Raw genomic sequence first — 230,686 nt, forward strand, 5'->3', positions numbered from 1 at the left:
CCCGCCAGATCGAGTACTGCTCCTCGTCGTTGCGCACCACGACGTAGGTGTGCTCGTCGTTCTCTTCGTCCGTCATGTCGTCTCCTTTCCTGGGCGAGGGTTCCGGGCGAGGGGTGAGCCGTGGGCCGGTGGGCCGGTCAGGAGCCCGGCGCCGGGAAGAAGTCGTCGACGGGCACGCACAGGCCCAGGTCCTGCGCGATCCTGGCGACGTAGGAGGCGAGCGCGATGTCCAGCGAGCCCAGCCCGAACGGTGAGAAGACGACGCGCCGTCCGGAATGGCGCGGCAGGGTGACGCGGCCGCGCAGGAGCGCCCCGATCGAGGCGTGGATGAAATCCCGCCCGCCGCTCTCACGCTCGGCCAGGTGGACAGAGGTGTTCTCCCGGGACACGTGGTCGGCGTCGTCCACGACGTTGATGCTCTCCAGCATGGCCGGTACGACGAGGTCCCGCAGGGACACGTGCAGGACCACCGCGCCCGGCCGGCAGGCGTCGAGCCCCATGTGCGGGGTCGTGGCGGTGGTCGCGACGGAGACCAGGCCGTGCGCGGCCAGCGCGTCGTCCCGAGTGGCGGCGATCTCGACCTGGGCGCGGGGCAGGAGCTCACGGCAGCGGCCCGCGAAGGCCGTCGCGCGGCCCGGGTCGGTGTCGTACAGCATCACCCGGCCGAGGCCGGGCCAGATCGTCACCAGGAACCGCAGCACCTCGGCGTTGATCACGCCGCAGCCGACAAACGTGACGCCGTCCGGTGCGGTGGCGGTCAGTTCGCGGGCCGCCAGCGCGGCACTGGCCGCTGTCCGCCAGGCGGAGATCATGGATCCTTCGAGCAGCACCTCCGGCCGGCCGGTACGCAGCGAGTTCAGCACGATGACCGCGTGGGCCCGCGGCATCCCGGCGGTGAGGTTGCCAGGGAAGGAGGCGACCCACTTCATCCCGGCCGCGGCGCCCGCACCGCCGATGTACGCGGGAAGGCCGATGATGCGGTTGCTGGTGTCGCCGGGGAAACGCAGGAACACCGAGTGCGGCACGGCGGCGGCGCCCGCGTCGAACCGCGCGTACGCGTCGGCCACGACGTCGATCACGGAGCCTTCCCTGCCGGACAGCACCTTCTCGACATCGGTGTGTCGGATGACGAACAAGATTCAGATCCTTCCGTCGGAGGACGACTTCCACAGGTGGGTGACCTCGCCGAAGTGGGCGAGGATCCAGGCGTCGGAGAAGATCGTGTCGAGGTATCGCTCCCCGCCGTCGGGGAAGATGGCCACGCACGTGGCTCCGTCCGGGATCCTGGGGCCTGTGCGGGTCAACGCGCTGATCGTGGCGCCGGACGAGCCCCCCACCAGGATCGATTCGCGCTCCATGAGCTGCCGGCACGCCACGATGCACTCCAGGTCGGTGACGTGGACCACCTCGGTCGCCGCGCCGGGATCCATCAACGGCGGGCGGACCGACGACCCGTGCCCGGGGATGATGCGGGGAGCGGGGCACTGCCCGTCGAAGATAGCGCTGCCGACGGCGTCCACAGCGATCACCTTGGTCGGCAGGCCACGTGCCCTGATGTGGTCGGCGCAGCCGCGCAGCGTGCCGAACGAGCTGGTCGCGCAGAAGAGGTAGTCGACCCGCCCGTCCAGGGCATCGATGATCTCTTTCACGGTGCGCTCGTGGGCCCGCGCGTTGAGCAGGTTGGCGTACTGGTTGGGCCAGTAGCCGTGCGGTGTCTGCTCGACCAGCTCGCGCACCCGCCGGATGCGGACGGGCAGGTACTCGCCGGTCTCGGGGTCCCGATCGGTCACCTGCTCGATCGTGGCTCCGTACGCGCGCAGGAGCGCGATGTTCTGGCCGGTGGTCTTGGCGTCCACGACGCAGATGAAACGCAGCCCGTAGTACTTGCAGATCTGCGCGATCCCGATGGCCAGGTTGCCCGAACTGGACTCGATCACCACGGAGCGGCCCGGTTGCAGCTCGCCGCTGACGATCTTGTGGTGCAGCATGGTCAGCGCGGGCCGGTCCTTGATGCTGCCTCCGGGGTTGAACTTCTCCAGCTTGGCGAAGATCCGGCCGGGGAAGCCCGGGATGATCTTCTCCAGCTCGACCAGCGGTGTGTTGCCGATGGCGGCCAGGATCCCCCGGGGTTCTGGGTTCATGCCGGCTCCCCGGTCAGCTCGCCGAGTGCCTTCACGAGCGCATGCACGTCCTTCTCGGTCGAGTAGCAGGTGATGCCGGCCCGTACGGCCTGCGGATCCTCCGGCGCCACCGCACGCAGCGTGCCGGAGGCGTAGAAGGAGCCGTGCCAGACCGCGACGCCGGAATCGGCCAGGTGCCGGGCCACGTCCGCCGGAGCTCGGCCGCGGAGCTGGAAGGACACCACGGGCACCCGCTCTGTGGACGTCGTGGGGCCCAGGATGCGGCAGCCGGGCAGCTCCTCCAGCCGCGTGATGAGCAGGTCGGTGAGCTTCCGCTCACGTTCGAAGATCTCCTTGCGGTCCCAGCCCAGAAGTGCCTCGGCGGCCGCGCCGGTGCCCAGCACGGCCTCGAAGTCGGTCGTACCGAGCTGCAGGCGGCCGGGGAGGTCGTCGTCCGCCGACGGCACCTGCTCGGCCAGGCGCAGCGCGCTCGCCGTCGCACCGGTCGTCCACAACACGCCGCAGTGCGGGCCGTACCACTTGTAGGCGGAGGTGACGAAGGCATCACATCCCCAGGCCGGCAGATCCACCCGTGTGTGCGCCACCGCCTGGACGCCGTCGGCGAAGACCTGGGCGCCCGCGGCGTGCGCGGTCGCACAGATCTGCGGCAGATTGGGCATCGAGCCGAGCGCGTTGGACGCCGCGGTGACCGCGACCCACCGCGTTCGCGGCCCGATGAGCTCCGTCACCGCCGAGGCGGGCAGGGTGCCGTCCGCACCGATCCGGGCCGTGCGGATCCGCGCCCCGGTCCGGGCGGCCAAAGCGTGCCAGGGGGCGACGTTGGCCTCATGGTCCAGCTCTGTGCACACGATCTCGTCGCCTGGTCGGATCCCCGGCTCGAGAGCACGCACGAACATGGTGGTCAGCGTCGTCATGTTCGAGGCGAACAGCACGTGCCCAGCCGGAGCGCCGAGCAGGGCGCGTACGCGGTCGGCGGCCCAGGCGACCAGTTCGTCGGAGAAGGCGCTCGCGCGAAAGGCCCCATGGTCGTTGGCCACGTGCTCGCTGCCGAGGTAGGCGGCGACGGCCCGGCCGACGACCGTGTGTACGAGTGTCCCGCCCGGCCCGTCGAAGCGATGCGCATCGGGCCGCAGGCCGGGGAACTGCTCGGCCATCGGCAGGCTCAGCAGTTTCGTGGGGGACATACCGAGCAGCGTGTCGAGCGGGCTCGTCATGGGGCCTCCGAAGGCCAGGGCTCCACCACTGTCTGGCCGAAGTCCTCCTCCGCTGCCTCCTCGCGGGGCCGCGGCCGGTCAAGGCGCACCAGGATGCGTTTGAGCCACCGGTCCGTGCCGTCGAAGCGCGGCCGGTACGCGGCGCGCCCGTGAACCGCCACGTCGTTGTCGAGCAGCAGGATGTCGCCTTCGTGCGCCACCACGTCCTCGGCGCAGGAATCCAGCGCCTCGGCCAGCGCCGCGTAAGCGGCCATGAACTCGGGGCTCGCGCCGGTGAAGTCGCTGTAGAAAGGGTCGTAGCGCAGGCACGGCCCGTCCTCGGCAAGCCAGATCGTACGGATGCCGCGCCGGGGCCCGGCGTGCGCACGCCAGTCGTCCGGATAGGACGCGTCCGGGAAGATCATCACTTCGGGCTGGCCGAGTACGTCGATCTGCCCGTCGGACAGGCCGGCCCGCCGGATGCTCGCCACCCGGCTGCCGACCAGGTCATGGTTGCGCACGCACGCCAGGAGGAGCAGCTCGGCGCGCCGCGGGTGGAAAGAGTCCTCGGTGTGCCATTCGAGCGGCGTGCTGCTGCTCGCCCCCACCTGCATGTCCTCCTGGCCCTTGCTCGGCACGATGTTGTGCAGGAGCCGGCCGTCCTGCTGCCCTGTCCAGCCGAAGACCTGGCCCAGCACGGAGCCGACCAGGATCACCGCGAGGTCGATCGCGCGGGTCCGTTCCGACTGGGCTTCTTTCCAGTGTGCGGGGGTGGGGCCGGGGTCGCCGAACGCGGACAGCAGGTCGGGGATGACCCGTCGGCCGCTGGTGCGGTCGGGCAGCCGCACCACGGGCGCCAGGGCTTCGGAGAGGTGGGGCGGAACCTCGGACAAGTGCTCGGTGAACAGATCGTCTGCGGTCGCTCCCGCGGATACGAGGGCGTATGCCGTGTCGGCGAGCAACTCGGCAGGTCGGGAATCGATGGTGTTGCCGGGCATGTGTGATCTCCTCGCCAGCCGTTGGACGTCGCGAACGGATACGAAAGCGAGCTTGACCTAGATCGCTTGCTCCCCGAATGTCGGGACTTCCCCTGACTGAGCCTGAGCCGTGCCGGTGTCGGAGCCGCTGGAGCGGCCTACCATCGCGGCGACCTGGGCCCGCGAGTAGACGCTGAGCTTCTTGAACATGCGGGCCAGGTAGGTCTCCACCGTCTTGTGACTGAGGCCGAGCGACCGTGCGATCTGCCGGTTGGTCGAGCCGCCGCTCACCAGCAGCGCGATCTGCATCTCCCGGGTGCTCAGCTGATCCAGCTCGGCCTGGTCCTCACTCTCGGGTGGCCGATTCTCCGGGGCGGCGGCGTGGCCGAGGTCGTCGTCGCCGCCCGCGGACGCGAGACGGCGGTCGTGACGGGCGATCTGCTGGCGCAGGCGGGTGACGGCGGCGGGCTGGGAGGCGCCCGTGCTGTGCCGGGCGGCGTACTCGGCGTGCGACGCGCGATACGCGGCCTGCGCGAGGTCGCCCGAACCGAGCAGCAGCTCGCCGAGCTCGACAGCCAGGCGGGGTTCCAGCGCGTGCAGCCGTCGCTGCTCGGCCATGGTCAAGGCCCGTTCGAGCTGGGCCAGAGCGCATTTGTCCCGGTCGAGCAGGCTGAGGGCCTTCCCGAGCCAGTACAGCGACTCCAACCGGCCGGCGGCCGCGTCGTCGGGCAGCTCGCTCGCCAGCTGCTGCGCCTCGTCGACCAGCTTCCCGGCCGCCTCGGGGTCGCCTCGCGCGGCCTCGTCGAGTCCGAGGAGCGCGAGCAGGTGGGTCACCACGGCCTGCCCTGCCCAGGCCCTGCCCTCTCGCAGGATCTCCTTGTCGGTGGGGTCCACCGGGCCGCCGATCTCCAGCGTGGCCGTGGCCCGGGCGATGGCGAGTTCGAGGTGCTCTTCCACCGCCGAGTCCGGCACGGTCGCGGAGAACCGCCGCAGGTCGTCCAGCGCCTCGTCGTGGCGGCCCAGCAGGTGCAGGATCCTGGCCCGCCACAGGGCGGCCGCGCACCGGCCCTTCAGCGTGGCAGGCCGATGCGCGGCCAGCAGGGTGAGGCCCTCGAACAGTCGGCCGGTGAGCGCGGTGGCGGCGGCCCGGAGCAGCTCCGGCTCCGGGGCCTCGTCGCCGTTCACGCCCGCCGGGCCCTTGTCTTCCTGCGCCACCTGTTTCTTGATGCTCAGCGCGGTTTCGGCCCACTGCAGTGCCTGGTCCGGCCGCTGCCACAGGCGTGTCCACGCCGCGTCGAGCAGCAGTCGCACACCGCTGGCTTCCCCGGCGCGGATGCTTTTGACCAGGTGCGGGGCGATCGCCCAGACCGGGCTCTTACGGCGGTTCAGGGCGTCGGCCGTGTGCGCGTGCATGCCGAGCCGCCATCCCGCGCCGGCCGACTGGTAGGCCGCCAGGCGTACGACCGGGTTGCGGAACCGCAGGGTGCGCGTGCTCTCGTCCAATTCTACGACGTCGAGGTTGAGCAGCTCGTCGATGCCGGTCCACGTCTCGATCATGCCGAGCCGGGTGACCTCGACCAGCAAGCCGGTGTCGACGGGCTCCGGCAGCAACGCGGCCGACTTCAGCGTGACCCGGCCGACCGCTGACAGGCCCCGGAACTCGCGGAGCAGGTTGATCGGGGCGTTCGCCAGCAGCGCCGCCGCCTTCTCGTGATGCGGCTCGGGCGCGGGGTCGTCGAGGGCGGCCAGCGCGCGGAGCAGCCCCGGGTTGCCGCCGGAGGCATGGTAGAGCACGTCGAAGCGGTATTCGTTGATGTCTCCGGGTAACAGGGCTGCGGCCTCGCGCTCGCTGAGCGCGGTCAGGTCCAGATGGTGCACGTGGCCGGTCGACCACGGCTCGCCGAAGTCCTTGCGCAGGCGGGCGTTGAGCTGCCGCGGCCGGTGGACGACCGCGATGACCGTGTTCGCCGCCATGGAGTGTCTCAGCAGGTGGCGGAGAAGGTAGAGCGAGGCGTCGTCGGCCCAGTGGACGTCGTCGAGGATGAGCAGCAGCGGGCCGGTCGCGTCCAGGGCCTGCAGCAGGGTCTGGACGGCCCGGCAGGCGTGATGGACATCCGAGGCGTCGGCCGGGACGGCCGCCTCGGGGACGCCGGCCGCGAGGGAGGGGAAGATGCCGGCCAGCCACCGCGCATGGCTGGGGGCGATGCGTTCCATTACGCTGGCGCCCCGCACGGCGAGCAGGTCGTCGAGTGCGTCGGTGAAGACGCTGAACGGAAGGTCGGGGGGTAAGGAATCGGCTGCGCCCGAGGCCACGGTCCAGCCTCGTCCGCTCACGCGTTCCTTGAGTTCCGAGAGCAGCCGGGTCTTCCCCATCCACGGCTCGCCGCTGATCTCGACAATGCGTGCCCCGTCAGACTTGTTCTCGCAGATTCCTTCAAGCCAGGCCAGTTCGGCCGCGCGGCCGACCAGCGGAAATGGTCCAATCACTCGCCGTACCCCTACCCCCGGTGGAGAACGATTTCGTTTTGTTGTACGCGCCCGTCGGTTTATTCACACCAACCAGGCGCGAAGCGGTGATGCCAACGGTTCAAATTTTCTTGATCTTTGTCCGTATTCGCTTTTGGCGTACAGTCGGCGGCAATGAGCTTTTCCCGTCAGGCGGGATTGTGTTGTCACGGGATCGCGGAGCGTGGTCTTCGTCTGGTCGCTCTTTGTCGTGGTCGCCGGGTAGGCGGGCTGATCGTCCCACCGCGACCCGCGCACAGGGTGTGTTCGACGAGCGACACACGCATGCGCCAGGGAGCGTCGCGACACTGGTGGTTGTGTGCGCCACCGGCGCGAGCAGGATCGGCTCCCGGGGTCACGTGGGTGAGCGTGGGGGACCTGCCCCCGATGCCGCATCTTTACGACCCAGCGGCACTGGCCGGGGCGGCAAGGCCGATGAGCAGGCCGCCTGTGATCAGTACGCTCCCCACAACGGCCGCCAGTTTGCTGATCAACTACTCATCCTTCCGCTTATGTCGCCGTCCCCGACGTGGTGTGGCGAAGTAGAACGCCGTGATCATCACGAGCCGGAGCGGCGACCGCAGAGGTGTGCGAAACGCTAGGGATTCCTGACTCCCGGCTCAGCGGGACGTGGTCAACCATACACTGTTTTAGAGCGCATGCTCTGCTACTGGGTCGTTGGTCATCCAGGCGACGCTACCAGCAAGATCGCCATCTAAACGGCATTGTTGACGAGAATCCCACAAAATTACTGAAACCCTGTCATTGTGGCCCTAACTCAACAGTTGATCGTGCGGTAAACGTCTTCAGTTACCACATATCCGCCACTTGGCAAGTCAGGGATAACCCGGCCACGAGGGCCGGCGGGGAAGAGCCGCACATCGCGGTCAGTCAGGGAGAACCCCGCATTGAATCGGGTGACTCAGCTCGCCTACAAAGGACCGAAGTCGTGGCCTTCATCAGGAGGCCGCCAACCGTGGGCGACGTCGGGGGAGCCGGGCGATGGGTGATCCTTTCTCTGAGGCCGGTGACGTCCTGCCTGGGTGGGAGCGGTCGGACGCCGGCATCGAGGAACGGCTGGCGGGGCTCTCCCCGTCCAAGCAGGCGCTGTTCGCGGCGCTACGCCGGCAGCGGGACGCGCGCGCGACACCGGCGGACGCGAGTGCTTTCCCGCCGGGCACCGCCGCGGTGCCGGGCGTCGAGCTGCTCAGGCCGGGAACAGGCGCCCCGCTCGTCCTCGTCCACCCTGTCGGTGGCGAGCTGTTCTGTTATGGCGAGCTCGTCCGGCGGCTGCGTCCTGGCTATCCCGTGTGGGGGCTGGCGGCCGACGACCTGCTCCGCGAGACCCCTCCCGTGTTGACCGAGTTGGCCCTCCACTACCTCGACCGCCTCGCCCGCGCCGGGATCCGCCCCGCCATGCTGGCCGGCTGGTCCTTCGGCGGCATGGTGGCCTACGAGATGGCCAGGATGCGCGAGACGGGCGGGGAACCATGTCCCGTGCTGGTGATCGACGCCATGCCGCAGGCCACCGGCGCGGGCGTCGACGACGAGGCGGAGCTGATGCGCGATTTCGCCGCGGATCTGATCCGCTCGGCGGGCCGCCGCCCCGAGGAGGCCGGTTCGCCGGAATGGGACCCGCGCGTCCCCTCCGCGCTCGATCGGCTGCGCCAGGAGTTCCGGGAACGCGACATACCCCTGGACATGACCGGTGACGAACTGGCCGCGCGCCTGCGCGTCTACGTCAACGCCGCCCAGGCGCTGCGGCGGCACCACCCCGCGCCGGACGGGCCACCGCTGCGCCTGGTGTGGGCCACGGGGACGGCGGCCGACCTGACGCCATGGTGGCGTGGCGTGACCGGCCGCCTGGTGTCCGGGACCGGCCTGCCGGCCGACCACTACAGCTTGCTGCGACCGCCCGTCGTCGACGAGCTCGCCGGGCTCGTGCACGACGCGATGACCGCCAAGGAAGGACGGAATGTCTGCTGAGCGAGCGGCCACGGACATGTGGGCCCGAGAAGGAGCGAGTGACCGGCTGCCCGAGCCGGTGCCGGAGGACGCGCCGGTGGAAGCCGCGACCATGCTGGAGGACGAGGCCGAGACCGGGCGGCCGCCGGAGACCGAGGCGGAGAAGATCATCGCCGACATCTGGTCGGAACTTCTCGGCGTGGAGGATCCTCCCGCCGACGTGACGTTCTTCAACCTCGGGGGATACTCGCTCGGTCTGATGCGGGTCGCCGCCCAACTGCAGGAGGCGTTCCGGCTTACGGTCCCGGTCGCCGACCTGTTCGAGCGCACCACCATCGCCGCCCAGGCGGAGCTGGTGGAACAGCTCTACGCAGAGCAACTGGCCGAGCTGGCCGACTAGATGTCCGCCTCACCACGCATCCTGGCCCTGTGGAGCGCGCCCCGCTCCCGGTCCACGGCGTTTCTGCGGATGATGAAGGAACGCGGCGACTTCGAGATCTTGCATGAGCCGTTCTCCCAGGTGACCGACTTCGGGCGGTACGTCGTGGACGGCGCGGAGGTGACCGGCGAGCGGGAGCTGATCTCGGCGATCCGCCGACTCGCCGAGCGCACTCCGGTCTTCTTCAAGGACACCACCGACTTCCGGTACCCGCACCTGCTGGCCGACTCCGCGTTCCTGCGCGAGGGGGTGCACACCTTCATCGTGCGCGAGCCCGCGGCGGCCATCGCGTCGCACTTCGCCCTGAACGCCAACCTGAGCTGCGAAGAGGTCGGCTTCGAGCGGTTGAGCGAGATCTATGACGCGGTGGTTGAATCGACGGGCGGGAAGCCCTCCGTCGTCATCGACTCCGACGAGCTGGCCGGCGCACCGGGCCCCGCCGTAAAGGCGTACTGCGCGGCGGTCGGCATCCCGTTCGTCGAGCACGCGCTGTCATGGCAGGCGGAGCTGCTGCCCGACTGGCGGCAGACGCGCCGATGGCACGAGCTGACCAGCCGCACCACCGGCTTCACACGGGACGGTGGCACCGACTACCGGGACACGGTCGACAACAACTCCGTGCTGGCCGGCTACCTGCGCCATCACCTGCCCTACTATCGCAAGCTGTACGACAACCGCCTGGCCATCGGGCCTGGCCGGTGCCCAGATTGAGGGCACCGGCCAGGCCCGCTTCTAGCCGCTCACTTCCACGAGTGCCGCGCAAAGGTCACCGACCACCGGGGTGGCGAGGACCGTGGCCACCGTCAGGTCGGCTCCGAGCTCCGCGTTCACTCTGACCGCCAGCTCCACAGCGCCCAGGGAGTCGCCGCCGAGCAGGAAGAAGTCGTCCTGCATCCCCACCCGCTGTGCGCCGAGCACCTCGGCGCACAGCTCGCACACCCTCCTGTCCAGGGCCGACGCGGGCGGCACGAAACCACAGCCCGGGCCGCCGCCCGGCTGGGCGCCCGACGGGCCGGCCGCCAGCGCCAGCCGGTCGATCTTCCCGTTCCCCGTCAGCGGCAGCCGGTCGAGCAGGACGATCCGCGACGGCACCATGGCCGTCGGCAGCCTCTCCGCCACGAACGTGCGTAGCTGCTCCGGCGACGGCGCTGCGTCGTCGCACACCACGTACCCGTGCAGCGTCGGCAGGTCGCGCACCTTCCTGGAGGCCACGACCACAGCGGCGCGCACCTGGGGATGCTGCGCCAGCACCGCCTCGATCTCCCCGAGCTCGATCCGGATGCCCTGGATCTTCACCTGGAAGTCCGCACGACCGAGGATCTCGATGTCACCGCTCGGCAGGTAGCGTCCGATGTCGCCGGAGGCGTAGGCCCGTTCGCCGGTCTCCGGCAGGGTGACGAACTGCCGGGCCGTGCGCTCCGGGTCCCGCCAGTACCCTCTGGCCAGGCCGACCTCGCTGCTGATGTGGATCTCGCCCGGCACCCATACCGGGCGCGGCCGCCGCCGTCCGTCCAGCACGTGGTAGCGCTGATTGGTCATCGGCCGACCGTACGGGATGCTGGTCCAGGACGGGTCCACCTCGCCCACGGGATAGATGACCGACCACACGCAGGTCTCGGCCGGCCCGCCGCTCGCGATCACTTGGGTGCCGGGGCTGAGCGCGCGTACGCGGTCGGGCAGCGTGACCGGGATCCAGTCGCCGGCCAGGATCATCAGCTGCATCGAGGCCGCGGTCTCCGGGCGGCGGGCCAGCTCGACCCAGGTCACCATCATCTCCGCCAGCGCGGGGACCGAGTTCCAGAACGTGACCCCGTGGGACTCCATGAGTTTGGCCCAGTGCGCCGGGTCGGGCGCGGCCGAGGCGTCGGGCACGACGACCGCGCCTCCCGCGGCCGGTATGCCGAACACGTCGTAGACCGACAGGTCGAAGTGCAGGCCCGAGACGGCCAGGCACCGATCGCCCGGGCCGACCGCGAAGCGCCGGTTGACGTCCTCGATGGTGTTCAGCGCACCCCTGTGGTCGACCATGACCCCCTTGGGCGTCCCGGTGGAGCCGGAGGTGAAGATGACGTACGCCAGGTCGGACGGGCGCTGGACGGCCTCCAGCGCCGCGCCGGACACCTCGCCGAAGTCAGCGTCCGCGTCGACCCGCAGCCGCCGCACGTCGCCGGGCCAGCCGAGGGAGGCGTCCAGCCGGTCCTGGGTCAGCACCAGCTCCACCTCACCGTATTCCAGCAGGTGGCGCAGCCGCGCGGACGGAACCGCCGGGTCGATGGGGAGGTACGCCGCGCCCGAGGCCAGGACGCCGTGGGCGGCGACGATCTGCTCCCAGCCCTTCTCCATGATCACGGCGACCAGCCGGTTCGGCCGGGCACCGAGTTCGCGCAGCCGCCTGCCCACTTGGTTGACCCGAGTGGAGAACTCCCGGTACGTCAGTGTGCGATCAGAGGTGATCACCGCGGGGGCGTCCGGACGCAGCCGCGCGTGCCCGGCGACCGGCGTGTGCAGCAGCCCGCCGGGGTGCGGCGCCGCCGTCTCGTTGATCTGGGCGCGCCGGGCGAGCTGGGCGGCGGGCACAAGCACGAACCGCTCCGCTGACCACGCCTCGTCCCGGTCGGCCAGCTCGCCGAGCAGCTCGGCGTACGCGTCGCGCATGTCGTCGGGCACGCCCGGCGGGAACAGGTCCTCACGCGCGTCCCAGTGGTGGTCGAGCCCCTGAGCATCCGCCCAGACCTGCACCTCCAGGAGGGCGCAGGGGTCGCTGGACAGGGCGTGAGCCGGGCGGCCGAACCCGACCGGCCACGGCCGGTTGGTGAGGTCGGCGAACACCACGGGGAAGGCGGTCCGCTCGTCCAGCGGGCGGCCGCGGTACAGCTCGCGCGCTACCCGCACCGCGTCGAAGTCCGCGTGTCGCTCGTCCTCGGACATCCGGTCCATCAGCTCGCGGGCGCGCTCGGCGAACGTGCCGCCGCCGTCCTCCACACTCAGCAGCGAGGACACGGTGAAGTCGCCGAGCACGAGGGCATCCCCCGGCGATGGGGCCAGCGGACGGCGCACGGTGAACCGGCCGGACTTGGCCCAGGTGCGCAGGACCTCGGCGAACGCGGCGAGCAGCGCGGCGGACGGCGTGAGGTCGTGCCGTGCCGCCGCGGCCGTGAATCGAGACCACCGCCGCGCGTCGAGGCGGCCCGACCTGCGGCCGAACCGTGGGCGGCCGGACTGCGCGCGCGGCAGATCCGGAGCGGGCGGCAGGTCGGCCAGGCGGCCGAGCCAGTAATTCCGCGCCGCCGGATAGCCCGTCGACTCGGTCCCGGCGGGCGTCGCCAGTACGGCCTCGTGATACGCCTGCGGCGGTGCCGCCCCGAGGGCGGAGCCGCCGTTCGGGTCGGTGTGGAGGGCAGCCGGGTCGCCGTCCGGGTCGGCGTAGAGCGCGGCCAGGTCGCCCACCAGGATGTGCGCGAACCGCCACCAGTCCGCCAGGTGCCGGTCGACGGCCAGGTGAAGCAGAGCCGCTCCACCCGGCATCAGCGTCACCCGCACCTCCACCGGCGGGCCGGGCGTCGAGGGTGGCTCAGCCGCAGACATCCGCGCCCGCACGGCCGCCGCTTCCTGTGCCGCCTCCTCGGGGGCCGCACCACGCAGGTCCAGGAGGGAGACCCGTAACTCGGTGGGCCGCTCGGGCACCCGCTGCCGTCCCTCCGGGAGGACGACGGCGCGCAGGGCGCCGTGCCGCTCGGCCAACCGTGCGCACGCGCGCTCCAGCCGGGCGGCGTCCAGCTCGGCCAGCCGCCACTCGGCGTAGTGGCGGCCGCCTGCCGCACTGGGCAGCGAGCGCGCGACCCATCCGGCGAGCTGGGCGTCGGTGAGCGGGAACACGTCGGCGGCAGGGCGGCCGCGCGCGTCGCCGCCGAGGGCCGTCACGAAGGGGCCTTCGCCGTCGCGCGGCGCTCCGCGGCGCTGCGCAGGACGCAGAACTCGTTGCCCTCCGGATCGCCCAGCACCGCCCACCCGGTTCCGTCCGGCCGGCGCCGGTCGCTGACCATCGTCGCCCCGATGCCGAGCAGCCGCTCGACCTCCTGGTCGCGCGGGCCGTCCGGCTGGAGGCACACGTGCAGCCTGTTCTTGATCGTCTTCGGCTCCGGCACCTGGTGGAAGAACAAGGTGGGACCGTCGGGCAGCATCACAGTGGCCTCCGGATCCCCGGGCTTGTCGTCGTCGCTGATCGGTCGGCCGGTCACCTGGCTCCACCACGTGGCCAGCCGATAGGGATCGGCGCAGTCAACCGCGATGTGACGGACTGTCGAACTCATCTGTCTCCCTGGACGAAAACGTGGGTGGGTCGCCGGAATCGGCCGCGGCGTCAGTTCAGCAACTGCGTCGCGACCTCGGCATCCGGCATGCGTCGTACTTCAAGGATGACGTCGGCGATGCGATCGGCGTCGATCCCCTGTTCGGCCGCCCGCGTGCGCACGAGCTCGGCCAGCCGCGCCACCGTCGTGGCGTCCAGGAACAAGTGCAGCGGGAGATCCACCCCGAACAGGTCTCGCAGCTGTGCCACGATGAGGGTGGCCATGATCGAATGGCCGCCCAGTTCGAAGAAGTCGTCCTGAACGCCGAGGTCGCCGCCGTCCAGCTGACCGGCCCACATGCCGAGCAGCACCTCCTGCAGGGCGTCCTGCGGCGGCACCGGAGGGCGGTTCCGTAGCGCCGCGCCCTCGTTGCCGGCCAGCAGGCGGGCGGCGTCGACCTTGCCGTTCGCCGTGAGCGGGAAAGCGGCCAGGCACGTGAACGAGGCGGGGATCATCGCCGGGGACAGGACCCGGCCGAGGAAGCGGCGCAGCTCCTCGGCGGCGGGCGGCGGCGTGCCGGCGGCCAGGACGAGGAAGGCCGCCAGCTCCAGATCACCCCTGACGCCCGGCCTGGCCAGCACCACGGCCTCGCGCACATCCGGATGGCCGCGCAGGGCGGACTCCACCTCGGCGGGCTCGATCCTGGTGCCGCGGATCTTCACCTGGGCGTCGAGCCGGCCGAGGTACTCCAGGCTCCCGTCGGCGCGGAACCGCGCGCGGTCACCGGTGCGATAGAGCCGCTGTCCGGCCCGGAACGGGTGCGGGACGAACCGGTCGGCGGTCTGGCCGGGACGCCCGAGATAGCCGCGGGCGAGCTGCACCCCGCCGACGTGGAGCTCGCCCGGCACCCCGACGGGTTGGGGTTCGAGCCGCTCGTCCAGGACGTACAGCTCAGTCCCCGCGATGGGCGTCCCGATGGGCACTGGCGCCGTCACAGGCGCGGTCACGCGGTATGTGCTGACGTCGATGGCGGCCTCGGTCGGTCCGTAGAAGTTGTACAGCGCGGCCTGCGGGATCGCCTCGTGGAAGCGGCGCGCCAACTCCGGGGTCAGCTCCTCGCCGCCGGAGACCACGGCTCGCAGCGTGGCCATTCGCTCGGTGACACCGGGCTCGTCGAGGACCGGCCGCATCAGCGACGGCACGAAGTCACAGGCCGTGACACGGTGGCGGCCGACCACGTCGAGCAGGTAGCGGGGGTCACCGTGGCGCCCGGGCTCGGCTAGCACGAGGCGCCCGCCGGTCATGAGCGGCACGCACAACTCCCAGAGGGACGCGTCGAAACCGATCGTGGTCCGGTGCAGGACGACGTCGTCCGGGCCGAAGCCGAACGTGTCACACATCCACCGCAGTCGGTTGTGCAGTCCACGATGCGTGATCACCACACCCTTGGGCGTGCCCGTCGAGCCGGAGGTGTAGAGCACGTAGGCCGCGCCGTCGAGAGCGGCGGGGGCCGCGGGCTCCTCGGAGGGCAGGTCGGTCAACCTGTCCACGGCCACCGTCTCCGGGCCGCCTCCGGGAAGGCGGTCGATCATGTCCGAACTGGACAGGACCAGCCGGGGCAGGGAGTCACGCAGGACGTGCTCGATCCGTCCGGCCGGCTGGCCCGGGTCCAACGGCACGTACGTCCCGCCGGCCTTGAGCACCGCGAGGAACGCGACCAGCAGGTCCGGGCCGCGCTCAAGGTGCACCCCGATCCGGTCCTCGGCCGCGACGCCACGGCGGCGCAGCCACCCGGCTAGCGCGGTCGAACGCCGCTCCAGCTCGCCATAGGTCAGCTCCGGGCCGGTCCCGCCGTCGCGGTCGGCCATCACCGCGACGGTGTGCGGGTGCTCCGCGGCCTGCTTGGAGAAGCGCTCCTGGAAGCTCCCCGCCGGGTACGCGGGCGCGGCCGCACCGCTGAACCGCTCGACCAGCAGGTCGCGCTCGGCCGGGGCCATCAGGGGCAGCGCCGCCACGGTCCCCTCCGGGTGGGCCGCTGCCCCGGCGTACACCGAGAGCAGACCGGCCACGAAGCGCTCCGCGGTGGCACGGTCGAAGACGTCCGCGGCGAACACCGCCACGCCTGTGAGCGATCCATCCGCGGCCGGCATCAGCTCGAGACTGAGGTCCAGGTCGGTGGTGGCCCGCGGCGGTTCGAGCCGCTCGATCTCCAGGCCCGGCAACTCCAGCGGCCGCAGCGGGATGTCACCCAGCGCGAGGACGGTGCGGAGCGGGGACCGGCCCGCGCGCCGGCCGCTGCCCGCGTCCTGGACGATCCGCTCGAACGGCACGTCCTGGTGCGCGTAGGCGTCCAGGCAGGTCGCGCGCACTCGCCGGAGGAGCCGCGTGCAGGTCTCCGCTCCGTCGACCTCGACGAGCAGGGGCAGCGTGTTGACGAAGCAGCCGACCACCCGCTCCAGCTCCGGTAGCGGGCGCCCGGCCACCGGAGTGCCGATCAGCGCGCCGCTCTCACCGGCCCACCGGCACAGCGTCGCCGCGAGTCCCGCCGCCAGCACCATGAACGGTGTCGCCTCCGCGGCCTCGCCGACCTGCCGCAGCGCGGCGACCAGGTCCGCCGGCAGCTCCACCGGCACCGACCTCGCCGGTGACGACGTGCCGGGCGGGCGGGGCCGGTCCGCCGGGATCGCGGCGGCGTCGGCCGCGAACGGCCGCGCCCGCCAGTAGGCCTCGTGCTCTTCGAACTCCGGGGTCGCCAGCCGCTCGCGCTGCCAGGCCGCGAAGTCGGCGTACTGCGGCGAGACGGCAGGCAGGCCGGGATCCCGCCCGGCAATGTCGGCCCCGTACGCGGCCGACAGCTCGTCCACCAGCACGCCCAGCGACCATCCGTCCACCACGATGTGGTGCACGCACAAGGCGAGGATCCACTCCTCGCCGGGGGCGTCGGCCACTCGCCACAGGCCGGCGCGCAGCAGCGGCGGCTTCGACAGGTCGAACGGCGCGATCATGAACTCGTCCAGCCGCGACGGCACCTCGGCCGCCGTCACGTCCCCGCCCGCCACGTCGACAGGCACCTCTCCCGCCGGGCACACCACCTGCTCCAGGCCGCGGACGGGATCGACGGCGAAACCGGTACGCAACGCCTCGTGCCGGTCGACCAGCACGGCCACCGACCGGCTCAGCGCTCCGGCGTCGAGGTGGCCGCGCAGCCGCATGGCGATCGGCACGTGGTAGGTCACCGCGTCCGCGTCCAGCTCCTGAAGGAAGAACATCCGCTCCTGGGCAGGGGAGGCCGCCAGCCGGGTTTCGCCCGCCGCGCGCGGCAGCGCTGGGATCGATGGGCGCCGGGCCGCGTGCCTGCGCGCCAGCTCCATGACGACCAGGGCCCGCTTCTCGGGGGACAACTCCACGCCCGCCCGGCGGGGGGCGTCCGGTTCACCGGGGGCGGCTGGGGACCCGGTCATGGGCACGCACCGTCGGCGACCGGCGGTCGCCGGGTGGGACTGATAGCAAACACCTCAGCTGTAGCCTCTCGTCCGTCCGAGTCGGAAGGGCCGGCGCGGGTGCGGACACCGCGGGGCCTGGCGGCCGATTCTCCGGCCGGCGACCGGGCCTTCACGAGTCAGGAAAAGTTCTGACTCGCCGCCCTGCGGGGCGGTGTCAGGGGAGTTCCCGACTACCGCCCGTGCCACGGAGAACGAGGATGAGACGAGGCCGGAGCGGGCCGGCGCACCTGGCGTGGCTCGGCTCGGCCGGACTGCGGGGCACGCCCCACCATGGAAGGCGGCACAGTGACACAGCGCGTTGTGGTGGTCAAGTGCGGCGGGGCCGCCGGGATCGACGAGGCGAGGGTGTGCCGTGACGTCGCCGCGCTGGTCGCGGCCGGTGACCGGGTGGTCCTCGTACATGGTGGGTCCGCCGCCATCGGCGATCTCGCCGGACGCCTCGGCGTGCCGCTGCGGGAGCTCGTCTCGCCCGGCGAGGTCACCGCCAGGCACACCGACCCGGCCACGATGGAGATCGTGCTGCTGGCGCTGCTCGGCAAGGTGAAGGGAGAGATCCTGGCGGAACTGGGCCGGGTGGGGGTGCGGGCCGTCGGGCTGTCCGGCCTGGACGCCGGGCTGATCAGGGCCCGGCGCAAGAAGGCCCTGCGCGCGGTAATCGACGGGCGCACCGTGGTGGTGCGCGACGACCACAGCGGGCGGATCGCCTCGTTGGACGGTGGCCTGCTGACCACCCTGCTCGACGCCGGCCTCGTGCCGGTGATCTCGCCTCCGGCGGTCGCCGAGGACGGCCGGCCGGTGAACGTCAACGCCGACCGCGTCGCCGCGCGAGCCGCGGCCGAGCTGCGCGCGGACGTCCTGATCATGCTCACCGCGGCTCCCGGCGTACTCGCCGACCCGGCGGACGAGGGCAGCCTGCTGACCGATTTCCGGCTTCCCGGGGAAGGCGGCACCCCCGGCCACGTCAAGGGCGGCATGGCGGCGAAGCTGATCGCCGCGGGCGAGGCGCTCGCGGCGGGCGTGGAACTCGTCGTGATCGCCGACGGCCGGGCCGAGCGTCCGGCGCTGTCCGCGCTCGCCGGGGCCGGCACGCGCGTTCATCCGCCCGTCGACCTGCCTGCCGACCGGCCCGCTCCCGCCGCGCCGCGCCGGCGGACCGTACCGCCCACGCAAGAGTTGTCACCGCGTAACCGCTAGGGAAGGTGCCGATGTCTCGAACCGGGTTCACCGACTTCGTGGAGCTGCTCCGCGCGCGGGCGCAGGAGCGCCCCGAGGCCGTCGCGTTCGTCTTCGCCGACGGTGACGATGGGACTCCGGTGAGCCGTGGCGAGCTGGACACCAGGGCACGGGCCGTCGCCGCACACCTGCGTGCCTCCGGGGTCGCGCCCGGCGACCGCGCGCTCCTGCTCTACACGCCGAGCCTGGAGTACATCGCCGGCTTCCTCGGCTGCCTGTACGCCGGCGTCGTCGCCGTCCCCATGTTCCCGCCCAGGCAGAGCCGTCACTTCGAACGCATCCAGGCCATCGCCGCCGACGCCGACGCCTCCGTCGCGCTGACCGACGCCGCTGTCCTGGCCGACGTACGAGCCAGGTTCGCCACCCTCGACCAGGTGCGCTCCCTGCGGTGGGAGGCCACGGAGGGGCTGGACCAGGCCCTGGCCGGCGAGTGGCGGCCTCCGGCAGCCACCGGGGACTCGGTGGCGTTCCTCCAGTACACCTCGGGCTCCACGGCCGCTCCGAAGGGAGTGATGGTGGGGCACGGCAACCTGCTGCACAACTCCGCCGTCATCGCCGGGGTTCTGAGGGCCGGCGAGCACACCCGTGGCGTGAGCTGGCTGCCGCCCTACCACGACATGGGGTTGATCGGCGGCATCCTGCAGCCGCTCTACAGTGGTTTTCCCTGCCTGCTGATGTCTCCGCTCACCTTCCTCCACCGCCCGTTCCGCTGGCTGGAGGCGCTCAGCCGGTTCGGCGGCACGGTGAGCGCGGCACCCGACTTCGCCTACGCGGAGTGCGTCAAGAGGGTGACGGACGACGAACTGGCGACCCTGGACCTGAGCGCGTGGCAGGCCGCCCTCGTGGGCGCCGAGCCGGTGCGCCCGAGCACGCTGGCCGCCTTCAGCGAGCGGTTCGGCCCGGCGGGCTTCCGCCGGGAGTCTCTCCTGCCGTGTTACGGGCTCGCGGAGGCCACGCTGATGGTCACCGGCTCGCCGTCGGGGGCGGGCGCGGCGACCCGGACGCTGGCCAGGGATGCGTTGGCCGGCGGCATCGTACGGGACGGCGACGGGGACGGCGTGGAACTCGTCGGCTGCGGGCACGACCACGAGCCGGGCCGGGTCGCGGTGGTCGACCCGCTCACCAGGCGCCCCTGCGCCCCCGGCACGGTCGGCGAGATCTGGGTCACCGGCCCCACTGTGGCGGCCGGCTACTGGTCCGACGAGCAGGCGACCAAGGACACCTTCGAGGCGCGCGTCCCCGGCGACGAGCGCGCCTGGCTACGCACCGGCGACCTCGGCTTCCTGGACCGCGGCGAGCTGTACGTGGCCGGACGCGTCAAGGACCTCATCGTCGTCCGGGGGGCCAACCATTACCCGCAGGACATCGAGACGACGGCGGAGCAGGCTCGCCCGTCGCTGCCGCGCGGGCGCGGCGCGGCGTTCGCCCTCGACGACGGCCGGCGCGAGGGAGTGGTGCTCGTGCAGGAGGCCGCACCCGGCGAGGACCTCGCCGCCGCTGGGGACGCCATCCGGGCGGCAGTGTCGCACGTGCATGGTCTGGCCCTGGCAGAGGTCGTCTTCGTCCGGCCCGGAGGCATCCCCCGTACGTCCAGCGGCAAGATCCGCCGCAGGGAGTGCCGCGACCGCTACCTGCGCGGCGTTCTCCCCTTCGCCTCGGCCCCGGGCCACCCCGGCACGGCCCCGCAGGTGCCCGTGCCGGACGACCCGCAGGGCTCGACCGGCCGGATGCGTGACATCGTCGCCGCCGTCCTGGAGCGCGAACCGTCCGCCGTCGATCCGGCGCGGCCACTCGTCGCGCAAGGCCTGGACTCCCTCGGCGCCGCTCGGCTGCGGGCGGCGCTGCAGACCGAGCTGGACCTGGCCGTCGACCTGACTTCCCTGCTGGACGGGGCGAGCGTGGCCACCCTGGCCGCGACGATGGCCGCCGGCCCGCTCGCCTCAGCCGCGGAACGGCCCGGCGATCACGGTACGGCCGCTCGGGGGAGCGGGGCGGCCGCGATCGTGCCGCGGGCGGGGCGTGCCGGGCCGGTGCCGGCCACGCCGGAGCAGCGACGGCTGTGGTTGCTGCACGAGCTGGGCGCGGGCGCGGCCTATCACGTCACCGGCCTGGTACAGCTCGCCGCGCAGCCGCACCGGGACCTGGTCGAGGCCTGCGTCCGGTTGCTGGTGGAGCGGCATGAGAGCCTGCGCACCGCCGTGACCCCCGGGGCGGACGGCCTGGTGCTGGACGTGCCGGACGGTGTCTGGAGCGACATCCGGATCGAGGTTCCACTCTTGACGGCCGCCGATCGCGCGGAGCGCGACGAGATGGTCCGGGAGTGGGCGGCGTGTCCGTTCGATCTGTCCCGGCCGCCGCTGGTGCGCGCCATGCTCGTCCAGACCGGCGACGAGCGGCCGGAGTGGGCACTGGCGCTGTGCGCGCACCACATCGCCGTCGACGGCTGGTCCTTCACAGTGCTGGCGCGGGACTTCGCCGAGGCGTACGCGGCACTCGCCGCCGGCCGGGCACCCGCCGCACCCGCTCCCGCCATCACCTACCGTGACTACGCCGCCTGGCTGGACGACGGCGACGATGATCCCGGCGAGACGGACGGTACGTCGTACTGGCTCGACGTGCTGGAAGGCGCCGCCCCGCCCGAGATCGGCGTCGGCGTCGCCCGGGCGGGCGGCGCCGGGCCGGGCGACACGGCGTTCGCCGGGGCGGCGTTGTCGCTGCGGCTGTCCGAGGAGACGGTGGCCGGGCTGCGGCGGGTCGCGGCGGACGAGGGCGCCACCCTCTTCATGGCCCTGGCCACCGGGTTCGCCGCCGTGCTGGCCCGCTGGTCGGGACGGTCCGACGTGCTCTTCGGCACCGCGTTGGCCGGCCGCGACCTGCCGGAGCTGGCAGACCTGGTGGGCCTGTTCGCCGGGACGCTGCCGCTGCGCGTCGACTGCGGCGGCGAGCCGACGTTCCGCGAGCTGCTGCGCCGCGCCCGGACAGTCTGCCTGGATGCCTACGACCACGGCGCCGCCCCGCTGGAGCTGCTGAACCAGCGCGCATCCCATGCCGCGGCCGGACATCGGCCTCTCGTCCGGCACCTGCTCGTGCTGCAGGAGGCGCGGCCGGCGATCGACCTCGGGGTCGGCCCGGCGGAGGTGACAGTCCTGCCCGGCGGCGCCAAGACCGACCTGGAGCTCGAACTCGTCCCCACCGCGGACGGGGGCCTGGACGGCACGCTGGTGTACGCCACCGAGCCGGTCGGCGAGGACACCGCCCGCCGCATCGCCGACGGCCTGGGCCTGGTGCTCCAGGCGGCGGCGGCCGAGCCGGATCGGACCGTCGCCGACCTGCCGGTGCTGAGCCCGGCCGCCGTGGACCGGATCGTGCGCGGATACGGCGGCTTCGCCGGCGGCCCGACGCTCGAACCGGCGGTGCCGGCCTGGTTCGAGGCCCAGGTGGACCGCTCGCCACACGCTCCCGCCGTCCTCGCCCCAGACGGCCTCGTCCTCACCTACGCCGAGCTGGACCTCCGGGCCAACCGGCTGGCCAACCACCTGCGCGGACTCGGCGTCGGGACGGAGGACCGCGTCGCCGTACACCTGCATCGCGGGGTGGACCTGATCGTCGCGATCCTCGCCGTGCTCAAGGCTGGCGCGGCCTACCTGCCTCTCGACCCCGGCGACGCGCCCGCGCGGCTGCGGCACATGCTCGCCGACGGCGCCGCCTCGCTCACCCTCACCCGCGCCGACCTGGCCGATGGCCTCGGCGGCGACCCTGACGGGGTGCTGCTGCTGGATGATGTCGCCGCTGGCCCGGTGGCGGACGGCGGCCGCCCCGGTGTGGCGGTGCCGCCGGGCAACGCCGCGTACGTCCTCTACACGTCCGGGTCGACGGGTGTGCCGAAGGGCGCGGTGAACACCCACGGAGCGCTGGCCAACCGGCTGCGCTGGGCTCAGGCGGCCTACCCGCTGACCGCCGGGGACCGGGTCCTGCAGAAGACCCCGATCGGCTTCGACGTGTCGGTCTGGGAGCTGCTGCTCCCGCTGGTCACCGGCGCGACGCTGGTGTTCGCCCGGCCCGGCGGGCATCAGGACGCGGCCTATCTCGGCGAGGTCATCGCCGGCCATCGGGTGACCACGTGCCACTTTGTGCCCTCGATGCTGCAGGCGTTCCTCGACGATCCGGACGCGAGCCTCGCTGGTGTCAGGCGGGTCCTGTGCAGCGGCGAGGAGTTGCCGGCCGTGCTGGCCAAGGAGTTCCTCGACCGCTTCCCCGGCGTGGCGCTGCTCAATCTGTACGGGCCGACGGAGGCCGCGATCGACGTGACCGTCCACCCGGTGACCGCGCCCGTGCCGTCGCGCGTGCCCATCGGCGTCCCAGTCCCGGGCAGCACCCTGTACGTGCTGGACGACGGGTACCGGCCGCAGCCGATCGGCGTGCCAGGACAGCTGTTCATCGGCGGAGCGCAGCTCGCCCGCGGCTACCACGGCAGGCCGGCGTTGACCGCCGAACGTTTCGTTCCGGATCCCTTCGCGCCCGGGCAGCGCATGTACGCCACCGGCGACGTGGCCAGGTGGCGGCCGGACGGCACGCTGCAGTACCTCGGCCGGCTGGACCACCAGCTCAAGATCCGTGGAAACCGGGTCGAACCCGGAGAGATCGAAGCGACGCTCCTCACACACGACGGTGTCGCCGCCGCGGTCGTCGTGCCCCGCCCGGACCGTCACGGCGGGCCATTCCTGGTGGCTTACCTCGTCCCAGCGGGGCAGGGGCCAGCCGACACGGAGATCCGCGCCTTCCTCGGCGCCCGGCTGCCCGGGCACATGGTCCCGGTGGTCTACCGCCGGATGGAGACGCTGCCCCGGCTGCCCAACGGCAAGATAGACCGGTCCGCGCTGCCGCCGGTGGACCCGCCGGACGGCGCCGTCACCACGTTCGTGGCGCCGCGAACCCCGGTCGAGCGGGTGCTCAGCGAGATCTGGTCGGAGGTGCTCGGCCTCGACTCGGTGGGGGTGCGGCACGACTTCTTCGAACTGGGTGGGCACTCCCTGATGGCGATCCGGGTGGCGGGCCGCGTGGGCGCCGAGTTCGGCGTGCGGCTCCCCGTCGCCCAGCTGCTCGGCGGCCGGTCCACGATCGAGCGCCTCGCCGAGCTCGTGGAGTCCCTGCAGTTCGAACAGGCCGCGCCCAACGAACTGGAGGCCGTCCTCGCCATGGTGGCCGGGATGTCGGACGAGGAGACGCGCCGGTACCTCGCCGACCTGGACAGGGCCGACCTGGACAGGAAGGACTGAGCGCGCCGTGAGCAGGCCGTCCGGTGAAGCGACGACAGCGGAGACCCCGGGTGACAAGGCCCGCCACCGCCGGGGGTTCTGGCTGCTCTGGCTCGCCACGCTGATCTCCGGCCTCGGCGACGGCGTGCGCTTCGTCGCGCTGCCGCTGCTGGCCGCCACCGTGACCCGCGACCCCGTGCTGATCGCGTCGGTGACCGTCGCGGGCCAGCTGCCATGGGTCGTCGTCGGACCGGTGACGGGTGTGCTGACCGACCGGCTCAACCGGCGAAGGCTGGTCTGGCAGGTCGCGGTGTTCCAAGCCGTGCTGATGGGCGTCTTCGCCGTCTCAGTGGCCGGCGGAGCGGCCGGTGTCGCGGTCATCGCCGTGGCGGCGTTCCTGCTGGCCTCCTCGGAGACGCTCAGCCTCAACCTGTCCGCGGCCTTGATCCCCGAGCTGGTGGACGAGCGGCGGCTGTCGTCCGCCAACAGCTGGGTGCAGGGCGGGCAGTTCGTCATGAGCGATTTCGTCGGGTTGTCGATCGGCGCGGTCCTGTTCGGTTTCGCGCCGCTGCTTCCGTTCGCCGTGGACTCGGTGACCTTCGCGGTGGCGGCGCTCCTGCTGCTGGCCATGGGGCGGTCCGGCAAGCCCACGGAGGCGGTGCCGAAGGTCACGCTCGCCGTCGTGCGCGCCGACCTCGCGGAGGGCATGCGGTGGCTGCTGCGGCACCGGCTGCTGCGGACACTGTGCGGGCTCATCGCGGTGAGCAACTTCGCCGTCGTCGGCGTCACGGCCATCGCGGTGCTGTACGCGCTGGAGGTGCTGCGCGTCGACCGCACGACGTACGGCCTGCTGATGGTCATCGTCGCGGTCGGGGGACTGGCCGGTCTGGTCACCGCTCCGTGGTTGTCGAAGCGGCTCGGCTACGGAGGCGTCCTGCGGGTCACGTTCGCGCTCATGCCGGTGCCGTTCTTCGCCACCGGGCTCACCGCGACGCCGCTGGTGGCCGCGTTCTCGTTCTTCTTCGTCGGCGCGAGCATCTCGCTGGGCAACGTCGTCAGCATCTCGCTGCGGCAGGAACTCGTCCCGGCGGAGATGTTCGGGCGGGTCAACAGCTTCTACCGGCTGCTCGCCCTCGGTCTTGGCCCGCTCGGCGGGGCCTGCGCCGGGGTTCTGGCCGACCGGTTCGGGTTGCACGCGCCGTTCCTGCTCGGCGGCGCTCTGCTGACCGTCACCGTCCTCGCGGCGGTGCCGCTGCTCTCCGAGCGGGCGGTCACCGCCGCCAAGGAAGCCAAGGCCAAGAAGACCAAGGACCAGGAAGCCAAGGACCAGGTCACCGGCGGCTAGGGGCGGCGGCGGGTGCCGCCTCCCCGCACGGGGGCCGTTCAGACCCGGAAGACGCGAGTGGTGAAGCTCTGTCCGGACACCGACGGCCAGGCGGAGAAGGCAGCGCCGGCGGGCGGCCGGAAGCCCGGCACGCCCGCGTGTTGCGCCACCACCCGCACCGGGAGCGGCCCGGCGCCGCGCACCCGCAGCACCAGCTCCGTGCCTTGCGCGGGCAGCCCCACGTACGCCAGTCCCCACTTCCACACGCCGGTCGCGAAGACGCGGTTGCGCCCGCCGGTGAGCGCGGCGCCGTCCACGGTCGCGGAGATCACCTCGTGGGCGGTCGTGTCGGCGTAGACCGACAGGGTGTGCAGGTCCGCGCCGCCGCGCAGCCGCAGCCGGACCTCCCGCTCGGCTCCGCGCGTCGTGGAGCCGAGGACCTCCAGGGTCGGCGCCGGAGGCGCTCCCGCGGAGGGCGCGGCGCCGGAAAGGTACTGGCCCGTGGGCAGGTTGGGGAACAGGTTCGCCGGGTTCACGGGCGTCCCTGAGAGCATCGCCGCGACCGCGGGATCGGCGTGCCGGGCGGCGCTGAGCCAGTATGCGCGGCCGGCGTCGGCGTCGAACGCGTAGCCGATGCTCAACGGGCGGGGGTGCGCGGCGTCGTAGCGGTCCACGGACAACCCGGTACCGATCAGCACGGTGCCGAGCAGCACGGCGGCGGCCGTTCCTGCGGACAGGACGGCCCGCCGTCCCCGCGCCGGCTCCAGCAACGGCAGGGCGGTGCCGAGTACGAAGACGCCGAGCACCAGCGGGACGGCGGCCATCGCGACGCCGAGGGCTGGGAACAGCAGCAGGACCAGCGGCAGCAGCAGCGCGGTCACCGGGATCGCGGCGACCGCGGCCGCCGCCGTGCGCCAGGGTGAGGTGTCCGCGGCCCACCTCCGGGCCGCGGCCAGCGCCGCGCATCCGGCCAGGCACGGCAACGCGAACGGGTAGGAGCCGCCGGGCACGGCGATCGCGGTGATCAGGCCGAGCACCGCGAGCCAGCCGAGCACTCCCAGCCAAATCTCCAGCGGCGAGCAGAACCGCCGCAGCAGCCCGTACCAGCACACGAGCACCGCAGCGAGCAGCGCGGCCAGGCCCCAGCCGTACAGCGCGGAACGGTAGGTGTCGCCCACGTCGAAGCTCGCGTACTCGGGGCGCAGCGCGGTCAGGGCCTCCCAGACGCCGAGGCCGAGCCCGATCGCCGCCAACGGCGGCAGGGTGAACGCGGCGGCCGCCATCGGGACGCGACGTAGCCGGAGGTCGCGGCGGCAAAACCACAGCAGCACCCCGTAGGCCACCACGGCGGCGGCGCCGAGCGGGAGCACCAGCCAGTCCGGGTAGTGCACCAGAAGCCCGAAGAGCGTGAAGTACGTGGCGTCCGCCGCGTTGCTCCGGGACAGGTCCACCGACGCCAGCGAGCGCAGCGCGCCGAGCGCGGCCGTACCCATGCCCTGCACGCTCGCGGGATCCGTGTGGGCGATGTCGTCGTGCGCGGTGTGATAATGCGCGGATCCGCCGAAGAAGGCGAAGTTCAGGCCGCGGAACCCCGCCTCGGCGAAGACGCTGAGGTCGGTGTCGTTCGGCAGCAGCCGGTAGACGGTGTCCGACACCGAGCTGGCGGCCGCTCCTGCGGCGCGCACGGCCGCCATCAGATCGCCGTTCCCGCCCACTGTCTGGAACATGACCGCCGGCCCCGTCGTGCCGCGCGCCTCCAGGTTGAGCACCACGGTGCGGGCGGGCTCGCCGGGGGTGGGGGAGCCGGTGAACGCCTGGGCACCGAGCGAGCCCGGCTCCTCCGCGTCGGTGATGAGCACGTGCACGTCGTTGGCCGGCGCGGGCCCGGTCTTGAGCGCGCGGATCACCTCCAGCACGGTGGCGACGTTGACGCCGTCGTCCGAGGCGCCCGGGCCGATCGGCACGGAGTCGTAGTGCGCCACGAGCAGGACGCGTCCCGTGGGGGCGCGTCCCGGGATGACGGCGTGGATGTTGGACACCACGCCGGCCACGTGCGTGCGGTCAGGGAAGGCACGGGCGACCCGCGTCGTCGTGGCCGTGGGCGACAGGCCGAGCCCACGCAGCCGCTCCACGAGGTATTCGCGCACCCGCACCTGGGCGGCCGACCCCGCCGGGTGCGGCGCCGCGGCGATGCCGGGAAGGTGGGCCAGCGCGCGGGCGGCCGAGAAGTCGCCGGCCGGGGCCCCAGCTCCAGCGGGTTTCGGGGACAGCGGCACGGCCGCCGCAGCCGCGCATCCGATGCCCAGGACGATCAGCAGGAACAAGATCCACGATCGTCTCGCGATGGTCGGTGACATGGCATCATCCGCTCGTTGCGATGGAGGTGCACAGGCCACCGTACGGTGGCGCGGAACTTCGCGCGTGTAGGGGAAAACCCCTGCTCCCGCCCGTCTTCTGCGGCACCGGGCCGCTGGATATCCTCGACGCGGATCGTCCGCGCGCCGAACACCTCCTTCGACCGAGAGCGAGCCTCCAGAATGGCCGAAGACCTGTACGTCCTGCCCGCGTCACATGGGCAGGAATGGATGTGGCTGGTCCATCACGTGCAGCGCGGGCAGAGGCCGTACCACGTCGGCGCTGCGCTGCGCATACGCGGGCCGGTCGACGCCGCCGCGCTGCGCACGGGCGCGAACCTGCTGGTGGAGCGGCACGAGTCGCTGCGGACCACCTTCCGCCTGGAGCCGAGCGGCGTGCTGAACCAGATCGTGTGCTCGGCCGAGGCCGTGGATCTGCCGATCGTCGAACTCCCCGGCGAGCCGGCCGCCGACGGCCGGGCGAGCGGCGCCGCCGTGTCCGCCTGGGTGACGGAGTTCTCCGACCGGCCCTTCGACCTGGCACGGGGTCCGCTGATCAGGGCCGCGCTGGCCCGGCTCGGGCCCGACGACCACGTGCTGACGCTGGTGGCGCACCATGTCGCGGCCGATGGGTGGTCGATGTCCATCCTGCTGGACGAACTCGGCGCGATATACCGGGAGCTGGTCGGCGGTGGCGTGCCCGACCTGCCGGAGCCGGACCTCCAGTACGCGGACTTCGCGGCCTGGCAGCGCGAGTGGCTCGGCTCCGGGGTCATGGAGCGGCAACTGGACTACTGGCGCGACAGGCTGGCCGGCGCCCCCGTCCTGCGGCTGCCGCCCGACCCGCCGGAGAGCTGCGGGGCATCCGCCGCCCATCCGATCAGGCTGACGCCGGATCGGACCGCGGCGCTGGGCCGCCTGGCCAGGGAGGAGCGGGCCACGCTGTTCGTCGTGGTGCTCAGCGCGCTGGCAGCCGCGCTCGTCCGGTGGACGGGCCAGGACGACATCGTCGTCTGCACGCCAGTGGCTGGCCGGCCCCGGCCCGAACTGGACGCGACCGTGGGCCTGTTCGCCGGCACCCTGCCCTTGCGGGTGGACGCCTCGGGCGATCCGGACTTCCGCGCCCTCGTCCGGCGGGCCAGGGACGGCTGCTTTGAGGCGTACGACCACCAGGACGTGCCGTTCGACAAGATCGTCGCGGCCGTGGAGCCGGACCGCAGCCGGCGCGGTGTGCCACTGTCACCGGTCATGATCTCGCTGCGTACCCAGTGGACGCCGTCCTTCGACCAGATCCCGGGCGCCGCAGTAGAGCTCGTCGAGGAGCCGCCGATCACCGGGGGGTTCGACATCTTCGCCGAGCTGGCCGAGGATCCCGGCGGCGGGCTGTACGGCTACCTGGTGGGTGACCCCGCCAAGTATCGCCCCGAGACGGTTGCGGCGCTGGGCGGCGCGTTCTGCGACGTGCTGGCGCACGTGGGGCGGGATCGCGGCGTCCCGCTCAGCCGGCTGCCACTGCCCTCCCTGACCTCGCCGGCCGCGGCCTCCGGCTCCTGAAGCGTTTCGCATCGAACGGAGGGACACGTGACCGACGGCTACCCGGTGACGCCGACCCAGCGCGACCTGTTCCTGCACCACCTGCGCTTTCCCCGCGACACCAACTACAGCCTGGGGATGACGGGCCGGCTGCCGCCGGACGTCGACACCGGCCGGTGGGCGGACGCGGTCGCACACGTGTGGGCCGCCGAACCGCTCGCCGCGACCTCTTTCCGCGTCTCGGGCGCGGAGGTGCGACACACGACGACGGCCGCGGCCGGCTCGCCGCCGTTCGAGGTCGTGGAGCTCACGGGGAGCCCCGAGACCGCCTTCACCCGGTTCGTCGCCGAACGTGTGCTGCGGTCGTACGACCTGGCGGAGCCGCCGCTGGTGAGCACGTTCCTGTGCCGAGGCGGCGACGGGGTCACCGCGGTCCTGGCCGCGCCCCACCTGCTGCTCGACGGCTCCTCAGGGCGGGTGTTCCTGGACCGGGTGTGCGCCGCCTACCGCGGCGCTCCGGCGAATGACCCGGCCTCTCCCGGCTTCCTCGACCTGGCCGCCGGGATCGCCGCACGGTTCGACGAGCCGGACACGCTCGCCCACTGGAAGTCCGTCGGCGCCGGCCTGGTCGCCGTGCGGGCGGAGGAGGGAGAAGGCGGCGCCGAGACGGAGGACCTGGTCCTGCCGGCGGGCCGCCTCGGCGCGATGGCCGTCCGGTGCGCCGAACTCGGTGTCTCGGTGCCGTCGGCGCTGCTGGCCGCCTACGCCGCCGCGATCGCGTGCGTGTGCGCGCCCGCCGGGCCGTTCCCGGTGTACACCCTGCTGGGCGGGCGCGACGCCCGCTCGCGGCACCTGATGGGCTGCTTCTTCCACGTGCTGCCGTACGTCTTCGACCCCGACACGGCGGAGCCGGCAGGGTTGCTCGGCCGTGTCAGAGGCTACCGCCGCGCGCTCGGCCGCCGCGCCTACCTGTCGGTGCAGCGGCAACGCATGCTGCTGCCGTCGGGCGGAGTGCGCTTCACCTTCAACTATTACGACTTCACCCCCGCCGAACTGCTCGGCCGGCGTGGCCGCGTGTCCATGCTGGAGTCGTACCCGCCGGACGAGGTGCATCTCATCGCGGGAGTGGAACCGGGCGGAAGCCTGCGGCTGCGGCTGGCGTACGACCGCGGCCACCTGCCCGGCCCCGCCGTGCTCAAACGGCTGCCCGAGATCCTGGACCACCTCCTGGCCGCCGGGGAGACGGTCCACGACGGCTGAAGGCGGGTGACGGCCCTCAGCCCGTCGGGGGGCGGCGCTCGATCTTCGGGATCGGCGCCGGCGCGGGGCCGGCCGGGCCGGCCGCGTCCAGGTACGCCGCGACCGCGGCCACCGTCGGCTCGCGCAGCAGTACGTTCAGCGGCAGACCGGCGCCGAACTCCGCGCGCATCCGGGCCGCCAGCCGCGCGGCCAGCAGGGAGTGCCCGCCGAAGGCGAAGAAGTCGTCGTGCACCCCGACGGCGTCGGACTGCAGGATCTCCCGCCAGATGGACAGCACCTTGCGCTCGGTCTCCGTGCGCGGCGCCCCGCCCGCGGTGGCGGTCGCCTGCGGCGCGGGCAGCGCGGCCCGATCGAGCTTGCCGCTCGGGCCGACCGGCCATTCGTCCACGATCACGATGGTCGACGGCACCATGTGCGCGGGCAACCGCTTCTCCAGCATGGCCGTGATCTCCTTGGCGAGCCCGGCCTCCGGCTCCCCCGTTCGCGGCGCGAGGCTGACGTAGCCGACGAGCAGCGCGCCGTCGTCCGCCCCCGCGTAGGTCGTGACCACGGCTCGCGCCACCCGCGGGTGCTCCCGCAGCGCGGCCTCGATCTCGCCCGGCTCGATCCGCTGCCCGCGCAGCTTCACCTGGTGGTCCAGCCGCCCGAGGAACTCCAGCACGTCGCCGTCGCGCCAGCGCACCCGGTCGCCGGTGCGGTACAGTCGGCCGCCCGCGCTGAAGGGGTCGGGCACGAAACGTGCCGCGGTGAGCGCCGGCCGGTCGTGGTAGCCACGTGCCACCGGCAGGCCGCCGATGTACAACTCGCCGGGCACGCCCACGGGCGTCGGTTCGAGGTTCGCGTCCAGCACGTACAACCGGGCCCCCGAGACCGGCCGACCGATGGGCACCTTCGCGCCGTCCGGTCCGGTGTCCGCGACCGGCCAGGTGGTCGCGTCGATGGCCGCCTCGGTGGGGCCGTACAGGTTGAACAGGTCCACCGCCGGGAGCGTCCGGTGGCAGCGGGCCGCCAGCTCGCGGGGCAGCTCCTCGCCTCCGGACAGCACCCGGCGCAGTGTCGTGGCGCAGTCGGCCACGTCCCGCTCGTCCAGCAACGCGCCGAGCAGCGATGGCACGACGTTGATCGTCGTGCAGCCCTCCTTCCGCACCAGCCGCAGCAGGTAGGCGGGGTCGAGGTGCCCGTCCTGGGCGGACGCCATGACGACCCGGGCGCCGTTCACCAGGGGCAGCGTCCACTCCCCGATGGATACGTCGAAGCCGAGGGGCGTCTTGCAGAGCGCGACGTCGTCCGCGCCGAACCCGTATCCGTCCCGCATCTCGCGTAGCCGGTTCACCAGCGCGCGATGCTCGACGACCACGCCCTTGGGAGTGCCGGTGGAGCCGGAGGTGTAGATCACGTACATGGCCTGCCGCGGGTCCGCGAGCAGGCGTGGGCGGTCGGTACGGGACGCGGCCACCCCGTCGGCGACCTCGTCGAGCAGGACTACCTGCGGGCCGTCGCCGGCACCCGCGCCCTCGACCGGCAACAGGCCCGACCGGGTGAGCACGACCCGCGCCCCGCAGTCGGCGATCATGAAATCGAGCCGGGCCTTCGGGTAGGCCGGGTCCAGAGGCACGATCGCGGCGCCGGCCTTCAACACGCCGAGCGACGCGGCCACCAGCTCGGCCGAGCGGTTCAGGCACACCGCCACGCGGTTCTCGGCCCGCACGCCCATGTCACGCAGCAGCCAGGCCACCGCGTTGGCTCGATGGTCCAACTGGCGGTAGGTCAGCCGTTCCTCCTCGTCCACCACGGCGACCACGTCCGGCGTGGCGTCGGCGGCGCGCTCGACCAGCTCGTGCAGGCAGGCGGCGTCCTGCGCGGCGCGGCCGTGGCCGGCACGCAGCAGCCGGTCCCGTTCGGCCACGCCGAACAGACGCAGGCTGTCGATCGGCCGGTCGGGGTCGGCGGCGGCATCCTCCAGCAGCGTGTGCAGGGACTCCACCAGGCGCGCCACAGTGGGCGGGTCGAACAGCGCCACCGCGTACTCGGCGGTGCCGACCATCCCGCCCGCCCCGTCGGGCGCGAGCTCCAGCTTCAAGTCGAATTTCGCGGTGTCGGTGAACACCGGCATGACCTCGATCGACAATCCCGGCAGCTCGACGCTGAGACTCGGCGCGTCGTGCACCACGAGCGAGTGCCGCACCAGGGGCGTGCGGGTCGCCTTCCTGTCCGGCTGAAGTTCCTCGACGACCTGCTCGAACGGCGCGTCCTGGTGGGCATACCCGTCCAGGCAGGTCTGCCGCACCCGGCGCAGCAGCCGGCGGAAGGTCGGGCGGTCGGCGGCGTCCACCCGCAGCGGCAGCATGTTGACCAGGCAGCCGACGAGGTCGGCCACCTCCGGACGGTTCCGGCAGGCGACCGACGCGCCGACCACGAGGTCGTCTTGACCGCTCCAGCGGTGCAGCAAAGTGGCGAATCCCGCCAGCAGCACCATGTACGGTGTCGCTCGCTCCGCGCCGCCGAGCGCGCGCAGCGCGGAGACCAGGCCGGCCGGCAGCTCGAAGTCCAGGGTCGCCCCGTCGAAGGAGTCCTGCGCCGCCGTCCGGTCGGTGGGCAGCTCGACCAGCGGCGCGTCCGCCAGCTTCGCCACCCAGTGGTCAACGTGCTCCCGTAGCACCGGCCCGGCCAGGTGGCGCTGCTGCCAGTCGGTGAGGTCGGCGTACTGCAGGGCGGGCTCGGGCAAGGGCGAGGCGGCACCGGCGCTGTAGGCGCGGTACAGCTCGGCGAGCTCTCCGAACAGGATGCCCAGCGACCAGCCGTCGGCTGCGATGTGGTGCAGGCCGACCAGGAGAAGGTGCTCGTCGGCCGCGACACGCAGCAGGAGCGCGTGCAGCAGCACGTCACGGTCGAGGCCGAAGGGCCGGTTGGCTTCCGCGCGTCGGTACTCGGCCACCGCCGCCGCACGGTCGGCCGGCGGCATCCCTGACAGGTCTATGACGGGCAGCTCTACCTCGGCCTCCTCCCTGACACTCGCCCAGGGCACGCCGTCGTCCTGGTGGAAGGACGTGCGGAGGATCTCGTGCCGCCGGACCACCTCGGAAAGGGAGCGCCGCAGCACCTCGACGTCCACCGCTCCGCGCAACCGGGCGCCGCCCGCCATGTTGTACAGCGGCGAGCCGGGCTCCAGCTGATCGAAGAACCAGATGCGCTGCTGGGCGAACGAGAGAGGCAGGCGATCGCGGGAGGCTCCGGAGGGCGTGATGGGAGGCAGCCCGGCGGCCGCCGGACGCTCTCCCAGCAGCCGGTCCAGAAGCTTGCGCTGGTCGGTGGAAAGGTGCTCGCTGCGCATGTCGAGGTATCCGTTCCCATGGGGCGAAAAGCAGCACTAGGCCTGCCAGAGTTTGATCGCAGGCTGGCACCGGACCGGCGGATCAGGGCAGTCGGGGAGATTCCCGACGCCTCAGGCGGCGGGGCCTCGCCTAGGCTCACGGCCACCGAAGTCAGAACCTCAGTCCCAATGCTCGTGAAGGCCGACCCTCCCTGCCGACTTTGAGGATGAAGCCGTGGAAAGTGTTGCTCGGCATCTGCTCTCGCTCGACGATCTGCCTGACGCCGCCCTGCACGCGATCGTCCAGCGCGGCACCCACCTGGCCGTGTCGGGACTGGGCGCGGAGCGTCCACTCCGCGACAAGGTCGTCGGAACGTACTTCCGCAAAACCTCCACCCGCACGCGGGTGGCCTTCTCCGGCGCCGCGCTGCGCCTGGGGGCACAGGTGATCACCCTCGGACCCGGCGACCTGCAGACCAACACCGGCGAGTCCTGGCAGGACACCGGTGACGTGCTGTCCAGGATGCTGGACGCGATCGTGGTCCGCACCGCCGCCGACCCGGCCGAACTGCGTGAGTGGACCGGCCAGCGGACCATGTCCGTGATCAACGCCATGACCTCGGACGAACACCCGACGCAGGCGCTCGCCGATCTGGCCACCTTGCGTCAGCACTTCGCGCGGATCTCGGGGCTGCGGCTGCTGTACGTGGGGGAGGGCAACAACACCGCGGCCGCGTTGGCGCTCGCGCTCGCGAGATACCCGGATGTCATGCTGGAATTCCGTACGCCTCCCGGATACGGGGTGGACCCCGGCGTGTGGGAACGCGCTCTGACGCACGCCAAGCGCTGCGGCGCGACGCTGGCCGAGCGGCACGACCTGGACGACCTGCCGCCGGGGTGCGACGTCATCTACACCACCCGGTGGCAGACGACGGGGTCGGTCAAGCCCGACGCCAACTGGCGGCGCACGTTCGCCCCGTTCCAGGTCACCGGCGCAATGTGGGAGCGGAGCCCGGACTCCGTGTTCATGCACGACCTTCCCGCGCACCGGGGGGAGGAGGTCACGGCGGAGGTGCTCGACGGCCCGCGCAGCATCGCCCTCCGCCAGGCCGAGAACAAGATGCACAGTGCGATGGCGGTCCTCGAGTGGTGCTTCGGTGCCCTCGGCGAAGAGCCGCTCGCCAAATGAAGGACGGACGAAGGGGGACGTCGACCATGGTCGCGAGCCTGCCCGATGAACGGGCTCTGCCACACGTCATGGAGGCCGGGGCCGAGGGAGAGCCACTCGCGGAGCTGGTCGCCGCGCGCCGCCCGGAACTGCGCCGCCGGCTCCACCGGGACGGGGCATTGTTGTTTCGGGGGTTCGCCGTGGGCGCGGGCGGCGGAGACGTCGGAGGCTTCAACGAGGTGGTGTGCGCGCTGTCCGGCGAGCCGCTGGCCTACTCCGAGCGCTCCTCGCCGCGCAGCGTCATCGAGGACCGCGTCTACACCTCCACGGACTACCCGCCCGATCAGGAGATCTTCCTGCACAACGAGAACTCCTACCAGGACTCCTGGCCGCGCACCCTCTACTTCTTCTGCCGGCGGCCCCCGGAGACCCTCGGCGCCACGCCGCTCGCGGACGTTCGCCGCGTGCTGGCCGCCGTCGATCCGCAAGTGCGGGAGGAGCTCGACCGGCGCGGCTGGTCGGTCGTGCGCAACTTCCACGACGGGTTCGGCGTGGACTGGAGGTACGTCTTCGGCACCGAGGACCGCGCAGAGGTCGAGCGGCACTGCCGGAACCACGGCCTGACCTGCGAATGGTCGGAGGGCCGGCTGCGCACTACCGCCGTCCGGCGGGCCGTGCACACCCACCACGAGACCGGTGAGAGCGTCTGGTTCAACCACATCACCTTCTTCCACCACACCACGCTGCCCGCAGATGTGCGCGAGGGGCTGCTCGCGCTGGTGGACGAGGAGGATCTGCCGGCCAACACCTACTACGGCGACGGCGGCCGGATCGACGACGACGTGGTGGCGCACCTGCGCGAGTGCTATCGGGCCGCCTCCGTGCGTTTCGACTGGTGCCAGGACGACGTGCTGGTGGTGGACAACATGCTGGCCGCACACGGTCGTGAGCCGTTCACCGGGCCGCGGCAGATCGCCGTGGCCATGGCCGAGGCCCACCGGCCGGGCGTGTCCGCTGCGGTGAAGGGAGCGGCGAGATGACCGACCTGAAGAGCCGCCTGGCGCGCGTGCCACTCGACCGTCGGATGCGATTCCTGGACCTGCTGCGCACCAGCGGCGATGGCACCGTGCCCGACCGCCCGGTCCGGCGGCGGCGCGGACTCACGGCCCCTCTGTCGTACTCGCAGAACCTGCTGTGGTTCTTGGACCGGCTGACCCCCGGCGTGCCTGCGTACAACCTCGTCTTCGGCATGTGGCTGAGCGGCCCGCTCGACGCTGCGGCGCTGGAGGCGGCGCTGGCCGAGGTTGTGGCCCGCCACGAGACGCTGCGCACGTCCCTGCGGGACTCGGCGGAGGGCCCGGTGCAGGTGATCGCCTCCGAGGTGCCCGTGCGGCTGCCGGTCGTCCCGGTCACCGGCGTCGACGGGCGCGAGGTGCATGAGCGGGCCCGCGAGCTGGCCGAGCGGGCGGCTCAGCGGCCGTTCGATCTCGGCGACGGGCCGCTGTGGCGGGCCGAGCTGTTGCGGGTCGCTCCGGAGGAGCACCTGTTCGTCTTCGTCGTCCATCACGTCGTCTTCGACGCGGTGTCGGCCCAGGTGTTCCTGGCCGAGATCGTCGAGCTGTATGCCGCGCACCGGCAGGGCCGCGCGCCCGATCTGCCCGATCTGCCCGTGCAGTTCGCTGACTTCGCCATCTGGCAGCGCGAATGGCTCTCCGGGGCTCGCCTGGACGACCTGCTGCGCTTCTGGCGCGAGCGGCTGCGCGACGCGCCGGTGCTCGAACTGCCCACGGACCGACCGCGGCCGACCGAGTTCAGCTACCGCGGCGCGAACGCGCTGAATCCAGTGGAAGGCCGGTTGATCGAGGGCGCGCACCGGCTGGCGCGCGAGATGGGGGTGACGCTCTATCCCGTCTACGTCGCCGCCTTCGCCGAACTGCTGCGCCGTTACGCCCGCCAGGACGACCTGCTCATCGGGTGCTCGACGAGCGTACGTGGCCGGCTGGAGCTGCAGCCCCTCATCGGATTCTTCGTGAACATGCTGGCGTTGCGCGTCGACGCCGGTGGCGCGCCGACCTTCCGTGAGCTGGTGCGCCGCACCGACGCCGTCCTGCGGGACTCCTTCGCCCGCGTGGACCTGCCGTTCGAGCGGGTCGTGCAGGAGGTCGCCCCGATCCGCGACCCTTCGCGTTCCCCGCTGGTGCAGGTCGCCTTCCTGATGCCCGACCAGGCCCGGACGATGGAGCTGGAAGGGCTGCGGGTCGAGTTCGAGGAGCCCGACACCAACACCACCAAGTTCGACATGACCTGGCAGCTCACGGAGGCTGGTGACGAGTCCTCGCTGAACGTGGAGTACAGCACCGACCTGTTCGACCAGGCCACCGTGGACTCCATGGTCGGCCACTACTGCGAGCTGCTCGCCGCGCTGGTTGCGGACCCCGACCGGCGGGCTGCCGAGGTCGACATCCCCGCAGGCCAGGAGCAGGTGGAGCTGCTTGAACGGTGGAACGGGCCCGTCCGCTCGGTCGAGGACGCCACCGTCCATGAGGTCTTCGCCGCGCGCGCGGCGAAGACGCCCGGTGCGGTGGCCGTCGTCGCCGGCGATGACCGGCTGACCTATGGCGAGCTGAACGCCGCCGCCGACCGCCTGGCCGCGCTGCTCCGCGAGCACGGTGCGGGCCCTGGCCGGCTGGTCGCCCTGTGCCTGCCGCGCGGTCTGGACTACCCGGTCGCCGCCTTGGCCGTGCTCAAGTCGGGCGCCGCCTTCGTCCCGATCGACCCCGAGGCGCCCGCCGACCGCATCGCCAAGCTGCTGGCCGACGCGGAGCCGTGCGCGGTCGTCACCCGGTCGGCTCATCCCGGCCTGCCGTTCGGCGGCCCGGTCGAACTCGTCTTGGACGACCTCGCCGACGATCTGGCCGCCCGTGCGGACGGCGACTCGCCGCCGCTGTCCGGCCCGCAAGATCTCGCGTACGTCCTGTACACCTCCGGCAGCGCGGGCACGCCGAAGGGCGTGCGGATCCGGCACCGTAGCGTCGTCAACTTCGTCGCCTCGGTCCGCGAGCTGTTCGATCTGACCCCCGACGACAGCGTCCTCGGCTACGCCGCCCACACCTTCGACGTGTCGGTCTTCGAGATGTTCGCCGCCCTGCTCGCCGGGGCGCGGCTGCACGTGGCGCTGGAGGCCGAACGCCTGGACCTCGACCGCCTACAGGACCTGCTGGAGGAGGCGGGGATCACGGTCATCGACCTGCCGCCCGCCGTGATGGCGCTCCTGGACCCCGCGCGACTGGACCGGTTGCGCATCTCCTTCGCGGGCGGCGAGGCGTTCCCCGGCGACCTGGTCAACCGGTGGAACAAGGTCTCGCGCTTCTTCAACGGCTACGGCCCCACCGAATGCACCGTGACCATGATCGTGCAGGAGTGCGAGGGCGAGTGGGACGGCTCGCCCCCGATCGGGCTGCCGATGGCCAACCACGTGGCTCACGTGCTGGACGACGATCTGCGGCTGGTGCCGTACGGGGTGCCGGGCGAGCTGGTCATCGGCGGCGAGGGACTCGCCGACGGATACCTGAACCGGCCGGAGCTCACCCGGGAGAAGTTCGTGCCCGACCCGTTCGGCACGGCTCCCGGCGGGCGGCTCTACCGCACCGGTGACCTGGTCAAGCGGCGCAGGGACGGCGCGATCGTCTTCCTCGGCCGGGTGGACCGGCAGATCAAGATCCGCGGCGTGCGCATCGAGCCCGGCGAGATCGAGGCGGTGCTCGCCGCCCATTCCGAGGTGCGGCAGGCCCAGGTGATCCCGTGGAGCGACGCGCACGGTCAGCGCCATCTGGTGGCGTACGTGGCGTGCGTGTCTGGCGCCCCGGGAATCGAGGCGGCGCTGCGGGCCGCGGTGGCCGAGAAGCTCCCCGCCGCGATGGTGCCGCAGTACGTCGTCGTCCTGACCGAGCTGCCGCTGACGAGCAGCGGCAAGGTGGACACCTCGGCGCTGCCCCCGCCGGACACCGGCCTGCGGGAAGGCGGTGCCGGGGCGGAGCCGCCGGCCACCGAGACGGAGCGGATCCTCGCCGAGGAACTGGTGGGCCCCGTTCTGCGCGCGGACGTGGTGGACGCCACCGCGAACTTCTTCGAGTCCGGCGGCAGCAGCCTGCAGGCGGCGCAGCTCATCTCGGGGATCCGCCGGCGGTTCGGCGTGCAGATCACGGTGGCGGACTTCTTCCACGACCCGACGATCCGGGGCTTGGCCACCGTGGTGGACGCCCAGCGGGCCCCGTCCGCCGACGACGATCTTCTGGCCGTGATCGAGGCGATGTCCGAGGAAGAGGTGGAGCGGATCATGGACGACCGTACCGGGGAGGGGATCGGCTGATGGACTTCGGTCGTACGAGTCGCGAGCAGGAGTTGCGCGGCGAGGTGCGCGCCGCGCTGGGCGAGCCCGAGGTGCGCGCGGCGCTGGACGCGTTGCGCGGCGAGCGGGAACCCGACGTCCGCCCGCTGTACTGGGCCCTGGGCCGCCGCGGCCTGCTGGCGGTCAGCTGGCCCGAGGAGTACGGCGGGCGTGGCGCCAGCCATGCCGAGGCCGCGGCCGTGATCGAGGAACTGGTCCACGGCGGTGTGCCTGACATGCTGCACGTGCTCAGCATCCAGATCGTCGGCCTGTTCCTGCTCCAGGCGGGCTCCCCCGAGCAGAAGGCTCGGCTCCTGCCCGCGATGGCCCGCGGCGAGCGGTTCGCCACGGTGCTCTACACCGAGCCCGAGGTGGGGTCCGATCTGGCCGGGTTGATCACCGCCGCGACACGCGACGGCAAGGGATATCTACTGTCCGGCGTGAAGGTGTACGGGCTGAAGAGCGCCATGAGCGACATCGGCCTGTGCGCCGCCCGTACCGGCCGGGGCCCCAGCAAGTACGACGGGATCAGCCTGTTCCTCGTCGACCTGGACGCGCAGGGCGTGCGCCGCTCGCACATCGGGAGCATCGCCGACGAGCAGTTCGACCACGTGGAATTCGACCGGGTGCGGCTCGGCCCCGAGTCCGTGCTCGGCACCGAAGGGGAGGGCTGGTCCCTGCTCACCCGGTGCCTGGCGATCGAGCGGACCGGGCTCGACTACTCGCTCAAGGCCGAGCGGTGGTACCGGGCCGCGCTGGCCGGCATCGAGCCGGACGCCGCCGATGACCGGTTTCTGGAGCAGGTCGGCCGGTACGGCGCGGCCGTGGACGCGGGCCGGTTGATGGCCTGGCAGATCGTCGACCGCCTGGACCACGGAGAGGTCGATCCGGCCGCGGCGGCGGCGGCGAAGTACCACACCAGTGAGACGGCGCAGGAAGTGGCGCTGTGGGCCGCGGAGGTGCACGGGCTTGGCTACACGCTCCGCGCCCTGGCCGACGAGCAGGCCACCGTGCTGGAGGCGGCCTACCGGGAGGCCCCCGGGCTGACGCTGTCGGCCGGAACTTCCCAGATCATGCTCGAACTGGTGGCGAGCACGGCATTCGCAGCGGTCGAAGGGAACTGAGGCGCGACGATGGACCTGACCCCCGATCCTCTGCTGGAGCGGCTCGGCCGCACGCTGCGTTCCCGGCTGGCCCAGGTGCCGCCGTCCCGCGACGCCGACGCGCTGGACGGCGCGCTCGCGGTGTGGCGCGAGAGCGAGGCTCCCGCGTTTGAGTCTCCCGTCGCCAGCGGTGGCCTTGATCTGGGCCTGGCCACGGGCACGGCGGTCTGCGCCGAACTCGGCCGCTGCGCGCTGCCGGACGTGTACGCCGGCGGGGCGCTGGTCGCCGATGCCCTCCGCGCCGGCGACGCCGGGCCGGAGCCGGCGGCGATGCTCGCCCGCGGCGAGCTGACGGTCACCGTCGCCGGCCTGGATCGGGTGCCGGCGAGGAGCGGCCGGCACGGCGCGCCGGTGGCTCGCCGGGTCACCGTGGGCTGGGAGCTGGCGGGACGGGTCACGATCGACGCGGTCCGCGACGAGAAGGCGCACCTCTGCGTGCCGGTCGTCGACGGAGACGAGACGCTCCTCGCCCTGCTGGCCTCGGATGTCGTGGCCGATCGGGCGCGGCCGGCCCCCGGCGGCTCGCCGGTCGCCGACCTGACCGGGGTGGTGGTGACCCCGGCCGACCTGGTCGGCAGCCTCGGCTCGGGGTGGCCACTATCCGACCCCGGTCTCGTGCTCGCCAGAGCGCGGGTGCGCCAGGCCGCCTACCTGCTGGGCCTCGCGCAGGGCGGGTACGAGCTGGCGGTCGCACACGCCCGGTCCCGACGGCAGTTCGACCGGCCGATCACGGAATTCCAGGCCGTTTCCTTCCCGCTGGCGCAGGCGTCGATCGCCTTGTCGGCCGTCCGCCTGTCCGTGCTGCGCGCCGCCTGGTCGGCCGACCACGGCATGGAGTTCGCCAGGCAGGCGGCCCAGTGCCTGGCCATGGCGGCGGAGACGGCGACACGCACGATCCGGCACGCCGTGCAGGTGCACGGGGCGCGCGGCATGTCCCGCCAGGCGGCGGTGCACGTCTTCTACGAGGCGCTGCGGTCCGAGACGGCCCGGTTCGGCCAGCCCGGGGCGCTCTGGTGCGAGGCCGGCGCCCGCCGGCTGGCGGAAAGGCTTCCCGAATGCGAATGATCAGCAGTGCGGAGCAGGCGGTCGTGCTGGAGGAGGTGGACCTCTACCCGGCCGAGTTCTACCGGACCGGTGATCCGCACGCCGTCTGGCGCGTGTTGCGGGAGAAGGCGCCTGTATGGCGGCAGCAGGCACCCGACGGCATGGAGTTCTGGTCGCTCACGCGCTACCGCGACGTCGTGGCCGTCCTGGGCGACACCGGCAGGTTCAGCTCGGAGTACACCACGATGCTGAGCGAGCTGTCCGGGGACAGCGCCCGGGGCAGGGCGATCCACGTGACCGATCCGCCCCGGCACACATCCCTGCGCAGCTCGACGGTCGCGACCATGTCGACCAAGGTGATGCGCGGACACGAGTCGCGCATCCGCGGGCGGATCGCGGCGCTGGTGGAGGCCGCGCTCGCCGAGGGCGTCACCGACTTCGCCGCCCTGGCCACGGCCGTGCCCATGGCCGCCAGCGGCGCGGTGATCGGCATCCCCGAGGAGTACTGGAACGACGTGGCCCGCTGGACGATCACCAGCATGGCCCCCGGGGATCCGGTGTACGGCGGGTCCGCGCCCCAGGAGGCCCTGCTGGAGGCGCACGTCTCGCTGTTCGCGATGTTCGGTGACCTGATCGCCGAACGCAGGAAGCGCCCCGCCGACGACCTCGTCTCGGCACTCCTCGCGCTGCGGATCGACGGCCGGGAGCCGACCGACGACGACGTGCTGGTCAACTGTTACGCCTTCATCATGGGTGCCAACCCGACGGTCCCGCAGGTCGCCTCGCACCTGGTGCTGGCGGCGCTGGAGGACGAGGCGCTGTGGCGGCGGCTTGTGAGCGAGCCGGAGATCCAGCCGACCGCGATCGAGGAGGCCCTGCGCTGGGCGAGCCCGGTCAACCACCTGGTCCGCCTCGCCACGGAGGAGGTGCGGCTGGGCGACGAGGTGATTCCCGAGGGCGGGTTGGTGGCCGCGTGGGTGGCCTCGGCCAACCGGGACGAGGACGTCTTCGCCGATCCGTACGTCTTCGATCCGGTCCGCCGGCCGAATCCGCACATCGCCTTCGGCGGCGGGCCACATCGCTGCATCGGCAACCCGCCGGCCAGGACGGGGCTGTCGGTCCTGCTGGGGGAGCTCGCCTCCCGGGTGGCGGGGTTCGAGCCCGCCGGCGAGGTCAAGCACCTGGAGTCCAACTTCCTCAACGGCATCACCAGCCTCCCCGTGGTGATGCGTCCGGCGAGAAAGAGCCGAGCATGACGACCGATGCCACGGCACCCCTGGCCCGCCAGCGGCAGGACCGGCGGCTCGCCGCGTTCGGCGGCCCGCCCGCGGTTCCGGAGGACATGCGTAGATTTCCCTGGCCGGTGGTTACAGAGGCCGACCACGAGGCGGTGCGGCGGGCGCTGGACTCCGGCCTCCTGGTCTCCGACATGGACCGCGCCACGCCGGTCAGCGAGCTGGAGGAGCGATGGGGGCGACGGTGCGGCACACCGTACTGCGTCGCCACCTCCAACGGTACGACCGCCCTCGCCCTCGCCCTGGCCGCGCTCGGCGTCGGGCCCGGGGACGAGGTCATCGTCCCCGCGCTCAGCTTCATCGCGACCGGCCTGGCGCCGTTGCACCAGATGGCTGTGCCGGTGTTCGCGGACGTCGACCCCGTCACGTTCACGCTGGACCCGGCCTCGGTCGAGCGCCTCGTCACCGCCCGGACCGCGGCGATCATGCCGGTGCACCTGCACGGGCAGCCCGCCGACATGGACGTGCTGGGAGAGATCGCCCGCCGCCGGGGGCTGGCTCTGATCGAGGACGCGGCCCAGGCCCACGGCGCGATCTGGCGCGGGCGGCCCGTCGGCGGGCTCGGCGACGCTGCGGCGTTCAGCCTGCAGGTCACCAAGAACCTGCCCACCTGCGGCGAGGGCGGCCTGCTCACCCTGGCCGGCGAGGGGGTAGCGGAACGGGCCCGGTTGATACGGGAGTTCGGCGAGGTAATCAGGCCCGGGCGGGACCGCGACTACGTCTCCTACACCCTCGGCTGGAACCACAAGATGAGCGCCGTCCAGGCGGCGTTCACGCTGTCCCAGCTCGACCGGTTCGACGAGTACGAGGTCGCCCGCCACCGCAACGTCAGCGCCCTGCTCGACCGGCTGGCCATGCTTCCCGGGGTCGTCGTGCCGCGGGCCGTGCCCGGAAGTACCCACGTCATGCACATCATCCGCCTGCGCTTCGACCCCGGGCGGGCCGGCCTGCCGGATGTCACGCCCGGCGCCTTCCGCCGGGCGCTGCACCGGCTGCTGCGCGCCGAAGGTGTTCCCGTCTCCCGGTACCAGGTGATGACGTTGCCCCAGCAGAAGGTGTTCACCGACCGTGAGGGGTTCGGCCGCGGCTACCCATGGGTCGTGTCGGCCGGCCCGCCGCCCGAGCCCGAGGACGCGGTGGCTCGCGCCGTGATCGAGGACTCGCTGACCCTGCAGAAACGGCATCTGCATCCCGAAGCCGGCCCCGCGCTGCAGCGCTACGCCGACGGCTTCGAGAAGGTCTGGGAGAACCTCGACCTGGTCGCGCACATGGCGAGGGCACGCTGATGACCCTGCTCACCGCTCCCGTCACCGACTCCGAGGCGCTGGCCCGCGTCGCGCTGCGCGTACGCCACCACATCGTCGAGATGTGCGCCGGGCCGGAGGGCGGCCACCTCGGCGGCTCCCTGTCCTGCGTCGACATCCTCACGGTGCTCTACTTCGCCGTCCTGCGTCTGGATCCCGTCGTCCCGCGCGACCCGGATCGCGACGTCTTCCTGCTCAGCAAGGGGCACGCGGCCATCGCGCTGTACGCCACGCTGGCCGAACGCGGCTTCTTCCCCACCGGCGAGCTGCGCGGCTACGGCACGTCGGCCGGGAGGCTGATGGGGCACCCGGTCACTGCCGTGCCGGGCGTGGAGATGCCCTCCGGCTCGCTCGGCCACGGCTTGGCCGCCGGATCCGGGTTCGCCCTGGCGGCGCGGCTGACCGGGCGTCCGCGCCGGGTCTTCGTCCTCCTCGGCGACGGCGAGCTGCAGGAAGGGTCGTGCTGGGAGGCGGCGGCGGGCGCCGCGGCCGCCGGCACGGACAACCTGGTGGCCGTCGTCGACCGCAACGGCCTGCAGTTGACCGGCGAGACCGAGCGGATCACGCCGCTGGAACCGCTCGCCGAGCGCTGGCGCGCCTTCGGCTGGGAGGCGCGCGAGGTGGACGGCCACGGCCACGCCTCGCTGCTGGACGCCTTCACCGCCCCGCCCCGGGAGCCCGGCCGCCCCGTGGTGGTGATCGCCCGCACGGTCAAGGCCCACGGCCTGCCGTTCGCGGCGGGCAAACCCGGAAGCCACTACGCCCGGCTGACCGAGCGCACGCTCGCCAGGGCACGCCACACCCTGGACCGCTCGTTCCGGGACGGCGCGTCATGAGCGATCAGCGGGAGACCCGCCAGGCGTACCGGGATCACCTGGTCGAATTGATGGCCGCCGATCCCAGGGTCGTGTGCCTGGACTCCGACACCGGGCTGTTCGCCGGGGTCGACTTCGGGGCCGCCCGCGAGCGCTACGTCAACGTCGGCATCGCCGAGCAGAATCTCATGGGCGTCGCCGCCGGCCTGGCCGCCTCCGGCATGGTGCCGTACGTCAACACCATGGCCACCTTCGCCACCACGCGCGCCGCCGAGTCCATCAAGATCGACATCGCGTACGCGGCGCTCGGCGTCCGCATCGTCGCCACGCACGCCGGCCTGTCCGCCGGCCACCTCGGCCCCACTCACCACGCGCTGGAGGACCTGTCGGTCATCCGGGCCATGCCCAACATGACCGTGGTGGTGCCCGGCGACTCCGAGGCGACGGTGTCGCTGCTCACACAACTCGCCGACCGGCCGGGGCCGGCGTACGTACGACTGGGCCGCAAGGCCACCCCGCCCCTGCCGGCCGGGACCCCGCCGGCCGCGCTCGGACGGCTCCAGACGGTGCGCGGCGGCGAGCCGGCGCGGGTGACGATCGTCGCCACCGGGCCGCTGCCCACCCTGCGGGCCTGCCACGCGGCCGGCGCGCTGGAGGCGGACGGCATTCCGGCGCTCGTGCTGCAGGCGCACACGCTCAAGCCGTTCGACGTCGCGGGACTTCTGCGGTACGTCTCCGGCGCGGAGTTGGTGGTCACGGTGGAGGAGCACTGGCGGACCGGCGGGCTCGGCTCCGCGATCGCCGAGGCGCTGGCCGAGAGCGAGCCCAGGCGGATCCTGCGCATCGGGGTGCCGGACGTATTCGCGCCGGTGGTCGGCACGCAGGAGGAGCTGCTCGACGGCGCTGGCCTGTCGGTGGAGGGCATCGTCGATCGCGTCCGCCTGGCGTTGCGCGACTGGACATCCGTACGCGCGGTTTCAGCCTCGGCATGGCCGGGGCTCGTCAGAAAGGGAGACTGAGCTGAGAATCGCCGACTGCCCCGAATGCGAGAGTGGACTTCGCGCCGAAGGGTCGCTGCGCGTCCACGAGATCATCGAGTGCGCCGAGTGCCGCGCCGAACTGGAGGTCGTGAGCCTGAATCCGCTGCTCGTCGCGCTGGCACCGGAGATCGAGGAGGACTGGGGAGAGTGAGCGGCCGGAGGCACGGCGCCCCGGTCGCGGTCCTCGCCTCCCGCGTCCGCCGGGAGGAAAAGTGGATCATGGAGGCACTGGAGCGCCGCGCCGCACCCTACGAACACCTGGACACCAGGACGCTCTGGCGGTTCGCCGACGACGATGCGATCCCTCCGTGGTCTGTGGTGCTCAATCGGGAGATCGCGCACACCCGTGCCCTGTATGCGGCCGTGACGTTGGAGTCGCGGGGGGTACGGGTCGTCAACACCGCCGCCGCCACTGACGTCTGCGGCGACAAATGGCGCACCACGCTGGCGCTGCGCGAGGCCGGGCTGCCGGTGCCGCGTACGGCGCTTGCGCTCTCCCCGGAGGCCGCGCTCGGCGTCATCGAGGCCGTCGGCTACCCGGCGGTGGTCAAGCCGCTGAATGGATCATGGGGGCGCAGAGTCGCCCGCGTCCGCGACCCCGAGATGGCCGAGACCCTGATGGAGTACGTGGCGGCGCTGCCAGACCCGCGCTCCAACCTGGTGTACGTCCAGGAACTGGTCGCGGACGGCGGCAGGGACATCCGCGTCGTCGTCGTGGGGGGCCAGGTGGCAGGTGCGACCTACCGCAGCCGCGGGGCCTGGCGGGCCAACGTGGCGCTCGGCGGAAGCAGCGAGTTCTGCCCGGTCACGCCGGAGATCACCAAGCTGGCCGTGACCGCGGCGGAGGCCGTGGGCGCCGAGATCGCCGGCGTCGACCTCATACAGGACGTTTCCGACGCCATGTTCGTCCTGGAGGTTAACGACCGCGTGGAGTTCGCCGGGTTCCAGGAGGCCATGGGGCCGCGCGCCGACATGGCCAGGCTCGTCGTCGAGCACCTGCTGGGCGTGGGAGAAGAGGGCGTGATCTCGTGCTGAGCGTCGCGGTCGTGGGCGGGTCGGGATACATCGGGGGAGAACTGCTGCGGCTCCTGCTGTGCCATCCGAAGGTCCGGGTGGCGGCGGTGACCTCCGACCGGCTGGCGGGCCGCCGCGTCGACGGCGTCCACCCGAATCTGCGGGGCCTGACCGACCTCTGCTTCTCTCCCTTGGACGCCCTGGAGGCGTGCGACGTGGCGTTCGTGGCCAGGCCTCACACCCAGACCATGGAGCTCATGCCAAGGCTGCTGGAGATCGGCAAGCAGGTAATCGACCTGTCCGGGGACTTCCGCCTGCGCGATCCCGCCGTCTACGAGCGCTACTACGGCGTCCCGCACGCCGACCCCGGCCTCATCCCCACCTTCGCCATGGGCCTGCCCGAGCTGAACCGGGAGCGACTGACGACCGCCGATCGCGTGAGCGTGCCCGGCTGCATGGCGGTCGCGGCGATCCTCGCCCTCCATCCCCTCACCGAGGCGGGACTGGTGACAGGTGATCTGACAGTGGACGCGCGTACCGGGTCGAGCGGCGCCGGGGCGGCGGCCGGGGAGGTGAACTTGCACGCCGAGCGCAGCGGGGTGCTGCGGGTGTTCGCCCCGCTGCACCATCGCCATGAGGCGGAGATCTCGCAGGCCACCGGGCGGGACGTGCGTATGACCGCCACCGGCGTGGAAGCGGTGCGCGGCGTGCAGGTGCTGTGCCGGGCCACGCTGACCGGCGGGGCCGGCGAGCGGGACGTGCGCCGGGCCTATCGCGAACGGTACCGCGACGAGCCGTTCGTCCGGGTGGTCGCGCACCGGCGAGGGCCGTACCGGCTGCCCGAGCACAAGATCCTGTCGGGCTCGAACCTGTGCGACGTCGGCTTCGCCGTGGACGAGGAGTCCCGCACGGTCCTCGCCGTCGCCGCGCTGGACAACCTGATGAAGGGAGGCGCCGGCAGTGCCGTGCAGTGCCTCAACGTACGCCTGGGCTGGCCCGAGCGGCTCGGCCTGGAGTTCCCCGGCCTTCACCCGATCTGACGAGCGGTCATGACCTCCTCACTCCCCGACGGCTACGCCGAGCGGCTGCTGAGCACGATGCTCGCCATCCCGTCCCCCTCGCGGGAGGAGGCGGCGCTCGCCCGCTACCTGCTCGGCGAGATGCGCGAGCTCGGCTTCGCCGCCGGCCTCGACGCGGCAGGCAACGTGGTCGGGACGATCGACCGCGGCCCCGGCCCGACCGTCATGCTGCTCGGGCACCTCGACACCGTGCCCGGCGCGCTCGACGTCCGGTGCGCGGGCGACGTCCAGTACGGCCGCGGTGCCGTCGACGCAAAGGGCCCGCTCGCGGCCATGATCTGCGCCGCCGCGGCCGCCACCGGCTTCCGCGGCACGGTGGCCGTCATCGGCGTGGTCGAGGAGGAGACGCCGAGCTCGCGCGGAGCGATGGAGATCCGCGCCGCTCACGACCGGCCGGACGCCCTCGTCGTCGGTGAGCCCAGCGGCTGGTCCGGCGTGGTGCTGGGCTACCGCGGCAAGGCGGACATCGAGTACTCCGTGGAGGTTCCCGCCACTCATTCGAGCAACCCGGTGCCCAAGGCGGCGGAGTTGTGCGCGGGCGCCTGGTCAGCCCTGGTCGAGCTGCTCGGACCCGACGCCACGCACGCCTCCTTCGACCTGCCGGGCGCGACGCTCATCTCCTTCACCGGGGACATGATCTCGGCGCGGGCCCGCTTCGACGTCCGTACGCCGCCTGGCTTCGACACCGCGGCCCTCATGGCCGGGTTGCGCGCCAGGCTGACGGGTGGAGAGCTGAGGCTGCTCAACTCCGTGCCGGCCTGCCGCTCACGCCGGACCGACCCGGTGGTACGCGCCCTGTACCGCGCGATCGAGGAGCGCGGCGGGCGGCCCTGCGCCAAGCTGAAGACGGCGACCTCCGACATGAACACCCTGGCCGAAGTCTGGAGCGTGCCGATGGCGACCTACGGCCCGGGGGACAGCAGACTCGACCACGCCGACGACGAGCACATCTCCCTGACGGAGTTCCGCTCCGGTATCGCCGTGCTGTGCAGCGCGCTCACCGCGCTCCCCGCGCTGCTCGGCTCCTCCTGAGGGGGCGCCGGCCTGCTCCGACTCAGGCCGGGATCTGGTGCGCCCCCACCACGAGCGCGGCGGTGACCTTCGCCTCCGGCTCGGCGCAGAAGGCGAGCAGCAGCTGGCGCAGCCCCTCGTTGAGGGTCCTCGCCCGCTCCTCGTCCACCAGACCCGGCCGGTGTCCCAGGCGCAGCTCCAGCCGGGGACCAGGGATGACCATCAAGCTGATGGGATAGTGCGTGTGGTCGGTCGCCTCGACGCCGGTCACGACGACCCCGGGGGCCGGCCCGACCAGCCTGCCCGGACGCAGTGCCTGGTTCTCAAAGACGACGAGCGAGTCGAAGGACGTGCTCCACCCGGCGTGCCGCTGGATCTCGCCCAGCCCGAGGTGCTGGTGGGGGAGGAGCCGCGCCTGCTCCGCCTGGAACCGCCGCAGCGCCCCCACCAGGGGTTCGTCCGCACGGAACCGGAAGCGCACCGGCACGGTGTTGATCAGCATCCCGACCGTGTCGTCCACGCCCGGGATCTCCGCCGGGCGTCCGGAGACAGTGGTGCCGAAGACCACGTCGCCCGTGCCGGTCACGCCGCCGAGCACCGCGCCCCACGCGCCGAGCACCACCGAGCCGAGTGTCAGGTCGTGGCGGCGCGCCATCCGTTCCAGCAGCGCGGTCTGCTCCTCGGTCAGCGCCGCCATGCACTGCCGGGGCGGCCCGCCGTCCGGGTCCGGCTCGTCCCGATGTCGCGCGATCACGGTCGGCCCGGACGTCCCGGCCAGCGTTCGCCGCCACGCCTCGGCCGCCGCCGTGCCGTCGCGGGCCGCGAGCCAGCGCAGGTGCGTCGCCATCGGCGGCACCGCCGGCAGCCCGGGTTCGCCGGGCGAGCGGTACAGGGCGAGCAGGTCCCGCATGATCAGACCCGTCGACCAGCCGTCGAACAGGATGTGATGGTAGGTCAGGACGAGCCGCCAGTCGGCGGCGCCCAGCCGAACCAGCAGGAAACGCAGCAGCGGCGGCCGGTCCGCCGTGAACCCGCGTTCGCGCTCCTGCCGGACGAGCTGGGCGAACCCCTCTTCGTCCAGCTCGCCGAGGTCGTGCACCCGCCAGGCCGCCTCGGCGGCCTCCGGAACGAACTGCACGGGACGGGCCTGGCCTTCGACCAGGAAACCCGCGCGCAGACTCGGGTGGCGGACCAGCAGCAGCCGTGTCGCGGCCTGGACGGCGTCGGCGTCGAGCTGGCCCCGCATCCGCACCACCACCTGCTCGATGTACGGGTCGCGGGCACCGCTCTCGCCCTGTCCCTTCTGCATGGCGTGGAAGAGCAGACCCTGCTGGAGGGGCGTCACGGGCAAGATCGCCTCCAGTGCGGGCTCGGCCGCCTGAACCGCGGCGAGCTGCGCCTCGCTCAGCACGAGCAGCGGTCCGCCGGAAGAGGGGGCGGCGGAAGAGGGGGCGGCGGCCTCGCCGTGGACGGCCGCGGCGGCCAGCGCCCGCACCGTCGGGTGCTCGAAGACGTCGCCGACCGACAACGCCAGTCCGGCCCGCCGGACCCGGCCGACCAGCCGCGCCGCGGCGATGCTGTCGCCGCCGAGTTCGAAGAAGCCGTCGTGCGGCCCGGCCGACAGCAGTCCCAGTGCCTCGGCGAAGGCCGCGCACAGGATCTCCTCCACCGGCGTGCGCGGCGCGCCCGAGCCGGAGGCAGGCCGCGGCGCGGGCAGCGCACCACGGTCGACCTTCCCGCTCGGGGTCACCGGCAGCCGGTCGAGCACGATGACCACGCCCGGCACCATGTACTCCGGAAGAACCTTGCCCAGCCGCGCGCGTACCTCTGTCGGATCGAGGGCCGTCCCGCCCATCGGCACCACGTACCCGACCAGTTGCCGGCCGCCGTCCGGGACCGCGCGAACCTCGACCACCGCGTGCGCCACCCTCGGGTGGGCCAGCAGCGCCGCTTCCACCTCGCCCACCTCGACCCGGTACCCCCGGATCTTGACCTGCCGGTCGGCCCGGCCCATGAGCTCCAGCAGTCCGTCGGCGCCCCACCGGGCCAGGTCTCTGGTGCGGTACATCCGCTCCCCTGGCCGGCCGTGAGGGTCGGGCAGGAATCGCTCGGCGGTGAGGCCGGGCCGGTCCAGATAGCCGCGGGCGAGTCCGGCGCCGGCGACGTACAACTCACCCGTCGCTCCGTCGGGCGTCGGCCGCAGGTCCTCGTCCAGGACGTAGACGCGGGTGTTCCACAGCGGCCGTCCGACGGGTGCGAAGGCAGGCGGCTCCCCGGACGACGGGTGCGCGGGCGGCGTCTCCGAAGGCGGCGGTTCCACCTGGTGGCTCGTGACGTCCTGCATCTCCGCCGAGCCGTACTGGTTGAGGATTCGCAGACGGGGACGCGCCCGATGGAAGGCCGCGATCGGGCCGCGGAGCGCGAGCGGCTCGCCGGACTGCAGGATGTGGCGCAACTCGCCGAGGCGCGAACCGTCGTCGCCCACCGTGGTGGCAATCGACTCCAGCACCACGTTGGGCAGGAACAGCTGGTGCACCCGGTACCGCTCCAGCCAGTCCACCAGTGCGGCCGGGTCGCGCCGGATCTCCTCCGTCGGGATGACCAGGCACTTGCCCAGCACCAGCGTGGACAGGATCTCGTGCAGCGAGACGTCGAAGCCCAGCGCGGAGAACTGCGCCGTGCGCACGCCGCTTCCCGTAGGCAGGTGGGCAGCGTGCCAGGCGAACAGGTTGGTCAGCGTCGCGCCGGGCATGAGCACGCCCTTGGGGGTGCCGGTCGACCCCGACGTGTAGATCACGTACGCCGGGTGCGCGGGCGACAGCGGGTGATCGCGGTCCTCGTCCCGCGGCTCCCGCGCCGGTTGCGCGGCCAACGTCCCGTCCTCAGCCACCTCGTCCAGCAGGATGGTGCGGACGCCCGGCGTCCCGGCCACGCGGGCCGCGTGGCCACGGTCGGTGACCAGCACGGGCGGGCGGCAGTCGGCGAGCATGAACGCGACCCGATCGGCCGGGTAAGCCGGGTCCAGCGGCAGGTACGCCGCTCCGGCCTTCAGGATGGCCAGGACGGCGACGATCAGTTCGGGGGAGCGCTGCAGCGCGACGGCCACGACGCGCTCGGGGCCCGCGCCATGTCCGAGCAGCAGGTGCGCCAGCCGGTTGGCGCGTTCGTTCAGCGTCGCGTAGTCGAGCACGGTGTCCTCGAAGACCACCGCCTCGGCGGCCGGGGCCCGTGCGACCTGCTCCGCGAACACCCCGGCGAGCGTGCGGGCGGGTATGTCCCGCGCGGGGCCGTACGAGACGGCCGCCGGGCGGGGGAGGTGACCCCCGATGGACCTCTGGCCAGCGCTTTCCCCCATCATGGCGTGGATAGTAGGCACTCCCGCAAAAGGCAGACAATGTCGTGGAAATCCTGACACGCAAGCCCAGGACCGCGCCCGCGTCGCGCGCCTACGCTGCCCTCTGTGTCACCCATCGCGGTAACGAGGCTGCCCTTCTGGACCCCGCATCCCCAACCCGGCGTCGCCGGCCACGTCCACGACCTGCGTGAGCCGGCCGCCGCCGTGGCCGGGCGCCTCGGGGTGCCGCTCGGCACGCTCCTGCTGGCCGTGCACGCCAAGGTGCTCTCCGCCCTGACCGGGGAGGGAGAGCTGACCGTCGGATTCGTGCCCACGTCAGGCGGACCCCCGCGAGCGTGCCGGGTGACCGTCCGTGAGGGCTCCTGGTCCGACCTCCTCCATGCCGCAGGCACAGCCCGGACCCGCGCATCGGCTGCCGACGGCGAGGCCGGCTCGGCTTTCGCGAGCGTGCTCGACCTGGCGGGCTGGGAGGACCACGCGGGATGGGATGACCACGGAGCCGAGCCCGGGGACTCGGGTGCGGGGGACGGCCGGGGCGCTTGGGCCGGGCCTGGCGCCGGCGACGACCACGACGCCGCGGAGCCGGTGCTGCGGATTGGCCTCGACGGGTGTGGCGGCGGCGCGCAGATCACCGTGCGCTACCGCAGGGACGCGTTCGACGCGCCGCACGCCGCCAGAATCGCCGGCTACCACGCCGTCGCCCTGGAACGGCTCGCCGCTGACCCGGCCGCCGACCACGACGAAGCCGAGTTGCCGTCCGCCGAAGAACTGAGCCTCCAGGTGCACGGCATGGCCGGCCCGGCCAGAGAGCTGCCGGACCGCCGCTTCCATGAGCTGTTCGAGGAACGGTCGCGCGCGTACCCCGACCGAATCGCCGCCGTGTGCGGCGACGAGCGCCTGACCTACGCCGAGCTCAACCGCCGGGCCAACCTCGTCGCCAGGGCGCTGGTGGCCCATGGCGTCGGCCGCGAGGACGTCGTCGGCGTGGTGACCGGACGGGACCTCGGCTGGATGGCCGCGGTCATCGGCGTCTTCAAGGCGGGCGGCGTCTACCTGCCCGTCGAGCCGGGATTCCCCGCGTCCCGGATCGAGGACATGCTGGTGCGCTCGGCCTGCCGCGTGGTGCTGACCGACGGCGCCGGCGCGCTGACCGGCGGCGCGGCGGCCGGCGTGCCGCGCATCCACCTGGCGGACGCACTTTCCGGCGGGCTCCCGGACTCCGACCTCGGCCTTCGCGTCGACGCCGGTCAGCTGGCCTACATCTACTTCACCTCCGGGTCCACTGGGCTGCCCAAGGGCGCCATGTGCGAGCACGCCGGCATGCTGAACCACCTCCTCGCCAAGATCGAGGACCTCGGCGTCGAGGAGGGCCACGTCGTCGCGCAGATCGCGCCGCAGTGCTTCGACATCTCCCTGTGGCAACTGCTCGCCGCGCTGCTGGTCGGCGGGCGTACGTACATCGTGGAGCAGGAGGCGCTGCTGGACCCGCGGCGGTTCGCCGACCGGGTGGAGGCCGGCGAGGTCGACGTGCTGCAGGTCGTGCCGTCCCACCTGGACGCGCTGCTCGGGCACCTCGCCGGACGAGCCGAAGGGCTGTCGCGGCTGCGGTGCGTCTCCGTCACGGGCGAGGCGCTCCGCAAGGACCTCGCCGAGCGCTGGTTCGCGGCCTTTCCGCAGGTGCGGCTGGTCAACGCGTACGGGCTCACCGAGACCTCGGACGACACCAACCACGAGGTCATGACCGCACCGCCCGCCGGCGACCGGGTGCCGCTCGGCCGGCCGATCCGCAACGTTCACGTGTACGTCGTCGACGACCGGCTCCGCCCCGTTCCCCTGGGCGCACCGGGGGAGATCGTCTTCTCCGGAGTGTGCGTGGGCCGCGGCTACGTCAACGACGAGGGGCAGACCCGGCGGGCGTTCCTCGCTGACCCGCACCGGCCAGGACAGCGGCTCTATCGGTCGGGCGACTTCGGGCGGTGGCAGCCGGACGGCAAGCTGGAGTTCCTCGGCCGCCGGGATGCCCAAGTCAAGATCAACGGGTATCGGATCGAGATCGGGGAGATCGAGAGCAGGCTGCTCCGGGCGCCCGGGGTTCACGAGGGTGCCGTCGTGGTCCGCGAGCGGCCTGCCAGCGCGCGCCTGCTCGCCTTCTACGCGGCGCCGCCAGGCACGCGCGTCCAGGCGATCCGCGACTCGCTCGCCGCCGTGCTCCCGCCGTACATGGTGCCTGCGGGCTTCTACTGGCTCGATCGCCTGCCGCTCACCGGGAACGGCAAGATCGACCGCAAGCGGCTGGAGCGCCTGGCCGGCGAGTTCGAGCCCGCGCGGCCCAGCGGGGACCCACCGCGCGGCCCGGCCGAGCTACGGCTGGCGGCCTCGTGGGAGGACGTGCTGGGGCTCGCGCCCGGCCAGGCCGGGCGCGGCGACCACTTCTTCGAGCAGGGCGGGACGTCGCTGGCCGCAGTACGGCTCGCCGCCGCCCTCGATTGGGCCGTGACCTTCGAGGACCTGGTCCAGCAGCCCACGCTCGCCGGGCTGGCGGAGCGGCTCGACGCCGCCGTCGGCGGGGACCGGGTCCACCTGCACCGGCTGGCCGGGGCGGAGGACGCGCGCGCCGCGGTCGTCTGCTTTCCCTACGCCGGCGGCAGCGCCGTCAACTACCGCCTCATGGCGGCGGCCCTGCCCGGCGACGACTGGGCGCTGTACGCCGTCGAGCCGCCCGGCCAGGGCCCGTTCCGCGACGGCACCCCGTACGCCGAGGTGCCCGCGCTCGCGACCTGCGTCGCGGCCGAGATCGACCGGCTCGACGCCACCGACCTCGTCCTGTGGGGACATTCCTCCGGCACGGCGCCGGCCATCGAGACCACCCGACTGCTGGAGGCGCGCGGCCGGAAGGTGCGGCGCCTCTTCCTGGCCGCCCAGTTGCTCGGCGACCTCGACACCCGGCAGCGCTTCGTCGACGAGCTCGCCGCGCAGAGCGACGAGGACATCGCCGAGATGCTGGTCAGGGAGAACGCCGAAGCGGGGGTGGCCAGGCTCGACCTCGGGCACGCCCTGCTCGTCGCCCCAGCGTACCGGCACGATGCTACGGCCGCGGGCACGTACTTCGCGGGCATGCTGCGCCGCCCTCCAGTAAGCCGGCTTGCCACCCCGGTGAGCGCGCTGATCGCCGCCGACGACCCCACGACGGCTGGCTACCGGTACGGCCACCGGGCCTGGGAACTGCTCGCCGAGCGGGTCACCCTGCACGAGCTGGCCGACGGCGGCCACTACTTCCTGCACACCCGGACGGTGCAGATCGCCGCCCTCCTCAACAGAACGGATGACCCCGCATGACCACGACGCGGAGCGACCACGTCCCTTCGGCGACCCCACGCGAGCGGGTGGCCGAGATCATCGAGCGCATCCGCAGGCACTGGACGGGCCGGACCGTCGTCCTGCTGGTCAACCGGTACGGCGGCGCCACGAGAGCCCTCGCCGAGGAACTGGAGGCGAGCGGCGCGCGCATCGGCGCCGTCGTCGCCGGGTCTCGTCTGGACCCGCGGGCCACCCTCGCGTCGCCGGTGTGGAACTGCGCCGACCACGGCATCAGGCTTTCTATGCGCGACTTCGACACCTGGCTGCGCGACCCGGCACCCGAGCTGGCCTCCTGGCTCGACGCCCTCGACCCCGGCCGGAGCTGGCCGGTCATCGGCACCAGCTACACCGACGTCCCGCAGGTCTGCGGGCGGTCCGTCAACGGCTGGTGGCGCCGCGAGTGGGCGCAGTGGGAGGACAAGACGCGGGTCGACGAGCTCTGGCGGCAGGCCGCCGTGCCCGCCCCCGACCACGAGGTGCTGCCCGCCAGCGACGCGAACGCCGTCCGCGCGGCCGTCGGCAGGCTGGACCTGGGCTGCGGCACCGTGATCGCCGCGGACGCCAGCCGTGCCTTCCTGGGCAGCTCCAAGGGGCTGCGCTGGGTCCGCGATGCGGAGGAGACGGAGGAGGCGGTGCGTCACTTCGGCGGGACCACCGACCGGGTGCGCGTCGCGACGTTCGTGCCGGGAACGCCGTGCAGCATCCTCGGCATGGTCCTGCCGTCCGGGGTGGCCGTGTTCGAGCCGTTCGAGATCGTCACGCTGGGCGACCCCCGCACCGGCCGGCTCCTCTACGCCGGATCGTCCACCTGGTGGCGCACCAGCCCTGAAGCCAGGGAGGCCATGCGGGAGAGCACCCGGCGGGCCGGGTGGGAGCTCGCGGAGACCTGCGGGTACCGGGGCATCTACAGCGTTGACGGTATCCTCGGTCCGGAAGGCTTCTTCGCGACCGAGCTCAACCCTCGGCACGTCTCCGGCCTGTCGCTCTGGGCAGGATGGCCGGAGTTCCCGGTCCGGCTGTTCAACCGCGCTGTGCAGGAGCAGGTGCCGGAATTCCTGGACGTGGATCCCGTGGCCGTGGAGACGGCCTTCAACGACGTGATCCGCCGTAATCCGGCGTACACGGTGCGAGTGCCAGTGTCCGCCGTGCTGGGCGACCAGGCCAGCGCGGTGCGGGAGTCCTCCCTCACTACTGTGACGGACCCGCGGCCGGTGACCCAGCGCGTCCGCTTCGAGGTGCTCCCCGACGCTCTGCGCCTGCTGAACCTCACCCCCGTCCTCCCCGACGGTACGGCGGCTCCCGCCGCAGCCGCCCTGGCCAACGCCTTCGGCATGCCCGGCCTGACCTACTTCCCCGACGGCGCGCGCCATCCCGCTTGAACCACCTACCGGCCACGGGTGCTCGCGCCCCAGGCTCACAGCGGCAGCTCCAGCGTGACGGTCGTCCAGCCGCCGGCGCCCTGTCCGCCGCGACCGGCGTGGTCGGGCATGTGCTCGCCAAACGGCCAAAGGGCATGAAGCTGGACGGCAAGTCCGTCGTCCTCGCCGCCGAAGCAGCCGTCCGGACCCACCAGGGCGAGCCCCGCCCCGCCGTGGCCGAGATGATCCGCAAGTCACTGGGGCTCAGGTGGAGGAGCGTTGGATGACTCGTGGGTTGGTCGAGACGTCGGTGTGGTGGGTGGTCTGGCCGGCCAGGCTGGTTTCCGCATTTCTCGGATCTCATCGACGCGATGTGCCGCTGAGTACGACTCGCTTGGCCTTGGTTCGGAGAAGGGACCAGGGCCGGTGGACACTAGCCGAGGGTGTCCGGTTGTCGGACCCTCTGTGGACGATGCCGGATTCAGTGCGGGTTCAAGCGTCCGTTGGTTTGGTCGTGAGCCGGTGGATGCCGAACAGGACGTAGCCCAGTAGCACGAAGGCGGCCAGTGCGGCGGCTGCCAGTGACGCGACTGTCGGCCAGCCCAGTCGTTCAACGTTCAGGAACGGGTAGACGTAGCGGCGGGGCAGGTTGGGGGCGGTGAGCAGGACGAAGGTGCCGTACAGGAGCGGGTAGCTCAGCCAGGCGAACGGGGCGGCCCAGTGCACCCGGCGCGACCGGTCGAAGGTGGCCCAGTCGATCAGCGCCATGACGGGGGTCACATAGTGCAGCAGGAAGTTGCCCAGTCCGCGCACGCTGCCGCCGTCAAGCAGTGCCAGAGGGTTCGCGAGGTCGCGTGAGATGTAGTTCACCAGGCATGTGACCAGCAGGTATAAGGTCACCGCGCCTTTGACATCGAGGGAGGCCGACCTGGTGCGGTAGGTGACCAGCCGCCGGCTGTAGTAGAGCGCGAGCATGACGTTGCTCTGCACCGTGAAGTAAGCCCAGGGGCGGCCGATTGACGTCGCCAGGCATGCCAGGCCCGCCACGGTTGCCGTGACCAGCAGGATCCGCCACGCTGTCATCCCGTCTTCGTCCTCCGTAGCCAGAGCGTGTGCGCGGTCCGGGTTGTTGCGGAGTTCACCGTGTACCGGAAGGGGTTGGGCGGGTTGAACGTGCTGCGCAGCAGTGGTCGCAGCGTGGCCGGGATGTCGCCGAGCTGGGTGAACTCGATCATCCAGCCAGTGCCGGCCGCCACCCAGGGTTTCGCTTTGCGGAGGAGCGGTGGCGTCGCCAGCGTGTAGATCAGCGCAGTATGGAGGGCGTTGCCCGCGTACTTTGATGCGATGAGAGCGGGCAGGTGGGGCATCAGATCACGTTAGCGCTCAGAGCGATAGCGGGATACCTCCGCTCGCCTGCTCAGAAGGCTGTCGCTGCTGGCAGCGAACGGCAGGCCCGCCGCCGTGGTGCTGACCGGGCACCAAGACCTCGCCCCGTCGACCGGCTGGTGCGGGCCATGATGGACCTGGCCCGGTGGTGCGGCTGGTGGAATGGGGAGTGGGGATTGTGCCGCTGGGATGAGCGGTGAGCGGCTGGCGCGGGCCGGGCGTCGGCTGTTCGTGGCGACGGTGCTGGCGGGCTAATCGGTTGAGGGGATGCGGGACATCATGCGTTCCATGCCGTTGACCCAGTTGTCGCGCAGGGCCTGTGCGGCCTTGGGGAGGTCTCCGGCGATGAGGAACTCGGCCACCAGGCGGTGCTCGGTCGCCTCCCGTTCCAGTGGAGTGTCGTCGCCCGCCAGAAGATGGGCGTAGCGGCGCATTCCCGCCTTGACGCTGGTGATGAGATCGAGCAGGCGCTCGTTGCGGCAGCCGCTCAGCAGCAGGTCGTGCCACTCGTCGTCGTGACGCTCTATCTCCTGCTGCTCCGCGATCCGGTCGGGGAACTCCTGGGCCATCGTCAGCAGCTCGGGCGCGATGCGGCGCAGATGGTCGGGGTCGGAGCAGTCGAGTGCGAGTGACTCCAGCGCCGCGACGATCTCGCAGAGCTCCCGGAACTCCTTACGGCTCACCGGCGCGAACCTGAAGCCGCGGCCCTGGTTGCTCTCCAGCACGCCCTCGCCCGCGAGGGTGATGAGGGCCTCGCGCAGGGGAGTGCGGCTGACGCCCAGCTCCGCGGCCAGCGCGGCCTCGTTGACGTCGGTGCCCGCGACGAAGTCGCCCCGGTCGAGCCTGGTCAGCAGCTCTTCCCTGATCTGCTCGCGAAGCGGTCGCCGCTCGATGGGCATGAGGCTCCTTCGGGTTTCGGCCGGGCCAAGCTTACCGCTTGACGCGATACAAAATACTGCACTATGAATTCTGAATACAAAATATCACGAGGAAGGAGCGGGAGTGAGCCTGACGCGCGTGCCGGGGCTGCTGTTCGGTGGCGACTACAACCCCGAGCAGTGGCCCGAGGAGGTCTGGGCCGAGGATGTGCGGCTCATGGCCGAGGCCGGGGTGACCATGGTCACCGTCGCGGTCTTCTCGTGGTCGCGGCTGGAGCCGCGGCCCGGCGCGTACGACTTCGGCTGGCTTGACCGCGTTCTGGAGCTGCTGCACGAGCACGGCATCGCGGCCGACCTCGCCACCGCCACCGCGACCCCGCCGCCGTGGCTGGTCCGTGAGCACCCGGAGGTCATGCCGGTCGACGCGCAGGGGGTGCGGCTGGAGTTCGGCTCGCGCCAGGGTTACTGCCCGAGCTCGCCGGTCTTCCGCGAGCACGCCGTGCGGCTGGCCACCGCCATGGCCGAGCGGTACGGCGGCCATCCAGCCCTGGCCATGTGGCACGTCGGCAACGAGTACGCCGACCATACGCTGGAGTGCTTCTGCCCGGAGTCGGCCCGGCACTTCCGCGCCTGGCTGGAGGCCCGCCACGGCACGATCGAGTCGCTGAACGCCGCCTGGGGCACGCCCTGCTGGGGACAGCACTACACCGCGTTCGGCCAGGTCGAGCCGCCGCGCAAGGCGCCAGGGCCGATCAACCCGGCCCAGCTCCTCGACTGGCGCCGGTTCTGCAGCGACGCGCTCCTGGAGCTGTTCTGCGCCGAGCGTGACGTGCTGCGCGTGGTGACCCCGGACGTTCCCGTCACCACGAACTTCATGAGCATCCTGCACGGCCTCGACTACTGGGCATGGGCCGCGGCCGAGGACCTGGTGAGCGACGACGCCTACCCCGACCCGGCCGACCCGGAGTCGCACGTGGCGGTCGCGCTCAGCTACGACCTGATGCGCTCGCTCAAACGGCGCCCCTGGCTGCTGCTGGAGTCGGCGCCGTCGGCGGTGTCGTGGCGCGAGGTGAACGTCCCCAAACCGCCCGGCATGATGCGGCTGCACAGCCTTCAGGCGGTGGCGCACGGCGCCGACGGCGTGATGTTCTTCCAGTGGCGTCAGGCCAGGTACGGCCCGGAGAAGTTCCACTCGGCTCTCCTCCCGCACGGCGGCACGCGCACGCGCGGCTGGCAGGACACCCTCCGCCTCGGCTCCGACCTGCGGCGACTCGCGGAGGTCACGGGTACGGACACGCGGGCCGAGGTGGCACTCGTGCTCGGCTGGGACAGCTGGTGGGGCCTGGAGGCGCCGGAGTCGATGCCGTCCGACCGGCTCAAGCTCAAGGACCTGCTGCTCGCCTGGTACGCGCCGCTGCACGCCCGCGGCATCACGGTCGATCTCGCGCCGCCGGACCGCGACCTGTCCGGCTACCGCGTCGTGATCGTTCCGAACCTCTACCTGTGCACACCTGAGCAGGCCGGGAGGCTGGCGTCGGTCACCGGCGAGCTGGTGGTCGGCCCGTTCAGCGGCGTCGTGGACGCCGCCGACCGCGTCCATGACGGCGGCGCGCCCGGCCCGCTGCGCGACCTGCTGGGCGTCGCGATCGACGAGTTCTGGCCGCTCACCGATGGCGCGACCCAGCGGGTGCGGTACGCGGGGGGCGCCAGCGGCGTGGCCAGGACCTGGACGGAATGGGTGCGCCTCGGCAGCGACGACCAACACGGCGACGACCCCGCGCCGGTGCTCGCCACAAACGAGGGCGGAGGCCCTGCGGCGGTGCTCGCCACGTACGAGGGCGGCGATCTCGACGGCCTGCCCGCGATCACCCGCAAGGGCAACGTCACCTACGTCAGCTGCCTGCTCGACGACACGACCCCCGTGCTCGACCAGGTGCTCGGCGGCGTCGCGGCCGTCGAGGTGCCCGCGGGCGTGGAGGCGGTCCGCCGCGGGCGCCACCTCTTCCTGCTCAACCACACGACCATCCCGCAGCAGATCACCCTGCCGTACCCCGGCACGGACCTGCTCACCCAGACCCGCCTGCGCGGCGACATCGAGCTCGCCCCGCGCGACGCCGTAGTGCTCAGGATCGAAGGAGACACGTGACGCACCCGTACATCCCGAACGCCGAACCCGGCGTGCGGGCCGAGATGCTCGCCGCGATCGGCGCGTCGAGCGTCGAGGACTTCTACGCCGACATCCCCTCCGAGCTGCGCCTGGCCCGGCCGCTCGACCTGCCCGCGCCGTTCACGGCGGAGCGCGACCTGGTACGCCACATGAAGGGCCTGCTGGCCCGCGTCACCGACACGGAGCAGGCGCTGAGCTTCCTCGGCCACGGCTGCTACCCGCACCACGTTCCGGCCGTGTGCGACGAGGTGAACGGGAGGAGCGAGTTCCTCACCGCGTACGCGGGGGAGCCGTACGAGGATCACGGCCGTTTCCAGGCCCTGTTCGAGTACGTCAGCATGATGGGCGAGCTGCTGGAGATGGACGTCGTCAACGTCCCGACCTACGACGGCTTCCAGGCGGCCGGCACCGCCCTGCGCATGGCGTGCCGCTACACCAAGCGCTCGAAGGTCTGCGTCAGCGCCGCCATCACCGCCGACAAACTGAGCAAGCTGCGCGACTTCCTCGCTCCGGACGTCGAGATCGTCCTGGCCGCGGCGGGGGAGGGCGGCGAGATCACGGTCGAGGCGTTCGACGACTCCTACGCCGCGATCTACCTGGAGACCCCGAACGTCTACGGAGTGGTCGAGACCCGCGGCCGCGAGCTGGCCGACCTGGCCCACGCGCACGGCGCGCTGCTCGTGGTCGGCGCCGACCCGATCTCCCTCGGCGTGCTCGCCCCGCCCGCGTCCTACGGCGCGGACATCGTCTGCGGCGACATCCAGTCGCTCGGCATGCACCAGAGCTACGGCGGCGGCCACGCCGGCTACATCGCCACGCACGACCACGAGCCGCTGGTCGCGGAGTTCCCGTCCCGGCTGTTCGGCATCGCGCCGACGAAGGTGCCCGGCGAGTACGGCTTCGGCGACGTCTACTACGACCGCACCTCGTTCGCGCACCGCGAGGAGGGCAAGGAGTGGGTCGGCACCGCCGCCGCCCTCTGGGGCATCACGGCCGGGGTCTACCTGGCGCTCATGGGCCCCCAGGGCATGCGTGACCTGGGCGAGACGATCCTGGCCCGCACCCACTACGCCATGGACGCCCTGGCCGCGTCGGTCACGGTGCCGCACCGCGACGCGATCCACTTCCGCGAGTTCGCCATCGAGGTGCCCTCCAGCGCGACCCTGCTCGACGGGCTGCGCGAGCGCGGCATCTACGGCGGCGTCCCGCTCGACGACCGCACGGTCCTGGTCTGTGTGACCGAACGCCACTCCATCGCCGACATCGACCGGCTCGCCGCAGCCGTACAGGAGACGCTGTGAACCCCACGGAGTCCTTCGCCGAGCTCCCCGTCGCGCCGAAGCCGCCGCTGCGCCGCTTCCACCAGGCGCGCTGGGACGAGCCGATCATCTTCGAGCTGTCCGCGCCCGGCCGCCGCGGCCTCGCCGTGCCCGAGCCCGGCGCGCCCCGCGTCGAGCTGCCGGACTCCGTGGGCCGCGCGCAGCCGCCGAAGCTGCCCGAGATGTCCCAGCTGCACGTGCTGCGGCACTACCTGCGGCTGTCGCAGGAGAACCTGGGCGTCGACCTCAACATCGACGTCGGGCAGGGCACCTGCACGATGAAGTACAGCCCCAAGGTCAACGACAGGTTCGCCGCCGCCATCGCCGAGCTGCACCCGCTCCAGCACGAGGACACCGTGCAGGGCGTGCTGGAGATCTACTGGCGGCTCGAACGCATGCTGGCGGAGATCTCCGGCATGGCGCGGGTCTCGCTCCAGCCGGGCTCCGGATCAGCGGCCATCTACGCCAACATCGCCATGATCCGCGCCTACCACGCGGCCCGCGGCGAGGCGGGCCGCGACCAGGTGATCACCACGATGTTCTCCCACCCGTCGAACGCGGCCTGCGCCAAGACCGCGGGCTACGAGGTCATCACCCTGATGCCGGACGCCGACGGCCTGCCGGACATCGAGGCGCTGCGCGCCGCCGTCGGCCCGCGCACCGCCGCACTGATGATCACCAACCCGGAGGACACCGGCATCTTCAACCCCCGGATCCAGGAGTTCGTGGACCTGGTGCACGAGGCGGGCGGCCTGGCCTGCTACGACCAGGCGAACGCCAACGGCATCCTCGGCATCACCCGCGCCCGCGACGCCGGATTCGACCTGTGCCACTTCAACCTGCACAAGACGTTCTCCACACCGCACGCCTGCGGCGGCCCTGCGGCGGGGGCGTGCGGCGTCTCCGAGGACCTGGCGCCGTTCCTGCCCGGCCCGGTCGTCGCCTTCGACGGCGAGTCCTACCGCCTGGAGACGCCGCCCGCCTCCATCGGCAAGGTGCGGCCGTTCCTCGGCGTCACCCCGAACATCGTGCGCGCCTACGCCTGGATCATGGCGCTCGGCGCCAAGGGCCTGCGGCAGGTCGCCGAGACGGCCGTACTCAACAACAACTACCTGATGCACAAGATCCTGCAGATCCCGGGCGCGTCCGCGCCGTGGGACAGGCGCAGGGTCGAGCAGGTGCGCTACTCGTGGCAGGAGCTGTCGGAGCAGACCGGGGTGCACTCGGAGGAGATCGGCGTCAGAGCGGCCGACTTCGGGGTGCACTACTGGACCAGCCACCACCCGTACGTGGTGCCGGAGCCGTTCACGCTGGAGCCCACGGAGTCGTACTCGAAGGAGGACCTCGACGAGTACGCGCTCATCCTGGCGCACGTGGCCGACGAGGCGCGGCGCGATCCCGAGTTCGTCAAGGGCGCGCCGTACAACCAGAGCGTCCACAAGATCGACATGACGTCGCTCGACGACCCCAAGGAGTGGGCGCCCACCTGGCGCGCCTACGTCCGCAAGCATCTGTCATGACGGGCGCGGCGGTGGTCGGGCTGGTCGTCAACCCGGTCGCCGGGCTCGGCGGCGCGGCCGGGCTGAAAGGCAGCGACGGCGTGGAGGTGCAGCGCGCGGCCCTGGCCATGGGCGCGACGCCCCGGGCCGGCGAGCGGGCGGCGCGGGCCGTCCGCACGCTGACGGCCCGCCGTCCCGGGACCCGCGTCCTCACCGTGCCGGGCCGGATGGGCGAGGACAGCGTGCGCACCTCCGGGGCCCCGTACGACCTGGTCCGGCCGCCGTCCGGCGGGGTCGCCGGGACGAGCGCGGAGGACACGCGGCGCGCCGTGGCCGCCCTGGCGGGGGTGGACCTGCTGCTGTTCGCGGGTGGCGACGGGACGGCGCGCGACGTGCTCGACGCGGTCCGCGCGCTCGGCGGCCAGGCGCCGCCCGTGCTGGGCGTCCCGGCCGGGGTGAAGGTGTACTCCGGCTGTTTCGCCGTCAGCCCGGCCGCCGCCGGATTCGTCGCGGCGGAGTTCGACCCGGCGCGTACGGCCGAGGCCGAGGTGGTGGATCTCGACGAGGACGCCTACCGCCGCGGCCTGGTCAGCCCTCGGCTGTATGGCAGCCTGTGCGTCCCCGCCGCCCGCGCCGCGCTGTCGGGGCGTAAGGCCGGATCGTCAGGCGTGGAGCCCGCCACCGCCGAGGGCGTCGCACGGGAGGTCGTGGCCAGAATGCGGCCCGGCATCCGATACGTCCTCGGGCCGGGCGCCACCACGCGGGCCGTCGGCCGCGCGCTGGGCCTCGCCACCACGCTGCTCGGCGTGGACGTGGTCGAACGCGTCCACGAGGGCGGCCGCCTGGTGGCGGCGGACGTCGCCGAGGCCGAGCTGTTCGGCCTGGTCAGCGGCAGGGAGTCGGAGCTGGTTCTGTCGGTCATCGGCGGGCAGGGGTTCGTGCTGGGACGCGGGAACCAGCAGGTGTCGCCCCGGGTGCTCGACGCGGTGCTCGATGGGGGCCACTCCGGACGGCTCCTCGTCCTGGCCACCCAGCAGAAGCTCGCGTCGCTGAAAGGACGGCCGCTGCTGGCCGACAGCGGTGACGAGGACCTCGACAAGAAGCTCGGCGGACACGTCCAGGTGATCACTGGATACCGCGAAAGCACGATTTATCGCATTTGTGCGGCAAGTGAGGAGTTCGACGGATGAAGACGCTCGACGGAAAGGTCGCGATCGTCACGGGCGGCGCCTCGGGCATCGGGCGGGCCACCGCCCTGCTCTTCGCCCGGGAGGGCGCCCGGGTGGTGGTCGCCGACATCGACGCGACCGGCGCGGACGCCACCGTGGCGCGGATCACCGAGGAGGCGGGACACGCGATTGCGGTGCAGGCCGACGTTTCCGACCCCGAGGACTGCCGGCGCGTCGTCGGCGCCGCCGTCGAGACCTTCGGCGGCCTGCACGTCCTGTTCAACAACGCGGGCATCATCCGCCGCACCACCGCGCTCGACCTCGACGTCGAGGAGTGGGACCGCGTCATGGCGGTCAACGTCCGCTCGGTCTTCCTCATGTGCAAGCACGCCATCCCGGCGATGACCGACGGCGGCTCGATCGTCAACACGGGCTCCGGATGGGGCCTCAAGGGCGGCGGCAACGCCATCTCGTACTGCGCCTCCAAGGCCGCCGTGGTGAACATGACCCGCGCGCTCGCCATCGACCACGCCAAGGCCGGCATCCGGGTCAACTCCGTCAACCCCGGCGACACCGACACGCCCATGCTGCGCGACGAGGCCCGCCAGCTCGGCGAGGACTGGGCCGCCTTCCGGTCCGACGCGGCGGACCGGCCGATGGGCCGCGCGGGCACCCCGGACGAGATCGCCCAGGCCGTGCTCTTCCTGGCCGGCGACGCGGCCAGCTACATCACCGGCTCCGCCCTCGTCGTCGACGGCGGCGGGCTCGCCTGACCCACACCCCCCACGCAACCCCCGTAAGGAGCCGACCATGAACCGTGCCCTGGCAGTCCTGGGCATCCTCGCCGTCGCGACGACCGCGTGCAGCGGCAGCGGCGGCGGGAACGTCCCAGGCATGAGCACCGGATCCGGCCCGGTCACCGTCCGCTGGTCCACCTGGGGATCGGCCGAGGACATCAAGCTCTACGAGAAGTTCACCGAGGACTTCGAGAAGCGCCACCCCGACATCAAGCTCAAACTGGAGCCGGTCGCCAAGTACGAGGACTACCACCCCAAGCTGCTGGCCCAGCTCACCAGCAAGACCGCCCCCGACGTGTTCTTCGTGGGCGACGACAACATCGGCAAGTTCGTCTCCGCCGGGGTGCTGACCCCGCTCAACGACAAGCTGGCCGGCCCTTCCTCCAAGAGCAAGCCCGAGGAGTTCTTCGAGGGCATCTACGGCGGCGCCAGGAAGGACGGCCAGATCTACGGCGTCCCCAACGACACCAACCCCGAGGTGCTCTGGTTCGACAAGAAGGCGCTCAAGGACGCCGGGATCACCGAGGACCCCGCCGCGCTCAACGAGGCCGGGCGGTGGACCATGGCCACGTACCTCGACATGAACGCCAAGCTCAAGGCGGCGGGCAAGGCCGGGTCGATCTTCTGGAACTGGTACGGCTCCACGTACTCCATGATCAACGGCTTCGGCGGGAAGGTCTGGGACGGCGGGAAGTTCGTCGCCACCACCGACCCCAAGGCACGCCAGGCCCTGCAGGCCCTGGCCAAGGGCTACCAGGACAAGACCTTCCTCAGCGCCGACCTGCTGCCCGACAGCAACGGCCCGAGCACGCAGTTCCTCAAGCACGAGGCCGGCTTCTACGCCGGCGGCCGGTGGATGATCGACTCACTGAAGAAGGGCGGCGAGCTGGACGACTACGACATCGTGCCGTTCCCCTCGCAGACCGGCCGGCCGATGCCCGGCGCGGTGGCCGCCTCCTACCTGGCGCTCAACAAGGACACCAAGCTGCCCGAGCAGGCGTTCACCTTCCTCACCGAGTTCGTCGGCAAGGAGGGCCAGCTCATCAGGCTCAAGGGCGGCGCCGCCGTGCCGTCCGTGAAGGGCGCCGAGCAGATCGTCCTCGCCGACGGCTATCCCGCCCACGCCCAGACCTTCCTCGACGTGCGTGACGCGGGCTTCGCGAACTATCCCGAGGAGGTCGCCGTGCCCGGCCTCACCGCCGACATCAACGAGCACCTGATGAAGGTGTGGACCGGCAAGGTCGGCTTCGACGAGGGCATGACCCAGCTCCAGAAGCTCGTCGACGGCAAGCTGGGCTAGCCGTGACCGTCCTCGCACGGGCCCGGCCCCGCACGCTCCACCGGGCGCGGCCCGTCCGCAACCGCGACGGCTGGTGGGCCGCGTTCTTCCTCGCGCCGCAGGTCGCCGCGCTGCTGGTGTTCCTCGTCTTCCCGCTCGGCTTCGCGGTCGTGCTGGCGTTCATGCGCTGGGACGGGCTCGGGCAGAAGGAATGGGTCGGCTTCGACAACTTCGCCGCCCAGCTCTCCGATCCCGAGTTCGGGCTGGCGGTGTGGAACACGGTCAAGCTGGCGCTGCTGACCGTGCCGTTCGGGCTCGTCTTCGCGCTGCTCATCGCGGTCGCGCTGAACAACGTCAAAGGCGGCGGCTTCTACCGGGTGCTGTACTTCCTCCCGGTGGTCACCAGCTCGGTGGCCGTCGCGCTGATGTGGCAGATCATCCTGGCCGGCAACGACTACGGCGTGCTGAACTCGTCGCTCGAGCGCTGGTTCGGCATCAGCGCCCCCGACTGGCTCGGCGACCCCGGCTGGGTGATCGTGGCCATCGCCGTCGTGACGATCTGGTCGTCGCTCGGCCTGAACGTGGTGATCTTCCTGGCCGGGCTCCAGACGATCCCGCCGCAGATCGTCGAGGCCGCCCGCATGGACGGCGCGGGCAGCCTGCGGATCTTCCGCTCGGTCACGCTGCCGCTGCTCTCGCCGACGATCTTCTTCTCCACCGTCGTCGCGGTGATCAGCTCGTTCCAGGCCTTCGACCAGATCTACGTGCTGGTGGACCCGGAGGACAACGAGGGCGCGAGAACGATCGTCTACCAGGTCTACGAGCTGGGCTTCAAGGACTTCCAGTTCGGCATGAGCAGCGCCGCCGCGCTGATCCTCCTGGTCCTGACGCTGCTCGTGACGCTCGTCCAGTTCGCGGCGCAGAAGCGCCTCGTCCACTACGACTCGTGAGGGGGCCGGAATGCGACCCAGGCAGGTAGCCCTGCACGCCGGGCTCACCCTCGGCGGGCTGGCGATGCTGTTCCCGTTCGTCTGGATGCTGCTGACGTCGTTCAAGGGCGTGCGGCAGATGCTGAACAACCCGCTCGACTGGCTGCCCGACCCGTGGCGCTGGGAGAACTACCCCGACGCGCTCGGCGCGGTGCCGTTCATCACCGCGTACTGGAACAGCTTCTACATCGCCGCGCTGAACGTCACGCTCACGCTGCTGACCTCGGCCATGGCCGCCTACGCCTTCGCCCGGATCAGGTTCCGCGGCTCCGGCGTGCTGTTCGTGGTGTTCCTGGCCACCCAGATGGTGCCCGCGCAGGTGACGGTCGTGCCGCTCTACCTGATGCTGGCCAGGTTCGGCTGGATCGACTCGCACCTGTCGCTCATCGTGCCGAGCATCGCGAACCCGTTCGCGGTGTTCCTGCTGCGCCAGTTCATCAGGGCCGTGCCCGTGGAGCTGGAGGAGGCCGCCAGGATCGACGGGGCGGGCCGCTGGCGCTGCTTCTGGAACGTTGTGCTGCCGAACATCCGCCCCGGCCTCGGCGCGCTCGGCATCATCGCCTTCCTCGCGTCCTGGAACTCCTTCTTCTTCCCCCTGATCTTCCTGAACTCGCCCGAGCTGGCCACGGTGCCGCTGCTGCTCAGCCAGTTCTCCGGCCAGCGCACGGCCGTGGACTACGGGCTCATCCTGGCCGCCTCCGCGATCGCCGTCGTGCCGACGCTCATCGCGTTCCTCATCGGCCAGCGGAAGATCATCAACTCGATGGCCGCTTCCGGCCTGGGAGGTCGCTGATGCCGGACCTACGCGAACGCCCGTTCACCGACCGCGGCTCGCGGCTGCTGGTGATGGCGGCGGACGACGGCTCGCTCTGGATCGCCAGAGCCCTGTACGAGACCAGGCTCGCCGACACGAAAGTGCTCACCGGCCTGCGGATCCTTTCGGGGAGCGGCGAACTGCCCGTGTTGCGGGTGCTGCCGGACCGCGTGGAGTTCGCGGGCGGCGTGGCCATGGCCTTCGCGGACCCGGACACGCTCGTCCTGACCGGCGCGGGCGTGCGGGCCGTGTGGGACGGCGGCGAGGCCGTCATCGACGGCTGCCTCACCCTCGTCGGCCCGGAGCGCGCGAGGCACGACGCGGCGGCGGTGCTCGACGCGGCCGCCGCACGGTGGCGCGACTGGTTCGCGCGCATGCCCGCCGTGCGTGCGGACCTGCGCGAACGAGCGGAGGACGCGTGGTGGACGCTGGCGGTGAACCTGGTACGGATCCAGGGCCGGGAGTCGCTCGTCCCCTCCAAGTACGGCTACGTCGGCCTGTGGAACTGGGACTCCTACTTCCACGCCATCGCGCTCAGGCACGCCGACCCCGCCCTGGCCAGGGAGCAGATCCGCATCCTGCTCGACCACCAGCGCCCCGACGGCCTGATCCCCGACGTCGTACACGACCACGGCGCGCTGGCCGAGACCACGGACCTGCCCCGCTCCGACCTGGCCAGGCTGGCCGAGCACGTCGGGGGCGGGCCGATCGGGGACGCCGTTCCCGTCACCAAGCCGCCGCTCACGGCCTGGGCGGTGTGGAAGATCCACGAGGTGGACCCCGACCCCGCCTTCCTCGCCGAGGTGTACGAGCCGCTGGCCCGCTCCCAGGAGTGGTGGTTCAGGCACTCCGATCCGGACGGCGACGGGTTGGCCGAGTACCTGCACCCGTACTCGTCCGGCCTGGACGACAGCCCCATCTGGGACGGCGGCCCCCGCGCCGAGCCGCCCGACCTGAACGCCTACCTCGCCCTCCAGTGCGACCGCCTGGGCGACATCGCACAGGCGCTCGGCAAGGACGCCGCGCCGTGGCGAGCCAGGGCGCAGGCCCTGGTGGACCGCATGATCGCGCGCCGGTGGAACGGCACGAGGTTCGCCACCGTGGTCGGCGGGCGCGAGGCGGACGTGCGCACCCCGCTGGAGCTGATGCCGCTCTTCACCGGGCGGCTCCCCGCGGGGATCGCGGACCGGCTGGTCGCCGGCCTGCGCTCGCCGAGCTTCTGGGCCGAGCGCCCGGTGCCGACCGTCGCCTTCGACGACCCGAGATTCGACCCCGAGGCCATGTGGCGCGGACCGGTCTGGCTGAACGTCAACTACCTGCTCATCGACGGCCTGCGCCGCTCGGGGCATCAGGAGACGGCCGCCGAGCTGCGCGAGCGCACGCTGGCCATGGTCCGCGACGGTGGCGGCCTGCACGAGTACTGGAACCCGCTGACCGGCCGTCGCGCGGGCCGCGCGACGACCGCCTTCGGCTGGTCGGCCGCTCTCTTCCTGGACCTCGCTCAGGAGAGCTGATTTGATGGATCTTTGTTCACCAGGCCAGCTCGGGAGGATCCGTGGTGAGCAAGAAGGAGCGAGACGACCCCGACGACTTCGGCGGGATCGGTTTCGGCCGCATGGCCGCCGTCCTGGCCATCGTGGCCTTGGGGCGCCCCTGGGAGACGCTCAAGGAGCTCTTCGGGTTGATCCGTCGGCTGGGGCGTCGGGTGCTCAGGCTCGTGCTGGCGCCCTTCCGGCTGGTTGCCTTGATCGTGTGGTCGCGTACGGCAGACCGACGCCCCACCTTCGAGGATCACCTGCACGGTGAGGACAGAGATCTCTCGTGACAGGCTGGGAATCAGCCGGCGGCGAAGTCCTGGGTCCAGTAGATCTGCCCCTGCGCGTCCTTGGCCGCGCCCACCCCGATGAGGGTGTACGAGCAGTTCATGATGTTCTTCCGGTGGCCGTCGCTGTTCATCCAGCCCTTGACCACCTCGGCCGCCGACCGCTGCCCCATGGCGATGTTCTCGGCCAGGGTCGAGCCGGTGAAGCCGGTCGCACGAATGCGGTCGACCATGTCGCGGCCGTCCTGGGAGTCGTGGTCGAAGTAGTCGTTCTTCGCCATGTCGGCCGAGTGCCCGAACGCCGCCCTGCGCAGCCGCGCGTCGTGCTTGAGGGGGTCGCAGCCGCCCTTGACCCGCTCGGCGTTGGTCAGCCGGACGACCTCCTTCTCCAGCGCCGTGCCGACGGCCTTCTTCGTCTCGGAAACCGGCGGCGCCGTATCCCGCGTCGTGGGGGTGGGGGTGGGGGTGGCGCAGGTCAGCTGTACGGCCTTGGACTTGGCGGTGCCGCCCCGGTAGTCGGTGGCGACCGCGTAGTACGTGCCAGGCTTGCAGGGCAGCTTCAGGGTGATGCGGTCCTTCTTGGTAGCGCCGCTTTTGACGACCCGATCGTCGCCGGGGACGGCGCGCATGACTCGGATGCGCAGCAGCGCCGGACGCACACAACCGCGGCGGACGGCCGAGGCCTGGATCCTGAGCGCGGAGATGCCCGGCCTGGCCACGCTCACGCGGCACTTGTCCGATTCGGAGGTCGGCTCGGGAGTCGCCTCCTCGGTCTGCGCCGGTGGGGTGGTCGGCGCGGTCATCTCGGGCGCCGCTCCGGCCGCCCCGCCGGTGGACGGGGCGCAAGAGGCGAGGCCGGCGACGACGGCGAGTACCCCAAGGGGTCGACGCATGAGGATTTCCTCCGGTGGAGGGAGACGCTGGTGGTCCCGCATTCTGCCGGATCCATTACCGACTTGTCATGACAATACGGACATTTCGCCCTGTGAGTAATCTCAACCACCGGCCGGTTCAGCGTGCCGGGCGGGCCGCCTCCATCGCCGCGGCCACGGCCGCGGCCGCACGTCCGATGGCCTTCGTCCCGGGCCGCGGGCCGCTGTAGCTGAACGTGGCGGTGACGTTGGACATGCGGAACACCATGTTGGCCACGTACGTGCCGTTCGCCCGGTAGACGGACGCGAACGACTCCTCGCCGACCACCGGAGTGCGGGTGAACGCGATGTCCGGATGCTCGTCCCGCTGATCCTGAAAGGTCTGCTTGATGCCAACGAAGTTGGCCTTGGCCCCCTTGAGGGTGTCGACCCGGTAGAGGGAGACGGTCGCGTAGGAGCCGTTGGCGCCGAAGTACTGGCAGATCTTCCGGTCGAGATTGTCGCTCTGAAGCTTGCTGCCGAGCAGCGTGCGGACCTGCGCGGCGGTCAGCACCTTGCAGGAGTGCAGGCCGGTGCCGAAGAGCGGTTTCCCGGCCGGTGAGGACGACACGGGTTTGGACTGCGTTGTGGTGTCGCCGGCCGACGTCGGCTCGGCGCCCGTACTCTCTTCGGGACGGGTCATCCCCCAGATCACCGCGCCCGCCGTCAGGGAGAGCGCGAGAGCCAGCGCGCCGCCCACGACGGCGAACCGGCGCCACGTGGGTGCGGGCCGCCGCCGAGAGGTGGGGCGGGTGGCCGCGGGAACGTCGCCCTGGGCCACCGCCTGCAACCACGCCGCCGCCTGCGCGGGGCCGCAGCGTTGCCGGGGGTCCTTCGCCAGCAGCGCGGCGAGGACGGGCGTGAGCGAGCCGGCCCGTTGCGGGGGAGCGGGCTCGTGCAGCAGCACGGCCGCCATCACGGCCGCCGAATTGGGGCCGGTGTAGGCGGTTCTGCCCTCCACCGCCGTGTACAGGGTGGCTCCCAGCGACCACAGGTCGGCCTCCGGGCCGTCGGCCTCGCCACGCAACCGCTCCGGCGCGATGTAGCCGGGCGAGCCGTTCAGCAGGCCGGTCTGGGTCAGCGCGGCGTCCCCGGCCACGGTCGCGATGCCGAAGTCGGTCAGCAGCACCCGCCCGTCCTGGGTGAGTAGAACATTGCCCGGCTTGACGTCGCGGTGCAGGACTCCCATCGCGTGCGCGGCGGCCAGCGCGTCGAGCACGTGGCGCCCGACCCAGGCGGCCTGGGTGGGCGGCAGCGGCCCGTCCTCGCGTACGATCCGGTCGAGGGAACGGCCGTTGACCAGCTCCATCACGATCCACGGCCGGCCGCTGTCCATGACGACGTCGTGCACCGTGACGATCGACGGATGCGAACGCAGCCGCGCCGCGGCCCGCGCCTCACGCAGGGTCCGCTCGGTCAGCTCGGCCCGGGACGCCTCGTCCAGATCGGCGGGCAGCCGCACCTCCTTGACGGCGACCTGCTGCCGCAGCAGTTCGTCGACGGCTAGCCACACCGTGCCCATGCCGCCCTGGCCGAGCTGCGACATCAGCGAATAGCGGCCTGCCAGCATCATCGTCATGCCGTCGCCATGCGGCAGGACGCGTCATCGTCGCATAAGCGGGCCTTCCGCGGTCTGGACCCGGCGGGCGCGAGTTTCTTCACTGGCTGTTCCTCCAGAGATGAGGGTGTCGCATGGGTCGGTCGTACGAGCCGACTGCTGTGTCCCGGAACCGGGCCTGCGGCGAAGCCCGCGTTGGGAAGGGCACAACGTAGCACGCGCGACGCCGCTTCTCCTTCCGCATGCCTTCCGTCTCGGACATCCTCCCGTTTGACGAACCCCCGATCCCGGATGTTCGTCAAACGGGAGGCTCATTCGCGTTCGGGGGAAGGAAGGATCTTGTTACAGTTCCAGGTGCTCGGCCCCATGAGAGTGCTGAGAAATGACACGGAGATCCCGATCAAGGCTCCGAAGCAGCGTACGGTGCTCGCACTTCTCCTCAGCAGGGCCAACCAGGTCGTGTCCATCGACCGGCTGATCCAGGAACTGTGGGATGAAGAACCGCCTACGTCCGGCAAACAGACGCTTCAATCACTCGTCTCACGGGTCAAACGCTCATTGGAGTACGGGGGTGACAGCACGCCGCGTGCGGTGATCGGCCATCCGAACGGATACGAGCTCGTCCTGCCCGACGCCACCTGCTTCGACATGCTGGCCTTCGACGACGCCGTGACCCGGATCCGGGCACGGTCCTCCATGGGATACGACCAGGACGTCACGGCATGGATGGACCGAGCTCTGGGACTCTGGCGAGGCGCCCCCTTCGGCGACGTTCCCGCGACGCCGGTGATCTCGGCGGAGGCGACGAGGCTTGAAGAGGCACGGCTGCAGCTGCTGGAGATGCGGGCCGACATCCGGCTGGCCTGCAACGCCTATGAGGAGATCGTCGTCGGCCATCGGGCGTTGCTCGCCGAGCACTCGCTGCGCGAGCGGCTGTGGGGACAGCTCATGCTCGCGCTGTACCACACCGGCCGCCGGACCGAGGCGCTCAAGGCGTACAGCGAGGTACGTGAGCTGCTCGCACGGGAGATCGGCGTCGAACCCGGGGGAGAGCTGCGACGACTCCACCGGCAGATGCTGGACAGCGCCGTGCCTCCTCCGGAACCGGGCACGACGTCCGATCCGCGCCCCGCGGCTCTGACCGCGATCAGCCGGGCTTCGGCGGTCCTTCCCCGTCAGCTACCGCCCGATCTGGCGCATTTCATCGGAAGGCGGGAGGAGCTGGCCGGGGCGCGTGACCTGCTTCGCCATGCCCGCACCCGCAAAAGGGGCACGGTCATCGCGGTCTCCGGCATGGCGGGGATCGGGAAGACCATGTTCGCGCTCCATCTGGCTCATCAGGTGCGGCACCGGTTCTCCGACGGGCAGCTCTTCGTGGACCTCCACACGTCGGAGTCCCGGCCGCTCGACCCAGGGGAGGTGCTGCTGCGCCTGCTGCGGTCCGCGTATTCGAGGTATTGCCCCGTTAACGCTTGCCGACTACGGAGAGTGCCCATCGCAGCCGCCCGGTGCTCGGTTCGGCAACGGCGGTCGATCAGCCGCGAACTCGTCGATCCTTGAGGTCCCGCACGGAGGCCGGTGCGAGGTTCGCGTCGAAGTACGGGATCAGCAACGGGCCCAGCGTGGCCGCCATCAGCAGGTCGCTCGGCTCGATGGCGCGCCGATCACCGTCGAACGGCACCCCCAGCGTGCTGACCGCGCCCGTGGCCGGGGACCTGACGACGATCTTCAGCATGTCGTCGATGCCGTTGCGGCGCAGGAAGGTGTCGGCGAAGTCCCGCTCCGGCTCGGTCGCCCGCAGGCGGAGCCGTCCGAGGGTCGCCACACCGTGGCGGCTCAGGCAGGCGATCCCGTCGCGCGAGGCGAACGGATTGTTCCAGCGCCAGCGCTCGACGTACTCCTCCACGAAGTCCGGCCGGAACATGGTGAGGTACTGCTCCTCGCCATTGCGTCCCAGCGCCAGATATGCGGGGTTCTCGGCCACGAACGCGTCGATCCACCCGAGATGTACGGCCACCGCCTCGGCCAGCACCGGATAGAGCTCCCCCTCCCGAGCCCCGGCCACTTGCTCCAGCACCTTGATGAGCCTTCGGTATGCCTGCTGTTCCACGGATCCGCCATCGCACTCGTTGATCGCTTCGGGGGAGCAGCCGGTATGGCGGGCTGCGGCGTTCTCGCCTGCTCAAGGATTCCGTAAGGGGCGGCCGTTCATCCATTACTTGGCCAAGGAATTCGCTTCAAAAGCCCATGTCCCAAGGCACTTCCCGGTCGCGGGTGATGACAGATCCGGCAAATGCCTCAATCTCGTCCGGCCGCCCGCGTCCTCTTAACGAGGGCTCGTGCAAGGCAGCCGTCCCAGCGAGTTGGCGCCGATATACAGCTCTCTTTCCTCGGGGAGCAGTGTACGTCCGACCGTGGCACAGGCGGCTTGCAGCATTTTGTCCTCGCCATACTCCCAAACCACCAGCCTCGCGCCTCTCTCCGGACTGGGCTCCGTCACCGCGACCAGCCTTCTTCCCCGGCTCAAGAAGGCAATCCCCGTCCTGACCTCACGTCGTTCCAGAGGCGCCTCTATCTTTCCGATATCCGATCCGGTATTGAGGTCGGTCAGGACAACCGCTCCGTCCGAGCGCAGCCGGGCGACTGTTCCCGTCCGGCTGGCCCAGAGCCCGTTCACGTAGTGCCCGTTTTCGGGGAGCACGCGGATCAGCTTGGCCGTGCGGGCGTCCCTGATCTCCAGATCGCCGGTCACCCGTTGGATGAGGAGATGCCCCTGAGCGAAGGCGACACCGACCATGGTGTCGCCCCGGACCAGCAGTTCCTGGCCGGTAGCCATGTCGATGACGCGCAGAACATCCCGAATTGCTCCCGCCGTGGAATCTTCAATGGCCACCGTCATCGTCTGTGGGTCGATGTGAGCGGGCCCGCGGTCGCCACGCTCCTGGCTGAGGTTCTTCTGGCGGTCAGCAGAGTGCGGGACTGTTCGGACGACGCGGCCCGTGCCGGGATCGATGAGGACGATGTCGCCTGAGTCAGGCACGATGACGATGCCGCGCCCGTCCGATGTCCAGGCCGCTCCGAGAATGGATTCCTGGCCCGTGTCCCAAGCTCCGGCGATCGGCCAATCGGGGGCAGGGGTACGAATCTCGATTTCGCCGCCGTACTTGATCAGGAGGAGTCTCTTTCCGTTGGGACTCCATACCGCGTGGGCATACTTCCCCTTGATCCGCCTGTTCCGGAATGGAGCGCTGCCGACGCCGGCGAGAATCGTCTGGCCCGATTCGCTCGTCACCAGAACGTCGTCCTCGCCCTCTCGCACCGCGAGGGCAGGCCCGTTGCACGCCATGCAGGACCACTTCAGCGGGATGGGCATGCGTTGACTCAGGCGGGTCACCTGATTGAGATCCCATATCGCCAGGGTTCGCCCTGAGGCGGACACCAGGCGGTCCGAGCCGCCACCGAGGAAGGCGAGTCCCGTGTCGTTGATGGAACTGCTTCCCGTCAGGACCTCCGGGTTGGACGGCTCGTTCTTGGAAGTGGTCGAGACATGAATTCTTCCGGTGTCGGCCACGGCCAGTCGCCTGCCGTCGGCGCTGATCGCGAGTGCATTGGGGCTGGCTCCTGATGTGACTCCGGCCAGGTCGCCGTCGGACAGGGTCGATATCGCCGAATCGGTTCTCCAGATCGGCACCCTGGTCTCGCCCCACGCCGCTGCGAAGTGCCGGCCTTTCGGGGAGATGGCCGTCACCGACGGCGTGTCGACGCGTACCCAACCGTGAGCGGCAGAACGGATGGTCACTGCCGGCAGCGACCACCGCTCCCACGCGGTCAGGCCGTTATAGATGACCGCTTCATCGTCCCCGGCGAAGACGATCTCGCCGGACCGGGTGGACAGGTCCAGTTCGGACCTGGCCGTATGTGATCGGTCGCCGCTCTCGTCGTACACGACCACCCGTGACGGATAGGCGGAGGTGTCGCTCCCGGAGTAGCCGACGACGACGTACCGGTGCGTGGGACTGACGCCGACTGCGGCGGGCCGGAACCCGTCCGGCCCCGGAACGTTCCGAGCGCCAGCCTCCCTCCGCCACAGTCGCACCGCCGCTCCGTCCGTGAAGACGACCGTGTCGCCGATGGCGTCCACGCCGACGTCTGTGATCGGTCTGCTGAGCCGGCCGATGGCCTGGCCGGCGGCCGTGCTGAGATCCCAGAGCTGTACGTTGCCGTCCTGCGCGCCGGTCACCAGGAAGCGGCCGTCGGCCGAAGAACCCAACGCCGTCACGCGCGATGAGGCGTAGAGGTACTTGCTGAGATGCGGGCTGGAGGTGGTTGCCTGGAAGAGCGCGTCCTTCGTCTGGGGGTTCTGATCCAGTTCGTAGGCGGCCACCGCCAGGAGCTGGGCCGTGTCCAGGCGCGTCGTCAGCAGCGCCTCCGCTTTGGCGGCCAGCTGCCGGGCCAGATTGACCCGATCACGTGCCGCGACGTTGTTCCGCTGGTCGACGGCCACGACGGCGGCGGCGCTGGCCAGGAGCGAGAGCACGGCGAGGAAGACGACCATGGTGGTACGCCGCCTGGCGGTCCTGCGTTCCTGGGCCACGGAGGCCGTCAGGAACGCCTTGACGACGGGGGCCAGATCGTCTGGAGCTGCCCTTGCCGCCCATCTGTTGGCGACGGCCAGGCGGCTGCCCCGATAGAGCCTCGACGAGTCGCGGAACTCTCGCTGCCACGCGGTCGCGGCCTCCTCCAGCTCTTGCTGGACGAGCTGCCCGGCGCGATCACGGTCGATCCAGCGCCGCAACTGCGGCCAGCTCCGCAGCAACGCCTCGTGCGTGATCTCCACTGCGTCGTGGTGCTGCGTGAGCAGCCGAGCCTCGGTGAACACGTCCACCACGGTCGCGGCCAATCCAGGGTCGGCGCCGGTGCCGATCAGGTCCGTACGGGACAGCCGCCGCCTGGAGTCGTCCGTTCCGTTCCCGATTCTGGTCAGTCGCAGGAACAGCGAGCGCGCCATACGCTTCCCGGCCGCGTCCAGAGCGTTGTAGGCACGATCGGCCGTCGTGGCGATGGCGTGCTGGATCCCGCCCGCGACCTCGTAGCCCCGCACCGTGAGAGTGGCGCCATTGCGCTGCTGCCAGCAGGCTCTCAGAGCGTGAGCCAGGAGGGGCAGCCTGCCCGCCTGATACCCGCCGAGCCCGTCGCCGTCCGCCCCCAGGTCACGCAGCAGCAGTTGCAGCAGGCCAGGTTCGACGTCCAGTCCGACGTCCTGGGCGGGAAAGACGATGGCCTCACTGACCTCCTCAACCGTCATCGCGCCGACCACCAAGGGAGCGTCCTGCAAGGCCGTCTTGATGGCAGGGAAGTCGGCGCACGCGGCGTAGAAGTCCGCCCGTACGCCGAGCACGACCAGCGCCGGTCCGTCGGCGCGCGGAGCGGCGATCCGGCTCAGCAGTTCGACGAAGGTGCGTCGCTGTTCGACGTCGCCGCAGAGCGTGAACAGCTCTTCGAACTGGTCCACCACCATGACCAGGCCGTGGCCGCCGGAGAGCCGGTCGTCCAGCAGGGTGACGCACGATTGAGGGTCGCCGACCAGCTCTTCGACCGAAGGAGATCGCGCGAGGAGCGGCACGAGGTGCGTGGCGAGCGCGTGTACAGGTCTGGCGGTGGGGGTGAACAGGATCTTCGCCCATTCGGCCGAGCCTGGCAACGCCCCGTCCTCCAGCCTGGGCAGCAGGCCCGCTCTCAGGAGCGACGATTTCCCCGCTCCTGAGGAAGCCACGATCATCTGTGGCCCGCCCGTTCGCTGACGTCGATCGAGGCGATCGATCAGGTCGGCGGTGAGGCGGTCGCGGCCGAAGAACCATCGAGCGTGTTCTCGGGTGAACGGAGCCAGGCCCGGATAAGGGCACTCGCTGACGACGGATCCCGGCTCCGTACGGGTGCGTGCCCCGTCTCCGTAGTGGAAGTGCTGGTCTCGACCCGCTTGGTAGACCTTGCCCTGTCCGCTGGCGTGTGCTCGCAGTTGAACGTCCTCGTGATGCGCGGGCGCATCCGGCGGCACCTGGTCCGGGGAGTCCATGGGTGACCGCCTCTCTCGAAATGGGGCATCACGCCAACGGTAGAGTCGCCGTACGAAATGTGCGCCGCCGGCCCGAAATGGCTGCAGGTAATTGCCATATTCAGGGTGGCCATAATAAATCGGGAAAATGCGTCCCATACGTCGCCAAAGCGAAACTCCCTCTCCTCTCGGCCGCCTTGTGGATACTCTCTAGCGTGCGGATCGAGCGGTCGGCGGGTGAGGGAGACTGCGTGCTGGACCAGCGGAATCATCAAGGGAAGTTCGCCGAGGACTATGTGAGGGTGCTCGCTTCGGCCGCGGGCCTTCTCGTCTACAAGGACGATCTCGACCATGACGGCATCGACCTGGGATTTCGATATGCCGGACGAGCGGGGTACATCTCCTCGCCCGCTATCGAGGTACAGGTCAAGTCGTGGTCGAAGCCGCTGAGCAAGGGCCCGGATCTGCAGTTTCGCGGGCTGAACGAGGTGCAGTACAACAAGCTCGTCGCCGGTCCGTTTCTCGTTCCCCGTTACCTTTTCCTCGTCGTGGTCCCACCGGAGAGCGACCGATACGCACGCGTGGAGACCGAGGGGCTGACGTTGAGCCGGCTCTGCTACTACCGCGGGTTCGAGGGGGAGCGGCCCATCGCCTCTCCCAGCGCCAAACGGCAGGTCCCCATCCAGGTGCCGTTGGGGAACGTTCTCACGGTCCGGGCGTTACGCGAGCTCGTCGGAGCGCCCACGGGACCGCTCGCCTGATGAGGAACGTGTCAGTCGCCGATGTCAGCAGTTATCTGGCCGCTACCGGCTGGGTTCGCCAGCCGGAGGGCTGGAGGGGTGCGGCTGTCTGGGTGCATGAGGGCGATCACGAGATCCTGGTGCCCGGAGCGGACCACCTGGCCGACGGACCGCGGCGTCTCAGAGAGACCCTTTCGCTGCTGGCGAGGGTGGAGGGCCGCTCTGCTGAGGACATCGCATCCGACATCAGCTCGCCCATGGCCGATGTCCAGTGGTATCGCGCACCGATCGTCCCCATGGATGGGGAGTTCGGGCTGGTGGACGCGGTCACAGCCCTCAACAGCGCGCACGCCGCCCTGAGCGCGGCGGCGCGTGCCGCTCTGGACGGACCCCGGCCGGTGTTCGACGGCACAACCCCCAAAGCAGTGCGTGATCTGCTCGCCCGCGTCTGGATCGGACCGATCGTGCCGTCAGCGGACCTCCTCACGGTACGCATCCCCTTGGACGGGGATAATTCCGGCGATCCTCCGCTGGCGCGCCGCACCTTGACCCTGCTGCAGCGCGCCACGCTGCTCCTGCGCGAAGCCAGCGCCGAGGTACGCAGAACCGGCGACATCAGCGTCTTCGACGACACGGTCCGGGACGGCGTGTCGGCCGACCTGTGCGTCGCGCTCGCGCGATTCGCCGGCACCGATCCCGGGACCCGGTTCGAGGTCGGCTTCCGCTGGGCCCGTGCGCTGCCCTCCGAGGTCCCCGCGCGGACGGTGGTCTTCGAGGCCGAGACCGGCACCCTGTTGCGCCGCGTCGCCCACAGGCTGCGGCGCCTCCACCGCGAGAGCGCCTCGGTCACAGGCCTCATCGGCACGCTCTTCGACAACGGCGGTGCGGACCGGTTCCGTGTCCACGTACGCGGTGAGGTGGCCATCGGGGACGGCGAGCCACGCGGCTCCATCTGGGTGCGCCTGCCCGACGAGGCGGCCTACGACGTGGCCGTTGAAGCGCACCGCAACCGGACCCTCGTGCGTGCGGCCGGCACGCTCAAGGACGTCAACGGCCGCCGGGAACTCATAGCGACCAGCTTCCACACCGTTGTGGACGATCGATCCGAGGAGAGCTGATCATGAAGAACACCGCCTTCGGAACCCGGGAGCGGGCCTTGCTCCTGGGGCTGATGACGCTGGGCGGGACGGCGTCCAATCCGGAGCTGCTAGCCCATGTCGGGGACAAACTCGACGGGGAGCCCCGGCGCCGGGTGAACAAGCTCGGTCTCGTCACAAGCGAGAAGCCGGGCAGGTCCTACCACCACACGCTCACCGAGGACGGTTGGGCCTGGTGCGTGACAGAGCTGGAAGGTTCGGCTCCGGAACGCGGAGGATCGCTCGGCCGCACCCTTTACGGCGTCCTCCGCATGATCAAGGGCTACCTCGACGCCGCGGATCTGAGCCTGGCCGAGTTCGTCGTCAAGGCCCGCGAAGGCGGGGCCACCGCTCCGGACGATCCGACCAAGGCGATCCGCGACGCCTACTGGCACCTGGCTCGCGAACCACAGGACTGGGTGCTCCTGACACGCCTGCGCGCACAGCTGGGAGACGTCCCCCGGGAGGAGGTCGACGAGGCGCTGCGGCAACTGGAACGACTTCCGGACGTCCATCTCGTACCGGAGGCGGACCAGAAGACCCTGACCGACGAGGACAGGGAATCGGCCGTCGTCGTAGGCGGTGTGAGCAAGCATCTGCTGGCGATCGAGGCGCGATGAACGAGACCGAGGAACGGGCACTACGCGCGATCTCCAGAGTCCTCAACTGGGCGACCACGGCCGAGCATGCCTGGAACCCGCCGCCCTTCCACATCGACGGGATGCATCCGCGGGCGGAACAGTTGATCCTCGACGGTATCGACGAGGCGTCCGCGGCCTCCCGGACCAGCCCGCTCGGCGTCGTGATCCAGGGTGAGGGAGGCGCCGGCAAGACTCACCTTCTCGGCTGGGTCAGGGGCAAGATCGCGCAGGCCGGCGGCTACTTCTTTCTCGTGGACTTCAGCGCCGGAGACGACTTCTGGCATCGGACCATGAGCGCGATGGTCGAGGACCTCGGCCGTTCGGCCGCGGGCCCGGACAGCCCGAGCCAGGCGATGGTGGCCCTGCGTGCCCTGGCCGTTCTCGCGGGAGCCGAGGACCGGATCGGGGCAGCCGTCGAGCGCGGGACGGGCATCACCCGCGAGGACCTCGATGCTCTGGTGAACGGTCTGGTGGCCCGGAACAGGCAGTTGCTACGGTGCCGCGACACCATCCGAGCGCTCGCCCTCTACGCCGTCGCCTCGGGCCCGGCCCTTGACGTCGCCTTCGACCACTTGATGTCGACCGAGGAGGCGGAGGAAGGCGACCGCGCAGCCTGGGGAATGAGCAAAGCAGTCAAGAAGCCGCATGACATCGCGGTCGAGCTGTCGATGATCCTCGCGCTGACCGGCCCCAGCGTCATCGCGGTGGATCAGATCGACGCGCTCCTCGAACACTCCCGCGCGGGCGGCGCCCCGGACTCCGTCACGCCACCGTTTGACGCCAAGCCGCGCAAGGACGTGATCGACGAGGTCGCGAGCGGGCTCATGGCCCTGGTGCACGCCACCCAGAGAACGTTGTGCCTGGTGGCCTGCCTGCCCTCGTCGTGGAATCTGATCAGGAACCGGGCCATCGGCACGGCGCAGGACAGGTTCCGGCCTTCCTTGATCCTCACCACGATCGCGAGCGCTGACATCGCCCGGAACCTGGTTGAGCGAAGGCTCGCCGTGGCCTTCACGCATGCGGGCTTCACCCCTCCCACTCCCGCCTGGCCCATCGCCCCTGCCGCGTTCGCGACAGCGCCAGGTCATACGCCGAGGACGCTGCTCCGCCTCATCAGCGCACATGTCGCGACATGTCGGGCGGAAGGCGAAGTACGTCCGCTGGAACGTTTCGATCGAGAAGAGCCGGTTCCCGCGGTGGCGCCTGTCGCCGAGACCGTTCTCGTGCCGGAGACGAACCTGGCCCGGCTCGACGCGCGGTTCGCCGACCTGTACGGACGGGCCGACGTATCCAACGCGTTCGATCCGGAACACGAGGACGAACTCGCCCCGCCCTTGCTCGCCGCGGGTCTCCACGCCTGGATCACGGAGCAGGACAAAGCGGGCGAGGCCTTCTCCGTCGATCCGCCGCCCGGCCGCCGGCCCAGCCTGCACGCGAGGTTGCGGCAGGCACTGGACCCCAATTCCGAGGAGCAGCGCCACTGGACGTTCCGGGTGATCGGCGCATCGCATCACAGAGCAGCACTCAAGCGGCTGAACGACGGCATCGCGGCGTCCGGCCTGGGGCCGGAGATGCCCGACCGGTGTTTCGTCGTGCTGCGGAATCTCGCATGGTCGGACGGGCCGGCCACGCAAGCCTGCCTGACCCAGCTCAAGGAATGGGGCGGGCTGTCACTTGCCGTACGGGGTGACGACCTGCGCGTCTTCGAGGCGTTGCGGCAGCTGGCGGCCGATGAGGACCCGGAGTTCGAGACCTGGCTGCGTGCGCGCCGTCCGGCCGGCGGCACCGAGTTGCTCGGCAGCCTGTTCGGCGCGCTGACATTCCCCGATCCGGCACCGCCGCAGCCGTCGACGGCGGTATCCGAACGCCCGGCGAGGACCGTTCCGGAGGTCACGGGCGACCGCACCGCGGTCATCCCGGTCGGCAGGCGTCTGGACACCGGCGCCGATCTGGAACTGAAGCTGAGCCTCCTCACCCGCCACACGGCCGTGTTCGCCGGATCCGGCTCCGGCAAGACCGTGTTCCTGCGGCGGCTCATCGAGGAGTGCGCGCTGCACGGTGTGTCGTCGATAGTGCTCGACTCCAACAACGACCTCGCCCGGCTGGGCGATCCCTGGCCCAGCCCGCCTCCTGGTTGGAGCGACGAGGACGCGGACAAAGCAGCGCGCTACTTCGCCGAGACCGAGGTCGTGATCTGGACCCCGGGCCGTTCTCGTGGACGCCCGCTGACTTTCCAGCCGCTCCCCGACTTCGCGCCCGTGCTCGATGATCGTGATGAGCTGGACTCAGCCCTCGGCCTGGCCGTCGAAGCGCTCGCCTCCCGGGCGAACGTGGACGGGGCGAGCGCCAAGGCCCGCAAGGGGAAGGCCATCCTCCGCCAGGCGTTGGGTCACTTCGCCCGCTCGGGCGGCGGCGACTTCACCGCGTTCCTCGGCCTTCTCGCCGCCCTGCCGCTGGAGGTCAGCCAGATCGACCGCGCGGACCAGATCGCCGCCGAACTGGGACAGCTCCTCACCGCCGCGACGATCAACGATCCGCTCTTCGCGGGCAGCGGTGAGCCGGCCGACCCTGAGCAGTTGCTCAGCCCGTCCGGGGGCAAGCGGGCCCGCGTCTCCGTCATCAGCTTCATCGGTCTCAGTGACCAGGCGAGACCAGGATTCGTCAATCAGCTCCAGATGGCCCTGTTCTCCTGGATCAAACGGAATCCGGCGCGCGGCCGTCCCCTCAACGGCCTGTACGTGATGGACGAGGCGCAGGCCCTCGTACCGGCGACACCGAAGACCGAAGCGCTGGCCAGCACGCTGACCTTGGCCTCACAGGCCCGCAAGTACGGCCTCGGCCTCGTCTTCGCCACCCAGACACCCCGCGGTCTGCACAACCACATCGCGGGAAACGCCACAACTCAGTTCATCGGGAGAATCAACAGCCCCACGCAGATCGAAGTGGTCAAGGGGTTGGCGCGGGCCCGCGGAGGCCACGCCGACCGGGTCGGACGGCTGGATACCGGGCAGTTCTACGCCGCGAGCGACGGCATATCCGAGGTGCTCATCCGAGGACGCCAGTGCCTGAGCCATCACCCCTCGGATCCACTCACCGAGCAGGAGATCATCGAGCGGGCATCCGGCTGACGCCGGACCGGCGTACGAAGCGCCGGGTCGTCAGGTCGACAGCAGGCCGTGGGAGAGCTGGTCGGCGGCCCAGTCCTCCCACTGCGCCGTGGTCCACCCGCATTCCCGCCTCATCACCAGGAACAGATCCGGCGACAAGATCCCGACGGTGACGTCGGTCGCTCGGTGCTCGGTCAGGTCGGGCCGCAGGGCCTGCAGGCGGCCCAGGATGGCGACGACCTCCCCGTGAGCGGTGTGCCGCTGCCCGCTGTTGGCAGCCCATTGGGCGGCCATGTCAGAGTCGCCGGCCGCCGCGTCGCGGACCACCGCCAGGACGGGGGCGACCCGGTCGAGGATGGCCCCGCTCTGGTGCACCCATCCTTGTACGACCTCCACCGGGTCCTGCGCCGCTTGCAACGCGGCGAACCAGGGCCGTTGGAGGAGCGGCACGGGCTCGTCGTCTCCGGCGGAGGCGACGTCGACCACGTGCTTGAGCAGCTGGCTCTTGGTTCCGTAATGGAAGTACACCGTTTGCACCGACACCTCGGCCGCGTCGGCGACCAGCTGGAAGGTCGTTCCGGCGTAGCCCCGCACGACGAACAGCCCTTGGGCGGCGTTCACGATACGGCTTCTGGTCTGTGCCGAGCGCCGCTTCGGGCTCTTGACGTCTTCCACCGACTTAGAGTACCACTTTAGAGTATGACCTTAGAGTGGCACTACAAAAGAGGTGGGGCATGGTGCTCTTAGGCGGGTTCCACCACGTCAAGCTGCCCGTCGCCGGCGTGCACAAGAGCCTGGAGTGGTACCGGCGCGTGCTCGGCCTCGAGGTGGCGATCGAGTTCGTCGAGGACGGCGTGCTGCGCGGCGTGGCACTGGTCGATGCGGACCAGACGCTCATGATCGCGCTGCGTGAGGAGCCCGAGCGGGCCGCCGGGTTGAGCGGGTTCGATCCGGTCGCGTTGGCCGTGCCGACCTTGCAAGCGCTCCACGCCTGGTCTGATCACCTGGACGCGCTCGGTGTGGAGCACTCCGGCATCGCCGAGGGCAGCGTGGGATGGCTGATCGGCGGCATCATCGACCCCGACGGCATCGAGATCCGGCTCTACACCCGGCAGAGGCGGCCATGAGCGCGCTCCACCTGCCGGCCGGCGCCGGTGTCACCCATCGGTTTCTCGGCACCACGATGACCGTGAAGGCGGGGGAGTCGGAGACCGGCAAGGCCCTGACCTTGATCGAGCAGGAGTGCCCGCCGTACTTCGCCACTCCCTGGCATGTGCACCAGCACGACGACGAGGCGTTCTATGTGCTGTCGGGGACCGTCCGGCTGTACTGCGGCGACCGGACCTGGCAGGCCGGCGCCGGCGCCTTCGTCCTGCTGCCTCGCCACCTGCCCCACGCCTTCGCCAACCGCCAGGACTCGCCGCTGCGCCTGCTCCAACTGACCTGGCCCGCCGGCTTCGAACACTTCGCCGCCGACATCGCCGCCCGTGACACCGACCCTGGCCTGCTGGCCGAGGTGGCCGCCCGCCACGGTTACCAGATCATCGGTCCACCACCGGACACCACCCCGTGATCTGCCCTCGGCTCCGGCGCCCGCGCTCGCTTCGCCGCCATCTTCGTCAAGAACCCCGGCTAGTCGCGGTCTCGGTGGCCGACCCCGGCCGCGTGCCGTAAAGCCGCCATCTGGACCAAGGGACACGCGGGTTTCGGCGCCCGAACCGAGGCGCCTGCCACGCATCCGTCAGCGGCCGGTGGATCCGTCGATCTGCTCGCGGAGGATGTCGGCGTGGCCGGCGTGCCGGCCGGTTTCTTCGATCATGTGCACCAGGACCCATCGCATCGACGGCGCCGGCCCTGGACGTGGGGCTCGCGGGGCGGGAAGGGCCAGATCTGGGCAGGCGTCGATGACCTGGTTCGCTCGCTCGACGGTCTTGCGGTAGTCGGCGAGCACACCGTCGAGGGTGTCTTCCGCGGACGGTCGCATGGTGGCGCGCCAGTCGCCGACGTCCTCGCCGAGGAAGTAGAACCGTTCGACGAACGCCAGATGCTTGAGCAGCCCGAGAAGGTTGGTGCCCGAAGGCACTCCGCCGGTTCGGACCTGCGGTTCGGGTGCGCCCGCGACCTTGTCCGCGACCGCGTCGCGCAGATAGTCGAGGAAGCCCCGCAGGGTGGCCTTCTCGTCGGCGCCGGTCCGCGGAGGCTTGGTGTCTTTGGATCGCTGCGCGCGGCTTGCCGGCATCGAGTCGCTCCGTTTCGACGTGACGTCGTGTGGTGTGGTTCGGGCGGTCATCCGGCGGTTCGCTGGATGAGCAGGATGTGGTCGATGACGGTGGCCGTCTGGCCGGCGGGTCCGGTCGCCCGGCGGTGGGGCATGTCGGCGCGCAGGACGGTCCAGTGCGCGGGGTCGAGATCGAGTTCGGCGGCGATCTCGGTGGGTGTGGGGTGGTGGAGGTCGGGGTCCTGGTTCCACGACCAGGGAGCGGTGGAGCCGTGGTCGACGATCAGCAGCAGCCCGCCGGGGCGCAGGGCTTGCGCGGCGGTGCGCAGGACCCGGCTTCGGAGCAGCGGGAACGGGGTGTGGAAGTACTGGGCGGAGACGAGGTCGAACCGACCGGCCGGGAAGCTTCGGGCCAGATCGTGCTGTTCGGTGGTGACCCGGCCGGCGATGCCGAGTTCGCGGGCGCGTTCCCGGACCTGTTCGACGGCGGTGCTGGAGATGTCCACGGCGGTGACGTGCCAGCTCCGCCGGGCGAGCCAGATGGCGTCGCCGCCTGCGCCGCAGCCCAGATCCAGAGCGGCGCCGGGGCGCAGCGGCGCGGCGGTCTCGGCGAGCAGCGGGTTGACGCGCGCGTCCCAGGTACGGCGGGTGCGGTAGTGCCGCTCCCAGAACAGCTCGGCGTCCTGGTCGCCCGCGACGTCGGCGGTGGGGTTGCGGTGTCGGGTGGTGTCCACGTGAGGTGCCCTTCGTCGGCCGGCGTGATCCGGAAACGCCGGTGGTGTACCGGCAGCATCGCCGCCGTCATCGCGGACTTGCAAGGAAAGTTGCGGATCCGCATCATCGACGGCATGGACACCTCCGAAGACGTTCTGGCCGGAGTCGGGCCGCGGCTGCGTGCCCTGCGCCGGGCACGGGGCACCACGCTGGCGGCGCTGGCGAACGAGACCGGCCTCACCGCGAGCACGCTGTCCCGTCTCGAGAACGGCAGGCTCCGCCCGACGCTGGAGCAGCTGCTGCCGCTGGCCCGGGCGCACGACGTACCGCTCGACGATCTCGTCGCGGCGCCGCCCACCGGTGACCCGCGCATCCACCTGCGGCCGGTGCGGCGATCCGGGCTGGTGATGGTGCCGTTGACCAGGCGCGCCGGCGGTGTCCAGGCCTACAAGGTGATCTATCCGCCCGCCGGCCGATCGGCCACGATGAAGCTGCAGACCCACGAGGGATATGAGTGGTTCTACGTCCTCAACGGACAGGTCAGGTTCGTGCTCGGGGAGCAGGAGTTCCTGGTCGGTGTGGGCGAGGCCGTGGAGTTCGACACCCGCATCCCGCACTGGATCGGCAGCGCCGACGAGCGGCCCGCGGAGCTGCTCACCCTGTTCGGCGCGCAAGGAGAGCGCGCCCATCTGGCCCCGTCCAGGCACTGACCGTCGCGGCCCTCGGCCGGCCGGTTACTCACCAGCCACCTGCGAGGTGACGCGCTCGATGGCCTGGACGGCGACATCGGGCTGGTCGACGTAGATGTAGTGCCCGCTGTCGGTGGCCGTGCTCAGCTTGCTGCCGCTGGACACCGCGAGCCACTTGCGCTGGCCCGCGGACCACGCCTGCTCCAGGCGCGGCCCGTACGTGGGGATGGCCGCGAGGTACTGCTTCCCGTGCTGGATCACCTCCACCGGGATATTTCCGGCGGAGCGGACCTTCCCGTCGGTGATGACGAGCTTCTCCGGGTTCTGGCCCTGGAATATCGCGAGGTTCTGCGCGCGTACGTCGGCCGCTGGGCCCTTGGCGGACTCGGGGATCGCCTTCGTGATGTCGTTCACCATCGTGGGTGACGTGGTGTCCAGCAGGACCAGCCCTTTGACCCTGTCCTGATGGTCGGGGACGTACCTGGCGGCGATCAGCCCGCCCAGCGAGTGCCCCGCCAGGACGACCGGGCCGTCACCGGCAACCCGGTCGAGCACCCCGGTGAGGATCTTCCCGGTGCCGGCGAAGTCCTGAGGGCCGTCCGGCTGGTCGCTCGCGCCCGCGCCGAGCCGGTCGTAGGAACAGACCCGGTTCTTCTTGCTCAGCGTCTTCTGGAGGGCGGCCATCTTGTCCAGCCCGTCGCCTCCTCCGTGCATCAGCATGATGACCGGCCTGCCTTTCGCCGAGTCGCCCGAACAGGACACGTTCACCGACCGGCCCGCGACATCGATCTTCCTGGTTCCGGAGATCGCGTCGGCATCGGCTTTCTGCGTCGTGGGGGCGAGCGGGTCCCAGTTGTCCAGCGAGTCGCTGTCGCAGCCGGCGACCGCCGCCCCGACCACGGTGCTGCACAGCGCGGCCACAACGGCGGACTTGTATGTGCGGAGCATGATGTCCTCCAGCGAGAGACGTCTTCACACGGCGGCTGAGGCGCCGTGTCACGTCGTAACGCTATGGAGTCGACGGTCCCGGAATCGTCACCACATGGTGGACATTCGCAGGTAGCTCGCAAGGGGGACACGTGCGCGACGGTGTGACCGCTAGGCTCGTCCGATGATCGATCTCCGCCGGGTCCAGGGCCTGTGGCGGCGGTGTGACGTCACGGTACGGGATTTACCGTTCGCGCTGCTGCTGACCGTCGCGTCACTCCTGCCGGAGTTCCAAGGCCATGGGACGCAGATCGGCGACCTGCCGCCCCGCCCCTACGACGCGCTGGCGGTCGTCGTGATCGCTCTCGAGTGTCTCCCGCTCACCGTGCGCCGGCGGTGGCCGGCCGCCGGTCTCGTCCTGGTGTCGCTCGGCTTCGCCCTCGACCAGCTCTTCGCCTATCACGCGTTGGCCGGCACCGCGCTGCCCATCGCGCTCATCAGCGCGGGCGCCCATCTGGAACGTGGCCGGCGCGTCACCGTGATCCTGCTCTCCGCCGCGTACCCGCCGCTGATGTTCGCGCTCGACCGGCTCGGCTCGAAGGAGACGCCGGCCGACATCGCGCTGTTCTACCTGGCGCTGGTCCTCGCATGGGGCATCGGGACCTGGCTGCGTTCCACCCGGGCCGCCGAGGCCGAACGCCGCCGCCACGTCGCCGAGGCCACCCGCGCCGCCGAACGCACCCGCATCGCCCGCGAACTCCACGACGTCGTGACCCACCACGTGACGGCGATGGTCGTACAGGCCGAGGCGGCACGCTACCTGACCGCCGCACCCGACCGCCTCGACGCGACGCTGACCGCCGTCACCGACACCGGCCGGCGGGCCATCAGCGATCTGCGGCACCTGCTCGACCTGCTCAAAGCCGACCACGACACCGACGCCGGTACGCCGTCCGCCGGCGATCTGCACACGCTCGTGGAGCAGACGCGCCAGGCCGGGCAGCCGGTGACGTTCACCGAGGAGGGGGAGCCCGCGGAGTCGGCCGGCAGCGCCGAGTTCGTGGCCTATAGGGTCGTGCAGGAAGCTCTGACGAATGCCCTCAAGTACGCCCACGGCAGCCACACCGAGGTCCGCGTGGGCTACGGCGAGAAGGAGATCACCGTGGAGGTCGGCACCGACGGCCCCGGCTCCCGGACCCGCTCTCCCGGCGGGAGCGGGCGGGGCCTGGCCGGGCTCCGCGACCGGGTCGACGCCCTGGGCGGCGAGTTCAGCGCCGAGCAGCGGACCGGCGGCGGCTTCGACGTACGGGCCCGCATCCCAGCAGGGAGCGCGTCGTGACCGCGCCGATCCGAGTCCTGGTCTGCGACGACCAGGCGCTGATCCGCACCGGGTTCGCGACGATCATCGATGCGCAGCCCGACCTGGAGGTGGTGGGAGAGTGCGGGGACGGCCGCGCCGCGGTCGACCTCGCCCGCCGGCTGGACCCGGACATCGTGGTGATGGACGTGCGGATGCCGGTGCTCGACGGCATCGGGGCGACCCGCCTGCTGGCCGGCGCCGGGGTGGCCGATCCCGTCAAGGTGCTCGTGGTGACGACGTTCAACCTGGACGAGTACGTGTACGAGGCGCTGCGCGCGGGGGCCAGCGGGTTCCTGCTCAAGGACGCCCCGCCGGCGCAGCTGCTGCACGGCATCCGCACCGTCGCGACCGGCGCCGCGCTGCTGGCACCCGAGGTGACGCGGCAGCTCGTCGGCAGGTACGCGTCGCGGATCCGCCCCGCCGAGGACACGCCGGACGACGCCGCGCTGACCCCCCGCGAACTGGAGGTGCTGCGCCTCATCGCCGACGGCCTGTCCAACAGCGAGGTCGCCGCGACGCTGGTGATCAGCCAGGAGACCGTCAAGACGTACGTGTCGCGCATCCTCACCAAGCTCGACCTGCGAGACCGCGTGCAGGCGGTGGTCTACGCCTACCGCAGGGGCTTGGTGACCTGAGCCCCGGTCAGTCGTCGATCGCGCGGTTCCGGCGCTGGACGTACAGGCGGTTGCCCTTCGGCCCCGTCCATTCCACCCGTACGACCCCGGGCACCGCCGTGTCGCCGACGCGCGACGGGTCGGACCAGTAGCCGAATCTGGGGTTGCGGAAGAACGTCGCCCACAGCTTGCCGCTGTGATCCACGAAGAAGTTGTTGTGGCCGGCGCCGACACCTACGGTCCACCGCTTCGAGTACGGTCCCTCGAACGTGTCCGAGACGGCGACGACCGCGTCGTAGTGGTACTGCGTGCGACCGGCGCCGGGCGGGTCGTAGGCGTACCGGGTGCTGCCGTCGGCATTGGTCGAGGATCGGTTCCAGGCGGCCTGGAGCAGGAAGTACTTGCCGCCGTGCTTGAACACGTACGCGCCTTCGAGATACGGCTCGGGCGCGTAGGGCACCTGCTGGAAGCTCGGGAGGTCGGTGGTCGGGACGATGTCCTCCATGTCGTCCCGGAACTTCGCGTACAGGTGGTTGTGCAGCACCAGCCAGGCGTCGTCGCCCTCGGTGTAGAGGCTGCCGTCGATGTGGTGGTAGGCGCCGGGCAGGATGAAGCCGGGCCCGCCGACGAAGGAGTCGCCGAAGGGCTTGTCGTGGTTGCCCTGGACCAGCCAGTACGGGCCCTCGACCCCGCCCTCGCTCACGAGCATGAACGAGCCGACCTTCTTCGAGTGGTCGCCCATGCAGGCGACGATGTACCACTTGCCGCGGAAGTAGTGCACCTCCGGGGCCCAGACGTCGCCGCGCTTGCCGAACTGGTCGTCGTTCCAGTACTCCTGCCACGGAGCGACGACCATGCGTCCGGGCCGGTTCTCGTCGGCGAACTCGGGTGACCAGACCTTGCCCTTCTCGGCGCCCGGGCGGATGCCCGTGGTGTCGGCCGGCGTCCACGGCCCGCGCAGGGACGGGGACACCCACACGAAGATGCCGTCGTTCCACGGGGCGGCCCCGGCGATCCCGGGTGCCCGGGTGGTGCCGGTGGCGACGTAGATCGGACGGCCCTTCACCACGAAGCAGTTGACGTAGGTGTCGCGCATCCAGACCCGGCCGAGTTCCTGGTCACGGGGGCGGAGCGCCAGCGGGAGGATGAAGGAGTTGTCCTCGCGCGGCCACAGGTCGAGCCGGGTGTCGGCGAGGCCGTAGGGCTCGAGGTCGGGCCAGTTCGACGGGTATCGCTTCATGGCGGCGTTTCGTCGGGGTCGCCTGCGCGGCGGTCGCGGGCAGCGCCGCCGCTCCCAGAAGGCCGGCGGCGCCCGCCAGCAGGGACCGTCGGTCGACGTTCAACCCGTTGTCGGCATCAGTCATCACTCACGTCCTCCACGCCAGCGCCCTTCCGGTGGGCAGCTTGCGGAGAGTGTGCCTAGTCTGTGATATTTCGTCAATAATCCGGAAAAAATAGCCTGCGATCGCGCAGGTGAGGTCACAGGAAGAAGAACGCAGGTGGCGCCGTTGTGGACAAAACAGTCTTACGGGCTTGTCGAATCGCCGGCGGCTGAGCGTACCGTGCCCCCGCCGGCCACCAGCGCGACGACCGTCTGGCCGGCCGCGGCCACGCACATCAACATGATCGGTGCTCGCCAGCCTGAGCTCACCGTGTGCAGCAGCCCGAAAACCACCGGCCCCGCGGCGGCCAGCAGGTAACCGATCGACTGCGCCATCGCCGACAACGCGCCCGCCCCGCTCGCGTCCTGCGCGCGCAGGCTGATGAAGGCCAGCGCGAGCACGAGGCAGGCGCCGCCGCCCAACCCGAGGACGACACTCCACAGCAACGCCAGTCCCGGCGCCACGAAGAGTCCGAGGTAGCCGAGGAGCATGACCGCCGAGCAGATCGTCGCCAGCGCGCGCTGGTTGCGCGCCCACCGCATCGCTCCGGGGACCGCCAGGCTGGTCAGCACCGCGACCGCCTGAAACAGGAACAGCAGCCAGCCCGCGGTGGCCGCGCTCATGCCGTTGTCCTGGAAAACCTGGGGCAACCACGTCACGACGACATAGAAGCCCAGCGACTGCAGTCCCATGAACGCCGTGACCGCCCACGCCAGCCCGGAACCCCACGGCAACCGGTGTCCGCGAATCGCCTGTGCGGCACGCCGCGGAGCCCGCACCTGGGGAAGCCACAGCAGGACGGCCACCAGCGCGAACAGGACCCAGCAACCCAACGCGGTGTACCAACCGCCGGGGGCGACCTCGCTGATCGGCACCGCCACCCCGGACGCCACCGCGGCGACACCGCCCATCACGGTGGCATAGGCGCTGGTCAGCAGTCCCACCTTGGTGGGGAAATCACGCTTTATGAGGCTCGGCAGCAGCACGTTGCCCACGGCGATGCCCGCCCCGATCAGCACGGTTCCGCCGAACAGACCGACCGCCGCCGGCACCCACCGGAGCGCGATCCCCAGCGTCAGCACCACGAGCGCGGCACCGAGGAGCTGCTCGGCTCCCCACCGCGCGGCCAGCCGGGGCACCAGCGGGGACAGCACCACGAACGTCAGCAACGGCAGCGTGTTCAGCAGGCCCGCCACGGCCGGGGCCAGACCCAGATCGGCCTGCACCTGATCCAGCAACGGCCCGACGCCGGTCAAGCTCGCCCGCAGGTTCGCGGCCACCACGAGCAGCCCCCACACCAGCAACGCCTGACCGGAACGCCGCGTCGACGTACTCTCCATGCACACCACGATCGAGCCGCACCGTGGCCGGCAGCCAGACCGAGCTCAGGCTAGCCCCAGAAGGGACACCCTCCGCACTGTGCGACCACCGGGCGGCCCGGTAGCGTGTCGCTGTGGGGACGCCACTGGGGAATTTCATCCGGGCCAAGCGCGACAGCATCCAGCCGGAATCCCGTGGACTGCCGGACCGAGGCCGCCGCCGGTCGCCGGGTCTGCGCCGGCTGGACCTCGCCACGTGGGCCGGCATCAGCGTCGAATACCTGACCCGCATCGAGCAGGGTCACGACCGCAATCCGTCGCCGGCGGTCATCAACGCCCTCGCCGACGCGCTGCGCCTCAGCCCTCCGGAGCGCAACCACCTGCGCTACCTCGCGAAGATCACCGGCGACGAATGCTCCGTCCACATCCGGCCCGTGCCACCATCCCGGCACGTGCGACCGTCCGTCCTGCGGACACTCCGCCTCCTCGAACCCGGCGTCGCCATCGTGACCAACCGGCTGGGCGACGTCCTCGCCCACACCGGCGGCTACGAGCTGGTCACCAGTGGCACCGGACTGCTCGACGCCGCCCATCCGAACCTCAACCGCTACCTGTTCACCGACCCCCGCGCCCGGACGTTCTTCGTCGACTGGGCCGACATCGCGGACGAGCAGGCCTTCGACCTGTGGCAGGCGCCATCCCTCGAGAACCTCGAGTGGCTCACGGCGGAGCTCACCCCCATCGCCGGGCCCGACTTCACCCGCCGACTGAAGCGTCATATGGTGCCGCGACGTGGGGTTCTCCGGCTCAACCACCCGGCGGGGCACCAGCTTCGACTGCTTCGCGAGACGCTCGAACTGCCTGCGGAGGCCCAGCAACTCGTCGTCTTCCTCCCGGCCGACGACCAGACGGCCGAGGCCGTCGACCGACTCCGGCGCCGGTCCCACGGCCGGCTCCGGTCCATCTCGTGACGAGGCCACCCTTCCGTGCGATGGGGACGACGGCCGTGCCTCCCCAGGGAGCCGCCAGGCGAAGAGGCCGGCCGCAAACGACGTGCCACCGCACTGAGCGGCCATGCGGCACGTGCCCACCGCGTGGCGCACCTGTGGTGCCGCCGTAGCACGCTCTCCATGCCCGCCTCTATCCGCTCCGATCCTCCCGCCGCTGCCACCATGCCCAATCGGAGTCGGGCGTTGGTGAGGTTCGACGGAGGTAATACAGGTCGACGGGTAGGACCAAGGCGTACAGATGCGGTCTGGCCCACGGAGGCAAGCGGACGAGAGCCCGTTGAAGTCGCCGGCGGGGCGCCTCGCCCGTGCACTCATCGCACTCGCACCTGCGGAAGAGGCGATCAGCGGTGCCCACCAGGGCCGCCTCGTGCCAAGCCACCAGGGCTGCCGCCACCGCGCCCGGCGCGCCTACGCGGCATGGCCCTTTCTGGTCGATGACATGACCAGGATGATCGCATGCGACGAGCGTGACGTCCAAGCCCGACGAGGTGTCTACGTGTGCGGTCCCAGCAGGTCCTGCAACGCGGCCGTCATCGCCGCGACGAGGCCACGGCGCGGATCGATGAGCCACTGCTTCCGGCTGTTCGATCCGCAGGAGTCGGCGTGCGCGGAGTCGGCGTTCCCGAGGAGCGCGCTCTTGCTGGGGAAGTGATGGACGACGCCGGTCAGACTGAGGTCGAGCTGCTTGGCGATCTCCCGCAGCGACCCGCCCCGGCGTCGGTCGAGCGCACCCTTGCAGGATATTGAGAAGCGATGTGGTGGCCATGAACTCGTAACGCCAACAATGGGTGATGGATCAACTCATTGCGTTTATGGTCGGCGCCGATCTCGCATGGCGACACAAAGGCGTGAATCGGGACGGGTGAAGAGAAGGATGAGGTCTTCCAACCGGGCCGGAGCGATGGCGACGGTGGTTGCGCTGCGGAAATACGGAGCGATACCCGCGATCGGTGTGAGCTCCGCCCGCCCTTCCTGCGGGTAGGGCGGAATCATCTTCAGGAAATCTGAAATTCCACATTCTGGCGAGATCGATCCGTGTGAAGCACCAGAGCTCATGTTGTGCTTACCTTTGTCTGTGCCCGGTGATCTACTCGACCTCATTTTGCTGACCCTGCTCATCCTCTCCGGCGTCTCCGGTTATCGCCAGGGATTCATCGTCGGGGCCGCGAGCTTCGTCGGCTTCGTGGGTGGATGCGTGTTCGGGATCTACATCGCGCCACCTGTCGCGGGCCTGATCGTGGACGGGGATATCCCGGAGTCCATGCTGGCGATCATCATCGTGTTCCTGACCGCGATGATCTTCCAGTTCGGTACGTCCACTGTCGGCGCGGTGATCCGCTCCTACCTACGGCACGAGCCGGGCAGGATGCTGGACGCGCTGGGCGGCACACTCGTCTCCGGCTTATCGGTGCTGGTCATCGCCTGGCTCGTCGGCAGTGTGCTGGTGTCCAGCTCATTGACCACCATCGTGGAGCAGATCCGCGGCTCACTGATCCTGGGGACGGTGGACCAGGCGATACCCCAGGCGGCACGTGACTGGCAGAAACCGTTCAAGCGGTTCATCGACCGATCCGATTTCCCCCCGGTATTGGACGCGATCGCCGGCCAGCCGACCGTGAACGTTCCGCCGCCGGACACGGAGGTGCTCGACAGCGCCGGCCTGCGAGCGGCGCGGACAGGCATCGTTCAGGTGCAGGGAGTGGCCCGCTCCTGCAACAAGCAGATCACCGGCACCGGATTCGTGTACGCGCCCGATCACATCATGACCAACGCGCATGTGGTCGCCGGGGTCGACAGCGAGCTGGTCGTCATCGATCACACAGGCCGATCGCTCCCCGCTGTGGTGGTCCACTACGACCCGCAGCGGGACGTGGCGGTGCTGTACGCGCTCAACCTCGGGTTGCCGTACCTGACCTTCGACGCCGAGGCGGACAAGGGCGATGACGCCGTCATCGCCGGGTATCCCAAGAACCAGGGGTTCACCACCCTGCCGGCCCGGGTCGCGGCGCGGCAGCGGGCTCGTGTCCCCGACATCTACCGGGTCACCGAGGTGACGCGGGAGGTCTACCTCATCCGGGGCAAGGTCCAGCAAGGCAATTCGGGCGGCCCCCTGTTGAGCCCCGACGGCCGGGTGCTGGGCGTGGTCTTCGCCGCCGTCGTCAGCGCGGACGACACCGGGTACGTGCTCACCGCCTCCGAGGTCGCCTCCGACGCCCGCCGCGCCGCCGGCGCCACCCAGCCCGTCAGCACTCAGGCCTGCGACTGACGCGGGTTGTGTCGCGGTCAGATCCCCTCGCCGGGACGGCCCGCACTGTCGCGCGGCGGTGGCCGGTGCGTTCGCTCGGACGGCGCCGGTCCCGGCTTGAGGACGATCTTGCCGCGCGTGTGACGCTTCTCCAGCTCGCGGAAGGCGTCCTGGACCTGGTCCAGTGGATAGGTGGCGGCGATCGGTGTACGGATGAGGTCCGCCAACTCGACCAGTACCTCGACGGTGGATGCGCCGGGCGTTCCATCCGGGCGAGCGCGACGCGCCCATTCCGCGGCCGGCCCCATCGACCTGCACTGGGAGACTCTGCTCAGCCCCGCCGAGGACCAGCGGCTCATCATCCTCACCCCCGCGCCGGGAACCTCCGCGATCGACCGTCTGAGCCTGCTCCGCGTGCTCGGCCACGACGACTTCGTGCCCGCCGCTGACTCCGTACGAGGCGCGGTTTACCCGGCGTCGAGCTGGTGGTCGGCCCAGACGTAGGTTTCGGGCAGCAAATCGGTGATGAGGACCGTTCGGATGCGGTCGTCCTCGCCGACGATGACCTTGAGGGCGGGGAAGTAGTCGAGGAGGACCTGACGGCAGCGGCCGCATGGGGGGACGACGCCCCGGTCGCGGTCGCCCACGGCGACGATGGTGTCCAGCTCGTAGGCGCCCTGGGCGGCTGCCGCGCCGATGAGGACCAGCTCGGCGCAGGGTCCTCCCGTGAAGTGGTAGGCGTTCACGGCGGTGATGATCCGGCCGTCCCGGGCACGGGCCGCGGCTGCCATGGTGTGGTTGTCACCCCGGCAGCGAGTGCGGGCGACGTGTGCCGCGGCCTGGATGAGTTCGTGGTCGACGTGGTGGGGCTGCGCGGTCATCTTCTCTGCTGTTCCAGGTCCTGAATGTGGCAGTCATTACCGGCCCTTGGCTTCACAGGGCCCGTGGCGGGGGTAGTTCCTCCCTCGTGGGGCGATCTTGGGCTCCAGGAGGAGGTCGACGATGTACGCAATGGTACGGCGCTACGAGGGGGTAACCGATCCCGCCGAAGCCGGGCGCCTGGTGAATGAGGAGTTCGTGCCACTCATCCGCCCGATCCCCGGGTTCGTGGCCTACTTCTGGGTTGACGCCGGGGATGGGGTGATGCTTTCCACCAGTGTCTTCGAAGATCAGGCTGGAGCCGAAGCATCAACCGAGAGGGCCGCGGACTTCGTGCGGGAGCGCATGGTCTCCCTGCTACCCAACGCTCCTCAGGTCACGGCCGGTGAGGTTGTGGCGTCCGGGTAGAGGGCCACCCGGATCGCCGCCGCGTCAACGTCCGTAGGGCCGGTGTTCCCGGGGGCCGGGTGGCGACCGAGGACAGCATTCCGGAGCCTGGAACGCCCTCCGCCACGCGCAGTGCCAGGACCCGGAAGTTGCTGGACCGGCATTCGGCCCGCCCGGGCTGCACGCCGATGTCGACGAGGCCGTATGGCCGGCCCTCGGGTACGAGCTGACCGGCGCTTTCACCGGCTTCGCCGTGGGCGCGCCGACCCTACCGTCCCCCTGACCAAGGACGCCCGAGCACTTGGACCGCGTCGTCGATCGCGACCCAGGTCGGGTTCACCCTGCTTCTGGCCTGGAGCCTGTGGCTCGTGTTCGGCGGCGGTGGCCGGGCCGGGGTCAAGGGGAGGGTTCGGCGACCCAGCCGGCGGTCAGGATGAGGTGGCTTCGGCGGTCGACCGTGAGGAATCCGAAGGGATGGCTGAAGTCGAGGTCGATGTGCCTGACGCGGTAGGGAGGCGGTGGGGCTATTGCGCCTGCGACGGCGCCGAGGGCGGTTATCGCGGCGGCCTCGAAGCCGGTGGCTTGGAAGGTGGCGACGGCGTCCTGCCGGGCCTGGGTGACGGCGAGGGGCTGGGTGCTGATGCCGGGGAAGTGTCCGCGGGTCACGTCGGTCACCGTTGCCAGGCCGAAGACTTCGGGCAGGTCCAGGAGGTCGTGCGTGGAGGTGATGGTGAAGCGCGGGACCGTGACGTTCAAGGCGTCGTCCGGGGTGTGGTCGCGGACGCGACGGACGGTCATTCCCGGGCCCGGGCTGCCCGCACGCAGGAGGCCGGCTGGGGTGGTGGGGTGGCGTCCGGCCAGTACGTCGATGCCGGCGGTGAGGACGTGGCCGGGTTTCATCGATTCGTCACCGAGAACGAGGTGGACGTCGATTCCACCTGTGCCCATGACGCGGAGCATGGTCAGCGGGCCGGCGGGGGTGTCGGCGACTCTGGCCCGGTCGAGGATACGGGTGCTGCGGCGTAGGACGTGGATCTCACGTCCGGCCCACGGGCCGTACCCGAACAGGTCGATGCCGTCGGTGAACGGGCGTAGCCAGGTGGTGCGGACGGTCAGCGCCATGGCCAGGACGAGGAGCACGCGGTCGGTCAGCTGAAGGGGCATGGCGGGGATGATCCCGCCGGTCTGCTCCTTGGCCCAGGCGTCGAGCCGGAGCTGGTCCGCGGCGGGGTCCGAGGTCAGCTCGCCGTACATGCCTTCGGGAAGCGTGGCGATCCAGGCCGGATGCAGCGGCAGGTCCGGCCGGGACCACAGGCCCAGCGCCGACCGGATCGCCGTGGACCCGTCCATGATCGACAGTACGGCTCGGGCCGCCTGGGACGCGGTGGCGGCGTCCATCCCGACGGCCTCCTGCAGTTCTGCGCGGCCTGGTCCCTCGGCGGCCGATGCCAGGTGGGCCAGCAGCGGCCAGGCTCCTGCGCCGGCCATCACGACCGATCCACCCGAACAGGTCTTCACCCACCGGGCGGTTAACGCGTTCACCGCGGCCACCGAGTCTTGCTGCACGTTCATGGGCAAAAGTCCTGTTCCGAAGGGAGACCTTAAGAGATCCGTAAGGTGATTCCGCGAGGCTACAGAACATCAGAGCGGCTGAGCCGGACGGCTCCGCCCCTTCCTTGGAGGAACATCATGAGGACGATCGCTGCAAGCCTGTTCATCTCGCTCGACGGGGTCATCGATGAGCCGGCGCAGTGGCACTTCCCGTACTTCAACGACGAGATGGGCGCCGCCGTGACGGCGCAGATGGCCGACACCCTGCTCCTGGGCCGCAAGACCTATGACAGCTTCGCCGGAGCGTGGCCGGAGCGGGAGGCCGAGGGCGGCGAGGACGCGGGCTTCGCGAAGACGCTCGGCGACGCGCGGAAGATCGTCGTGTCGCGCCAGCCCCTGGAGTTCAGCTGGCGGAACTCCGAGCTGCTCCAGGGCGACCTGGTCGAGGCCGTGACCGCCTTGAAGAACGAGCAGGGCGGCCGCATCGCCATCAGCGGCTCGGTGTCGGTGGTCCGCCAGCTGCTGGCCGCGGGACTGCTGGACGAACTGCACCTGTTGGTGCACCCGATCGCCGTCCGCAAGGGTGAGCGCCTGTTCGACGAGGGGGAGAGCTCCATCCCGCTGGAACTGATCAAGTCGGAGACGTTCGCGACGGGTGTGCTGTACCTGGTCTACCGGCCTGCCGGGGCGAGCGGTGACGCCTCCTACGACGACGCCAAGGCCCACCTGTCCCAGGGCGAGCAGTAGACGTGAGAGCCCAGGGCATGCCGGCCGAGGTCCATGGAGAACTCGGCCGGCACGACCTCACACAGGTCCAGCTGTGTTGAGGTCGGCGGCGAAGTGTCATAGTCGTGGCAGGTGACGGCCTGGCCGGAACGCGTAGGTGATCACCTGGCGGCGCGCGCTCCTGCTTCTCCCAGGAGTGAAGCCACGAAGGGCTGTCGAACCGCAGAGGTCAGTGACGATCGGAGAGCCGCCGGACAGATGAAGAAGTCATTCAGAGGCCTTGGCGGCAGCAGGATCGAAGATCACACCCCTCCGCTCCCCGGACACCCCGTGCGAACGGACAAGATCGCACGCGTCGGCCCCTCCTGGCGGTACCGGATCTCGGGGCCCTTCTTCCTCACCGCGCTCCTGGGATTCGGCGCCTTGGCCGGTGCCCTCTTCCTGCCCCGCTACCTGCTCGCATGGGACCTGGGCACGGCAAAGCCGCCGGCTGACTACGCCAGCGCCGTGAACAACATCCGCACAGCCCTGCTCCAGGGCGTCGGCGGCCTGGTGCTGCTGATCGGCGCTTATCTCACCTGGCGCCAGCTACAGCTCAGCCGTCACGGGCAGGCGACCGAGTCCTTCGCCGCCGCCATAGCGCATCTGGGTGACCCGAGCGTGGACGTCCGCCTGGGCGGCATCTACGCGCTGGAACGCATCTCCCGCTCCTCCACGGCCGACCGCCGGACCATCGGGGAGATCCTCTCCGCGTTCGTCGGCAACCGGGCCTGCGAGCCGCAACGCGACGCCCGGCACGCGCGTCACGCCACCACGGCGGCGGGCAGCTCGGTCCACCTCTCCCTCCGCGCCCCTGACATCCACGCGGCACTGACCGTACTCGGCCGCCGGGACGCGGTCCGAGGGCAGGTACTCCACCTCGACCGCCTGGTCCTGCCTAAGGCCAACCTCGCCTCCGCGCGGCTGCGCGACGCGGACTTCCATTTCAGCGATCTGACCGAGGCCGCTTTCATCGGGGCTGACCTGACCCGCGCGGATCTCAGCGGGGCACGACTGGCGGGGGCGGTCCTTGCCGACGCGATCCTCTACCAGGCCGACCTGCGCGACGCGGTCCTGACCGGAGTCATCGCCGAGGGCATCGACCTCCGGGGCACCGATCTGACCAGGGCCGACCTGCGGAACGCGAACCTGCGCGGCGCTCGCCTGGACTACGCCGACCTCCGTGGTGCCACGCTGACCGGCGCCGTCCTGACCGGTGCTTCGCTGAAACGCGTGGTCTTCGACGAGGCCACCGCCTGGCCCGACGGCTTCGACACCTCCCGGGTCAGTCCCGCACGGCTACGGTCGCTCCCGCCTGTCCGTATGAGGGACTACGAAGAGCTCGCCGTCCGGCCGGCGCCCGTCAAGACCGACTCACCGGCCGAAGCCGAGTAGGCCCCATCAGCGGGCAGGGGCCAAGCCGGCGTCCGCCCGGGTGTCACCAGGGGTCGACGTCGACGCCCGTGGTGACGATGCGCAGGGCCGTGGAGGCGACCCACGGGCGGTCGTGAGAGCTGATGCCGCCGTAGGACGGCATCGGCAGCTCGGGGAGCAGGGCCAGCACCGCGCTCAGGTGACGGCATTCGGCGGCGTCGACGGCCAGCTTGACGGTCGGGACATGGCGGAGTGCCGGAGGCGTGCGGAGCAGCTCGGCACGCGCCCGCGCGAGGGCCTCGACCTCCGCGCCGCCGGCTCCGGACGCGCCGCCGGGCCCGGACGGGCGGCTGTGCGCGGACGGGCGGCCGTGCGCGGCGTTGCGTTCCGCGATCGGTACGCTCTCCTCCACCCAGCAGCGGTAGCGCTCACCCCAGTCCACGAGCATGCGCGGCAGCCCGTGCTCGACGAAGAGCCGCTGCGCGCCCCAGCCCCGGAACCAGCCGTCACCGGACCGGAGCAACTCCTCGGCGAGCTCCACCTTGCCCTTGCGCAGCAGGTAGCCCAGGAAGGGGATGCCGACGTCGTCGCCGGCCGCGCCGGTGCCCTCGGCGAGCAGCGCGCGCGCCTCGTCCTCGCGGCCGCATTCCATCAGCGCCCGGACGACCGGGAGGCGGTGGTCCCAGCCGCGGTCGTTCTCGCGTGCCCGGTCGAACCACGCGTCGGCCTGTGCGCCGTCGCCCAGCAGCGCATGGACGGCGCCCACGGAGCCCGCCATCGAGGCGGACTCGTCCCACCTGCCGTCGTACGGGCTGAAGACGGAACGCGCGTCGTCCTCCAGCCCCGAGGCCGCGAGGAGCATCGCCACCTCGGCGGCGGCGCGTGGCCGGTGAGGTTCGGAGCACGTCCCGATCAGCTCCAGCGCCCCGGCCGTCTCCCCGCGCAGCGCCCTGAGCACGGCCGCGGAGTGGAGCGCCTCGCCGGCCCAGGCGTTGCGGCGGTTGACCCCGTACTCCACGACCGCCTCCCGGAAGGCGCGGAAAAGGTCGTCGACGGTGGCGGTGTCGGGCGGCGGCCACTCCTGAGGGCCCGGGTCCGTCATCGTCCGGCCCCGGAACGGCTCCAAGTACTCGTACAGCGGTTCGGGCACGCGTTCGGCCGCGGCGGGCGCGTCGGGGACGACCTCCAGCTCACCCCAGTGCACGGGCCAGGCGAACCGCCGGGCGGGCGCCCACGCGAGGGCCGCGGCCAGGTCGTCGTCGCGTCCGGGAGGGGCGATCACGACTCCGGGCAGCAGGGCGACGGCCCAGGTCTCGTCGTCCAGCGCGAACGTGGGGTTCGGCTCGGGGTACATGTCCTCCCCGAAGTCCTCGTCGTCGAGCATCAGGGGACGTGGCGCGGACGGCTGCCGCAGCAACCTGAAGTCGCCGATCACCTCGCCGGAGTCGGCGCGCAGGAACCGCAGCACCGTCGTGCCCAGCACCACGAGCACGCCGTCGGCGCCCCAGTGCACCCCCGTGGCCTCGGCGGGCGCGTCGAAGGAGCGCAGCCGTTCGCCTCCCTCGTCACCGAGCGACCAGATCTCGACGCCGCCCTCGGCGGTCAGGCACGCGGCCCGCTCGCCGTCCGGCTCCCAGGCCCAGGGGCGTACGTCCAGGTCGTAACTCGGCGACCGCGGCGCGAGGTCGAGGTCGTAGCGGTGTTGTCCGGTTCTGTCCACGATGCCGACGCGCGAACCGCATTCGACGATCGCCAGGCGCGTCCCCCACGACATGAACGTCACCTCGGCGTACCCGGGCCCCTCGGACACCCGCCGGCCGGTGAGCGCGTCGGCGATCACCAGGCGGCCGTCGTGGTGAAAGGCGAGGAGGCTTTCGTCGGGGCTCCATTCGCCGGACGGCCACTTGTAGTTGCGGTCGCCCTCGGTCATCCACGTGACGCGGCCCGACGCGGCGTCGATCGAGCAGATCCGCCCGTCGTGCAGGTTCCCGTAGAGCCGCCGGCCGTCCCGCGACCAGATGACCCGGTCCAGGACGAACCGGGCGCGGTCCGACAGCGGTTCGATCCTGGGGTCGTCCGGCCAGACCTCCCCGCCGTCCAGCGGGACGACGGCGCCGTGAGCGCGCGCGTCGGCCTCCTGAAGCACGTAGGCGCGCACGCCGTCGGGCGCCAGGGCGAACGGATCCGGGCGTCCCGAGTAGGTGAGGCGAGCGGTTCCGACGGGTTCGTTCTTCTCGCCGAACGGGTCCCAGACGCCCACGTTGTTCGACCGGTAGGCCATGGCGAGGCGCGAATCGTCCGCCGACCACTGGATGACCTCGCCGTAGCCGGGCCAGCCGATCCCGCCCTCGATCCAGTCGATGACGTTGACGCACCGCCCGGTGGTCACCTCCCAGATCTGCAGGGTGGCTCCGCGGTCGTAGTCGTCGCCGCCGAAGTCGCCCACCGCCAGATACCGGCCGGACGGGCTGAGCGCCTGCGCGGTGATCTCGACCTGGTGGACGTCCGGATGGCGCAGCAGCGCGCCGTGCTCCCGGATCCGCTCGGTCGCGTACCGGTGCGCGTCGACGACACCGTGGCGTCGCTCCAGCTCGACGAGTGCGGTGCGCATCGGGACAAGGTCGTGTTCCGGGACGAACGCGGTCCAGTCCGCGGCCCGCAGCTCCGCCTCGAAAGCCTCAGGTCCGGTCTCGGGCGAGTCGGGGATCTTCATGCCCAGTGATCGTACGACCGAGGGCGTGCCGAAGGAGGGTGAACGCGGTCCTCGTCGGCGCGTGGAACGGGATGGAACGCCCATCGGGTGTAGACCCACCGACGAGCCATGAGGAGCTCCCATGTCGTACCTGATGAAAAAGCTGCTGGTCGCGGCGGCGCTGGTCACCGCGACCGTCGCTGCGACCACCACCGTGGCCACCGCCCAGAGCGGCGCGCTGTTCGACGGCTTCGGCAAAGGAGTCGTGGAGGACACGGCGCTCGCCAACGCGGAGAGCGCTGCCAGGCAGAACGCGCTCGACCACGGGTTCACGGCGTGCGACGTGTTCGAGTCGGTGGTCTCCCAGGATGCGCGGACGCACGTGTTCTTCGCATTGGTCACGGTCCGCTGCGACGACGAGGCCGTGCTGGGATGATCCCGGTGACGGACACCCCCGAGGCCGCACACTGCGCATGCGGCCTCGGGCGGGGTCAGCGGGTGGTCATGAGGGTCAGGCTCTCGTCCTGTACGGAGGCCGTGACGCCGCGGGTGATGCGGTATCCGGCGAGGCCGGGACCGTCACCGTCGATGATCTCCTGAGCCGCGAGCCGGCCGAGCTCGGGCGCCAGGTTGACGCCGCTGTGGGTGACGAGGTGGTAGAGGCCGGGGACGTCGGGGTGCGTGCCCGCCAGCGGCAGGCCGTCCGCCGGCACGGGCCGGACGCCGAGGCGTACACCGGCCAGCCGGGCGGCGCGCAGCGCGGGAAGGACCCGCTGGCCGCCGGCGTGCAACCGCTCGGCCAGGGCGTCGTCGCTCTGGCCGGGCAGCAGCGCGTCCACGGGCCAGGAGATGGAGCAGATCCGGTCTCCGGGGGCGGGGCGCAGGTCAACCTCGGGCGTGGCCAGGATGGCGTCGAGCCGCAGGCCGGGGACCGGGGTGCTCTCTCCCACCAGCCCGGGGATCCGGGTCATGGGCAGGTCGGTGCCGGCCAGGGCCGCGATGCGGTCGGCGTCCGGGCCGGTGCAGTTGACCACCCAGTCGGCCTCCCAGCGCCGCGTGCCGGTCTCGACACCGGTGACGGCGTCGCCGTCGCGGATCAGCGCCTGCGCCCGCAGGCCGTACCTGATGTCGGCGCCGAGCGTGGCGGCGCGATCGAGCAGGCGCTGCACGAAGAGCGGGGCGTCGTACCACGCGCTCTGGTCGTGGACCACGAGCTCGCTCGCCGTGCACGCCGCCGGGTCGACGGCGGGGGCGAGTTCGCGCAGCTCGGACGGGTCGGCGATGCGGCAGGGGTGCCCCCACGACTTGAGGCGGACGGCCCGCTCCCTGAGCCCCCGCCGGCTCTCCTCGCTGTCGCCCCACTGGATGGCGGGCATGGGGTGCCGCCACGACGGACCTTCGAGCTCCTCGGCCAAAGTGGCGTGCAGGGCGGCGCTGGCGCGGTTGAGCTCGTAGTAGGCGCGCGGGGTCTTCAGATGGGTGACGTCCATGGAAAAGGTCGCGCTGGAGGTCCCTGCGGCGGGGCCGCCGGCCTCGATGACGACGACCTGAGCCCCTGCGACGGCCAGGTGGTAGGCGACGGAGGCACCGAGCACTCCGGCGCCGAGAACGATGACGCGGGACACGTGGATATCTTTCCTTCGGGAGTCAGAGGACCTTGCTGAGGAATGCCCGGGTGCGCTCGTGCCGGGGCTCGCCGAGCACGGCGCCGGGCGGCCCGGACTCCACGACGACCCCGTCGTCCATGAAGACGATGGTGTCGCACACCTCGCGGGCGAATCCCATCTCGTGGGTGACGATGATCATCGTCATGCCGTCCTCGCGTACGAGGTCGCGCATGACGTCCAGGACCTCGCCCACGAGCTCCGGGTCGAGGGCCGAGGTCGGCTCGTCGAACAGCATGAGATCGGGCCGCATCGCCAGGGCGCGGGCGATGGCGACGCGCTGCTGCTGGCCGCCGGACAGCTGGTCGGGGCGGCTGTTCGCCTTGTCGGCCAGCCCGACCCTGGTCAGCAGGGCGTGCGCGCGCTCGCGTACCTCGGCCTTCGGCTCCTTCTTGACCATGATCGGCGCCATCATGATGTTCTCGAGCGCGGTCATGTGCGGGAAGAGGTTGAAGCGCTGGAAGACCATCCCGATGTCCACCCGCTGGGCGGCGATCGCCTTGTCCGGCAGCTCGTAGACCTTCCCGTCGCGCTCCTCGTAGCCGATCAGGTGGTCGCGGAAGTAGAGGCGGCCGGCGTCGATGCGTTCGAGGTGGTTGATGCAGCGCAGGAAGGTGGACTTGCCGGACCCCGACGGGCCGATCACGGCCAGCACCTCTCCCTCCGCGACCTCCAGATCGATGCCTTTGAGTACGTCGAGCGCTCCGAACCGCTTGTGCACGCCTTCCGCGCGGATGAGGGTCGTCATCGGCTGAACCTGCGTTCGATGTAGTGCTGCCCGGCGTTCAGGACGGTCGTGGCCACCAGATACCAGAAGCACGCGACCGTGAGCAGGGCGACCTGCTGGAAGTTCCTGGAGTAGATGCCCTGGATCGAGGTGAGGAGCTCCGGTACGGCGATGGCGAAGACAAGAGAGGTGGTCTTGAGCATGGAGACCACCTGGTTGCCCGTCGGCGGGATGATGACCCGCATGGCCTGCGGAAGAATGATCTTGCGCAGGGTCTGGAAGCGGGTCAGGCCCAGGGCGTGGGCCGCCTCCGTCTGACCGTGGTCGACGGAGGTCATGCCGGCCCGCACGATCTCGGCCATGTAGGCCGCCTCGTGCAGGCCGAGGCCCAGCACCGCCGCGGTGAGCTGGGTGATGATCAGGTTGGTGTCGACCTCGAAGAACGTCGGCCCCCAGGGCACGCCGAGCCCGATCTTCGGCACCACCGCGGACAGGAAGTACCAGAACAGCAGCTGCACCAGCAGCGGCACGCCGCGGAAGACCCAGATGTAGAACGCGCTCAACGCCGCCAGCAACGGGTTGGGCGACATGCGCAGCACGGCCAGCACGATGCCGCCCGCGACGCCGACGAGCATGGCGAGCAGCGTGAGCAGCAGCGTGGTGCCGAGCCCGCTCAGGACCGCGGGGGAGAAGAGATACTCGCCGACCACCTTCCACTCCATGCGCGGGTTGGCCACCCAGCCCTGCAGCAGGAAGATCACCAGGAAGCCGAGGACGGCCGCGCTCACCCAGCGCCCCGGATGGCGGAGCGGGACGGCCTGGATCCGCTCCCGTGGAGCCGGGGGAGCGGTCTGCCCGGTCGTGGTCACGACTCGCCGCCGTTGAGCACGGCCTTGTCGAGGGCGCCCGACGACATCTTCCACTTGTCGAGGATCTTGGCGTAGGAGCCGTTCTCCATCAGCTTCTGCAGCGCCTGCTGCACGGCCTTGGAGAGGTTCTGGTCCTCCTTGTTGACGAGGATCCCGTACGGCAGGAAGCGGTAGGGCTCGCCCACCTGCTTCATCCGGCCACCGGACTGCTCGGCCTGGTAGGTGATGGTGGGCGTGCCGCCGATGAAGGCGTTGGCCCGGCCGGTGGAGACGGCCTGCAGACAGCCGACCGTGTCGGGGAACACCAGCACCTGGACCGCCGGCTTGCCCGCGTCCGTGCACTTCTTCTTCTGCTGCTCGGCGTCGTCGGCCTGGGCGGTGCCCTGCTCGACGGCCGCCGTCTTCCCGCAGAGATCGTCGAGCGACTTGATCGTCTGGGCGTCCTTCTCCTGGACCAGGAGCGAGCTGCTGGTCTTGAAGTAGTCGACGAAGGTGACCTTCTCGCGGCGTTCCGGCTTGTCGAGCATCGCCTGGATGGCCAGGTCGTAGCGGCGTGCCTGCACACCGGCGATGAGGCTGTCGAAGCTGGCCTGGCTGAACGTCACCTCGACGCCGAGCACCTGGCCGATGGCCTTCATCAGCTCGGGTTCGAGGCCGATGACCGACTTGTTGTCGGTGTCGAGGAAGACGAGCGGCGGGTAGTTGTGACCCGCGGCCACGTTGAGCGTGCCGCTCTTCTTGATCTTGTCGGGCAGCAGGTCGTGCAGTTCCTGATTCTTCTGCTGTGCCGGGGCGGCCGCCTGGGAGGCGCCGCCTCCGGAACAAGCTGTCAGGGACAGGAGTCCCGCCAGGCCGAATGCGGCGGCTGCTTGGGTGAACCGCATCGCGCAGGACACCACCTCTCGCGCTTGGTACTACTACGTTCCGTAAACACCAATATTGGGGGTCCGTTTGGATACGACAAGGTGAGCGAGCATGCGCATTGGTGCACATCCTGTTCACTCCTCCTTATCCTCTTTCTCACCCGTCCCAGGTAGCCGCCCAGGTGATCGATCGCGTCGCCTCAAGATGGTCCGCGGTCTGGTGATGCTTATCGCCGGACTGTTAAGTTGAGCCGATGCTTACTCCCGCCCAGCTTCAGGCGATCCGTGAGGTGGTCGCCACCGGTTCGCTCCGGACCGCCGCCAAGCGCCTCGGGTTCACCCCGTCGGCCATCTCGCAGCAGGTCTCCTCGCTGGAGCGGACCCTGGGCGTCCAGCTGTTCGAGCGCCTGCCGCGCAGCATCCGGCCCACCGCGGCGGGGGCCGAGCTGGCCCGCAAGGCCGCCCGGTTGCTGGCCGACCTCGAGGCGGCCGAGGAGGAGATGCGTTCCTTCGCCACCACCCACCGGGGCAGGCTGCGGCTCGGCAGCTTCTGGTCCGCCGGGTTCCGGCTGGTGCCCGCCGTGCTGGCCGAGTTCCTGCGCGACCGGCCCAACGTGGACATCCGCTACGAGGAAGGCGATCCGCACCGGACCATTCCCGCCGTCAACGAGGGGCGGCTCGACCTGGCCGTGGTCTTCGAGTACGGCATGGTGCCGCACAACTGGCCGAAGGACCTGACCATGACGTTGATCATGGAGGAGCCGCTCTACGTGCTCGTGCCGACCGGTCACCGGCTGGCCGCCCGCAAGCGCATCCAGTTCGGCGAGCTGTCGGCCGAACGGTGGATCTCCTACACCGAGGGGATGGACGCCTCGCTCAACCTGTCGCACATCTGCGCGGCCAGCGGCTTCGACCCCGACGTGCTGTTCCGCACCAACGACTACAACCTGCCCTTCGAGCTCGTACGCAAGGGGCTGGGGGTGGCGATCGTGCCGGAGCTGGCGATGATCGAGTCGCGCGACGTGTGCGTGTTCCGGCTCGGCGACCCCTCCCAGGTCCGCAGGGTCTTCACCGTGTGCCGCGCCACCGACCCCAACGCCCTGCTCGGTCACGCGACGAGCATGCTCATCAACGCCGCCGAATCCCTGCACCAGCGCGCGGACCTGCCCATCGCCGTATGAACCCCGTGCTGCCCGCATGGCACACCCTTCAGGCGATCAGGCCGGGGTGGTGATTGTTGAGGAGGGCGGTGCCCAGGTCGGTGACGGTGTGGATGACTGCTTGGCCCAGGCGGTGGCTGGTCACCAGGCCGGCCTGGCGAAGTGTGGTGGCCTGGCGGCTGGCGGTCGAGCCGGGAATGTCCAGCTGACGCGCGAGCTCGCCGGTGGTGCAGTCACCGTGGGCTATGGTCTCGAGCACCTGGGCCCGGGTGGGGCCGAGCAGGCTCGTCAGCGTCGGACGCCGGTCGGGGGCGTCGCCGTGCGCCCAGGTGGGGTCGTGTTCGATCGGATAGACCAGCACCGGGGGCAGCTCGGGATCGCGCAGGGTGATCGGTGTCTGCCTGCAGAAGAACGAGGGCTGCAGCACCAGGCCCCGGCCGTTGAGATGGATGTCGTGGTCGGCCGGATAGGCGAGCTCCAGCGTCGGGAAGCTCCACCGTGCCGACGGGTGGAGCGTGGCGAACACTGCCTCCCAGCCGCCTTCGAAGAGCACTCGTGCGCGGCGGGCGCGTTCCTGGGCGACCTGCGCGCGGATCCGTGGCCAGTACGGCGACAAGCATGCTTCGAAGTAGGCCTCGGCCGCGTCGGCGACGGCGCCCAGCGTCTGCGAGCCGCCCTCGGCGAGGTGGCCGACCCACCCGGGCAACCGCCTGCCGGGATGGCGCCAGGACAACTCGGTCAGGTCGAGATGTAGCCGCTCACGTGTGGTTCGGCGCAGGGCCTCGGTTCCCGCCGCCATCGAGCCCGGCTCGGTGCGCGGAGTGAGGAAGTCGACGGTATAACCTTGCGCGGGCGCGAGGGTCGTCAGTATCCGGGTCGCCGCGGGCGCCCTCGCCAGCGCCTCCTTCTTCCACTGACTGAAGACGATCGTCCGCTCCCGGCGGCGCAACCTGTAGAGGCTGAGCATCACCTCCCACATGGCGTCGCACCCGGGGGCGATGCGCGTTCGCGCGAGATCCTCGCCCGTGAAATGGATTCTCAGCGCCATGGATCCTCCGATCGACGTGCCCCGTTCGGCATGTGCACTCCGACGGAAGCACCTACTTCGACGGCGATCAGCGCAGTCAAGTTCGCAGGCACCCCGGCCGCGCGGTGTCCGGTCCCTCCCGCAGGGCCTCTTCCAGGGCATTTGCGCTGTGATGGAACGATCTTCGCCTCGGCCGGAGCCGCGCTGAAAATGATGGCTGATCTGTGACCGCCGCCCTTCTCCGGGGCGCGAATGTCCGGCTTTCCGGCCCAGAGGCGTGCCGGTGACGGACGGGGCGGCGGCCGGCGACGACAGCCTGTGACGGCTGCGACGAGGAGGTAACACGGTGAAACGATCACGGGGGACAGGCGGTCTCTTAGCCGGTCACCGCGCGGTGGGTGAGCGGCGCGGGGGCGCGCTCGGCGGCCTGGTGGCCCTGATGGTCGCCGCGTCCTTGGCCGGACCGGTTTCCGGGGGCTCGGCCGCGGTGGCCGACGACGGGAGCCCTCCGACCGACCGGGTGGCCGCCGCGCGATCGGCGAAGACACAGGGCACGCGGGTGGAGGTGGAGAGCGAGAAGAGCGACAGCTCCTCGCTCTGGGCCAACCCTGACGGCACGTTCACGCTGGAAACCTTCCCCGGCCCGGTACGGGTCAAGGACGGCGGCGAGTGGCGCCCCATCGACACGTCCCTGGTGCGGGCCGGCGAGGCGGGACTGCGGCCGAAGGCCGTGGCATCGGACGTCCGCCTGTCCGACGGCGGCCCGGAGCCCTTTGCCGAGGTGCGGGGCGCGGATCGCTCGTTCGCGGTCTCGTGGGGCAAGGCTCTGCCGTCGCCGCAGATCAAGGGGGACACGGCGACCTACGAGAACGTGGTGCCCGGCGGTGACCTCACCGTGAGGGCATTGCCGAACGGATTCAGCCATTCGATCGTCTTGCACCGGCGTCCGACGGGACCGCTGGAGTTCACGCTGCCGGTGGTCACGAAGGGTCTGAGGCTTTCCAAGGCCGCCGATCACGGCCTGAACCTTCAGGATGGTGCCGGCAAGGTGCTGGCGTCGGCTCCGGCCCCGCGAATGTGGGACTCCACGACCGACGAGCGCTCCGGCGAGCCCGTTCATCAGGCCGCCATCGAGACGACGGTGCGGCAGAGCGGCGACGGTGCGGTGCTGGTGCTGAAGCCGGACCCGAGGTTTCTTTCGGACCCGGCGGTGAAGTACCCCGTCACCGTGGACCCCACGAGCACGCTCACCGTGGAGACCGACACCTGGGTGCAGAGCGACATCCCCGATTCGCAGCGCGGCTCGACCGAGCTGAAGGCCGGCACGTACGACGGCTCCCACATCGCCCGCTCGTACCTGAAGTTCCGGCACATCGAGGACCTGCGCGGCACCCAGATCGTGGACACGGACCTGCGGCTGTGGACGTTCTGGTCATCGGTGTGTGTGGACCCCAGCGCGGGGGTGCAGGCACGCCGGATCACGGCGGCCTGGGATCCGGACACCATCAAGTACGGCTCGGAGCCGGCCACGACGACCAGCGGCGCGGTGATCACGAAGACCGCGCACGGGGCGGCGAGCTGCCCCCAGGACTTCATGCACTGGGACACCGACGCCATCGTGCAGGCATGGGCCGACGGCCAGCCAGACTACGGCATCCAGTTGCGCGGGGCGGACGAGAAGGACGCCTCGACCTGGCGCCGGTACTACTCCTCGAACTACGTCTCCGGCGCCCAAGGGGAGAAGGAACCCGCGCTCAGCGTCACCTTCACCTACAAGATCGGCACCCCCTCAGGGCTCGACATCGCGCCCAGAGCCTCCTCCGACCCGGCGGTCAACACCGTCGCGAGCCTCACGCCCACGCTGTCGGCCAAGGCGACCGATCCCGCAGGAGCGCCGCTGAACTACGCGTTCGAAGTCACCAAGGCCGGCAGCAGTGACGTGGTCGCCACGGGAGGCCCCAAGGCGGTGGCCTCCGGTGTCACCGCGACCTGGACGCCGCCGGCGGGCGCCCTGCTGAACCCCGGGTCGTACCGGTTCCGCGTCAGGGTGACGAGCCCGACCGGAGCGAGTGGCTGGTCGTCGTGGACACCGTTCGCGACGGACGTGCCCAAGGTGCCCACCGGCCTTGCCACCGGCGTGAGCGACCCGTCAGCCGTCGTGCTGTCGGGCGTGCTCCTGCGGCCCTCGGGAGAGCCGCTCACCGCCAGGTTCTACCTCTACGACAGTGCCGGCGCCGTCGTGGGACCGAGCCCGGCGGGGTCCAGCACCGTTCAGGGCGGGCAGCGCGCCGCCCTGAAGGTCTCCTCCGACCTCATCACGCCCGGCGCCGTCTACAAGTGGCAGATGGAAGCGTGTGTCGGCTCCGCCTGTAGCGCCCGTACTGCCCCCGTCACCTTCACAGCTCCGCGACCGACGGCGGACAAACCCACTCGATCCACCACCCTCGGCGCGGGCGTACTCGCCATACGGGGTGCCAAGACGGCTTCCGACGCCTGTGACGGGCACGCCTGCCCGCTCGAGAAGGCCGCCGTGTTCCACGTGGGAGGCGGCCTGATCTCCACGTTCAAGGCGGACCTCACCGCGATCCCGGCGGGTGCGGAGATCGCCTCGGCCACGCTCGATCTCGGAACCCCCACCTGTGCCGCCACGTGCCCCGCCACCCTCAAGGTGTCGGCGTACGAGCTGGCCGACGGCCTCGCCGCCGACGCGTCGGGAGCAGAGGCCTCCTCCAAGCTGCTGGACGAGCCGTTCGCCGAGGTGGACCTGGCCAACCCGAAGATCGACATCTCCGGGTCCGTACAGGGAGACCGTCAGGACGGTCAGGGCTTCGCGGAGCTCGCGCTGCGAACCACCGATCCCGCGGCACCGGAGGTGACCTTCGGCTCCGCCGGCGTGAGCGTCCCCTTGACCATCACCGTCACCTACGTGCCGCCGGGCGCGCCGGGAACCCTGCAGAACGTCAGCGTGCGGCCAGGTGACGGCGGAGCGCTCGTCACCTGGGGGCCGCCGTCCGACTCGACCGGTGACACCCGCATCACAGGGTTCGACCTGGACGTTCTCGACAGCGCGGGAACCGTCGTCAAGACACTGACGCCGTCCGAGCCGAGGGCCGTCGTCACCGGGCTGGCCAACGGATCGGCCTACGTCTTCCGGGTACGCGCCGAGAACGAACAAGGCAGCGGCGCCTGGAGCACCACCGCGGCCGTGAAACCGCAGGCCGTTCCCGATGGGCAGGAATACCTCGACGCTGTCACGCAATATCTGGACAGCCGGGAGGGCATCGTCGAGGGACGTTTCGCGGGCGCCTCCGACGCGATCGGCAGACATGATCAGGGCAATCGGTTCGAGTCGCTGCTCCAGGCGGACGAGCAAGCGCTCGTGGCGGCGAAATCCGAGGCTGACGCCGACGGCGGCGCTCAGGAAAGCTCGACGACCACACTGAGCAACACCCTTGTCTCCTTGTCGGCCGACGGCAGGACCGCGACCGTCCGCGCGACCGTGCACCAGTCCCGGCTCCGGCGTGACCCGACCGGGGAGAAGACCACGGAAGAAGAGGAGAACGACGCGGACTATTCCTTCAATGTCGTCGTGGCAGGCCAGAGTCAGCATCCGGACGGCTCCTCCGACGGTCTCACCGGTCAGGCGGACGGCGATTCGGTCGACTCCCAGGTCTACCCCGACGGGTCGGCCACGGCGGACATGAACGAAGACGCGACCGTGCCCGAACCCGGCGATGCCCCGGCGGACACCGTCTCGGCCGACTACGTGAACCAGTCCGGCATCGCCAGCTGGGCCAGGAGGAACTGGAACAGCCACCAGGAGTACGACAACTTCTGGCACCGCGGCGGCGACTGCACCAATTTCGCCTCCAAGGCGCTGCGATTCGGCGGTGGCGTCCTGGAGATCCGGAACTACGGGTCAACGGCGAAGCAGAAACGCGAGAACCCGAACAACTGGTTCTGGGCGGCCCCCGTCGGCAAGGACTCGAACACCTTCGTCATCGTCACGAAGAGCATGAGCCACATGGCCAACCGCCACCGGATCCAATGGCGCTCCACATTCTCGGACGTGCGCGTCGGCGACATCATGTACTGGGACTTCGATCCGCAGAACCACAACGGGGTCGACCATATGTCGATCGTCACGAAGAAGACGTCCTCCAGCGAAAGAGGAATCTTCTACACCGCGCACAGCACCAAGAGGCTGGACGAGAGGGTCTCCGACGCGAAGAAGAGAGGCACGCGGATCGGTTACGCGAGGGTGGTCCTGTGACGCGTTCAGGAAGCGGTACGGCAAACCCGGCGTGCCTCTGCCGGTGAGCCGCCGGACAGCGGGCGACCTGGTGGGCCGCCCGCTGTCCGGCATCAAGATCACGGCCGCGGCGCCGGGCCGATCAGCGGCTCGATCGAGTCCCAGGCGGGAGGCGCAGGCCACTCGCTCCCGTCCGCCGCCTCCAGGCCGATGACCGCGCAGGCCAGCAGGTGCTCGCCGGGCGGCAGCTCGCCCGTCAGCGTGGGGATCGTGGTGCGCGGGGCGAACACGTTGGTGCCGGGCAGGGCCGTGACCAGGGCGCCTTCCCTCCCGCCGGACAGGTCCTCGATCACGCACAGGCCGTTCGGCGAGTCGAGCCTGGCCCACCCGGTTCCGGTCTCCACCCGGGTAGGCGGCCGGTCCCGGTCGACCGCGAAGGCGCCCTCGGCCGTGCGCAGCGCCCGTCCGGTCCTGATCCGGTGCACCCGTACGTGCCACGGGGGCAGCGCCACCAGCCAGGTCTCGATCTCCACGTCGTCCCAGGGCTTCCAGTGCGCGTGCAGCACGCCGTCGGAGGCGGAGACGTCGTATGGCAGCTCGCACGGCCGCCAGTGCTCGCCGTCCTCGCTGAGCGCCAGCGTGCTGTCGAAGGCACCCTGTTCGAGCCCCAGCGTCCCGGCCGGCACGCTGAAGCCGAAACGCGTGGAGTAGGCGAACTTGGCGTACTTGGCCGCGCCGTGCCGCATCCACGGGGCGTGCTGCCCCGCGCTCAGCAGCACCACGTGCCGCCCCTCCTCGCAGCGCAGCAGCGCCACGCCCGCCTCCGGCTGGGTGCTGACCTCGGGCAGCGGCGGCGCGTCGGCCTCCTTGGCGGCCCAGAACGGGTGCTCCGCGGGCAGGGCGAGCGGCAGGAACGCCTTCATGGCCCAGTACGGCGAGCCGGGCGCGTTGTACTGCTCGGCCAGGTGCGGCTGGGGATAGCCGTAGCCGATGGTGAGCAGCCCGGAGGTGTCGCGGATGGGCCGGCCGCCCCACCAGCGCACGTTACGCAGCAGGTGGCCCTTGGTCACCTCCCACGGCAGCGCCTCGACCCCGGCGAAGGCCAGCGCCCCCCAGAACGCCGACTGCGCGAAACGGTAGGTCAGGCTCCTGCCGAACGGGACCGCGACCCCCTCGCTGGTGAACCAGTGCTGGAAGTCGTGGGCGAACGCCGCGGCCCGCTCGCGGAAGCGCCCGGCCCTGGCCGGGTCGTCGCCGAGCGCCGCGTAGATGAGGCCGTAGTAGTGCATGGCGAACGGGATGTAGTAGTCGCGCTGCCACTTGGGCCCGTCGGTGTACCACCCGCGCCCGAGGTCGAACTCCTCCAGCCGGTCGAGCCTGGCCGTGTTGGCGTCGCGGTCGTGGGCGACCCCGACCCGGTCGAGCCCGAGCCCCACCATGACCGGGAAGAACAGCCAGTTGTTGTCGTTGGGCTCCACGGTGACCGCGTGCCGCAGCCAGGCGGCCACGGTGTCGCGCTGCGGGCCGGTCAGCGGATCCCAGACCTGCTCGGGGGCCAGGGCGAGTGCCAGGCCGATGGCGGCGGTCTCGACCAGCCGCTGGTTGCGGTCGAAGGCCGCGCCCCAGTAGTCGGGGTGCTCGGGGTCGGTCCCGGCGGCCAGCCCGGCGCGCCAGAGCTCCCAGTGGTCGAACGCCCCGCCGCCGGCCGCCAGCGGCGCCAGCCCCCACAGCGGCCGAGCGAACGCTTCCAGCTCGGAGGCTGCCTGGTCGTAGTGCGCCGTGTTGAACCCCAGCCGCAGCCGCCCCCCGCCCGCGCTGAATCTGGTGGTCAGCGGTGCGACCAGGTCCAGGACCTGCCGCTGCAGATCGTCTCGGTCGCTGCCAGGCCGCCCTGCGCGGTCGTCGGTGTCCACGGGTTCTCTCTCCTCCGCTGGGAAAGCGCTTTCAGAAAGACAGGGTTCCCGCCGCCGGCCGCACTTGTCAACAGTGGGGCGGCGCCGTGCTGTCGCGGACGTGCAACTCCATCGGCAGGTACACCGGCTCCCCGTCGTGCCCCGCGGTCATGAGGGCCTCCAGCATCTCGGCCGCCTGCCTGCCGAGTTGCCCACGCGGCACCGACACCGTGGTCAGGCTCGTGTGCGCCACGTGGTCCAGCGCGATGTCGTCGAACCCGACCACCGACAGGTCCTCGGGAACCCGTACGCCGAGCTCGCGCATCCGGGTCACCGCCCCCAGCGCCACCAGGTCGTTGTAGGTGGTGAGCGCGGTGGCGCCGGTGCCGGCCACCTCGGCGGCGGCGTCGTACCCGGCGCGGCTGGTGGACCCGCACGGCAGGATCGTGACGGAGATGCCGAACGCCTTGGCCGCCTCCAGCGCCCTGATCCGCTCGGCGTTGGCCCAGGACACCTCGGGCCCGCTCAGGTAGGCGACCCGGCGGTGGCCCAGCTGCGCCAGATGGCCGCAGATCAGCATCATCCCGCCGAAGAAGTCGGCGGAGACCGCGGGCGCTGCGATGCCGGGGACGATCCGGTCGAGCAGGACGAGCGGGTGGTCCCGGGCGGTCAGCACGACCAGGTCCGAGCGCTCCAGGCGGGAGGAGCAGAGCAGCACCCCGTCGCAGCTGCGCATCAGGTCCGCGACCAGGTCGTGCTCGATCGAGGGGTCGTCGTCCGACTCCATGACCATGACGCGCCGCCCGTGGGAGCGGGCGACGGCCGAGACCGCCTTGAGCACGTCGGGGAAGTAGGGGTTGGCCAGGTTGGGGACCAGCACGCCGATGGTGCCCCACTCCCCGCGGGCCAGCCCCTGCGCCGCGGCGTTGGGCCGGTAGCCCAGCTGCCTGACCGCGTCGTGGACGCGCGCCGCCAGCGAGGGGGCGACCTTGGCCGTGCCGTTGAGCACGCGGGAGACCGTCGAGGCCGACACCCCCGCCGCCGCCCCGACGTCGCTGATCGTCACCCGGGCCGAGCGGCCCTGCCGCAGATTACGCACCCGCTCATCCTCCCCCCGTGGAGCGCCCGTCAGCCGAGCAGCCCGCGTAGATGATCAAGATCCCGCCGTACGGCCGCCGCCGGGTCGGCCGCCGGGTAGTGGACGTGCAGCGACAGCACTCCGGTGTAGCCGCGTGCGCGCAGCCCGGGGACGATCTCCGGCCAGGGGACCACGCCTCCGTCCGCGAACGGCTGCCACTCGCACACCCAGCCGTCCGCGGTGGACCGCCAGACGGCGTTCTTCACTCCCATGCAGGCCATCCGATCGCCCAGCAGGTCGACGTTGAGCGCCCATGCCTCGCTGCCCTCCTTGGCCTGGTTGCCGGGGTCGGCGTAGAAGCGCACGTCGTCCAGGTCGCCGGCGAGTGCGAGGGCGAGCGAGGCGGATGGATGGATCGTACCGTGATGCAACTGGACCGCCAGCCGCACGCCGTGCCGGGCCGCGACGGCGGCCAGGCGGGACAGGGCGGCCCTGGACTCCTCCAGCTGGCGGCGGTATCCGGCGGCGGGGTCGTAGCGGAAGAAACCCACCCGCATGAGGGGGACGCCGCTCTCGCCGCAGGCCGCGATGATCCGTTCGGCGTCCGCGTCGGCGTCGAGCAGGTCGGTGGTGACGACGTCGAGGGTGAGCCCGCGGCGTTCGAGCTCGGCGGCGACGACGGCGATGCCGCCCGGGTCGGCGGGGCTGACCGTCTGCCCCTCGCGCACGACGAGGTCGACCCCGTCGGCGCCCACCGAGGCCACGGTCTCGGCCAGCCGGGCGGGGTCGATCGGGCCGAAGGGCTTGGTGAAGGCGAGCAGGCGCACACGTACTCCCGAAGTTCTGAAAGCGCTTGTAGAGATTTTTCCGGCGCGCTGAGCTGATGATCTTATCGGCGCGCGTCGCCGAAAAGTGCCAGGCAAACCAGCATATGTCCGGCGGTATGGGTCATCTACGGACAGGTGTCATGACCGAGCATCGATCTGAAACCGCTTTCTCACAAGTCTTGAATCGGCCTGTGACCGGGGTTACTCTCGGACCCACCTCTCGGGCAAGCGCTTACCCGATGCCCGACACCCCTCTGACCTCCGTCTCTCGGGAGGGCTTCATGAAACTCCATCGGCCCGCGATGATCACCGCGATCCTGGCCTCGCTGCTCGTGGCGGCGTGCGGCACGTCGAGCACCGGCCGCGACGGCGGCAGCGGATCGCAGACCACGCTGCAGATCTGGGACTTCTCCGCCGAACAGGTGAACTTCCACAAGGACATCGGCGCGCAGTTCACCAAGGAACATCCCAACATCAAGATCGAGTGGCGCTCGATCACCCAGGCCGACTACATGAAGACCCTGCCCCTGGCCTTCCAGAGCAACCAGGCGCCGGACATGTTCTACTGGAACGCGACCGGGCTGTCCCAGTTGCTGGACCAGAAGTGGATCAGCCCGCTCAGCCCGGGCGGCACCGTCCCCGCCGACTTCACCAAGCGCTGGCCGGACGGGTCCTTCCTGGAAGGCATCAACGTGCAGGACGGGAAGACGTACGGTTTCCCGTTCTCGGAGAACCTCTACTGGGGCTCCGGCTACATGTTCCTCAACAAGCAGGTCTTCCAGCAGGCCGGGCTGGACGTCAACAGCCCGCCCAAGACCTGGACCGACCTCAAGAACGCCTGCGCGCAGATCAAGGCCAAGACCAAGGCCGAGTGCATCGCCGCCCCCACCAAGGGCGTGGACATGCAGCGGATCTGGTTCGCGATGATCAGCAGCGTCTCGACGGACGAGTTCTTCGACTACAAGACCGGCAAGTTCGACCTGACCGAGCCCGGGCAGGTGAAGGCCTTCGCCTACATCCAGGAGCTCAAGAAGGCCGGTTACCTGGCGCCGGGCACCAACGACAAGAACTTCTCCCGCCAGCAGTTCGCCGCCGACCAGGCCGGCATCTTCTTCGACGGCACCTGGGTGCCGAGCGTGTGGGCCAGCCAGGGCTTCAGCAGCGACAAGTACGTGGTGGCGCCGCGCCTCAACCCGGACGACGGGCAGACCGGCGCGGCCGGCCGCAAGTACGACGGCAACAAGTACTGGGTCAGCTCGCAGACCAAGAACGCCGACGCCATGTGGACGTTCATCCAGTGGATGACCGACCCCAACGGCTACTTCGTCAAGCAGTACTACAAGAGCGCCTTCGGCACGCTGGCCTACGTCGACAACCAGAAGATGGTCAGCGACCCGGCGCTCAAGCAGATCATGCAGATCGCCGCGCAGCCGGGCTACCGCGTCCAGCTCCCCGTGCCGCTGCTCAAGTGCCCCGACATCGCCAAGTCCAAGGCGTACGTCAACGCGCTGGCGAAGACCCCCGACGGGGAGTGGGAGGCCATGGGCGAGGCGCTGGTCAGCGGCCAGTCGCTGGAGTCGGTGGGCGCCGCCATCGTCAAGCAGCGCCAGACCGCCCTGGAGGAAGGGCTCAAGCAGGAGGCCGCCGCCGGTCTGAAGGTGTCGATGGACTGCTACACCTTCCCCGACTGGGACTACACCAAGGACTACACGAAGGACATGTACAAGAACTGACCGGTCGGCGCCCCCTTCTCCCTCGTGAGGACATCCATGACAACCACCGCCCCCGCCCCCGGTAGGGAGAGGGCGCCGGACAGGGACCGGCCGCCCGCCGAGCGTGTGCCCGAACGCGTCGATCACTCCCGCGAGCGCGTCCGCGGCTTCGACAGGGTCTGGCTGGTCGTCTTCCTGGCCCCCTTCCTCCTGCTCTACCTCGGCTTCACCCTCTGGCCGCTGGCCGCGACGATCTACTACTCCTTCTTCGACTGGTCGGGCATCGGCCCGATCGACCAGTTCGTCGGGGCCGACAACTACGGTTCGATCCTGGTCGACCCGCTGTTCTGGCTCTCGGTGGTCAACACGCTGATCTTCGCCGTGCTGACCACCGTCATCAAGCTCCCGATCTCGCTCCTGGCGGCGATCGTGCTCACCCGCAAGTGGCTGCGCGGCAAGCGGTTCTTCCGGACCCTGTTCTTCGCGCCGCTGATCATCCCCGTAGCCATGGCGGGCCTGGTCTTCACCTACCTGCTCAACCCGTCCAACGGCGCGCTGAACGCGATCCTGCGCGACCTCGGCCTGGTCGACCAGGGGTTCGACGTGTTCGCCAACCGGTGGAGCGCGCTGCTCGTGCTCGTGCTCGTCTCCGTCTGGCAGATCTTCGGCCAGTACATGATCTACTGGATCGCGGCGCTGCAGAACGTGCCGGAGGAGGTCTACGAGGCGGCCGACATCGATGGCGCGGGCGAGTGGAAGAAGCTCACCCGCATCACGCTGCCGATGATCAGGCCGGTCGCCGTGATCATCACCCTGCTCGGCATCGTGAACGCCATGCACGTCTTCGGGCTGGTCGTCACCCTCACCGCGGGCGGCCCGGGCACCAGCACGTACGTGGTCTCCTACTTCATCTACCAGAACGCCTTCGGCTCGGTGCCGTTCGCCTACGGCTACGCCTCGGCCGCGGCGCTGCTGTTCTCCGTCATCGCCTTCGTCCTGGTCTCCGCCCAGGGCGTCGCGGTCCGCCGGGCCCAGCGGCTCAGGAAGGAGTACGGCGTCTGATGGCCACGATCAACCAGGCCGCCCGGCGCAGCCACAGGACGCGGGCCAACCTCATCGCCCTGCCGATCCTGGTGGTCATCGGGCTCGTGTGGGTCTATCCGTTCCTGTGGACGATCTCGGCCGCGTTCAAGACCCAGGCCGGGATGTTCACCAGCGGCGCGAGCCTCGTGCCCGACCAGCTGAACTTCGACAACTTCGTCCGCGCCTGGGTCAACGCCGGGTTCTCCGGATACTTCTTCAACACGGTGCTCTACTCGGCCGCCTCGACCCTCGTCGAGCTGGTCAAGGCGGCGCTGTGCGGCTACGTGCTGGCCAGGTACGAGTTCCCCGGCCGCACCCTGCTCTACCGGATGATCGTGGGGACCCTGTTCATCCCGGTCGCCTCGATCATCGTCCCGCAGTTCGTGCTGATCGAGAACCTCGGCCTGCTGAACACGCGGGCCGGCGTCATCCTGGCCATGTCCGGCGGCGCGGGCGCGCTCTACGTCCTGCTGTTCGTCGGGTTCTTCTCCAGCGTCCCGAGCGACCTGTTCGAGGCGGCCAAGCTCGACGGGGCCGGCTTCATCAAGACGTTCGGCCTCATCCTGCCGCTGGCCAAACCGGTCATCGCGGTGGTGGTCATCTTCCAGTTCATCAGCAGCTGGAACGAGTTCAACATCCCGCTGGTGTTCACGCTCGGCCAGCCCGACCTGCAGAACCTCGCCGTCGGAATGCTCTCCTTCCAGGGTGAGCACGCCACCGACTGGACCGGGTTCGCCGCCGGGATGACGATCTCGTTCCTGCCGATGCTGGCGATCTTCCTGTTCTTCCAGAACTACTTCACGCGCGGCCTGGCCGGCGCCACGAAGGGGTGACAGTCCGCTTGAAGACGAGGCACGGCGCGTTCGCCTACACCTGGGACCTCGTGGGCGACCCCGCGGCGGCCGAGCGCATCGCCGGGCTCGGTGTGAGCACGGTGACCCTGCAGGCGGCCTACCACTCGGTCCGGGCCACCACCGCGTGGCATCCGCGCCACCGCATCGTGCAGGCCGATCACGCGGCGGCCTACTTCCGGCTGCGTCCCGAGCGCTGGCGCGGGCGGCTCAAGCCGTACCCGCCGAGCTGGGGGGTGCCGGACGAGGACCGGTTCGGGACGGCGCTGGCCGCGCTGGCGGGGGCCGGGCTGCGGGCCGAGGCCTGGATGGTGCTCACGCACTCCTCGGTGCTGGGCCGCGAGGCGCCCGACCTGACGGTCAGGAACGCGTACGGCGAGTCCTACCCCTACGCGCTCTGCCCCGCCCAGCCCGCCGTCCACGACTACGCGCTCACCCTCGTGAGCGAGGTCTGCGAGCAGTACGACGTGCCCGCGCTGATGCTGGAGGCGTGCGGCTGGCTGGGCGCCGAGCACGCCGGCCACCACGAGAAGACCTCCGGCGCCCACCTGTCCGCCTGCGGCCGGGCCCTGCTGTCGCTCTGCCTCTGCCCGGCCTGCCGGAGCGGGCTGGCGGAGCGCGGCCTGGACGTCGAGGAGCTGGCGCGCGACGTGCGCGCCGCCGTGGACAGGGAGCTCCAGCAGGGCGTCCCCGCCGGGGAGAGCCTGGGTGACGCGCTCGGCCACGAGCGCGCCCAGGCCGTCTACGATCACCGCGGCCGGGTCATCGCCGACCTGGTCCGGGACGTGGCGGTGCCGGCCGGCGGTCGCGAGCTGCTGCTCATGGCCACCGACGACCCGCAGGTCACCGGCCCCGACGTGGGGATCGACCTGGCCTCCTTCGACGCGCCGGTCGACGCGTACGTGCTCAAGTGCTGGGGCCCGGAGGAGGCGGCACTGGCCCAGGTGAAGGCCGCGGCGAGCCGCACCGAGATCCCCCTCGTCGCCAACCTGACCGTGCTGGAGGACGGGTACGCCCGGATCCCGGCACTTGCCGCCGACCTCATCGCAGGGGGAGCGCGGCAGCTACGTTACTACCACGCCGGGTTGGGCTCGCCTGCCCGCCTGGCCAGCGTGCGGGCGGCGGCTCGCGTGAAGGAGAGGCAATGCTGAACGGGCTGTACGTGATGGACCCGAACCGCTTCGACGACGTCTACGGCCCCCAGGCCAGGGAGGCGATCGAGCGGCACCTGACCATCGCCTCGCCCCCGCTCACCGCCGACCGGATCACCCCGGACGTGCTCGCCGACCTCGACGTGCTGGTGACCGGGTGGGGGGCGCCCAAGCTGGACGCCGCCCTGCTCGCCGCCGCGCCCAGGCTCTCGCTGGTGTTGTACGGCGCGGGCTCCATCAAGGGGATGGTCACCCCGGAGATGTGGGCCAGGGGAGTGCGGGTCACCTCGGCGGCCACGGCCAACGCCGAGCCGGTCGCCGAGTTCGCGCTCTCGCAGATCCTCTACGCGCTCAAGCACGGCTGGCGCTACGTGCTGGCCGCGCGCGCCGCCGCGGCCACCGCCCCGCGCGGGCCCGAGATCGGGGCCTATGACGCGGTGGTCGGGCTGGTCTCGCTCGGCGCCACGGGCCGGGCCACCGCGCGGCTGCTCGCCCATCACCACCTCGACGTGCAGGCCTACGACCCGTACGCCGACCCGGCGCAGGCGGCGGAGCTCGGCGTGCGTCTCGTCGGCCTGAAGGAGCTGTTCGCCACCTCCGACGTGGTCAGCCTGCACTCGCCGCTCACCCCCGAGACGCAGCGCCTGGTCGGCACCGAGCTGCTGGAGTCGATGAAGCCCGACGCCACCCTGATCAACACGGCGCGCGGCGCCCTCGTCGACGAGGCCGCGCTCGTGGACGTGCTGGGCCGGCGGACCGACCTGTTCGCCGTCCTCGACGTCACCGAGCCGGAGCCGCCCGTCGCCGGATCGCCGCTGTTCACGATGCCCAACATCGTCGTCACCCCGCACGTGGCGGGCAGCCTGGGCTTCGAGCGGCGCCGCCACGGGCAGGCGATGGCCGAGGAGCTGGCCCGCTACATCGCGGGAGAGCCGCTGCTGTACGAGATCACCGAGTCCGGACTGGCGAGGAGGGCGTGAGCCCAGCCACCCTGGTGCTGCTGCCGCCGCACGATCCGGCCACCGCGGGCTGGCGGGCCCGGCTGGAGCAGGCGGTGCCGGAGCTCGTCGTGCTCCAGCCGGAGACCCAGGAGGAGGCGGCGCAGGCGCTGGCGGAGGCCGACGCCGCCTACGGCACGCTGCCCGCGGACCTGCTGGCGCACGCCGGACGGCTGCGCTGGCTGCAGGCCCCGCAGGCCGGGCCGCCTCCGGGCTTCTACCATCCGGCCCTGGTCGCGCACCCCGTGCAGGTCACCAACATGCGTGACACGTACACCGACCACGTGGCCGCGCACGCGCTGGCGCTCGTGCTCGCGCTGGCCAGGGGCCTGCCCAGGTACGCCCGCGAACAGGCCCGCGCGCGCTGGGCGCCCGACTGGGACCCCGGTGCCGTGCTGTCCATGGGCGAGGCCACCGCCCTGGTGGTGGGGGTGGGTGCGATCGGGGCCGAGGTCGGCAGGTTGCTGGCGGCGTTCGGCACCAGGGTGGTGGGCGTGGACGCCCGGCGCGGCGGCCCCGTGCCGGGCTTCGCCGAGGTGCTGCCGGCCGACGCGCTCGACCGGCAGCTTCCCGAGGCGGACCTGGTCATCCTGACCGTTCCGCACACCCCGGCCACCGAGGGCCTGCTGGACGCGCGGCGGCTGGCGCTGGCCAAGCCCGGGGCGTACGTCGTCAACATCGGCCGCGGGCCCATCGTGCGGCTCGACGACCTGACGGCCGCCCTGGCCGAAGGGCGCCTGGCCGGCGCGGCCCTGGACGTCTTCGAGACCGAACCGCTTCCCGCCGATCACCCACTCTGGCGGCGTCCGGACGTGCTCATCACCCCGCACGTGGGAGGCGTGGGTCCGCACGGCGAGGAGCGGCGCTTCGCCGTCCTGCTGGAGAACGCCCGGCGCTTCGTGGCCGGGCGCGAACTGATCAATCTGGTCGACAAGTCCGAATGGTACTGAATCACGTGAACCGGATAGCACGCGTCGAGACCTTCACCGTGGGCCTGCCCTCGCTGCGCGACTTCGCCGTGGCGGGCGGGTCCGTCGTCCAGGGCGGCCGCCCGGCCGTCAGGGTCCTGGTGAAGGTCACCGCCGACGACGGGACCATCGGGTGGGGCGAGGCCACCCCGATCCCCTCCTGGACGTACGAGACCACCGAGTCCATCGTCTCCACCATCGAGAACTACCTGGCCCCGGCGGCCGTCGGCCGCCCGCTGTGGGACCTGGACGGGCTCTGCCGCGCCTTCGACCGTACGATCAGCAAGGGCTTCTCGATCGGCATGCCGCTGGCGCGCGCGGCGGTCGACGTGGCCTGCCACGACGCCTACGCCCGCAGCCTCGGCCTGTCCCTCGGCGAGCTGTGGGGCCGGCGCAGGCGCGACACCATCGAGCTGGCCTGGATCGTGGCCACCGAGTCGGCCGCCGTGGCCGCGGACTCGGTGGCCGAGGGCCGCGCGCTCGGCTACCGCCACGTCAAGGTCAAGGTCGGCCTGCACACCGAGGACGAGGACGTGGCCATCGTGGAGGCCGTGCGCGCCGCGGCTCCCGACGCCGTGCTCTGGGTGGACGCCAACCAGGGCTACACGGCCGCCGTCGCGCTCCGGGTGGCCCGTCGCCTGACCGACCTGGACGTGGCCGTCTTCGAGCAGCCGCTGCCGTCCAACGACGTCGCCGGCCTGCGCCGCCTGCGTGACGCCAGTCCCATCCCGGTGGCCGTGGACGAGAGCCTGCGCCATCCGAGCGACCTGGCGACGTTCGTCCGGCTCGACGCCATCGACGTCGCGGTCGCCAAGGTGCAGCGCTGCGGCGGGCTGACGCTGGCGCTGCGGCAGTGCCAGCTCGCCGAGGACTGCGGCCTGGCGATCATGGGCTCCGGCCTCACCGAGTCCGACATCGGGCTGGCGGCCTCGCTCCACCTGTTCGCGGCGTTCGGCGTGGACACGCCGGTGGACCTCAACGGTCGGCAGTTCATCACCAGCCCCTACGCCACGGATCCGGTCATCACGGTCACCGACGGCGTCGCCCAGGTGCCCACCGGCCCTGGTCTGGGGATCGGCGTGGACGAGGAGGTCGTCCGGGCGCTCGCCCTCTGAGCAGGCGCTCACGCGCTCGCCTTGAGATCCCGGCCGGCGTGGTGCCCGCAGCCCGAGCGCGCGCCGGCCCGCCTCGACGAGCTGCCAGAGCAGGACTGGACTCCGGCTGGTCGCGCGATCCTCCGCAGCGAGATGACCATTCTCGGCTCCCAGGGCTACCCCACGGAGATCTTCGAGGTGACGACGGAGATCGTGGCACACCGGGAGCGCTTCGCCCGGCTGATCAGCCACACCCTCCCCTTCTCGGAGGTCGGGCACGCCTTCGACCTCACGCTGACGCCCGGTGCGGCGGAGAAAGTGGTGGTGACCTTCGACGACCAGCCGTAGCCCTCAGGACGAACCCGTCTGGTTCAGCCCATTCCACCAAAATCGATGACCTTCCAAGGAGCCGGTAGCCGCCAGGCCCGTACGTGTCAGGCTTTGGCTTGTCGACCTCGGCGACCTTCAGGCTGGTCCATGTGTCGATCGGATCATACGACCAGCGGTGGACGCGTTCGTAATAAGCGGGCGCTGACAGAGCGCGGGCCGCGTCGGCGTCACGCGCCTCGACGGCGGCGAGATATGCGCGGACCACCACATCGGCCGCCGCGTCGGATTTGGGCATGGTAACCGGCGGGCCCTGTGAGACGGTGCATGCGGCACAGCTCGGATGATTTAGGCGCTGTTTGTCGCTTTCATGACCTTGTTCGGGTGGTGCGGATGTCAGCGTGAATGAATGGGGGTCCGTGCGGAGAGGGGTACGACGACATGACGAGATGCCGGGTTACGTGTGTCCTTCTCCTGTCGGCCGTGTCCGTCGTGCCGGCTCCCGGCGCGGCGGCAGCGGGGCACGGGTCGTGTCCGTCGCCGGGCGCGAGCAGGGCGACGGTGGTGCTGGTGCATGGGGCGTGGGCCGACACCTCCAGCTGGAGCGGGGAGGTGCAGGCGCTGCAGCGGGCGGGTCACGCCGTGCGGGCCGTGGCCAATCCGCTGCGCGGGCTGACCGGTGACGCGCAGACCGTACGGGACTTCCTGCGGACCCTCTCCGGGCCGGTCGTGCTCGTCGGGCACTCCTACGGCGGCTCGGTGATCACGAATGCCGCCGCCGGCGACCCGCGCGTCAAGGCGCTGGTGTACGTCAGCGCCGCGGCGCCGGACGTCGGCGAGACCACGGGGCAGCTCAGCGGCACCGGCTCGGCGCTCGGCGGTGACCCGGCCACCCTTTACGACCGCGCGGCCTATCCCGGATCGAGCGGCGGTGCAGCCGACCTGTACCTGAAGCGGGAGGTGTTCCTCCGCTCCTTCGCCTCCGACCTGCCCCGCGAGACGGCCGACCGGCTGTGGGCCTCCCAGCGGGCCGCCTCGACGGTCGCGTTCACGACGCCGTCGAAGGCCGCGGCGTGGCGGACGATCCCGTCCTGGTACTTCATCGCCACCGGCGACCGGATCATCGTGCCGGCCTCGCAGCGGGCGATGGCCAAGCGGGCGGGCTCGAAGGTCACCGAGTTCCCCGGCGGTTCCCACCTCACGCTCATCTCGCACCCGGACGCCGTGACGCGGGTGATCGAGGACGCGATCTGCTCCGTACGCTGAATCCAGAGACCCCGCTCCCGCGAACAACACACAAAAGGGGATCCTGATCATTCGCGGAGGCGCTCGTGGGCGGTTCGCCGGGGGAGAGATGCGCGCAACGGATCGTGGTCGGTGCTGCGAGGGAACTGCCGGCGTGGCTGGTCGACGGCATGTTCCGCCTGCGCCACACGGTGTTCTACGAACGCCTGCACTGGGACGTCGACAGCTTCCACGGCAGGGAGCGCGATTCCTACGACGACTGCGATCCGGTCTACGTGATCAGTTATGCGGAGGACCGCCAGGAGGTCACGGGGTGCTGCCGGCTGCTCCCGACCGTCGGTCCCTACATGCTCCGCGACGTCTTCTCCGAGGCGTTACGCGGTGGCCGGGCACCGTGCGATCCGGCCGTCTGGGAGCTCAGCCGGCTGGCCACCGCGGGCGCCTGGTCCCACAAGGCCACGGTGGGTTTCGGGCCGCTCGCCCGCGCGCTGCTGCGGGAGGCGTTCCGCTGGGTCGACCGGCGCGGTGACACGGTGGTCGCGGTCTCGAGCGTGGCGGTGGAGCGCAGCGTGAACGCCATGGGCGTCGCGACCCGGCGCTTCGGCGACGGCGGGGCGACGCGGCTGGGCAGTCTGCTCTGCTCCGCCTACACCACCTCCACCAGGGACTTCCTGGAGAAGGTGGGCTGAGTGACGTTTCGGCGATGCCGGGCCGGATCAAATCTTCATTGACCGGACGCAGGCCAAGAAGTTCATCTCGCCGAAACCCAAGGCGGGATCGCGCCGGATAGAGTCCCGCCATCCTCGACAACGTTGATCCTTTCATCGGCACCTCGGCGACCGACCTGCCCCGGGCACGTGGTCTGGCCGCCACTTGGTGGTGGCCGAAACCGCAGGTGGGCAACACGCACCCGGGAGCCACCTCGCCGCTCGGCATGGTGTCCGCCTGTGCCTACTCCGGCGCGTACCCGACGGGGTACGGGAGGTACACGAAGAACACCGAAGGCGTGCCCGAGGAGATGCTGGAGCGGCTGCAGGCGTCCGGGTTCACCCATTTCCAGCAGTCCGGCACCGGCGCGATCCGCAAGTACTACAACTACGTCCGGGTCACGCCGATGGTGCAGCCGCTGGACGCGCTGGGGGAGGCCTGGCCGCTGCACGACGAGGTGGCGGAGGCGGGCTACTACGCGGCCACCCTGGACACCGGGGTCCGCTGCGAGCTCACCGTGGGCGCCAAGGTCGCCGTGCACCGGTACACGTTCCCGCAGCACAGCAGCGCCCGTGTGGTGATCGATCTGTCCTGCGGCGGCCTGGACATCGAGCTCGGCCGTACGGTGCCGCTGCGGGCCCAGGTGGAGAACATGGGGCACGGGCGGACCCAGGGCACGGTCGTGATGGAGGGCGTCCCGCTGTCGGTGGTCGTGGACGTCGACAGCCCGGGCTGGCGGCAGATGCTCTGGTACGACCGGCGGCTCATCGACGGCGGCACGCGCCTCGACTTCGACAGCATCCGGCACACCACGCTGCGCCCTTTCGGCATGCTCTACATGGGCCCGGCCGCGCCGGGGCAGACCATCGAGGTACGGCTGGGGTTCTCGCTGCGCGGGTGCGACCAGGCGCGCGAGAACCTGGAGCGCGAGTGCGGGCAGGGGCAGTCGGCGTTCGACGCGGTACGCGCAGGGACGCGCGCCCGCTGGGGCGATCACCTCGACCGGGTCCAGGTCGAGGGCGGCACGCCGGCCCGCCGGACCGTGTTCGCGACGGCGCTCTACCACGCGCTGATCAAGCCGTGCGTCGCCGACGACGAGAGCCCGTTCTGGCCGACCCCCGGGCCGTTCGCGTTCGACGTGTGCACCATGTGGGACATCTACAAGACCCAGCTCCCGCTGCTCGCGGCCATCGCCCCAGACCGGGCCGCGGACCTGCTGGAGTCGCTGATCCGGGTCTGCGAGGAAGAGGGCAACTTCCCGATCGGCTACCGGATGTCCCGCGGCGCCGACCGGTTCTTCCGCCAGGCCAGCGCGCTCGCGCACACCGCGCTGGCGGACGCCCACGCGCTCGGCTGGACGGGCCTGGACTGGAACTGGGCGCTCGTGCACATGGTCGACGACCTGCGCCGGATGTACGGCGAGGACTTCTTCGAGCACGGGGTCGTGCACCCGATCACCCACACCCTCGACCTCGCCTATGCCCACCACTGCACGGCGCAGGTCGCCCGGGCGCTGAACGACCGCCGCCTCGCCGCCGACCTGGAGGACCGCAGCCGTCACTGGTCCAACGCCTTCGACCCCGGCACGGGGCTGCTGCGCGACTCGGAGTTCTACGAGGGCGGCAAGTGGAACTACTCGTTCAGGCTGCTGCACGACATGGCCGCGAGGATCGCCCTGGCCGGCGGAGACGCGGCCTTCATCGGCAAGCTGGACAGGTTCTTCGGCTTCGGCGCCGCACCGGTGACGCAGCCCGGCCGCCGCCCGCGCACGGCGGAGATGGCGGCCGGTTACGCGCTCAACCGGTTCGAGGGGCTGAACAACGAGCCCGACATGGAGGCGCCGTGGGCCTACCACTACGCGGGCCGGCCCGACCGCACGGCCCAGGTGGTGCAGGCGGCGCTGACCTGGCAGTTCGGCACCGGTCCCGGCGGGCTCCCTGGTAACGACGACTCCGGCGGCCTGAGCTCGTGGTACGTCTGGGCGTCGCTGGGGCTGTTCCCGGTCGCCGGGCAGAACCTGTTCCTGGTCAACGCGCCCGCCTTCGAACGGGCCGTGCTCCGGGCGGGCGGCAACGAGTTCGTCATCGAGACCAGCGGGCTGCGCGAGACACCGATCGGCGTCGACGGCATCGAGCACGACCCGCCCGCGCAGTACGTACAGTCGGCGACCCTCAACGGCGAGCCCCTGCACGCGACACACCTGAGCGCCGCCACCGTGCACCGGGGCGGCCGGTTGCACCTGCGGCTGGGGCCGGAGCCGTCGGCGTGGGGCCGGGGGCTCCGCCCGCCGTCCCTGTCCGATCCGCCCGCGACACCGGAGGAACCGTGATGACCCACCCCCGTCGCCGTCTCGTCATCGTGGTCAGGGCCGACCCGGTCATCTGCGGCCACTCCGGCGAGGCCCGCAATCTCGCCGAGGTGGCGCTGACCCGCGGATTCGACGACGTACGGCTGCTGACCTGGCCGATCCCGACGCTGCAGGCGGCCGGGCTGCCGCTCAAGCCGCTGGACCGGCTGCTGCCGTACAGCGCCGGGATCACCGTGGAGCGGCCGGAACCGGTCGGCGACTACCGGGTGCCCGACGGACGCCACCAGGCCGGGCTCACCGGCCGCCTCGTCGAGCTGCTCGCCGAGCCGTTACGCACGACCTGCCTGTCCATGTACCTCGCCCCGCACACCGCGGTGGTCGTGGACGCGGTCGCGGCCGCGCGGGCGGCCGGGTTCGCGCCGGACGTCCACACCATCGCGAAAGCCGTCGGCTCCGACGTCACCAACGTGATCCGGTCGTGCCTGCGGGAAGGCCGGTTCGGCGCGGCGACCGTGCTGTTCACCACCTTCCTGGCCAATGACGAGGTCGTCGCGGTCTCCGAGTACACCCGGGAGGAGATCGTCGCCTCGGCCGAGCAGGTGGACGCCCACTGCGGCACCACGTTCGCCGAACAGTGCCGGCGCCGCGTCACCGTCAGCTACCCGCCCATCGACTCCGCCGCCTTCCTCGACCCGGACCCGGCCCAGGTGGACGCCGCACTCGCGCGACGCGGCCTGGAGCGCGACGGATACATCCTGTTCCTGTCCCGCGTGACCCGGGCCAAGGGGATCCACGACCTGCTGGCCGCCTTCGGCCGGATGCGCTGCCGGTCGCGGGTGAAGCTGGCCGTGGTCGGCACCGGCCCGGCGCTGGAGCAGGTGCGGGCGGCGGCCGAGGGCGACGACCGGGTGGTCCTCTTCACCGACGTCGACGACCAGGAGAAGCCGCTGCTCATGCGCGGCTGCGCGGCCTATGTCCTGCCCACCAAGCCCGAGCCCGAGTTCGTGGAGACGTTCGGCATCGCCCTGGCCGAGAAGATGCTCTCCGGCGGCGGGCCGATCGTCACCACCACGACGGGCGGCACCCTCGAGGCGGTCGGCGACACCGCCGTCGTCATCGAACCCGGGGACGTCGCCGGGCTGGTCGCGGCCGTGGACCGGGTGGTCCTCGACATGCCCGCCGCCGAACGGCAGGACCTGGAGCTCCGCGCCCGCGCCCGCGCGATGTCCTTCGACCGGGTCGCGGTGTTCGACAGCCTGTTCCCACAGGGGACGCCTGTCGTTGCTTCCCACTGATTTCGGACGTGTCTGAATAAGTCACGAACACATCCATATGTTTCGTGGTAGGACGTACGAGCGAACGTAGGGATCGGCTGGATGTTGCGCTCGGCCCGCCCATGGTGCGCGCGCTCGCCGCGCGCCGCCGGGCTACGGGGCCGTCGACGGGGATGATCAGAGTCGGCCGCGTGCCGCGCGGGGGCCAGCCGACGACGATTGGAGCAATGTGCGACGAAAGTACTCTGTGCTGGTTGCCGCCTTCGTGGCGTTAGCGGCGCTTTTGCCCGTCTCGCCGGCCGCAGGCGCGGCCACGCGGGACGGAGCCTCGGGGGAGACCACGACAGGCAGCATCGCCTGGGCGCCCTGCGAGGAGGAGCCCACCGCCGAGTGCGGCAAGCTGGCCGTCCCGGTCGACTGGTCCAACCCGAACGGCGAGAAGATCGACCTGGCCATCGCCCGGCGCAAGGCCACGGACCCCGCGGCCCGGGTCGGCTCCCTGGTGATCAACCCGGGTGGTCCCGGCGGGTCCGGCGTGGAGTCCGTGTACGGCGCCACCTGGTTCACCGATGAGCTCCAGAGGCGCTTCGACATCGTCGGCTTCGACCCCAGAGGCGTGGGCCGCAGCCACCCGGTGATCTGCTCGGCGTCGGTGTACAACCAGATGCCGCACACCGTCATCTCCTCCCAGGCCCAGTTCGACGCCTGGGACGCCTTCACCAAGAAGCTGCACCAGGACTGCCGGGAGCGCACCGGCCCTCTGTACGACCACGTCGACTCGCGCAACGTGGCCCGCGACATGGACGCCCTGCGCGCCGCCCTCGGCGAGGAGAAGCTGACCTACTACGGCATCTCGTACGGGACGCTGATCGGCCAGATGTACGCCGAGATGTTCCCGAACCGGATCCGGGCGCTCGCGCTGGACAGCAACATGGACCACAGCCTCGGCGTCGCGGGCTTCCTCGCCACCGAGGCGGTCGCGGTCGAGGACGCGTTCGACGAGTTCGTGGGCTGGTGCGAGGCCGACGAGAGCTGCGTCCTGCACGGGCGTGACGTCCGCGCGATGTGGCGGGACCTGCTGGCCAAGGCGCGGCGCGGGGAGCTGTACTACCCGACCGCCCCGGACAAGCCGATGACGGAGCTGCAGGTCATCTACAACGCCGCGCTCGGCACCGAGGGGCCCGACTGGCGCACGCTGAGCGAGGTCATCAACTGGCTGAGCGGCGGCGCTGAGCCGTCGTGGGTGCCGCCGCTGCCGGGCCGGGGCCCCGTCGAGGGTGATGTGGCCGAGCTGCCGACCCGGATCCTGTGCCAGGACTACAACCTCCGGGTGCGGAACTACGCGGAGTACGCGGCTCTCATGAAGGTCTCCAACAGCCTGGCGCCCGACGTGCGGTACCACCCGTTCCCGTACGACGACCTGCCGATCTGCCTCAACTCGACCCCGACGAACCCGCCGCACGCGCTGCGGTACACGGGCGACGCCCCGATCCTGCTCGGGAACTCGCTGCACGACCCCGCCACTCCGTACATGTGGTCCGCCAACGTGGGCCGCCAGCTCGGCTCGAAGGCGACGCTCCTCACCTACGAGGGTTGGGGCCACCGCATCTACGGCAAGGACGAGTGCAGCACGGTGCCCATCGACAACTTCCTGATCTCGCTGACGGTGCCCCCGAAGGGCTACCGCTGCGAGGTGGGCGGCAAGGCCGAGATCATGGCCAAGCGGCAGCCCGGGCGGCTGTGGCCGACCGACCGGCTCAACTGGGGCGGCTCGTTCGTGACCCCGTCCTTCAAGACGGCCGGCTGAGCAAATCACCGCTGACGCCGCCCATGGCCCGGGTACGTGGCCATGGGCGGCGTCTCGCTTTCCCGTCAGGAACGGGGCCGGCGGGCGTGCAGGACGAAGGCCGGGGGCCAGTTGCGCCAGACGGTGCGGCTGGGGACGACCTCCTCGAAGCGGTCCGCCAGCAGGTCGCGGAAGCGGCGCGCGGAGCTCAGCGGGACGGCGTGGAGGTAGGTGAAGGCGGTGAAGGCGCTGTACGGCCCGAGGATCGCGGTCGTCGCGTCCATGAGCTGCTGCTGATCGGCGGCCGGGAAGAGGGTCCAGGGCAGGCCGCTCACCACGACGTCGGCGCGCTCGATCCCGCGCTCGTCCAGGAGCCGCCGCAGATGCTTGGCGTCCTCCTGGATCACCTCGGCTCCCGGATAGCGGTGGCGGAGCAGGTCGGCCAGGCGCGGGTTGAGCTCGATGGCCAGGTGGCGGCCGCGACCGTCGAGCCGGCGCTGGATCTCCGCGGTGAACGGCCCCGTGCCCGGGCCCAGCTCGACCACGACGGGCTCTCCGCGCTCCGGGAGCGGGCAGGAGACCGCGCGCGCGAGGTGCCGCGAGCTGGGCGCGACGGCGCCGATCCGCAGCGGGGATCGCAGCCACTGTCCCAGGAACAACGTGAGGTCGTTCGGCGCGAGCCGGGCCGGGGCCGCCTCGGTGTGGTGGCGGTCCGGTTCGCCTGTGGCGCGAGTGGTGCTGGAGGTCATGCTTTCCCTTCGCGAGGTGCGGATGCGGGGCATTGCGATCACTTACGTCCTCACCGGCTGGCCGACCAGGTCATTGGAGAGCTCTACCCAAATGAGATGTCCTGATTAGTGTGGGGTTGTCCGAGCCAGTGCGCATCCGGTAGTGGGGATCCGGCCTTGTCGGTGTCGTCGGCAAGGGTGTCGCTCCAGTTGTCGCGGCCTGTGACCTGGTAGTAGACCCTAATGCCGATGCGGCCGCCCGCGTGCCCGCCGGCCCGGGAATCACGCGGGGCGGTGCCACCGGTAGCGGCGTAAGGCCGCCTCCGTGCGGAGGCGGCCCCGGTCAACTGCCTACTGCTGGCCCTCTTCCGGCAGCCCGTTGTCGAACTGCTGCTGGGGCTGCACCTGCTTGTGCGGCTTGCCCCGCTCGCCCCGCGCCAGGACGGCGGCGTCCGGGTAGTCGGTGACGAACGCGTCCACGCCCAGGTCCAGGTGCGCGCGGTACTCCGACAGCGCGTCACCGTGGTCGGTCGCGACCTGGCCGCGGCGCAGCTGCAGCGGCAGGTACTGGTTCTCGCTGCGGAAGGTGTACACGCCGATCTTCAGCCCCGCCTTGTGCGCGTCGGAGACCAGCGTCGTCGGGGTGCCCGAGCTGCCGTCCGGGTTGAGCGGGATCGCCGAGGACTTGTCCGGCCCGATCCACTGCGCGTACTGCGCGATCTTCGCCAGTCCCTCGGGCTTCATCATGTCCGCGTAGGTCGTCGGGTCTCCGGCCGCGGTCAGGTCGTACGGCCGGCCGGTCGTGCCCAGCGCCTGCCACAGCGGCACGCGCAGGTCCTTGGCCACCCGCTTGAGGCTGGACGGCTCGAACGACTGCACCACCACCGGGCCGCCCGGCCGGTTGAGGCCGTTGCGCTTGACGGTCTCGATCAGCGGCTCCTCCAGCGGCAGCCCGATCGACCTGAAGTACGTCGGGTGCTTGGTCTCGGGGAAGACGCCGACCTGCCTGCCGTACTGGCGGGAGAGCCGCTTGGCCAGGTCGAGCACCTCCTGGAAGGTGAGCACCTGGTAGTAACCGTCGTAGACGGTGTTGCGCTGGCGGATCGCGGGCAGCCGCTCGACCGCGCGCAGCGTCTTCAGCTCGGCCAGCGTGAAGTCCTCGGTGAACCACCCGGTCACGTTGCGCCCGTCGACGACCTTGGTGGTCTTGCGCGTGGCGAACTCGGGGTGGAGCGACACGTCGGTGGTGCCGGAGATCTCGTTCTCGTGCCGGACGACCAGCACGTGGTCCTTGGTCGGCACCAGGTCGGGCTCGATCCAGTCGGCGCCCATGGCCACGGCGAGCTCGTAGCCGCCCTGCGTGTGCTCGGGGCGGTGGCCCGCCGCGCCGCGGTGGCCGATGACGACGACCTGGGACCGGTCGGGCGTGGCCTCGGCGGCTGCCGGAGCGGCGCTCGCTCCGGCGAGGGGGGTGATGATGGCGAGCGTGGTGGCCGCGATCTTTCGCACGTGAAACTCCCTGCGGCATCGGCACCGGAGACTCTCACCGGTGATCGCCGCGGCGATTATGGTAAGGACCGAAATGCGACTATGGGCCAATATTGGCGGAATTTCCGGTGACAAGCCCGCCGGGGAACAGACAGCCGCCCGCTCGGCAACAACAGGCGTGCTACTTCAGAGCCGTGAGGCCACAGAATGAGCGGGACGAACCGGGCCGAGGTGGATGACGCCGCCTGCATCGAACGGTCCCGGCGCGACCCCGAGGTGTTCGCCGAGGTGTTCCGCCGGCACGCCGCGGACATCACCCGCTACGTCACGCGCAGGCTGGGCGAGGACGCCGCCGACGACGTGGTGGCCGAGACGTTCCTGGCGGCGTTCCGGCAGCGCGACGGCTACGACCTGTCCCGCCCGAGCGCGCGGCCCTGGCTGTACGGCATCGCCACCAACCTGATGCGCCGCCACGTCCGGACCGAGGTCCGGCAGTTGCGCGTCGTGGAACGCACCGGTGCCGATCCCGTCACGGCGTCGTTCGCCGAGCGCAGCGACGAGCGGCTGAGCGCCGAGGCTTCCCGGCGGCGGCTGGCGGGCGCGCTGGCGGCGCTGCCCAAGGGCCACCGTGACGCGTTGCTGCTGGTCGCCTGGGGCGGGCTCAGCTACGCGGAGGCCGCCGAGGCGCTGGGCGTACGCCTGGGGACCGTGCAGTCGCGCATCAACCGGGCCCGGGGCCGGCTCCGGGCCGAGTTCGGCGGGATCAACCCTTCGGCCACCGTCAGCGAGGAGTCCGTCTGTGAATGAGATGACCGGGGTCGAGCGGTTCCGCTCGGAGGTCCCCCAGCCCGACCCGGACCGCCTGCGTGCCCACGAGGACCGGCTGCTGGCCGCCATCGCCCAGGACACGCGCCGCACCACCTCCGGCCTGCGCCGCTTCGGCCTGGACGCGCGTCGCTCGCCTTCCCGTCCGCGCCGGCTCGGCCTGGACGCGCGTCGCTCGCCCTCCCTCCTGCGGCGGCTCGGCCTGGCGACCGGCCTGGCCGCCGCGCTGGCGGCCGGATTCATGGTCGTCACGACCCACCGGGGCAACCCGCCCGTGGTCATCCGCACGATGCCCGCGGTGGCGTCCGAGGTCCTCACCCGGGCCGCGCAGAACGTGATCAAGACGCCCGAGCTCCACCCCGAGCCCGGCCAGTTTCTCGTCTACGAGTCGCGGACCATGGACCCCGCCGAAGGGCAGGACCGCGACGGGCGCCCCATGCGCTACCTGTCCCGCGCCGTGCGCAAGGTCTGGCTGCCCGTGGCGGGCGACGCGACGGGCGGGTTCATCGACGAGGAGGTGCTGGAGCCCAAGCCGTGGCCCGGCTGGCCGATCCCGCCCGAGGCCCGCGAGAACGTCGGCCCTGGCGGCGGGCCTTCCAAGCTCGCCGATTTCGACGACCGCGCCGAGTTCCTGCGCAACGACTACGCGTACGTGAGCCGCCTGCCCACCGACCCGCACAAGATGTACGAGCACCTCTACACCCAGCTCGGCAACACCCGGCAGGACGACACCGAGGCCTGGAACCGGGTCCGCGGCCTGCTCACGGAGGCGTACCTGCCCGCGCCCCAGCGCGCCGCCCTGTTCCGCGCGGCGGCGGCCATCCCCGGCGTCGTCACCGTCGAGCACGCCGTGGACGCCGCCGGGCGTTCGGGCATCGCCGCGGCCAGGGTCGATCCCGTGCTCGGACAGCGGCAGGAGTACATCTTCGACCGCGGGACGTACCTCTACCTGGGCGAGCGCAGCGTCGTCACCGACGCCGCGCGGGCCGGGGCGCCGGTGGGCACGGTGCTGACCTCCTCGGCGCAGCTCAGCGTCTCGGTCGCCGGCCACGCGCCCTCAGCAACGGTCAGGAATTGACCGCGCGGGTGCCGGTGCTCGCCTCCCGGTCGGAGGCGATCCGGCCGCGCAGCATGGTCTCCATGACCTTCATGAAGCGCTGTGCCCGGGGAGCGCCGATGACGAACGGGTTCGCGGCCCCGGAGGACCCGCCGCGCAGCTCCTCCATGCGCGCCAGGCCGTTGTCGCAGAGTCCGTGGTTGTTCAGCTCGACGTCCACGCCCGCCTGCCGCATCCGGGCGGCGAAGGCGAGCACGGAAGCGAGATAGGTCCGCTTGTCCTTGGTGGCGGTGGGCGGGTTGGTGCCACCCCACAACATCGCGGTGTGCCGCTGTCCCTTCCACCGCACCGGGAAGATCGACGAGACGGTGCCCGGCGTGTGCCCGGGCGTGTGGTGGAAGGTGACCGTGGTGTCGCCGAGGGTCAGCCGCTGACCGTCGGCGATGTCCAGGTCTCGCTTGGGGGCGTTGGCCGGACGGTCGGCGGCGACGAGCTTCCAGTCGGCCGGGGCCATCATGACGCGGGCCCCGTACCGGTCGGCGAGGTACCGGGCGCCGCCGAAGTGGTCGCTGTGGCCGTGGGCGGCCACCACGTACCTGATCGTCGAGGGGTCCACCCCCAGCGAACGCAGCTCCGGAACGATGATCTTCTTGGCGTCGTCCGGCGACCCCAGCGCGTCGATGAGGATGACGCCCCCGGACGTGAGGAGCGCCGTGACCGAGACCAGGCCGGTGCTCACCACGGCGACGTTGTCGAAGATCCGCAGCGGCTTGGGGGCCTTCACCTCCGGGATCACGGCGCCGGGAGAGAGCGCCTTGACGAGTTGCCGCAGGACCGGGTCGTCGCCGGCCAGCCCGGCCGCGCGGTCGTAGTAGTCCTTCGCACGCCCGGCCGACACGGCGGCCGACGCCTCGGCCGCGCCTCCTGCCAGCGGCAGGACGGCCGAGGCCACCAGCAGGGTACGGCGGGACAGACTGGACTGCTCGAACGACATGCGCCCCAGCAGACCAGAGTCGATCATGCGGTGTCCAATATTGGCAACGCCCGCGCTTCGATAGGGAAGTCGATATCGAAGCTGGTCGGGAGCGCGCGTGCGCGTGCGGGCCGCGCAAGGCGCTCATCGAGGTCGAGGGCGCCGGTCAGGCTCCCGGGTGCGGGTGCGGGTGCGGGGCCCTGCGGGGCGTGAAGAGCGCGACCAGCACCAAGGCCACGACGGTCAGCGGCACATTGATCAGGAAGACCCACCGGAAGGAAAGGTAATCGGTGATGACGCCGCCGATCACGGGCCCCGCGATCAGGGCCGGGACGGCGAGCGCCACTGGGAGCACCAGCGCCGGCCCCCACTCGGTGCCGCGGAAGTGCTCCCGGGCGAGCTCGAAGCCCGCCCGCAGCACGATCGCGGCCGCCAGCCCCTGCCCGGCCCGGCCGCCGATCAGTACGGCGCCGTCCGGGGCGAGCGCGGCCACCGCCGAGGTCAGTCCGAACGCGCCGAGCCCCAGGAGGAGCACGCTGAGCCGGCCCTTCACGGGGATCAACACCCCTAACAGGGCGGCGGGATAGAGGTAGATCAGCCATACGCCGGCGGCCGAGGTGAGGTCAAGGTCTCTGGAGATCGACTGCTGAGCCACGTACAGTGCGGTCCAGTTCGCGGAGAAAAGTGCCACGCACAAGCTCAGGGCGACCATCATCTGCCATCGTCCAGTCACGGGCTGCACTTTACTCTCACGTACGTGACGGTCACCTGTCGCGACCGCTACGCGAAGTTGCCGTATGACTCCGAAGGGTTACTATTGCGTGGGGCCTCGCAGGAGCTTCCCACCCCTTCCCCTGACCACGGAGTGCCGCATGGAGCGAACGGTTCTGGCCGCCGTCACCGAACGTCCCGACGCCGACTCGGCACTCGCCGAGCAGCTGCGCCGCGTGTGCGCGGCGATGGACGAGCTCGGGTTCCAGGTGCGCTGGACCCACCGGGCCGAGGACGCCCTGGCGGTGGTCGGGTCCGACGCGTCGCTGTCGGCGGTGCTGGTGGCGTGGGAGGCGCCGGGCGCCGAGGAGCTGCTCCGCGCGGTCTCCAGGCGGTTCCGCGGCCTGCCCGTCTTCCTGATGGCGCAGGAGCAGGAGCTTCCGCTGTGGGTGTACGAGGTCATCCAGGGCTACGTCTTCCCGCTGGAGGACACCCCGCGCTTCATCGCCGGGCGCATCGCCTACGCGGCCGAGCAGTACGCCGAGAACATCCTGCCGCCGTTCTTCGGCGCGCTGCGGCGCCTCGAGGATCACCATCGCTACTCCTGGCACACCCCGGCGCACGCCGGCGGCGTGGCGTTCCTCAAGTCGCCGGTGGGGCGGGCGTTCTTCGACTTCTACGGGGAGCGGCTGCTGCGCACCGATCTGTCCATCTCCGTCACCGAGCTGGGGTCGCCGCTCGACCACACCGGCCCGATCGGCGAGGCCGAGCGCAACGCCGCCCGCATCTTCGGCGCCGACCGCACGTTCTTCGTGGTCAACGGAAACTCCACCGCCAACCGCATCGTCGGTCACCACGCGATCGCCCGCGACGACACCGTCCTGGTCGATCGCAACTGTCACAAGTCGGTCCAGCACGCGCTGGCCATCAGCGGGGCCCGCCCGGTCTACCTCGTGCCCGAGCGCAACGGGCTCGGGCTGGCGGGCCCGATCCCGCCCGCCGCGCTGGAGGCGGACGCGGTCCGTGCGCGGGTGGCCGCTCACCCCCTGGCCACCGGAGCGCCGGCGTACGCGGTGATCACCAACTCCACGTACGACGGGGTGTGCTACGACGCGGTGCGGGTCGGCGAGCTGCTGGGCGCCGGCGTGCCGCGGCTGCACTTCGACGAGGCGTGGTTCGCCTACGCCCGGTTCAACCCGCTCTACGCCGGCCGGTACGGCATGGCGATCGACGAGCGCACGCTGCCCGGCCCCGGCCGCCCCACCGTGTTCGCCACCCAGTCGACGCACAAGCTGCTGGCCGCGCTGTCGCAGGCGGCGATGCTGCACGTCCGTCCCGCGGAGCGGGCGCCGGTCGACTACGACGCCTTCAACGAGACGTACCTCATGCACGCCTCCACCTCGCCGCTCTACCCGATGATCGCCTCGCTGGACGTCGCGGCGGCGATGATGGACGGCCCGTCGGGGCCGTTCCTCACCGGGGAGGCGATCGTCGAGGCGGTCCGGTTCCGGCAGGCGATGGTGCGGCTGGCCGCGCGCATCCGCGAGGACGGCCGGCGGCCCGACTGGTTCTTCGGCGTCTGGCAGCCCCGTACGGTCACCGACCCGCGCACCGGGCAGAGCGTCTCGTTCGCCGAGGCCGACCCGGCGCTGCTGTGCGCCGAGCCCCGGTGCTGGACTCTGGAGGCGGGGGCGGCGTGGCACGGGTTCGACGGGATGTCCGAGGGCTACGGGCTGCTCGACCCGGTCAAGGTGACGATCACCTGCCCGGGGGCCGACGCCGTCACCGGCACGCTCGACTGGGGCATCCCGGCCCGCATCGTGGCCGCCTACCTGCAGCGGCGCGGCATCGTGGTGGAGAAGACCGGCGATCACACGCTGCTGGTGCTGTTCTCCATGGGGATCACCAAGGGCAAATGGGGCACGCTGATCGACGCGCTCACCGACTTCAAGAACGCCTACGACGACGACCTGCCCCTGGCGGAGGTGCTGCCCGGCTTCGGGCCACCCGCGGTCTCGCTGCAGAAGTTCTGCACCCTGGTCCACGAGAAGCTGCGCGACTCCGAGCTCGGGAAGCTGCTCGACCAGGTCTTCACCACCCTGCCCGAGCCGGTGTCCACCCCCGCCGACTGCTACCAGGCCATGATCCGGGCCCGCACCGAACGCGTCCGGCTGGCCGACCTGCCGGGCCGGGTCGCCGCGGCCACGGTGGTGGTCACCCCGCCCGGCATCCCCATGCTGATGCCCGGCGAGGCGACCGGCCCGGCCGACGGTCCGCTGATGACGTATTTGCGGGCTCTGGAGGACTTCGATCGGGCCTTCCCCGACCTGGCCACCGAGATCCACGGCGCCCACCGCGACGGCGACGGCCGCTACCGGGTGGAGGTCGTCAAGGCCTGAGCCCGGCTCACCGCCCTGGACCGGTTGCTGCCGGGCGCCGTACCCCCGAGCCGGCCACGACCCTCGACGTGATCGCCGCGCGGGTCGGCCGGGGGGGCTTGGTTTCGGATGGGTGGGATGGGCCGGGAGGTGGAGGGGCCGGCTCGGGTCACCGCTCTTCGTAGGTGATCTGGTGCTTGGCGGCGATGAGGTTGAGCTTCTTGGCGTCGAACCGTCCGTCAGTGGTGGTGGCGTCCGGTCCGGCCTCGGCGGCGTCCTCGAGGTAGCACTCCCATCCGCCCGGCGTGGAGATCTGGATCACCCGCGGAGGCGGGGTGGATCCCCTGCGCAGGGCGTGCGGGACGCCGTGCGGCAACAGCACGAACCCGCCCGTCGCCACGTGCTCGACCCGGTCGTCGAACTCGACCTCCAGCACGCCGTCCAGCACGTAGACGCATTCGTCGGCCACGTGATGGACGTGCCGGGGGATGTCGCGGGCCAGGGTCACCTCCAGGAGGGAGAGCCTGCCCTCGGTGTCCTCCGTCCTGGCCTTGAGACCGAACACGGGCGGCATGGGGACCCGGCTCGGCCGCACCTCACCGGGCTTGAGCAGGATGAAACGATCCTTCGACATGATGGCGGCCCTTTCGGACGTGGCATAATGGAATGCGGAATCCTGATTCCGTAATTGAGTCTAGACAGAGGATCGCCAGGCATGTCAACTCCGCCGACCCGCCGCAAGCCGCGTACCGACGCCGAGCGCAACCGTGACCGCGTCCTCGAGGCGGCTCGCGCGCTGTTCGCGGAGCACGGCTATGACGTGCAGATGTCGGAGGTCGCCCGCGTGGCCGGGGTCGGCGTCGGCACCCTCTACCGCAAGTTCCCGACACGTGAGGCCCTGATCGAGGCCGTCGCCGCGCACCGCTCCGCCGAGATGGTCGCCTTCGCGCGGGAGCGATGCCTGGCCGAGGGCGACCCGTCCCAGGCGCTGGCCCGGTTCCTGGGGCACGTCGGCGAGGTGCTGGCGGGCGATCGCGGCATGTCGGAGGTGATCGAGCAGGCCATGGGCTCGACCGAGCCGCAAGGAGAGCCGCGCGCGAAGCTCCACGCCGTCGTCGGGGAGCTGATCGATGCGGCGCGAGCCGGCGGCACGGTCCGGGCGGACGTGACGGCGGCGGACGTCAACATGATCGTGTGCGGGCTGGCGGCCGTCATCCGGCACACCGCCGGTGACTGGCGGCGGTTCACCGAGATCGCGCTCAACGGCCTCCGGTCGTGAGCGGTGTGCCGACGCGACACCGCACCCGCTCTGTTGTTGATCGTGGGGTGTGAGCAGGGCGTCTGCCACCGACAAGGGAGACCTCATGTGCCCTCGGCTTCCGCGCGGAGTCGGCCCACCGGACCGGCTGCGTACGGTGACACAGCTCCGCTTCATCTCCCGGGGGAAGGTGAAGCGGAGGCGTGAGGTCAGTCGGAGGTGCGGCAGGTGGCGCCCTGGCAGGAGCTCAGTTCGGCCATGCGCTTGTTCAGGCGGGCCACGAGGCCGGCGTGCCGCTCGCGGCCTTTCGCCGTGGCCAGCAGGTTGTGCAGCTCGTACGGGTCCGTGGCCAGGTCGTAGAGCTCGTATTCACGCTTGGCCGCGGAACGTTCCAAGTCGTACCATCGGGTGTAGACGTAGCGCTCGGTGCGGAGCGAACTCCAGGACGGTACGTCGATCAGGTAGACCTCCTTGGTGTCGCCCGGCGTGTACTCCTGGAAGATCCCGTCCCGGTCGGTGACGCCGTCTCCGGCGTACTGGCCGAAGAAGTCGGTGCGCCAGCCGCCGGGGGTGCGGCCGCCGAACAGCGGGACGAGCGAGGCCCCGTCCACGTCGCCGGGGATCGGCACCCCGGCCAGGTCGAGGATGGTGGGCCCGTAGTCGATGGAGGTGGTCATCGCGGTGGTGGCGCCGCGCTTGACGTGGGGGCCGGAGACAACCAGCGGCACCCGGGTGGACTCCTCGTACGGCGCCATCTTCTGGACCAGCCGGTGGGCGCCCAGGTTGTAGCCGTTGTCGCTGGCGAAGATCAGGTACGTGTTGTCGTACTCGCCGGTCTCCTTCAACGTCTTGACGATGCCGGCCACCATGTCGTCCAGCGCGAGCAGGGTGCCCATGCGGTTGTGGTAGTCGCGGTCGTTGGTGGCGGCGACGAGCGCTGAGCGGACAGTCTTGCTCTGCTTCAGCCAGGTGGGCTTGTCGCTGACGTCCTTCTCCTGGAAGTTGGCCAGGTGGGGCGTGGGGCCGAAGCGCCTGTCCGCGTACCTGGGCGGGGGCGGCATGGGCAGGTGCGGCGCGGTGGAGGCGGCGTACCAGAAGAAGGGCTTGCCGCCGGCCGAGGACTCCTTGATGAAGGCGTTGGACTTGGCCGCGACGACGTCCACCTGGTAGTCCGACGGCTGGTCGCCGTACTGCACCATCGTGCCGTTCTCGTTGAGGGTGTAGTTGTAGCCGGTGTAGAGCGTCTGGGTGACGCCGGCGTTCCAGTCGTCCCAGCCGGGCGGGATGTGCTCGGGGGAGTCCTCGAGGCCGTTGAGGTACTTGCCGGCCATGCCGGTGCGGTAGCCGGCGTCGTGCAGGTATTTGACGAACGTCCTGTTCTCGTTGCCGTTGGCCTCGAACGCCGCGAACCCGCCGAACTCCCCGAAGTTCGTCAGGACGTGGCTGTTGTGGCCGTACTTGCCGGTCAGGATCGAGGCGCGGGCGGCGCAGCAGATCGGCGTGGTGACGAAGGAGTTCGTGAACGTCAGGCCGGTCTGCTGTAACAGCGCCTTGGTCTTGGGCATGGCGTCCCAGTACGGCGTGGTCCGGTCGTCCAGGTCGTCGGCCAGGATCATGACGACGTTGGGGCGGTCGTCGGTCGCGGCCCGCGTGCTGGTCGCGGTCACCCCTGTGGCGAACAGGGTCAGCGCTCCTGAGAGGAGGAGGGCGCTCTTCCGTAAAAGTGTCATGGCTGACACTTTAGATGAGAATCTGTCAGTCATGACACTTTCTCGAGGGTTAGGTTTCCGGAGGCGTGGCACAATGCGGTCATGGTCACTGCCGGACGGCGCGAGCTGCACAAGAGGGCGACGAGGCAGGCCTTGCAGGAGGCCGCGACACGCATGTTCGAGGAGCGGGGATACGCCGAGACCACGGTGCGCGACATCGCCGACGCCGTCGGAGTGACCGAGCGGACCTTCTTCCGCTACTTCCCGTCCAAGGAAGACCTGATCCTGGGGGAGATCCTCGAGCTGTTCCCCGAGTTCGCGCGGCTGGTGCGGGGCAGGCCTGCGGAGGAGGGGCCTTACCTCGCCGTCCGCAACGCGCTGTTCCACCTCGCCGCTGTGCGCGGCACCGGGGTGGCCCTGCTGTTCAGCGGCCTGCCCGGCCAGGTGTTCTCCCACCCGGCCAGGACCGCGCAGCCGGTGCTGCTGGAGCTGGAGGACGGCCTGACGGCCGCCCTGCACGACCGGCTGGGCGACTCGGGCGGCGGGCAGGACGAGCGGGCGCTGTCACTGCGCGCCTCCGTGCTCGCCCGCGCCTGCGTGGCCGCGCTGCGCGCCACCGTCCTTGCCTTCCACGCGCTGCCCGAGGAGGAGCGCACGCTGGAGTCGGCGCGGGGCCTGGCCCGCCAGGCGTTCGACATCCTGAACGACGCCCCGCGCGAGCGCTGAGGCTCTAGCCGTACGACTTGGCGACGCCGTCGAGCAGGTGCTCAAGCGTGTCGTACGAAGGGATGTCGACCACGTCGATGAGGTCCTTCGGGACGGGCACGTTGTGATCGGCGGCGACCTTGGCGAACCGGGTGGCGTCGCCCGAGCGGAGCCCGTGCTCGGCGGCGAGCCCCTGCAGCTCCGGGTCGGTGCTCAGCAGGCGTCCGATCCGGTCGCCCGTCGGGGTGAGCGGCACCAGCGTGTGCTGGGACAGCACGGTCGGCGACGGGTACATCAGCACCATCCCGGGCTTGAGCCGGCCCCGCGCGGCGGCGTCCACGTACTGCGCCTCGTAGATCCAGACCATCGGGGTCGGGCCCATGCCCACCGTCAGGTATTCGTTGAACGGGCCCTCGGAGGTGTTGTCGGTGTAGCCCTGGCTGGTGAAGAGCTGGGTCATCAGGGGCAGCACGCTCTTCTCGGCGGTGGCGCCGTGCACGACCGCGTTGCCGTTCGCGACATAGCTGGCCGTCGCCAGGTACATGGCCGCGGAGTTCGACGTGCGCGGGTCCGTCGTGGAGACCAGGACGTTCTTGTCGACGGGATAGGCGGAGTTGCGCGAGAGCTGGGCCCACTTCGTGCCCGATGTGACGAGCCCGAGGTAGCGGTCGACGCTGAAGGTCGGGACGGGCCCCTTCTTCACCACGCCCGCCTTGGTCAGCACGTCCACGATCGGCTGGAACGTCGCGATCGCCATCGGCGAGGAGAACGGCGTGTATTTCGTGCTGACGTGACGCGTGCGCTGGATCGACTCGCCCGCGGGCGCGCTCGACGGGAACGCGAAGTCGTACCGATCGAGGTTGATCGAGGTGGCGATCTGGCGCGAGCCCGCCGACTCGACCTCGACCTTCAGGCCCTGGCCGGCGAGGGCCTGCTGCACGCGCGGATCCTCGAAGAACGCCTTCTTCTCGGAGCCGATCACGCCGCGCACGATCGTGAGCGGGGGAGGGGGTGGGGGGTCGTCCTGGCTGACGTTCACCACCACGACGACGGCGGCGGCCACGACGACGACCGCCGCGACGAGTGAAAGAAATCCCTTACTGCGAATGAGGGAGGGCGGCTGCGGGGATGGCCGATCGTTTTCCGGCGAGTGAATTTCCGGTGAATCGGGGACATCGTCGGCCGTCTCCGGAACTTCAATGTCCGCGACCTCGTCGGCCCGCGCCTCCGCCGCCAACTCTCCGTGCGCGATGCGTTCCACCAGAATGGGCACGAAATCCCTGATGGGAAAGCCGTCGAAACGCTTACGGGCGGCCTCCATAACGGCCCTGACGTGCTCCGTTGAGTGAGTGCCCGCGTAAACCTGAACCAGGTGGTCGGTGGCCCGGCTTATCGCCTGTTCTTCACGGAGAGTATCGTCGCCCACCAGTGTCCCCTCGACCTCATATATCGCCGCGGACTGCCGCGTCCGCCCGCGCGCCGGGGCCAACCTTATAGGGGTTTCGGTCGAGAAGATAACCCGAGTCAATCGGTTATTAAAACGACGCCGGGAATCGTCTGTTCACTGTTGGACCATTATTTGTTTAGTCAGAATTCATTCGCACCTTGCCGTCCTGCCCGGCGACCGCGCTCGAACTCCGCCTGCTGCCGGGGGAGGCCGGCCGAGGGCTCAGCGCCTGATGGGACGGCCGGGCAGCGCGTCGAGGAGGAGCTCTCCCGACCGCACCACGAACCGGCCGCCGACCAGCACGTGCGCGTAACCGGCCGAGGGCGTGGTGCTGCGGGCGTAGGTGGCCCGGTCACCGACCGTCTCCGGGTCGAAGACGATCAGGTCGGCGTCGCAGCCCGGCTGGATCCTGCCCTTGCGCCGCATGGCGGGCACGGCGTCCTCCAGCACCCGGGCAGGCAGCAGGCTGCAGCGGGCCACCGCCTCCAGCAGCGTGAGGCGGCCCGTCTCCCTGACGTGGCGGCGCAGCACGCGCGAGAAGGTCCCCGCGGTGCGGGGATGCGTGACGGCGGACGGCGGCAGCGGCCAGGCCAGCGGCTCGGGCGGCCCGCCCACCCAGGTCAGCGGCATGGCGTCGGAGCCCACGACGGTGCCGGGGCTGAGCAGCGCCCGGTCGACGAAGGCCAGGTCGGCGGGGTCGTCCTCGTCGAAGAAGTGGACGACCGCGAGCCCGCCCGGGTCGGCGGCACGCAGCCGGCGGAGCATGTCGGCGTCGGCGACCCGCTCTCCCGTGGGGACGTAGACGATGGACTCAGGCCCGATGCCGGAGGCGGGCAGCGCCTCGGGAGCGAGGAAGGCGGCGCCGATGCCGGTCATCCCCGCGCCGTAGGGGTACGCCTCGGTGGTCACCCGCGCGCCCTCGGCCCGCACCCGCTCCACCAGCGCCAGCACCCGGTCGAGTTGGCGCAGCGACGTGCTGTTGACGTGGCAGTAGTGCATGTGGGCGCCCGTTTCGACGGCCGCCATGACGATCTCCTCGGCGCCGTCGATCGGCAGGTCAGGCGTCTGCTCGACCAGGTCGCGGGCGTGGGTGTAGGTGGGCGTGCCCGCCTTGGCGGCGAGCCCGGCGACCGCGACGTACTCCTGGGGGTCCACCCTGGGCGCGTACCCGATCAGCAGGCCGATCCCGAGGGCCCCGTCGGCGAGGTCGGCCTCGATCAGCCCGAGCAGCGCCTGGAGCTGCGCCCGGCTCGCCTCCGCCTGCCAGGCCGGGCTGCCGATGGCGCCGAGCGCGGCGGCCAGCCCTCCGCCGTGCGGCATCCCGCCGACCGCGGCCATCCTGGCCATGCCCCAGGAGGCGGAGAAGCCGTAGTTGAGCGGGCGCCCTTCCGCCGCGGCCGTGTCGTACGCCTCCGCCACGGGGCTGATCCCCGCCTCCAGGTCGAGCACGGTGGTGACGCCGTCGAGCGCCTGCAGCCGGTGCCCGGCGACGGTGTGGGAGTGACTGTGCAGGTCGATCCAGCCGGGCGCGATCGCCAGCCCGGAGACGTCGAGGTGCTCGCGGCCGGACAGCGGCCGCGTCGAGACGGCCGAGATCACGCCGCCGGTCACACCTACGTGGGCGACGGTGTCGAGACCGGTCTCCGGATCGAGGACCCGGGCGCCGCTCAGCACGAGGTCATGGGTGTCCATGGGCGCACCGTACCCGGCCTGGGTGGTGGGCCGGATTGTGCGGGAGCACGAGTTTCGTGCTGGATTTTCGTCCGGTCAGCCCTGCCCGGAGCCGCCTTCGCGTTCGTAGACGTCCCCCTCGGGGCCGGATATGCCGGAGATCTGGGGCGTTGTCCTGATTTTCAGCGATTGCTCTCTCGGCGTTGGCCGACAGGTCTGACAATCTCTTTGACCGCGGGTTCGCGGTGCAATCCCCCACGGAGGAAACTCTGATGCGAGTCGTCCAATTGCTCACCGCCGCGGCCGCGGCCTTCGCCACGGCGGCCACGCTCGCCGCTCCCGCCGTGGCGCAGGCCGATCAAGGCCGCCCGATCCAGGTTCGCCGCGACCACTCCGACGTACGGGTCCCCTTCCTCGTGAAGCGGGCCGGCGAGGCGGTCGTCGACCTGAACGCCGCCGCGCCCGGCACGGACTGGGCCGTGAAGGGCGGCGAGTCGGCCGTCGTGTCGGTTTACGTCGACAACCGCTACGCCACCGACCTCGTCGTCTCCGGAGACCAGCGGCTGCCCCGGCAGCTCGCGCTGGGCTCGGTGCGGCAGGGGCCGCACGTGCTGCGGCTGCGCTTCGCCGGTGACCGATCCGCCGCGGTGAGCACGTCCGTCCTGCTCGACCGGGTGAAGGTGACGACGTACGCGCCGGGCAGCGCCGAGTACCTGGCGCTGCGCTACGCCCCGATCGTCTACGGCCGCAACCTCTCCGAGCTCGGCACCCCGTACCAGAACGCGACGACCGACACCCCGCTCATCGCCTGGCACGAGGTCGGCCCCGGGTCGGCGCCGGGCCGGACGAAGCTCACGTACTCGGTCGTGTGGAGCAACGAAGACGGCGGGACCAACACGCCCGCGCTGATGGCGCGCTGGGGCCGGACCACCGACATCGAGTGGGTCTACGCGGTGGAGGTCGACGAGCGCGGCAACCGGGTCGCGGGCAGCGACACCTACCAGGCCGCCAACCACCAGACGCTGCAGTTCGCGGGCACGTACGAGGGCGACCACGCCCAGCTGGAGACCTGCACGAACAACAACAACATGTGCGACAAGGTCACCGACCCGATGCGGTTCTTCCTGTCGGCGCTGCAGACCCGGCCGGCCGCCGAGGCCCGCGAGTACATGATGGACACCAACTCCTGGACCTACCAGATCATGTCCAAGGAGATGATCCGGGAGGGCAAGATCGAGGCCGCCTCCGGCACGACGCCCGCCACGCCGGAGGTCAGCGACCAGCGCAACTACCTGTACGCGGTGCTCAAGAAGACGACCGACCGGGCCAACACCGGCTCGTCCTGGGTCGGCGTCTCGCTCGGCGTACGCCTCAAGAGCGGCGCGACCGTCTACCTGTCGAACCACGTGGAGCCGACCTGGTCCATCCAGCGGGACGACCCGGCCGCGACCACGGTGGAGCTGCCGCCCGGCACGACGGCCGACGACATCCAGGAGATCACCGCCAACCGCGTCGTGGTCGGCACCGACAACGGCGCCGTCGTGCACGTCACCGGCATCAAGCGCGGCTTCTTCCTGGGGCAGGACTACCTGCCGCAGCCGTCCTTCCTCACCTGGAACGGTGACGTCACCGTCGACGCCGGCACCCCCTCCGCGGTGATCTGGCGCCGCTGAGCCCCCAGGGCAGCGACAGGCGTCCGGCCGGGGCCTCAGCCGGCCGGGCGCCTGCCGAGCTCGTCGGACCAGCCCATGTCCTCCAGCGCCACCCGCAGCAGGAGCTTGCCCTTCTCGGACAGCTCGTACTGCAGCAGCTCCGCCGACTGCTCGTCCACGACCAGCCGCACCGTGAGCTCGCGCGCCGTCGGAGTCGAGAGGGCGACCCCGGTACGCCCCAGCGCGTCCGAGGTCTTGCCCTCCAGCGTCACGGACGGCTGGTCGGCCAGCACGCGGAACAGGGCCGAGCGGGTGCCCGGCTTGAGCGGCGCCGTCATCAGGTCCACGGCGGTCTGCCAGAGGTAGCCGGCCTTGCCGATGTCCGCGCTGTTCGGGCTGCGCTTCCAGAGGTCGTCCAGGCGGCGGCGCAACGCGTCCTCGCCGGTGGGCAGGTCATCGAGGTTGCGCAGGTTCAGGCTCGGGTTGTCGATCGACAGGATCCGCTCGGTGGCGTCGTCGTAGGTCTTGGGCTTCTTCTCGGCCAGCTCGGGGGAGCCGGCCGCCCGCCAGTCGGCCTCGTCCTGCGGGGATCCGAAGGTGACCTCGACGTCCTGGTTGCTCACGCTGCGGCCGGTCTCGCCCGCCTTCATCGGCCGCCAGGTCTCACGGGTGTCGGCGGAGAAGGCCGTGTACGGCAGCTCGGCGACCCCGTTGGTCTTCAGCTCCACGACCTTCCGGTCGAACTCCTTCTTCGCGGCGGCCAGCCGCTCCGGGGCGCCCTTGAGCCCCGCCTCCTTGTCCTTCTGCGCCTTGAGCAGGGCATTGAGCTTGGCCTCGTAGTCGCCCGGCACGTTGTGCACCTTCGCGAACGTGCGCTCCCGGAGGTACCAGTAGCGGCCGGACTCGGCCGGCTCGCGCATCGCCGTCGAAGCCGCCGCGAGGAGGAAGGAGCGGGCGGTCAGCGGCTTGGCCGCGACCGCCGGGCTTGGCGTCTTGGGGGCCGGGGTCTCGCCGGAGGCGACGACCACGGTGGCGGCCGCGAGCCCGGCCGCCGCCGCGCTCGCCACCATCAGGAGCGGCCACCGCGAGCGCCGCCTGACGCGCGGCGTGGCGAAGGCGCGGGCCAGGTCGTCCGAGCGGCGCCGCCGGTAGCCGTCCTCGGCCAGCTCGTCCAGCCCGTCGGGCTTGAGCTCGGCGAAGATTCGGTCGGTCATGAGGGGTCCTCCAAGGGTGTGGTCAGGAGTCGAGGCTGCGGGCCGGGCTCGCGCCGCCCAGGCGGAGGGCCAGGGTGAGGCGCTTGCGCGCGCGGTGGAGCCGGACGTTGTACGTACGGACCGAGCAGCCCACGACGGAGGCCGCCTGCTCGGGCGGCAGGCCGTACCAGGTGGCGAAGATCATGGCCTCCACGTCGTGCTCCGGCAGGGCCGACAGCGCGGCCAGCGCGGTCTCCCTGTCGATGACGTGCTCGGCCACGTCCCAGGCCACCTGGTCGCGCGGGGTGGTCAGGGCCACGATCCGGTCGACCAGGGCCTGCCGGCGGTGGCGCGAGTCGCGCTGCTTGGCCAGCAGGTTGCGCGCCACCCCGAGCAGCCACGGCAGCGGCGGCTCCGGCAGGTCGTCGAGCCGCCGCCACGCCACCAGGAACGTCTCGCTGGAGACGTCCTCGGCCAGGTCGCGCTCGGCCCGCAGCAGGGCGTAGCCCAGGACGCTGCGGTAGTGCCGGTCGTAGAGGTCTGTGAATCGTTCCTCGGGATCATCCACACCCAGTAGTCCCTCCGGACGCCCCTGGATTACCGCGACGCACCGAATTATTCGTCAGGCTCACCGGCACGAGAGGCGGACCGGGCCGGCCGCGGTGGACTGCGCGCCTGCCGGGTCCGCGATCTCCACCATGACCAGGCCGTCCGAGGTGACGACGGGGACCCAGGTGCCCTGGTGGTTGTGCTGGTCGAGGGTGAATTCGGCGACGGTGCGAGCGTCGTCGCCGAAGCCGTCCTTGACCGTGTACCGGACCTGCCGGGCAGGGAGGGATGGGTCGCCCACGGAGACGTCCACGAAGCACTGGTGCCGGCCGCGCAGTCCGGTGGTGAACCGCCATTGGAAGGTGCTCCCGCAGCTCGTGCCCGGTGTGCCGCGGATGTCGTCGCGCGGGCAGCTGGGGGCGGCGACCGCCGTGAAGGCGAGGTCGGGCCCGGTCGCCGCCATGAGGTTCTTGGGGAGAGTGCCGGCCGTGACCAGGGCGATCAGCCCGAGCGCCACCAGGGCCAGCCAGAGCAGCGCCGAGCGGCGGCGCGGACGGGCCGGCGGCGGCGGCGACGTCGTGGTGTCCAGCCTCGCTCTGATCGTGTGCCAGGTCCGGGTCCATTCGTCCTGATCGCCGCCGCACGCGCCGACGTACGCCTGCGTGACCGCCAGGCTCGGCAGCCGGTCGCCCGCCGCCGCCGCGGACAGCGCGGAGGCCGAGTAACCCGCTTTGCGCTCCATCGCCCGGTAACTCGGATTGCCCGCCGCCCCCCGGAGGTCGCGCAATCCTTGGGCGAAGTCCTGGAGCGGGCCGGGCGGCACCGGCCGCTCCCGCCGCCCACGTGTCGTGGTGCCGTCGTGTGTCATCGTGCCCCCTGCCGTGAAGTGTCGCCCCCTATTCGTGGGCACACGGCCGGCGGACTGCACGTACGGCGAAGCGCCTGGCGGGGGCGCGTCCGCTCCCGCCAGGCGTCCGGCTTCCTACCCTCTGCCCTTGCCCCGCAGGCAGGTCAGGACGATGCCTTCGTTCATCGTGTAGGTGTTCTTCGTGTTCCCCGCCTCGGTCCGGTGGCTTGCCATGGCGCCGGTGAGGTGGGCGAGCTCGTGGAGCAGGACCAGCGTGCGCCACTCGTCGGGGTCGAGCGGCCTGCCGCCGTCGTCGTTGTTGTACTGCACCGGCTGCGGCCTGGACTGGTGCCACTCCTGGTAGAGGTAGATCGTTCCGGCCGAGCCGCGGCCCGTCGTCGACTCCGCGTACGGCAGGCGCCCGTCCGGCGCGGGCGTGCCGTGCTTGGTGTACAGGTCGAACAGCCTGGGCGCCTTCCAGATCGCCCGCAGGATCGACAGGGCGCTCTCGCCGCCGGGGCTGTCCAGACCGGTGACGAAGCTGTTGCAGCGGGGGCGGCGCTCCAGCAGGTCCAGCGCGGTGTCCACGGCCAGGTGGAACTCCTTGTCGGCCGTCGCGGGGTCGGGCGGCCTCAGGGGGGTCGGTCCGGGGGAGGGCCGCTGGCTCTCTTCCTCCTCCTCGGTCACGGGCTCGTCCTCCGTGTCATCGTCATAGAGGTCCTCGTACCAGCTGGGCTCCTCCGGGTCCGACCACAGGTCGATGACGTCGGCGCGGGCCGGGCCGGTCACCACGGCTCCGCCTCCGGTGATCAGCGCGAGCGCGGCGAGGACGGGCAGCAGGCGGCGCGGGCGTGTGAGTCTCATCGTCAGCCCACCTTGACCTTGCCGAGGATGTCGACGACCGGCTCGCCGCAGGTGTTCACGTACCGGACGATCACGATGTACCGGACGCCCCTGGTCAGGAAGGAGGCGGCGTACCTGGTGCGGTCCTCCAGGACGGTGTTCTTGGCGACCGTGGGCTGCCGGTTGAGGAGCTCGTCGCCCGACTCGGACAGGAAGGCGTACTCGGCCGTGCTGCTCTTCGCGAGCTTGTCGCCGAAGGGCGCCAGGTAGGCGTTGCCGCCGAGGACGAGTGTTTTGCCGAGGTTGTCGCCGCCGATGTAGAACCTCGGGGTGAACTTGCCCGTGCGGGCCGTCGTCCCGTACAGGCGGACGTAGGCGGGGACGCGGCAGGTCTGCCGCTGCAGGCTCGGCCGCAACCGCATGACCTGCCGCCCGTACGAGCCTTGCCGCCCGTACGAACCGTCCTGGCCGTAGGAGCCCTGCCGTCCGTACGAGCCGTCCTGGCCGTACGAGCCTTGGCGGCCGTACGAGTCCTGCCGGGCCTGGGGAGCCTGCTGGGCCGGTTGGCCCGGCGTGCCGCGCTGAGCCGGTGCCGGGGAGCCCTGGGAGGGACGCTGCGGCTGGCCGCTTCCCGGCCGGCCGACGATGTACCGGTCGATGGCGGCGTTCGCGCCACGCTCCAGAACCCGTTCGAGCCAGGAGGGAAGCTTGGACCCCCCGTTGGTCTTCGGGAACGTCTTCGGAGTGGCCGGACCCGGCTGGTCTCCCGTGCCGGTGGGCGTGTCCCCGCCGCTCTCGGGCTCCTCCAAGGACAAGGAAGGGCTGTCGTCGCCGGAGCTCCGGGCGGGCCCGGATCCGATGTCCCCGATGCCGGGAATGCTCGGGATGCCGGGGAGGCCGGGAACGTTGAAGCCGCCCGAGTCGTCCGACGGCAGGAATCCGGAGCCGGGGTCGAACCCTCCGAACGGGTCGACGTCGGCGCGGGCCGCGCCGGCGGTCAACCCGCTCGTGACGACCGCGCCGCTCACGGCCAGGACGACCGCCGCACGGCGCAGCCTCGAAGGTGATCTCACGTTTGCTCTCCTCTCGCGCTGCTGGACGTCTGCCAGCGATCCCTGACTACGGGGCCCGTCGATGACCAGCCAGACGGTGACGTTGTCCATTGGCCCGAGCCGTTGATCAGGGACGCCGGTCATCTCCGGCCGTCCGCGCGGAGTGGGCTACGTGGGGCCGCCGGCCCGGATGACGGCGGGGCCGTGGCCGTACCAGCGGTGGATGGCCCGCCGCAGCGCCCGCGAGTCGGTGAAGCCGACCCGCGCGGCGATGGACTCCACGCTGAGCGTGGTCTCCCGCAGCAGGCGGTCCACCCGCCGCCGGCGCAGGCTCTCCAGCTCCTCCCGCCAGCTGGTGCCCTCGTCGCGCAGGCGGCGCTGGAGGGTCCGGGGGCTCATGGCCAGTCGCGCGGCCACCTGGTCGAGGCCCGGCGGGCCGCCGGCGACCGCGGACTCGAGCACGGCGTGGAAGCGGTCGAGCCAGCCCAGCACCGGCCGGGCGGTGACGACGGACAGCCGCGCGTGGTCGTCCAGGATCGCGGCGAGCGCGGGGTCGGCCCGCGGCAGCGGGGCCTCCATGTCGGCCCGGGCGAACGTGATCGACGGTTCGCCGGTCTCGAACTCGACGCGCCTGGTGCCGAAGAGCTCCATCAGCTCCCTGGGCGCGGCGGGCGAGCGGTGCGGCAGGTGGACGCGTACGGGCGTGATCCGCCGCCCGGCCCCCGAGCTCGCCATGACGAGCATCATGTACGTCGCGAACTCCGCGATCATCGGGTAGTCCGGGTGGTCGCGGTAGGGCCCCTGCCAGCTGACCGTCACCCCGCCGTCGTCGTCGCGGGTGACGGCGAGCCGGTCGGCGGGGTCGGCGATGGCCGTGAGGCGGCGGGAGGCCACCTGGAACGCGTCGCCGAGGGTGCCGGAGACGGCGAACAGGTAGTCCCACACGCCCAGCCCGCCCGGCCGCCACAGCTCCATGACCCGGTTGCTGCCGCCCGTCTGCCACGCCGAGCCGGAGATCAGCTCCCAGACCCGCAGGATGGTGGCGGTGGGGATGCGGATCCCGTCCTCGTCCAGGACGGTGAGGCCGGGCACGCCGGCGAGGCGCGAGCGGTCCAGCCCCGCCGCGATGCCCGCCCTGACCAGCAGGCGGGTCAGATGGGGCGAGACGGTGCCCTTCGCGGTGTCGTCCCCCGTCGTGCTGCTCACCATGAACTCCCAGCGGAAGTGGCGCCTTCGGCCCACCCGATGACGCCTTCGGCCCTCCTGACGGACTCCCGCAATTTCTACCTTCATGGGCAGACAGCCCCTTCAGGGGCCCTTGCGGGAGGAACATGATGGAGAACACGCTGTTCGACTACAGCCCGATCGTCGGGCGCGAGCCGATCCGCTGGCCGGGCGGTGCCCGCGTCGCCTTCTACGTCGGCCTGAACGTGGAGCACTTCACCGTCGACCGCCCCTCCACCAGCATCAACGAGGCGACCGCGGCACTCGTGCCGGACCCGCTCAACTACGGCTGGCGCGACTACGGGCCGCGGGTGGCGATCTGGCGCGTGATGGAGGTCCTCGACCGGCACGGGATCCGGGCGAGCGTGCTGCTCAACGCCGACGTGTGCGAGCGGTACCCCCAGATCATCGAGGCGGGCAACGCCCGCGACTGGGCGTGGCTGGCCCACGGCAAGAACAACTCCACGCTCCAGGTCGACGTCGGCGACGAGCGCGCCTACCTGACCGACGTGGTCGAGACCATCGAGAAGGCCACCGGGCGGCGGCCGCGCGGCTGGCTGGGCCCCGCGCTCACCGAGACGTTCCGGACGCCGTCCCTGCTCGCCGAGCTCGGCCTGGGCTACGTGCTCGACTGGACCAACGACGACCAGCCGTACAGGCTGAACGTCCCGGGGATGCTGAGCGTGCCGTACTCGCTCGAACTCAACGACCTGGGCATCTTCACGATGCACGGCAGGAGCGGCGGCGACTTCGTGCAGCTGGTCAAGGACCAGTTCGACCAGCTCTACGCGGAGTCCGCCGAGAGCGGGCGGGTCATGGCGCTGGCGCTGCACCCGTTCGTCATCGGCCAGGCGTTCCGGGCGAAGTACCTGGACCAGGCGCTGGAGTACATCGCCGGCCACGACGGCGTATGGCTGACGACCAGCGACGAGATCGCCGGGCACTACGCGGGCCTGGGGCGGTCGTAGAGTGACCGCGTGAGAAGACATATCGCGTTCGAGCGGCTGCACAACTTCCGGGATCTCGGCGGCTACCGGGCCGCCGACGGGAGCGTGGTGCGGTGGGGGCGGCTGTTCAGATCCGATTCGCTGGCCAAGCTGGGCGGCGAGGACTGGGACCGCTTCCTGGGCTTGGGCGTCCGTACGGTGATCGACCTGCGCTACCCCTGGGAGATCGAGGCCAAGGGGCGGGTGCCGCACCACGACGGGGTCGCCTATCACAACCTCAGCATCGAGCACCGGCCCTACGACCAGGCGGAGATCGACCCGGACGCCGACCCGTGGCGCTTCCTGGCCGACCGCTACGCCGAGGTCGCCCTCGACGGGGTCGCGGAGCTGCGGCAGGCCCTGGAGGTCATCGCCTCGGCGGACGAGCCGCTGGTGTTCCACTGCGCCTCCGGCAAGGACAGGACCGGGCTGGTGGCCGCGCTGGTGCTGGCCCTGCTGGAGGTGCCGGAAGACGACATCGTGCGGGATTTCGCGCTGACCGAGCTGGCCACCGACCGGCTGATCGCCGACTGGCGGGCGGCCCACCCGAGCCGGGAGCTGAAGTGGCCCGGGTACGGCAGAGCCCCCGCCGAGATCATGCGGCTCTTCCTGGCCGACCTGACGGCGGCTCACGGCTCCGTTCGGCGTTATGTCACCGACCGGCTCGGCGTGGACGAGGAGCTGATCTCAGAGCTCCGTGGCCGGTACCTCCACGATGGCTACGCCGGCACCCAGCGGTAGGAGGCGACCTCGGCGCCACGCGGCTCGTACGACACCTCCAACCGCCGCGAGCCGCGCTCGAGCGTGAACGTGACCTCGGCGGGTGAGCCCTTGGCTTCGCGGCGTCCGGCGCGCCGGACGCCGCGCGGCCGTGCGCCCAGGCGGCCACCGCCATCGTGGGCAGTTCGAGCACGTGCGGCAGGTCGTTGCCGGGCGCGGGGGTGGACGCCGTCGCGTCCAGCAGCGGCGAGACGAAGACGAGCCCCGCCACGTCGATGTCGCCGACCTCCGCGCAGAGCGTGGCCAGCCGGTGGCCGCCGTAGCTCTCGCCGACGAGGTGGACGGGCAGTCCCGGCGGTCGTGGCGGGCCAGCCAGTCGCGGATGAAGTGCCGCATCGCCGCCACGTCGCCGTGCACGGTCATGTACGGCGCCGCGCCGCCCTCCCGCAGCACCCGGCTGAACCCGGTGCCGACGGGATCGACGAAGACCAGGTCGGCGACGTCGATGATCGACAGGGGGTTGGGCACGACGATCCGCCGCCGCCCGGTCTCCGCCGGGACCGTCTCGAAGCGCTGGGGGCCGAACGCCGACATGTGCAGCGGCGACGAGGAAGCGCCGGGACCGCCGTTGAACAGGAACACCACGGGCCGCCGCCCCGAACCGGGGACGACGTAGCTCGTACCGGAGATGAGCGCGTCGGGGACACCGTCGGCTCCGGCGAGCACCGACGACTCCCAGCGGGTGGTGTAGCTCTTCGGCATGTGCTCTCCTGATGGCCGCGAGCAGCGCGCCGAGCCGGTCGTCGCCGGGCAGCGCGTCCACCTCCACCACGCGTACGGCGTCGCCGAGCCCCCGCCATGGGTAGACCACGGTCGGGAACTCGTCGCGCAGCACCAGCACCTCGTCGCCCGGCCGCCACGGCACCGCGTGCGCGATCGCGTTGACCGCCTCGCCGGTGCTGGCCATGAAGGCGACCCCGTCCTCGGCGACACCCAGCTCGGCCGCGTAGCGCCGGTGAGCCCGCTCGACGACCGGCCGCCACTCGCGCGAACCCCGGGTGCCGCGTCCCATCGCGTCGTAGCAGGCGCCGACCGCGGCACGGACGGCCTCGGGCACCAGCCCGATGGACGCCGTGTCGAAATACCCTCCCGACTCCATGCCCACCTCCAATGTTCAACACACAGTAGAGGAATTCAATATCTAGTCAAGAGGTTCGGCCTGGAGTTCGTTGAGGTAGTTGTAGATCGTGAAGCGGCTGACCTGGAGCCGCTGCGCGGCCAGGTCCACGGCCCCGCGCAGGGTGAAGAAGCCGCGCTTGTTGAGGTCCTCGACCACTGCGATCTTGTGGGACTTCTTCATCAGCTCGACCGGCACCCCCACGCCGCCGACGGCGTCGGCCAGGATGCCGTCGCCCAGGCTCTCCAGCGTCTGCGGGAACGTCTCGGCCGGCCCGCCGGGCGGCCCGCTCAGCAGCGGGCCCGCGCCCGGGTCGGTCGAGGTCAGCGCCCGCAGGATCTCCTCGGCCCGCTGCAGGTCGCCGATGTCGGTGTTGAGGCACAGGCACGCCACCGACCGGCCGGAGGGGGCATGGAAGAAGACGCTCGACGAGCGCATCACCAGCCCGTCGGCCGTCTCGGACCGGTAGCCGATCAGGTGCTCGGTCCAGCCCGCCTTGAACGTGCGCAACCCCAGGTCGGTGGCCGGCCCGCCGATGTCCCTGCCGGTCAGCGTGCCGCCGATGGCGGCGATCGTGTTGGGCATCGTGGTCAGGTTGTGCAGGACGACCTCGGTCTTGGGGCCCATGGCCTTGGCGAGCATCGGGACGACCGGCCCCAGGATCTCGACCACCAGCGCGGCGTGCGCCCGCTCTCCCGTGGTGAACGTCAGCTCGTCGTCCTCGGATGTGGATGTCATGACCGGCACCTGTCTCGTGGCTGTCAGAAGATCAACAGCATGTCGAAGGAGCGCTGCCGCGTGTGGCGCTTCAAGGAGGCGTTACCTTATGGAAACTTCTCATCATTGTAGAGCACTGCAACAAGTCGTAATCTTGATGCCTTCCCGGATTCTGTCGGACCCGCCTGGGAGTGTCGGCACAGCCGACCGTCGAAGGGGTGACGCATGAGCACGACAGCCCGGGCCGATGTGCACGTGAGCTACCACCAGATCCAGGTGCGGGAAGAAGAGGGGGACGTGCCCGTCGTGGACGGCGTGCCCAATGGCCTGACCGCCTCGGTGCCGGGCGCGGCGGTGATCCGCACCGGCATCCACACCGGCGTCGTGGACGTCACCGTGCGGCTCGCCGACGCCCCGCCCGCCGATGCCGCCGAGGGGTGGGACGAGGTGGAGGAGGTGGAGCTCATCAGCTTCGAGGGCGGGATGCGGCTGGCGGGCCTCCTGGGCGACCTGCCCGAGGAGCTTCCCGTGCTCACTCCGCACGGCCCCGGCCGCTACGGCATGCGGGTGCACGCCCGCGGGCGCGACATCGACTACGACGGCGTGGCGCGGGTGCCGTTCGAGTTCTACCTGGTGACCGTGTGGCCCATCGACGTCGGACCCGAGGCCCGGCGCCGGCTCGGGGTGGGGGTCGCCGAGGAGCTGGGGCTGCCCGCCAAGTCCCGCGATCTCCGGGAGTGGGCCCGGCACTTCGGCCTCCCGTCGCAGGAGCCCGGGCGCGCTGCGCGGGCGGAGGGTGAGTGGGGGAGCGTCGCCCGGGTGGAGCGGGAGCCGGGGCGTGGTGGGCGGGTGGAGCAGGTGCCGGGAGTCGTCGCACGCGCCTGGGTGCCGTCGCCCGTGCCAGGGAGTGTCGCTCGGGCCAGGCCCGTTCCGCCGCCCACCCCCGTGCGCGGGACGGCCCTCGCCTCGGAGCACGGCTTACGCATCGGCAACCCCTACCAGGACCAGGCCGCCGAGCCTGAGCTGCCCGGCGGCCTGGTGGCGGCCGTGCCCGACCTGCTGGTCATCCGCACGCTCAAGCGCCAGGGCCGGGTGGGCGTGCACGTGCGGTGGGATCCCGCGGCGCCCCGCCTGCCGGTGAGCCGGTGGGAGCAGGTGGAGGAGATCGAGTTCGTCACGACGACGGGGATCATGCAGATCGAGGGGATGCACACCGATGGCGAGCAGCCGCCCAACCTGACGTTCCAGGGCGCGGGTCGCTACGGCCTGCAGGTCCACGGCCGCGCCCGGCGGGGGGAGCGGCTGTCCAACCGCCCCGGCGAGTCGTACCTTCTGGTGATCTGGCCCGTCGCGCTGGGATCCTCCTAGCCGGCCCTGCGGGTGTAGACGACGTGGTCCACCAGCCGTTCGGACTGGCCGGGAGGCGTGAAGTACAGGTCGAAGGTGTGCTTGTCGTTCGACCTGATGGTGATCACGGTCCGCATCGGGATGGTCTTCCCGACGTATTCGGGGCCGAGCACGCCGGGGTCGGTGAACGTGCCGGGCAGCGACAGCTTGTTGGTGCGCTTGGTGAGCGCGGGCCCGCGGTAGGTCATCGCGGTGGGGGTGACGCTGTCGAAGGTCGTCCACTCGTAGCGCCGGTCGATGGTGGAGAAGCCGAGGACGCCCAGGCGGTAGTAGGGGTTGCCGCCCAGGGTCCCTTCGGTCCGCTCCTCCAGGAAGCGGCCGCCGGTCTTGGCGATCCACCGCGTCGTGACCGTGATGTCGTGGGAGACGATCGGCTTGCCGCCGCCGAGGAGGTAGTTGGTCTTGACGGCCTTCCACGTGCCGACCAGCGGGTCGAGCTGCCGGTGGAAGGGGCCGGGCGCGAGGACGTCGGCGGACGCGCTCTGGAGCTGGACGGCGGTCCGCGCGGTGGTCGGTGTCGCGGCGGACGCGCTCGGCGCGCCGGCCAGGCCCAGTACGGCCACGGCCGAGACCACGGCCGGTGCCAGTCGGTTCAGCATGATGTCTCCACAGTGCTCGGAGGGCTCGGAGGGCTCGGACGAGCCCGGCCGCCGGAGTGATCTCGGCGCAGAGGGATCGTGACATCGGGGGCATAGCCGCTGATAGTGTCGCTGTACTCGGCCGGGTATGCATTTTGCACGGTTCACGAGGAGGGCCGGGTGGCGCGGACCGCGGACGATCTTCCGCTCCGGCTGGCCCGAGCCATGCTGTGGGCCTCGTTCGGCATCCTGTTCTCCATCCGCGCGCTCGCCGGGCTGGACAGCGGCGCCGGGCCGCTCGGGGTGCTGCTCCCGATGGCGTCTTACCCGCCGCTGGTCGCGCTGGCGGTGCGGCGCTGGAGCCCGGCCGTCCGGTACGCGCTCCTCGCGGCCGTGGTGCTGCTCTACTTCCTGCCGTTCCCGGTCGTCGGCGAGTCCTGGGACTGGGTGCCGTGGACCGTGGCCGCCGCCGTCCTGTGCGCTCTTCCCCGGCGGGTCGCCTGGCCGCTGTTCGTCCTCGTCGTGGCCGCGGCCGGCGCGTCCGTCCTCGTGCTCGGGTACGACGCCTATCCCGGGGAGGAGATCCAGGCCCTCCTCGGGTACATGATCATCACGGCGGACGACGGTCTCATCGTGTTCGGCCTGTCCGCGCTCGTCCGGGCCGTCGAGCAGGTGCACGGCACCCGGGAGGAGCTGGCCCGGGCAGCCCTGGCCAAGGAGCGCCTGCGGCTGGACGGGGAGTTACGCGGCGTCCTCGGCGGAAAGCTGCGGGCGATCGCGTTCCGGATGCGGAAGGCGGCCCAGGAGGCGCCCGGGGCGGCTCGGAGCGACCTCCGGGGTGCCGAACCCGCCCGGCGCGACCTCGGAGGAGATGCCGAACTCGCCCGGCGCGAACTTCGGGAAGGGGTCGAGCTCGCGCGGCGCACGCTAGCGGAGGTGCGGGCCACGGCCGGCGCCTACCGTGCCGCCGCTCCTCAGGAGGTCCCGCCGCCGATCGAGTCGCCGCGCCTGGCCCGGCACGTGCTGCTCGCGGTCCTGCTCATCCAGTGCGTGCTCGTCCTGAGGGTGATGGCACCCACGCACCCCTACGACTGGCCGGCCTTCGCTCTCGCGGCGGCCCTGCTCGCCGCCGTCGTCATCCTCCAGGTGCTGCCGCCGTCGCGGGCGGCGCTGATCGCGCAGAGCCTGCTGATCCTGCTGCCGCTCGCCGTCTTCCCCGAGGCCTGGGACCGCTTGCTCAGCGTCTTCACGGGCAAGCTGCTGCTCAACGTACGGCCGCCGCTCTCCTGGGCGATGACCGGGCTTGTCCTGGCCGGGCACCTCACCTGGCTCCTCCACTCCGTGGACAGCGGCGCCCTGTTCGTCGACGACGTCGCCGCGGCGCTCTCCCAGTTCGGCGGCCACATCATGATCATGTGGCTCGTGTACTGCCTCGGACGCCTGAGCGGGCTCCTCACCGTGCTCGAGCGGATGCGGCACGAGCTCGCCGAGGCGGCGGTCCGCCGCGAACGGGTGCGCGTCGCCGGCGACCTGCACGACGTGCTGGGCTTCAGCCTGTCGGCGGTCGCGCTGAAGGGCGAGGTGGCCGAACGCCTGCTGGACACCGACCCCTCGCGGGCCAGGTCCGAGATCGCCGCCCTCGGGTCGCTGGTCGAACGAGCGGTGGCGGAGCTCGGCTCCATCGCCGGGAACCGGGTCGAGCTGCGGCTCCGTACCGAGGTCGACGCGGCCCGCGAGGTGCTGGCGAGCGCGGGCATCGAGGTTGTGACGAGCGTCGGGACGGGCCCGCTGGCGGCGGAGGTCGACACCGCGCTGGCCGCCGTGCTCCGTGAGGGCGTCACCAACGTCCTGCGCCACAGCCGGGCCCGCACCTGCGAGATCACCGTGTCGGAGGCGGCGGGGTCCGTACGGCTGCGGCTGGTCAACGACGGCGCCACCGAACGGCCGGGGGAGCGGGGGACGGGGCTCGACAGCATCGCGTCGCGGACCGGCGGGCGGCTGGCGGCGGGGCACCGCCCCGGTGGCAGGTTCGAGGTGCTCGCCGAGTTCCGCACCGATCCGGCCGACACCACCCAGGCCGCCCAGGAGGCGAGCAGCCCGTCCCAGTAGCGTTCGAGGAGGAGAAACCGTACGACCGCGGTCCATTTGTCCATCCCGTCCGGAGCCCGCATGTCTTCGCATCCGACCGTCGTGCCCGACCTGTCCGGCGGCGTCTCCGGCGCCGCCGCCCTGGAACCTCTGCTGCGCACGGTGCTGACCGCCCTCTCGGAAGGCGCGGCACGGCGTGGCGGGCCGATCCCCGCCGGTACGCCCGGCGAGCTCTTCGCGGGAGTCGCCCAGGGCTTCGCCGGGCCGGGCGGTGACGCCCTGCGCCGGTTCACCGAGCTGGTGGCCGCCGGCAGCGCCGACCCGGCCGACCCGGCCTGCGCCGCGCACCTGCACTGCCCGCCGCTCGCCGTCGCCGTGGCCGCCGACCTGGCGATCTCCGCGCTCAACCCGTCGCAGGACTCCTGGGACCAGGCCCCCGCGACCACCGCCCTGGAGACCCTCCTGCTGGGTGAGCTGGCCGGATTGGTGGGCTACCCGGACTCGGCCGCGGGTGTGCTCACCTCCGGCGGCACCGAGTCCAACTTCATGGGCCTGATGCTGGCCAGGGACCGGGTGCTGGGTCATGCGACCGGCCACCGGATCGAGCGGAGCGGCCTGCCGGCGAACGCGCCGCGGGCGCGGATCTTCGCCTCCGCCGCCGCCCACTTCTCGACACGGCGCGCCGCGGCCCTGCTGGGCCTGGGCGAGGACGCGGTCGTGACCATCCCGGTGGACGGCGAGCTGCGGATGCGGCCGGAGGAGCTGGCCGCCGCGCTGCGGGAGTGCGTGCGGCGGGGCGAGCTGCCGATGGCCGTCGTCGCCACGGCCGGCACCACCGACACGGGCGCGATCGACCCGCTGGGAACCTGCGCGGAGCTGGCCGCCGAGCACGGGGCCTGGCTGCACGTGGACGCCGCCTACGGCGGTGGCGCCCTGCTGTCCGACCGGCTGGCTCCGCTGCTGGCGGGCATCGAGCGGGCCGACTCGGTGTCCCTGGACTGGCACAAGCTGGGCTGGCAGCCCGTCGCCGCGGGCGTCTTCCTGGTACGGCGGGCCGAGACGTACGAGTCGTTGGAGCGGCGCGCGGCCTACCTCAACCCGGCCGACGACGAGGAGGCCGGCTACACCAGCCTGCTCGGGCATTCGCTGCGCACCACCCGCCGCCCCGACGGCTTCAAGATCGCCGTCACGCTGGCGACCTTCGGCAGGGACGGCCTGGGCCGCCTCGTGGACGCCTGCCACGATCTGGCGCGGGCCGGAGCGGCGGCCGTCCGCGTCCATCCCCGGCTGGAACTGCACGCCGATCCGGTGCTGACGGCGTTCCTCTTCCGGTACCTCCCGGCGGACTCCGCCCTGGCGGACCGGGTGAACGCCGGGCTGCGCCGCCGCCTGCTCCACGAGGGACGCGCCGTCGTCGGCCGTACCGAGCTCCCGGGAGCGGGGCCGGGCCGCGTGCGGCTCAAGCTCACCCTGCTCAACCCGCACACGACCGCTGCCGAGGTGGAGCGGCTCGTCCACCTGGTCGCCGCCGCGGGCGAGGCCGAGGAGGAGACGCTGTGAAACGGGGCCTCTAAGCTGAGTGACCGTGACGACGCAGCGAGCCGAATTGCGCACATGAGCGTGGTCCGCGTTCTCCTCGCGGAGGACATGCTCCTCCTGCGCGAGGCGCTCGTGGAGCTGCTCCACCTCCACGACGGCATCGACGTGGTGGCCCAGGTGTCCAGCGGGGCGGAGATCGTGGTGGCGGCGGAGCGTCACCGGCCGGACGTCGCGGTGATCGACATCGACCTGCCGGGGATGGACGGCATCACGGCCGCCGCCGAGCTGAACGACCGGCTGCCCGACTGCCGGGTGCTCATCCTGACCGCGCTGAGCAGGCCGGGCGAGCTGCGCCGTGCGCTCGATGCGAGGGTCGCCGGGTTCGTACCCAAGGACATCAGGCCCGGCGACCTCGTCGCCGCGATCCGGACGGTCGCCGCCGGAGGTGAGGTGGTGGACCCCGCCCTGGCCATGACCGCGTTGCGGGCGCCGGAGAGCCCGCTCACCCAGCGCGAGACGGAGGTGCTGCGGATGTCGGCGACCGGCGCCCAGCCCTTGGAGATCGCCGAGCGGCTCTTCCTCACCTACGGCACGGTCCGCAACTACCTGACCTCGGCGGTCGCCAAGCTGGGCGCCCGCAACCGGATCGACGCCATCCGCATCGCCTCCGAGGCCGGCTGGCTCTGACCGCGGCCCGCGCTGAACGGCATCTCACGATGCCGCAGCGGACGCGAAGTCCTCGAGGATGTCGTTGAAGTGCGGGCCGGCGGCGAACAGCATGAACCCCTCGACGGAGCCCTCCAGCTCGCCGGCTGCCATCGCCGCTGACGACCACGGCGGCGACCAGGTCCGGATGCTCCAGCGCGGTGTCGACCGCGAGCGCGCCGAGCTGCGCCGGATCGGCGGTGACCTCACCGACGCCGAGGTCACCGCCTGCCTCCGGGTCCTGTCGCGCCTGCTCGGGCATCTCGACGACATCGACATGGACTGATCGGGACCTTCATCCCACGATGTAGTCCTTGAGCGGAACGACGTCCTCGGCCACCTCCACCGGGGGCTCGGTGGGCGGCTGGAGGAACCAGCGGGCCGCGGCCCGGCCATGCAGCTGGTTGCGCTCGACGTAGTCGCGCAGCCGGCCCTCGTACGCGGCGAAGCCGGTGGCGTGGTCCGGGGCCTCCGCCAGCTCGCCGGCCAGCACGTACGCGCCGATCAACGCCTGCGAGGTGCCGCGGCCGGAGGTGGGCGCGGCGCAGTAGGCGGCGTCGCCCACCAGCGCCACCCGGCCGGCCGACCACGAGTCCATCACGACCTGGCCGGAGGAGTCGAAGAAGAACTCCTCGGCCTCGCTCATGGCCTCCAGCAGCCGGGGCACCTCCCAGCCCGCGCCGGCGAAGTGCTCGGCCACCAGCTTCTCCTGCTGCCGGCGGTCGCGCCGGTCGTAGTCCAGGTGGTCGGCCCCGAACGACAGGCCGACGCGGAGCTCGCTGTTGCCGCGGGCGGCGAAGGCCAGCGCGTTGCGGCCGACGGTGTTGTGCATCAGGCCCGTGCGGTCGAGGCCGAACAGGTTGGGCGTGGTGAACAGCGCGCCGTAGATGCCCAGGTGGCGGACGTAGCGGGACTCGGGGCCGAAGGCGAGCCGGCGCACGGTCGAGTGCATCCCGTCCGCGCCGATCACCAGGTCGAACGTACGGGATCCGGCGCGCTCGAAGGTCACGTGGACGCCGGAGCCGTCCTGGTCGAGCCCCGTGATCGTGTCGTCGAAGAGGTAGTCGGTGGTGTCGCGGGTGGCCTCGTACAGGATGGCCGTCACGTCGGACTTGAGCACCTCCAGGTCGCCGGAGATGGCGGTGGCGGGCAGCTCGGCCAGGGGCGCGCCGGCGTCGTCGACCAGCGTCATCCCGGTCATCCCCGTCTCGTGCCGGCGCATCTCCTCCAGCAGGCCCATCCGCTCCAGCACCTCCAGCGCGCTGCCGCGGAAGTCGATGGCGGCGCCGCCGCCGCGGACGACCGGGGCCCGCTCCACGATCGTGGGCGCGTGGCCGTGCCGGTGCAGCCAGTAGGCCAGGGCGGGGCCGGCGACGCTGCCGCCGGAGATCAGGATCCGCATGGGGACTTCCCTTCTCGGTTGGTGTGGGGCAACCGTACGCAGAGTTTGGGCAAATGCGCAAGACGGGCGTCTCATGCGTGCGTGCTAGGCTGCCTGCCATGGGAAACCGTGAGGACCTGCTGGCCGGGGCGCGGCGCTGCCTGGAGGAGAAGGGGTGGGCGCGCACGACCGTCCGCGACATCTCGGCGGCGGCCGGCGTTAGCATGGCCGCGATCGGCTACCACTTCGGCTCGCGCGAGGCGCTGCTCAACGCGGCGCTGGTGGAGGCCATGCGGGAGTGGGGCGAGCAGATCGGCGCCGCGATGGCCGCCGTGGACGAGGCGGCCGCGCCCGGCGAGCGCTTCGAGGCACTCTGGGAGCGGCTCATCGCGTCGATCGGCGAGCACCGCACGCTGTGGCTGGCCAATCTGGAGGCCATGGTGCAGGCCGAGCACTCGCCGGAGCTGCGCGACGAGCTCGTGGCCGGTCAGCGCGAGGGCCGCCGCGGCATGGCCGTGCACCTGGCGGACGGCGACGAGGCGGACATCGCCGAGCGCGAGGTGCGCACCGTCGGCTCGGTGCACCTCGCGCTGCTGCTGGGCGTGATGATGCAGTGGCTCAACGACCCGGACCAGGCCCCGACGGGGGCGGAGGTCCTGGCGGGCCTGCGCGGACTGACCGCCCGGATGGGGTGAAGTTCGTCAATCGTTCAGCTCGGCGCAGCCGGCCGGATCCCGGGCAGGCGCCATCATGCCTCTGTGTACCGCATCCCGGTGGCCGTTGTGCTGGCGGCGCTCACCATGGTCACGCCGGTCGAGGCTGCCGTCGGCTGGCAGGTCAGCTTCCGCGGCGGAGCCCGTACGTACATCGCGGATCTCGCCGCCACCGGGCCGGCGGACGCCTGGGCCGCGGGCCGGCGCGAGACCAAGCAGCTCGATCCGCGGACCGGCTCGCCCGTCACCGCGCCGTTGATCAGGCACTGGAACGGCAGGGAGTGGACGGAGTTCACCGGCCCGGGCGGGTCCCTGCGTGAGATCTCCCTGATCGAGGCGTCATCCCCGGCCGACGTGTGGATCGCGGGGAGCACCGGCGCCCGTTCGGTGCTGTCGCGCTGGGACGGCAGGCGCTGGCGGCTCATGGGGTCGGGCCGGACCACGATCACCGATCTGGACGTCCCGGACGGCGAGCACGCCTGGGTGGTGGGCCGCGACGACCGTACACGGGGAGTGTTCTTCAAGCGCTATCACGGCGGGCGCTGGACGAGCCTGCCCGCGCCGGCGTCCCTGAGGGAGATCAGCGTCCGTTCGCCCGGAGAGATCTGGGGCTGGGGTCCCTCCGCCGTCACGCGCTGGGACGGCAAGGCGTGGCACCCGGTGGCGCTGCCTGCCGTCGCGGTGCCCGCGGCGGCCGTGCCCGCGTTCGGATCGGTACGGGTCCGCTACGACGCGGTGCTCGCCGCCGCGAACGGGGACGTCTGGATCGCCGCCGGGTTCCAGCAGGGCGACTGGACGCAGCCGGGGGCCGTCCTGCTGCACCGGCGCGGCGGGACGTGGGAGCAGCTCCGGCTGCCCGGCGACCACGTCACCACCCTGTCCGGCGACGGCTCCGGCGGCGTCTACGCGGCGACGACCCGGCAGTCGATCACCGCGACCCCGGACGGCCAGGACCCCTACGCCTACACCACCCTGTCCATCGACGCGCTCCGGTACGTCGGCGGCGTGCTGACCCGGCAGAGCGTCACCCCGCCGGCGACCGGATTTGAATGGACGGACCTCGTCGCCGTGCCGCGTACGGGCTCGGCGCTGGCCGCGGGCTTCGCCTGGAAACCTCCTCAGGGAGACGTGATCTTCCGCAACTCCTAGCGCCGCAGGTCCAGCCGCACCCTGGCCAGCCAGGACCCCCAGCCGTTCTCCGGCCGGCTGTCCCCGATGCGCAGGTAGAACGTACGGGCCTCGCCCCGCAGCTCGTCGAGGTCGAGCGTGCGCGCCGAGCGGTTGGACAGGTCGCGCACGTCGGCGCTCTCCTGCAGCACGGTCCGCCAGCTCCGGTTGTCGGCCGAGACCTGCACCAGGAACTGGTTGCCGATGTCCAGCGTCACCGAACCCCCGCTCACCTGGGCGGGCAGATCGAAGCGGTAGGTGGCGTGGCCGTCGCCGTCGGTGAAACGGGCGCGCCCGTCGAACACCTCGCCGTCGAGCTGGGACCCGTCGGCCTCCAGCAGCCACGGCTCCTCGGCGGCCGTGCCGGGCGTGAACTCCACGGTGTCGCCGACCACCGTGACCGTCACCTGCTCGGAGGCCGGCCCCTGGTCGGAGGTCGCGGCGAGCCGGATCGGGTGGCTGCCGGGACCCGCCGTCGCCGGCACCGTCACCTGGAACGTCACGGTCTGGGACGCGCCCGGCGCGACGGGACCGAAGGCGACCCCTCCCGAGGGCTGGACGGTCCAGCTCTCAGGGCCGGTCGCGGTCAGCCGTCCGGTGGCGGGCCGGTCGGCGTGGTCGGACACGGTCACCGGGAGCGTCACGGTCTCCCCAGGAGCGGCGAAGACCCCGGCGGCCTCGATGACCAGCGGTGACGTGGCGGGCGGCGCGGGGGCGAGCAGCTCGATCTCCGCGAGCGACGTGCCGCCGGTGAACCTGAGCCGGTAGTGGGCGTACGCGCCAGGATGCGCGATCTTGAACGGACGGGTCTGCAGCCGCCACGGGAAGCTCTCGCCGGCCCGCTCGTCGAGCACCTTCCACGACGTGCCGTCGGCGGAACCCTCCAGGACCCATCCGGACGGATCCTCGGAAGGCTGCCCGGCGCCGGAGGTGAGCGTGTAGTAACGCGCTTCCCGGTCGCCGTCGAAGGTGTATCGCACCCATTCGGGCAGCGTCGCCCGGGTGGCCGAGTCGTCGTCGAACAGCGCGCTCACGTCGGCGCCGCCGGCCGCCGACGCCGTGCCGCGCCCCGGCCCCGTGAGGTCGTGCAGCGGGGCGGGGATCCGGTCGTCGTCGGTGATCGAGGGCGGGGCGGCGTTCCTGCCCGTGCCCCAGCGCGACGGCTTCGGCCCCATCTCGAACACCAGCTCGCCGCCCTTGGCGATCAGGTCGTGCGGAAGGTACGTCTTGTCGTACGTCCTGCCGTTGACCGTCAGCCCTTGCACGTAGACGTTGCGCTGGCTGTTGCCCGGCGCCCTGATCACCAGCTTCCTGCCGCCCTCCAGGTGCACCGTCGCCTTCTTGAACAGCGGCGAGCCGATCGCGTAGTAGGGGCTGCCCATCTGCAGCGGGTAGAAGCCCAGCGCCCCGAAGACCTGCCAGGCCGACATCTCCCCGTTGTCCTCGTCGCCGGGGTAGCCCTGGCCGATCTCGCTGCCCAGGTAGAGCCGCGAGAGCGCCTCGCGCACCTTGGCCTGGGTCTTCCACGGTTGTCCCGCGTAGTCGTACATGTAGGCGATGTGGTGCGAGGGCTGGTTGCTGTGCCCGTACTGGCCCATCCGGATGTCCCGGGCCTCGCGCATCTCGTGGATGATCCCCCGGTACGAGCCGGGGAACGCCGCCGTCTCCTGGGTGGCGAAGAACGCGTCCAGCTTGGCGGCCAGCTTGTCGGCGCCGCCGTACAGGTTGGCCAGGCCGCGGCCGTCCTGCGGGACGTGGAAGGCCATGTTCCAGCCGTCGGTCTCGGTGTAGTCGAAGCCCCACGTACGCGGGTCGTAGGCGCTCGGCTTGAGCCGGAAGGAGCCGTCGGCGTTCCTGCCCTGGAAGAAGCGCACCGCCGGGTCGAACAGGTGGACGTAGTTACGCGCCCTGTTCCGGAAATATTCGTACTCCTCCAGGTAGCGGGCACGCTGCGCTCCCGTGGACCGCTCGGCCAGCGCCTTGGCCATGTTCGCGATCCCGAAGTCGTTGATGTAGCCGTCCATCGCCCACGACATCGCCTCGCCGGTCGACTGGACGCTCGTGTACCCGAGGAAGACGGAGGTGTTCAGGCCCTTGCGGCCCACCTGCCGGGTGGGCGGGGCGACGGTGGCGTTCTTGACCGCGGCCTCATAAGCGGCCACGGCGTCGAAGCCGGTCACCCCCTTCAGGTACGCGTCGGCGAAGGCGACGTCGGAGCTGGTGCCGACCATCAGATCGGCGTACCCGGGCGAGGACCACCGGGAGATCCAGCCGCCGTCCAGGTACTGCCGCACGAACCCGTCGATCATCTCCCCGGCCGCCTTCGGCGTCAGCAGCGCGTACGCGGGCCAGGTGGTGCGGTAGGTGTCCCAGAAGCCGTTGTTGACGTACACCTTCCCGTCCGCCACCGGCGCCCCGGTCTGGGTGGGCGTGCTGGGCGGGGTGCTGGTCGCCGACTGCACGGCGTGCTTGTGGACGGGCGCGGCGGCGGTGCCGGTGTTCTCGAAGCCGGAGTTGGGATAGAGGAACAGCCGGTACAGGTTGGAGTACAGCGTGACCAGCTGGTCCCGGCTCGCCCCTTCGACCTCGATGACGCCCAGCTTGGCGTCCCACGCCCGGCGGGCGCGCTCGCTGACCGTCTCCAGCGTGTCCGAGGCGGCGATCTCCAGCTCCAGGTTGTGCCTGGCCTGGTCGATGCTGATCAGCGAGGACGCGATGCGCATGGTGACCGTCCTCATCGTGCCCGCGTCGAAGGACAGGTAGCCGAGCACGTTGTCCCGGCCCTGGCCGGTCAGCTTGCCGCCGCCGGTGACCGGGCGGTCGAAGACGGCGTAGTAGAACATCCGCGTGGCCCCGGTGGACAGGTCGCTGCGCACGTCGGAGTAGCCGGTCACCACACCGCCGGCCGGGTCCAGGGTCAGGCCGCCGCTGTTGTTCGCGTTGTCGAAGATCAGCTTGGCCTCGGAGCCGGGGAAGGTGAAGCGGGCCAGCGCCGCGTGGTCGGACGGGGCGATCTCGGTCTTGAGCCCGTTGTCGAAGGTGACCGCGTACAGGTGCGGCTGCGCGACCTCCCGCTCATGGCGGAAGGCCAGCGCGCGGGCGGTACGGGACGGGTTGGGCACCCCCTCGGCCGCCGAGGGCATGAACTGGAACGTCTGCCGGTCACCCATCCACGGGCTGGGCTCGTGACTGGCGGTGAACGCCTGGATCTCGGGCAGGTTGGCGGCGTTGCCGGCGCGGTGGTACTCGTACAGCCAGCTCGTCGAGCCGGCGTTGGTCATCGGCGTCCAGAAGTTGAACCCGTGCGGCACCGCGGTGGCCGGGAAGTTGTTCCCCCGCGAGAAGCCGCCGGTGGAGTGCGTCCCCCGGGTGGTCATCACGTACTGGGCAGGGCTTCGATCGTCGTGTGCCGGGCGGCCCTCGTACGGCTGCCGCTTCCGCTCCGAGACGATCCTGATGTCGTCCACCCACCCGCGGAACCCGGTGGGCCCTGCCGGGCTGTCGTAGGCCACCAGGATGCGGCTGATCCGCTTGCCCTTGGCGACCTCGCCGATCTGGGCGCGCTTGTAGTTCCACTGGTCGGCGTACAGGGTCTTGGACTCGCCCTGCGCGCGCGGCGAAAGCCGGACGCCGTGCTGGTCGACGGCCTTGAGGTCGCTGAGGTACGTGCCGTCGCGGAAGGCCAGGTCCACCGAGACGTACGTGCTGGGGTAGCGCAGGTCGGCCGCGGTGAACTCGGGGAAGACCACGTAGGACAGCTCCGTCGTGGCCGTGACCGGGATGTCCACCTCGAACACCTTGTTGGTGGAGTGGCCGCCGGTCTCGGCGGTGGTGCTGCCCGCGTACTGGAACGCCCGCAGGCCGGAGAAGCCGGCGCGCGGCTTGGACACGAACCCGCCGTTCGGTCCCGCGCCGATCTGGCTGCGCATGTCGCTGGGCGGCGTGGGGCCGGTCCGGCCGTCCGACAGCTCCCACTCGGCCAGCTGCAGGGTCGAGCCGCCGCCGATCCGGGTGACGTTCAGCCGGTAGTGGGCGTAGGCGGTCGGGTTGGCGAAGCGGTACTCCTTGCGCTGGAAGCGCGCCGTGAACGTCTCGCCGGTCCGGGTGTCCAGGGTGGTCCAGCTCTGCCCGTCCTGGGAGCCCTGCAGCTGCCAGTCGCGCGGGTCGCGTTCGGGCGCGTCGTTGGCGGAGGTCAGCGCGTAGTGCACGACCGCGACCGGGGCGGCCAGGCCGTACTGGGCCCAGCCGGTGCCGGCGAACACCAGCCACTTGGTGTTCGCGTCATCATCGGCCAGGTTCTCCTTCCCCTCGCCGCCGGAGGCGTTCTCGCCGCTGGCGGTGAACCGGGCGATCCGGTCCGAGATGCTGCCCTCGATGCGTCCGGGCAGGGTGCCGATGACGTTCGCGGCCTTCTTGACGCCGCGGGCGTCGGTCTCTGTCGTGTCGGCCCACGTCGGCTGCGGGTCGCCGGGCTCGAAGGAGGAGGCGAAGGCCGCGCCCTCGGCCCGGGCCAGGGCCTGCCCGTCCCGCGCCGCCCGCTGCGTCTCCGCCGCGGGCGGAGCCGACTCGGCGGCCTGCGGGCCGGGGGGCGGGCTGTAGGAGGGGTTGGGGGTCGGAGTGCCCGAAGGGCCGGGATTGGGCACGGGTTCAGGTCCGGCCGGGCCGGTCAGCGCGGCGGCGGGTGCGGCGAGGGCGAGGGTGGTCACGGCGCATAAGACCGCCATCATAAGAGATCGTTTACGACGGGACGGGGAAGGCCAGAGGGTGCTCACAGCGGTCTCCCAGGAGGAGTGATGACAACGTTGTCAACCCCGATCTGTTAAGGAAGTTTTCAAATCGGCGGCGCCGTGTCAAGACCTCAGTGGGAGCCGACCAGGGTCTTGAGCGCGATGATGGCCAGCCCCATCGCGAGGTTGGCGGCCCCGGAGAGGGCCACGACCCGCGCGGAGGCCCGGGCCGTGACGGCCGCCGCGACGGCCCAGGCCGCCTGGCTCGCCACGGCGACGACCAGCGCCACCCAGGTCGACGCCTTGTCGGACAGGCCCAGCGACGAGGCGAAGGCGGCGCCGATGGCAGGGGGGAACGAGGCCTGCGCCACCGGCCAGTCGTGCCGGCCGGCCGTGCGCAGCCGCTGCCAGGTCAGGGGCTGGGTTCTGCTGGACACCACCCAGGCGTAGACGTGGGCGAGCCAGAACACCACGCCCGTGCAGATCAACACGACCACGAGGTCGCCCGCGGACACCGGCGTGCCGTCCACCGCGCTGCCGGCCACCACCGAGGCCGCCAGCAGCGAGCCGTACACGGCCCCCGCGAACTCGGTCCGCTCCTGGCCGCCCTCGGTGTCATGCGTGTCCATGGCAGCAGTGTCGTCGGGCGCCCGCCGGGCCCGGCCGGTCGGCGTGCGGGACGATGCACAGTTTTGGGCTGTTCGGGAAGATCGCCAACCTGCCCCGCCGCGCCGCGTGAGAGGATCTGCTGGCGATATGGCCTGGCTTTCGATCGTTGGGGGAACGATGTTCGCAATATCCCTGGGCGAGGACGGCGCGGAGCTGCGGCCGCTGGAGCCGTGGTCGGCCGAGGAGTTCCTGGCTCACATGGACCGGGCGCGGGAGTTCGTCGGGCAGTTCATCTCGTTCGCGGACCGGGCCACGGACCTGGAGTCGAGCCGGTCCCTGCTCCTGAGATACGCGGAGAAGGCCGCCATCGACACCGGGCGGATCTACGGCATCTGGTTGGACGGCACGCTGGTCGGCGGGGTGCTCTTCCGCACGATGGACGTCCTGACGGGCGTCGCGGAGGTGGGCTGCTGGCTGGAGCCGTCGGCGGCGGGCAAGGGCCTGGTGTCCAGGGCCGCACGGGTGATCATCGATTGGGCCGTCGAGGAACGGGGCATCCACCGCATCGAGTGGGTGGTCGCGTCGGAGAACGCGGCCAGCATCGCCGTGGCCCGGCGGCTGGGGATGACCAAGGACGGCGTGCTGCGGGAGAGCTACCCGTACCGGGGCAAGCGGCACGACATGGAGGTCTGGTCGGTGCTCGCGCCGGAGTGGCGCGCCGCCAGGCAGCCGTCCTAGCGTGACCGGCACCCGCCCGCCGTCCGGGCGGGTGCCGGGCTCCTCAGGGACTTCCTCAGGGACTGACGTGGGCGCAGTGGCGGAACACGTCCCCGGGGTCCCAGGCCGCCTTCACCTGCTGCAGCCGGCGATACCTGCGCACACCCATCGCCCAGCGCACCCGGTCGTCGTCGGCCTGCTCCAGGTTCAGGTAGGAGCCGGTGACCCCGTGCTTCCTGATCGCCGAGGTCACCTCCTCCACCCAGGCGAGGTTGGCGGGGTCGTCGCCGGGATCCACCCAGACGCCGACGGGGTGCACCAGCCAGCGCCCGCCGTGGCGGCTGGGGAAGGCGGAGTCAGGCGCCGTCCTGACCGCCTCCGGCAGCGGCGAGACGATCAGCTGCGACAGCGGGCTCGGCGCGGCGATCGCGGCGTCCTGCAGGTCGGAGATCAGGCTCGGCTCCAGGCCGGGCACGAACTCCGCCGACCACCTGTTGCGCCGCCCCGGCTGCGAGCCGTCGTCCAGCATCGACTGCAGCGCCAGGTACGGCATCGGCTGGACCGCGTCGAACAGCGGCGTCGCCGCCTCGAACAGCGGCCGGATCACCTCGGCCCCCGCCTCCGGGTCGCCGAGCCAGACGGGCGCGATCGCGAGGATCGGCCGTCCCACCACGTGCCCGGGCACGAACGGCGCCGGCGGCGCCGTCAGGAAGACCGCCGCGGGCGCGAAGTCGTCGTGCCCGGCCAAGTGCAGCCGGTCCAGGGCCTCCAGTACGGCGGGCGCGTCGGAGACCCGGTAACCGAGCATGCCGCCGAGCACCAGCGGGCCCAGCGGGTGCAGCCGGAAGGTGAACGACGTGACCACGCCGAAGTTGCCGCCCCCGCCGCGCAGCGCCCACATCAGCTCGGGCTCGCTCTCGTCGTCGGCGACGACCACCCGGCCGTCGGCCGTGACGAGTTCGACGGCGATCAGGTTGTCGCAGCTCAGCCCGTACTTCGCGGACAGCCAGCCCTCGCCGCCCCCGAGGGTGAGCCCGGCGACGCCGGTGTGGCTGATCCGGCCGCCGGGCACGGCCAGGCCGTGCGCCTGTGTGGCCTGGTCGACCTCGCCCCAGACCGCGCCCGCCTGAACGACGGCCGTCCGGGCGGCCGCGTCCACGGTGACGCCGCGCAGCGCCGACAGGTCGATCACGAGGTCGCCGCCGAGCGCGTGCCCGGCCACCCCGTGCCCGCCGCCGCGCACGCTGACCTCCAGGGCGTGCTGGCGTGCGTAGGACAGCGCGCTGACGACGTCGGCGGTGCCGCTGACCCGCACGATCGCGGCCGGCCTGCGGCTGATCATGCTGTTGTGCAGGGCCCGGGCGTCCTCGTAGCCGGCGTCCCGCGGGGTGAGGACCTCTCCTCGTACGGTGGCTCGCAGGTCCGTGATGTCGTGTGTCATGAGGCCAGCCTGAGCGGATGACCTTGCACCCCCGTTTCACGGACGTCTCACGGAATTCGCTGAGATAATTCCCCCATGCCCTCCCTCCCCGGCCTGGACGTCCTCGTGCTCGGACCGGTCACCGTCCGTGCCGGAGACGCGACGATCGTGGTGGATCGCCTCCTTGAGCGCGCGCTGCTGACCCGGCTCGCGCTCGCGGGCGGGTCTCCGGTTCCCGACGCGCGGCTGGCCGCCGACCTGTGGGGGGAGGCGGAGCTGGCCCGTCCCACCGAGCGTCTGCGGGTCCTCGTCTCCCGCCTGCGCGCCGCCCTCCCCGCTCTCCCCGCCGGCCCCGGGCAGGGCGCGGGCCGGTCGCGGCAGGCCTCACCCCTGGTCAGGACGCCTGGTGGCTACGCGCTCGACGCCCACGCCGCCGACCTGGTCAAGGCCCGGGCCGCCGCCGAACGTGCGCACGCGGCGGCCAGGTCCGGCGACCACGCGGGCGCCCGGGGCTCGGCGGCGCAGGCGCTCGGGCTCTGGCGCGGGAGGGCGCTGGCGGACCTGCGGGCGATCCCCTATGCCGAGCTGGAGGGGGAGCGGCTGGAGGCGTGGCGGCTGGACCTGACGGTGCAGCGGCTCACCGCCGACCTCGCCCTCGGCGCGGCGGCCGAGGTGAGCGCGGAGCTGGAGCGGCTGGCGGACGAGCATCCGCTGCACGAACGGGTGTCCTGCCTGCTCGCGCTGGCCCTCTATCGCACCGGCAGGCAGGCCGACGCGCTCGACCGGCTGGCCAGGCTCCGCCGCAGGCTGGCCGACGCGCTCGGTATCGACCCGGTCCCGGAGACGGCGGCGCTGGAGCTGCGGATCCTCCGCCAGGATCCGTCCCTCCAGCTCACGAACACCGCCCCGACGCAAGGCGTGATCGCGCCCAGGCCGCAACCGTCCCCGCTCCCTGCCGAGCCGGACCCGTCCCCGCCCCCTGTCCAGCTGGACCCGTCGTTGCTCCCTGCCCAGCCGGAGTCGTCCCCACCCCTTGCCAAGTCGCCCGGGCAGGAGCCGTCCCCGCTCTCCGTCGGGTTGCCCGCCGCGGAGCCGTCCCTGCTCTCGGCCGGGTCGCCGGGCCCGCCCCCTGCCGAGTCGCCCGCCCCGGATCAGGCTCGCCCCCGGGTACGCCTGCCGGGACCCGCGACGAGCTTCGTCGGCCGGGACGGCGAGCTGGCGGCGCTGGTGAGACGGCTCGCGCGGCCGGGGCTCGTCACGCTCACGGGCGGGCCGGGCAGCGGCAAGTCGCGGCTCGCCATCGAGGCGGCCAAGGCCGTGGCCCAGGCCCCGGTGTCCAGGGTGGTGACCCTGGTGGAGCTGGCGCCGTTACACCGGGAAGGGGCGGTGCGCGCGGCGGTGACGGCGGCCGTGGGGCTGGAGTCGGAGTCCGACGATCCCCTGCCGGAGCTGGCCGCGCGCCTGGACGGCGGGCTGCTGGTGCTCGACAACGCCGAGCACCTTGTGGACCAGGTGGCCGAGCTGGTCATGGGGCTGCTGGGCCGTACCGACGGGCTGGCCGTGCTGGTCACCTCGCAGCTCCCGCTGCTGGTGGCGGGGGAGGAGCTCAACCGGGTCGGACCGCTGCCCGCGCACGCGGCGGCGACGCTGTTCACCCAGCGGTGCGCTCCCGACCAGGCCGGTGCCGAACCCGCTGCCGTCGCGGCGATCTGCGCCGCCGTGGACCGGCTGCCGCTGGGGATCGAGCTGGCCGCCGGTCTGACCCGCACGCTCACCGTGACGCAGTTGGCCGCACGGGTCGAGGACCGGTTGCGCCTGCTGGTGGGCGGCGGACGCACCGCGGGCGGCCGGCACACGAGCCTGCGCGCCGCCCTCGACTGGAGCCACGACCTGCTGGCCGAGCGGGAGCGGCTGGTGCTGCGGCGGGTGTCGGTGTTCAGCGGCGGCTTCGACCTGGAGGCCGCCGAACACGTCGTGCCGGCCGTACCGGGCGACGCCGGCCCAGGCGGTCCCGGTACGAGCGGCACCGGCATGAGCGGCCTCGCCACGGGCGGTCCCGGCACGGGTGAAGCCGCCGGGGAGGGTGTGACCGTCGGGGACGTCGCGCCCGCGCTGGCCGAGCTGGCGGACCGGAGCCTGGTCACCGTGGAGACGTCCGGGGGCGGGCGGCGGTTCGGGCTGCTGGAGACCGTACGCGACTACGCGCGGGCGAAGCTGCTCGCCGCAGGGGAGACGGAGGGCGCGCTGGCCGCCCACCTGGGCTGGTGCGTGGCGTTCGTCCGCCGGCTCGGCGCGCCGACCGACTTCCTCGCGGCGGAGGAGGTGTCGGCCGTGTTCGCGGAGTGGCCCAACCTGCTCGACGCGCTGGAGCGCGCCCCCGGCACCGAGCGGGCGGCCGACGGCCTGCGGCTGGCGCTCGAACTGCACACGCCGTGGCTGATCCGCGGCTGGTACGGCGAGGCCGAGCGGCATTTCTCGGCCCTGGCCGACGCGCCGGGCAGCACGCCGACCGAGCAGGCGACCGCGCTGAGCGACCATGCCTTCGTCTCCACCATGGTCGGCAAGTTCGACGCGGCGGCCGAGCTGCTGACCAGGGCCGCCGAGCTGGCCGAGATCGCGTCGGACGACATGGTGACCATGAACGTCCTCTACTACCGCGGCATCGTGGAGATCGAGCGCGGCCGCCTCCGCGAGGCGCTCCCGCCGCTGCTCCAGGGCCTGGAGCTGGCCGAAAGCGTCTCCCACACGCAGCGGGTGTCCGCCTTCGCCGACGCGCTCGGCACGCTCCACCTCTACTCGGGCGATGCCGAGCAGGCGCTCCAGCGCTACGTCACCGCCAACGCCTTCGACCTGGAGACCGGCGACGAGCACGGGCTGGCGCGCGGTCTCAGCAACCAGGCGCAGGCGCTGCTGGGCATGGGCCACCTCAAGGAGGCGCTGGCGTGCGCCACCGAGTCCGACCACTACGCCGCGCGGCTGGACGACCGCCAGATCCTCCCGCTCAACGAGCTGATCAGGGGCGCCGTCGCCATGGCCGAAGGGGAGCTGGGCCGGGCGGAAGCCCATATGCGCACGGCCGTCGGCTACGCGGTCACCGACGGCTCCGGGGCGAGCATGGCGCACATCGACCTGGCCGACGTGCTCATCCGGCGCGAGGAGTTCGGCGAGGCGGCGGCGCTGCTGGACGAGGTCTACGCCGAGTCGGCCGAGCACAGCACGCCCTGGCTCGCGGCCCGGGCCGTGTCGGCGGCGCTGGCGCTCGCGAGCCGGGACCGGCGACGGGCCGGGGAGCTGGCGGAGGCGACGGCCACCGCCTACGCCGCCTCGGGCTTCGGCTGGCCCCGCTACGCCGCCCGCCTGGAGGAGGTCAGAGCCGCGCTCGCCACCGCATGACCCGCCCGCGAAACACCGGACTCAACTCGCCACCTCGGCCGGAACGTGTGAGGGTCAGCTTGCCACCTCGGCTGGGGCGCGTGAGGGGGGTCAGCTCGCCAACTCGGCCGGGACGTGTGAGGGGTCAGCTTGCCACCTCGGCCGGGAGCGCCTGGTCGTAGCCGCCGATCTGGACCTTCACCGACGGGACGTTCGTGTTCGGCGCCGGGAAGAGCCCCCACAGCGTCACCTCGGCGCCCGCCGGCACCGTGTCGAGCTTGCCCGGCGCGAAGGAGGCGCTCATCGTGCCGACGAAGTCGAAGTACGTGGGCTCGGCGAATCCGCACAGCTCCTGCCGGCCGTTCTGAGCCGCGATCGACAGCTGGCCCGAGGTGAGCTCCTTCGGCGTGAAGTGGTTCTCATACTCCAGGGACGCGGCCTCCGACCCGGGGTTGGTGACCTTGACGCTCGCCAGGAGGTAGCCCGACAGCCGCCGTACGCTCTCCACCCGCACCTGGAGCCCCGCGTCGGTCAGGTCGCTGCCCGTCTCCGGGGGCCGCACGGTGGTGTCGCTGTCGATCTGCACCTCGACCCGCCGGTTCTGCGCCCGCCCGTCCGGGTCGTCGCTGCCGTCGGGCTTGGTGTTGGGCACCACGGGCTCGCCCTCGCCGTGCCCCTTCGTCCGGTACGCGAAGCCGTCGCCGAGCGAAGGACGCAGCACCTGGCTGACGGCCGCGGCGCGTTCCTGCGACAGCGTCTGGTTGTCGGAGGTGCCCCCGATCGCGTCGGTGTGCCCGTCCACGGTGACCGATCCCGACGAGGCGGAGACCCGGCCGCGCAGCGCCTCAATGGCGGACTTGGCCGACGGCGACAGCTTGGAGCTGCCGAACTCGAACAGCACGTCGCTGGGCAGCCGGAACGCCTCACGCGTGCCGCCCGTCGTCTTGCAGACCAGCGGACCGACCTGGAGCTTGTTGTGCGGGCCGCGCAGGGCGGGGTCGTCGGCCGGTTCGGCGTCCGTGATCGGCACGGTCACCGGGAGCAGGCCGTTCAGCACGACGAGCATCTCGGTGGCCTCCTTGGGCGGTGCCGCGAAGACCGCCGTCACCGGGGCCGACCGGCCCGGCTCGATGTCGACGTCCTCGCTGATCCGGCCGTCCGGGCCCGAGCTGCCGATCAGGCCGTAGGCGGTGCCGCGGGGCAGGTCCACCAGCGTGATCAGCTGCTCGCGGCTGTCGAGGCCGAGCGCGCCGAGCGAGATCTCGTCGTCCGTGCCGTTGAAGAGCTCGAACTGCAGCGCCAGCTCGTTCTCGCCGGACCTGACCAGGCGCAGGTTCCGGCCCTCGACCGGCAGGGCGGACGAGGTGGGCCCGGCGACCACGCCCTCCGAGGACGACTCCGGCCGCGAGGGAGAGTCCTCCGGAGAGGGTGTCTCCTCCGGCGGGTCCTCGGGCCGGTCCTGCGCCGGGGCCTCTGGAGCCTTCACCGAGGCCGCGGGCTGAGCCGGCCGCCCCAGCGCACCGCAGGCGGAAAGGGCGAGCACGAGCGCCGCCCCGCAGGCCGCGCTCCTGGTCATGTCAGTCATTGGCATGCGGACCAGCCTGGGAGCACGGCGTTCCACGGACATTTCACCGGAGTCTCACCGCGCCGCCCCGGCCCCGAACACGCGGGTCAGAGCACTCTCACGGCTCCAGGCCGAACAGTGCCCAGGACTCGCCGGCGGCCAGGCCGGCCAGTTCGCGGCCGCACTCCCGGAGCAGCTGCGGGCCCGAGGTGATGTGCGCGGCGCCGGCGTGGACGTCCCTGAACAGCCGCTGGATCAGCCCGTCGCGCAGCGCCGAGGTGCCGCCCGACGCGTAGACGAAGTGGGAGACCTCGGTGATCGTCGACGTGATGTGGTTGAGTGCGAGCCGCACCATCGTCTCCTGCCGTACGTCGAGCGTCCGGCCCGAGTCGAGGGTGCGTTCCACGTCGTCCCACGTCTCGCGCACCAGGGCCGCCGCGGCGCGGAACTTCGCCTCGGCACGGGCGAAGTCGGTGTGGAAGGCGTCGCTGCCGGCGATCTGCCCGGTCCGCCCGGCCCGTGCCACGGCGTAACGGCTCAGCTCGTCCAGCAGCCGGCGGCCGACGCCGAGCGCCCAGGCGGAGTGGCAGATCAGCGCCTGATCGACCAGGCCGAGCCGGTAGATGGCGCCGCCGCGCAGGGGTTCGTTCGTGGCGAAGACGTGCGACTGCGACTCCGGCACGAAGACGTCGTCCATCGAGTAGTCGATGCTGCCGGTCGCGCGCAGGCCGAGGACGTCCCAGTTGCCGAGCGGCTTGACGTCCTCGATCGGTGTGATGAAGATCCGGACCTCGTCGGTGCCCTCGATGGCGCCCAGGCTGTGGACGTACTGGGAGTGCAGCATGGCGGAGGCGAAGCTCCACTGCCCGCTGAGGCGGAAGCCCCCGTCCTCGGGGACGGCGATGCCCGGCCGGGTGCCCTGGCCCGCGAAGAGCGGCATCCGGGGGCCCTTGAAGATGCGTTCGACGGCCTCGTCGCCCAGGTAGGCGCCGGCCGTGCCGTTCTCCAGGCAGGTGGCCATGACCACCCAGCCCGTCGAGGGGTCGGCGTAGGAGAGCTCTCCGAGGACTGCCATCAGCTCCCTGGGCGACAGCTCGGCGCCGCCGAGCGGCACTGGCACCCATATCCCGAAAAGTCCTGCCTCGTGTAGGGCGTCCATGACGGAGGTGGAGAGTCTGCCCTGCTCCTCGGCCTGGTCCGCGTCGCGCTCGATCAGCGGGCGCAGCGCGCGGGCTCGCTCCAGCAGGGTGTTGCCCGCGGTGTGCAGTCGCGGCGTGTCGCTCATGTCCAGGTACTCCTGTTCGCGATCGTCGGCGCTCTTACTCCGTCAGATCACGTATGCGGCGCATTGTCCAGAGCCGTTGCGCGACCTCATGGGCCGGCCGCCCGGCTCGATCCGCGGACGATCAGCTCGGTGGCGAGCTCGATGCGGCGGGACTCGATCTTCTCGCCGACGGCCGTGCGCAGGGCGATGCCGCCCATCTCGCGCAGCGGCCGGCGTACGGTGGTCAGCTGCGGCGAGGTCATGACCGCGACCTCGGTGTCGTCGAAGCCGACCACGCTGAGGTCCTCCGGGACGCGCAGGCCCCGCGCCCTGGCGGCCTGCATGGCGCCGAGGGCACTCCCGTCGCCGGCGGCGAGAGCCGCAGGCCGAGCAGGGCGGCTCTGCCCGTCTCCCCGTCGGGATAGCGGAAGCCCGACGTACGGACGTATTCGGCGGGCACGGGCACGCCCGCGGCTTCCATCGCGGCGCGGTAGCCGTGCATGCGTGCCTGGTTGCGGGCCGCGTCGGCGATGCCGCCGAGGTGGCCGGGGGCGGCTCGCTGCCGATCGTGATCATCGCTCGCCGCCCCGCGCCGACCAGGCCGCGGACCCAGGAGGTCCCGCCGCCGGTCATCACCGCCGTGCTGGTGACGATGACGGCCGCGCCCGAACCGGCTCCGGCCTCGATCATGCCCTGGACGGTCTGGGCGGAGTAGGTACACAGATCCGAGGCCACCTCCACCTGGACGGTGGCCGGAGCCGCCGTCCGCGTCCGGCGTGACCGGCGGGCAGCGTAGCCGTGCTTCCTGCAGCAGGGACTGCACCATCGAGCGGGTGGCGGGTGAGGCCGTTGAGGACCTTCGACACGGCGGCCACGGACACGCCGGCCGAGGCGACGTCAGGGATTGCCCGATCGGCAGACGGGCGTGGTGTGGTACTCGACGGACGCGCCGGTGGCGTCGGAGATCACCGCCCGGATGTCGTACCGCACCGTGGGCTGGCAGCCGATCCCCACGAAACTCCTGTTGTCGTACGCGGGGATGTAGCCGCCGTCGACGAACCAGCGGATGGCGACCGGAGCGATCGCCCCGCTGTAGGAGACCGAGCAGAGGAAGCGCCGCGCGAGCGGTTCGCAGCTGCCCTCGTCCAGGGTCAGGGCCATGGCCGTCGCCGGGCCGGCCGTCGTGGCGACGGCGGCCGACGCGGGCGCGACCGGGCAGAGGAGCAGGCCGATCGCCAGGACAGCGGGCGGGACGAGTCTGTACGACGTGCGCATTTCCTGTCTCCCTTTTGGCCGACGACGGAATCGGGGGTTTCGCGTTCACAGGCACGAGCGGGATCCCGCCCGGCATCGACGGCAGTCATGTCCCGGGCGTCGCCTCCAGTATGAAAGGGCGGGCAAGGCGAATCCAGGACTAGGAGGGCCGGTCGTTCGGCGGCGGCGTGAACTGGCCGTAGCGGACGGCGCGGGTCTGCTCACCCGAGTGCGGCTGGGCCTGGCCGTGCGGGGGCGCGGGGTACCCGTACGGGCCCGGTCCGTAGTGGGGGTTGGCGTGGTCTGGAGCCGACCCGTACTGGGGGTTGGCGTGGTCAGGGGCCGACCCGTACGGTGCGGCGCCGTAGCCGCCGTCGTTGTACGCGACGGGGCCGTACCCGTCGGCGCCCTGCCCGTACGCCGCTTGCCCGTACGCCGCCTGCCCGTATGCACCCTGTCCGTATGCACCCTGCGCCGGAGGCTGGATCTGGCCCGCGGGGAGCTGCCGCCACGACGGAGGCTGCACCGCGCCGGGCGGGGGCTGGACGAAGGACGGCTCGGAGTGGCGGCGCCGGCGCCCGCGGCCGCGGAGGACCTTGGCCAGGACCGCGACGATCACCGCCGCGACCAGCACGCCGGCCCCGATCAGCACCCACAGCAGGATCGGCTTGGGCGACTCGTCCTTGCCCGCGGAGATCGCCTGCTGCGCGTCGCTGATGTACTTGGCCACGTACGGGTGGTTCGGGAACAGCGCCTGGACCTCGCGGAACTTCGGCAGCGAGTCCGAGTAGTAGTGCCGGAAGAAGTCGTTGAGCGCCTCGTTGTAGCGGGTCGTCGTGGTGGTCTGGGCGGGCTTGATGTTCTTCTCGCCGAGCTTCTCCTTGATGATGCCCACCGGCAGGACGAAGCTCTCGCTCTCGGACGCCTCGCCGTTCTCGCTCACCGTGCCGGCGATCAGCATGCCGATGACCTTGCCGTCCTTGCTGAACACCGGGCCGCCGGAGTTGCCGTGATAGGAGGGCGCCTGGGTCTGGATGTACGGCACGCCGGTCTGGGTGGTGCGCTTGGCGTTGTACGGGCCCTCGGTCAGCGCCGGCTCCAGCTTGGACTCCAGGCTGAAGAACGGCGTATTGGTGACCAAACCGGGGAACCCGCTGATGTAGAGCGTGTCACCGGTACGCACGTCGGAGTCGTCGCCGAGCGGCACCGTCGGCAGGTTCTGCTGGCCGTTGACCTTGAGCAGCGCGAAGTCCTTGCCCGGGTAGCTCTCGCCCACCGACACCAGCTCGGCCGGGACCGGCTTGGCCGTCTTGTCCACGCCGCCGCCGGGCAGGCTCTGGACCACCGACAGGCTCTGCTTCAGGTTGCGGAGCTGCATGTGGTTGGTGTTGAACGTGACGTAGATCTGCTGCGCGAGCTTGACGATCTCCTCGTCGGCCTCCAGGCCCCGCAGCCCGCTGATGATCTCCTTGGCGTCCTGCTGGTTGAACTTCGCCAGCGCCTGCCGCGCGAACAGCTGGCTCAGCTCGGTCTCGCCGACCTGGACGCAGTGCGCCCCGGTGACCATGTACCCGTCGGGGGTGACCCACCAGCCGGTGCACAGGCCGCCGACCTCGGCTTCGACCGTGCGCTCCGGGGTGGTCGAGGCGAGGTAGGTGTCCACGTCGGCCGCGATCTGCTGGAACAGCCACTTGGCGATGCTGCGCTCGTCCGAGGAGATCTTGCCGGACGCCACGGTGGCGGTGGCCTGCTCCACGAGCCGGTTGAACGCGGTCTGGTTGATCGTGCTGGTCGGCACGGCGACCGTGCCGGTGTAGGTGAAGCTCGTCAGCTGGACCGCGGGCTGGGTACGCGCGGCCAGCCAGGTGCCGACGGGCACGTCGGGCCGCTCCTCGGGCGTGTCGGCCGCCGCCGGTAACGCGGGCAGCGCGACCGCCATGGCGACCGCCGCACCTGCGGCGATCTTCATCAATCTTGTCCTGAAATTTCCGCTCACATCCGGAAATGGTGAGGTCCGTCTCTTGTGCGTGGCTTGGAGCCGACTTGGGGGGTGTGGCGCAGTCCTCGCGGACCGGGTTGCGCAGTCTTCTCGGGCCGGTTTGCTCGGTCCTCGCGGACTGGGATGCTCGGTCCTCGCGGACCGGATGCTCAGTCCTCTCGGGCCGGGATGCGCAGGACGAAGCGGGCGCCGCGCTCGGAGTCCTCGATCGTGAGCGTGCCGCCGTGGGCCTGCGCGATCTCGCGGGCGATGGGCAGGCCGAGCCCGGTCCCGCCGGCGTCGCGGTTGCGCGCGGCGTCCAGGCGGGCGAAGCGCTGGAAGACCGTCTCGCGCTTCCCGGGCTCGATGCCGGCGCCGTCGTCGAGCACCTCCAGCACGGCCTGCCGGCCCTGCCGCCGTACGGTGACGAGGGTCTGGGACTCGGCGTGCCGCTCGGCGTTGTCCAGCAGGTTCGTCAGGAGGCGGGCCAGCTGCAGCCGGTCGCCCGTGACGGCCACGCCCGGCTGCAGCGTGGTGACGACGTTCTTCGAACGCGGCCTGTCGGTCTCGGCGGCGACCAGCTCGCCCAGGTCGACCGGCTCCCGGGAACTCGGCGCGCCCGCGTCCAGCTTGGTCAGCGTGAGCAGGTCCGTGACGATGGCCTGGAGCCGGTCCAGGCTGGCCAGCAGCGCCTCGCCCGTCGCCCGCCAGTCGGCGTCCTCGGGGTTGAGCAGCGCGTCCTCGACCTGGGCGCGCATCGCCGTGATCGGGCTGCGCAGGTCGTGCGAGGCGTCCCCGGCGAACCTGCGCTGCTGCTCCACCGCCTCCTGCTGCTTCTTCATCGCGGCTTCCAGCCGCTCCAGCATCTGGTTGCCGGTCCAGGCGAGCGTCCTGATCTCGTCGTCCACGTTCTCCGGTACGGGGAGCCGCATCCCGCCTCCGCCCGCGGTGATCTCGGCCAGCCTCTTCGTGATGTTGTGGACGGGCGCGAGCGTCCGGGCCACCACGCGCGACACCCCGAACCAGGTCAGGAGCAGCAGCAGGGCCGCCACGCAGATCTGGAAGAGGACCACTTTCAGGCTCACGTACCAGGGCACGGCCGGGGCGAAGGCGTAGATGACCCACGCGCCGTCCGGCTGGTACGCGTGCATGGCGACCACCAGCTCGCACCGTCCGAGAAACGCGGGCAGGTCGCAGAACTCGGCGACGTCGTTGGCCGTGTTGCGGTGGGGGATCGCCGTGGTGACCCGGGGCAGGCCGGCCAGGTTCGACGTCGAGGAGACCACGCGGCCCGCCGAGTCGATCACCTGGATGCCGTCGAGCCCGTCGGTGTTCACCGTCGGGGGCAACTCGTTCCGCTTGACCATGAGCAGCACGCGCAGGGCTCGGCTGGCCACGTCGTACGCCCGGATGTCGGCGGCCTCGTTCCGGATCGCGTACAGCACGAACGCGCTGACGACGACGTTCAGCAGCAACATGGCCAAGCTGGCGAGCAGCGCCAACCGCATCCGCAGCGACCGGCCCAGCCGTCTGATCACTCCACACCCCGGTAGTCAGAAGACCACATGGAGTGCGTTCGCCCCTAATTCAGGGAGATTCCCCCGCAAATCCGATAAGAGGGGCACTTGGCCGGTGTGTGGGCGGCTACGTTAGGCGTCCGGGGGTGATCACGAAGTCATGCGTAGGACGATCGCGGGCCTGTGCCTGGTGCTGCTCCTGGCCTCATGCAGCTGGTCCAATCGGGTCTCGCCGGGTCGGTTCGAGGCACGTGCCCGAGAGGTGGTGGCGCGCTGGGACGGCTCGGCCGGCGACCGCGCCTGGCGTTCGGGTTTCGTCCTGCTCGGACGGCTCCAGGATCGAGGCGGCTGGACCGACCCTCCCCTCTGGGTCACCCTAAGTACGGAAAACAGCGTGTGGAAGCTCGCGACCGAGTTACCCGCGGGCCCCTTGGCCGACGCGCCCGTGCGGTGGCCGGACGGCTCGGTCTCGGAGGTCCCGCTCGTCACCGCGATCGACGCGTACGCGGAGTTCACCAGGCCCGCCGACTTCATCGAGGAGGAGTGCCCGGCCAAGGGCTGCCGCCCGCTCCGGGTGACCGGGGCCGAGCTGGGCGAGACGACGCTGGAGACCAGCCGCGGCACGATCCGGGTGCCCGCGTGGCAGTTCACCGTCAAGGGGGTCGAGTCGAAGTTCGTGTACGTGGCGGTCGCCCCCTCGGCCATCACCCCCCGGCCGCAGGCCGCGGAGGGGGAGTTCGAAGAGGTGAAAGGGTTCGACCTCGTCGCGGGCAAGCCGCACGACCTGCTCCTGGAGTACGGCTACGGCTCCTGTGACCGCGTTCACGGGGCGCGGGCGTACGAGACCGGCAAGCTCGTGGTGGTGGACGTGGACGAGGAGGGCTCCGGCGGGATCTGCGACTTGGTGCTCCACATGGCCACGACCACCGTCACGCTGACGCGTCCGCTCGGCGACCGCCTCGTGCTCGACTCGGGCACGGGACTGCCCGTCGTACGCGGGGTTACGCCGCTGTACGGCCGCGGGTAGCAGGGGCACAATGGCGCGATGGCAGCGCAGTACGACAACACCGACGCGTTCCAAGGCGCGAGCTTCACGATGGCCGACCTCTCCGCCACGACGTTCCGCAGCTGCGATCTACGCCGGATCAAGATCGTCGACTCCTGGCTCATGGACGTCAACGTGTCCGGAGAAATACGAAATTTCCTCGTCAACGACGTGGACGTCACCCCCTACGTCGAGGCCGAGCTCGATCGGCGCCATCCCGAACGGGTGCGGCTACGGGAGATGCGCACGGCCGACGACTTCCGCGCGATGTGGGAGACCAACGAGCGGCTCTGGTCCGAAACGCTCGCCCGCGCCGAACGGCTGCCCGAAGCGGCGCGCCACGAACGGGTCGACGACGAATGGTCGCTCGTCGAGACGCTGCGCCACCTCGTCTTCGCCACCGATGCCTGGGCGGGCCGGGCGATCCTCGACGCGCCGGACCCGTTCCACCGGCTCGGCCTCACCCACTCCGGCTATCCGGCCGAGGACGCGGCGGCGCTCGGCATCGACCTCGACGCCCGCCCGTCGTACGCGGAGGTGACGCAGGCGCGCGCCGGGCGGGTGGCGCTGGTGCGCGGCATCCTCGACGGCCTCACCGACGCCGGGCTCGAACGGGCCTGCACCCGCTCACCCGCGCCCGGCTACCCGGAGGAGCCGCGCACGGTCGGCGGTTGCCTGCGGGTGGTGATGGAGGAGGAGTGCGAGCACCGCCGCTACACGCTGCGCGACCTCGCGACCCTCGAAGGCCGCCGACCACGATCACCAGGCTGACCGGCGTCACGCCGACCGGCACTGCGTCATCCGGCGGTGCGGAACGGGTCGTCGGCCGGTAGCCAGGCCGTGTCGGCGGCCAGGCCGAGCCCGCCGACGTCCCGGGTCAGCGCCTCGACGGCGGCCCGTACGGCCTTGCGGGTCTCGTCGCGCCGGCACACCAGGGCCCAGGTCCAGTACGGCGCCGGATCGACCACCGGGCGCTGGACCAGGTCTGGCGGCACCGGTGCGGTCTGGCCCTTCGGCGAGTTGACGACGGGGCGGCGGAGTCGCCGTACGTGGTCGAAGAAGGCCGGCCCGGTGATGCCGCCGTCGTCGATGCGCACGACGCGGGCGCCGGTGTCGCGGGCGAACTCCTCGGCATAGCGGTTCCAGGAGTCCCAGGTGGCGGTGTCGGAGTCCACCAGCACCGACGTGTCCTTGGCCGGGACCGCGGACGTGCCGGTGCCCGTGGAGATCGCGAAGAGCCGGTCGGCGCCGATCAGCCGGGCCTCCAGGGCGTGGGCGGCCAGGTCGTCGGCCCGTACCCAGCAGATGGCCAGGTCGATGCTGCCGTCGGCGACCCGTCCCGCCTGGGTGTGCGACGGCATGACCCACGCGTCGACGTGCAGCTGAGCGACGCCGGACACGCGGGCGGTCAGGTCGGGCGGGCGCCAGCTCACGTAGCCGAGCCGGACCGGCTCGGTGGCGGCCATGCCGGCCGCGGAGCGGCGCAGCTCGTCGGCCTGGTCGAGCAGCGCCCTGACCTGGGGGAGCAGCGCCTGCCCCGAGGGGGTGAGCGCGACCGAACGGCGGTCCCGGTCGAACAGGCGTACGCCCAGGTCCCGCTCCAGGGCCTTGATCTGCTGGGAGAGCGACGGGCCGGCGATGCGCAGCCGGACCGCGGCACGGCCGAAGTGCAGCTCCTCGGCCACCGCGACGAAATATCGCAGCTGGCGTAGCTCCATCCGCCCAGGGTAGTGCGCTGGGAGGCACAGCCTCACAACAGAGAGTGAACCGGTCGTGGCGGGATCGCGCCCGACTGACGCAAGGTTGAACCATGACCGCGCGGTGCCGGTCCGCCCCGTTCGCCGGCCGGCCGCGCTGATCGAGGCCCGGGATGTATGGCCTCGATCCTTATGAGAAGAGAAACCCATGAGCACGCACAAAGTCGCGGTGATCACCGGCGCGTCCCAGGGTATCGGCTCGGGGCTGGTGGCCGCCTACCGCAAGCTCGGCTACGCGGTCGTCGCGAACTCCCGATCGATCGAGCCCTCCGACGACCCCCTGGTGCGGACCATCGCCGGTGACATCGCCGCCCCGTCCGTCGGCGGGCGCGTCATCGAGCAGGCGCTGGAGGCGTACGGCCGGGTCGACACGCTGATCAACAACGCCGGCGTCTTCGTGTCCAAGCCGTTCACCGACTACACCGACGAGGACTACGAGCTGGTGACGAGGGTCAACCTGCGCGGGTTCTTCGAGATCTCCCAGCGGGCCGTCGACGTCATGCTCGCCCAGGGCGGCGGGCACCTGGTCAACATCACGACCAGCCTGGCCGACCAGGCCGACACCCGCGTGCCGTCCGCGCTGGCGGCGCTGACCAAGGGCGGCCTCAACTCGGTCACCAAATCGCTGGCCATCGAGTACGCCTCCCGGGGCATCCGGGTCAACGCGGTCGCGCCCGGTGTCATCCGTACGCCGATGCACCCGGCCGAGACCTACGACCTCCTCGCCGGTCTGCACCCCGTGGGCCGAATGGGCGAGATAAGCGACATCGTCGACGCGATCGTCTATCTCGAGACGGCCCCGTTCGTCACCGGCGAGATCCTGCACGTCGACGGCGGCCAGAACGCCGGCCACTGAGTCCCCGCCACCGGGTGCGTCCGCTCCCGCCGGCCGAACGAAAGGCGAAGTTTGACCTCCGTACGAGAGCACGGCACGGACGGCGGCGAGGCGACCCGGGCGGATCGGCCCTGGCGGATCGTCGGGCAGGGCGCGGCGGCGCTCGCGGCGGGCATGGGTGTCGGCCGGTTCGCCTACACCCCGATCCTGCCGATGATGCACGCGCAGGCCGGGCTGTCCCCGCGGCTGGGCGCGGAACTGGCCACCGCCAACTACGTCGGGTATCTCCTCGGCGCGGTCGCCGCGATCGTCGCCCCTCGGATCTTCGCCTCCCGGCGGGCGCTGCGCCCGTCCCTGGCGATCCTGATCGTCACGCCGGCCCTGATGCCGGTCACGCACGCCGGCGCGCTCTGGTCGTCGCTCCGGCTGGTCGCCGGGATCGCGAGCGCGCTGATCTTCGTCATCGCCGCCGACGCCATGCTCACCGGTCTGCGCGGTCACGCGCACCACCTCGTCGGCTGGGCCTTCGGCGGCATCGGCGCGGGGATCGCCCTGTCGGGCGTCGCCGTGTTGGTCCTGCGTACCACCGGCACCTGGCAGCAGGCCTGGTGGACGGCGGCCGCGCTGACCGCCGTGCTCGCGGTCCCGGCCTGGGGCCTGCGCACCGACCCGGCATCCCCGGAGGCACCCCCGCCCGCATCGCAGCCCACGCCGCCACCCGCGTCGCAGCCATCGTCGCCCGCCCCGTCCAGCGCCCGAGCCGGGTCCGGAGCCGGGCTGCGCTGGTTCGGGGCGCTGCTGGCCGGCTACACCCTCGAAGGGACCGGTTACATCATCGCCGGCACGTTCCTGGTCGCCGCGATCGACCAGACCGCGCCCGGCCGGGCCGGCAGCGGCGCCTGGATCCTGGTCGGGCTCGCCGCGCTGCCCTCAACGGCCCTGTGGGCATGGCTCAGCCACATCTGGTCCCGCCCGGCGCTGCTCGTCGGCGCCGCCCTCGTCGTGCTGGCCGCCGCCGCGACCGGCGTGCTGCGCCACCGCTTCCCCCATCACCTCGGCCCGCTGCCCCGCCGCGTCCTCGCCGTCCGTCACCAGGGAAGCCCGTGAGGGCCAGGGGACGTGGGTGAGCTTGTCGGGGTTGCTGACGGTGTAGACGTCCTGGATCTGGGAGCCGTCGGGGGTCATGTCCACGACCATGACGGCGTACGGGGCGTTCTCCACGAACAGCACCGCGCAGGGATCGCCGTTGACCTGGCGGTACTGGATGTCCAGCCCGTCGAGGGGCTGGGCGGCGCGGGAGACGAGCACGCGGGAGACGTTGTCGCGGCCGCGGATGGGGCGCGGGCCGCCGGCGTTCGACTTGCCGCCGCCGTCGGCCCACAGCGTCACGTCCGGTGCCAGGAGCTCCATCAGCCCTTCCAGGTCGCCGCCGAAGGCCGCGGCCACGAACCGCTCGGTCACCTGCCGCTGGAGGCCCGGGGCGACCTGGGTACGGGGGCGGCGGGCCTGGACGTGCTCGCGGGCGCGGTGGGCGAGCTGCCGCACCGCGGCGGGGTTGCGGCCGATCATGGCGGCGATCTCGGTGTGGGCGTAGGCGAAGACCTCGTGCAGGATGAACACCGCCCGCTCCAGCGGCGTGAGCGTCTCCAGCACCACCAGCAGCGCGAGCGAGAGCGTGTCGGTCCGTACGGCGTGGTCGGCGGCGTCGGGGGAGGTGACGAGGGGTTCGGGCAGCCAGGGCCCGACGTAGGTCTCGCGGCGCCGGCGCAGCGCGCTCTGGTGGGCGAGCGCCTGGTTCACCGCGACGCGTACGAGGTAGGCGCGCGGATGGTCGATCTCGTCCGGATCCCTGGACGACCACGCCAGCCAGGTCTCCTGCAGCACGTCCTCGGCGTCGGTGACGCTGCCCAGCATGTTGTAGACGATGGAGAACAGCAGTTCGCGATGGGCGGCGAACACCTGGGTGACATCGGACATGACGAACCCCCTATGCGTGTGACTGCTGCTCTTAGAGCCCCTGAGAGGGCCGTCGTGTGACATCCGTGCCGGAAAAGTGACCTGAGTCGCAATCCTTACCCATTTGTGCCGGATGACCAGAATGACGCAACAGTTTGTCGTCCCTTCAGCCTCTCTATGCACAACGTTCACTCTTGCGCTCCAACGTGTCCGCCCGAGAGCATGCCGCTTTATGGCCTGCTTATGCGCATATGAAGGGAACTGCATCAGATGCGGCCAATGGCAGCACGAAAGTCACTGGGCGGTTTAGGGGGCCGGGCGCGTTTCGCCCTGGCCGCCTCGATCGCGACGCTGCTGGTGAGCAGCTTCGTCACGGCCGCGTACGCCGACCCGGGGACGGCGGAACAGGACAAGGGCCGGCCCAGCCCCACGCCGACGACCACCGCCGTCCCGAGCCCTCCGACGCTCACCCCCGCCGACGGTTCGTACCTGGAGGGGGCGGCCAAGGTCGCGGCGGTCCCGACCGCGGCCGGTGACAGCGTCACGAAGCTCGCGGTCGACGACACCGCGCTCAACGCCACCCGTACGGTGGGCGTCTCCAAGCTCCGCTTCGACGTGGGCTCGAACTCGACGGAGGCGCAGTACCACAGCTACGTGCTCGTCAACGGCGAGTACCGCAGCGAAATCGGCAACTTCGTCAACGAGCGCGCGAGCATCGACATCCCGAACGAGCGCCTTGTCAAGGGAGAGAACACCGTCGAGATCGTCGTCGGCGCGATCCCGTCCTCGTGCGGCACGAACTACGACGACTTCGTGCTGTCCGACGTGGGCCTCGAACTCCTCGGCGAGGTCGCGGACGGCGAGGACAACCCGTACACGCTCTCGTTCGGCGACGGCAGCTGCGGCACGAACACCACGCTGCTGAAGCGCGCCACGCTCAAGTTCTTCGTCCAGGGTGACCCGCAGGGCACCACGGGCCTCGCCGCGGACCTGGACACCGCGACGCTGTCCAACGGCGAGCACACCATCACCGCCACCACCGCGGCCGGCGTGACCGTCAAGAACACCGTGACCGTGAACAACGCCCCGGCCGGGGCGCCGCGCCTGCTGCCGACGGACGGCACGCTCGTGGCGGGCACCAAGCCGGTCTTCGCGAACGTCCCGGCGAACAGCTCGGGCGGCGTCAAGTCCCTCACCGTGGACGGCGAGAAGCCCGTCACGAAGCCCACTCTGGGCAACGGCGCGGCGATGCTCAGCTTCGACGTGGGCGCGGACGGGATCGAGGACAAGTACGACGACTTCCTCCTCGTCAACGGCAAGCGCATCGACCTGGGCGGCACCTGGGCGAGCCGGCGCGTGACCATCGCGGTCCCGGCCAAGTTCCTGGTGCCCGGCGACAACACGATCAAGGTCGTCACCGGCGACGCCAAGGAGACCTGCGGCAACAACCGCGACGACTTCACGATCACGAACCTCGAGCTCACCCTCGACGGCGCCACCGTGACCGGCCAGGACCTCAAGCCGTCGTACGAGATGGGCGACGGCACCTGCGGCAGCAGCCAGACCCTCCTGCGCGAGGCCGAGCTGCGCTACAAGATCGACGCTCCGGCGGTGCCGGTCATCGAGACGCTCGGCTCGGGCCAGGCGACCTTCAGCTTCAACGTCGGCAGCAACTCGATCGAGGCGCGCTACCAGAACTTCCTGCTCGTCAACGGCCAGAAGATCGTGCTCGACGGCGACTTCGTCAGCAAGCGCGTCGACTTCACGATCCCGAACGAGTTCCTGGTGCCCGGCTGGAACACGATCGACTTCGTGGCCGGCACCTTCCCGACCTCGTGCGGCAACAACCGCGACGACTTCGCGATCTCGAACATCGCGCTCACCCCGGCGCAGGGCACGGCGACCGGGCAGCTGCTGAAGACCTCGTACAGCATGGGCGACGGCAACTGCGGCGACAACGTGAACCCGCTGACCGAGATCGACCTCGAGTTCCTGGTGGACGCCCCGGCCCGCGGCCTGCGCGCGGACCTCGACACCACCGCCATCAAGGACGGCAAGCACAAGCTCGCCGCCGAGTCGGCCACCGGCGAGGTCGCCACCCGCACCCTGATCACCGACAACTCGGCGCCGAAGGTCGCCAAGAGCGTCCCGGCCGAGGGTGAGAAGATCACCGCCTCGGTCGTCCTGGACGTCAAGCTGGAGGACGCCTCCGGCGTCGTGTCCGGGCCGGACGTCAAGCTCGACGGCCAGCCGATCGAGCTGGGCGCCCAGGTGGGCCCGGGGTTGCGCGCCGGCAAGCACACCCTGGCCGTGACCGGCGCCGACGGGCTCGGCAACACCACGACCCGCGAGGTCGTGTTCGAGTCCGCGGGCATCCCGGACGCGCCGGCCGAGCTGAGCCCGGCGCGGGGGGCCACCGACGTGTCGGACCCCGTCACGCTCTCGGCGAAGGTGGCCGAGCCCGACGGCGGCCAGGTGACGGCCACGTTCAACGAGGCGAAGATCCTCACCCCGGAGCAGGCGTACCAGGGCACGGCCCAGTCTCTCCCGACGACCCTGCGGGTGCCGGGCGAGAAGCGCGTCAAGACCGACGGGCTCGAGCCGGCCGACGGCAAGACGCTGGACGCGCCCTCCGGGCAGGACCTCGTCTACCAGCGGTACGACGTCGAGGTCCAGGGTCACGTGGACTCCCCGGTCCTGCGCTGGGAGGGCGCCATCGACCCCGAGCGCCTGGCGGGGCTGCGGGCGTGGAACACCAAGTCCAAGGCGTGGGACCTGCTGACGAGCGCCCGCGGCGCCGCCGAGGGCAAGACCGTGCTCACGGCCGTCGTCGACGACGACTACATCGACAGGCAGCAGGTCCACGTCATGGTGACGGGTGAGGACCCGTTCGCCGACGACATCGACCCCGGCGACCCGAACGGCTTCGCCGACCCCTCCTCCTACGACTTCTCGATCGTCCACTACACCGACACGCAGTACATCTCCGAGGGCGCGGTGGAGCAGGAGACGGCCGAGGAGCGTGCGGTGTGGGAGTCCGCCTACGCCGGCGTCGTCAACTGGATCAAGGACAACAAGGACCAGCGCAAGATCTCGTACGTCGCGCACACCGGCGACATCATCGAGAACAACATCCGCAAGCCCGCCGACGAGGCCACGCAGAAGCAGATCGACGGCGAGATGGAGGTGTCCTCCAGGCAGCAGAAGGTGCTGGACGACGCGGGCATCCCGAACGGCGTGATCGCCGGCAACCACGACAACCAGTCCGGCACCGAGAACGGGCCGGAGGCGATCTACAACAAGTACTACGGCCCCGGCCGGTACGAGGGAGCCTCGCAGGGCTGGCAGCACGCCAAGTACGGCGGCCCGTGGAAGGAAGGCGACAACCAGAACCACTTCGACCTGTTCTCCGCGGGCGGGCTCGACTTCGTCGTGGTCGGCCTGTCGTACGGCGTGACGAGGGAGGAGGCCGAGTGGGCCGACTCCGTCTTCAAGAAGTTCCCCAACCGCAACGGCATCCTGCTCTCGCACGACTACCTCGTGCCGAGCACCAACCCGGACGGCCGCGGCGCCGGCTTCTCGGCTCCCGACGGCTCGATGCTGTACAAGACGGTGGTCGAGAAGAACGCCAACGTCTTCCTCATCCTCGCCGGTCACGAGCACGGCGTGGGCACCAACGTGAAGCCGAAGGTGGGCCAGGTCGGCAACGGCGTCGTCGAGCTCCTGGCGGACTACCAGTTCTACACGGTGTCGGCCGACCGGCTCGGGCTGACCGCGATCGGCGGTTACAACCCGCAGGACCAGCTGCAGTTCGGCGCGAGCTTCTTCCGCATGCTGCAGTTCAACGTCAAGCGGGCGGAGCTGAGCGTGGACACCTACTCCCCGCTGCTCAACGAGTTCGGCGCCAACGAGTACGACCCGCTGCGCCGCTACAACGGGCTCGAGGACAACATGGTGCTGCCGGTAGACCTCACCTCCCGTACGACGACGTTCCAGACCGACTCGCTGGCGATCTACAAGCCCACGCGGGTCATCGGTAAGAGCACGGTCACCTCGGGCCAGGTCGCCTCGGTGACCTGGAAGCGACTCAAGGACGACACGGCCTACGCCTGGTTCGTCACCGCGCGCTCCACCGGCGGCGGCGTGACCGCCTCCGAGCCGAGCGTCTTCGTCACCAAGGACGAGCACGGCCGCCCCGGCACGTGGGGACCGGACTCGCCCATGTACCACTGGTTCAACCGCTAACCCAATCCCCGCCGCCCCCGGACCCCGGTCCGGGGGCGGCCCTTCATCCATATGGAGAGACGAGACATGCGCCGCATGCGCTGGTTGCCCGCCGTCGTCCTTGCCCTGGTCCTCGGCGGTGTGCTGGCCGACCTGGCGCGTCCCGCCCCGGCGGCGGCGCATGACGCGACCACGACCGCCCACGCCGAGGTGACCGGCTCTGGCCTGAACGTCAAGGCCGTGCTCGACCTCGAGTACGACCTCCTCATGAAGTCGGCCTGGCTCTACGCCGAGGCCTACGACGCGAAGGAGCGGACCGAGCAGCTCCGCCAGCTCAAGATCAACCGCGATGCCGTGGCCGACTATGTCACGCGCCGCTTCGCCGTGGCGTACGCCGGCAAGCCGTGCACGCCGGCCCAGGTCGGCGACGCGGACATACGGATGCGCGGCAAGGCGGCCTTCGCCGTGCTCACCTACACCTTCGCCTGCCAGGGCGAGAGCGGGGGGACGCACGAGATCTCCAGCGCGCTGTTCCCCGACGCCGAGAGCTTCGTCCACAGCACGAAGACGATGGTCCGCTACGAGCTCGACGGCGAGACGGGCTCGGCCGTCCTGGAGGCCACGGCGCCGACGGTGAAGGTCGGCGAGCACCAGGCGTCGAGCCAGATAGGCGAGTTCTTCGTGCTCGGCGCCGAGCACCTGCTCTTCGGCCTCGACCACATCTTCTTCCTGCTGGCCCTGGTCATCGGGGCCCGCCGCCTGCGCGACGTCGTCGTCACGGCCTCCGCCTTCACCGTCGCCCACAGCATCACGTTCCTGCTGGCGGCGATGGGGGTCGTGGACGTCCCGGGAGCGATCGTCGAGCCGGTCATCGCGGTGTCGATCATCGTCGTGGCGGTCGCCAACCTCCTGGGCCGCGACGAGGACAAGCTGGGCAAATGGCGGCTGCCGATCGTCTTCGCCTTCGGCCTGATCCACGGGCTGGGCTTCGCGGGCGCGCTGGACATCAAGGAGAGCGGGTCCTGGGGGCTGCTCCTGTCGCTCCTGAGCTTCAACCTCGGCATCGAGGTGACGCAGCTCGTGCTCATCGCCGTGCTCTTCCCGCTGCTGACGCTGCTGCGCCGCACGTCCGCGGCCCGCTGGGCGGTGGCCGCGATCTCGGTCCCCATCGTGGCGGTCAGCCTGTACTGGTTCTTCGACCGCATCCCGCTGCCGCTCTGACGGTTCCGCCTACCTATGAGGTAATCGACGCCCTTACGTGCACCCCGGCAGGATGTTCCTCATGAGGCCGCCGGGGCGGCGGCCCGCTGACGAAGGAGCAAGCCATGAGCGCGTATGCCCTCGCCCACCTGCGTCCTGTTGCGGAGCCGCACGAGGAGGTGTTCCAGTACATGGAGCGCATCCAGGCCACCCTGGATCCGTTCGGCGGCAGGTTCGTGGTGCACGGGGCGCCGGTGGAGGTGCGTGAGGGCGAGTGGCCCGGCGGGCTGGTGATCATCGAGTTCCCGTCGATCGAGCGGGCCCGCGAGTGGTACGACTCGCCTGCCTACCAGGAGATCCTGCACCTGCGTGCCGACCACATCCCCGGTGACCTGGTGCTGGTGGGCGGCGCGGAGCCGGACCACGACTCGGCCGCGATGGCGGCCGCGATGCGGGCCGCGGCGAACCGCTGAGGTCCCGCCAAAGGTGAACGTGGCATGCACGTTTTGTTAGGAAACGCGTCATTTGCACCCTCTACCGTGCCGGGCATGAAACGCATCTCCCTGGCGGTAGGCGCCGCCGCGCTGGCCGTGGGCATCGCCGCGACCGGCCCCGCGTCCTACGCCACCGCTGCCGCCACGCCGGACGGCGCGGCCCGGGCCACGCTGACCGGGTTCGCCTCGCTCCCCGCGCAGACCTTCGTGCCCGGCAGCGAGCCGTCCGGCTCCCAAATCGGTACGGCTCCGATCAACGGGGTGACCCCGCCCTTCTCCGGCCAGCCGGTCCAGGGGTTCAGCGGCATCGTCCGGCGCGGCGACGGCACGTTCGACGTGCTGTCCGACAACGGGTACGGGAACAAGGCCAACAGCGCCGACTTCCTCCTGCGCGTCCACCGCATTAAGCCGGACTTCCGCGCGGGCACCGTGAACGTGTTCGGCGGGTTCAACCTGTCCGACCCGCAAGGCCGGGTGTCCTGGCCGCTGACCAGGGCCGACCGCAAGCTCACCGGTGCCGACTTCGACGTGGAGTCGATCGTGCGGGCCGATGACGGCACGTACTGGATCGGCGACGAGTTCGGCCCGTTCCTGCTGCACTTCTCCGCGCGGGGCACGCTGCTGGAGGCGCCGATCGAGCTGCCGGGCGTCAAGGCGCCCGAGAACCCGACGCTGAACGGCGCGACCCCCAACCTGGCCGGCAGCAAGGGCTTCGAGGGCATGGCCCGCTCCGCGGACGGGCGGTGGCTGTACCCGCTGCTGGAGGGCACGGTCAACGGTGACCCGGCGGGCACGCTGCGGATGAACGAGTTCGACGTGCGCAAGCGCGCCTACACCGGCAAGCGGTGGACGTACCGGCTGGACAGCCCCGCCAACGCGATCGGCGACGCCATCGCGGTGGACCAGCACCGCTTCCTGATCATCGAGCGGGACAACAACCAGGGCGACGCGGCCGCGCTCAAGCGCGTCTACCTGGCCGACAGCCGCGACCGCGACCACGACGGCGCCATGGACAAGACCCTGGCCGCCGACCTGCTGGACCTGGCCAACCCCAAGGGGCTCGGCGGGTTCGGCGAGACGTTCCGCTTCCCGTTCCAGACCATCGAGGACGTCGTCATCCTGGACGACCGTACGCTCGGGATCCTCAACGACAACAACTTCCCGTTCTCGTCGGGACGCACGCCGGGCCAGCCGGACAACGACGAATTCATCACCGTCCGCCTGCCCTGGCGCCTGCACGCCCGCTGACGGGCGAGGGTCTTCCCGGCGGCCCGCCGGGAAGGCCCTCAGGCCGAGGTCATGTGGTTTGACTGGCGGGCGAGCCAGGTGGTCGGATGCCGGCGGATCTGGTCGATGGAGGTCAGCGCGGCGCCGATGACGGCGGCGTCCGGGCCCAGCAGGGCGGGCCGGAGCGTGATCGGCGCCCAGGCGGCGGTCAGGACGCGCCGGTCGATCTCGGCCCTGGCGTTCGCGGTGAGCCAGGACGCCAGCAGGGAGAAGCTGCCGCCCAGCAGCACGGTGTCGATGTCGAGGATGTTGAGCATGTCGGCCAGCGCGATGCCCAGCGCGGTGCCGGCCGCGTCGAGAGCGGCGATGGTGGCGGGGTGGCCCGCCTCGGCCCGGCCGGTGGCGGCTGCGTCGGGGGTGGTGCCGGCCGGCGCGGGCTCGTCGCCGAGGACGGCGGACAGGCTGGCGTACGTCTGCAGGCACCCGCGCGAGCCACACGGGCAGGCGTTGCCGTCGGGATAGACCGTCACGTGCCCGAGCTCGCCGCTCCAGCCCCGGGCGCCGCGCATGAGCTGCCCGTCCAGGACGATGCCGGCGCCGATGCCGAGCCCGCCGGAGACGTACACGAAGCTGTCGAGGGTGTTGTCGCTGGTGTAGAGCTCGCCGAGGGCGGCCAGATTGGCCTCATTATCGACGGTGATCGGCGGGTCGAACGGCAGGTCAAGGGGATGCAGGGCGTCGCGCAGCAAGGCCTGGGCGTCGACGTCGCGCCAGCCGAGCTCGGGCGCGGACTGCACGATGCCCGCCTGCACGGGGCCGGGGACGGCGAGCGTGGCGGTCAGGACGGTCAGGTCTTCGGCGGCCGTGGCGTCGATGGCGGCCCGGGCCATGTGGGCCAGCCGCCCGAGCACGTCGGGAGCGCTCCAGCCGGAGTACGTCGCGGGGGTGAAGGCCAGATGGCGGACGGTGCCGGTGAGGTCGACCACGCAGGCCGCCAGGCCGTCCGCGCGGATGTCGAGCCCGAGCCCGGCCGGCCCCTTCTCGGACAGCGTCAGGCCGACGCGGGGCCGCCCCGCGCGCCCGTTGTGCGACAGGCCGGCCTCGGTGATGAGCTTGCCGGCCAGGAGCTCCTCGGCGATGCGGGTGATGGTGGGGCGGGTCAGCCCCGTGACCGAGGCGAGCTCGGTGCGGGAGATGGGGCCGTCGGCGGCGAGGATGTGGCGGAAGACCAGCTCGAGGTTGAGGGTGCGCAGGTTTTCCTGCCGTACGGGTTCTTCGGACTGGCGGGGCCTGCTCGGCCGGACGCGCGCGGTCATGCGGCCGACCGGGCGGTGCCGGCGAGCTCCGCGGCCGTGGCGGCGGTGACGGCACCGTCGATCACCACGGTGACGACGTGCCGGTCGATGCTCTCGCCGGGCGCCAGCACGAGCGGCTCGTCCCAGGCCGGCGACGAGCAGACCCCGAGGTAGTCGCGGGCGCGGACGAACCACCTGTCCCGCGCGCCGGCCTCGTCGGCGTGGGTGAAGAGCGTCGTCCAGGGGCGGCCGTCGCGGTCGCGGCCGGTGACGGCGACCCAGTCGGCGGCCTGCCCGTGGACGCGCTGGACGTCGGCGCCGTCCGGGCTGAGCACCTGCGCGGCGCCGTCGAAGGCGGGGCCGCGCCAGAAGACGCCGCCGTAGCCGGCGCCGACCCGGCCCAGCGCCGCCGGGGTGCGCCACGGCAGCGGCCGGTCGGTGGCGTTGGTGAGCCGGGTGTGCACGCTCAGGGACCAGGCCGTCTCGTCCACCGGCCGGCAGGTGATCGAGCGCTGCTCCCGCAGCAGCGTCGCCTGGCGCGGGTCGGCCCATTCGAGGGTGTGGTGCAGCTCGGTGTTCGTGCGGCGCAGCCAGCGCTGGTGGCGCTGGGTGCCGTGGTTGTCCAGCCAGGCCGGCCCGTGGCCGGCGACGAAGGTGCGCCCGCCCCAGAAGTTGCACCCGTCGAGGTCGGGGGCGGCCACGCTGATGCCGAACTGGTGGGGGTGCGAGTCGGGCGCCGCGTCGGTGACGGTGACGCCGGCGAGCGTGCGCACGGGATGGAGGTAGGGGCGCGGGGACGCCGACAGCGGCAGGTCGGGCTCCCATACGTACTCGGCGACGTCCTGCCCGTGCAGCCTCAGCACGGCGACTCCGCGCGGCCGGTCGGTGCGCGCGGGAGGTACGCCGGGAGCGTGCATGGTCGTGTCGCCGCCTCTCTGGGCCTCGACGAGGCCGAGGGTCTTTCCCCAGGGTTGAGCGTACGACACTTCCCGGTTCCCCCAGTTTCGAGATCGGCGGGTGTGCAGGGCGCGCCCCGGTGGGGTCACGCTGGACGGGACGCGGAGGTCAGCGGCAGCCCGAGGTCGTCGAGGCGGACGGCCTTCCCGGTGCGTAACGACTCGTTGCCCGCGACCCCGGTCAGGACGCTCGCGGCGCCGTCGAGGAACCCGGCCTGCCGGCGCAGCGGGTCGCCGGAGGCGCCGCGGAACACCTCGTCGAGCAGCATCGTGTCGCCGCCTCCGTGGCCTCCGCCGCCCTCGGGGATCGGCACCTGACGGGCGGGCTCCCAGTGCCGCTGCAGGAGGAGCCGCGTGCCCCGGCGGCGCGGCTGCTCCGGCTCGCCGTCCTGGCCGCCGTCCGTGGCGCGGGGGTCCACGGCGGTGGCGGCGGCGATGGCCGCGCTGGTGGCGACGGGCTCGACGTGGGTGCGCTCGACGACGTCGAGCTCGATGCGCCCGCCGGTGCCGTTGATCGCCACGCGGTATCCCTCCCAGGGGCAGTGCGCGTGCAGCGTGTACGACATCGACGCGCCGCGGCGGTAGCCGACGACGACGTTGAGGTTGTCCTCGATCGTGATGCCGTCGGAGAACACGTCGCGGTCGCGGATGTAGCCGTCCAGATGCTCGCCGTCCTGGTAGAGCAGCCGCAGCCGGTCGTCGGCGGCGATGTCGAGCGCGAAGGGGTCGCCCGGCCCGGCGGCGTCCCTGCTGCGCTCCGGGCGTGGCCCGAGCCCCCGCCTGCGGGCGTTGTCCGAGCCGTAGAACCGCAGGCCGCCGCGGGCGTACACGGTCTCCGGCAGGTCGGCGAGCCACCAGTTGACCAGGTCGAAGTGGTGGCTCGCCTTGTGCACCAGCAGGCCGCCGGAGACGGCCTTGTCGCGGTGCCAGCGGCGGAAGTAGTCGGCGCCGTGCACGGTGTCCAGGCACCACTCGAACGTCAGGGAGGTGATCTCGCCGATGGCGCCCTCGGCGATGAGCCGGCGCACCAGCGCGTTCCGGGGCGAGTACCGGTAGTTGTGGGTGAGGATCAGGCCCGCGGTGCCGGCGGCGAGCGCGTCGCGGATCTGCCGCAGACCGGCGACGTCCACGGTCAGCGGCTTCTCCGACACCACGTCCACGCCCTCGCGCAGCGCCTGGCCGATGTAGGCGGCGTGGGTGGCGTCGGGCGAGGTGACGACCACAACGTCCGGCCGCTCCCTGGCGAGCAGGCGGCCGAAGTCGCCGGGGTCGTAGTGCGCCATCCGCAGGTCGGGCCGGGTCTCGCCGACGAGACGGTCGTAGTACGCCATGCGCACCTCATTGGTGTCGCAGAACGCCACCGGGTGACCGACGTCGGCGTACGGGCCGAGCAGCGCCCCCAGGTACATGCGGGCACGTGAACCGGTGCCGACGAAGGCGTAGCGGCGAGGTCGGGCCATGCGTTTCGATCCCCTATTTCAGGCCGGTGGTGGCGATGCCCTTGACCAGGTACTTCTGGCCTGCGATGAAGAACCCGATCACGGGCGCGAGCGACAGGAACGACATGGCGAACATCTGCCCCCACTGCGACTGCCCCTCGGAGTCGATGAACTGCCGCAGGGCCAGCGGCACGGTGTACAGCTCGGAGTCGGTCAGGTAGATCAGCGGGCCGAAGAACTCGTTCCACACCGAGATGAACGTGAAGATCGCCGTGGTGGCGAACGCCGGCATGCACAGCGGCATGATCACCTTCCAGAAGGTGCGGAACGGCCCGCAGCCGTCGATGCGGGCGGCGTCGTCGAGCTCCTTGGGCAGCGCGCGCATGAACTGCACCATCAGGAAGATGTAGAACGCGTTGGTGGCCAGGAAGTTGGGCACGAGCAGCGGGTAGTAGGTGTTGAGCCAGCCCAGCTTGGCGAAGACGATGTACTGCGGCACCAGGAGCACGTGGCCGGGCAGCATCATGGTGCCGAGCATCAGGGTGAAGAACAGCTTGCGGCCGGTGAACTTCAGCCGGGCGAAGCCGTACGCCGCCAGCGAGCAGGACACCAGGTTGCCGATGATGCTCAGCACGACGATCACGAACGAGTTGGCGAGGTAGACGCTGAACGGCTGCTCCAGCGCGGTCCACCCGTCCAGGTAGTTGGCCGGGTTCCACTCGGAGGGCCACAGCGACAGGTCGGTGAAGATCAGCCGGTCCGGTTTGAGCGAGCTGGAGATCAGCCACGCCAGCGGGTACATCATGACCGCGCCCACCACGCAGAGCAGCACGTGCTTGGTGTACCGGGAACGGCGGGTCCGGCCCACGCGCTCGACGAAACTTTCCTCAGTTGTCATAGAAGACCCAATACTTCGCGGCCAGGAAGTTGACCGCGGTGAACGCGGCGATGATCACCAGCAGCATCCAGGCCATGGCCGAGGCGTAGCCCATGTTGAACTGCGAGAAGCCCTGCTGGTACAGGTACAGGTTGTAGAAGAGCGTGGAGTTGGCCGGCCCGCCGGTGCCGCCGCTCATGACGAATCCCTGGGTGAAGGTCTGGAACGACGAGATCAGGGACTGGATCAGGTTGAAGAAGATGATCGGGCTCAGCAGCGGCAGCGTGATCGAGCGGAACTGCCGCCACCGCGAGGCCCCGTCGATGGCGGCGGCCTCGTAGTACATGCCCGGGATCTGCCGCAGCCCGGCCAGGAAGATCACCATGGGGGAGCCGAACGTCCAGATGTGCAGGACGATGAGTGTGGTGAGGGCGTAGTCGGGGTCGGTCGTCCAGCCCGGCCCGTCGATGCCGAACCAGCCGAGGAACGCGTTCACGATGCCGTCGAGGCCGAAGATGTAGCGCCACAGCAGGACGATCGCGACGCTCCCGCCGAGCAGGGAGGGCAGGTAGAAGACCGCCCGGTAGACGGACAGGCCCCGGACGCCGCGGTTGAGCAGCATGGCCACGCCCAGCGCCGCCGCCAGCGACAGCGGCACCGACACGAACGTGTAGACGAAGGTGACCTTCAGCGACTGGTGCAGCACCGGGTCGCGGAGCATCTCCGCGAAGTTGTCCAGCCCGATCCACTTCGGCGCGTTGAGCAGGTTGTAGTCGGTGAACGCCAGATACAGCGAGGCGAAGAACGGGATGACCGTGAAGAGCATCCCGATGAACCACGGCAGCAGGAAGAGGTACCCGGCCCGGTCCTGGGGCGGCTTGGCGGGGCGCCTGCGCCGCGGCCCGGCGGACGCCTCCGCCCCGGCGACGGGCCGGTCCAGCACCGGCGCGGCCTTCGGCCCGCTCACCCGCCGAGCGCCTTCCTGCCCGCGTCGAGGAACGCCGCGGCGCCCTGCTGCGGCGTCTGCCGCTTGAACTCCACTTCGGCGGCGATCGACTGCAGGCCGGAGGCGATGCTGCTCGACCCCGGCGGGTACGTGTAGGAGCGCGGCAGCTCCTCCTTCTGCAGCCCGATCAGGTAGTCGGTGGCCACCTGGTCGTCCGCCGCCAGGCTCGGCCTGACCTCGGTGGCCACCTTGGCGTTGGCGGGCACGCCGCGGGTCGTGCCGGTCGCCCTGGAGGCGTCCGGGTCGTTGATGAGGAAGTTGAGCAGCTTCAGCGTCTCGGCCGGGTGCTTGGACTTCGCGGCGACCGACCACAGGGCCGGGGTGTCGATCGACTGGCCGCGCCGCTTCTCGGTGGTCTCGCCGGGCATGCGGAGCAGGACGAGGTTGCCCCCGGCGGCGGCGTTGTAGCCCAGGAAGTTGTTGGTGGGGATGATCTGCGACGCGATCGCGCCCTTGGCCAGGTACGACTGCTCGGCGCCGCCTCCCACGTTCTCGAAGAACCCGGCCGGCGGGAAGCCGCCGTCGGCCCGCATGGACTGGAACATCTCGAACCAGGCGACGAGGGTGGCCTCGCTGATGCCGAGCTTGCCGTCGGCGGTGTAGAAGTCCTCGCCGCGCTGGCGGGTGAACACGATGAGGTTGGCCAGCGTGTACGCCTCGAAGCCGGTGCCGTACACCTTCTTGCCGCTGGCCTTGCTGATCTCGCGGGCGAAGGTGGCCAGGTCCTGCCAGCTCCAGGTGTTCCCGTCCGGGATCTTCACGCCGTACTTCTCGGTCAGCGTCCTGTTGACGACGAAACCGATGCTGTTCAGGCCGGAGGCGACGCCGAAGTTCTTGTCGCCGACGGCCGCGAGCGCCCGTACGCTCCCGCTCAGCCCGGACAGGTCGACCGCGCCGGCGTGCTGGTTGAGGTCGAGCAGCGCGCCCCGGTCGGCGTACTCGCGCAGGCTGTCCATGCGCATCATCATCAGGTCCGGCGGGTTTCCGGCCGCGAAGCGCGTGGCCAGCTTGTCCTTGTACGGGCCGCTGTCCTGATACTCGGTCTTCACCGTGACGCCGGGGTTCTTCTTCTTGAACACCTCCAGCGCGGCCTGCGTCTTCTGCGCCCGGGAGGCGTCGCCCCACCAGACCATGTTCAGCTGGACGCCGCCGCCACCGGATCCGTCGCCGCCCCCGCCGAAGCCCCGGCCGCACGCCGTCAGGCCGAGACCGAGGCAGGACAGACCGGCCAACTTCACCAGATTCCTTCGGCTTAACGACATCGGGGCCATTGGAGCGGATCGAGGGGTCATCTGGGCGCGGTCCCTTCGAGAGGGCGCCGGCGAGCCGGCGACATGACGTCCTGGGGGGTAGGGGGAAGGTCACGTTACGTCGGCATTTCGGGTTACGTCAACCCATGAAACAAATAGAGGCAACCGTTTGCAGTGTCCTGAAACGACAACGGGGCGGCGGGTTGCCCCCGCCGCCCCGTCGCTCGCAGGCCGTTACTTGTTGACGTGTCCGTACAGGAACACGGCGGCCTTCTTCAGCTGGGCGGCGCTCGCCCGGCCGGTGCGGTGCCGCTCCGCGGCGGCGATCGCCTGCTTCAGCGTCGTCTTCCCGGACACCTTGGCCGAGCCGTTGTAGACGCCGTGCGCGTAGTTCAGCCACGCGGCCAGCAGCTCACGGTCCAGCAGCGCCTTGGCGGCCTTGCTCTTGGTGGCGAGGGCCTTGTACGCGGTGGACAGCGTGGTGGCGTCGGTCAGCTCGGGGAAGACCTTGCTGCCGTTCTGCGCGATCGCGAGGTAGCACGACAGCGTCTGGTCGCTCAGCGAGCCCTTCCCGCGCAGCATCTCCTTGGCCCATGCCTTGGCACTCAGCGGCTTGGTGCCCTTGCCCCGCGTGCAGTCGTCGGGGGTGGGCACCGGCACCGGCTCGGTGTCCGTGCCGGGGTCGGTCGGGCGGGTCGAGGGGGTCGGCGCCGCGGTCGGGCTCGGCGACTTCGTCGCGGTGGGTGTTCCCGTGGGGGTCACCGTGGGCGTCACGGTGGGCGTCGCGGTCGGGGTCGGCGTGGGGGTCGGGGTGGCGTCCGGGGTCCACGGCATCGCCCTGGCGACGTCGATCCGCTTGGTGGTGACCGAGGTGCCGCCGCTGGTGTAGGTGATGTTCTTGCCGGTGGCCTTCAGCTTGTCGAGGAGCTGGTCCATGGACAGGTTCGGGTACGCCTGGCGCATCACGGCCAGCGCCCCGGCGACGTGCGGGGCCGCCATCGAGGTGCCGTTCATGGAGCCGTAGCCGTTGCCGGGCACTGAGGAGTTGATGCCCATGCCGGGCGCGAAGAAGTCCAGCAGCGGGCCGCGGTTGCCGAACGAGGCCACCGCGTCGTTGTCATCGGTGGCGCCGACCGCGACCGCCCGGGAGATGCAGGCCGGGCTGGAGACGCCGTCGGTGAAGCCGTTGTTGCCGGAGGCGACGACCGTGGCCACGCCGAACTGCTGCAGCCAGACGATCTCGTCCCGCAGGGCGCCGTAGTCGGGGTCGTCGTCGCAGGGCTTGGTCTGCTTCGGGCCGCCGCCCAGGCTCAGGTTGGCCGCCACGACCTTGTAGGCGGCGTGGACGCTGTCCACGTACTGCAGGGCCAGCTTCTGGTCGGAGGTGTAGCTGAGGAAGCACGGGGCGCTGGTGCCCAGCTCACTGCAGATGGGGCCGTTGAAGCGGGTGAAGACCTGGACGGGCAGGATGCCCGCTTCGGGGGCGACGCCGTCGGATGGAGCGTTCCCGGCCTTCTTGCCCGCCGCGATACCGGCCACGTGGGTGCCGTGGGCGCACTTGTTCGCCCCCTGGACCAGGCACTTGGCGGTCTTGGCGTCGGCGGAGCCGGGGCCGGTCTGGACCGGCAGGCCGTTCGGGCACAGCGACTCGGCCTGGAGGGCGGGGTCGTTGTCGACGGTGGAGAAGCAGGCCTCGTTCACGATCCGCCCGGCGAAGAACGGGTGGTCGCGGTCGATGCCGGTGTCGACGATGGCGACGGTGGAGCCCTTGCCGGTCCAGCCCGTCTTGTTGGCCCAGTCGGAGCCGATCAGCTTGGTGCTGACGTCGAGCGAGGGCGCGCTCAACTCGTCCTCGTAGATGGACTTGATCCGGTCGTCGGTCTTGAGCTTGTCGAGCGTGGCCTGGTCCAGGGAGGCGACCAGGAACTCCTTGGAGCTCGTCCGGTCGATGACCTTGGTCTTGCTCGAGGCCTTCTCGGTGGTGTCGGCCACGGCCGCCAGGCTCTCGCCGCCCTTGATCTCGATGATCGCGCGGACCTTGTGGCCGCTCTTCACCTCGGCGGCGAGGCTCTTCGCGACGGCGGGGTCGTCCGCGGCCGCCTGCGCGGGCGACGCGGCGGCCAAGGCGCCCGTCATCGTGGTGGCGAGCATGGAAACGCTCGCCAGCAGAGACCGTAGTCTCACTGGTCCTCCGGGGGGAACGGGCCCGTCTCGTCCGGACGGGGCTGCGTAAGGGGAGCGGGACAGCATCGAGTGCTCAGCCGGCCGCCGGTGTCGAACAAGATCCCCTTTGAGTGCGAGGAACAGGCTAGGAGGTTATGCGGAGGATAAGTAGGAATGAGGTGATTCCGTTATCTGGAAATCTCCGCAGGTCACATGGGTCGGAAGACGAACATGTCCCGCATCCGTGAGATAATGCTCTTATCGGAGCCCTCTCGGCCCCGGGCGCAGCCCGGGCGGGAGGGTTTTTTCATGCCCGCCTTCACCACGTGACCCGCGGCGGGCCCTTCCCTCTTCACCCCATCAAGGAGTGCCCCTATGGACCTCGGTCTGACCTGCCCGCGTTTCCTCTGGTCCGGCGGCGACGCCGCGATCGCCGACAAGTTCGCCGCCGTCGCCCGCGGCGCCGACCAGGCGGGGCTGCGCAGCCTCTGGGTGATGGACCACTTCTTCCAGATCCCCAACTTCGGCTCCGCGGAGGACCCGATGCTGGAGGCGTACGGCGCGCTCTCGTACGCCGCCGCCCTTACCAGCCGGGTGAGCCTGGGCGCGCTCGTGACCGGCGCCGTCTACCGCGCGCCCGGCCTGCTGATCAAGCAGGTCAGCACCCTGGACGCGCTCTCCGGCGGTCGTGCCGTCCTCGGCATCGGCGCCGGCTGGTACGAGCCCGAGGCCCGCGGTCTCGGACTGCCCTTCCCGCCGCTGGCCGAACGGTTCGAGCGGCTCGAGGAGACCCTCCAGATCGCCAGGCAGATGTGGAGCGACCAGGACGGGCCGTACCGGGGCCGGCACTACAGCCTGGAACGTACGCTCAACGCGCCGCAGGCCGACCCGACCATCCTCATCGGCGGCAGCGGGGAGAAGAAGACCCTCCGCCTCGTCGCCCAGTACGCCGACGCCTGCAACTTCCTGTACGGCGCCGACGTCCGGCACAAGCTCGGCGTCCTGCGCTCCCACTGCGAACGCCTGGGCCGGCCCTACGAGGACATCGAGAAGACCCTCCACATGCGCATCCCCGAGGGTGAGAGCGTCGAGCAGAGCGTCCGGCGCTGCGCCGAACTCGCCGCCCTGGGCATCGACCACGTCATCGTCGCCGTGCCCGACCCTGCCGCCGATTCGTGGCTGACCCATCTGGCCGAACTCGCCGCGCGGATATCCACCATCACGCCATTCGGTCGTAACGGGAGCAATTCCGGCTGAATAACTTTGCGCGATGCGATGAATATCTGGTCCGCGTATTATGGAATGGTGGTCTTCCGGATACTTGTCTCATGAACGCGCAGGACGTGGCCTTGCTGACCGCGGCGATGAACCTTGGCACGCTGGTCTTTGTCGGGCTCCAGACGAGGGCGCTGACGAGGCAGACCAGGCTGGTGGCGGCCAATCTCGAGTACGGCACCCATCAGCGGCTCATCGATTATCTCAACGAGATCAACACCATGATCATCGACAATGACCGCGTTCGCGAGATATTCGCGGACATCGACTTCATCGGCGACAGCGTCCGGCGAAATCCTGAAATTTCCGTGCAGAACATCGCCCTCGCCTGGTCGATATTCAACCGCTACGAGGCCGCCCACACCGGCTACCGGCTGGGCGTCATCAAGGACGGCGACTGGGAGATCTGGCTGCGCAGGATCAGGAAGGACCTCAAGATCCCCTTCATCCGCACGGTCTGGCTGCAGGACATGCAGAACTTCGACTACCGCAAGGACTTCCGGGACCTGATCAACGACCTCCTGTAGGTGACCCCGGCCGGCTCGACGATGGGAGCAGAACGCCACGTTTGACACCAAAACCTGACAGTCTCCTTCGCCGATTGCGATAGCTTGTGTACGGAATGATCACGAATGGAGGCCGTGACATGCCGGAGCAAGGCGGTGGCGGAGCTATGGGGATCGACGTCACCAGGCCAAGCGTCGCCCGTATGTACGACTACTACCTCGGAGGCAAGGACAACTTCGAGGTCGACCGCGACGCCGTGGGGCGGGTCGAGAAGGCGATGCCCGAGATCCGCCAGCTGGCCCAGGAAAACCGGGCGTTCCTGCGCCGTGCGGTGCGGCACATGGCCCGGCAGGGGATCCGGCAGTTCATCGACATCGGCTCGGGCCTGCCCACCGTGGGCAACACGCACGAGATCGCCCAGCAGATCATCCCGGACGCCCGGGTGGTGTACGTCGACAACGACCCGGTCGTGCTGCAACACGGTCGCGCGCTCCTGGCGACCGACCACAACACCACCGTGGCCGCCGCCGACATGCGCCGCCCGGCCGACGTGCTCGGGCACCCGGAGACCGTCAAGCTCATCGACTTCAACGAGCCGGTCGGCGTCCTGATGATCGCCATGGTGCACTTCCTCACCCTGGAGGAGCGCGCCTCGGTCATGGGCCAGCTGCGCCACGCCCTGGTGTCCGGCAGCCACCTGACGGCCACCCACGTCACCGTCGACGGCCACCCGGCGGACGCGGTCGCCCAGATCGAGACGGTGTACGCGGCCACGCCGACGCCGATCTACTTCCGCGGGCACGCCGACGTGGCGAGTTTCTTCGATGGGTTCGACCTGGTGGATCCCGGTCTGGTCACCATCGACGCCTGGCATCCCGACCCGGCCGACCCGGCTCCCGCCGCCACGCGGTGGCTGTACGGGGGAGTCGGCCGCAAGCCGTGAGCCGCCTCATCGAGGCTCCGCGCCGCCGGCGACCAGGCGTTTGCCGAGGCGCTGGGCCGGGGCCTCGATCAGCCGGTAGGTCATGGCGCTGAGCGGGATCAGGGCCAGGAAGTACAGCACCGGGTTCGGGATCACGTGCAGCAGGATCGGGTGCAGCAGGTAGAGGGAGAAGCTGATCACGCCGAGCCGCGCCAGCCAGCGCGGGAACGCCCGCCGGCGCAGCGCGAACGCCAGCCCGAAGGCGCCGTACGCGAGCGCGATCGCGGGCGCCCAGCTGGGCTCGTCCTTGGCGAAGAGCCCGCAGCCCAGCACCACCGCCACCGCGACGGCCGCCGTGCGCCAGGGGACGGCTCCCTGCTCGGCCCGGTACACCGCCGTCCCCGCGAACATCGTCGCCAAAATGATCACGCCCTGCCAGGTGCCGGCCCGGCTGCCCAGGATCACCAGCCCGAGCCCGAGGAGACCGCCCGCGACCGCGGCGGCCGTACGTACCCTGCCGTGCCCGAGGGCGGTCACCGCGATGGCCGCCACGACCGCGACGGGGAGCAGCACGGCGGCCACGTCGTCCCGGCCGCCGATCATCGTCTGCGGCACCAGCAGGCCCAGGCCCACGGCCACCAGCGCCAGGACGACGGCGATCTCCGCCGACCTGCCGGCCTGCCGCACCTGGAACAGCGCGACGCTGATCAGGTAGAACGCCATCTCGTACGAGAGCGTCCACGTCACGCTGATGACGGCCGGCAGGTTGAGCAGCTCCTGCAACATGGTCAGATTGCCGAGCGCGACCACGGGGAGAGGACGCTCGGCGAGCTGGGGTTCGAGGCGGAGCACGCCTGCCAGGGCGAGGAGCAGCACCAGGCAGCAGGCGCTGACCAGCAGGGGGAGGAGGCGGAAGGCCCGCCCGGTCCAGAAGGCGCGCACGTCGCCGCGCCGTTCCAGGGAGGCGGGGATGATGTACCCGCTGACCAGGAAGAACACGAACACGCCCCAGCTGCCGAGGTCGATCCGCCGGTCCACCTCCGTCCAGAGGTCCGGGACGAAGGTCCAGCCGGCGTGGTGCATGGTGACGGCCAGCGCGGCCGGCCCCCGCAGGGCGTCCAGCCAGGCCAGCCGGGCGGGGGCCCTGAACATCTGCCGGATTCTAGGCCATACGAGACCGCCGGGAGTCCACGTCTCAGACCAGCCGGGCCTCGTAGGCGGCGATGACCAGGTGGACGCGGCTGCGCGCACCGAGCTTGGTCAGCAGGCTGCTGACGTGCGTCTTGACCGTGCTGAGGCTGACGTACAGGCTCTGCGCGATCTCCGCGTTGGACAGGCCCCGGGCCACCAGGACGAGGACCTCGCGCTCGCGTTCGGTGACGTCCAGGCCGCGGACCGGTGGCACCGGGCTCACGTACCGCCGGATCAACCGCCGGGTGGCGGTCGGGGCCAGCAGGGACTCGCCCGACGCGATGACCTCGACGCTCCTGAGCAGGTCGGCGGGCGGGGTGTCCTTGAGCAGGAATCCCGCGGCGCCCGCCTGGAGGGCTCCGTAGACGTACTCGTCCAGGTCGAAGGTGGTCACGATGAGCACGCGCGTTCGCGGGCGGTCGGCGCAGATGCGGCGCGTGGCCTCGATGCCGTCCATCTCGGGCATGCGCACGTCCATGAGCACGAGGTCGGGACGGTCCCGGGCGGCCGCCGCCACGGCCTGCGCTCCCGTGGCGGCCTCGCCGACCGTGTGGAACCCCGGCGCGCTGTCGATCAACCGTCGGAAGCCGGCCCTGATGAGCGGCTGGTCGTCGGCCACCAGCACCCTGATCACAGCGGCAGCCTCGCCATGACGCGGAAGCCGCGCAGGGGACGCGCGCCCGCCTCGAACTCGCCGCCGAAGACGCGCACGCGCTCGCGCAGCCCCGTCAGACCGTGCCCGTACGGCCGTGCCCGGCCGCGAGTGCCGTCGTCCACGACCTCGACGACCAGCTCGTCTCCCTGCCGTTCGACCCGGACCCGGACGTGGCGGGCCCCGGCGTGTTTGAGCACGTTGGTCAGCGCCTCCTGGACGATCCGGTAGACCGTCAGCTCCATCTCCCCATCCACCTCGCCGTCGATCCTCAGCTCCACCTCCAGGCCCGCCGCCCTGGTCCGTTCGGCGAGCGCGCCGAGGTCGGCCAGGCCGGGAGCGGGGGCGAGCTCGGCCTCGCCGTCCTCGCGCAGCACGCCGAGCAGCCGCCTGGTCTCGCGCAGCGCCGATCTGCTGGTCTCCTCGATCGAGGTCAGCGCGCCGCGCATCTCCTCCGCCCCACCCAGGAGACCCGCGACGCCCGCCTGCACGGCGATCGTGCCCAGCCCGTGGCCGATGACGTCGTGCAACTCCCTGGCGATCCGCAGCCGCTCCGCCATGGCCTCCGCCCGTGCCCGCTCCTCCGCCTGCGCGGCGAGCTGCTCGGTGTAGCGCCTGCGCTGGCGTACGGCGGTGCCGGCGGCCCAGGCGGCGACCATGATCGCCAGCACCAGCCCGAGCTGGTCGCGTACGACGGCCGTCAGCGGCGGAGCCAGCACGCCCTGCGCCGCGACCGCGGCCGCCACGAGCAGCGCGACGACGGCCCTGCCCCGCGTCGCCAGCGTGTACAGCACGAGAGGCAGGCAGAGCAGGTCGGCGTGCGGGACGAAGAACTCGCGCATGCCGAGCCCGCCCACCAGGACGATCACGAACACCGCCCGCGGCCACAACCGCCTGACCGCGACGGGCAGGCCGGTGGCCAGGGCCGCCGCGTAGTCGAGCGCGTCGGGCGCCGACGGGTTCCTCGACGCGGCCAGGCCGACGAAGGCGGCGGCGAAGAAGAGGGCGACTCCGGCGTCGATCGTCACCCAGACCCAGGCCGGCACTCGGCTCAGCAGCGGGAGACGGATCTGTTCGCGCACGCCACGAACCTAACCGCGAGATCCGGGTGCGCGCATCGGTCCCAGGACCGATGCGCGGCGCGCAGTTCCCGGCGGATCGTGAAGGGCATGATCGAAGTCAGCGGGCTCACCAGACGCTTCAAACAGACCCTCGCCGTGGACGACCTCTCCTTCACGGTGCCGCCCGGCAGGATCACCGGCTTCCTCGGCCCGAACGGCGCCGGCAAGACCACCACCATGCGGCTGATCCTCGGCCTCGACCGGCCCACGGCCGGCCGCGCCACGGTGAACGGCCTGCCCTACCACGCGCTCGACAGGCCGCTCACCCAGGTCGGCGCGCTGCTGGACGCCACGGCGGTGCAGGCAGGCCGCCGCGCGGACCAGCACCTGTGGTGGCTGGCGCGCTCCAACGGGATCTCGCGGCAGCGCGTCGGCCCGCTGCTGGAGTTCGTCGGGCTCGGCGACGCGGGACGCAGGCGCGTCGGCGGCTTCTCGCTGGGCATGAAACAGCGGCTCGGGCTGGCCGCGGCGCTGCTCGGCGACCCCGAGGTGCTCCTGCTCGACGAGCCGGTCAACGGGCTCGACCCGGAAGGCATCCGCTGGATGCGCGACCTGCTCAAGTCGCTCGCCGCCGAGGGCCGGACCGTCCTCGTGTCGAGCCATCTCATGAACGAGATGGCGGTGACGGCCGACCACCTGATCGTCATCGTCCGGGGCAGGCTGCTGGCCGACGCGAAGATCGGCGAGTTCGTCCGGCCCGGCACGTCACTGGAGGACGTGTTCATGGAGGTCATCGGGAGGTACGAGCCGTGAGCGCGATCGCCACCGAGTGGATCAAGCTGCGCACGCTGCGGTCGACCTGGTGGGCGCTGGGCGTCGGCGTGCTGGTGGCGCTCGCGCTGACCGTGCTCGGCGCCTCGACGGTCATCGCGCGCTGGGATCCCGGCCGTACGGGCGACCAGGCCGCCATGGGCGTCGTGGTGGCCGTGTACGTGGGGGTGGTTCTGGCCCAGCTGCCGTTCGGGATGATGGGCGCGATGACGATCAGCGGCGAGTACACGTCCGGCATGATCGACGCGACCCTCGTCGCCACGCCGTCCAGGGGGCGGGTGCTGGCGGCCAAGGCGGTGGTCCTGAGCGGGGCCGCGGTCGCCGGCTCGCTGCTCATCGCGATTCCCGGCTATGTCTACGGACGGTTCCTGGCCGCGGAGTTCCACCCGTCGCTCCTGCCCGCCGGGGCCTGGACGGTGATCGCCGGTGGCACGCTCATGATCGTGGTGGCCACGCTGCTCGGGCTGTCGCTCGGCGTGATCCTGCGCAACGGGGCCGTGGCGACCGCGGCGCTGGTGACGATCGTCCTCGTGCTGCCGTTCGCCGGCCTCGTGCTGCCCGGCGGGGAGTGGGTCAACCGGTTCCTGCCCGGCTACCCGGCGCTCCAGCTGATCGAGCAGCTGCCGCCCATCATGCCGACCTGGGCGGCTTTCACGGTGCTCGCCGGGTGGACGGTGGTTCCGCTGCTCGCCGCCTGGCGGCGGGGGTGAATGTGCAGGATGCGGGGGTAGGGGGCGCCCGTAGTCGGAAGAAATGGGGAACGTGTATGAGCCGCATCGGGGAATGGCTGAAGAAGGCGGAGAACCTGGCCAGAGGGCATTCCAAGCAGGCCGACCAGTTGCTGGACCGGGCCGAGCGCTACGCGAAGGAGCGGACCGGCCACAAGTACGACGACCAGATCTCGAAGGGCGCGGACGCGGTGCAGGAGCGCTACGGCGGCGGTGGTCAGAAGCAGCCGCCCGTTCGGGACGAGGAGACCAGGGACCAGAGGCGCGAGGGCTGAACGGCCGGCTACCTGTCCTCGACGAAGGAGAGGTACCGGTCGGCTGAGCGGCGGACGGCCTCCGTGCCGTCCCCGTGCACGACGCGCTTCCACCAACCCCCGTAAACCCTCTCGAACGCGTACGGCTCCAGCAGGTCCAGGGCACGGCGCACGACGTGCGGACGTTCCGGGATGTAGTTGGGGTAGCTGTACATGAAGCTCACCCAGCGCCGGTCCTGGACGACCTGGAGGATGTCACCCGAGAACAGGGCACGCTCGGACGACCAGTGCAGCACCTGGCCGCCCTCGAAGTGCACGCCCGCGTTGATCAGGGTGAGGTCCTCCGACAGCCGGTGGGTGTCGCCTTCCCAGAAGACGACCGAGTCGTCCGGTCTGGCCACCCACCGCCTGTCGGCGGCGTGGATGTACACCGGGGCGTCGAAGGCCCGGGACCATTCGATCATGGAGCCGTAGAAGTGGGGGTGGCTGATGGCGATGGCCGACACCCCGCCCAGCTCCTCGACCTCGGCGACCAGGTCGTCGTCGAGGTAGGAGACCATGTCCCAGAGCACGTTGCCCTCCGGCGTGCGCAGCAGGAGCGCGCGCTGCCCGATCGCCGTGGGCGGGGCGGTGCCGATGCCCACCACGCGCGGGCCCTCCTCCTCCACCCGGCCGCGATGGCCCTCGGCCGCCAGGCCCGCCAGCGTGGTCCACCGCTGGCCGTCCCAGCCGACGTACTGGCGCTCGTCCTCGCAGATCGGGCAGTCGGGGCGCGGCTCGGCGTACTGGACGCCGCAGGTGCGGCAAATGGGCAGGTCGGCCGGTGGCATGCGGCCAGCCTAGCGCGGGCCTGTACGGTGATCGCATGGTCAGAGGGGGGTTGCTGGTCGCGGGGACCACGTCCGACGCGGGCAAGAGCGTGCTGACGGCGGGGATCTGCCGGTGGCTGGCCCGCAGGGGCGTGCGCGTCGCGCCCTTCAAGGCGCAGAACATGTCGCTCAACTCGTACGTCACCGCCCAAGGCGCCGAGATCGGCCGGGCCCAGGCGACGCAGGCGCAGGCCGCCTACCTGGAGCCGACGGTGGACATGAACCCCATCCTCCTCAAACCGGGCACCGACCGCCGCAGCCAGGTCGTCCTCATGGGCAACCCGGTGGCGGACGTGGACGCGATGGAGTACGGCGCGCTCAAGGACCTCCTGCGCGCCACCGCGCTGGAGGCGCTCGAAAGGCTCAGAGGTCAGTACGACGTGGTCGTGTGCGAGGGCGCGGGCAGCCCCGCCGAGATCAACCTGCGCCGCGGCGACATCGCCAACATGGGCCTGGCCAGGGCCGCCGACCTGCCCGTGATCGTGGTCGGCGACATCGACAGGGGAGGGGTGTTCGCCGCGTTCTACGGCACGGTGGGCCTCTTAGACGCAGACGACCAATCGCATATTTCCGGATTTGTCGTGAACAAGTTCCGCGGCGCGCGGGAGCTCCTGGAGCCCGGCCTCGACATGCTCAGGCGGCTGACCGGGCGCGAGGTGTACGGCGTGCTGCCCTGGCTCGACGGGCTCTGGCTGGACGTCGAGGACTCCCTGGCCCTGGACAGCCGGAAGGTCGCGGTAGGCGCCCCGTACGGCAGGCAGACCCTCCGGGTGGCCGTCGTGCGGCTGCCGAGGATCTCGAACTTCACCGACCTGGACGCCCTGGCCGCCGAGCCGGGGGTCGTGGTGCGTTTCGTGACCGATCCGGTCGAGCTGGACGACGCCGATCTGGTGGTGCTGCCGGGCTCCAGAGCCACGGTGAGCGACCTGGCGTGGCTGCGGGAGCGCGGGCTGGCGGCGGCGATCATCGACCGCGCGGGGCCGGTGCTGGGGATCTGCGGCGGGTTCCAGATGCTCGGGCGGGAGATCGTGGACGAGGTGGAGTCGGGGGCGGGCACGGTCGAAGGGCTCGGGCGGCTGCCGGTACGCGTCGAGTTCGCGAAGGAGAAGCGGCTCGGGCGACCGGAGGGCACGGCGTACGGGCAGCCGGTCCGCGCGTACGAGATCCACCACGGGCTGGCCTCGGTCGACGGAGGCGAGCCGTTCCTCGACGGCTGCCGGGCCGGCAACGTCTGGGGCACCACCTGGCACGGCGCCCTGGAGAACGACGGCTTCCGCCGGGCCTTCCTGGCCGACGTGGCCGCGCGGGCGGGACGCGACTTCGCACCGGCTCCCGGCACGGACTTCGCCGCGCTCCGGGAGGAGCGGCTCGACGCGCTCGGCGACCTGGTGGAACGGCACCTCGACACGGACGCGCTGCTCCGCCTCATCGAGCACGGCCCGCCGGACGTCCCGGTCCTGCCCCCGGGCGCGCCGCCGCTCAGCTAGCGGGCGCTCATCTTGTCCGGGCCACGCGCTGGGCGGCGATCCAGGCGTCGATCTGCTCCCAATGGTCGTACAGCCACCGGATCCGGTCCTCCCGCTCCGCCGGGATCTCGGCCGCGGGCACCCGCCACCACTTCGCGGTGATCTGAGCGTTGAAGGGCAGCTTGCGCCAGACGTCCCCCAGCGTGATGAGGTCGTCGAGCCCGGTGTGCGCGACGAAGATGACGTCCGCCGACGGGCACGCCTCGATGGCCGTGATGGCGCCGTTCGGGCGGGGCGGGAGCAGGTGGTCCATGCCGCGCGCCCGCTCCGCCTCCTCGGTCAGGCCCTTCTCTTCCAGTCGCCGGATGGCGAGCCGGCGGCGTCGCGGGGTGAAGTTCCCGCCCTCGGGGAAGATCACGAGAGCGTCCTGGTCGCCCATCGTGGCGGCGAGGCGGTGGATCTCCTCGATGACCCGCTTCTGTCCGGACTTGCGGGGCACGAACGCGTTCGGCAGCCGGTTGATCACGACGTCCAGCGAGGGGTCGTACTGGAGCGCGGCCTTCATGACGATGCGCGGCCGCCGGTGATAGATCGCCAAAAGGTAATAAATCAGCAAAAAGGAGTCGCCGGGGCCCGCGTGCCGCGACAGCACGATGACCGGTCGCGTCAGCCTGGCGGACTGCTCCTCGTCCGTCAGGTCGGGCTCCTGGATCTCCAGCGTCAGCCGGAAGATCCGCACGGTGGCCGCGTGCACCTTGGCCAGGAACCACCTGATCAGGGCGTAATGCCGCTCCTGGCGCCGGGCCCCGCCCGCCACCCACAGCCACAGGCACGTGATCAGCACGCCCGACTCCAGCGTCAGCCACACCGTGGCGAACCAGACGAACCTCGCCCCTCTGCGCCGCGGCGGCGGCAGGCGCAGCGAGGCCGCGGCCGTGACCAGGAGCCAGAACGGCAGCGTCACCACCATGAACACGGTCACCACGATGACCAGCGGAGCCAGCACCAGCCGGCGGAGAATACGCGGTGGAAGCAACGGCGCCTCCCTGCAACGGTCTAACCCTCATCCTCCTCTGTTGCGCAAATAGCGGGAAGAAGCGCTGTACGCCCGCTCGATGCAAGCGGAGATCTGCGAGATGTCGCGGTAGCGCAGCGGGGAGAGCGCCTCGGTCATCCCGGCGGGCAGCACGTGCACCTCCACGCCGGGCGGCAGGCTGGCCATGTCCTCGGCGAACCGGTGCCTGCGCGCGATCTCGAACGCCACCATGCCCACCTCCCAGAACCTCCTGGGCGGCGCCAGCGGCCGTTCGATCCGCCCGACGTGCAGGACGTAGACGCGCTTGGCGCCGAGCTGCACGGCCCGCCCCACGGGGATGCTGTGCACCAGCCCCCCGTCGTAGAAGTGCTCGCCGCCGATCACGACAGGCGGCAGCAGCCCGGGCACCGCGCACGACGCCAGCACCGCGTCGACCAGCGGCCCGCCGGTGAACCAGTGCGCCGCCGCCCGTTCGACCGAGGCCGCCACGCACTGGAAGGGGACCTCCAGCTCCTCGATCCGCGAAACCCCCACGGTCCCGCTCAGAACCTCGCGCAACGGCCCGATCGGGTGCAGATGGGTGCCGGTCCTGGCCAGCGTGGACAACCGGGCCACCCACGAGCCGGCGAAGGCCGTACGTACGACATCGGAGCGCCACAGAGCGGTCAGCCGCTCCACCGCCTCGGACGGGGCGGCGGCGATGACCACCCCGTTCAGGGCGCCCACGGACGTGCCCACGACGAGGTCGGGGCTGATGCCCGCCTCGTCGAGCGCCTGCAGCATGCCCACCTCGTGCGCGCCGAGCACGCCCCCGCCACCGAGCACGAACGCCGTTTCCACGCAACCCACCCTCTCGTTGCCGCGTCCCGGAAGCAAAGCCATCCGCACGCTGCCGGACCCGTCCAGTGACGGAAGTCCCGCGCGGCGGGACGATTCGGCCATGACAGCAGTGGTGCAGGCCGAAGGGCTGACCAAGTATTACGGCAGGCGCCGCGGCCTGGAAGATCTCACGCTGGAGATCCAGCCGGGGGAGATCTTCGGGTATCTCGGGCCGAACGGCGCAGGCAAGACGACCACGCTCCGGTTGCTGCTCGACGTGATCAGGCCCACCCGGGGCACGGTACGCGTCCTCGGCGCTGACCCGCGCGAGTCCGCGATCCGCTCCAGGATCGGGTATCTGCCCGGCGAGCTGGCGCTGGAGGGCCGCGAGCGGGCCAAGGACTACCTGCGCTTCCTCGGCAGGGTACGCGGCGGCGTGCCGGACACGCGCATCGACGCCCTGGCCGAGCGGTTCGAGGCCGACCTGTCGGTGCAGATGCGCAAGCTCTCCAAGGGCAACAAGCAGAAGGTCGGGTTGATCCAGGCGTTCATGCACGAGCCGGAGTTCCTCATCCTGGACGAGCCGACGGGCGGGCTGGACCCGCTGGTGCAGCACGAGTTCCTGGCCATGCTCAGGGAGGTGCGCCAGTCCGGGCGCACCGTGCTGATGTCCTCGCACGTGCTCGCCGAGGTCGAGAACGTCTCGGACCGGGTCGGGATCGTACGGGACGGGCGCCTGGTGGCCGTGGAGGACGTGGCGGCGCTGCGCGAGAAGGCGGTGCGCCGGGTCGAGCTGCACTTCGACGCGCCCGTGCCGCGAGCGGCCTTCGAGAACCTGCCCGGCGTGCGCGACCTGCGCGTGGAGGGCGCCGGCGTGCGCTGCACGATCGACGGCCGGCCGGACGCGCTGATCAAGGCGGCGGCCCGGTTCACCGTGGTGCACATGGTGAGCGCGGAGCCGGACCTGGAGGAGATCTTCCTGACCTACTACGGCGACGAGGAGCGGCACCATGATCGCTAAGAGCCTGCGCGACAACCGGCGGTCGCTCATCTGGTGGTGCCTGGGCATCAGTGCCTTCATGGCCGTCTATCTGGGCGCGTACGCCAACATCAGGCTGAACCCCGAGACCTACGGCTCCATGGCCGTGGCCAAGTTCCCCGGGCCGCTCAAGGACCTGATGGGCGGGCTCGGGGACTTCGCCTCCGGCACCGGCTACCTGCAGACGGTCGTCTACCAGCTCTTCGTCCCCATCCTGTTCATCGTGTTCGCGATGAACCTGGCCAACCGGGCGATCGCGCAGCCGGAGGAGTCGGGCACGCTGGAGCTGGTCGTCACGCTGCCGGTGGACCGGCGGCGGCTGGTGCTGGACAGGTTCGCCGCGCTCGCGGTCACGCTGCTCGTGACGGCCGTGGTGACGCTGCTCGTCACGTGGGCCACGAGCCAGGCCGCGGAGATGGGGGTGCCGTTCGACCGGATCCTGGCCGCGCACCTCGGGGTGTTCCTGGTCGGCCTGCTGTTCGGGACGATCGGGCTGGCGGCCGGCGCGGCCACCGGGCGCAGGGCGATCGCCTCGGCCGTGGTCGGCGTGTGGGTGGTGGCCGGCTACGTCGTGGTCACGATCGGCCGGAACGTCGACGCCATCTCCTGGCTGAAGTGGGTCTCGCCGTTTCACTACTACGCCGAGGGCAGGCCGCTCTATGAGGGGCTGCCGGTCGGGGACTACCTTGTGCTGGCGGGGGCGACGGCCGTGCTCGCGCTCACCGCGGTGCTCTCCTTCGACAGGCGTGACGTTGGAGTGTGATGGCGATCTCCGAGCTGCCCGCCGACCTGCTCGCCGACCTGCTCGGCGGGCATCGGCGGGTGCTGGCCGAGCACGCCGCGACCGGCCGCTTACCCTCCCGCGAGGCGCTCGACGCCTACCGCGCCGCGGGCAAGCGCGCCGCCAGGCTGGGGGTCCCGCTGCGGGCTCTGGTGGACGGCGCCCTCGCCGCCGGCGAGGGGCTGCAGGAAGCGCTGCCCGCGCTGCGCAAGGCGGTCTCCGCGCTGATGGAGGGGTACGAGCGGGCGCAGCTCGCCGCCGTCCGAGAGGAGGAGCAGGCCTGGCGGGAGTTCGTGGACGACCTGCTCCAAGGGCGGGCCGAGCGGCTGGCGGAGCGGGCCGAGCACTTCGGGCTGCGGCTGGCGGGGTCGTACGTGGTGGCCGTGGCCCGCGGCATGCGCGACGGCGACCAGGACCGCATCGAACGGGACCTGATCGCCCGGTTCGGCTCGCACAACGTGCTCGTGGCCGTGCGCGACGGGCTGCTGGTGTGCGTGGCCCCGGCGACGCTGCCGGCCGCGGTGGGGGAGTTCACCCATCACGTACGCGCCCGCTTCCCGGTCGGGTGGCGGGTCGCGGTAGGACGGCCGCAGCGCGGCCCCGGGGGCGTGGTGGCCTCCTACCGGGAGGCGGCGCAGGCCCTGGAGCTGGCCGACGGGCTGGGGCTCAGGGCCGACGTGGTCAAGGCGGCCGACCTGCTCGTCTTCCCCGTGCTGCTGCGCGACAGGGGCGCGATCGAGGACCTCGTGACCAGCGTGCTGAGCCCGCTGCTGGGGGCGCGTGGCGGGCACGAGCCGCTGCTGGAGACGCTGGAGGCCGTCTTCGCCTCGCACGGCAACCAGACGGCCGCGGCCCGGCGGCTGGGGCTCAGCCCGCGGGCGGTCACGTACCGGCTGGAGCGCATCCGCCGTCTGACCGGCTTCTCGCCGGACGACCCGACGCAGCGCTTCACCCTGGAGACCGCCGTGCTCGGGGCCCGTCTGCTGGGCTGGCCCACGGGCCCCGGTTTCGGCCTCAGTCGGTGACGGCGAGGCGGATGCCGAAGCCGACGATGACCACGCCGGTCAGGCGGTCGAGGAAGCGGCGTACGGCGGGCGTCCGCAGGAAGCCGCCCACCAGCGACGCGAACCCGATCAGCGCCGCGCTCCACAGCAGCCCCTCGGCCACGTGCACGCCGGCCAGCACCAACCCCATGACCGCGTGCGGCGCCCCGTCCGGGATGAAATGCGGCAGCATGGCGACGTAGAACGCTCCGACCTTGGGGTTGAGCAGGTTCGTGACCAGGCCGCGCCGGAACCCGGCCCCGAACCGCACCGCCTGCTCCGGCTCGTCATGAGGCGCGGCCTGGGCCAGGAGCATGCGCAGGCCCATCCACACCAGGTACGCCACGCCGGCCCAGCGCAGGACCTCGTAGCCGAGCCGCGAGGCGGCCAGCAGCGCCGACAGCCCGGCCGCGGTGAGCACGCCCCACGTGAGCGTGCCGAGCTGGATGCCGAGCGTCACGCCCCAGGCCGCCCGCCTGCTCGCCAGCAAGGACGTACGCAGGATCAGGGCCGTGTCGAGGCCGGGGGCGAGCGTGAGCAGTGCCACTACGGCGGCGAACGACCAGATTGATCCTGCGATGTCCATGGCGTCAGGGTATGAGGAGCAGTTTTCCTGTCGTCCGGCGGGCCGCCAGGTCCTCGTGCGCCTGGTGCGCCTCGGCCAGCGGGTAGCGGTGCGAGATGTTGATGGTGAGCTGTCCCGACTTGATCCAGCCGAACAGGTCGGAGGCGCGCCGCAGCAGCTCCTCGCGCTCGGCTATGTAGTGGACGAGCGTGGGCCTGGTCAGGAAGAGCGAGCCCTTGCGGTTGAGGATCTGGGGGTCGATCGGCGGCACCGGGCCGCTGGCGGCGCCGTACAGGGCCATGAGGCCGCGGGGCCGCAGCGCCTCGAGCCCGCCGTCGAACGTGGCCTTGCCGACGCCGTCGTACACCACGTCGATCCTGCCCCGCAGCGTCTCGGCGAAGTCGTCGTACCGCAGCACCTCGTCGGCGCCGGCCTCCCTGGCCAGCTTCTCCTTCTCGTCGGTGGAGACGGTGGTGTAGACCTTGGCGCCCTTGAACTTGGCCAGCTGGATGAGCAGCTGGCCCATGCCGCCGGCGCCGGCGTGGACGAGCACCTGGTCCCCTTCCCGCACCTCGTGGGTGGAGTGGGTGAGGTAGTGGGCGGTCATCCCCTGCAGCATCGCCGCCGCGGCCACGTCGGCCGGGACGCCGTCGGGCACGGGCACGGCCCGGTCCGCCGGGACCACCGCCTTCTCGGCGTAGCTGCCCAGGACGTTGGCCCAGGCCACGGTGTCGCCCACGGCCACCCCTTGCACCCCAGGCCCGACGGCCGAGACCGTGCCCGCGCCCTCGGAGCCGATGGGGGTGGGCAGGTCGAGCGGGTACGCGCCGGAGCGGTGGTAGATGTCGATGAAGTTGACCCCGCTGGCCGCGACGTCGACCACGATCTCCCCCTCGCCGGGGACGGGATCGGGCCGCTCGACGTATTCGAGAACCTCAGGACCGCCAGGGGCGGAGACGATGATGGCATGCATGACACCTAGTCAACTCCGTACGCGCGGGGGAATGCCACTCGGGTCCGGCTTCCCCCAGGTGGCGAATACGTGGCGTGCTCGGCCCTGCGCGGTGTGCGGCGTGTCGGTAAGCTAGCGCGCCGTGAGCGGTGAAACCTCCCACATCGGGCGCTACAGGTTGCTTAGCGTGCTGGGTCGGGGCGGCATGGGCACGGTCCATCTCGCCGAGGATCCGGCTGGGCAGCGGGTCGCCGTCAAAGTGATCAACCCGGAGCTGACCCAGCACGAGCAGTTCCGCATGCGGTTCCGCAGGGAGGCGGACGCCGCCCAGAGGGTGCGCAGGTTCTGCACGGCCGCGGTGATCGAGGCCGCGCTCGACGGCGACCAGCTCTATGTCGTCACCGAATACGTGCCCGGCCCGAACCTCGAGGCCGCCGTACGCCAGTCGGGCCCCCTGCGCGGCTCCAGCCTCGACGCGCTGGCGGTCAGCGTGGCCACCGCGCTGACCGCCATCCACGGCGCCGGTGTGGTGCACAGGGACCTCAAGCCGTCGAACGTGCTGCTGTCGCCCGTCGGCCCGCGCGTGATCGACTTCGGCATCGCGCGGGCGCTCGACACGCTCGGAGGCGTCACGGGCACCGGCGAGCTGGTGGGCACGCCCCGCTACATGGCTCCCGAGGTGCTGCGGGGCGAACCCGTGTCCCCGGCCTGCGACGTGTTCTCGTGGGGATGCCTGGTCGCGTTCGCCGCCAGCGGCAGAGCGCCCTTCGGCGGCGACACGCTGCCCTCGATCGTGTACCAGGTGCTCAACACCGAGCCGGATCTCAGCGAGGTCGAGCCCGGTCTGCGCGAGCTGGTCGGAGCCGCGCTGCGGAAGGACCCGGCCGTGCGGCCCACCGCGCAGCAGCTGCTCGACCAGCTCGTCGGGCGGTCGGCCGGGCCCGAACAGGCGGCGCATACCGTACAGGTGGCCTGGCAGCAGGCCACGGCGCCGTACACGTCCGTCGAGCAGAAGCCCAGGGGCAACCGCGCCAAGCTGATCGCGGGCGTCGCGGCGGCGGCCGCGGCGGTGCTCGTGGCGGGCTCGGTGGCCGCGTGGGCGGTGTTCAGCCCCAGCGGGCCGCCCGACATGAGCGTTCTCTACCGCGAGGACTTCACGCAGACCTCCGGCGGCTGGAACGGCGTCTACGACCCGGACGAGACGGCCAGCTACGGCTACCGGACGGACGGGACGTACGGGCTGGACGTGGAGAAGGGGTCCGAAGAGCGGTGGGCGAAGGCGCCCATACCCTTCCTCATCGCCACGCCCACCACGACGCCCGACCCGTCGGCCACGCCCACGCCGATGTTGCCCTCGTCCGTCGTCGTCGCCGTCACCGCCGAGGTCAAGAAGTCGGTCGGGAGCGGTGAGTACGGCGTGTACTGCCACAACATGGACGATGACGACACGTACTACGAGTTCGCGCTTGACACGACCGGGAAGGCCAGGATCCGGCGGATCGTGGACGGATCGGGCGGGACGCTGGCCCAGCCGGTACAGGTGGACGGCCTGCCCGGCAAGGCCCGGCTGGTGGCGGCGTGCGAGCAGATCGGGTCGGCCGTACGGCTGACGATGTGGGTGAACGATCAGCGGGTGCACCAGGTGGAGGATCCGAACGGGCTCGGGAACGGGTACGTGGGGTTGTTCGCGCGTACGCCGAAGGATGAGACGTCGCTGCTGAAGACGACGTTCGACGACTTCGAACTACGCGGCCAGAAGACCCCCTGACACTCCGGGGGCTCCGGGCGCGGGTTGCTCTTGCAGGCGCGGGGGTCGGCTCACAGCGCACCAGCATGGGCTGCGTCGGTGGCACGGGCGACGGCTCACAGTGCACCAGCATGGGCGGCGTCGGTGGCATGGGCGACGGCTCACAGAACACCGGCGCGGGCGGCGGCGAGTGCCGCGTCGGCGGCACGATCGGCGTCCCGCTCGGTGACCGGCTCATGCGCCACGAACAACCGGTAGTAAACAGGCGCGACGGCCACCCTGATCACTTCCCTGACATCCACGACGTCAGGCAGCTCACCGCGTGCGACCGCCCGCCGCACCACCTCGGCCGACTGCTCGTGCCGGGCCATGAAGAACTCGTGCAGCGCCCGCGCCGCATCGGGATCCTGTACGGCCGCCGCCACGAACGCCGACGACACCGGCCCCAGCTCCGGGTCGTCGAAGCCGCTGCGCACCAGCTGGACGATGCCCCGCAGATCGCCCTCGATCGAGCCCGTGTCGGGAATGGGCCACGGCTCCTCCCCGGCCAGCTCCAGGGCGTCGGAGATCAGCCCCGCGACACTGCCCCAGCGCCGGTAGACGGTCGTCTTGTGCACTCCTGACCGCTCGGCCACGTTCTCCACCGTCAGGCCCCGATATCCGTGCTCGGCCAGCTCGGCGAGGGTGGCCTCCCGTACGGCGTCCCGAACCCGGGCGCTTCGCCCGCCCGGCCGCTTGTTCGACTCCAAAAACTACTCCAGTTGCATTAGCGTCTCCCGCATGGCACACTAACGCTACAATGGTTGCGATTGGAGTTCCATCCTGATCAGTCTTCGAGGGGTTTCCAAGTCATACGGCGAGCGTGCCGTCCTCGCTGAGGTGTTCATGTCCGTGAAGCCCGGCGAGCGCGTGGGCGTCGTCGGCGAGAACGGCTCGGGCAAGTCCACGCTGCTGCGGCTGCTGGCCGGGGTCGAGTCGCCCGACGACGGCGAGGTGACGCTGGCCGACGACACCGGCTACCTCCGGCAGACGCTCGACCTGCCGCCCGGCCACACGGTCCAGCAGGCCGTCGACGCCGCGCTGGCCGGTCTGCGCGCCATGGAGCGCCGGATCCGCGAGCTGGAGTCGGCGCTCACCGATGACGTCATGGCGGAGTACGGGGAGCTGCTGACGGCGTACGAGCTGCGCGGCGGCTACGAGGCCGACGCGCGGGTCGACAAGGCGTTCCACGGGCTGGGGCTGTCCCGCGTGGGCCGCGACCGGCCGCTGTCCAGCCTGTCGGGCGGGGAGCGCGCCCGCCTCGGCCTGGCCTGCGTCCTGGCCGCCGCTCCCAGGGTCCTGCTGCTCGACGAGCCGACCAACCACCTCGACGAGTCGGCCCTGACCTGGCTCGAAGCCCGGCTGCGCGAGCACCGGGGCACGGTCGTCGTGGTCTCCCACGACCGCGTCTTCCTCGACCGGGTGGCCACGGCCGTGCTCGAGGTCGAGCACGGGGCGATCACCCGCTTCGGCGGCGGCTACACCGGCTTCCTGGCCGCCAAGGCCGCCGCCAGGGCCCGTTGGGAGCAGTCGTACGCGGCGTGGTGCGAGGAGGTGCGGCAGGTGCGCGACTACGCGGCCACCACCGCCCACCGGGTGGCCGCGGGGCGGCAGATGCGCGACAACAACAAGATGGCCTACGACCGCAACGCCGGGCGGGTGCAGAGCTCGGTGGCCAGCCGGGTCCGCAACGCACACGAGCGCCTGCGCCGACTGGAGGCCGACCCCGTCCCTCAGCCACCCGCCCCACTCCGCTTCCACGGCACCTTCACCCCCACCCCAGCCCTCCCCGACCCCCTGAACACCACCACTCCGACCTTCCCCGACCCGCTGGAAACCGACGAAACGAGTCCCAGCACCCCCGCCCCAGGCCCTGCACCCAACGCAGCACCGGACCCCACCCCGGGACACCGGCCCGGCCCACGGCACGCCTGCGACGCAGCACCCGAGCCCACCCCGAAACGCCAGCCCGGCCCACAACGCACCCCTGATACGACCCACGAGCCCACCCCGACCCACGCGTCCGCTTCGGGACACGTGCCCGCTCCACGCCACGAGGGCGCTCCTGGCGTGCGACGTGCCCCTGATGCGGGACGTGAGCTCGGCCTCCGACACCAGCGTGCCGGAGACGAGCATGTGGCCGGAAACGGGTATGCGGCGGGGCACGAGTATGCGGTCGGACACGACCGTGGCCAAGCTCGCGTGCTTGTGGAGCTGCGCGATGTCCGGGTCGGCGATCGGTTGCACGTGCCCTCCCTGACCATCGAAGCCGGTGACCGGCTGCTGGTCCGCGGGGCCAACGGCGCGGGCAAGTCGACGCTGCTCCAGACCCTGGCCGAGCACGCCCGGG

General features: G+C 71.3%; 182 protein-coding genes and 4 pseudogenes (2 of these 186 running past the window's edge). 103 read left to right on the top strand and 83 right to left on the bottom strand.

All coding sequences use genetic code 11. From position 1 onward, the window contains the following. From AB0L65_RS17040 to AB0L65_RS17065, 6 genes are all read right to left on the bottom strand, one after another. A protein-coding gene (locus AB0L65_RS17040; protein WP_364245961.1) for an MbtH family protein crosses the window boundary here: on the bottom strand, window positions 1-76 show its 5' end (the start). The gene continues 140 nt to the left of window position 1, outside the view; 76 of the gene's 216 nt are visible here — the first part of the coding sequence; it begins with the start codon at window positions 74-76; its stop codon lies beyond the left edge, outside the window. Window positions 77-137: 61 nt separating this feature from the next. Continuing rightward, complete coding sequence (gene sbnB, locus AB0L65_RS17045) at window positions 138-1,136, bottom strand: 2,3-diaminopropionate biosynthesis protein SbnB (RefSeq protein ID WP_364245963.1); 999 nt, start codon at window positions 1,134-1,136, stop codon at window positions 138-140. Between the two features lie 3 nt (window positions 1,137-1,139). Next, entirely contained in the window at window positions 1,140-2,141 is a 1,002-nt protein-coding gene (sbnA, locus tag AB0L65_RS17050; RefSeq protein ID WP_364245965.1) for a 2,3-diaminopropionate biosynthesis protein SbnA, read from the bottom strand. Then, entirely contained in the window at window positions 2,138-3,355 is a 1,218-nt protein-coding gene (locus tag AB0L65_RS17055) for an aminotransferase class V-fold PLP-dependent enzyme (RefSeq protein WP_364245967.1), read from the bottom strand. Before AB0L65_RS17055 ends, sbnA begins: the two co-directional genes overlap by 4 nt. After that, window positions 3,352-4,332 (bottom strand): TauD/TfdA family dioxygenase, encoded by a 981-nt coding sequence (locus tag AB0L65_RS17060; protein WP_364245969.1) that lies wholly within the window; start codon window positions 4,330-4,332, stop codon window positions 3,352-3,354. The genes AB0L65_RS17055 and AB0L65_RS17060 overlap by 4 nt, the downstream gene beginning before the upstream one ends. A gap of 57 nt (window positions 4,333-4,389) precedes the next feature. After that, entirely contained in the window at window positions 4,390-6,798 is a 2,409-nt protein-coding gene (locus tag AB0L65_RS17065; protein ID WP_364245972.1) for an AAA family ATPase, read from the bottom strand. A 1,020-nt stretch (window positions 6,799-7,818) separates the two neighbouring features. Between AB0L65_RS17065 and AB0L65_RS17070 the strand changes: the two genes are divergently transcribed. From AB0L65_RS17070 to AB0L65_RS17080, 3 genes are read left to right on the top strand one after another with little or no spacing between them, the layout of a single operon-like run. After that, a complete protein-coding gene (locus tag AB0L65_RS17070; protein ID WP_364245975.1) occupies window positions 7,819-8,802 on the top strand; it encodes an alpha/beta fold hydrolase in 984 nt (327 codons plus the stop codon). Continuing rightward, window positions 8,792-9,181 (top strand): phosphopantetheine-binding protein, encoded by a 390-nt coding sequence (locus tag AB0L65_RS17075; RefSeq protein ID WP_364245978.1) that lies wholly within the window; start codon window positions 8,792-8,794, stop codon window positions 9,179-9,181. The genes AB0L65_RS17070 and AB0L65_RS17075 overlap by 11 nt, the downstream gene beginning before the upstream one ends. Then, on the top strand, window positions 9,182-9,931 hold the full coding sequence (locus AB0L65_RS17080; protein WP_364245981.1) for a sulfotransferase family protein: 750 nt from the start codon (window positions 9,182-9,184) through the stop codon (window positions 9,929-9,931). Between the two features lie 21 nt (window positions 9,932-9,952). Here AB0L65_RS17080 and AB0L65_RS17085 read toward each other — a convergent pair whose 3' ends face one another. The 3 genes from AB0L65_RS17085 to AB0L65_RS17095 are packed head-to-tail and all read right to left on the bottom strand — an operon-like array spanning window position 9,953 to window position 16,970. Next, window positions 9,953-13,141 carry an amino acid adenylation domain-containing protein gene (locus AB0L65_RS17085; RefSeq protein WP_364245984.1) on the bottom strand — a complete coding sequence of 1,063 codons (3,189 nt, stop codon included), beginning with the start codon at window positions 13,139-13,141 and terminating at the stop codon, window positions 9,953-9,955. Further along, window positions 13,138-13,530 carry a VOC family protein gene (locus AB0L65_RS17090; RefSeq protein ID WP_364245987.1) on the bottom strand — a complete coding sequence of 131 codons (393 nt, stop codon included), beginning with the start codon at window positions 13,528-13,530 and terminating at the stop codon, window positions 13,138-13,140. The genes AB0L65_RS17085 and AB0L65_RS17090 overlap by 4 nt, the downstream gene beginning before the upstream one ends. Before the next feature lie 50 nt (window positions 13,531-13,580). Beyond that, window positions 13,581-16,970, bottom strand: a complete 3,390-nt coding sequence (locus AB0L65_RS17095) for an amino acid adenylation domain-containing protein (RefSeq protein WP_364245991.1) — start codon at window positions 16,968-16,970, stop codon at window positions 13,581-13,583. 327 nt (window positions 16,971-17,297) lie between these two features. On the opposite strand from AB0L65_RS17095, the gene AB0L65_RS17100 reads away from it, so the two are divergent. From AB0L65_RS17100 to AB0L65_RS17110, 3 genes are read left to right on the top strand one after another with little or no spacing between them, the layout of a single operon-like run. Beyond that, window positions 17,298-18,206, top strand: a complete 909-nt coding sequence (locus AB0L65_RS17100) for a [LysW]-aminoadipate kinase (protein WP_364245994.1) — start codon at window positions 17,298-17,300, stop codon at window positions 18,204-18,206. A gap of 11 nt (window positions 18,207-18,217) precedes the next feature. Then, the gene (locus AB0L65_RS17105) at window positions 18,218-23,521 is read left to right on the top strand and encodes an amino acid adenylation domain-containing protein (RefSeq protein ID WP_364245997.1); all 5,304 of its coding nucleotides are present in this window, start codon (window positions 18,218-18,220) and stop codon (window positions 23,519-23,521) included. Between the two features lie 7 nt (window positions 23,522-23,528). Further along, entirely contained in the window at window positions 23,529-24,845 is a 1,317-nt protein-coding gene (locus AB0L65_RS17110; RefSeq protein ID WP_364245999.1) for an MFS transporter, read from the top strand. Window positions 24,846-24,883: 38 nt separating this feature from the next. On the opposite strand, the gene AB0L65_RS17115 is transcribed toward AB0L65_RS17110, so the two are convergent. Then, window positions 24,884-27,181: a M20/M25/M40 family metallo-hydrolase gene (locus AB0L65_RS17115; protein WP_364246002.1), complete on the bottom strand. Its 2,298-nt coding sequence runs from the start codon at window positions 27,179-27,181 to the stop codon at window positions 24,884-24,886. 180 nt (window positions 27,182-27,361) lie between these two features. On the opposite strand from AB0L65_RS17115, the gene AB0L65_RS17120 reads away from it, so the two are divergent. Continuing rightward, the gene (locus AB0L65_RS17120) at window positions 27,362-28,732 is read left to right on the top strand and encodes a condensation domain-containing protein (protein WP_364246004.1); all 1,371 of its coding nucleotides are present in this window, start codon (window positions 27,362-27,364) and stop codon (window positions 28,730-28,732) included. 27 nt (window positions 28,733-28,759) lie between these two features. Continuing rightward, a complete protein-coding gene (locus AB0L65_RS17125) occupies window positions 28,760-29,971 on the top strand; it encodes a condensation domain-containing protein (RefSeq protein WP_364246007.1) in 1,212 nt (403 codons plus the stop codon). A gap of 16 nt (window positions 29,972-29,987) precedes the next feature. Here AB0L65_RS17125 and AB0L65_RS17130 read toward each other — a convergent pair whose 3' ends face one another. Continuing rightward, window positions 29,988-33,302 carry an amino acid adenylation domain-containing protein gene (locus tag AB0L65_RS17130; RefSeq protein ID WP_364246009.1) on the bottom strand — a complete coding sequence of 1,105 codons (3,315 nt, stop codon included), beginning with the start codon at window positions 33,300-33,302 and terminating at the stop codon, window positions 29,988-29,990. A gap of 214 nt (window positions 33,303-33,516) precedes the next feature. Here AB0L65_RS17130 and AB0L65_RS17135 point away from each other — a divergent pair, with 214 nt between their 5' ends. From AB0L65_RS17135 to AB0L65_RS17195, 13 genes are read left to right on the top strand one after another with little or no spacing between them, the layout of a single operon-like run. Beyond that, window positions 33,517-34,470, top strand: coding sequence for an ornithine carbamoyltransferase (locus AB0L65_RS17135; protein ID WP_364246011.1), 954 nt, complete (start codon window positions 33,517-33,519; stop codon window positions 34,468-34,470). Between the two features lie 26 nt (window positions 34,471-34,496). Further along, window positions 34,497-35,489, top strand: coding sequence for a TauD/TfdA family dioxygenase (locus tag AB0L65_RS17140; protein ID WP_364246013.1), 993 nt, complete (start codon window positions 34,497-34,499; stop codon window positions 35,487-35,489). Further along, window positions 35,486-38,818 carry an amino acid adenylation domain-containing protein gene (locus tag AB0L65_RS17145; protein WP_364246015.1) on the top strand — a complete coding sequence of 1,111 codons (3,333 nt, stop codon included), beginning with the start codon at window positions 35,486-35,488 and terminating at the stop codon, window positions 38,816-38,818. The genes AB0L65_RS17140 and AB0L65_RS17145 overlap by 4 nt, the downstream gene beginning before the upstream one ends. Continuing rightward, complete coding sequence (locus AB0L65_RS17150; RefSeq protein WP_364246017.1) at window positions 38,818-39,960, top strand: acyl-CoA dehydrogenase family protein; 1,143 nt, start codon at window positions 38,818-38,820, stop codon at window positions 39,958-39,960. The genes AB0L65_RS17145 and AB0L65_RS17150 overlap by 1 nt, the downstream gene beginning before the upstream one ends. 9 nt (window positions 39,961-39,969) lie before the next feature. Then, the gene (locus AB0L65_RS17155) at window positions 39,970-41,064 is read left to right on the top strand and encodes an acyl-CoA dehydrogenase family protein (RefSeq protein ID WP_364246020.1); all 1,095 of its coding nucleotides are present in this window, start codon (window positions 39,970-39,972) and stop codon (window positions 41,062-41,064) included. Continuing rightward, window positions 41,055-42,299 carry a cytochrome P450 gene (locus AB0L65_RS17160; protein ID WP_364246023.1) on the top strand — a complete coding sequence of 415 codons (1,245 nt, stop codon included), beginning with the start codon at window positions 41,055-41,057 and terminating at the stop codon, window positions 42,297-42,299. The genes AB0L65_RS17155 and AB0L65_RS17160 overlap by 10 nt, the downstream gene beginning before the upstream one ends. Then, a complete protein-coding gene (locus AB0L65_RS17165; protein WP_364246026.1) occupies window positions 42,296-43,624 on the top strand; it encodes a DegT/DnrJ/EryC1/StrS family aminotransferase in 1,329 nt (442 codons plus the stop codon). Before AB0L65_RS17160 ends, AB0L65_RS17165 begins: the two co-directional genes overlap by 4 nt. Beyond that, window positions 43,624-44,478, top strand: coding sequence for a transketolase (locus AB0L65_RS17170; protein ID WP_364246028.1), 855 nt, complete (start codon window positions 43,624-43,626; stop codon window positions 44,476-44,478). Before AB0L65_RS17165 ends, AB0L65_RS17170 begins: the two co-directional genes overlap by 1 nt. After that, complete coding sequence (locus AB0L65_RS17175) at window positions 44,475-45,476, top strand: transketolase C-terminal domain-containing protein (protein ID WP_364246031.1); 1,002 nt, start codon at window positions 44,475-44,477, stop codon at window positions 45,474-45,476. Before AB0L65_RS17170 ends, AB0L65_RS17175 begins: the two co-directional genes overlap by 4 nt. A 7-nt stretch (window positions 45,477-45,483) precedes the next feature. Continuing rightward, on the top strand, window positions 45,484-45,648 hold the full coding sequence (lysW, locus tag AB0L65_RS17180; protein WP_364246648.1) for a lysine biosynthesis protein LysW: 165 nt from the start codon (window positions 45,484-45,486) through the stop codon (window positions 45,646-45,648). Further along, a complete protein-coding gene (locus AB0L65_RS17185; protein WP_364246034.1) occupies window positions 45,645-46,532 on the top strand; it encodes a RimK family alpha-L-glutamate ligase in 888 nt (295 codons plus the stop codon). Before lysW ends, AB0L65_RS17185 begins: the two co-directional genes overlap by 4 nt. Next, entirely contained in the window at window positions 46,526-47,551 is a 1,026-nt protein-coding gene (gene argC, locus AB0L65_RS17190; protein ID WP_364246037.1) for an N-acetyl-gamma-glutamyl-phosphate reductase, read from the top strand. Before AB0L65_RS17185 ends, argC begins: the two co-directional genes overlap by 7 nt. 9 nt (window positions 47,552-47,560) lie before the next feature. Next, complete coding sequence (locus tag AB0L65_RS17195; protein ID WP_364246039.1) at window positions 47,561-48,622, top strand: M20/M25/M40 family metallo-hydrolase; 1,062 nt, start codon at window positions 47,561-47,563, stop codon at window positions 48,620-48,622. 22 nt (window positions 48,623-48,644) lie between these two features. On the opposite strand, the gene AB0L65_RS17200 is transcribed toward AB0L65_RS17195, so the two are convergent. Further along, window positions 48,645-51,959, bottom strand: coding sequence for an amino acid adenylation domain-containing protein (locus AB0L65_RS17200; RefSeq protein WP_364246040.1), 3,315 nt, complete (start codon window positions 51,957-51,959; stop codon window positions 48,645-48,647). 102 nt (window positions 51,960-52,061) lie between these two features. Between AB0L65_RS17200 and AB0L65_RS17205 the strand changes: the two genes are divergently transcribed. After that, window positions 52,062-55,292, top strand: coding sequence for an amino acid adenylation domain-containing protein (locus tag AB0L65_RS17205; RefSeq protein ID WP_364246041.1), 3,231 nt, complete (start codon window positions 52,062-52,064; stop codon window positions 55,290-55,292). Beyond that, window positions 55,289-56,692 (top strand): hypothetical protein, encoded by a 1,404-nt coding sequence (locus AB0L65_RS17210; RefSeq protein WP_364246043.1) that lies wholly within the window; start codon window positions 55,289-55,291, stop codon window positions 56,690-56,692. The genes AB0L65_RS17205 and AB0L65_RS17210 overlap by 4 nt, the downstream gene beginning before the upstream one ends. Before the next feature lie 471 nt (window positions 56,693-57,163). Here the strand turns inward: AB0L65_RS17210 and AB0L65_RS17215 are convergent, their stop codons facing one another. From AB0L65_RS17215 to AB0L65_RS17225, 3 genes are all read right to left on the bottom strand, one after another. Then, window positions 57,164-57,754, bottom strand: a complete 591-nt coding sequence (locus tag AB0L65_RS17215) for a Pr6Pr family membrane protein (protein WP_364246045.1) — start codon at window positions 57,752-57,754, stop codon at window positions 57,164-57,166. After that, a complete protein-coding gene (locus tag AB0L65_RS17220; protein WP_364246047.1) occupies window positions 57,751-58,038 on the bottom strand; it encodes a hypothetical protein in 288 nt (95 codons plus the stop codon). The genes AB0L65_RS17215 and AB0L65_RS17220 overlap by 4 nt, the downstream gene beginning before the upstream one ends. 270 nt (window positions 58,039-58,308) lie before the next feature. Next, the gene (locus AB0L65_RS17225; RefSeq protein WP_364246049.1) at window positions 58,309-58,956 is read right to left on the bottom strand and encodes a GntR family transcriptional regulator; all 648 of its coding nucleotides are present in this window, start codon (window positions 58,954-58,956) and stop codon (window positions 58,309-58,311) included. A gap of 103 nt (window positions 58,957-59,059) precedes the next feature. Between AB0L65_RS17225 and AB0L65_RS17230 the strand changes: the two genes are divergently transcribed. From AB0L65_RS17230 to AB0L65_RS17275, 10 genes are read left to right on the top strand one after another with little or no spacing between them, the layout of a single operon-like run. Beyond that, window positions 59,060-61,081 carry a beta-galactosidase gene (locus AB0L65_RS17230; RefSeq protein WP_364246053.1) on the top strand — a complete coding sequence of 674 codons (2,022 nt, stop codon included), beginning with the start codon at window positions 59,060-59,062 and terminating at the stop codon, window positions 61,079-61,081. Beyond that, window positions 61,078-62,403: an aminomethyl-transferring glycine dehydrogenase subunit GcvPA gene (gene gcvPA / locus AB0L65_RS17235; RefSeq protein ID WP_364246056.1), complete on the top strand. Its 1,326-nt coding sequence runs from the start codon at window positions 61,078-61,080 to the stop codon at window positions 62,401-62,403. Before AB0L65_RS17230 ends, gcvPA begins: the two co-directional genes overlap by 4 nt. Beyond that, window positions 62,400-63,941, top strand: coding sequence for an aminomethyl-transferring glycine dehydrogenase subunit GcvPB (gene gcvPB / locus AB0L65_RS17240; RefSeq protein WP_364246059.1), 1,542 nt, complete (start codon window positions 62,400-62,402; stop codon window positions 63,939-63,941). Before gcvPA ends, gcvPB begins: the two co-directional genes overlap by 4 nt. Then, the gene (locus AB0L65_RS17245; RefSeq protein WP_364246061.1) at window positions 63,938-65,110 is read left to right on the top strand and encodes an NAD(+)/NADH kinase; all 1,173 of its coding nucleotides are present in this window, start codon (window positions 63,938-63,940) and stop codon (window positions 65,108-65,110) included. Before gcvPB ends, AB0L65_RS17245 begins: the two co-directional genes overlap by 4 nt. Further along, the gene (locus tag AB0L65_RS17250) at window positions 65,107-65,862 is read left to right on the top strand and encodes an SDR family NAD(P)-dependent oxidoreductase (protein ID WP_364246063.1); all 756 of its coding nucleotides are present in this window, start codon (window positions 65,107-65,109) and stop codon (window positions 65,860-65,862) included. Before AB0L65_RS17245 ends, AB0L65_RS17250 begins: the two co-directional genes overlap by 4 nt. A 37-nt stretch (window positions 65,863-65,899) precedes the next feature. Continuing rightward, window positions 65,900-67,186 (top strand): sugar ABC transporter substrate-binding protein, encoded by a 1,287-nt coding sequence (locus tag AB0L65_RS17255; protein ID WP_364246066.1) that lies wholly within the window; start codon window positions 65,900-65,902, stop codon window positions 67,184-67,186. A 2-nt stretch (window positions 67,187-67,188) separates the two neighbouring features. Continuing rightward, window positions 67,189-68,115, top strand: a complete 927-nt coding sequence (locus AB0L65_RS17260) for a sugar ABC transporter permease (RefSeq protein WP_363983432.1) — start codon at window positions 67,189-67,191, stop codon at window positions 68,113-68,115. 10 nt (window positions 68,116-68,125) lie between these two features. Beyond that, window positions 68,126-68,947, top strand: a complete 822-nt coding sequence (locus AB0L65_RS17265; protein ID WP_364246068.1) for a carbohydrate ABC transporter permease — start codon at window positions 68,126-68,128, stop codon at window positions 68,945-68,947. Continuing rightward, entirely contained in the window at window positions 68,947-70,482 is a 1,536-nt protein-coding gene (locus AB0L65_RS17270) for a glycogen debranching protein (protein ID WP_364246071.1), read from the top strand. Before AB0L65_RS17265 ends, AB0L65_RS17270 begins: the two co-directional genes overlap by 1 nt. Before the next feature lie 44 nt (window positions 70,483-70,526). Then, the gene (locus AB0L65_RS17275; RefSeq protein ID WP_364246074.1) at window positions 70,527-70,793 is read left to right on the top strand and encodes a hypothetical protein; all 267 of its coding nucleotides are present in this window, start codon (window positions 70,527-70,529) and stop codon (window positions 70,791-70,793) included. Window positions 70,794-70,804: 11 nt separating this feature from the next. Here AB0L65_RS17275 and AB0L65_RS17280 read toward each other — a convergent pair whose 3' ends face one another. Beyond that, entirely contained in the window at window positions 70,805-71,683 is an 879-nt protein-coding gene (locus tag AB0L65_RS17280; RefSeq protein WP_364246077.1) for a CAP domain-containing protein, read from the bottom strand. 118 nt (window positions 71,684-71,801) lie between these two features. Further along, window positions 71,802-73,280 carry a protein kinase gene (locus AB0L65_RS17285; RefSeq protein ID WP_364246080.1) on the bottom strand — a complete coding sequence of 493 codons (1,479 nt, stop codon included), beginning with the start codon at window positions 73,278-73,280 and terminating at the stop codon, window positions 71,802-71,804. A 345-nt stretch (window positions 73,281-73,625) separates the two neighbouring features. Here AB0L65_RS17285 and AB0L65_RS17290 point away from each other — a divergent pair, with 345 nt between their 5' ends. Beyond that, the gene (locus AB0L65_RS17290; RefSeq protein WP_364246083.1) at window positions 73,626-74,819 is read left to right on the top strand and encodes a BTAD domain-containing putative transcriptional regulator; all 1,194 of its coding nucleotides are present in this window, start codon (window positions 73,626-73,628) and stop codon (window positions 74,817-74,819) included. On the opposite strand, the gene AB0L65_RS17295 is transcribed toward AB0L65_RS17290, so the two are convergent. Both AB0L65_RS17295 and AB0L65_RS17300 read right to left on the bottom strand, forming a co-directional pair. Beyond that, window positions 74,794-75,369 (bottom strand): hypothetical protein, encoded by a 576-nt coding sequence (locus AB0L65_RS17295; RefSeq protein ID WP_364246086.1) that lies wholly within the window; start codon window positions 75,367-75,369, stop codon window positions 74,794-74,796. The two genes, AB0L65_RS17290 and AB0L65_RS17295, sit on opposite strands and share 26 nt — an antisense overlap. Window positions 75,370-75,585: 216 nt before the next feature. Next, complete coding sequence (locus AB0L65_RS17300; protein ID WP_364246089.1) at window positions 75,586-79,470, bottom strand: AAA family ATPase; 3,885 nt, start codon at window positions 79,468-79,470, stop codon at window positions 75,586-75,588. 56 nt (window positions 79,471-79,526) lie between these two features. Here AB0L65_RS17300 and AB0L65_RS17305 point away from each other — a divergent pair, with 56 nt between their 5' ends. The 4 genes from AB0L65_RS17305 to AB0L65_RS17320 all read left to right on the top strand — a co-directional run bounded on the left by AB0L65_RS17305 (window position 79,527) and on the right by AB0L65_RS17320 (window position 84,956). Continuing rightward, entirely contained in the window at window positions 79,527-80,072 is a 546-nt protein-coding gene (locus tag AB0L65_RS17305; RefSeq protein ID WP_364246092.1) for a DUF4365 domain-containing protein, read from the top strand. A 92-nt stretch (window positions 80,073-80,164) separates the two neighbouring features. Continuing rightward, window positions 80,165-81,169, top strand: a complete 1,005-nt coding sequence (locus tag AB0L65_RS17310; RefSeq protein WP_364246094.1) for a hypothetical protein — start codon at window positions 80,165-80,167, stop codon at window positions 81,167-81,169. A gap of 2 nt (window positions 81,170-81,171) precedes the next feature. After that, window positions 81,172-81,807, top strand: coding sequence for a hypothetical protein (locus tag AB0L65_RS17315; RefSeq protein ID WP_364246096.1), 636 nt, complete (start codon window positions 81,172-81,174; stop codon window positions 81,805-81,807). Continuing rightward, complete coding sequence (locus AB0L65_RS17320; RefSeq protein WP_364246099.1) at window positions 81,804-84,956, top strand: DUF87 domain-containing protein; 3,153 nt, start codon at window positions 81,804-81,806, stop codon at window positions 84,954-84,956. The genes AB0L65_RS17315 and AB0L65_RS17320 overlap by 4 nt, the downstream gene beginning before the upstream one ends. A 30-nt stretch (window positions 84,957-84,986) precedes the next feature. On the opposite strand, the gene AB0L65_RS17325 is transcribed toward AB0L65_RS17320, so the two are convergent. After that, window positions 84,987-85,610, bottom strand: coding sequence for a TetR/AcrR family transcriptional regulator (locus tag AB0L65_RS17325; protein ID WP_364246102.1), 624 nt, complete (start codon window positions 85,608-85,610; stop codon window positions 84,987-84,989). A 59-nt stretch (window positions 85,611-85,669) separates the two neighbouring features. On the opposite strand from AB0L65_RS17325, the gene AB0L65_RS17330 reads away from it, so the two are divergent. Together AB0L65_RS17330 and AB0L65_RS17335 are read left to right on the top strand one after the other, a co-directional pair. Next, the gene (locus AB0L65_RS17330; protein ID WP_364246104.1) at window positions 85,670-86,062 is read left to right on the top strand and encodes a VOC family protein; all 393 of its coding nucleotides are present in this window, start codon (window positions 85,670-85,672) and stop codon (window positions 86,060-86,062) included. Then, window positions 86,059-86,508, top strand: a complete 450-nt coding sequence (locus tag AB0L65_RS17335; RefSeq protein WP_364246107.1) for a cupin domain-containing protein — start codon at window positions 86,059-86,061, stop codon at window positions 86,506-86,508. The genes AB0L65_RS17330 and AB0L65_RS17335 overlap by 4 nt, the downstream gene beginning before the upstream one ends. Before the next feature lie 168 nt (window positions 86,509-86,676). Here the strand turns inward: AB0L65_RS17335 and AB0L65_RS17340 are convergent, their stop codons facing one another. After that, window positions 86,677-87,174: a DinB family protein gene (locus AB0L65_RS17340; RefSeq protein WP_364246109.1), complete on the bottom strand. Its 498-nt coding sequence runs from the start codon at window positions 87,172-87,174 to the stop codon at window positions 86,677-86,679. A 47-nt stretch (window positions 87,175-87,221) separates the two neighbouring features. Continuing rightward, a complete protein-coding gene (locus AB0L65_RS17345) occupies window positions 87,222-87,887 on the bottom strand; it encodes a class I SAM-dependent methyltransferase (protein WP_364246111.1) in 666 nt (221 codons plus the stop codon). Window positions 87,888-88,001: 114 nt separating this feature from the next. On the opposite strand from AB0L65_RS17345, the gene AB0L65_RS17350 reads away from it, so the two are divergent. Continuing rightward, window positions 88,002-88,577, top strand: a complete 576-nt coding sequence (locus tag AB0L65_RS17350; protein ID WP_364246113.1) for an XRE family transcriptional regulator — start codon at window positions 88,002-88,004, stop codon at window positions 88,575-88,577. Window positions 88,578-88,601: 24 nt separating this feature from the next. Here the strand turns inward: AB0L65_RS17350 and AB0L65_RS17355 are convergent, their stop codons facing one another. After that, window positions 88,602-89,504, bottom strand: a complete 903-nt coding sequence (locus AB0L65_RS17355; protein WP_364246116.1) for an alpha/beta hydrolase — start codon at window positions 89,502-89,504, stop codon at window positions 88,602-88,604. A gap of 163 nt (window positions 89,505-89,667) precedes the next feature. Here AB0L65_RS17355 and AB0L65_RS17360 point away from each other — a divergent pair, with 163 nt between their 5' ends. Further along, the gene (locus AB0L65_RS17360; protein WP_364246118.1) at window positions 89,668-90,822 is read left to right on the top strand and encodes a histidine kinase; all 1,155 of its coding nucleotides are present in this window, start codon (window positions 89,668-89,670) and stop codon (window positions 90,820-90,822) included. Continuing rightward, the gene (locus AB0L65_RS17365) at window positions 90,819-91,478 is read left to right on the top strand and encodes a response regulator transcription factor (protein ID WP_350731846.1); all 660 of its coding nucleotides are present in this window, start codon (window positions 90,819-90,821) and stop codon (window positions 91,476-91,478) included. Before AB0L65_RS17360 ends, AB0L65_RS17365 begins: the two co-directional genes overlap by 4 nt. A 7-nt stretch (window positions 91,479-91,485) precedes the next feature. Here AB0L65_RS17365 and AB0L65_RS17370 read toward each other — a convergent pair whose 3' ends face one another. Then, a complete protein-coding gene (locus AB0L65_RS17370; RefSeq protein ID WP_364246121.1) occupies window positions 91,486-92,697 on the bottom strand; it encodes a family 43 glycosylhydrolase in 1,212 nt (403 codons plus the stop codon). Window positions 92,698-92,982: 285 nt separating this feature from the next. Continuing rightward, window positions 92,983-94,179 carry an MFS transporter gene (locus AB0L65_RS17375; protein ID WP_364246124.1) on the bottom strand — a complete coding sequence of 399 codons (1,197 nt, stop codon included), beginning with the start codon at window positions 94,177-94,179 and terminating at the stop codon, window positions 92,983-92,985. Between the two features lie 113 nt (window positions 94,180-94,292). Between AB0L65_RS17375 and AB0L65_RS17380 the strand changes: the two genes are divergently transcribed. Continuing rightward, a complete protein-coding gene (locus AB0L65_RS17380; protein WP_364246127.1) occupies window positions 94,293-95,129 on the top strand; it encodes a helix-turn-helix transcriptional regulator in 837 nt (278 codons plus the stop codon). 1,114 nt (window positions 95,130-96,243) lie between these two features. Further along, window positions 96,244-97,434, top strand: coding sequence for a MarP family serine protease (locus tag AB0L65_RS17385; RefSeq protein WP_364246129.1), 1,191 nt, complete (start codon window positions 96,244-96,246; stop codon window positions 97,432-97,434). A 17-nt stretch (window positions 97,435-97,451) separates the two neighbouring features. Here AB0L65_RS17385 and AB0L65_RS17390 read toward each other — a convergent pair whose 3' ends face one another. Next, window positions 97,452-97,640 (bottom strand): zinc-binding dehydrogenase, encoded by a 189-nt coding sequence (locus AB0L65_RS17390; protein ID WP_364246132.1) that lies wholly within the window; start codon window positions 97,638-97,640, stop codon window positions 97,452-97,454. A 19-nt stretch (window positions 97,641-97,659) separates the two neighbouring features. On the opposite strand from AB0L65_RS17390, the gene AB0L65_RS17395 reads away from it, so the two are divergent. Continuing rightward, window positions 97,660-97,917: a hypothetical protein gene (locus tag AB0L65_RS17395; protein ID WP_364246135.1), complete on the top strand. Its 258-nt coding sequence runs from the start codon at window positions 97,660-97,662 to the stop codon at window positions 97,915-97,917. On the opposite strand, the gene AB0L65_RS17400 is transcribed toward AB0L65_RS17395, so the two are convergent. Next, on the bottom strand, window positions 97,881-98,294 hold the full coding sequence (locus tag AB0L65_RS17400) for a cytidine deaminase (protein WP_364246138.1): 414 nt from the start codon (window positions 98,292-98,294) through the stop codon (window positions 97,881-97,883). The genes AB0L65_RS17395 and AB0L65_RS17400 overlap by 37 nt on opposite strands. Window positions 98,295-98,415: 121 nt before the next feature. On the opposite strand from AB0L65_RS17400, the gene AB0L65_RS17405 reads away from it, so the two are divergent. Beyond that, window positions 98,416-98,700 carry a hypothetical protein gene (locus AB0L65_RS17405; RefSeq protein ID WP_364246141.1) on the top strand — a complete coding sequence of 95 codons (285 nt, stop codon included), beginning with the start codon at window positions 98,416-98,418 and terminating at the stop codon, window positions 98,698-98,700. Between the two features lie 375 nt (window positions 98,701-99,075). Here the strand turns inward: AB0L65_RS17405 and AB0L65_RS17410 are convergent, their stop codons facing one another. Further along, window positions 99,076-100,251, bottom strand: coding sequence for a serpin family protein (locus AB0L65_RS17410; protein WP_364246144.1), 1,176 nt, complete (start codon window positions 100,249-100,251; stop codon window positions 99,076-99,078). 117 nt (window positions 100,252-100,368) lie between these two features. Between AB0L65_RS17410 and AB0L65_RS17415 the strand changes: the two genes are divergently transcribed. Both AB0L65_RS17415 and AB0L65_RS17420 read left to right on the top strand, forming a co-directional pair. Continuing rightward, window positions 100,369-100,977 carry a dihydrofolate reductase family protein gene (locus tag AB0L65_RS17415; protein WP_364246147.1) on the top strand — a complete coding sequence of 203 codons (609 nt, stop codon included), beginning with the start codon at window positions 100,369-100,371 and terminating at the stop codon, window positions 100,975-100,977. 309 nt (window positions 100,978-101,286) lie between these two features. Next, window positions 101,287-102,390: a pentapeptide repeat-containing protein gene (locus AB0L65_RS17420; protein WP_364246150.1), complete on the top strand. Its 1,104-nt coding sequence runs from the start codon at window positions 101,287-101,289 to the stop codon at window positions 102,388-102,390. 43 nt (window positions 102,391-102,433) lie between these two features. Here the strand turns inward: AB0L65_RS17420 and AB0L65_RS17425 are convergent, their stop codons facing one another. Then, window positions 102,434-105,082, bottom strand: a complete 2,649-nt coding sequence (locus AB0L65_RS17425; protein ID WP_364246153.1) for a WD40 repeat domain-containing protein — start codon at window positions 105,080-105,082, stop codon at window positions 102,434-102,436. 121 nt (window positions 105,083-105,203) lie between these two features. Here AB0L65_RS17425 and AB0L65_RS17430 point away from each other — a divergent pair, with 121 nt between their 5' ends. Then, window positions 105,204-105,497, top strand: a complete 294-nt coding sequence (locus AB0L65_RS17430) for a hypothetical protein (RefSeq protein ID WP_364246156.1) — start codon at window positions 105,204-105,206, stop codon at window positions 105,495-105,497. Between the two features lie 55 nt (window positions 105,498-105,552). Here AB0L65_RS17430 and AB0L65_RS17435 read toward each other — a convergent pair whose 3' ends face one another. From AB0L65_RS17435 to AB0L65_RS17450, 4 genes are read right to left on the bottom strand one after another with little or no spacing between them, the layout of a single operon-like run. Further along, window positions 105,553-106,686, bottom strand: a complete 1,134-nt coding sequence (locus AB0L65_RS17435) for an FAD-binding oxidoreductase (protein WP_364246159.1) — start codon at window positions 106,684-106,686, stop codon at window positions 105,553-105,555. 22 nt (window positions 106,687-106,708) lie between these two features. Further along, entirely contained in the window at window positions 106,709-107,473 is a 765-nt protein-coding gene (locus AB0L65_RS17440; RefSeq protein ID WP_350731821.1) for an amino acid ABC transporter ATP-binding protein, read from the bottom strand. Beyond that, the gene (locus tag AB0L65_RS17445) at window positions 107,470-108,321 is read right to left on the bottom strand and encodes an amino acid ABC transporter permease (protein ID WP_355200056.1); all 852 of its coding nucleotides are present in this window, start codon (window positions 108,319-108,321) and stop codon (window positions 107,470-107,472) included. Before AB0L65_RS17445 ends, AB0L65_RS17440 begins: the two co-directional genes overlap by 4 nt. Further along, a complete protein-coding gene (locus tag AB0L65_RS17450) occupies window positions 108,318-109,205 on the bottom strand; it encodes an ABC transporter substrate-binding protein (RefSeq protein WP_364246163.1) in 888 nt (295 codons plus the stop codon). Before AB0L65_RS17450 ends, AB0L65_RS17445 begins: the two co-directional genes overlap by 4 nt. A 233-nt stretch (window positions 109,206-109,438) precedes the next feature. Here AB0L65_RS17450 and AB0L65_RS17455 point away from each other — a divergent pair, with 233 nt between their 5' ends. Further along, entirely contained in the window at window positions 109,439-110,365 is a 927-nt protein-coding gene (locus tag AB0L65_RS17455) for a LysR family transcriptional regulator (protein WP_364246166.1), read from the top strand. A gap of 28 nt (window positions 110,366-110,393) precedes the next feature. On the opposite strand, the gene AB0L65_RS17460 is transcribed toward AB0L65_RS17455, so the two are convergent. Beyond that, window positions 110,394-111,392, bottom strand: coding sequence for a helix-turn-helix domain-containing protein (locus tag AB0L65_RS17460; protein ID WP_364246168.1), 999 nt, complete (start codon window positions 111,390-111,392; stop codon window positions 110,394-110,396). A 325-nt stretch (window positions 111,393-111,717) separates the two neighbouring features. Here AB0L65_RS17460 and AB0L65_RS17465 point away from each other — a divergent pair, with 325 nt between their 5' ends. Further along, a complete protein-coding gene (locus AB0L65_RS17465; protein WP_364246171.1) occupies window positions 111,718-115,644 on the top strand; it encodes a DNRLRE domain-containing protein in 3,927 nt (1,308 codons plus the stop codon). Window positions 115,645-115,742: 98 nt separating this feature from the next. Here the strand turns inward: AB0L65_RS17465 and AB0L65_RS17470 are convergent, their stop codons facing one another. From AB0L65_RS17470 to AB0L65_RS17480, 3 genes are all read right to left on the bottom strand, one after another. Next, window positions 115,743-117,536, bottom strand: a complete 1,794-nt coding sequence (locus AB0L65_RS17470) for a DUF2264 domain-containing protein (protein WP_364246173.1) — start codon at window positions 117,534-117,536, stop codon at window positions 115,743-115,745. Window positions 117,537-117,603: 67 nt separating this feature from the next. Next, the gene (locus AB0L65_RS17475; RefSeq protein WP_364246176.1) at window positions 117,604-118,614 is read right to left on the bottom strand and encodes a LacI family DNA-binding transcriptional regulator; all 1,011 of its coding nucleotides are present in this window, start codon (window positions 118,612-118,614) and stop codon (window positions 117,604-117,606) included. A 29-nt stretch (window positions 118,615-118,643) separates the two neighbouring features. Further along, complete coding sequence (locus AB0L65_RS17480; RefSeq protein ID WP_364246178.1) at window positions 118,644-119,420, bottom strand: sugar phosphate isomerase/epimerase; 777 nt, start codon at window positions 119,418-119,420, stop codon at window positions 118,644-118,646. Between the two features lie 281 nt (window positions 119,421-119,701). Between AB0L65_RS17480 and AB0L65_RS17485 the strand changes: the two genes are divergently transcribed. The 13 genes from AB0L65_RS17485 (at window position 119,702) to AB0L65_RS17545 (ending at window position 134,946) form a co-directional block, all read left to right on the top strand. Next, the gene (locus AB0L65_RS17485) at window positions 119,702-121,153 is read left to right on the top strand and encodes an extracellular solute-binding protein (protein WP_364246181.1); all 1,452 of its coding nucleotides are present in this window, start codon (window positions 119,702-119,704) and stop codon (window positions 121,151-121,153) included. Window positions 121,154-121,189: 36 nt separating this feature from the next. Continuing rightward, window positions 121,190-122,194, top strand: coding sequence for a sugar ABC transporter permease (locus AB0L65_RS17490; RefSeq protein WP_364246183.1), 1,005 nt, complete (start codon window positions 121,190-121,192; stop codon window positions 122,192-122,194). Continuing rightward, window positions 122,194-123,048, top strand: coding sequence for a carbohydrate ABC transporter permease (locus tag AB0L65_RS17495; protein WP_364246186.1), 855 nt, complete (start codon window positions 122,194-122,196; stop codon window positions 123,046-123,048). The genes AB0L65_RS17490 and AB0L65_RS17495 overlap by 1 nt, the downstream gene beginning before the upstream one ends. Before the next feature lie 8 nt (window positions 123,049-123,056). After that, window positions 123,057-124,217, top strand: coding sequence for a hypothetical protein (locus AB0L65_RS17500; protein WP_364246189.1), 1,161 nt, complete (start codon window positions 123,057-123,059; stop codon window positions 124,215-124,217). After that, a complete protein-coding gene (locus tag AB0L65_RS17505) occupies window positions 124,211-125,197 on the top strand; it encodes a hydroxyacid dehydrogenase (protein ID WP_364246192.1) in 987 nt (328 codons plus the stop codon). Before AB0L65_RS17500 ends, AB0L65_RS17505 begins: the two co-directional genes overlap by 7 nt. After that, window positions 125,194-126,165, top strand: a complete 972-nt coding sequence (locus AB0L65_RS17510; RefSeq protein ID WP_364246194.1) for a D-2-hydroxyacid dehydrogenase — start codon at window positions 125,194-125,196, stop codon at window positions 126,163-126,165. Before AB0L65_RS17505 ends, AB0L65_RS17510 begins: the two co-directional genes overlap by 4 nt. Window positions 126,166-126,170: 5 nt before the next feature. Beyond that, window positions 126,171-127,298: an enolase C-terminal domain-like protein gene (locus tag AB0L65_RS17515; protein WP_364246197.1), complete on the top strand. Its 1,128-nt coding sequence runs from the start codon at window positions 126,171-126,173 to the stop codon at window positions 127,296-127,298. Between the two features lie 21 nt (window positions 127,299-127,319). Continuing rightward, a complete protein-coding gene (locus AB0L65_RS17520) occupies window positions 127,320-127,625 on the top strand; it encodes a hypothetical protein (RefSeq protein WP_364246200.1) in 306 nt (101 codons plus the stop codon). A 462-nt stretch (window positions 127,626-128,087) separates the two neighbouring features. Next, window positions 128,088-128,870: an alpha/beta hydrolase gene (locus tag AB0L65_RS17525; RefSeq protein WP_364246203.1), complete on the top strand. Its 783-nt coding sequence runs from the start codon at window positions 128,088-128,090 to the stop codon at window positions 128,868-128,870. Between the two features lie 104 nt (window positions 128,871-128,974). Further along, a complete protein-coding gene (locus AB0L65_RS17530; protein WP_364246206.1) occupies window positions 128,975-129,538 on the top strand; it encodes an acyl-homoserine-lactone synthase in 564 nt (187 codons plus the stop codon). Window positions 129,539-129,672: 134 nt separating this feature from the next. Further along, complete coding sequence (locus AB0L65_RS17535) at window positions 129,673-131,886, top strand: glycoside hydrolase domain-containing protein (RefSeq protein ID WP_364246651.1); 2,214 nt, start codon at window positions 129,673-129,675, stop codon at window positions 131,884-131,886. After that, the gene (locus AB0L65_RS17540) at window positions 131,886-133,160 is read left to right on the top strand and encodes a glycosyltransferase (RefSeq protein ID WP_364246209.1); all 1,275 of its coding nucleotides are present in this window, start codon (window positions 131,886-131,888) and stop codon (window positions 133,158-133,160) included. Before AB0L65_RS17535 ends, AB0L65_RS17540 begins: the two co-directional genes overlap by 1 nt. 226 nt (window positions 133,161-133,386) lie before the next feature. After that, entirely contained in the window at window positions 133,387-134,946 is a 1,560-nt protein-coding gene (locus AB0L65_RS17545) for an alpha/beta fold hydrolase (protein ID WP_364246212.1), read from the top strand. A gap of 65 nt (window positions 134,947-135,011) precedes the next feature. Here AB0L65_RS17545 and AB0L65_RS17550 read toward each other — a convergent pair whose 3' ends face one another. Both AB0L65_RS17550 and AB0L65_RS17555 read right to left on the bottom strand, forming a co-directional pair. Continuing rightward, the gene (locus AB0L65_RS17550) at window positions 135,012-135,674 is read right to left on the bottom strand and encodes a methyltransferase domain-containing protein (protein WP_364246214.1); all 663 of its coding nucleotides are present in this window, start codon (window positions 135,672-135,674) and stop codon (window positions 135,012-135,014) included. Between the two features lie 330 nt (window positions 135,675-136,004). Beyond that, entirely contained in the window at window positions 136,005-137,162 is a 1,158-nt protein-coding gene (locus AB0L65_RS17555; RefSeq protein ID WP_363983260.1) for a glycerophosphodiester phosphodiesterase, read from the bottom strand. Window positions 137,163-137,348: 186 nt separating this feature from the next. On the opposite strand from AB0L65_RS17555, the gene AB0L65_RS17560 reads away from it, so the two are divergent. Continuing rightward, window positions 137,349-137,948: an RNA polymerase sigma factor gene (locus AB0L65_RS17560; RefSeq protein ID WP_364246217.1), complete on the top strand. Its 600-nt coding sequence runs from the start codon at window positions 137,349-137,351 to the stop codon at window positions 137,946-137,948. Window position 137,949: 1 nt separating this feature from the next. Then, window positions 137,950-139,044, top strand: a complete 1,095-nt coding sequence (locus AB0L65_RS17565) for a CU044_5270 family protein (RefSeq protein ID WP_364246654.1) — start codon at window positions 137,950-137,952, stop codon at window positions 139,042-139,044. Here the strand turns inward: AB0L65_RS17565 and AB0L65_RS17570 are convergent. Together AB0L65_RS17570 and AB0L65_RS17575 are read right to left on the bottom strand one after the other, a co-directional pair. Further along, window positions 139,034-140,044: an MBL fold metallo-hydrolase gene (locus tag AB0L65_RS17570; RefSeq protein WP_364246219.1), complete on the bottom strand. Its 1,011-nt coding sequence runs from the start codon at window positions 140,042-140,044 to the stop codon at window positions 139,034-139,036. The genes AB0L65_RS17565 and AB0L65_RS17570 overlap by 11 nt on opposite strands. A gap of 118 nt (window positions 140,045-140,162) precedes the next feature. Next, window positions 140,163-140,729: an MFS transporter gene (locus AB0L65_RS17575; protein ID WP_364246221.1), complete on the bottom strand. Its 567-nt coding sequence runs from the start codon at window positions 140,727-140,729 to the stop codon at window positions 140,163-140,165. Window positions 140,730-140,868: 139 nt separating this feature from the next. Here AB0L65_RS17575 and AB0L65_RS17580 point away from each other — a divergent pair, with 139 nt between their 5' ends. Continuing rightward, window positions 140,869-143,106, top strand: coding sequence for an Orn/Lys/Arg decarboxylase N-terminal domain-containing protein (locus AB0L65_RS17580; protein ID WP_364246224.1), 2,238 nt, complete (start codon window positions 140,869-140,871; stop codon window positions 143,104-143,106). Between the two features lie 148 nt (window positions 143,107-143,254). On the opposite strand, the gene AB0L65_RS17585 is transcribed toward AB0L65_RS17580, so the two are convergent. Further along, the gene (locus AB0L65_RS17585; RefSeq protein ID WP_364246226.1) at window positions 143,255-143,719 is read right to left on the bottom strand and encodes a cupin domain-containing protein; all 465 of its coding nucleotides are present in this window, start codon (window positions 143,717-143,719) and stop codon (window positions 143,255-143,257) included. Between the two features lie 81 nt (window positions 143,720-143,800). Here AB0L65_RS17585 and AB0L65_RS17590 point away from each other — a divergent pair, with 81 nt between their 5' ends. Beyond that, entirely contained in the window at window positions 143,801-144,364 is a 564-nt protein-coding gene (locus AB0L65_RS17590) for a helix-turn-helix domain-containing protein (protein ID WP_364246229.1), read from the top strand. Between the two features lie 188 nt (window positions 144,365-144,552). Here AB0L65_RS17590 and AB0L65_RS17595 read toward each other — a convergent pair whose 3' ends face one another. Next, complete coding sequence (locus AB0L65_RS17595) at window positions 144,553-146,073, bottom strand: sulfatase (RefSeq protein WP_364246231.1); 1,521 nt, start codon at window positions 146,071-146,073, stop codon at window positions 144,553-144,555. Between the two features lie 81 nt (window positions 146,074-146,154). On the opposite strand from AB0L65_RS17595, the gene AB0L65_RS17600 reads away from it, so the two are divergent. Continuing rightward, the gene (locus AB0L65_RS17600; protein ID WP_364246233.1) at window positions 146,155-146,778 is read left to right on the top strand and encodes a TetR family transcriptional regulator; all 624 of its coding nucleotides are present in this window, start codon (window positions 146,155-146,157) and stop codon (window positions 146,776-146,778) included. A 4-nt stretch (window positions 146,779-146,782) separates the two neighbouring features. Here the strand turns inward: AB0L65_RS17600 and AB0L65_RS17605 are convergent, their stop codons facing one another. Both AB0L65_RS17605 and AB0L65_RS17610 read right to left on the bottom strand, forming a co-directional pair. Then, complete coding sequence (locus AB0L65_RS17605) at window positions 146,783-148,183, bottom strand: three-helix bundle dimerization domain-containing protein (protein WP_364246236.1); 1,401 nt, start codon at window positions 148,181-148,183, stop codon at window positions 146,783-146,785. 243 nt (window positions 148,184-148,426) lie between these two features. Then, a complete protein-coding gene (locus AB0L65_RS17610; protein WP_364246239.1) occupies window positions 148,427-149,896 on the bottom strand; it encodes an amidohydrolase family protein in 1,470 nt (489 codons plus the stop codon). Between the two features lie 251 nt (window positions 149,897-150,147). Here AB0L65_RS17610 and AB0L65_RS17615 point away from each other — a divergent pair, with 251 nt between their 5' ends. After that, window positions 150,148-151,548, top strand: coding sequence for a hypothetical protein (locus AB0L65_RS17615; protein ID WP_364246242.1), 1,401 nt, complete (start codon window positions 150,148-150,150; stop codon window positions 151,546-151,548). Between the two features lie 35 nt (window positions 151,549-151,583). On the opposite strand, the gene AB0L65_RS17620 is transcribed toward AB0L65_RS17615, so the two are convergent. The 6 genes from AB0L65_RS17620 to AB0L65_RS17645 all read right to left on the bottom strand — a co-directional run bounded on the left by AB0L65_RS17620 (window position 151,584) and on the right by AB0L65_RS17645 (window position 157,253). After that, complete coding sequence (locus tag AB0L65_RS17620; protein WP_364246244.1) at window positions 151,584-152,741, bottom strand: CU044_5270 family protein; 1,158 nt, start codon at window positions 152,739-152,741, stop codon at window positions 151,584-151,586. Between the two features lie 22 nt (window positions 152,742-152,763). Further along, window positions 152,764-153,288 (bottom strand): sigma-70 family RNA polymerase sigma factor, encoded by a 525-nt coding sequence (locus tag AB0L65_RS17625; protein WP_350731760.1) that lies wholly within the window; start codon window positions 153,286-153,288, stop codon window positions 152,764-152,766. Window positions 153,289-153,348: 60 nt separating this feature from the next. After that, window positions 153,349-154,137, bottom strand: a complete 789-nt coding sequence (locus AB0L65_RS17630; RefSeq protein WP_364246247.1) for a helix-turn-helix domain-containing protein — start codon at window positions 154,135-154,137, stop codon at window positions 153,349-153,351. Window positions 154,138-154,251: 114 nt separating this feature from the next. Continuing rightward, window positions 154,252-154,980, bottom strand: coding sequence for a hypothetical protein (locus AB0L65_RS17635; RefSeq protein WP_364246250.1), 729 nt, complete (start codon window positions 154,978-154,980; stop codon window positions 154,252-154,254). A 2-nt stretch (window positions 154,981-154,982) separates the two neighbouring features. Next, entirely contained in the window at window positions 154,983-156,032 is a 1,050-nt protein-coding gene (locus AB0L65_RS17640) for a hypothetical protein (RefSeq protein ID WP_364246253.1), read from the bottom strand. Between the two features lie 147 nt (window positions 156,033-156,179). Then, window positions 156,180-157,253, bottom strand: a complete 1,074-nt coding sequence (locus tag AB0L65_RS17645) for an AraC family transcriptional regulator ligand-binding domain-containing protein (RefSeq protein ID WP_364246255.1) — start codon at window positions 157,251-157,253, stop codon at window positions 156,180-156,182. Between the two features lie 89 nt (window positions 157,254-157,342). Between AB0L65_RS17645 and AB0L65_RS17650 the strand changes: the two genes are divergently transcribed. Then, a complete protein-coding gene (locus tag AB0L65_RS17650) occupies window positions 157,343-158,203 on the top strand; it encodes a polysaccharide deacetylase family protein (protein ID WP_364246258.1) in 861 nt (286 codons plus the stop codon). A gap of 9 nt (window positions 158,204-158,212) precedes the next feature. Then, window positions 158,213-158,962 carry a tyrosine-protein phosphatase gene (locus tag AB0L65_RS17655; RefSeq protein WP_364246260.1) on the top strand — a complete coding sequence of 250 codons (750 nt, stop codon included), beginning with the start codon at window positions 158,213-158,215 and terminating at the stop codon, window positions 158,960-158,962. Here AB0L65_RS17655 and AB0L65_RS17660 read toward each other — a convergent pair. The 3 genes and pseudogenes from AB0L65_RS17660 to AB0L65_RS17670 all read right to left on the bottom strand — a co-directional run bounded on the left by AB0L65_RS17660 (window position 158,909) and on the right by AB0L65_RS17670 (window position 160,856). Beyond that, window positions 158,909-159,703, bottom strand: a complete 795-nt coding sequence (locus AB0L65_RS17660; protein WP_364246263.1) for a hypothetical protein — start codon at window positions 159,701-159,703, stop codon at window positions 158,909-158,911. The two genes, AB0L65_RS17655 and AB0L65_RS17660, sit on opposite strands and share 54 nt — an antisense overlap. Window positions 159,704-159,791: 88 nt before the next feature. Next, a pseudogene (locus AB0L65_RS17665) lies at window positions 159,792-160,100 on the bottom strand (aminotransferase class V-fold PLP-dependent enzyme); the annotation flags it as partial. 42 nt (window positions 160,101-160,142) lie between these two features. After that, window positions 160,143-160,856 (bottom strand): PAS domain-containing protein, encoded by a 714-nt coding sequence (locus AB0L65_RS17670; RefSeq protein ID WP_350731748.1) that lies wholly within the window; start codon window positions 160,854-160,856, stop codon window positions 160,143-160,145. A 204-nt stretch (window positions 160,857-161,060) separates the two neighbouring features. Between AB0L65_RS17670 and AB0L65_RS17675 the strand changes: the two genes are divergently transcribed. Then, window positions 161,061-162,203 (top strand): hypothetical protein, encoded by a 1,143-nt coding sequence (locus tag AB0L65_RS17675; protein ID WP_364246266.1) that lies wholly within the window; start codon window positions 161,061-161,063, stop codon window positions 162,201-162,203. On the opposite strand, the gene AB0L65_RS17680 is transcribed toward AB0L65_RS17675, so the two are convergent. Next, window positions 162,200-162,841, bottom strand: coding sequence for a DUF1579 family protein (locus tag AB0L65_RS17680; protein WP_364246269.1), 642 nt, complete (start codon window positions 162,839-162,841; stop codon window positions 162,200-162,202). The two genes, AB0L65_RS17675 and AB0L65_RS17680, sit on opposite strands and share 4 nt — an antisense overlap. Window positions 162,842-163,000: 159 nt before the next feature. Between AB0L65_RS17680 and AB0L65_RS17685 the strand changes: the two genes are divergently transcribed. The 4 genes from AB0L65_RS17685 to AB0L65_RS17700 all read left to right on the top strand — a co-directional run bounded on the left by AB0L65_RS17685 (window position 163,001) and on the right by AB0L65_RS17700 (window position 167,438). Beyond that, window positions 163,001-164,929 (top strand): histidine kinase, encoded by a 1,929-nt coding sequence (locus tag AB0L65_RS17685; RefSeq protein ID WP_364246272.1) that lies wholly within the window; start codon window positions 163,001-163,003, stop codon window positions 164,927-164,929. 60 nt (window positions 164,930-164,989) lie between these two features. Further along, on the top strand, window positions 164,990-166,468 hold the full coding sequence (locus AB0L65_RS17690) for a pyridoxal-dependent decarboxylase (RefSeq protein ID WP_364246275.1): 1,479 nt from the start codon (window positions 164,990-164,992) through the stop codon (window positions 166,466-166,468). Between the two features lie 60 nt (window positions 166,469-166,528). Continuing rightward, window positions 166,529-167,134, top strand: coding sequence for a response regulator transcription factor (locus AB0L65_RS17695; RefSeq protein ID WP_364246657.1), 606 nt, complete (start codon window positions 166,529-166,531; stop codon window positions 167,132-167,134). Window positions 167,135-167,225: 91 nt separating this feature from the next. Continuing rightward, a complete protein-coding gene (locus tag AB0L65_RS17700; RefSeq protein WP_364246278.1) occupies window positions 167,226-167,438 on the top strand; it encodes a hypothetical protein in 213 nt (70 codons plus the stop codon). 9 nt (window positions 167,439-167,447) lie between these two features. Here AB0L65_RS17700 and AB0L65_RS17705 read toward each other — a convergent pair whose 3' ends face one another. Further along, window positions 167,448-168,554 (bottom strand): FAD-dependent monooxygenase, encoded by a 1,107-nt coding sequence (locus AB0L65_RS17705; protein ID WP_364246281.1) that lies wholly within the window; start codon window positions 168,552-168,554, stop codon window positions 167,448-167,450. A gap of 98 nt (window positions 168,555-168,652) precedes the next feature. Between AB0L65_RS17705 and AB0L65_RS17710 the strand changes: the two genes are divergently transcribed. Together AB0L65_RS17710 and AB0L65_RS17715 are read left to right on the top strand one after the other, a co-directional pair. Next, window positions 168,653-169,228, top strand: coding sequence for a helix-turn-helix domain-containing protein (locus AB0L65_RS17710; protein WP_364246284.1), 576 nt, complete (start codon window positions 168,653-168,655; stop codon window positions 169,226-169,228). 63 nt (window positions 169,229-169,291) lie between these two features. Next, window positions 169,292-170,395: a hypothetical protein gene (locus AB0L65_RS17715; protein WP_364246287.1), complete on the top strand. Its 1,104-nt coding sequence runs from the start codon at window positions 169,292-169,294 to the stop codon at window positions 170,393-170,395. Here AB0L65_RS17715 and AB0L65_RS17720 read toward each other — a convergent pair. Both AB0L65_RS17720 and AB0L65_RS17725 read right to left on the bottom strand, forming a co-directional pair. Beyond that, the gene (locus tag AB0L65_RS17720) at window positions 170,392-175,119 is read right to left on the bottom strand and encodes a GH92 family glycosyl hydrolase (protein ID WP_364246289.1); all 4,728 of its coding nucleotides are present in this window, start codon (window positions 175,117-175,119) and stop codon (window positions 170,392-170,394) included. The genes AB0L65_RS17715 and AB0L65_RS17720 overlap by 4 nt on opposite strands. A 152-nt stretch (window positions 175,120-175,271) precedes the next feature. Next, window positions 175,272-175,769: a hypothetical protein gene (locus tag AB0L65_RS17725; protein ID WP_364246292.1), complete on the bottom strand. Its 498-nt coding sequence runs from the start codon at window positions 175,767-175,769 to the stop codon at window positions 175,272-175,274. Window positions 175,770-175,926: 157 nt separating this feature from the next. Here AB0L65_RS17725 and AB0L65_RS17730 point away from each other — a divergent pair, with 157 nt between their 5' ends. Then, window positions 175,927-176,487 carry a GNAT family protein gene (locus tag AB0L65_RS17730; RefSeq protein WP_364246294.1) on the top strand — a complete coding sequence of 187 codons (561 nt, stop codon included), beginning with the start codon at window positions 175,927-175,929 and terminating at the stop codon, window positions 176,485-176,487. A 55-nt stretch (window positions 176,488-176,542) separates the two neighbouring features. On the opposite strand, the gene AB0L65_RS17735 is transcribed toward AB0L65_RS17730, so the two are convergent. Continuing rightward, window positions 176,543-177,907: an FAD-binding oxidoreductase gene (locus AB0L65_RS17735; RefSeq protein WP_364246297.1), complete on the bottom strand. Its 1,365-nt coding sequence runs from the start codon at window positions 177,905-177,907 to the stop codon at window positions 176,543-176,545. A gap of 75 nt (window positions 177,908-177,982) precedes the next feature. Between AB0L65_RS17735 and AB0L65_RS17740 the strand changes: the two genes are divergently transcribed. Continuing rightward, window positions 177,983-181,279 carry a BTAD domain-containing putative transcriptional regulator gene (locus tag AB0L65_RS17740; RefSeq protein ID WP_364246299.1) on the top strand — a complete coding sequence of 1,099 codons (3,297 nt, stop codon included), beginning with the start codon at window positions 177,983-177,985 and terminating at the stop codon, window positions 181,277-181,279. A gap of 124 nt (window positions 181,280-181,403) precedes the next feature. Here the strand turns inward: AB0L65_RS17740 and AB0L65_RS17745 are convergent, their stop codons facing one another. From AB0L65_RS17745 to AB0L65_RS17755, 3 genes and pseudogenes are all read right to left on the bottom strand, one after another. Next, window positions 181,404-182,849, bottom strand: a complete 1,446-nt coding sequence (locus AB0L65_RS17745; protein ID WP_364246302.1) for an OmpA family protein — start codon at window positions 182,847-182,849, stop codon at window positions 181,404-181,406. 91 nt (window positions 182,850-182,940) lie between these two features. Continuing rightward, window positions 182,941-184,107, bottom strand: coding sequence for an acyl-CoA dehydrogenase family protein (locus AB0L65_RS17750; RefSeq protein ID WP_364246304.1), 1,167 nt, complete (start codon window positions 184,105-184,107; stop codon window positions 182,941-182,943). A gap of 86 nt (window positions 184,108-184,193) precedes the next feature. Then, window positions 184,194-184,556: pseudogene (locus AB0L65_RS17755) on the bottom strand (substrate-binding domain-containing protein); the annotation flags it as partial. Between the two features lie 26 nt (window positions 184,557-184,582). On the opposite strand from AB0L65_RS17755, the gene AB0L65_RS17760 reads away from it, so the two are divergent. Then, a complete protein-coding gene (locus AB0L65_RS17760) occupies window positions 184,583-184,801 on the top strand; it encodes a hypothetical protein (RefSeq protein ID WP_364246307.1) in 219 nt (72 codons plus the stop codon). 182 nt (window positions 184,802-184,983) lie between these two features. On the opposite strand, the gene AB0L65_RS17765 is transcribed toward AB0L65_RS17760, so the two are convergent. The 3 genes from AB0L65_RS17765 to AB0L65_RS17775 form a co-directional block, all read right to left on the bottom strand. After that, window positions 184,984-185,361 carry a hypothetical protein gene (locus AB0L65_RS17765; protein WP_355200112.1) on the bottom strand — a complete coding sequence of 126 codons (378 nt, stop codon included), beginning with the start codon at window positions 185,359-185,361 and terminating at the stop codon, window positions 184,984-184,986. A 139-nt stretch (window positions 185,362-185,500) separates the two neighbouring features. Then, window positions 185,501-187,309 (bottom strand): trypsin-like peptidase domain-containing protein, encoded by a 1,809-nt coding sequence (locus AB0L65_RS17770; protein ID WP_364246310.1) that lies wholly within the window; start codon window positions 187,307-187,309, stop codon window positions 185,501-185,503. A gap of 179 nt (window positions 187,310-187,488) precedes the next feature. Next, window positions 187,489-188,856, bottom strand: coding sequence for a HAMP domain-containing sensor histidine kinase (locus AB0L65_RS17775; RefSeq protein WP_364246313.1), 1,368 nt, complete (start codon window positions 188,854-188,856; stop codon window positions 187,489-187,491). 139 nt (window positions 188,857-188,995) lie between these two features. On the opposite strand from AB0L65_RS17775, the gene AB0L65_RS17780 reads away from it, so the two are divergent. Next, the gene (locus AB0L65_RS17780; RefSeq protein WP_364246316.1) at window positions 188,996-189,862 is read left to right on the top strand and encodes a hypothetical protein; all 867 of its coding nucleotides are present in this window, start codon (window positions 188,996-188,998) and stop codon (window positions 189,860-189,862) included. An 18-nt stretch (window positions 189,863-189,880) separates the two neighbouring features. Further along, window positions 189,881-190,651, top strand: coding sequence for a DinB family protein (locus AB0L65_RS17785; protein ID WP_364246318.1), 771 nt, complete (start codon window positions 189,881-189,883; stop codon window positions 190,649-190,651). A 26-nt stretch (window positions 190,652-190,677) separates the two neighbouring features. Here AB0L65_RS17785 and AB0L65_RS17790 read toward each other — a convergent pair whose 3' ends face one another. Continuing rightward, window positions 190,678-191,598 carry a LysR family transcriptional regulator gene (locus AB0L65_RS17790; RefSeq protein ID WP_364246321.1) on the bottom strand — a complete coding sequence of 307 codons (921 nt, stop codon included), beginning with the start codon at window positions 191,596-191,598 and terminating at the stop codon, window positions 190,678-190,680. A 187-nt stretch (window positions 191,599-191,785) separates the two neighbouring features. Here AB0L65_RS17790 and AB0L65_RS17795 point away from each other — a divergent pair, with 187 nt between their 5' ends. Next, window positions 191,786-192,493, top strand: a complete 708-nt coding sequence (locus AB0L65_RS17795; protein WP_364246324.1) for an SDR family oxidoreductase — start codon at window positions 191,786-191,788, stop codon at window positions 192,491-192,493. Window positions 192,494-192,688: 195 nt separating this feature from the next. Further along, window positions 192,689-193,435, top strand: a pseudogene (locus AB0L65_RS17800) (YbfB/YjiJ family MFS transporter); the annotation flags it as partial. On the opposite strand, the gene AB0L65_RS17805 reads toward AB0L65_RS17800, so the two are convergent. Next, window positions 193,403-194,449 carry an RNA polymerase sigma-70 factor gene (locus tag AB0L65_RS17805; protein WP_364246327.1) on the bottom strand — a complete coding sequence of 349 codons (1,047 nt, stop codon included), beginning with the start codon at window positions 194,447-194,449 and terminating at the stop codon, window positions 193,403-193,405. The pseudogene AB0L65_RS17800 and the gene AB0L65_RS17805 sit on opposite strands and share 33 nt — an antisense overlap. Before the next feature lie 258 nt (window positions 194,450-194,707). On the opposite strand from AB0L65_RS17805, the gene AB0L65_RS17810 reads away from it, so the two are divergent. The 4 genes from AB0L65_RS17810 (at window position 194,708) to AB0L65_RS17825 (ending at window position 201,594) form a co-directional block, all read left to right on the top strand. Further along, window positions 194,708-198,673 carry a metallophosphoesterase gene (locus AB0L65_RS17810; RefSeq protein ID WP_364246329.1) on the top strand — a complete coding sequence of 1,322 codons (3,966 nt, stop codon included), beginning with the start codon at window positions 194,708-194,710 and terminating at the stop codon, window positions 198,671-198,673. A gap of 66 nt (window positions 198,674-198,739) precedes the next feature. After that, window positions 198,740-199,873: a HupE/UreJ family protein gene (locus tag AB0L65_RS17815; RefSeq protein ID WP_364246332.1), complete on the top strand. Its 1,134-nt coding sequence runs from the start codon at window positions 198,740-198,742 to the stop codon at window positions 199,871-199,873. A gap of 104 nt (window positions 199,874-199,977) precedes the next feature. Beyond that, window positions 199,978-200,325, top strand: coding sequence for a DUF1330 domain-containing protein (locus AB0L65_RS17820; protein ID WP_364246335.1), 348 nt, complete (start codon window positions 199,978-199,980; stop codon window positions 200,323-200,325). A gap of 75 nt (window positions 200,326-200,400) precedes the next feature. Next, window positions 200,401-201,594, top strand: coding sequence for an esterase-like activity of phytase family protein (locus AB0L65_RS17825; RefSeq protein WP_364246337.1), 1,194 nt, complete (start codon window positions 200,401-200,403; stop codon window positions 201,592-201,594). 38 nt (window positions 201,595-201,632) lie between these two features. On the opposite strand, the gene AB0L65_RS17830 is transcribed toward AB0L65_RS17825, so the two are convergent. The 7 genes from AB0L65_RS17830 to AB0L65_RS17860 form a co-directional block, all read right to left on the bottom strand. After that, window positions 201,633-202,889: an ROK family transcriptional regulator gene (locus AB0L65_RS17830; protein ID WP_364246340.1), complete on the bottom strand. Its 1,257-nt coding sequence runs from the start codon at window positions 202,887-202,889 to the stop codon at window positions 201,633-201,635. Further along, window positions 202,886-203,854: a PmoA family protein gene (locus AB0L65_RS17835; protein WP_364246343.1), complete on the bottom strand. Its 969-nt coding sequence runs from the start codon at window positions 203,852-203,854 to the stop codon at window positions 202,886-202,888. Before AB0L65_RS17835 ends, AB0L65_RS17830 begins: the two co-directional genes overlap by 4 nt. Window positions 203,855-203,910: 56 nt before the next feature. Next, window positions 203,911-205,284, bottom strand: coding sequence for a Gfo/Idh/MocA family oxidoreductase (locus AB0L65_RS17840; protein WP_364246347.1), 1,374 nt, complete (start codon window positions 205,282-205,284; stop codon window positions 203,911-203,913). A 13-nt stretch (window positions 205,285-205,297) separates the two neighbouring features. Continuing rightward, the gene (locus AB0L65_RS17845; protein WP_355200225.1) at window positions 205,298-206,068 is read right to left on the bottom strand and encodes a carbohydrate ABC transporter permease; all 771 of its coding nucleotides are present in this window, start codon (window positions 206,066-206,068) and stop codon (window positions 205,298-205,300) included. Window positions 206,069-206,150: 82 nt separating this feature from the next. Beyond that, window positions 206,151-207,107: a sugar ABC transporter permease gene (locus AB0L65_RS17850; RefSeq protein ID WP_364246349.1), complete on the bottom strand. Its 957-nt coding sequence runs from the start codon at window positions 207,105-207,107 to the stop codon at window positions 206,151-206,153. Then, window positions 207,104-208,384 (bottom strand): extracellular solute-binding protein, encoded by a 1,281-nt coding sequence (locus tag AB0L65_RS17855; RefSeq protein WP_364246351.1) that lies wholly within the window; start codon window positions 208,382-208,384, stop codon window positions 207,104-207,106. Before AB0L65_RS17855 ends, AB0L65_RS17850 begins: the two co-directional genes overlap by 4 nt. 246 nt (window positions 208,385-208,630) lie before the next feature. Beyond that, window positions 208,631-210,580, bottom strand: a complete 1,950-nt coding sequence (locus tag AB0L65_RS17860; protein WP_364246353.1) for a S8 family serine peptidase — start codon at window positions 210,578-210,580, stop codon at window positions 208,631-208,633. A gap of 354 nt (window positions 210,581-210,934) precedes the next feature. Here AB0L65_RS17860 and AB0L65_RS17865 point away from each other — a divergent pair, with 354 nt between their 5' ends. From AB0L65_RS17865 to AB0L65_RS17875, 3 genes are all read left to right on the top strand, one after another. Next, a complete protein-coding gene (locus AB0L65_RS17865; protein WP_364246355.1) occupies window positions 210,935-211,816 on the top strand; it encodes an LLM class F420-dependent oxidoreductase in 882 nt (293 codons plus the stop codon). 71 nt (window positions 211,817-211,887) lie between these two features. Next, window positions 211,888-212,361 (top strand): hypothetical protein, encoded by a 474-nt coding sequence (locus tag AB0L65_RS17870; RefSeq protein ID WP_364246358.1) that lies wholly within the window; start codon window positions 211,888-211,890, stop codon window positions 212,359-212,361. A gap of 119 nt (window positions 212,362-212,480) precedes the next feature. Beyond that, complete coding sequence (locus AB0L65_RS17875; RefSeq protein ID WP_364246361.1) at window positions 212,481-213,284, top strand: SAM-dependent methyltransferase; 804 nt, start codon at window positions 212,481-212,483, stop codon at window positions 213,282-213,284. Between the two features lie 6 nt (window positions 213,285-213,290). On the opposite strand, the gene AB0L65_RS17880 is transcribed toward AB0L65_RS17875, so the two are convergent. From AB0L65_RS17880 to AB0L65_RS17890, 3 genes are read right to left on the bottom strand one after another with little or no spacing between them, the layout of a single operon-like run. Continuing rightward, window positions 213,291-214,415, bottom strand: a complete 1,125-nt coding sequence (locus AB0L65_RS17880; protein ID WP_364246363.1) for an acyltransferase — start codon at window positions 214,413-214,415, stop codon at window positions 213,291-213,293. 43 nt (window positions 214,416-214,458) lie between these two features. Then, window positions 214,459-215,088, bottom strand: a complete 630-nt coding sequence (locus tag AB0L65_RS17885; RefSeq protein WP_364246365.1) for a response regulator transcription factor — start codon at window positions 215,086-215,088, stop codon at window positions 214,459-214,461. Beyond that, the gene (locus AB0L65_RS17890; RefSeq protein WP_364246368.1) at window positions 215,085-216,188 is read right to left on the bottom strand and encodes a sensor histidine kinase; all 1,104 of its coding nucleotides are present in this window, start codon (window positions 216,186-216,188) and stop codon (window positions 215,085-215,087) included. Before AB0L65_RS17890 ends, AB0L65_RS17885 begins: the two co-directional genes overlap by 4 nt. An 87-nt stretch (window positions 216,189-216,275) precedes the next feature. Here AB0L65_RS17890 and AB0L65_RS17895 point away from each other — a divergent pair. The 3 genes and pseudogenes from AB0L65_RS17895 to AB0L65_RS17905 form a co-directional block, all read left to right on the top strand. Next, window positions 216,276-216,902: pseudogene (locus AB0L65_RS17895) on the top strand (ATP-binding cassette domain-containing protein); the annotation flags it as partial. Window positions 216,903-216,976: 74 nt separating this feature from the next. Next, a complete protein-coding gene (locus tag AB0L65_RS17900; protein ID WP_364246371.1) occupies window positions 216,977-217,708 on the top strand; it encodes an ABC transporter permease in 732 nt (243 codons plus the stop codon). 56 nt (window positions 217,709-217,764) lie between these two features. Further along, the gene (locus AB0L65_RS17905; protein WP_350731678.1) at window positions 217,765-218,001 is read left to right on the top strand and encodes an antitoxin; all 237 of its coding nucleotides are present in this window, start codon (window positions 217,765-217,767) and stop codon (window positions 217,999-218,001) included. Between the two features lie 8 nt (window positions 218,002-218,009). On the opposite strand, the gene AB0L65_RS17910 is transcribed toward AB0L65_RS17905, so the two are convergent. Further along, entirely contained in the window at window positions 218,010-218,810 is an 801-nt protein-coding gene (locus AB0L65_RS17910; RefSeq protein WP_364246374.1) for an MBL fold metallo-hydrolase, read from the bottom strand. Between the two features lie 35 nt (window positions 218,811-218,845). On the opposite strand from AB0L65_RS17910, the gene AB0L65_RS17915 reads away from it, so the two are divergent. Continuing rightward, the gene (locus tag AB0L65_RS17915; protein WP_364246377.1) at window positions 218,846-220,336 is read left to right on the top strand and encodes a cobyric acid synthase; all 1,491 of its coding nucleotides are present in this window, start codon (window positions 218,846-218,848) and stop codon (window positions 220,334-220,336) included. Between the two features lie 7 nt (window positions 220,337-220,343). On the opposite strand, the gene AB0L65_RS17920 is transcribed toward AB0L65_RS17915, so the two are convergent. Both AB0L65_RS17920 and AB0L65_RS17925 read right to left on the bottom strand, forming a co-directional pair. Next, entirely contained in the window at window positions 220,344-221,351 is a 1,008-nt protein-coding gene (locus AB0L65_RS17920; protein ID WP_364246380.1) for a 1-acyl-sn-glycerol-3-phosphate acyltransferase, read from the bottom strand. A gap of 27 nt (window positions 221,352-221,378) precedes the next feature. Next, the gene (locus AB0L65_RS17925) at window positions 221,379-222,191 is read right to left on the bottom strand and encodes a patatin-like phospholipase family protein (RefSeq protein ID WP_364246383.1); all 813 of its coding nucleotides are present in this window, start codon (window positions 222,189-222,191) and stop codon (window positions 221,379-221,381) included. A 100-nt stretch (window positions 222,192-222,291) separates the two neighbouring features. Between AB0L65_RS17925 and AB0L65_RS17930 the strand changes: the two genes are divergently transcribed. From AB0L65_RS17930 to AB0L65_RS17940, 3 genes are read left to right on the top strand one after another with little or no spacing between them, the layout of a single operon-like run. Continuing rightward, on the top strand, window positions 222,292-223,191 hold the full coding sequence (locus tag AB0L65_RS17930; protein ID WP_364246386.1) for an ABC transporter ATP-binding protein: 900 nt from the start codon (window positions 222,292-222,294) through the stop codon (window positions 223,189-223,191). Beyond that, complete coding sequence (locus AB0L65_RS17935) at window positions 223,181-223,972, top strand: ABC transporter permease subunit (RefSeq protein ID WP_364246388.1); 792 nt, start codon at window positions 223,181-223,183, stop codon at window positions 223,970-223,972. Before AB0L65_RS17930 ends, AB0L65_RS17935 begins: the two co-directional genes overlap by 11 nt. After that, window positions 223,972-225,015 carry a helix-turn-helix domain-containing protein gene (locus tag AB0L65_RS17940; protein ID WP_364246391.1) on the top strand — a complete coding sequence of 348 codons (1,044 nt, stop codon included), beginning with the start codon at window positions 223,972-223,974 and terminating at the stop codon, window positions 225,013-225,015. Before AB0L65_RS17935 ends, AB0L65_RS17940 begins: the two co-directional genes overlap by 1 nt. On the opposite strand, the gene AB0L65_RS17945 is transcribed toward AB0L65_RS17940, so the two are convergent. Together AB0L65_RS17945 and AB0L65_RS17950 are read right to left on the bottom strand one after the other, a co-directional pair. After that, window positions 225,005-225,619 (bottom strand): LysE family translocator, encoded by a 615-nt coding sequence (locus AB0L65_RS17945; RefSeq protein WP_364246393.1) that lies wholly within the window; start codon window positions 225,617-225,619, stop codon window positions 225,005-225,007. The two genes, AB0L65_RS17940 and AB0L65_RS17945, sit on opposite strands and share 11 nt — an antisense overlap. Window positions 225,620-225,623: 4 nt before the next feature. Continuing rightward, window positions 225,624-226,571 (bottom strand): quinone oxidoreductase, encoded by a 948-nt coding sequence (locus tag AB0L65_RS17950; protein ID WP_364246396.1) that lies wholly within the window; start codon window positions 226,569-226,571, stop codon window positions 225,624-225,626. 121 nt (window positions 226,572-226,692) lie between these two features. On the opposite strand from AB0L65_RS17950, the gene AB0L65_RS17955 reads away from it, so the two are divergent. Further along, entirely contained in the window at window positions 226,693-228,318 is a 1,626-nt protein-coding gene (locus AB0L65_RS17955) for a serine/threonine-protein kinase (protein WP_364246399.1), read from the top strand. A gap of 140 nt (window positions 228,319-228,458) precedes the next feature. On the opposite strand, the gene AB0L65_RS17960 is transcribed toward AB0L65_RS17955, so the two are convergent. Further along, on the bottom strand, window positions 228,459-229,046 hold the full coding sequence (locus AB0L65_RS17960) for a TetR/AcrR family transcriptional regulator (protein ID WP_364246402.1): 588 nt from the start codon (window positions 229,044-229,046) through the stop codon (window positions 228,459-228,461). Between the two features lie 136 nt (window positions 229,047-229,182). Here AB0L65_RS17960 and AB0L65_RS17965 point away from each other — a divergent pair, with 136 nt between their 5' ends. Further along, window positions 229,183-230,686 carry the 5' portion of an ATP-binding cassette domain-containing protein gene (locus tag AB0L65_RS17965; protein ID WP_364246404.1) on the top strand. It continues 389 nt past the right edge of the window, so the window shows 1,504 of its 1,893 coding nt (coding positions 1-1,504); it begins with the start codon at window positions 229,183-229,185; its stop codon lies off the right edge, out of view.

Origin of the sequence: Nonomuraea sp. NPDC052116 (genome assembly GCF_040680035.1) — a bacterium.
Lineage (GTDB): Bacteria > Actinomycetota > Actinomycetes > Streptosporangiales > Streptosporangiaceae > Nonomuraea > Nonomuraea angiospora_A.

Bases quoted from the DNA above. Each gene is read 5' to 3' on its own strand.
- sbnA (WP_364245965.1), bottom strand. From the start codon at position 2,141: ATGAACCCAGAACCCCGGGGGATCCTGGCCGCCATCGGCAACACACCG.
- AB0L65_RS17055 (WP_364245967.1), bottom strand. From the start codon at position 3,355: ATGACGAGCCCGCTCGACACGCTGCTCGGTATGTCCCCCACGAAACTG.
- AB0L65_RS17060 (WP_364245969.1), bottom strand. From the start codon at position 4,332: ATGCCCGGCAACACCATCGATTCCCGACCTGCCGAGTTGCTCGCCGAC.
- AB0L65_RS17070 (WP_364245975.1), top strand. From the start codon at position 7,819: ATGGGTGATCCTTTCTCTGAGGCCGGTGACGTCCTGCCTGGGTGGGAG.
- AB0L65_RS17075 (WP_364245978.1), top strand. From the start codon at position 8,792: ATGTCTGCTGAGCGAGCGGCCACGGACATGTGGGCCCGAGAAGGAGCG.
- AB0L65_RS17080 (WP_364245981.1), top strand. From the start codon at position 9,182: ATGTCCGCCTCACCACGCATCCTGGCCCTGTGGAGCGCGCCCCGCTCC.
- AB0L65_RS17090 (WP_364245987.1), bottom strand. From the start codon at position 13,530: ATGAGTTCGACAGTCCGTCACATCGCGGTTGACTGCGCCGATCCCTAT.
- AB0L65_RS17095 (WP_364245991.1), bottom strand. From the start codon at position 16,970: ATGACCGGGTCCCCAGCCGCCCCCGGTGAACCGGACGCCCCCCGCCGG.
- AB0L65_RS17105 (WP_364245997.1), top strand. From the start codon at position 18,218: ATGTCTCGAACCGGGTTCACCGACTTCGTGGAGCTGCTCCGCGCGCGG.
- AB0L65_RS17115 (WP_364246002.1), bottom strand. From the start codon at position 27,181: ATGTCACCGACCATCGCGAGACGATCGTGGATCTTGTTCCTGCTGATC.
- AB0L65_RS17120 (WP_364246004.1), top strand. From the start codon at position 27,362: ATGGCCGAAGACCTGTACGTCCTGCCCGCGTCACATGGGCAGGAATGG.
- AB0L65_RS17130 (WP_364246009.1), bottom strand. From the start codon at position 33,302: ATGCGCAGCGAGCACCTTTCCACCGACCAGCGCAAGCTTCTGGACCGG.
- AB0L65_RS17140 (WP_364246013.1), top strand. From the start codon at position 34,497: ATGGTCGCGAGCCTGCCCGATGAACGGGCTCTGCCACACGTCATGGAG.
- AB0L65_RS17145 (WP_364246015.1), top strand. From the start codon at position 35,486: ATGACCGACCTGAAGAGCCGCCTGGCGCGCGTGCCACTCGACCGTCGG.
- AB0L65_RS17150 (WP_364246017.1), top strand. From the start codon at position 38,818: ATGGACTTCGGTCGTACGAGTCGCGAGCAGGAGTTGCGCGGCGAGGTG.
- AB0L65_RS17155 (WP_364246020.1), top strand. From the start codon at position 39,970: ATGGACCTGACCCCCGATCCTCTGCTGGAGCGGCTCGGCCGCACGCTG.
- AB0L65_RS17160 (WP_364246023.1), top strand. From the start codon at position 41,055: ATGCGAATGATCAGCAGTGCGGAGCAGGCGGTCGTGCTGGAGGAGGTG.
- AB0L65_RS17165 (WP_364246026.1), top strand. From the start codon at position 42,296: ATGACGACCGATGCCACGGCACCCCTGGCCCGCCAGCGGCAGGACCGG.
- AB0L65_RS17170 (WP_364246028.1), top strand. From the start codon at position 43,624: ATGACCCTGCTCACCGCTCCCGTCACCGACTCCGAGGCGCTGGCCCGC.
- AB0L65_RS17175 (WP_364246031.1), top strand. From the start codon at position 44,475: ATGAGCGATCAGCGGGAGACCCGCCAGGCGTACCGGGATCACCTGGTC.
- AB0L65_RS17195 (WP_364246039.1), top strand. From the start codon at position 47,561: ATGACCTCCTCACTCCCCGACGGCTACGCCGAGCGGCTGCTGAGCACG.
- AB0L65_RS17200 (WP_364246040.1), bottom strand. From the start codon at position 51,959: ATGATGGGGGAAAGCGCTGGCCAGAGGTCCATCGGGGGTCACCTCCCC.
- AB0L65_RS17210 (WP_364246043.1), top strand. From the start codon at position 55,289: ATGACCACGACGCGGAGCGACCACGTCCCTTCGGCGACCCCACGCGAG.
- AB0L65_RS17215 (WP_364246045.1), bottom strand. From the start codon at position 57,754: ATGACAGCGTGGCGGATCCTGCTGGTCACGGCAACCGTGGCGGGCCTG.
- AB0L65_RS17220 (WP_364246047.1), bottom strand. From the start codon at position 58,038: ATGCCCCACCTGCCCGCTCTCATCGCATCAAAGTACGCGGGCAACGCC.
- AB0L65_RS17225 (WP_364246049.1), bottom strand. From the start codon at position 58,956: ATGCCCATCGAGCGGCGACCGCTTCGCGAGCAGATCAGGGAAGAGCTG.
- AB0L65_RS17245 (WP_364246061.1), top strand. From the start codon at position 63,938: ATGACGGGCGCGGCGGTGGTCGGGCTGGTCGTCAACCCGGTCGCCGGG.
- AB0L65_RS17250 (WP_364246063.1), top strand. From the start codon at position 65,107: ATGAAGACGCTCGACGGAAAGGTCGCGATCGTCACGGGCGGCGCCTCG.
- AB0L65_RS17255 (WP_364246066.1), top strand. From the start codon at position 65,900: ATGAACCGTGCCCTGGCAGTCCTGGGCATCCTCGCCGTCGCGACGACC.
- AB0L65_RS17265 (WP_364246068.1), top strand. From the start codon at position 68,126: ATGCGACCCAGGCAGGTAGCCCTGCACGCCGGGCTCACCCTCGGCGGG.
- AB0L65_RS17270 (WP_364246071.1), top strand. From the start codon at position 68,947: ATGCCGGACCTACGCGAACGCCCGTTCACCGACCGCGGCTCGCGGCTG.
- AB0L65_RS17280 (WP_364246077.1), bottom strand. From the start codon at position 71,683: ATGCGTCGACCCCTTGGGGTACTCGCCGTCGTCGCCGGCCTCGCCTCT.
- AB0L65_RS17285 (WP_364246080.1), bottom strand. From the start codon at position 73,280: ATGACGATGATGCTGGCAGGCCGCTATTCGCTGATGTCGCAGCTCGGC.
- AB0L65_RS17290 (WP_364246083.1), top strand. From the start codon at position 73,626: ATGAGAGTGCTGAGAAATGACACGGAGATCCCGATCAAGGCTCCGAAG.
- AB0L65_RS17300 (WP_364246089.1), bottom strand. From the start codon at position 79,470: ATGGGACGCATTTTCCCGATTTATTATGGCCACCCTGAATATGGCAAT.
- AB0L65_RS17315 (WP_364246096.1), top strand. From the start codon at position 81,172: ATGAAGAACACCGCCTTCGGAACCCGGGAGCGGGCCTTGCTCCTGGGG.
- AB0L65_RS17320 (WP_364246099.1), top strand. From the start codon at position 81,804: ATGAACGAGACCGAGGAACGGGCACTACGCGCGATCTCCAGAGTCCTC.
- AB0L65_RS17330 (WP_364246104.1), top strand. From the start codon at position 85,670: ATGGTGCTCTTAGGCGGGTTCCACCACGTCAAGCTGCCCGTCGCCGGC.
- AB0L65_RS17335 (WP_364246107.1), top strand. From the start codon at position 86,059: ATGAGCGCGCTCCACCTGCCGGCCGGCGCCGGTGTCACCCATCGGTTT.
- AB0L65_RS17340 (WP_364246109.1), bottom strand. From the start codon at position 87,174: ATGCCGGCAAGCCGCGCGCAGCGATCCAAAGACACCAAGCCTCCGCGG.
- AB0L65_RS17350 (WP_364246113.1), top strand. From the start codon at position 88,002: ATGGACACCTCCGAAGACGTTCTGGCCGGAGTCGGGCCGCGGCTGCGT.
- AB0L65_RS17355 (WP_364246116.1), bottom strand. From the start codon at position 89,504: ATGCTCCGCACATACAAGTCCGCCGTTGTGGCCGCGCTGTGCAGCACC.
- AB0L65_RS17360 (WP_364246118.1), top strand. From the start codon at position 89,668: ATGATCGATCTCCGCCGGGTCCAGGGCCTGTGGCGGCGGTGTGACGTC.
- AB0L65_RS17370 (WP_364246121.1), bottom strand. From the start codon at position 92,697: ATGAAGCGATACCCGTCGAACTGGCCCGACCTCGAGCCCTACGGCCTC.
- AB0L65_RS17375 (WP_364246124.1), bottom strand. From the start codon at position 94,179: ATGGAGAGTACGTCGACGCGGCGTTCCGGTCAGGCGTTGCTGGTGTGG.
- AB0L65_RS17400 (WP_364246138.1), bottom strand. From the start codon at position 98,294: ATGACCGCGCAGCCCCACCACGTCGACCACGAACTCATCCAGGCCGCG.
- AB0L65_RS17405 (WP_364246141.1), top strand. From the start codon at position 98,416: ATGTACGCAATGGTACGGCGCTACGAGGGGGTAACCGATCCCGCCGAA.
- AB0L65_RS17410 (WP_364246144.1), bottom strand. From the start codon at position 100,251: ATGAACGTGCAGCAAGACTCGGTGGCCGCGGTGAACGCGTTAACCGCC.
- AB0L65_RS17415 (WP_364246147.1), top strand. From the start codon at position 100,369: ATGAGGACGATCGCTGCAAGCCTGTTCATCTCGCTCGACGGGGTCATC.
- AB0L65_RS17425 (WP_364246153.1), bottom strand. From the start codon at position 105,082: ATGAAGATCCCCGACTCGCCCGAGACCGGACCTGAGGCTTTCGAGGCG.
- AB0L65_RS17430 (WP_364246156.1), top strand. From the start codon at position 105,204: ATGTCGTACCTGATGAAAAAGCTGCTGGTCGCGGCGGCGCTGGTCACC.
- AB0L65_RS17440 (WP_350731821.1), bottom strand. From the start codon at position 107,473: ATGACGACCCTCATCCGCGCGGAAGGCGTGCACAAGCGGTTCGGAGCG.
- AB0L65_RS17450 (WP_364246163.1), bottom strand. From the start codon at position 109,205: ATGCGGTTCACCCAAGCAGCCGCCGCATTCGGCCTGGCGGGACTCCTG.
- AB0L65_RS17455 (WP_364246166.1), top strand. From the start codon at position 109,439: ATGCTTACTCCCGCCCAGCTTCAGGCGATCCGTGAGGTGGTCGCCACC.
- AB0L65_RS17460 (WP_364246168.1), bottom strand. From the start codon at position 111,392: ATGGCGCTGAGAATCCATTTCACGGGCGAGGATCTCGCGCGAACGCGC.
- AB0L65_RS17485 (WP_364246181.1), top strand. From the start codon at position 119,702: ATGAAACTCCATCGGCCCGCGATGATCACCGCGATCCTGGCCTCGCTG.
- AB0L65_RS17490 (WP_364246183.1), top strand. From the start codon at position 121,190: ATGACAACCACCGCCCCCGCCCCCGGTAGGGAGAGGGCGCCGGACAGG.
- AB0L65_RS17495 (WP_364246186.1), top strand. From the start codon at position 122,194: ATGGCCACGATCAACCAGGCCGCCCGGCGCAGCCACAGGACGCGGGCC.
- AB0L65_RS17505 (WP_364246192.1), top strand. From the start codon at position 124,211: ATGCTGAACGGGCTGTACGTGATGGACCCGAACCGCTTCGACGACGTC.
- AB0L65_RS17540 (WP_364246209.1), top strand. From the start codon at position 131,886: ATGACCCACCCCCGTCGCCGTCTCGTCATCGTGGTCAGGGCCGACCCG.
- AB0L65_RS17550 (WP_364246214.1), bottom strand. From the start codon at position 135,674: ATGACCTCCAGCACCACTCGCGCCACAGGCGAACCGGACCGCCACCAC.
- AB0L65_RS17560 (WP_364246217.1), top strand. From the start codon at position 137,349: ATGAGCGGGACGAACCGGGCCGAGGTGGATGACGCCGCCTGCATCGAA.
- AB0L65_RS17565 (WP_364246654.1), top strand. From the start codon at position 137,950: ATGACCGGGGTCGAGCGGTTCCGCTCGGAGGTCCCCCAGCCCGACCCG.
- AB0L65_RS17570 (WP_364246219.1), bottom strand. From the start codon at position 140,044: ATGATCGACTCTGGTCTGCTGGGGCGCATGTCGTTCGAGCAGTCCAGT.
- AB0L65_RS17580 (WP_364246224.1), top strand. From the start codon at position 140,869: ATGGAGCGAACGGTTCTGGCCGCCGTCACCGAACGTCCCGACGCCGAC.
- AB0L65_RS17585 (WP_364246226.1), bottom strand. From the start codon at position 143,719: ATGTCGAAGGATCGTTTCATCCTGCTCAAGCCCGGTGAGGTGCGGCCG.
- AB0L65_RS17590 (WP_364246229.1), top strand. From the start codon at position 143,801: ATGTCAACTCCGCCGACCCGCCGCAAGCCGCGTACCGACGCCGAGCGC.
- AB0L65_RS17595 (WP_364246231.1), bottom strand. From the start codon at position 146,073: ATGACACTTTTACGGAAGAGCGCCCTCCTCCTCTCAGGAGCGCTGACC.
- AB0L65_RS17600 (WP_364246233.1), top strand. From the start codon at position 146,155: ATGGTCACTGCCGGACGGCGCGAGCTGCACAAGAGGGCGACGAGGCAG.
- AB0L65_RS17610 (WP_364246239.1), bottom strand. From the start codon at position 149,896: ATGGACACCCATGACCTCGTGCTGAGCGGCGCCCGGGTCCTCGATCCG.
- AB0L65_RS17615 (WP_364246242.1), top strand. From the start codon at position 150,148: ATGCGAGTCGTCCAATTGCTCACCGCCGCGGCCGCGGCCTTCGCCACG.
- AB0L65_RS17620 (WP_364246244.1), bottom strand. From the start codon at position 152,741: ATGACCGACCGAATCTTCGCCGAGCTCAAGCCCGACGGGCTGGACGAG.
- AB0L65_RS17630 (WP_364246247.1), bottom strand. From the start codon at position 154,137: ATGACACACGACGGCACCACGACACGTGGGCGGCGGGAGCGGCCGGTG.
- AB0L65_RS17635 (WP_364246250.1), bottom strand. From the start codon at position 154,980: ATGAGACTCACACGCCCGCGCCGCCTGCTGCCCGTCCTCGCCGCGCTC.
- AB0L65_RS17650 (WP_364246258.1), top strand. From the start codon at position 157,343: ATGATGGAGAACACGCTGTTCGACTACAGCCCGATCGTCGGGCGCGAG.
- AB0L65_RS17660 (WP_364246263.1), bottom strand. From the start codon at position 159,703: ATGCCGAAGAGCTACACCACCCGCTGGGAGTCGTCGGTGCTCGCCGGA.
- AB0L65_RS17670 (WP_350731748.1), bottom strand. From the start codon at position 160,856: ATGACATCCACATCCGAGGACGACGAGCTGACGTTCACCACGGGAGAG.
- AB0L65_RS17675 (WP_364246266.1), top strand. From the start codon at position 161,061: ATGAGCACGACAGCCCGGGCCGATGTGCACGTGAGCTACCACCAGATC.
- AB0L65_RS17680 (WP_364246269.1), bottom strand. From the start codon at position 162,841: ATGCTGAACCGACTGGCACCGGCCGTGGTCTCGGCCGTGGCCGTACTG.
- AB0L65_RS17690 (WP_364246275.1), top strand. From the start codon at position 164,990: ATGTCTTCGCATCCGACCGTCGTGCCCGACCTGTCCGGCGGCGTCTCC.
- AB0L65_RS17700 (WP_364246278.1), top strand. From the start codon at position 167,226: ATGAACCCCTCGACGGAGCCCTCCAGCTCGCCGGCTGCCATCGCCGCT.
- AB0L65_RS17705 (WP_364246281.1), bottom strand. From the start codon at position 168,554: ATGCGGATCCTGATCTCCGGCGGCAGCGTCGCCGGCCCCGCCCTGGCC.
- AB0L65_RS17710 (WP_364246284.1), top strand. From the start codon at position 168,653: ATGGGAAACCGTGAGGACCTGCTGGCCGGGGCGCGGCGCTGCCTGGAG.
- AB0L65_RS17725 (WP_364246292.1), bottom strand. From the start codon at position 175,769: ATGGACACGCATGACACCGAGGGCGGCCAGGAGCGGACCGAGTTCGCG.
- AB0L65_RS17730 (WP_364246294.1), top strand. From the start codon at position 175,927: ATGTTCGCAATATCCCTGGGCGAGGACGGCGCGGAGCTGCGGCCGCTG.
- AB0L65_RS17735 (WP_364246297.1), bottom strand. From the start codon at position 177,907: ATGACACACGACATCACGGACCTGCGAGCCACCGTACGAGGAGAGGTC.
- AB0L65_RS17740 (WP_364246299.1), top strand. From the start codon at position 177,983: ATGCCCTCCCTCCCCGGCCTGGACGTCCTCGTGCTCGGACCGGTCACC.
- AB0L65_RS17745 (WP_364246302.1), bottom strand. From the start codon at position 182,849: ATGCCAATGACTGACATGACCAGGAGCGCGGCCTGCGGGGCGGCGCTC.
- AB0L65_RS17750 (WP_364246304.1), bottom strand. From the start codon at position 184,107: ATGAGCGACACGCCGCGACTGCACACCGCGGGCAACACCCTGCTGGAG.
- AB0L65_RS17765 (WP_355200112.1), bottom strand. From the start codon at position 185,361: ATGCGCACGTCGTACAGACTCGTCCCGCCCGCTGTCCTGGCGATCGGC.
- AB0L65_RS17770 (WP_364246310.1), bottom strand. From the start codon at position 187,309: ATGAAGATCGCCGCAGGTGCGGCGGTCGCCATGGCGGTCGCGCTGCCC.
- AB0L65_RS17780 (WP_364246316.1), top strand. From the start codon at position 188,996: ATGCGTAGGACGATCGCGGGCCTGTGCCTGGTGCTGCTCCTGGCCTCA.
- AB0L65_RS17785 (WP_364246318.1), top strand. From the start codon at position 189,881: ATGGCAGCGCAGTACGACAACACCGACGCGTTCCAAGGCGCGAGCTTC.
- AB0L65_RS17790 (WP_364246321.1), bottom strand. From the start codon at position 191,598: ATGGAGCTACGCCAGCTGCGATATTTCGTCGCGGTGGCCGAGGAGCTG.
- AB0L65_RS17795 (WP_364246324.1), top strand. From the start codon at position 191,786: ATGAGCACGCACAAAGTCGCGGTGATCACCGGCGCGTCCCAGGGTATC.
- AB0L65_RS17805 (WP_364246327.1), bottom strand. From the start codon at position 194,449: ATGTCCGATGTCACCCAGGTGTTCGCCGCCCATCGCGAACTGCTGTTC.
- AB0L65_RS17810 (WP_364246329.1), top strand. From the start codon at position 194,708: ATGGCAGCACGAAAGTCACTGGGCGGTTTAGGGGGCCGGGCGCGTTTC.
- AB0L65_RS17815 (WP_364246332.1), top strand. From the start codon at position 198,740: ATGCGCCGCATGCGCTGGTTGCCCGCCGTCGTCCTTGCCCTGGTCCTC.
- AB0L65_RS17820 (WP_364246335.1), top strand. From the start codon at position 199,978: ATGAGCGCGTATGCCCTCGCCCACCTGCGTCCTGTTGCGGAGCCGCAC.
- AB0L65_RS17825 (WP_364246337.1), top strand. From the start codon at position 200,401: ATGAAACGCATCTCCCTGGCGGTAGGCGCCGCCGCGCTGGCCGTGGGC.
- AB0L65_RS17830 (WP_364246340.1), bottom strand. From the start codon at position 202,889: ATGACCGCGCGCGTCCGGCCGAGCAGGCCCCGCCAGTCCGAAGAACCC.
- AB0L65_RS17840 (WP_364246347.1), bottom strand. From the start codon at position 205,284: ATGGCCCGACCTCGCCGCTACGCCTTCGTCGGCACCGGTTCACGTGCC.
- AB0L65_RS17845 (WP_355200225.1), bottom strand. From the start codon at position 206,068: ATGATGTACCCGCTGGCGTGGCTGATCTCCAGCTCGCTCAAACCGGAC.
- AB0L65_RS17865 (WP_364246355.1), top strand. From the start codon at position 210,935: ATGGACCTCGGTCTGACCTGCCCGCGTTTCCTCTGGTCCGGCGGCGAC.
- AB0L65_RS17870 (WP_364246358.1), top strand. From the start codon at position 211,888: ATGAACGCGCAGGACGTGGCCTTGCTGACCGCGGCGATGAACCTTGGC.
- AB0L65_RS17875 (WP_364246361.1), top strand. From the start codon at position 212,481: ATGCCGGAGCAAGGCGGTGGCGGAGCTATGGGGATCGACGTCACCAGG.
- AB0L65_RS17880 (WP_364246363.1), bottom strand. From the start codon at position 214,415: ATGTTCAGGGCCCCCGCCCGGCTGGCCTGGCTGGACGCCCTGCGGGGG.
- AB0L65_RS17905 (WP_350731678.1), top strand. From the start codon at position 217,765: ATGAGCCGCATCGGGGAATGGCTGAAGAAGGCGGAGAACCTGGCCAGA.
- AB0L65_RS17910 (WP_364246374.1), bottom strand. From the start codon at position 218,810: ATGCCACCGGCCGACCTGCCCATTTGCCGCACCTGCGGCGTCCAGTAC.
- AB0L65_RS17915 (WP_364246377.1), top strand. From the start codon at position 218,846: ATGGTCAGAGGGGGGTTGCTGGTCGCGGGGACCACGTCCGACGCGGGC.
- AB0L65_RS17930 (WP_364246386.1), top strand. From the start codon at position 222,292: ATGACAGCAGTGGTGCAGGCCGAAGGGCTGACCAAGTATTACGGCAGG.
- AB0L65_RS17935 (WP_364246388.1), top strand. From the start codon at position 223,181: ATGATCGCTAAGAGCCTGCGCGACAACCGGCGGTCGCTCATCTGGTGG.
- AB0L65_RS17940 (WP_364246391.1), top strand. From the start codon at position 223,972: ATGGCGATCTCCGAGCTGCCCGCCGACCTGCTCGCCGACCTGCTCGGC.
- AB0L65_RS17945 (WP_364246393.1), bottom strand. From the start codon at position 225,619: ATGGACATCGCAGGATCAATCTGGTCGTTCGCCGCCGTAGTGGCACTG.
- AB0L65_RS17950 (WP_364246396.1), bottom strand. From the start codon at position 226,571: ATGCATGCCATCATCGTCTCCGCCCCTGGCGGTCCTGAGGTTCTCGAA.